Source organism: Selenomonas sp. oral taxon 920, from assembly GCF_001717585.1.
In the GTDB taxonomy this organism is placed as follows: Bacteria; Bacillota; Negativicutes; order Selenomonadales; family Selenomonadaceae; genus Centipeda.
The window spans coordinates 1,930,726-2,161,411 of record NZ_CP017042.1 but is presented as its reverse complement, the minus strand read 5'-3'; the positions used below and the strand labels follow the sequence as shown (position 1 = coordinate 2,161,411).

Sequence of the window (230,686 nt, the reverse complement as noted above, 5' to 3'; positions counted from 1 at the left end):
ACGCCCATGCGTGCGGCGCTTGTCGCGATCGTCCTCTCCATCACCTGTGCCATGCTGCGAAAATCTACGCGCATGAAGCCGATCGAGATCGTCTACGGGCTCGAGCGTGGTGCAAAGGCGGTGCTCGGCGTGCTCATCGCGTGCGCAGCGGCGGGCATCATTATCGGTGTCGTCACGAAGACGGGTGTCGGGCTGCGCCTTGCCTCGGGGCTGATCGAGATGGCAGGGGGGATGCTCCTGCCCGCGATGTTCTTCACCATGATCACGGCAATCGTGCTCGGCATGGGCGTGCCGACCACGGCGAACTACGTCATCACCTCGACCATCGCTGCGCCTGCACTCGTGCAGATGGGCGTTCCCATCCTTGCGGCGCACATGTTCGTGTTCTACTTCGGCATCATTGCGGACGTGACACCGCCCGTCGCTCTCGCCGCCTACGCGGGAGCGGGCATCAGCGGAGGAAATGCGCTGAGGACGGGGGTGCACGCGTCAAAACTTGCCGTTGCGGCATTCATCATCCCGTACATCTTCGTGTTGTCTCCTGTCATTCTCATGGTGGATGCGACGCCGTTCGCCCTCATCATGACAACGCTGACCGCACTCGCGGGCATGGTCGCCGTCAGCTCGGCACTCTGCGGATTTCTTGCCGACCACTGCCGTGCTTATGAACGGCTGCTGCTCATCATTGCGGGACTCCTCATGATTAAGCCCGGCGGCATGACCGACATGATCGGTTTCGCTGTCTTTGCCGTGATTCTTGCGGTGCAGTACACGCGCGCAAAGAGGGCGGCGGCATGAAGACAGCACAGGAATATATAGAGGAGCGCAGCTTTTTCGAGGCGATAAAGACACTGAACGAGACTCCGGAAGTCGATCGTGATGCGCTCTGGAACTACCGCATGGGCTATGCCCTGTACTTTTATGCGATCAATCGGTATCCGAAGCTCTGTGTTCTGCGTTTGGCTCTCGGCTATTTGGAGCGTGCAGACGAGGATACGGCAAGCAAGGCGGAGATCGAGCGCGTCTTCTATGGAAAGCCCGGCGGCATGACGGCGCGGTGCCAAGAGGCGGTTGAAAACAAGCACGGCTGGTATGCGGAGGAGCCCGCCTCTATGAGTGTGGAGCAGCTCGTGCGTGAGGCTCAGGCAGAGCACGAGCGTGTGCGCCGTGAGGTGACGGCGTTCTTTGAACGTACACAGCGGCGCGAGATTGCGATCTCGCATCATCCTGCACAGGAAAAACTCCCCGTTGGCGCGAGCAAGTTCTACGGAACGCCTGACCTGCCCGCAGATTTTGACTGGCCGTACTATAAGGGAACGGACTTCGAGGGGGTGACGAAGAACCGCCCGCTTGCCTTTCTCGCGCAGATCAATCTTGGTGAAGCCGCGCAGTATGACCGTACAGGTCTCCTGCCGAAGACAGGTGTGCTCAGCTTCTTCTATGAGACCGTGTCAATGGAGTGGGGCTTTGAACTAAAGTCTGAGGGATATGCGCGCGTCTATTATTTCCCCGAGGCGGAGGGGCTTGTCCCGACACAGATTCCGGAGGAAACGAAGGAGTGGAGTGTGGGCGAGCAGGCGCTGACCTTTGCGGATGCCGTCAGTCTCCTGTCGTCTTTTGCATACAGCCGCAGGAGCGGGAAAGAGGTGGATTGGGACACCTACAACGAACTGCGGGCGGAGTTCGGCTGTGACGCTGCATTGCATGGGGATGATCACATGAAGATGCTCGGCTATGCCGACGAGATTCAGAATGAAATGGAGCCGGAGTGCGAACTCTACAGCAGAGGCATTGACGTGGATGTGCAGGAAGAGCTCTCCGAAGAGGAGGAAGCGGAACTTGTGAGAAATGCTGCAGATCATTGGGTGCTGCTGTTTCAGATGGGCACCGTCGAGGACGATGAAACGGAGCTCATGTACGGCGACTGCGGTCTGATTTACTTCTGGATTCGGAAGGAGGACCTTGCCGCGCGCAATTTCGACAACGTCCGCCTGATCCTGCAGTGCGGGTGACGAAAGGTTAAAGCGATACTGGCAACAGCTTGATAAGAGGATGGTCAAGCGTTCAATCAGCTCATCAAGGATATTGTGTGAAATCCATTCGATGGAATCGGAAAACCCGAACCATTGAAAGAGAATTTGACGAGCTTTTGGAGCCGACACATTGACGAGGAGCATTGGCTTGCCGATCTGATCGAAGGTTATGCAATTCTGATTTTTGCCTGTTGGGGGCATTACAATTAGCCTTGACAACGATATTAAAAGACGAGGAACTCCTGCAAAACGCAAGAGTTCCTCGTCTTTTGTGTGCGCCGTTTAGTCCTTATTATCGTTCGGGGTAATGTCGATGGGTGCATCCTCGAGCACCTGCTGCTCCTCCTCGGGCTTGCGCTTGCGGAGAATGAAGAATGCGCCTGCGCCGATGAGGACGATGACGAGGATGACGGTGCCGATGATTGCCGTCTTGTTCCAGAGGCGGAACGCGACCTCGATCTTCGACGACTCACCCGTCACGAGCGTCTTGCCGAGGTTCCATGTAAGCTGCTTGCCGTCGTTCTCCGAGCGGTCGGCGTTCGAGCTTGTGGGCACAACGGGCAGTGTCATCTGATAGGTGAACGTGATATTGCTCGCGAATGCGCCTGCGCCGCCGCCGTTCTGGCTGCCCTCAAAGAGCAGGTCAAAGTTGTAGTCCGTGTAGAACAGGCTCTTGTTCGCGGTGATGCCCGTGTTCTTGCCCTCGTTCGCCTTGAAGAAGTCATTTTCCGAGAGCTTGTCGATCGTTGCGTAGTGCTCCGTGATTTCGTAGCCCGCCATATTCTCCTTCGTCACGGGCGTAACCTGCGCGTCCGGATTCTTCGCCGTCGTCGCCGCCTTGCTCTGCTCGACAATCTCGGCGAGCATGGGCACGCTGACGAGCGTCGTCTTCAGATCGGCACTGCCGTCCTCGTTGATGACGACGTTCACGTCGCCGCTGAAACAGCCGCTTGTGAGCGCGAGTACGCCCAGCATCGCAGCCGCGAGAACTGTGCGCATCGTGCGTGTGCATCGTGTCAGAAACATAAGATACCTCCTCAATTACTGTCAACAAATCCACTGCCATTCTAACATGAGCGCATCGAATTTTGCAAGATGACGATTGGCACAAAGTTTTTGTCATGATGGATGAACTGGTTGGGGTAAAGGGCAGAATCTATTTTTTCTTGTTCAAACGTCAATCTCATGCTATGCTCATAAAAAATACATATTTATGTTTTTCGAGCCGCCGTACCTGTGGCGTATGCTATGGTGCGTCGGCCTGATCGCGGAATCCCGCAGATCACGGGGGAAGGTATGGAAACGTCCTTCCCTGCCCGCAGACTTCTGTCTGCATTGCAAAGGAAAACCGGCATGGGGAGGACTGCGCTCTTTTTGTGCGCTGTAATTGCTCACCGGATTTTTTCGGTGGGCATTTTTATTGGGAAAATTCGGGAAAGGGGTTTTATGGGGCAATATGCACGTATGATGGCGGCGGGCAGTGTACTCGCCGTGCTGTTTTTCGTCCTCTCACTTTCGGTGGGACGGTTCTATGTCCCGTTCGATCAGGTGGCAGCAATTCTTGCATCGAATTTTATTGAACTTCCGATCACGTGGGATGCGTCGATGTATAACGTCGTCATGGTGATCCGTCTGCCGCGCGTGCTCGGCGGCATCCTCGTGGGAGTTGCGCTCGCGGTATCGGGTGCGGCGTATCAGGGTGTCTTCCGCAACGATCTCGTCTCGCCCGATCTGCTCGGTGTCTCGCAGGGCGCGAGCGTGGGCGCGTGCCTTGCGATTCTCGTGCATCTGACGCTCGGCGGGACGGCGGTCGCGGCATTCCTCGGCGGTATCGCGGCAGTTACAATGACACTCATGCTGCCAAAGCTCGTGCAGAGCCGCTCGCGCATTGTGCTTGTCCTCTGCGGCATCATTGTATCGGGTTTTATGGCGGCGGTGATCGGGCTGCTCAAATACCTCGCCGACCCCGATACGGAGCTGGCGGATATTGTCTACTGGCAGCTCGGCAGCCTTGCAAAGGTCTCGTGGGACAATCTGCTCTACGTCACGCCGATCATCGTCTTCACGCTTGCGGGGCTGCTTGCGATGCGCTGGCGCATGAATGTGCTTTCGCTCTCGGATCAGGAGGCGGCGAGCTTCGGCGTGAATGTGCAGCGCGAGCGTCTTGCCGTGATCGCGCTCGCAACCCTGCTGACAGCATCGGCGGTGTGCCTGAGCGGAACGATCGGCTGGATCGGGCTCATCCTGCCGCATCTGGCGCGGATGCTCGTCGGCGGCAACCACGCGCATCTCCTGCCCGCAACGGCGGTACTCGCCGCGTCCTTCCTGATGCTCGCCGATCTCCTCGCGCGTACGCTGACCTCTGCGGAGGTTCCGCTCGGGATTCTCTGCGGCTTTGTCGGCACACCGTTCTTTGCGTGGATTCTCTATCGCCAGCGGAGGTATTTCTGATGGAGCGCGCAATGCTTTGGCTCGACGACGGTTCATTCCGCTACCGCACGGACGCGCCGTACATCTTCGAGCATATCTCGTTCTCAATCAAGGGCGGCGAGGTGCTCGCGCTCCTCGGGCGCAACGGTGTCGGCAAGTCCACGCTCCTCGCGTGCCTGATGGGATTTCAGGAGCTGACGCAGGGACGCATCTATACGAACGGGCAGAACATCTATGCGATGTCGCCGCGTGAGCGCGCGCGGGAGATCGCGTTCGTGCCGCAGATCATCAGCGCGGAGAGCTCGTTTACGGTGCGTGACTATGTGTCCTTCGGCGCGACGGTGCGCACGGGGATGTTCTCCGCGCCGAGCAGGGCGGACTATGCGCAGACGGATGCGATTCTCGAGGAGCTCGGCATTGCGCACATTCGCGACCGCCAGTGCAGGGAGCTCAGCGGCGGGCAGCGGCAGCTGGTCGCCATCGGGCGCGCACTGCTTCAAAATACGAGGCTGATCCTTATGGACGAGCCGACGGCGGCACTCGACGTGCGCAATCAGGTGCTCGTCCTGCAGACAATCGACAGTCTGCGTGCAAAGGGCTACGGTGTGGTCTTTACAACGCATCTGCCCGAGCAGGCACTGCTGCTGAACAGCCGCGTCGCGCTCTGTTTCGGCACGCATATGGATTTTTACGAATCCGTGGACGAGGTGCGGGCATCGCATCTGGAGGAGCTGTACGGGACGAAGCTGAGCCTTTTCCACAGCAACAATGTGCAGCGTACGGTCTGTGTGATTCCAACACTATAGGGAGATTGCAGTTGTTGTATTTGGCAGTGTAGTGTTGTAACCGTGCAGTGCTCCAAAGCGAACCCTAGTGGAGCAAGTGAGTAAATACTGACCTGTCCAAGAAGCAAGTCCGCAGGACGCAGCTGATTGGGTAACAGGTCGCATGGGAAAACGTCCCAAGAACACAAGCGACAGCGCAGTGCGATTGGATGACGTTGACCGCTCGGGCGACTCGCCCCCGGCGTACTTCTTTCGTTCAAGCGAAGCGCGTTTAAGAAGTGCGCCGGTATTTAGGCGAACGAGCACGCGATCACTTGCGCAACTAAGCGTTCGCGTGGAGCACGCACGGCAAAACGATACACTGCTTCAAGATATATTTGTTTTTTAGGAAAGGATGTATGCAATGAAGAAAAATCTCATCGCGCTGCTGGCTCTCATCATGGTGCTTGCAGCACTCGTGGGCTGCGGGACGGAGAACGCCGCGCAGGGTAAGCAGGAAAGGACGCGCACGGTCACGGACATTGACGGCACGGAGGTCACGATCCCGGCAAACATCGAGCGCATCGCCGACCTCTGGCACGCGAACAATCAGGTCGTGCTGCTCCTCGGCGGCGCGGATAAGCTCGTCACGACAACGAAGAACGTGCAGGGGCTCCCGTGGTTCGCGCAGGTCTATCCGCGCATTGCGGAGATCTCCGCACCCGTCAAGGGCACGGATGTGAACTGGGAAGAGGTCGAGAAGGAGAAGCCGCAGGTCGTGCTTGCGAGCAGTAAGGAACAGATCGAGACGGCACGCAAGAACGGCTATACGGCGGTGCGTGTCAACTTTGCGACCTATGACGGGCTGCGCAAGGTAGTGAAGATCACGGGCGATGTGCTCGGCGGCGATGCTGTGAAGAACGCGGAGACGTACCTCTCCTACCTCGACGAGAAGACGAAGTTTACGGATGAGCGCACGAAGAAGCTCAGCGATGCCGACCGCCCCGTCGTGCTCCACATCGTCGGCGGCGACGACCTCTTCAAGGTGGACGGCGTGGATACGATCATCGACGAGTGGATTCGCTACGGCGGCGGGCGTAACGCGATCACAGCGAAGGGACCACAGATCAAGACAACCATCGAGGAAGTCCTCAAGGCGGATCCGGATATCATCATCATCGGCGGTACGCAGTCCGCAAAGGGCATCGAGGCAATCAAGAACGATCCGCAGTGGTCGAGCATCAAGGCGGTCAAAAACGGGCGCATCTATGCGAACCCCGTCGGCACGTTCAACTGGGATCGCTACAGTGCCGAGTCCGCGCTGCAGCTTCTCTGGGCGGCACAGACGATCCAGCCGAAGCTCTTTGCCGATGTCGATCTCGTGAAGGAGACGGTGGACTTCTACAAGCGTTTCCTCCACTATGATCTGAGCGAGGCAGATGCACAGCGCGTCATCAAGGGCGAAGCGCCTGCGAAGTAATTGTTTCATTGCTTGTCGGCACTGCAGCAGAACTCCCTGCGTCGGTGTAGCAATATATTTTAGGACAGAGGGGAATCCCCGCAGGGAAAGGACTGTTTTATCCAATGAAGAAGAATCTTGTCGCGGCTCTCGCCGCAGCTCTCACGATCGGCGCGGCATCGACCACGTTTGCGGCGGCGGAGGTCATCGACGAGGCGGGCATGAGCGCACTCTACGGACTGCCCGTTCACATCGGGCAGATCGGCACGAGAACGGTCTGCGTCGGCGGGGATATTGCGTGAAAAATTTCCGATAAAGCAGGAAAAACGCGGGGGGGGGAGAATAACTAATCATCGTTATTATTTTGGAAGCGGCAAAGGAGTGCTGACTATGACAATGCGGGTGAATGGAGGAGCGCCGTCTGCATACGCGGCGGCAAAGACGACGAACGCAAACACGGCACAGAAAAACGATGTGGCACAGACGGAGCGCGTGGAGGCGCCCGCCTACCGTGTCGAGATCAGTGCTCGCGGACGCGATGAGAGCGACGGCGAATACATCGCGCGTCTGATGAGCAGCACCAAGCGCTACGACGGCGAGATCAAGGCAGGCTCGATGGAGGAGTTCTACACATCGTGGCGTGCGAAGCAGAAAGAGTTGACGGAGCGCGCGGCGGAGAAGAACAGCGCTGTTCTCATATTGCCTGAGCCATATTCGGACGAGTTGTATTGGAAGGGCGATCAGATACTCGGCATCAACATCTACGCCGAGCACTGGACAGAGAAAAAGGGTGTAGAGAATCCTCTGTATGCGGAGGCGGACGAACACTTTGAGTCGTATCGAAATGTCCTCGACAAAGTGCGTGCGGGCGGTGCATCTGCGTTCCGGCAGTACAATCTGAAGTTCGCGGGGATGGCGGCGCTTGCAAACAACGCCTATGCAGATGAGGAACTTGGGAAGCGTATTGCACGTGGACATACGACGGTGGAGGAGTACACGCGGGCAAAATCGTACGCAAATGAGCTCCAAAACCGTGCGGGTGTCTTTGTTGCAGTCGATTTTAGTTCGCCGTCGACGAGGTTTGCCGCGCGGATTCGTTACGAGTATAATGGTTCACTTGCGAACATCGGTGTCAAGGAACTGGATTTCATGGCGCGCCATAAGGAAGCGGGTGACGTGTGGGTCAAGGCAGCACAGGGCGCGTACAAGAACCATGCGGAGATTACAGCGGCGCTCAAGGACGCAGGACTGGATGATACAGCCACGGCCTATCAGGAATTTGTCGGCGGCTTGACCCGCCGTCACTATTCTTTGGATGAGGCGATGAGAGCGAACTTCTCTTATGCACATGGCGAACTCTGGGAGGCGGCAACGAACGATGCGGACGGCTATGACCGCTTGCAGCATTCCATGCGCGACAATGATAACGCTTCGATTCGCTATACGCAGGGAGAGATGAGCCGCGCACTTTCGGACGGCGCGGATGAAATCAAGTTCCTTCACCGTCTCAGCCGTCAGCGCGATCCTCTTCACCTCATCCAGACGGCGGATGGTCGCTGGGTAAAGGCGAATGAAGCACAGCAGAGCGACAAGAGTGCACGCCGCCATGACAACCCGCTCGATCAGGAACTGGCGAACCTGCACAAACAGCTTGCCGAGGTGAAGAAGTCCGCGATGAGTGACGATCAGAAACAGCCGCTCATCACCTCCATCCAGAACCGCATCAATACCATCCTTGCACAGCGCCTCTCGGAACTGACGGCAGAGAGCAAGAAGAACAAATATGTGTGAGCGATGTGCTCCTTTGAACCGCATGGCAAAGTCATGCGGTTTTTGAGCGAAAAAATTCATACGATGAAAAATTTTTCTTGACACGGGTATTGTCAATGTAGTATTATACAATGACCTATTTAATTAAAAATGGGGTTTTGTGCGCCTTTTTTCGTGGAGGGTCAGCCTTCACGGCTCGTGTTAGAAAGGATCATGGAGCAAGGTATTCGGATGGTTGCCTTGTTCTTTTTGTGTCTTTTTATTCCGATGCACAAACTTCATACGATAATCCAGCGAAAGGGTGACAGCGTTCATGTTCAATCCTGTGTCGGTCGGCCGTCGAACCCGCTACAGCTACGCGCGCATTAAGGAAGTTATGGAGATGCCGCATCTCCTCGACATTCAGCGCACGAGTTACCAGTGGTTTTTGGAGGTGGGGCTCGCGGAGATCTTCCGCGATATCTCGCCTATTCAGGATTTTTCGGGAAATCTCATCCTTTCCTTTGAATCGTTTGCGCTCGGCGAGCCGAAGTACGATCTCGACGAGTGCAAGGAGCGCGATGTCACGTATGCCGCACCTCTGCGCGTGAACGTGCGTCTTGTGAACCGCGAGACGGGCGAGATCAAGGAGCAGGAGGTCTTCATGGGGGATTTCCCGCTCATGACGGACACGGGAACCTTCATTATAAACGGTGCGGAGCGTGTCATTGTCAGCCAGCTCGTTCGCTCGCCCGGCACCTACTATGGGGTCGAGATCGACACGACGGGCAAGGAGCTCTACAACGCGACGATGATTCCGAACCGCGGTGCATGGATTGAGCTCGAGACGGATGCGAACGACATTGTGTCCGTGCGTATCGACCGCACGCGCAAGATGCCCGTGACCTACCTCATCCGTGCACTTGGCTACGAGACGGATGATGAAATTCGGGCTCTTTTCGGCGACGATCCGCGCATGCGTGCGACGATTGAACGCGATACGGACGAGGTCAAGACGCGCGGCAAGGCGGTCATTGAGATCTACCGCCGTCTGCGCCCGGGCGAGCCCGCGAACGAGGACAATGCGCGGCAGCTGCTCGAAGTGCTCTTCTTCGACCCGCGCCGCTACGATCTGGCGACGGTCGGCCGCTACAAACTGACAAAGAAACTCGGCTGGCGCCGCCGTCTGCTCGGCAAGGTGCTTGCAAGTCCTGTCGTTGATAAGGAAACGGGCGAGATCGTCTTCCCGCAGGGCGAGCCGATTACGCAGGAGATGGTGGATGCCGTAAGCGCAGAGCGTGAGACGGCACTCTTCGGCGAGGGGGAACTCGTCGCCTTTGACGTGCAGAAGGGTAACGGTGAGATTCACCGCATGCTCTGTGCACCGACACGGGATTATCAGTTCCGTACGGTGACACGCGAGGATGTCATGGCGGCGATCAGCTATCTGCTCGGCCTCATGGACGGCTTCGGCAATACGGATGATATCGATCACCTCGGCAACCGCCGCGTGCGTGCGGTCGGAGAGCTGCTGCAGAACCAGTTCCGCATCGGCCTTTCACGGATGGAGCGCGTCGTGCGTGAGCGCATGTCGATCCAGGAGACGGAGAGCATCACACCGCAGGGGCTCATCAACATTCGTCCTGTGGTGGCTGCGGTGAAGGAGTTCTTCGGCTCTTCACAGCTCTCGCAGTTCATGGATCAGCACAATCCGCTCTCGGAGCTCACACATAAGCGCCGCCTCTCGGCGCTCGGCCCCGGCGGCCTCTCGCGCGAGCGCGCGGGCTTCGAGGTGCGCGACGTGCACAACTCGCACTATGGACGTATGTGTCCGGTCGAGTCGCCGGAAGGTCCGAACATCGGACTCATCGGCTCGCTCGCAAACTATGCGCGCGTGAACCAGTTCGGCTTTATGGAGACCCCGTACCGCCGCGTGGACAAGGAGAACCGCCGCGTGACGGAGGATGTGCGCTACCTGACGGCGGACGAGGAGGACGAGCTCATCATCGCACAGGCGAACGAGCCGCTCGATGAGCATGAGTTCTTTGTCAATGAGCGCGTTACGGCCCGTTTTCACGAGGAGACGGGGCTGCATCCGCGCGATCGCGTGGACTACATGGACGTGTCGCCGCGTCAGGTGTTTTCGATCGCGACGGCGATGATCCCGTTCCTCGAGAACGACGATGCGAACCGCGCACTTATGGGCGCGAACATGCAGCGTCAGGCGGTTCCTCTGCTCAAGACGCAGGCGCCTCTGGTCGGCACGGGCATGGAGTACAAGGCCGCGTGCGATTCGGGCGTCATGGTGCTCGCCAAGCACAGCGGTGAGGTTACGGAAGTCTCGGCAGATGCGATCACCGTCCGTACGGATGAGGGAGCATTTGACAACTATAAATTGCAGAAATTTGTCCGCTCGAACCAGGCGACGTGCATCAATCAGAAGCCGCTCGTCTACGTGGGTGACCGCGTGGCGGAGGGGCAGCCCATCGCGGACGGTCCGTCGACGGACAACGGCGAGCTTGCTCTCGGCTACAACATCATTGTTGCCTATATGCCGTGGGAGGGCTACAACTACGAGGACGCGATTCTCCTGAGCGAGAACCTCGTCAAGCGCGACCTCTACACCTCGATCCACATTGAGGAATACGAGTGTGACGCGCGCGACACGAAGCTCGGCCCCGAGGAGATTACGCGCGATATTCCGAATGTCGCGGAGGATGCGCTGAAAGACCTCGACGAGGAGGGCATCGTGTCCATCGGCGCGGATGTGCGCCCCGGCGACATCCTTGTCGGCAAGGTTACGCCGAAGGGCGAGACGGAGCTGACGGCGGAGGAGCGGCTCCTGCGGGCGATCTTCGGTGAGAAGGCCCGCGAGGTGCGCGATACCTCGCTGCGTGTGCCGCACGGCGAGGCGGGCAAGATCATCGATGTGAAGATCTTTACCCGTGAGAACAACGATGAACTGCCGCCGGGCGTGAATCGACTCGTACGCGTCTACATTGCGCAGAAGCGCAAGATCTCGGTCGGTGACAAGATGTCCGGCCGTCACGGCAACAAGGGTGTCGTCTCACGCATCATGCGTCAGGAGGACATGCCGTTCCTGCCGGACGGCACGCCTGTCGATATCGTGCTGAACCCGCTCGGCGTTCCGTCGCGCATGAACATCGGGCAGGTGCTCGAGACGCATCTCGGCATGGCGTGCCGCGTGCTCGGACAGCGCATCAAGGAGGGCGACCCGACGGTGGAGGGCGATCTTCGGACGGCGGGCTATGATTTTGATAAAAATGGGATGCCCATCCCTGACGTGGCCGGCATCCACATTGCGACCCCCGTCTTTGACGGTGCGGGCGACGACGATGTATTTGGGACGATCCGCGCAGCGGGGCTGCCCGACGACGGCAAGACGGTGCTCTACGACGGGCGCACGGGCGAGCCGTTTGAGAACCGCGTCACAGTCGGCTGCGTCTATATGCTGAAACTGCACCATCTGGTCGACGACAAGATTCACGCGCGCTCCACAGGCCCGTATTCGCTCGTCACGCAGCAGCCGCTCGGCGGCAAGGCGCAGTTCGGCGGACAGCGTTTCGGCGAGATGGAGGTCTGGGCACTCGAAGCATACGGTGCGGCATACACGCTGCAGGAGATCCTGACGGTGAAGTCCGACGATGTGGTCGGACGCGTCAAGGCGTATGAGTCCATCGTCAAGGGGGACAACATTCCCGAGCCGGGCGTTCCCGAGTCCTTTAAGGTGCTCATCAAGGAACTGCAGGCGATCGGCCTCGATATCAAGGTGCTCAACGAGGACGCGAAGGAAATCGCGATCCGCGATGAGGAGGATGAGGATATCGGGGAGAAGGCACGCTCGCTCGACCTCGATGTCGAGGGTGTCGATGAGAGCGGAACGCCGCCCCCGCCGCCCGCAGGCACCTACGATGAGGATGAGGCGGCGGAGGATACACCGGACGATGAGGATCTCATCGCACATATTGATACAGACGAAGATATTTCAGACGCAATGGATGCCGACGGCATTGATGATATGGATGCGCCGCATGAGGATGACCTTGACGTCTGATGATAGGAAGGGAGTGACATCTGTTGCTGGATGTAAACAATTTTGACTCAATGCGGATTGGACTCGCTTCCCCCGACAAGATTCGTGAGTGGTCGCACGGCGAGGTAAAGAAGCCCGAGACCATCAACTACCGTACGCTCAAGCCCGAGCGCGACGGTCTCTTTTGCGAGCGGATCTTCGGACCGACGCGCGACTGGGAGTGCCACTGCGGCAAGTACAAGCGCATCCGCTACAAGGGCGTTGTCTGCGACCGCTGCGGCGTCGAGGTGACGCGTGCGAAGGTGCGCCGTGAGCGCATGGGGCATATCGAGCTTGCCGCGCCCGTCTCGCATATCTGGTATTTCAAGGGCATTCCGAGCCGTATGGGACTCATCCTCGATGTGTCTCCGCGTTCGCTCGAAAAAGTCCTCTATTTTGCCTACTACATTGTCATTGATCCGGGCGAGACCGATCTCAAGAAAAAGGAACTGCTCTCCGAGCGCGAGTATCACGATGCGCTTGAGAAGTACGGCAATACGTTCCGTGTCGGCATGGGGGCGGAGGCGATCAAGGAACTGCTCGAAGAACTCGATCTTGAGCAGATGAGCGAGCAGCTTCGAAACGACGTGCGTACGACCTCCGGACAGAAGAAGGTACGTGCGATCCGTCGCCTCGAAGTGGTCGAGGCATTCCGCAAGTCCGGCAACCGCCCCGCGTGGATGATTATGGATGTCGTTCCTGTCATCCCGCCCGATCTGCGCCCGATGGTGCAGCTCGACGGCGGGCGCTTTGCGACCTCCGACCTCAACGATCTCTACCGCCGCGTCATTAACCGCAACAACCGCCTGCGCCGTCTGCTCGACCTCGGTGCGCCCGACATCATCGTGCGCAACGAGAAGCGTATGCTGCAGGAGGCGGTCGATGCGCTCATCGACAACGGCCGCCGCGGCCGCCCCGTCACGGGACCCGGCAACCGCGCGCTGAAATCCCTCTCGGATATGCTGAAGGGCAAGCAGGGACGATTCCGTCAGAACCTGCTCGGCAAGCGTGTCGACTATTCGGGACGCTCCGTTATCGTCGTCGGCCCTGAGCTGAAGCTGCATCAGTGCGGCTTGCCGAAGGAGATGGCGCTCGAACTCTTCAAGCCGTTTGTCATGAAAAAACTGCAGGCGGACGGCGCGGCGCACAACATCAAGTCGGCAAAGCGCATGGTGGAGCGTGCGCGTCCCGAGGTCTGGGACGTGCTTGAGGATGTCATTAAGGAACATCCCGTGCTGCTCAACCGCGCACCGACGCTGCACCGCCTCGGCATTCAGGCATTCGAGCCTGTGCTGACCGAGGGACGCGCGCTGAAGCTGCATCCGCTCGCATGTACGGCGTACAACGCGGACTTTGACGGTGACCAGATGGCGATCCATCTGCCGCTCTCTGCCGAGGCGCAGACCGAAGCCCGTGTGCTCATGCTCGCGGCGAATCACATCCTCGCGCCGAAGGACGGCAAGCCCATCATTGTCCCCTCGCAGGATATGGTGCTCGGTTCGTACTACCTCACGAAGCTCAAACCCGGTGCTGTCGGCGAGGGCAAGGTCTTTACAGGCATTGCGGAAGCGCTTCTCGCCTATCAGGAGAAGGTACTCGATCTGCAGGCAGAGATCCGCGTGCAGGTCGCGGGCTACGGACTTGTCCGCAGCTCCCTCGGCCGACTGATTTTCAGCGAGATCCTGCCCGAGGAGCTCCGTCATTACCGACAGGATGCGGAGACGGGCGAGTGGAGCCTCGGCGTCCTCATGAACAAGAAGGAGCTCGGCAGACTCGTCGCAAACTGCTACGATCACTTCGGCGCGACCAAGACCGCCGAGGTTATCGACAATGTGAAAAATCTCGGCTACCACTACGCCTGCATCGCGGGCATGACGGTCGCTGTCTCCGATGTCATCGTACCGCCAAAGAAGAAGGAGATCATCGCGGATACGCAGGGGCAGGTCAACAAGGTTGAGCGCCAGTTTGCCCGCGGTCTGATCACCGAGGACGAGCGATATAAGAAGGTTGTTCAGCTGTGGACGAAGGCGACGGACGATGTCGCGGACGCAATGATGGACAACATGGATCCGTTCAATCCGATCTTTATGATGGCGGACTCCGGTGCGCGCGGCAACAAGCAGCAGATGCGCCAGCTCGCGGGCATGCGCGGACTTATGGCAGACCCGTCCGGCAAGATCATCGACCTGCCGATTACGGCGAACTTCCGTGAGGGCCTTACGGTTTCCGATTACTTCATCTCCTCCCACGGTGCGCGCAAGGGCCTTGCAGATACGGCACTCCGTACGGCAGACTCGGGCTACCTGACGCGCCGTCTTGTCGACGTGGCACAGGATGTCATTGTCCGCGAGGAGGACTGTGATGTCTCCGCAATCAATCTCCTGCAGGTGCGCGCGCGGCTCGCAGAGTCTGCATTTGATGCACTCGAACTCCTTGTGGAGAGCCTGATGGGGCGGCTCCTCGCTGCGGCGATCTACGATCCCGAGACGAAGGACGTGCTCTATCCGCAGGATACCGTCCTCGACGACGAGGTGCTCGAGACCATCGGCGAGCGCGACATCCGAGAGATCATGGTGCGCGGCTCCTCTGTGAGTGTCGAGGGTGCCGTCAGCAACGCAATGATTACGGAGAGCATTACGCTCGGCGAACCGGATGCGAAAAAGCGCAAGAAGGCACGCACGGCGATAATCCGTGAACTCAGCGGCAAAGAGGTTGTGCGTGATGCCGCCCTTGACGACGGCACGATTCTCGCCGCCGAAGGAGCGATGCTCACGGACAAGATGGTGGAAGCCATCATCGACTCGGAGCTGCATGAGCTTCACATCCGCAACAACAACGTGCGCGGCATCGAGGTCGAGGCAATCACCGAGGGTACGGGTGTCATTGAGTCGCTTGCCGACCGCATTGTCGGACGCGTGCTCGCCGAGGACATTGTGGACGAGGCGACGGGTGAGACCATCGCCCATATCAATGACCCTGTGGACGAGGCTCTCGCGAAGCGGATCGAGGGCGTGCGCAAGCGCGTTTCCATTCGCAGCGTGCTGACCTGCAAGTCGCAGTTCGGTGTCTGCATGAAGTGCTACGGGCGCGACCTTGCCAACCAGGCGGAGGTCGAGATCGGCGAGGCAGTCGGCATCATCGCCGCACAGTCGATCGGCGAGCCGGGCACACAGCTCACGATGCGTACGTTCCACTCGGGCGGTGTTGCGGGCGATGATATCACGCAGGGTCTGCCGCGCGTCGAGGAGCTCTTCGAAGCACGCAAACCCAAGCACAACGCGATCATTGCGGAGAACGAGGGTGTCGCCCGCATCGACGATACAGGCAAGGGCATGCGCACGGTCACGATTACGCCCGAGGGCGGCGTGCCGCGCGAGTATTCCGTACCGTTTGGCGCCCGCATGGCGGTGCGTGACGGGATGGAGCTGAAGGTCGGTGACAAGATCACCGAGGGCTCTGTGAACCCGCACGACATCCTGCGCGTCTGCGGCCTGCAGGCGACTCAGCGTTATCTCGTCTACGAGGTGCAGAAGGTCTACAAGTCGCAGGGCGTTGAAATCAACGACAAACACATCGAGGTCATGGTGCGGCAGATGCTGCACAAGGTCAAGATCGAAGAAGCCGGCACGACGGATTTCCTGCCGGGTGAATACATCGAGATCAACACGTTTGAGGCGGCGAATACCAAGGCGATCGAGGAGGACGGCGAGCCCGCAGTGGCAAAGCCCATCCTGCTCGGCATCACAAAGGCATCGCTCGCGACGGATTCCTTCCTCTCGGCGGCATCCTTCCAGGAGACCACGCGCGTCCTCACCGACGCTGCGATCAAGGGGAAGATCGATCCGCTCGTGGGGCTCAAGGAGAATGTCATCATCGGCAAGCTTATCCCTGCCGGAACGGGTATGACCCGCTACCGCAACCTTGACATCATCGACAATGCACCGCAGATCGTTGAGGAGATCGAGGAGGAAGAGATTGTCGAGGAAGTGCACGAAGAGGTCGACCTCTCGCGCCTCGAGCAGCTGACAAACTGAGTGGTTGCAATTTGATTGTGGAAGTGTTAGACTTTGTCTAGAAACAACGACATGGTGCGTTTCTGAGTCAACACGAAAAACCGGCAGGTGCGACTGCCGGTTTTTCTATGCCTGTTTTTTGCAGGGGGGCTTAACTCCCTAGGTTGGCTGCCTACTCATTGCCTCCATCCAACCATTTGCAAATGTAATGTGCGATTACACTTGCCGCGATAGAGACGAGCAACGACATGAGTACGTCCATTGTAGTCAATTCCCTCTCCGTGCCCGTATCGGGGATGGCAAACGCGCATAGTATAACATGGGGCGTCTTTTTTGTCATGAGCGAAGTTGGTTAACCGTTTTTATAAAACAAGTTGACGAATCTCCTTTTACGCTGTAAAATACACAGCGTAAAAAGGAGCAATTATGATGACAACACTCGATGATAAATTCTTTTCCGTCCGCAATACGACGCGCATGGCACTGTGCATTGCACTGATCTGCGTGAGTGCGTACATTGCGATCCCTGTGCCGTTCATGGCACCGCTCACGATGCAGACCTTCGTCATGTGTCTTGCCGCGCTCGTGCTCACGCCGCGACAGACGGCGGTTGTCCTCGTGGGCTATACCGTGCTCGGTGCGATCGGACTGCCTGTGTTCGCGGGCGGCGTCGGGGGACTCGGCATCATCTTCGGTCCGCGCGGCGGCTTTTTCATTGGCTTCCTCACGGCCTATACACTCATGAGCATGCTGAAGGGCCGCGAGCCGTCCTTTGCACGCTACGCTCTCGTCGGGACTCTTGTGAGCGTGCCTGTCACCTATGCTATTGCAACACTCTGGCTGACGATCCTCTTCGGGGATAAATTCGCAGGGATTGCCGCTGCATTTATGGCACTCGTACAGTACATCCCGGGCGATCTAATCAAGGCGGTCGCGGCGGCCGCACTCGGCGTGACGCTGAACAGGCGGCTGCGGTATTTCTGAACCTCATACAGACGAAAAAGCGGCTTCTGCACACGGACGCAGAAGCCGCTTTTGTATGTCAAGGATCAGCTTTTCGGGGTCATATCCTCCGCTGTGAGCGTTCCTTCCTTTGCTCGCTCGGCGAACTCCGCAGTTGCGGTGAAGAGAACGTCGGTAGAGCTGTTCAGCGCGGTTTCGCAGGAGTCCTGCAGCACGCCGATGATGAAGCCGACGCCGACGACCTGCATCGCAATGTCGTTGCTGATGCCGAACGAGGAGCAGGCAACGGGGATGAGGAGGAGCGAGCCGCCCGCAACACCCGATGCGCCGCACGCACCGATGGTGGCGATGAGACAGAGGAGGAGGGCGGTCGGCAGATCGACATTGATGTTTAATGTGTGTGCGGCGGCGAGCGAGAGAATTGCAATCGTGATCGCCGCGCCGCTCATGTTGATGGTCGCACCGAGCGGGATGGAGATGGAGTAAACCTCGGGATTGAGCCCAAGCCGCTTGCAGAGCTGGAGGTTGACGGGAATGTTCGCTGCAGAGCTGCGCGTAAAGAATGCGTAGATTCCGCTCTCGCGCAGGGTGGTAAAGACGAGCGGGAACGGATTGCGGCGGATGTGTGTCCAGACGATGATCGGATTCATAATGAGTGCGACGGAGAAGAATGCGCCGAGCAGAACGGCGAGGAGCTGGAGGTAGCTGATGAGGGCATCCACGCCGCTCGTACCAACTGCATCCGCGACGAGCCCCATGATGCCGAACGGAGCGAAACGGATGACCCAGAGTACGATCTGCGTCATGACGACGGCGAAGTCGCGCACCGTGTTTTTCGTGGTCGGGCTTGCTTTCTGGAGAGCGACCCCTGCGAGGACGCTCCATGCAAGGATGCCGATGTAGTTCGCGCTTGCGATTGCGTGAATTGGGTTGTCGACGACGTTCAGAATGAGGTTGTGCACGACCTCGACAATGCCGCTCGGCGGCGCAACATTTGCGTCCGCGACGACGAGATGGAGCGTCGATGGGAAGGCGAAGGAGAACCCGACAGCGACGACGGACGCGAGGAAGGTCGCGATGATGTAGAGACGCACGATGGGCTTCAGTGCCGCACCTGCGCCGACTGTGCGCTGCGCCATCGCGTTCATGACGAGAACGAAGACGAGGATCGGCGCGACACCCTTCAGGGCACGGACGAAGACATCGCCGAGCACGGCGACGACGGGAATGACGGCGGGCGCGTAGAGCGCGATGAGAATACCGATGATGAGTCCGACCGCGATGAGCTTGATGAGTGCCGTCTCGCGGTACTTGCGGCTGATGTTGCTGAGCAAATGGATTCCTCCTTTTTGGAATGAAAAATATGCCCCATTATAGCAGAATGGGGCATATTTGTCACTCTTTTGTCAGGGTATACATATTTGCAGGGCTTGTATGGCGGTGTATTGTCCCGCGCGAACACCTCACTGCACAAGGGATCGTGCACTTTACGCACTTACTCCACTAGTGTTTGCTTTGAAACACACAGCCTCCTCACAGTGCAGCAGCGGCTATTCTGCCGACTCTTTCAGCTCCTTCAAGAACCGTCCCACTGCATCCTGCCACGTCGGCAGACGGCGGAAGCCCGCCTCATCGAGGCTCTTTTTGCTGAGGCGGGAGTTCTTCGGGCGCACGGCCTTCGTCGGGTACATATGCGAGGGGACGGAGGTCACGTTGACATCCGCGCCCGCCTGACGGAAGATCTCGGCGGCGAACTTCGCCCACGAGCAGAACCCCTCATTCGTCGCGTGATAGATGCCGTATTTCTCGCTCTCAAGCATATCCACGAGCAGAGGCGCGAGGTCGCGCGTATACGTGGGCGAGCCGATCTGATCGGCGACGATGGAGAGGCTCTTGTGCGTCTTGGAAAGCTCAAGCATGGTCTTTACGAAATTCTTGCCATGCGCACCGAAGACCCACGAGGTGCGTACGATGAAATACTTTTCGAGATGCTGCTGCACCGCCTCTTCGCCCGCGAGCTTTGATGCACCGTAGACGTTGTGCGGGGCGGTAAGTTCGTTTGTCTCGTGGGGAGCGTCGCCCGTACCGGGGAAAACGTAGTCTGTGCTGACGTAGAGGAGCTTTGCATCTCTCTCTCCCGCGAGACGTGCGAGGATCTCCGTGCCCGCTGCGTTGACCTTGCGGCAGAGTGAGGGTTCGTCCTCTGCCTTGTCCACAGCGGTGTACGCAGCCGCGTGGAGGATGGCATCCGGCTCCGTCGCATCGAGGACGGCGCGCATGACGTTCTCGTCAGACAGCGGGAAGAGCTCGGAGGAGACGCCGTGTACTTCGTGCCCGCGTGCCCTGCATTCCTCCGCGCAGTCATGACCCAGCTGGCCTGTGGCTCCCGTGATGAGGATTTTCATAGCAATCCGCCTTTCTTTTTCTTTTTTACCATTGTACCACAAAAGGCGCCGCCTGTGTACTGCACAGACGACGCCTTTCTTTATTCGCGTATGATCGGAATGGTGAGGGTGATGGTTGTGCCCTCGTCCACGGCGCTCTTCAGCGCAATCTTGATGTCGTGGCGCTCGGCGATCCAGCATGCGATGGAAAGTCCGAGGCCCGAGCCGCCTGTCTCCTTCGTGCGCGAGGAGTCCACGCGGTAGAAACGGTCGAAGATGCGTGACTGATGTTCGGGGGCGATTCCGATGCCGTTGTCCGAGAGGGTCACGATGACAGACCTCCCGTCCGGAGAGAGCACGGAGTAGGCGTGGATGTGCCCGCCCGCAGGCGTGTATTTCAGGCTGTTCTCGAGGAAGATGCGCAGGAGCTGTCGCAGCAGCACAGGGTCGGCACTCACGGTTGCGGGATCGTTTCGTCCGAGCGTGACCTCGTGTGAGGTCGTAACGGTTTCCATCTTCTCCATCGTGTCGGCGAGGAGCTCGGCGAAATCGACCTCTTCCTTGTTGACTGCCTGACGCTTCTGGTCGGCGCGCGCAAGGAAGAGCAGCTTCTCGATGAGCTGCTGCATATTTTCCGCCTCCGTACGGATGGCGGTAATGCCCTCGTCGAGGATGTTCTTGTCCTCGCGTCCCCAACGCGTGAGCATATCCGAGTAGCCGAGAATGACCGTGAGCGGCGTGCGCAGCTCGTGTGAGGCATCCGATACGAAGCGCTGCTGCTGCGTGAACCCCTCCTGCAGACGGTCAAGCATGCGGTTGAATGTGCGCGCGAGTTCGGAGAGCTCATCGTGTGCGCGTGGTACGTCGAGACGCCGCCCGAGACGTTCGACCTCGATGCTGCGTGCCGTCCACGTGATCTCGCGAATGGGTTTCAGGATGCGCCCGCTAATGAAGTGTCCCGCGAGGAGCGCGATCAGAAAGCAGATGGCGACTGTGTAGAAGAGCAGACGCTGCAGCGAGTTGAAAAAGTCCTTTTCTGTGGTAATCGTACGGAGAAAGTGGATCTGATAGCGGATTCCTCCATACTCGACATTGCGCCGCGCATGATAGACCGCACCGCCCTGGAACTCGGAGACCTCCATCTCGGGATTTGCCCAGATCGGTGTTGACACGCGTCCTGCCTCGATCGTCTCAATCGAGGGGAAATGGGCATCCGTATCGAGCACAACGCGCCCCTCATTGTCCGTGATGCGCACGATGACACCGGGGATCACAGGCCCATCGAACCAGAACTTTGCCTCTGCCGCATTGCCGCTCTCGATATTGCCCATCACATGGCGGATGCTGCGGTCGAGGTCGACCTCCGCTTGCCGATAAAAATAGATGTACGCGCCAATCCCCAGAATCGCCGTTGATAAGATGAGTACGAAAAAGAGGATTGCGGCGTACATCACAGTGATCTTTGTAGAGATGCGGATGTAGAAGTGGCGGTCGATCCAACGGGCTAGGCGCGAATTAGTCGCGGACAACATATCCGACACCCCGCACCGTGTAGATGTACTTCTTGTTGAAGCGGTCATCCAGCTTGGCGCGCAGGTAGCGGATATAGACATCGACTACGTTCGTTTCTCCTGTGTAGTCGAACCCCCATACCTCCTGCAGAATCTGATCGCGCGTCAGCACGGTGCGCTTGTTGCGCAGGAGATATTCGAGAAGATCGTATTCGCGCTTCGTGAGGGCGACGGTCTCGCCGTCCACCTGTACCTCGTAGCGCGAGAGGAACATGATGAGATTCTTCACCGTGAGCCGGTCGGAGGCATCCTCCGTCGAGATGTCGCGGCGGCGCAGTGCGTTGCGGAGACGCGCGAGCAGCTCGGGCACGGCAAACGGCTTCGTGATGTAGTCGTCCGCGCCGATGTCGAGCCCCTCCACGCGATCCTCGACCGCATCGCGTGCCGTCAGCATGATGATCGGCACGTTCGAGACCGTGCGGACACGGCGGCAGATTTCAATGCCGTCCATCCCCGGCAGCATGACATCGAGCAGAATGATGTCGAAATTCTCCTGAATGATGCGCTCATAGGCGCGCGTGCCATTGCCCTCGGTCTCTGCTTCGAAGCCCTCGTGCTCAAGCTCCATCTGCAGAAAACGTGCAATGCGAACTTCGTCCTCGACAATGAGGACACGTGCTTTTTCGTCCATGGATATCCCCCTCGTTATTCCTTGTTTCTGTCCCTACTATATATGAATGCAGGGAAAATGAAAAGTCAAAAATGAGAAATATAATCGAAATTTTAAGAGTGGGGTGTTTTCATAACCCTCACTTGACAATGCAGCGTCCGTGCCGTATAAACAAAAGAAGAAAATACAGCGGAGGAATGACAGTGACAGGAAAGCTCTATCTCTGTGCGACGCCCATCGGCAACCTCGGCGACATCACCTATCGCGCCGTCGAGATGCTGCGCACGGCGGATGTGATCGCCGCTGAGGACACGCGGCACACGCGCGGACTTCTCGCGCACTACGACATCCACACGCCCATGACGAGCTACCACGAGCACAACAAGGAGGAAAAGGGAGCGGAGCTGATTGCGCGGATGCGGGCGGGCGAGACCGTCGTCTGTGTCAGCGACGCAGGGCTGCCGGGCATCGCCGACCCCGGCGGCGACCTCGCGCGGCGTGCAATTGCGGAGGGCATCCCCGTCACGCCGCTGCCGGGCGCGAACGCCGCACTCTCTGCGCTCATCTGCGCGGGACTGCCGTTGGAGGGATTCACTTTCGTCGGCTTCCTCCCGCGCAAGGAGAAGAAGCGGCGCGAGCTCCTTGCGCGCATCGCCGCCTACCCCGAGACACTGATCTTCTACGAGGCGCCGCATCGTCTGCGCGAGACGCTTGCCGCTCTTGCGGCGAAACTCGGCGCAGAGCGGCGTGCGTGCGCTGCGCGCGAGCTTACGAAGAAGTTCGAAGAGCTGCGCCGCACGACGCTCGGCAACCTCCTCGCACACTATCGGGAGCACGAGCCGCGCGGCGAGTTTGTTCTCATCGTCGCGGGCGCGGACGAATCTGCCGCCGCTGCGGATGATGTGGAGGAGATGTCCCTCACGGAGCGCTACGAGGCGCATATCGCCGAGGGACTCGACAAGAAAGACGCTATGCGCCGTACCGCGCAGGAGCTTGGCATCTCACGGCGGGATGTGTATCAGGCGCTCTTGGCGGAGGAGCGTTAATTGCCGCGCGTGTCGGTTGCCGCGCGAATGCTGATGGTGACGACGGACCATGTGGGGTCGCTCTGATAGAACTTGAAGTAATAGACGCAGTCCTCCGTTCGGTAGGTGCAATTTACTGCAATAATCTCCTGACGACGCGGTGAGCGGATAATCTCTCGATCATGTGAGATCGTCCGCTTTGCTCCCTGTTTTTGGAAGAAATCGTCGTAGAATGCACGCAGTTTTTGCAGGGGAAGGAGAGATTTGCAGGTATAGCTGAGCGATCGGTGCTCCTCCTTCCGCCATATTGTGAACGGTTTCACTATGACGGTTTCCGGCGAATAAGGGATCTCCATATAGGCGTTTACAATGGTTTCCTCATGCTGTTTTCCCTGCGGAGAGAGGCTGAAATAGGCGGAGCGAAGCGCGATCACTGTGATCATGACCAAGAAAAAGCACAGATACCACTTGGCGATTCGTTTTCTCATTCGGATCCCCTTCTTAACTTGGAGAAATTATGCGATACATGAATCTGTATTTAAGAGCATCCGTGCCGCAGTTGGAGACCTTTCTCGCCGTGAAAAAGGTCATAGACGAATGGGACCCCCTGCATTTGTTTCCATCTGCGCCGCCAGACGAATATGAGCATGAAGTTCACTTGATCTGCAAGCGGCTGGAGGCGTGTCCCCCGTGGCGGAATGCCCCTGCTCCTGATGAGTTGGCAGGGTTTATTGGCCATGTCTGTTGTGACTGTAATTGCTGTTATCGCGGTTGGACAGCGTATCGAGCGGTTGCAGACAAGGTCATTCACGCGATCAAAAATGTCCCCGCTTGACCATAGCGATACATACGGACACCGACGTTCATCCCCGATACAGAAATGTATCAGCGATTCCCTAGCGGAGACGATTGTCCGCAGCGGCATGAATGCTGATGGAGATGTTCGTCCAGAGCACATCGCCCTTGTAAAAGCGGATATAATAAACACAGTCCTCTGTGTGATAGGTGTAACTCGTTGAGACAATGGTTCGCGGATGTGGCGGGCGCTGTGTTCTGGTTTGATGTGAGACTGTTTTCTGTGCGCCAAGCTTTTGAAAAAAGTCATCATAGAACGCAGTGAGCTCGACCGGCGTGAGCAGGGACTTGCACCGATAGGAAAGGTGGCGGTGCTCTTCCTTTCTCCAGATATCGAACGGCTCCGTGATGACGGTTCCCGGCGGATATGGTATCTGCAGATAGGCGTCCACGATGGTCGATTCAAACTGCTTCACTTGGGGGGATATATCTAAATATGTATCGCGCATTATCATTGCTGTGATATAAACGATAAATAGGCATACCACCCAATCAGGAATGCGTATCCTCATATGTCTCCCCCCCTCTGATTATTTTATCGTATCATTTTATCCAATGTGTAAGAGATAAGAATGCCGCCGCAGTTGTCACCATGCATTGTCTGTGCTACTATATAGTACATCAAATCGAAACGAGGCATGATTTATGAGTGAAAAGACTCCCTTTTACATCACTACACCGATTTACTATCCGAGCGCGAAGCTGCACATCGGACACGCTTACTGCACGACGGTTGCGGACACGATTGCGCGGTTCAAGCGGCTTGCGGGCTACGATGTGTTCTTTCTGACCGGCTCGGACGAGCACGGGCAGAAGATCCAACAGGCGGCGGAGAAGGAGGGCGTAACGCCCCTTCAGTACGTCGACCGCATTGTTGCGGGCTTTCAGGAGCTGTGGCGGCTGCTCGGCATCTCCTATGACGACTTTATCCGCACGTCGGAGGAGCGTCACCACGAACTCGTACAGCATATTTTCCAAAAAATCTACGATCAGGGCGACATCTACAAGGGAGAGTACAAAGGGCTCTACTGTACGCCGTGCGAGAGCTACTGGACGAAGCTGCAGCTCGACGAGAACGGCTGCTGCCCCGACTGCCACCGCCCCGTGCAGGAGGTCGCGGAGGAGGCGTACTTCTTCCGCATGAGCAAATATGCTGACCGTCTGCTTGCCTACATCAACGAACATCCCGATTTCATCCAGCCCGTCTCGCGCCACAACGAGATGATTGCGTTCATCGAGCAGGGGCTGGAGGATCTGTGCGTCTCTCGCACCTCGTTCGACTGGGGTATCCCCGTGCCGTTTGACCCGAAGCACGTCGTCTACGTCTGGTTCGATGCGCTCACGAACTACCTCACGCCGATCGGCTATATGCACGACAAGGAAAAATTCAACCACTACTGGCCGGCGGACGTGCATCTCGTCGGCAAGGAGATTGTGCGCTTCCACACGATCATCTGGGGCTGTATGCTGATGGCACTCGGCATTGACCTGCCGAAAAAGGTCTATGGGCACGGTTGGCTCATCGTGGACGGGGCAAAGATGTCGAAATCCGTCGGCAACGTGGTCGATCCGATCGCGCTCATTGAGGAGTTCGGCGCGGATGCCGTGCGCTACTTCCTGCTGCGCGAGATCACGCTCGGGCAGGACGGCAACATCTCGCGCGACACACTCATCGGGCGCATCAACTCGGATCTGGCGAACGATCTCGGCAATCTGCTGCACAGAACCCTTTCGATGGCGAAGAAGTATCGGAAGGGCGTTATCACAAAGGGCGCAGGGCGCACGGACTTCGATGCGGTGCTTGAGGAAATGGCTGCAGCGACGGTCGCGGACTATACGGCGCAGATGGAGCGCATGGAGCTCTCTGCCGCGATTAAGACGGCGTGGGCACTGATCTCGCGTACGAACAAGTACATCGATGAGACCGCACCGTGGACGCTCGCAAAGGACGAGGCGAAGGCGGCAGAGCTCGACTCCGTGATCTATCATCTCGTCGAGTCGCTGCGCATCACGAGCATCCTGATCTCCCCGTTCCTGCCCGTGACTGCACGCCGCATCCACGAGCAGCTGGGATTCACGTCGGACTTTGCGGCGGTGCAGCTCTCCGATGCCGCGTGGGGCGGACTGCCTGACGGTCACACGGTCGGTACGGCGCAGCAGCTTTTCCCGCGCATTGAGATCGAAAAATGACGACATTCATTGATACGCACGCGCATCTGTATGACGAACGCTACGATGACGACCGCGCAGAGATGATTGCGCGTGCCGCCGCGGCGGGGGTCACGCAGATCATCAGCATGGGCGATACGATGGCGGCATCCGCGCAGGTGGTCGCCGATGCGGAGCAGTATCCCACGCTCTACGCCGCTGTCGGTGTGCACCCCGAGAGCGCGTGTGTGCTGACGGATGCGGAGCGTGCGCAGCTGCTCACGTGGGCGAAGCATCCGAAGGTGGTCGCCATTGGCGAGATCGGACTCGACTACTACTGGGAGAAAGATCCGAAGGTACGCGCCCTGCAGCGCGAACTCTTTGTGACCCAACTGAATCTCGCACGTGCGGCGGGGCTGCCCGTGTGCATCCACGACCGTGAGGCGCACGGGGATACACTCGCCATCCTGCAGGCAGCGGGGCGTGATCTCACAGGCGTACTGCACTGCTATTCGGGCAGTCTGGAGACAGCGCGCGAACTGTGGAAGCTCGGCTACTATATCGGCGTCGACGGTCCTCTGACGTTCAAGAATGCGGGAAAGCTGCCCGCAATCGTGCGCGAAGCTCCGCAGGAGAGTCTCCTCATCGAGACGGACAGCCCGTACCTCGCGCCCGTGCCGAAGCGCGGCAAGCGCAACGAGCCTGCCTACGTCGTGCACGTCGCGGCAAAGATTGCAGAGCTGCGCGGCGAGACCGTGGAGGAGGTTGCACGCTATACAACGGAGAATGCGCGGCGGCTGTATCCGAAGCTGAAAATGGGGTGACACAGCGGCGCGAGTCCCACCCTCGCGTTGGGGACGAATCTCAGAACACAAGCCAGATATACCTGTCTTGTTGAACTGAAATTGAAACAAATTTATTATTCTTTCGTAAATTGTCGCCCTGCGCGTGGAGCACGCTTCCGCACGCAGGGCTTTTCTGTGGGACAATTTTCCCTAAAGTGGTGAACCAGATGAGAAAAACACTCTCAATTTAAAGCTGAATCCCATTTTTCATGAAAAATTCAGCTTGAAGTGGGAAAATACCGTCAGTAAAGGGGGAGTTCTATGCAGTGGACGAAACTGGGCCAGCTGATTCAGACAAAGAAGAACACGATGTTCTGCGCCACCTTGGCGGGGATGATGCTCTTCTCCAGTGGATTCACGATGAACGGTCTGCCGAAGAACATGCAGCGCGTGAGCGTGCACGTTGACGGCGAGACCATCACCGATATGACGGTACAGACGAGACCCAATGATATCTTTGAGAAGTTGGGCGTGAAACTCGGCGCGAAGGATACCTACGAGGTGTTCCGCAGCGCAGATGAGCGCCATACCGAGATTTCCGTGCGCCGCGCCGTTCCTGTGAGCATCTCGTTCTGGGATGACACGCAGCAGGTTATGACGAGCGGGCGCACGGTCGGCGATGTTATGGCAGAGTACGGCTACAATCCGCATGAGGTGGATGTAACGCCTGCTGCGGATACGCCGATCACGGCGAACCTTGCGATTCGGCTGACAGAGAACGAGCAGGCCGCCGAACAGCGCCGCGCACGTGAACGTGAGGAAGAGCGCGTCAGCCGCGGCATTCCGCGCTACCGTGCGGCATATACGATGCACGCATCGGCATATCTTCCGAGCGACGGCGGCGGCAGCGGCATCACAGCGAGCGGCATTCCCGCACGGCGTGGTGTCGTCGCGGTCGATCCGAACGTCATTCCGCTCGGCACGCGTCTCTACATACCGGGCTACGGCGAGGCGATTGCCGCGGATACGGGCGGTGCGATCGTCGGACATACGATTGATCTCTGTATGGAGAGCTATGACGAGGCGATCCAATTCGGACGCCGCTCCGTCGAGGTCTATGTCCTCGAGTAAGGTATATAATGCATGAAGGGAATCACTGTGAGATAATTCACGCAGTGATTCTTTTTTAGTTGACAAGAAGTGATTTCGGTGTTACTATTCTATCGTACCATAAAAACTAAATATGTATTGGATCAAGTGCAGAGGTTTTGACATCATCAAAGCCTCAATGCTTCATAGGGAATCCGGTATGGGAATCATTGATTTCATAAGCCGGAGCGGTCACGCCACTGTAACAGGGAGCGAGTCCACGCGCTGACCTCGCGTCAGCAGTCACTGGGGAGAAATCTCCGGGAAGGTGTGGATGAGCGATGAACTGGAGCCAGGAGACCTGCTTGATTAACAATCACCGATTGACCTGCGAGTGATGGGGATGGAGATTTTGCGGATTCGTTCGCCTCGAGAGAGAGTTTGGCGCTTAGACCGGACCACATGGGGAACTGAGTAACGATACCGAAAAAGCCCGTTCTGCACACCGCGGAAAGGGCTTTTTCTTTGCATAGAACACCCTTCTTGCGGCGTGTGGAGCGATCCTGAGGAGATCTGTGTGCATGTGAAAAGAATCCCATGCCCAGAGATTTCCCCGGGATGAAGGAGTATGCGCTCCTTGGGGAAACATTGCTCATCTTTTCAGTTCTCGTTTTGCCCCTTTGTATTAGGGGCGCGCTCTGAGGGTGGAAGCTCAGAGCGATTTTTTTTCAAGGAATGCAATTCCGTGTATGATGTCAAATAGCCATCTGTGCGAACTCCACGCAAACGCCTCGTTACGCAAGCGGTCGGACACTTATCTGCCTAAATACCTGCGGACTTCTTAAACGCGCGCTGCGCGCTTGAACGAAAGAAATCCGCAGGGGCAGAACGTGTCCTCGCTTCCGCTTGCTCCACTAGGGTTTGCTTTGGAGCATCGCACAGATTGCCACGAACACATCTCCTTCCTGCACAGAATTGCTTTACTTTTGTGTTAGTTCATAGAACTAGCAGAGCCTTCCCGCAATAAATTAAAGGAGGACGTACTATGCCGGAAGAAAAAGAGCGGTCGAGTGACGAAGAACTTCAGAAGCTTCTGAAGAAATCTGCGGATGTCGAGGACTTCCCCGATGTCTCGCTCGATGAATTTACGCCGCCGACGGATGCGGAGTGGAAGGAAGCGTGTGAAGCGCTGCTCAAGGGTGCTCCCTATGAGAAGGTCATGTTCACGAAGACCTACGAGGGCATCACCTTTGACCCTATGTATACGCGGAAACACACGGAGGACATCCTGCCGAAGAGCATCATGCCCGGCATGGGCGACTACCTGCGCGGCGTGGATCCCGCCGGCTACATCGGAAAGCCGTGGGGCATCGCGCAGGCATGTGACGAGACACTGCCCTCCGAGAACAATGAGCTCCTGCGGCACGAGAACGACAAGGGGTCGACGATCTATCATATCGTGCTCGACACCGCTTCGCGTGCGGGTGTGGATGCGCGTCAGGCGGAGAAGGTCGGCGACATCGGCACGAGCGTGACGACGGTCGACGATATGCACACGCTCCTTGAGGGGCTTGATCTCGCGAAGTTTCCGCTCTATGTCTATGCGGGTGCGAATGCTCTCCCGCTCCTCTCGCTCGTCGCGGCGGCACGCCGTGCGGCAGGGGACGACATGACGAAGGTGCAGGGCATCGTTGGGGCAGACCCGATCGGCGCACTCGTGACCGACGGCAAGCTCCCCGCATCGCTCGACGCACACTATGACAGCCTCGCCGCAGCGGCACGCTGGGCGACAACACATGCGCCGCATCTGCGCACGGTGTTTGTCCGCAGCGATGTCTACAGCAGCGGCGGTGCAAACGATGTGCAGGAGGTCGCAGCGTGTCTGGCGACGGCAGCAGCGTATCTGCGTGCGCTGTGCGAGCGCGGGCTGACGGTTGACGAGGCGGCAGGACAGATTGCGTTCGGCTTCTCGATGGGCGCGAACTTCTTCCTGCAGATCGCAAAACTGCGCGCTGTGCGCCCCATCTGGGCACAGATCGTCAAGGCGTTCGGCGGCAATGCCGAGTCGCAGAAGATGCGGATTCACGCACGTCCTGCGCTCTTCTTCAAGACTATCTACGATCCGTACGTCAACATGCTCCGCAACACGACGGAGATCTTCTCGGGCGTTGTGGGCGGCATCGATTCGTTCGAGAGTGCGCCGTTCGACGAGCCCATCCGCAAGGGAGACGAGTTCTCTCGCCGCATTGCACGCAACATCCAGATCATGCTGCAGGAGGAGTTCGGCATGCTGCAGCCGATCGATCCTGCGGGCGGTTCGTGGGCGGTTGAGACGCTGACACGCCAGATGAAGGAAAAGATCTGGGCAGAGTTCCAGAGCATCGAAAAGCAGGGCGGCATCGTTGCGGCACTCCGTGCCGGCTCGGTGCAGGACGAGATCGCAAAGATTCTCGCAGACCGCTTCAAGAAGGCGGACATCCGCAAAGACCGCATCGTCGGCAACAATATGTACCCGAACATGACAGAGGTCCTGCTCGAAACGCGTGCGGAGGATACGGCGGCACTCAAGGCACAGCGCACGAAAGACATCGAGGCATATCTCTCCGACATCGACACAAAGCACCGCGACGAGGTGCTTGCGGCATTCAAGGCGGACGGCACACTCGAGCACGGCATCGAGGCGGCGTTTGCAGGTGCGACGATTGCAGAGCTGATGGCGGCGGTCACGGACGGCAAGGGCGCGGCGGAGACGGTCACGGCGATCGCACCGCACCGCTGGAGCGAGCGTTTTGAGGCACTGCGCCGCCGCACCGAGGACTACAAGGCACAGAAGAACGACAACGTCAAGATATTCCTCGCGAACATGGGCCCCATCCCGCAGCACAAGGCGCGTGCAGACTTTACCACAGGCTTCCTGCAGGTCGGCGCGTTCGAGGTGCTCGGCAACGACGGGTTCAAGACCGTCGAGGAGGCCGCCGAGGCGGCGGGCAAGAGCGGCGCGGATGCGGTGGTCATCTGCTCCACGGATGCGACCTATCCCGAGATCGTGCCTGCACTTGCACCGAAGCTCCACGAGGTTCTGCCGAATGCGCGCGTATTCCTCGCGGGCGCAGCGCCGAAGGATCTCCTTGAGACTTACAACAACGCGGGCATTGATGAATACATCTCCGTCAAGGCGAACTGCTACGAGGTGCTTGAGCGCCTTCAGAAAAAGAAAGGGATGATTGCGTAATGGCAGGCTTTACGAACCCGGATTTCACCGGGATGAGCCTCGGCGAAAGCCCGTCCGCAGACTCCAAGGAGTGGCGCGCCCTCTTCGAGGGGACGACGGGGCGGACGTTTGAGGCACTCACGCACAAGACGATGGAGCGTGTACCTGTGAGCCCCTTCTACGATCACGACGTATACGAGCGTATGACCCACCTCGACTTTGCGAGCGGCATTCCGCCGTGTCTGCGCGGCCCGTACTCCACGATGTACGTCTTCCGTCCGTGGACAGTGCGCCAGTACGCAGGTTTCTCGACGGCGGAGGAGTCGAATGCGTTCTACCGCCGCAACCTCGCCGCAGGTCAGAAGGGCCTTTCCATCGCGTTCGACCTCCCGACCCACCGCGGCTACGATGCGGACAACCCACGCGTCGTCGGTGACGTGGGCAAAGCAGGCGTTTCGGTCTGCTCCATGCTGGATATGAACATCCTGTTCTCGGGCATCCCGCTCGACCAGATGTCCGTCTCCATGACGATGAACGGCGCGGTTCTGCCGATCCTCGCGTTCTTCATCGTCTCGGGCGAGGAGCAGGGCGTTGACAAAAAGATCATGGCAGGTACGATTCAGAACGATATTCTGAAAGAGTTCATGGTTCGCAACACCTACATCTACCCGCCTGAGATGTCCATGCGCATCATCGGCGATATCTTCGAGTACACGACGAAGTACATGCCGAAGTTCAACAGCATCTCCATCTCCGGCTACCATATGCAGGAGGCGGGTGCGCCTGCAGACATCGAGCTCGGCTACACGCTCGCGGACGGCCTTGAGTACATCCGCACGGGCATCAAGGCGGGGCTCGCCGTCGACGACTTTGCAAAGCGTCTCTCGTTCTTCTGGGCAATCGGCAAGAACTACTTCATGGAGATCGCAAAGATGCGTGCGGCACGTGTCCTCTGGGCGAAGATTGTCAAGTCGTTCGACGCGAAGAACGACAAGTCGATGGCACTCCGTACGCACAGCCAAACATCGGGCTGGTCGCTGACGGCGCAGGATCCGTTCAACAACATCGCCCGCACGGCGATGGAGGCGATGGGCGCGGCACTCGGCCACACGCAGTCCCTCCATACGAACGCACTCGACGAGGCGATCGCACTGCCGACGGACTTCTCGGCGCGTATTGCGCGCAACACGCAGCTCTACATCCAGGACGAGACGAGCGTTTGCAAGATCATCGACCCGTGGGGCGGATCGTACTACGTCGAGGCTCTCACAAACGAGATCATCCGCCGCGCTTGGGCGCATATCCAGGAGGTCGAGGCACTCGGCGGCATGGCAAAGGCGATCTCGACGGGGCTCCCGAAGATGCGCATCGAGGAGGCGGCAGCACGCCGTCAGGCGCAGATCGACTCCGGCATCGAGAGCATCGTCGGCGTGAACAAGTACCGCCTCGAAAAGGAAGACCCCCTGCAGATCCTCGCGATCGACAACACGGCCGTGCGTCAGGCACAGGTCGAGCGTCTCGAAAAGCTGCGCGCAGAGCGCAATGCGGACGATGTACGCCGCTGCCTCGAGGGCATCACAAAGGCGGCAGAGACGCGCGACAACGGCAACCTGCTCGAAGCGGCTGTCGACGCGGCACGCGTCCGCGCTTCGCTCGGCGAGATCTCCGATGCGGTGGAGAAGGTATCCGGACGCTTCCAGGCGGTCATTCATACGATCTCGGGTGTCTACTCCTCCGAGTTCACGGACAAGACCGAGCTCGACCGCGCCCGCGAGATGGCGGACGAGTTCGAAGAACTCACAGGCCGCCGTCCGCGTATCTTCGTCGCGAAGATGGGACAGGACGGACACGACCGCGGACAGAAGGTCATTGCGTCCTCCTTCGCCGACATGGGCTGGGACGTCGACGTGGGCCCTCTCTTCCAGACCCCTGCCGAGACGGCGCAGGATGCGGTCGACAACGACGTGCACATGGTCGGGTTCAGCTCGCTCGCAGCGGGGCACAACACGCTCCTGCCGCAGCTTGTCGATGAGCTGAAGAAGCTCGGACGTGACGACATCATGGTCTGTATTGGCGGCGTTATCCCCGTACAGGACTATGACAACCTCTACGAGCACGGCGCGGTCGCGATCTTCGCACCGGGCACGAACATCCCCGAGGCGGGCATCAAGCTCCTGACCCTTCTCATCGCACGCGCGAAGGAAGAAGCCGCAGGTTAAGGTATACAATGGCGCCGCCCTCAAACAAGAGGGCGGCGTTTTGCCATACGAAAGGAGGAATTATGAGCGAAAAATATACCACAGAACGGCCTGACTGGGTACCCGAAGATGCGGACTGCAAGTTCACGACAAGTGTGATGGGCGGCATCGAGGGCATCAAGGATCTGACCGTCGGCAATATCAATCCAAAACTGCTGAACGGTACGGGGATGCCGCGCCGCAAGCTCGTTCTGAGTGAGGATGATTATGTGGCGGGCGTGGAACGCGGTGACCGCATGACGCTCTCGCGCGCGATCACCCTCATCGAGAGCAACAGCAGCAAGCATTTTAAGCTCGCACAGCGAGTCCTGCAAAGGCTTCTGCCAAAGACGGGCAATGCCCTGCGCATCGGCATCACAGGTGTCCCCGGCGCGGGCAAGTCCACGATGATCGAGGCGTTCGGCAATATGCTCTGCGATGCGGGGCATCGCGTCGCCGTTCTCACCGTTGACCCGACGAGTTCCGTGACGAAGGGCTCGATCCTCGGCGACAAGACGCGCATGGGCACGCTCTCACGGCGCCCAGAGGCATTCATCCGCCCGTCGCCCGCAGGCGGCACTCTTGGCGGCGTCGCCCGCAAGAGCCGCGAGACGATGCTGCTCTGCGAGGCGGCGGGCTACGATGTCATCATCATCGAGACGGTCGGTGTCGGACAGTCCGAGACGACCGTGCGCTCGATGGTCGACTTCTTTCTGCTCGTCGTGCTGACGGGTGCGGGCGATGAGCTGCAGGGCATCAAGAAGGGCATCATGGAGCTTGCGGATGCGATCGTCATCAACAAGGCGGACGGCGACAATTTGCTGAAGGCAAAGGTTGCGCGCGGGCAGTACGAGCGCATGATCGAGTTTATCCGCCCCGCAACGCCGGGCTGGGAGACGCACGCCTACCTTGCCTCCGCGATCGAGAAAACAGGACTTGCCGAGCTCTGGGAGATCATCCGCATCTTCCGCGAGAAGACCACGGAGAGCGGCGTGTGGAAGAAGCGGCGTGACGGGCAGCTGCTCGACTGGATGAACAGCATGATCGACGAGCATCTGCACAACCTGTTCTTCGACGATGCCGTTGTGCGCGGGCGCATGCCCGAGGTGAAGGAGGCGATCCTCACAGGCGGCATCTCGCCGACACAGGCGGTCGCCGAACTCCTCGGCGTGTTCGATGTGCGCCGTGCGGCGGGGCGGCAGGTTGATCTCTTTACGAATTGAGGTGCGCTATGAAAAAACGCATCTGTCTCTCGGGTGCGGATATGTACGAGCTTGAGGAGGTTTTTCGCGGACGGCGCGGCATCACGAGCGTCCGCACGGGCTACATCAACGCCGCAGAGAATGCATCGCATGAGGATGTGGCAACGGGCGCGGCAGGCGGGCGCATGGGGGTCGAGATCTGCTACGATCCGAAGAAGATCGACATCTCGCAGCTCCTAGACCTCCACTTCGCCGTCGTCACGCCGTACAGCATCGACGGACAGGGCTATGTGCGCGGCAGTATGTACCGTGCGGGCGTCTTCTATGAGAGCGCGGAGGACGAGCCGCAGGTCGCACTCTACCTTACCTTTCTCGCGGGCAAGGGGCGTTGTCCCGCCACGGGCGAGCATCTGACGCTCAACGACCCGAACAGCAGCGCGGCGGCGCGGCGCGTTCTGCACGCGACCATGGAGCGGCTGACCTCGTTTCAGGCGGCATCTGATGAGCATCAAGCATATCTCAGCCGCCACCCCGACACCGAGACCTACATCGACCTCGCGCGTCTGCGCGAACTTGTCAAATTGTGAATGTGTCTGCTGCATGAAGCGAAAACTTCGTGCAGCAGATCTTTTTAAGGAATCGCTGATAAAATGAAGTCCGTCAAGATGGCAGTGCTGAATTTATCAGTGCTTCCTTAAATAATAGATAATTTTCATGGCTCTCCCGAATGTCTTATGCTATAATTCATAGTATCACATACACTTTCAGAGGCTGTGCAGCGCGCGACGGAGTTTCGCGCTGCACAGCAAGGGGGAGACGGGCATGAGCATACGCAGCAAACTACAGACAATCCTGATTCTGCTCTTCGTATTTATCGTGGGACTGGTCGGGCTGAACTTTTTTACCTTCAACGAGCTCAAGGGGGACTCGCCCGCCGTCAACGCCTCCGGATCGCTGCGGATGCGTGCATATCAGCTCTCGTGGGGAGCCGCCCGTCTCGCGTCGGCGGATGAGGACGAGGCGCAGACACTGCGTGCTGCGATGCAGAAAAATGTCGCGGACTACGATCAAATTCTTGCAGGGCTTGCGCAAGGGGACGCAGCAATGGGGCTGACCGCGCCTGCCGATGAGGCGGTGCAGCGACAGCTCGCCGTGCTGAAGCCTCTTTGGGAGGCGTACCGCAGCGACGTGCGCGCCGTCATCGAGGGTACGGACGAGGAGACGCGCCGCGCCGCAGAGACAAAGGTGGCGCAGGAGGTCGCGCCCTTCGTCGCGGAGGTCAACAAGCTGGTTGCCGCCTACGATGCCGCAAGCCAGACAAAGATCGAAAACTCCAAGAACATTCAGCTCGGCGTGATCCTCCTCGCCATATTCGTGGTGGGCGGTGCACTCTGGCTGATCCTCACGCAGATCCTGCGTCCGCTCGCCGTGCTGACAAACTCGTTCCATGAAATTTCCGAGGGAGAGGGCGATCTGACGCAGCAGCTCCATGCGGAGCGCGACGATGAGATCGGACGCGTTGTTCTCTACTTCAACACCTTCGTCGGGAAACTGCGCACGATCATGCGCGGTGCACAGGAGAACGCGGCGGAGGTCGCACAGCTCGCCGACGCGCTCTCGAAGGCAAGCGGTGAGAGCAGTCAGGCAGTCGAGCAGGTCGCCGGGTCCGTGACGAATGTTGCAGGACAGGCGAACGCACAGAACGGCGACATGCAGGCACTTGCGGACAGCGTGACACAGATCGCGGCGAATATGGCGCAGATGCTCGCCTCTGCCGAACGCTCCGCCGTACTCTCGGCGGATTCTGAAGAAAAGGCGGCGGACGGCCGGGACGGTGCGGCGCGTGTCGCAGCACAGACCGATGTTCTGCGCGATATCGTCATGACCATGGATCGGAACGTGCAGACCCTCACGCAGTATGCGGAGGAGATCAACCAGATCATCGAGCTCATCAAGGGACTCTCGGGGCAGACCAACCTGCTCGCGCTCAACGCAGCGATTGAGGCGGCACGTGCGGGCGAGAGCGGGCGCGGCTTTGCCGTCGTTGCGGAGGAGGTTCGAAAACTCGCCGAGAACTCGAGTCTCGCGGCAGACGATGTCACGGCGAAGATGGAGAGCATCCGTCAGCAGGTACACGCGACGCACAGAGCGAATCAAGAGCTTGTCGGAGAGCTTGCAAAGATCACGGAGGCGGTCGGTGCGGTACGCACCTCGCTGAACGCCATTGCCGCAAGCTCTGAGGAGACCCGCAGGGCAGCCGCTGAGATTGTGCGGCTGAACCAGACGGCATCGGCAAGTGCACAGAGTGTTGCGGGCACATCGGGGCACGTCGCGTCGGCGGCAAAGCAGATCGCGGGGCTCTCCGAGGAGTCGGCGGCTGCCATCGAGGAGCAGAGTGCGAACATGGAGCAGATCGTCGCAGCTGCAGAGCAGCTCTCCGGTCTGTCGGCGAAAATGGATGGGCTCGTCGGAAAGTTCAAGGTCTGACCGCAGTGATTCCTTAAATCCGTGTGAAAACATTGCAGATCACGCGGATTTATTCAATGGGGGCTATTGCACAGCACCCTTTCTGCGATATAATAATAGAGGGGACTTTTTATTGAAACGAGAGAACAACATGACAATTCATAACAAGTTACGAATCACGCTCGTTGCCCTCTTTGTCTTTATCATTGGGCTTGTCGGTCTGAACTTTGTCACCTTTGCACAGCTGGATGGAAATGCACCTGCCGTCAATGCGTCCGGCTCCCTGCGGATGCGTGCCTATCAGCTCGCGTGGCTCTCGGCACGTATGGTTTCTGCGGATGCGGATGAGGCGTCGGAACTGCGGCACACGATGATGGCGCAGATCGAGATGTACGACCGCATCCTTGCGGGGCTTCGCCGGGGGGATGCAGAACTGAATCTTGCACCGGCCTCGGATGCGGCGATCCAGGAACAGCTTCGCACGCTGCAGCCTCTCTGGGAGGAGTACCGCACGCATGTGTTCGCCGTCACGGGGGCTGTGGGCACGGAGGAAAAGCACGAGGCAAACGCCGTCGTTGTCGCCGAGGTTGACGGCTATGTGACTGAGGTGGACAAGCTCGTCACGGCGTATGACAATGCCAGCCAGGCAAAGATCGGCGTTTCCAAAGAGATCGGCGTGGGCGTGATCGTCCTTGCGTTCCTTGTCTTTGCTGTGTCCTCCTACTGCATCATCATGGAGGTATTGCGGCCGATTGCGGCACTGACTGCATCGTTCCGCGAGGTCGCGGGCAAGGAGGCGGATCTCACCCAGCAGCTCACCGCGAAGCACCATGATGAGATCGGCCGCATCGTGCAGTCGTTCAATACGTTTGTCAGCGAACTGCGCCAGATCATGCAGAAAGCTCAGGCGTATGCGACAGAGGTTGCGGGACTGTCAGATACGATGTGGCAGGCGAGCGTCGAGAACAGCAAGGCGGTCGAGTACAACGCCGTTGCCATCACGAATGTTGCCGCGCACGCAAGCGAGCAGGACGAGAATATCCAGATGCTTGCCACGAGCATCAGCGGCATCTCTGCGCATCTAGAGGAGATGCAGACACTCGCACAGGCGGAGAACGTGAACCGAACGGCGGTGCTTACCTCCATCGAGGCGGTGCGCGCCTGTGCTCAGGTTGCGGCGGCGGCATCGGAGGAGGTCGTGAAGGCGGCGCACGAGATTGCGAGGCTCACAACGGACTCGGCGGCCGCCATCGAGCAGGAGACTGCCTCCCTCGACGCATTTGCTGCAACGGCCGAGCAGCTCAAGGGGCTTGCTGCCGATCTGAACACGCTTGTTGGGCGATTTAAGGTGTAATTTTCAAGGTGTGATTGAGGAATCGCTGCACTTGTCAGCGGTTCCTTTACTATTTTCTGAGAAATACTTTACTTTTCGCGTGGGCTTTCGTAAAATATAGGGAAGAATTCTATTTGCGCAAGCATAGGGGACGGGGGATGTTTTTATGCTGAAAAAAGCAATTGCGGTTGTGACCTCGGGCGGAGACAGTCCGGGCATGAATGCGGCGGCACGCGCGGTGGTGCGGACGGCGATCTATGAGGGCGTTGAGGTCTACGGCGTGCACAACGGCTACAGCGGCATGGTGCACGACGACATCGAACAGCTCACCACGCGGAGTGTCAGCGACCTGATCCAGCGCGGCGGAACGTTCCTTGGGACGGCGCGCAGCAAGACGTTTATGACGCCTGAGGGGCGTAAGGCGGCGTTCGAGAATCTGCGCAAGCACGGCATAGAGGGGCTTGTGATCATCGGCGGCGACGGCTCGCTCACGGGCGGGTCGCTCCTCAGCAAGGAGACGGGCATGCCGATCGTTGGACTGCCGGGCACGATCGACAACGATGTCTGGGGCATGGACTACACGATTGGCTGTGATACGGCGTGCAATACGATCGTGGATGCGATCAACAAGCTGCGCGATACGGCATCGGCACACCGCCGCATCATCCTCGTCGAGGTCATGGGCCGGCACTCGGGCTGGCTCGCGATGATGTCGGGCATTGCCGGCGGTGCGGAGTACATCCTCGTGCCGGAGGTCGCATTTGACCTTGAGGAGATCAGTCTTGAGCTGAAGGAGATGTACGAGCGCGGCAAACGCTACAGCATCATCGTAGTCGCGGAGGGGGCGGGCTCGGCGGTGGAGATCGGCAAGATCATCCGCGAAAAGACGGAGATCGACACGCGCGTTTCGGTGCTCGGACACATTCAGCGCGGCGGCTCGCCGACGGTCGAGGATCGCATCAAGGCCTCCATGCTCGGAGAGAAGGCGGCACTTGCGATCATCTCGGGTGTGAGCGACGTAGTATACAGCTTCAACGAGGGACAGGTGGTCGGCGTCAACCTCTTTGAGGCGGTCAACAATTCCAAGACACTCGATCCCGAGCTCGTGCGCCTCTCGCGCGTTTTGGCGTAAGGAGCCTTTGGCAAATATACACATGCAGCAGCTCATCCGCACGGATGGGCTGTTTTTACGTGCGCATGAAAATCCCTCGGACGAGATGTTTGATCCTGTCCGAGGGAAATAGTTTTGCGTCTGGAATTTTACCCTTTGATCGGCTTCTTCAGCAGGGAGAGAATGATCGCACCGACGACGGCACCGATGAGGATGCTCATGAGGTACATGAGCGGGCTGCCGATGGTCGGGACGACGAAGATGCCGCCGTGCGGTGCACGCAGGGTGCAGTCAAAGAACATGGTGAGTGCGCCCGCGAGTGCAGAGCCGACGACCATCGAGGGAATGACGCGCACGGGATCCGCCGCTGCGAACGGGATCGCGCCCTCGGTGATAAAGGAGAGTCCCATGACGTAGTTCGTAATGCCCGCCTTGCGCTGGCTCTCTGTGAAGCGGTTCTTAAAGAACGTGGTTGCGAGCGCAATCGCCAGCGGCGGCACCATGCCGCCTGCCATGACCGCCGCCATGACGTGGTACTCACCTGAGGCAAGAAGCCCCGTGCCTGTGACGTACGCCGCCTTGTTGATCGGGCCGCCCATGTCGACCGCCATCATGCCGCCGACGATCAGTCCCATGAGGACGCGCGCCGATGGATCCATGCCGCCGAGCGTTGCAATCATCCAGTTGTTGATCGCGGAGACGGGCGGTGCGATGATGTAGAGCGAGATGAACCCCATGATGAGGATGCCGAAGAACGGATAGAGCAGGATGGGCTTGATGCCGTCGAGGGATGCGGGGAGCCCTGCGAACACCTTCTTGAGGGCGTTGACGGCGTAGCCGCCGACGAAGCCCGCGAGTAGCGCACCGAGGAAGCCCGTGCCCGTCGTACCCGCGAGTGCGCCGCCGACAAAGCCTACGGCAAGTCCCGGGCGATCGGCAATCGACATGCCGATGAAGCCCGCGAGGACGGGGAGCATGAAGCCGAACGAGGCACCGCCGACCTGCATGAAGAACTGAGCGAGCGGTGTGTTCGAGCCAAACTTCGACGGGTCGATGCTGTAGTCGTCGAAGAGGAAGGCGAGTGCGATGAGAATGCCGCCGCCCACAACGAACGGGAGCATGTGTGAGACACCGTTCATGAGATGCTTGTAGATCTGGCGTGCGAGGCTTTCCTCCTCGCCGCCGTCCGCATTCTCCGCCTCATCTGCACCGCTCGCACGGTAGATGGGCGCGCTGCCCGAGAGTGCACGGTCGATGAGCTCGTCCGCCTTGTTGATGCCGTCTGCGACCTTTGTGATGACAACGCGGCGGCCGTCAAAGCGGGACATGGCGACGTTCTTGTCCGCCGCGACGATGATTCCGTCGGCGGCGGCGATCTCCTCCGGTGTGAGGACGTTTTTCACGCCCGCCGAGCCGTTCGTCTCGACCTTGACCGTGAGGCCGCGCTTCTTCGCGTGCTGCTCGATGCTCTCCGCCGCCATAAAGGTGTGTGCGATGCCCGTGGGACAGGCAGTGACGGCGAGGATCTGGATATGATCGGCGGCGGGCGTCGCTTCCTCGGCCGCCGTCTCGGCACTCGGTGCGACAAAGCGGTCGTTCTCCTTGTCGTCGACGAGCTGACGGAACTCCTCGACGGTCTTGGCGGCGATCAGTGCCTCCTTGAAGTCGGGGTCCATAATCATGGTTGCGAGCTTTGAGAGAATGGCGAGGTGCTCGTCGTTCGCGCCGTTCGGTGCAGCGATCATGAAGAAGAGGCGGCTTGGGTTGCCGTCCATCGCGGCAAAGTCCATGCCGTCGGGGACGGTCATCGCGGCAAGTCCTGCCGCCTTCACGCCGTCGCTCTTGGCATGCGGCGTTGCGATGCCGTCGCCGAGCCCGGTGGTGCCGCTCTCCTCGCGGGCGAGCACGTCCCTTATGTACTGCTCTTTGTCACTGAGATTGCCGCCCTTCTCCATGCAGTCTGCGAGGAGACGGATCGCCGCCTCCTTCGAGGCGGGCGCGGAAACGCCGAGGGCGATGCTCTCGGGTTTCAGAAGGTCGTTGATATGCAAGGGAAAACCCCTCCTTTTTCATTGTGCTGAGTTTTGTGTCGTTCTGCGTGATGGGTGTCCCACGCGAACACCTCGTTGCGCAAGTGATCGTGCGCTTGTACGCTTAAATACCGTCGGACTTCTTAAACGCGCTTCGCTTGAACGAAAGAAATCCGACGGGGCGTACCGCGCGAGCGGTCAACGTCAACCAATCACACATCGCTATCGCTCGTGTTCTTGGGACGTTTTCCCATACGACCTGTTTCCCAATCAGCTTCGTCCTACGGACTTGCTTCTTGGACAGGTCAGTATTTTCTCACTTGCTTCACTAAGGTTCGCTTTGTGACACCGCATCACGCCTCTGCGATACGGTACTCAAACAATCGTCTTTAGCAGTGCAAGCGCCTCTTCGCGTGTGGCGAGGTTCTCCGAGAATGCGGAGGCGGAGCCGGTCGCGACCCCCATGTAGAACGCGCGCTCATAGCTGCCGTCGGACTCCATGAATCCTGCGAGGAAGCCCGCGACCATCGAGTCGCCCGCACCCACGGAGTTGACGAGTGTGCCCTTCGGTGCGGCGGAGCGGTAGAACACGCCCTCCGCAGTGAGCAGGATCGCGCCGTCGCCCGCCATCGAGATGAGTACGTTCGTTGCGCCCTCCTCCTGTAATTTTTTGGCGTGAAAGATGATGTCGTCGTCCGTTTTGAGTTCAACACCGAACATCTCGCCGAGCTCGTGATTGTTCGGCTTGATGAGGAACGGGCGGTACTTCAGTACGCGCCGCAGCAGATTCTTCGTCGCGTCCACCACGATGCGGATGCCGCGCCCTTCCAGACGCTCCATGATGCGCTCGTAGATGTCGTCGGGCAGCGTGTTCGGGATCGAGCCTGCGAGGACGAGTGTGTCGCCGATCTGCAGCCGATCGAGCTTTTCAAACAGTGCGCGCTGCGCCGCCTCGGTAATAACGGGCCCCTGCCCGTTGATCTCGGTCTCGCTCTCCGCCTTGATCTTGACGTTGATGCGTGAGAAGCCTTCATCGAGACGCACAAAATCGTCCGTTACGCCGAACGCGTGCAGCATCTGCTGCATCGCAACGCCAGTAAAACCCGCGAGGAAGCCGAGTGCGGTTGAGTCGTGCCCGAGATTTTTCAGCACGATGGAGACATTGATGCCCTTTCCTCCCGGCAGGATCTGCTCGTAGTTCACGCGGTTGATCTCGCCCGCAGTGAAGTTCTCAAGCCGTACGATGTAGTCGATCGACGGATTGAAGGTAACGGTGTAGATCATGCAAATATCCCTCCCTTTATCCAATGACAATGTATCCATTAAAAATATCATATAGCGTAGTCATATTAAAGTCAAGAAATCCATTCTCATGTCCGCAGGCTTGTCACTACATACTCTTTCCTCTATAATAGGAGGCAGAAAATGAAATGGAACAGGGGAGTACGATGACAGCAGAAATGGATACGATGGAACAGGGGAGCGTGCCGGCGGAGGCAAAGCCGAAGAAGGTGCCAGCGCACAAGGGGATCATGTTCTACATCAAGAAGGGCCTGCCCCTGATCCTCGGCGCACTCATCACAGCAGTGGGATTGGAACTCTTCTTGATTCCGAACAACGTCATCGACGGCGGTGTGGTCGGCCTCTCGATCATGTCGCAGACGATCACAGGGATGGGGCTCGGCGTCTTTCTCGTGCTCTACAACATTCCGTTCGTCTACATGGGCTACAAGCAGATTGGCAAGAGCTTTGCACTCTCGACTGTCTTTGCGATTATCATGCTCTCGATCTGGTCGGGCGCGCTTCACGGCGTACCGCAGGTGACGACCGATCCGTTTCTTGCCGCGATCTTCGGCGGCGTCGTGACGGGGCTTGGTGTCGGTATCGTCATGCGTACGGGCGGCTGCTTCGACGGGACGGAGATCGTCGCCATCATCATGGACGCGCGCACGCAGTTCTCCGTCGGCGAGGTTGTCATGTTCATCAACCTCTTCATCCTCTCGTCGGCAGGTCTGCTCTACGGCTGGGACAAGGCGATGTACTCGCTCTTTGCCTACTTTGTCATTGCAAAGATGATCGACGTGGTGCTGAAGGGGCTCGATGAGTCGTACGCCGTCATGATCGTCACGAATGAGCATGAGGAAATGACCGCGGCACTCAACGAGCGCCTCGGGCGCGGCGTGACACTGCTGCACGGCGCGGGCGGCTACACGGGCGAGGCGAAGGAAGTTCTCTACTGCGTTGTCACGCGCCTGGAACTCGACAAGCTGAAGGAGATCGTTCTCGACAAGGACGAGAATGCCTTCGTCACGATCAACGCCGTGCACGACATCGTGGGCGGACGGTTTAAGAAGAAAGCGATTCACTAATAAGCGAAGGCTGCACATCGGGGTGCAGCCTTTGCTGTACATATAATATGATAGAAAATAGACGTTTTGAAATGTAAAATAAGATAAATATATTGCCTTTATCTGTGGACGTGCTACAATGTAGAAAATTCATCGTTGTTTTCACAGAAAGGCGGCACGATGGGCAGTGTGAAAGAACAGAGCATATGGATCGGCGTGGATGTCGGAACGACGGGCGTACGCGCGATCGCGTACGAGGCGTCGGGGGTGAGCCGCGCGGCGGCTGAGGCGTTCTATCCACTGCGCACGCCGCATCCGGACTGGGCAGAGGAACGCCCGTCGGAGATCCTTGCGGCGACGGAACAGGTGGTGCGCGAGGCGGCGGATGCACTGCGCCATCAGGGACGGATACCATCCGGCATCGCACTCAGTACAGTCATGCACAGCCTGATCCCGCTCGATGCGGAGAAGAAGCCGCTCTCGGATATGCAGACGTGGGCAGACAGCCGCAGTGCGGGCATCGTGCGTGCGCTGAAGGAAACGGAACCCGCACTCTGCCGCTCGTTCTATGAACGCACAGGCTGCCCCATGCACGCGTGTTATCCGCTGGCAAAGATCCTCTGGCTGAAAGAGAATCGCCCCGAACTCTTCGCACGCACGAAGTTCATCGGCTCGATCAAGGATCATCTCTTCCATGCGTTCACGGGGGAATTCCTCATTGACCGTTCGACGGCGAGCACGACGGCCCTCTACAATGCGCGCGCACTTGCGTGGGATGCAGAGATCCTAAAATTCATCGGGACTGCGGAGGAAATGCTGCCGCCCGTCGTCTCGACAACCGAGGCACGTGCGCTCACGGCGGCTGCGGCGGAGCGGATGCATCTCACGGCAGGTCTGCCCGTTGTGATTGGTGCGACGGACGGCGTGCTTGTCAACGTGGGAATCGGTGCGGTCGCGGCGGGGCAGCTGAGTGCGACCATCGGCACGAGCGGTGCCATGCGCATGCTCGTCGGCGAGCCGCGCACCGATGAGAAGATGCGTACATGGTGCTACAACCTCGTGGACGGGCTCTGGGTTGCGGGCGGCGCGATCAACAACGGCGGCATGATCCTGCGTTGGATGCGCGATAAGATCTGCCATTTCAGCGAGGCGCAGATGGCAGCACTGGACGTGGATGCCTATGACCTGATGACGATGAAGGCTGCGAAGGTGGCGGCGGGTGCGGACGGACTGATCCTCCTGCCGTTCTTCACGGGCGAGCGCGCACCGTATTGGAACTCCGATCTGCGTGGGCTCTTCTTCGGACTCTCGCTGAACCACAGCCGCTCCCATATGATTCGCGCAGTGATGGAGGGGATTTGCTACGGCATGCACAGCGTCTTTGATGCTCTGCGTGAATTCGGCGCGGTGCGCGATATCCGTGCGAGCGGCAGTTTTACGAAGTCGCCGCTCTGGATGCAGATTCTCGCGGACGTGCTCGGCGAGCCGCTTGTCCTTCCGAGCAACAGTGAAGGGGCCGCGTACGGCGCAGCGGTACTGGGCTTTATCTCGGCAGGCGAAATGAAGGGGATCGCGGATACGGCTGACCTCGTACATGCAAAGAAGGTCTACATGCCCGACGAGGAAAATCACAAGACCTACGCACATCTGGCGGATATCAGCGGGCGGCTCTATCACAATCTGCAGAAGGAATTCGCCGAGATCGCGGCGTATCAGGCGGACTGCTGAGCGACAGAACAAAAAAATATGTATGATGGGGGATGCAATGGACAAGCTGGAAGCATTGAAAGCGTATATGACAGAGCTGCATAGTGTCGCTGTCGCCTTTTCGGGGGGCGTGGACTCCACCTTTTTGCTAAAAGTGGCCCATGATGTCTTGGCAGATGGGGCAATCGCCGTTACAGCAAGGTCGGCAGCATTCCCTCAGCGGGAACTGAATGAGGCAATGGCCTTTTGTCGTTCCGAGAGAATCCACCACATCATTGTGGATTCTGAGGAACTCAGTATTGAAGGCTTCTCACAGAATCCAAAGAATCGCTGCTATCTGTGCAAGCATGAATTGTTCGAGAAGATTCGGTGCATTGCGGAGAAAAACAATATAACTCATATTGTCGAGGGCTCGAACATGGACGATGAGGGGGATTATCGACCGGGGCTGCAGGCTGTGGCGGAACTCCAGGTCAGAAGCCCTCTGCGTCACGTCCGTCTGACCAAAGATGAGATACGGGCGTACTCCCGTCAACTCGGACTCAGTACATGGGCAAAACAGTCCTTTGCTTGTCTTTCTTCACGCTTTCCCTATGGGGAGGAGATTACGAAGCAGAAACTTGAGATGGTCGATAAGGCAGAGCAGCTGCTGCTCGATCTGGGATTTCATCAGCTGCGTGTGCGGATTCATGGAGAAATTGCACGCATCGAGGTTTTGCCGCATGAGTTTGAACAGCTGCTGCATCTGCGGGAACAGATCACAGGCGCGCTTCGTGGGTATGGGTTCCGCTATATCACCATGGATCTGCAGGGCTACCGCACCGGCAGTATGAACGAGATGTTGGCATGATGGACATAAGAGAAATCCTTCAAAAGGTAAAGAACAACGAGCTTTCGATTGCAGATGCAGAGGCGTATTTTCGGCGTGCGCCGTTTGAAGAACTTGGCTGCGCAAAACTGGATACACACAGGTACTCTCGCTCCGGTTTCGCGGAGGTCGTTTTTTGCAGCGGAAAAACGGATGAGCAGTTGGTCCAGATATTCAAACATCTGGTTCTGGATCGTGGTGAGGCACTTGGTACGAGGGCAACACAGGATCAATACGAACGGCTCTGTGAAATATTCCCTGATATGCAGTATGATCCTGTGTCGCGGCTGCTCAAGATTGTATCGGCAAACAAGGAACTGCGCGGCCGTGTTGTCGTCTGCACAGCCGGTACAGCTGATATCCCCGTTGCCGAGGAGGCGGCACAAACAGCGGAATACTTTGGAGTGTATGTGGAGCGTATCTATGATGTAGGTGTGAGTGGACTGCATCGTTTGCTGGCTCATTTGGAGCGCATTCAATCCGCGTACTGCGTCATTGCCGTCGCTGGTATGGAGGGAGCGCTTGCCAGCGTTCTTGGAGGACTTGTACGGAATCCGGTCATCGGTGTACCGACTTCCGTCGGATACGGGGCGGGTGCTCAAGGGGTCTCAGCGCTCCTTACCATGCTTAACTCCTGTGCCAATGGTGTTGCGACAGTCAATATTGACAACGGCTACGGTGCGGGCTATCTTGCAGCCCAGATCAATCGGCTTGCGCTGCAGAAGGGCGAGGGGTGACTATGGCAGGAAAAGAAGCGCTGTATTTAGAGTGTTATGCAGGCATCAGCGGTGATATGTTTGTGGCGGCACTGTTGGATCTGGGCGCAGATGAGGAGACGCTGCGCAGGGCGCTTGACAGCTTGCCAATTCCCGGCTTTCGCGTGGAAATTCGGCGTGTACGGAAAAACGGGCTGGATGCTTGCGATTTTTGTGTGATACTGGACGAGATCCATGAAAACCACGATCATGATATGGCATATCTATATCCGCAGCATATGGATGTCGGCGAAGATAGCCCCCGTCATTTGATGGACGGCAACAAGCATACAGCACATCATTGCCATCGGAGCTTGCGTGATGTGCTGGAGATTCTGGACGGCGCACAGCTTACACAACGAGCGCGGACGATCGCCCGCCGCATCTTTCAGATATTGGGAGAAGCGGAAGCGAAGGCACATGGGACGACTATTGAACAGGTGCATTTTCACGAAGTCGGCGCGGTGGACTCCATCGTTGACATCACTGCAGCTGCAGTATGTATGGATCAGCTGGGGTTTGAGGAAGTCATCCTCTCGGTAATCTATGAGGGGGTGGGGACGATCCGCTGTCAGCACGGAAACCTTCCGATTCCTGTTCCTGCGGTTCTGAACATTGCACAGGTGCATTCGCTGAATCTCCATATCACAGGCGCAACGGGAGAATATGTCACACCGACAGGAGCGGCGATTGCTGCCGCCATTCGTACGTCTGACCGCCTTCCTCGCGCATTTTCCGTGAAAAAAATCGGTCTTGGTGCAGGGAAGCGGGAACAGGCACTGCCGGGCATCCTGCGTGCTATGGTTGTTGAGCCGATGCATTCATGTGCGACGTGTGATGAGATTTATCAGCTGAATACGAATATCGACGACTGCAGTGCCGAGACGCTTGCCTATACCATGGAGAGGCTTCTTGCAGAAGGAGCAAAGGACGTACATTATACACCTGTTTTCATGAAGAAAAATCGTCCCGCCTATCTTCTGACAGTTCTATGTGCCGAGGAAAGAGTGCCGCGCATGGAACAGATTATTTTTGCCGAAACGACCAGTATCGGCATCCGCAGAGTACGTATGAAGCGTACTGTTCTGCGGCGGACGGAGCGAACCGCGGAGACCTCTCTTGGAACCATCCGCGTCAAGGAGTGCCTTGTTCCGGAGATAGGGGGGCATGGTGCCGAGCGGCGCTGCTATCCGGAATATGAGAGCGTCGCCGCACTGTGTCGGGCAACTGGACTGCCGTATCCGGAGGTTTATCACAAAATTATGAAAGAGCTTGTGTGATCAGTGGTTCACAGGGCAGGAAAATCCTCGCATTGGCATGGTTGTTGATGCGAGGTTTTTGAATAGAAACACAACAATCAAAAAACAATGAAAGAAATGAAGAAAATATTGCATATAGAAATACGATATGATATTCTAGACGTAAGTAAGGTTAAATAGGCGTTGGTAAATTCAGTCCGATCGTCTTGACGCATCTTTTTCGTCCTCTCTGTGTCGACAAAAATCAACGCCAATATGACAGAGGCTATTTTATCAGCGATGCCTTAAGGAAACAGATTTGTATTTGCATCATGGCGAGGAGAAAATTATGGCACAGTGCAGCACAGGGCAGATGGATATCGGTGTTTATGGCATGGCGGTCATGGGGAGTAATCTTGCCCTCAATATTGCGGACCATGGGTTTAAGGTTGCTGTTTTCAATCGATCCCCTGAGCAGACACAACAGTTTGCTGCAGAACATCCGCACGAGAACATAGAGCCTTTTTACACGCTCGAGGACTTTGTGCACTCGCTTAAAAAGCCGCGTCGTGTTGTGCTTATGGTGCAGGCGGGGCGACCGGTGGATTTGGTCATCGAGGCGCTGCTCGGCATCATGGAGACGGGAGATGTGATTATTGACGGCGGCAACTCGTTCTTTCAGGATACCATTCGCCGCACGAAGCAGGTCGAGGAAAAAGGACTGCATTATTTTGGAATGGGTGTGTCCGGCGGCGAGAAGGGGGCACGTTTTGGCCCTGCACTGATGCCGGGCGGGAGTGCAGCACTTTACGATTCCATCCGCCCCATTGTTGAGTCCATCGCGGCACATGTGGACGGTGAGCCCTGCTGTGCCTATATCGGTGCTGATGGGGCAGGGCATTATGTCAAGATGGTGCACAACGGTATTGAGTATGCGGATATGCAGCTGATTGCGGAGACCTACCTTATTCTGAAGCACGTCGGCGGACTCTCCAACGAACGTATCGGTGCGATCTTCCATGAGTGGAACGGAGGAGAGCTTCGGAGCTACCTCATCGGCATCACAGCAGATATCTTCGCCGAACAAGATGAGGAAACGGGCAAGGCCCTCGTTGATCTCATCGTTGACCGTGCGGGACAGAAGGGGACTGGGCGCTGGACGAGCCTTGAGGCACTCACACGCGGCGTTGATCTTTCCATGATCTCCGCCGCCTGCAACGCGCGCGTGCTCTCGAATCTTACGGAGGAGCGCAGGCATGCGGCACAGGTGATGACAGGACCTCCTGCAGCAGAGATCGTGGTGGATGAGAACTTTATCGAACGCGTGCGCCGCAGCCTCTATACGGCGAAGATTGTCGCCTATGCGCAGGGGTTCTCTCTTTACCGCGCGGCCAAGGAAGAGTTCGGCTGGTCGCTTGACTTTGGAAAGATTGCCTCCATCTTCCGGGCGGGGTGCATTATTCAGGCGGAGTTCCTGCAGCGCATCACGGATGCCTATGAGCGCGAGCCGAACCTCAAGAACCTCATGTTCGATGAGTTCTTTCTCTCCTCGATCAATCGGAACATGGAGAGTCTGCGCAGCACAGTCTGCCTCGCCGTGCAGTGCGGTGTACCAATTCCTGCATTCTCTGCTGCCATGCAGTACATCGACGCCCTGCGCAGCGGACAACTTGGTGCAAACCTCATTCAGGCACAGCGTGACTACTTTGGTGCGCATACCTTTGAGCGTACGGACAAGGCGGGGGCTTTCCACCATGTGTGGCAGGAACACTATACGTAAAAAGTAAGGCATCCTTGAAACGAGCAGAGCGTGTTCCTGCGATGATCTGGATGCTTTTGTTTATAAACGTTTCACAAGGACGTTCACAGTGTTATGAAAGATTGGAGGGCAGGTTGATATCTTCAGAGATCACAGATGTTGTAGATGGTATTAAGGAGGAGTTACTATGAAGCGATTTCTGAGCCTTTTTCTGGGCGTTATGCTCGCTGCAGGAATGATGTTGGTCGGCGGCTGCGGCGGCGATAAGCAGGCAGCTGACAGCAAAGGAAAGGTTGTTCTGCGCATCGGTTATGAAAACAATCCCGGTGAGCCTCTTGATGTGGCGCTGAATAAGTGGAAGCAGCTTGTTGCGGAGAAGAGCAACGGCACGATGGAGCTTGAACTCTATCCATCCAGTCAGCTCGGCTCGAAGAATGATCTGATTGACCAAATGATTGCCGGCGAGCCTGTTATGACGCTCGCAAACGGCGCATGGTATGCGGATCGCGGCGTAAAAGACTTCGGGATTATGTTCGCTCCGTATCTGTTTGACAACTGGGATCAGGTATGGAAGGTTGTAGGGAGCGACTGGTACAGGGAACAGTCCGGCAAGGTGGAGGAAAAGGGACTGAAGATCGTCACCAGCTGGATCTACGGCACGAGACATCTCGCTCTGGCAAAGCCCTATCATGCGGTCTCTGATCTTAAGGGACAAAAGATTCGCGTTCCGAACAATACGATCCAGATCGAAAGCTTCAAGGCATTGGGGATTGCTCCGACACCAATGCCTCTCGGTGAGGCCTATACGGCGCTTCAGCAGGGCACGATCGACGGCCTTGAGAACTCGCTGCAATTCCTTGACAGTGCGAAGTATGGCGAGGTTGCAAAATACATTGTGCTTGATGGGCATATCCATGATCTTACCTCGTGGGTTTGCGGCAAGACCTTCTGGGAAGGCCTGACGAAGGAACAGCAGGATATCCTGACCTCGACGGCTGAGGAGGCAAACAAGTATAACAGCGAACTTCAAGCACAGGCGGATAAAAAGGCAATGGAATCGCTTAAGGCACAGGGCGTTACGATCATTGAGCCGGATGCCGCGATGCGCGATGAGTTCAAAAAGAACTCTGAGAGTTTCTACAGCTCGGATGCAGCAAAGGAATGGTCCCCGGGACTTCGGGACAAAATACTCGGCATCATCAACAAGTGATACTGCGTGTTTAAAGTGCGGGAAGGGGGTAAGAGCCCCCTTCCCGCACCTGTATAGCACCGATTGATGAATACAGCATATTTTGTGGGAGGCGAGAAGAACGATGGCGCATGAAAAAAACGCATTATACTATTTGAAGAATCTGGATCTGATTGTCACCGGTGCTTCGGTCATAGTACTCATCATATTGACATTTGCAAATGTAATATGCCGGTATATTATCAACAGCCCCATCACATGGTGTGAGGAAGTTCAACTCTGGCTCTTTGTCTGGATTACATTTTTGGGTGCCGGCGCAGCGTTTCGATCAAACAGTCATGTCAGCATTGAATTTTTGGTGGACAGACTGCCGCATTTGGGACAGCGTGTCATAGAGATCATCGATTATATTTTGGTTGTCGCCGCGCTGAGCTTTGTGACATATGCGAGTGGTCTGATTGTCCAGCAGATGGAAATGATGGGGCGCGTGACCAATATTCTCCATATCCCCTACACGCTGATTTACGTTGCTGTACCCATTGGCTGCCTTATCATGATCGTGAGTTTTACCGTAACGTTCATCGAGCGGATGCGCCAATCCGCTGCTTCACACGGAGCATTGGAAAAAGAGGCGAACGAGGGGGAATAATATATGTCATTCGCAGTTGTTGTCGCATTTGTTTCCATGCTGGTGCTCCTCTTCATGAGAGTGCCCGTCTTTGTGTCAGTTATGGGAGCAAGCGCTGCATATTTTATTCTGACGCCGGGGATTACGAGCCGCATCCTGGTACAGCGGATGATTGCGGGCTCGGAGAACGTCGCCCTGCTGGCGATTGTTTTCTTTGTCTGTGCCGGTATTTTTATGGGATGTTCTGGTGTTACGAAGCGTCTGATGAACTTTTGTGATATCTTGGTCGGAGGCTTTGTCGGCGGACTTGGACAAGTCAGCGTCCTGCTCGCAACCCTGATGGGCGGCATCTCCGGATCGAGCTATGCGGACGCCGCGATGCAGTCGAAGATGATTGTGCCGGAGATGGTGAAGCGTGGCTTCAGTCTGGAATTCTCCTCGGTCATTACCGCAATGGCGGCGATCATCACCCCGCTGATCCCGCCGGGCATTGCCCTGATTATCTACGGTTCAATCGCGAATATATCGATCGGCAAGCTGTTTGTAGCGGGCTTCGGTCCGGGGATACTGCTCTGCATCCTGCTGATGATTATGGTCAGCATTATCTCACATAAGCGAAACTACAAGGCCACGCGCACAGAGCCAATCACGGCGCAGGCATTCCTCAGTGCGCTGCGCGGTGCGATCCCTGTTCTCATCCTTCCTATCGTCATCATCGGCGGGATTCGCCTCGGTGTCTTTACTCCGACGGAGGCGGGCGTTGTTGCAATCATGTACTCGATTGTGCTGGGACTCTACTATCGCGAGCTGACATGGAATATCTTCTTGGAGGGGATTAAGGAAACGGTCATTGCATCCTCTTCGATCATGATGATTATTGCGGCTGCCTCCGCTTTTTCGTGGATCCTGACGAAGGAGATGGTTCCGCAGTACTTTACGCAGATGGTTCTCACATACATCACCGAACCGTGGCAGTTCCTTGTCATTGTGAACATCTTCCTCCTCATTGTCGGTATGTTCCTCGAAGGGAATGCGGCGCTCATCATCTTGATTCCTCTGTTTGCGCCGATTGCGGCGCAGCTCGGCATTGACCCGATCCACTTTGCCATGGTGTTCATCTTCAATATGGCGGTCGGCTCGATTACTCCGCCGATGGGGATGCTCATGTTTATCACGTGCAGCGTGACGAAGTGCAAAACGGGCGCGTTCATCAAGGAAGCCGTGCCGTTTTACGTGCTGCTTCTCTTTGCGATCATTGTTATGACAACCGTACCCGCATGCAGCGTCGGGATTGTCAACCTATTCTACTGAGAGTGAGCTGTGATGGAAGAAATCTATCTGGAATCGCGAAGCGATATTGTTCCCGCAGATATCGAAGCGGCAGTGGACAGCCTCCTGCGTCAGTTTCCCAATGCGAAAAGGGTGCTTATCGTGCCGCCGGACTATACGCGCTGTTTTTCTATGGCGGGGGAGCTGACACAGCTTCTTTACAAGTGCCTGCATAGAACGGCTGAGATTGATATTATGCCGGCGGTCGGGACGCATGCGATGCTCTCGGCGGATGAACGGCAGAAAATGTTTGGGGACATTCCTGCGGATGTGTTTCTCTACCATCGGTGGCAGACCGATACGGTACGCATCGGAGAGATCCCGGCAGAGCTTGTAGCAAAAATCTCGGAAGGGAATTTTGCCGAGCCAATTGACATCGAGGTAAATCGACGCTTCTGGGAGGGCAGCTATGACCTGATTCTTTCGGTCGGTCAGGTCGTTCCGCACGAGGTCGTCGGGATGGCGAACTACAGCAAGAATATCTTTGTCGGACTCGGCGGTCGGCAGATGATCAACAAGAGTCATATGCTCGGCGCCATCTGTGGGATTGAGCAGGCACTCGGCAACGATCACGCCCCTGCGCGCCAGCTGTTTGACTATGCGCAGGAACACTGTCTGCAAGGGCTGCCGCTCGTCTATTTGCTGACCGTTACGACAACAGATCATGCGGGGACACATCTTCATGGTCTTTATATCGGAGACAGCCGAAAGCCGTTTGAGAAGGCGGTTGCGCTTTCTCAGAAGCGAAATATCACTTATCTCGATCGACCAGCGAAAAAAATTGTGGCGTATTTGGATCCTTATGAACTCAAGACAACGTGGGTGGGGAACAAGGGGATCTATCGTTCACGTATGGCAATTGCGGACGGTGGAGAACTTTTGCTGTTGGCGCCGGGCATCCACGCGTTTGGAGAAAACGAGGAAGTCGATCGGGCGATTCGCGCCTATGGATATGTCGGACGCGATAAAATTCTGGGATTTTACAGAGAAAATTGCTTCCCCAATCAATATATGGTTCCCGCACATCTGATCCACGGCTCCTCAGACGGCAGATTTTCCATCACCTATGCGGTCGATCCGGCAAAGATGAGCCGTGAGGAAATTGAGCATGTCGGCTTTCACTGTATGGATGCAGCAGAGGCGATGCGGCGCTATGATCCGGATGTTCTTCAAGACGGCTGGCAGACGATGCCGGATGGGGAGGAGATATACTTTATCCGAAATCCTGCAACGGGGCTGTGGCGACTTCCTGAATGATCGGATAATGATTGATATATCAGAATTGAGCAGGAAAAGCTTGACATATGTCATAGATTTCGAATATAATGAAATAAATCTATCAGGCATATGTGTGTCGATCCTTTGATCATGCGGTATGCACACATCGTGTTCGGATGAGTGAACGTCAGGCTGTATGGAGGTGCTGTGATGAAGAAGATTGTAGGGATTCTGACCGGTCTTGCGATGCTGCTCATGTCAGTGATGCTGACAGGCTGCGGCGGCGACAGCGGAGGGCAGAAGGCGGCAGGGAATGTTACGCTGAAAGCCGGTTTTGGTTCGAGCATAGACAACAGCTCGGGCGGACAAGGTCTGAAGAAGTTTAAGGAGCTTGTCGAGAAGGAGAGCGGCGGACGCATTACCGTTGAGCTGTTCGGCGATGGACAGTTAGGAAACGATAAATCTATGATGGAGGCCCTGCAGATGGGGACTCTTGACATCACACTGCCATCGAGTTCTCCCGTTTCCGAGTTCAGCAAATCCTTCCTGGCCTTTGATCTTCCCTTCCTTTTCACGGCTCCCGAGCAGGCAGATAAAGTGCTCGATGGCCCCAATGGACAGGAGATTTTGAAATCGCTTGAAACGGTCAATATTGTTGGTCTGTGCTATTTTGAAAATGGGTTCCGCAATATAACGAACAGCAAGCATCCCGTAACGAAAGTGGAGGATCTTGCGGGATTGAAGCTCCGTACCATGCAGAATCCGATCCATCTTGAAACGTTCAAGACATGGAATGCAAACCCGCAGCCGATGGCGTTCAACGAAGTGTTCACAGCACTTGAACAAAAAACGTTGGATGGTCAGGAGAATCCAAATACGATCATCTATGATGCGGGTTTCTATGAGACGCAGAAGTATATGACGATCTCGCATCACTTTTACACCCCCTATGTGCTTATGATCAGCAAGAAGACATGGGACAAGCTTTCCCCGGAGGATCAGAAGCTCATCCAAAAGTGTGCAAATGAGGCTAAAACTTATCAGCGCGAGACCAACCGCCGCCTTGATACGGAGTATCTGGGGAAAATCAAAGAGCATGGCGTGACGGTTGATACCCTCTCTCCGGAAGAAATTGCGAAGATGAAGGAAGAGGCGAAGCCCATCTACGATAAGTTCTCCGGCGATATTGGAAAAGATCGTCTGGATTCCATTATGAAAGAGGCACAGTAATCGGCATCTGATGAGGGCGCCGCCAAAGGGTGAACCCTTGGCGACGCCCTTTTTCTAATGATCGATGTAAAAATGATGGGGGCGTGCAGCGCATGACAGATTTTCTGAAAAAACTTGAACGGTTCGTAGCGCTTCTTGCATCTGCTGCTATGAGCGGCATCGTTCTTCTGGTATTCATCAATGTGGTTCTGCGTTATTGTTTTAACACGGGGCTGACGTGGAGTGATGAGGCAGCTGTCAATCTCTTTGTATGGTTCATCTTTCTCGGTGGGATTCTTGCCGGGATTGACGGGCTGCACCTAAAGGTTGATGTTTTCACCGCTCGTCTGCCGATCGCATGGCAGCATCGATGCAACCTGCTTGCACACTGCTTTGTGCTGCTGGCGATGGGCATTCTTCTGATCGGCGGCATTGAGCAGGTGATCGTGACGAACAATAACGTCAGCTCCGCAACGGGGATTCCTTTTTCCTACATCACCGTGTCGATGGTCGTGTTCGCCGTGAGCATTATACTCCTGACACTGCACGAGATGAAGGACAATGTGCAGAATAAGAGGGAGGATGTAGAATGAACGGCATAGACATCATTGCGGTATTTCTTTCAGCGCTCTTTTTCCTGCTGATGATCGGCGTTCCCATCGCCTACGGGCTGCTTCTTGTATCTGCGGTCATGCTGCTTTACATCGGCAATTTCAGCCCGCAGATGCTCGCTCAGGCGGTTGTCTTTGGGGCGAACAGCTTTACGCTGCTTGCGATTCCGTTTTTTATTTTAGCCGGTGAGATCATGAGTGCCGGCAGCATCTCCAAGCGCATCGTGACTTTTGTTGCGAGCCTTGTCGGGCATGTGCGCGGCGGGCTGGGCTATGTTGTCATTATTGCCAGTACTATCTTTGCGGGGCTGTCCGGATCGGCTGTTGCCGATGCAGCAGCGCTCGGTGCGATTCTGATCCCCATGATGATTCAGATGGGATACGATCGCGCCACGTCGGTTGCTCTTGTCTGTGCTTCGGCGATGATTGCGCCGATCATTCCACCGAGCGTGCCGCTGATTTTATTCGGTGTCAGCGGGCAGACTTCCATCGGGCGCCTCTTTATGGCGGGGATTGTGCCCGGACTTATCATTGCCCTTGCACTGATGATTCTCTGGTATATCATGGCGAAGCGCAACAACTATCCCGTTGGGGAGCGTGCAAAAGCCTCCGAGGTGTTGACAGCGTTTAAGGATTCCATCTTTGCGCTCTTTATGCCGTTTATCATCGTCGGCGGCATACGGTTCGGTATTTTTACACCGACCGAAGCAGGCTGCATCGCAGTGGTATATGCGCTCTTCATTTCCATTGTCATCTATCGTGAAATGGACGTGAAAAAGATCGTCAACGTGCTCATCCAGACATCCAAGACAACGGGACAGGTTCTGCTTGTCGCTGCAGCGGCGATGAGTACGGCGTGGGTTGTCACAACCGCAGGGCTCCCGCAGCAGGTCGTTGTGAGCATGCACGACTTTACGTCTACACCGACGCTGCTGCTGGTCATCATAGCAGTGTTCCTCATCCTGCTTGGCATGGTGATGGACAGTACGCCGGCGATTCTTATCTTTGCGCCGATCTTTATGCCGCTCATCAAGGCGGCAGGAATTGATCCGGTCTACTTTGGCATTGTTATGGTGCTCGATCTCATGATCGGGCTTCTTACACCGCCGGTCGGCACGGTGCTCTTTGTCGGCTGCGGCGTCGGGAATGTCAGGCTCGGGGAACTCGTACAGAAACTATGGCCATTCATCCTTGTGGAGTACGCAGTGCTTTTCCTCTTTATCCTGGTTCCGGATCTGATTCTCGTTCCGATGAAATGGTTTATGCAGTAGAATAGTTAGCTGGGAGGATATTATGGCAAGCAAAAAAATTTATGTAACGGACTACGAATACGATTCTCTTGCCCCGGAAGAGCGAGAAGTCACCTCTGTTGGTCTTGAGCTGGTACCACGTCAGTGCAAAACGGAGGACGATGTGATTCGCGAATGCGCCGATGCTGCCGGGCTGCTCGATCAGTATGCGCCCATTACACGGCGCGTCATGGAATCCCTGCCGAACTTGAAGGTCGTCGCACGTTATGGCGTCGGGGTCAATACGGTCGATCTGGAGGCGGCGACGGAACTCGGCATCTGTGTTTTGAATGTGCCCGACTACTGCGCTGATGAGGTGTCGAACCACGCATTTTCACTCTTCATGGCATGCCACCGCAAGCTCGTTCTTTTGGAGGATCAGATTCGTGCGGGCGGCTGGGATTATAAGATTGCAAAGCCTATCCGGCGCCTTGCGGGGCAGACACTCGGTCTCCTCGGCTTTGGACGTATCCCGCGCATGCTCGCGCGAAAGGCGGCGGCGTTTGACCTGAAGCTGGCGGTCTATGATCCCTTTGTACGTCTGGAGGATGTCGCGGCGTGCGGCGGGACATTGATGTCGTTGGAGGACGTTCTGCGCACCTCGGACATCATCTCGGTTCACGTACCGCTCACGAAGGATACTAATCATCTCCTCAGCCATAAAGAATTTTCTCTGATGAAGCCGGAGGCAATTGTCGTCAACACCTCGCGCGGACCTCTGATCGATGAGGAAGCTCTCTGTGACGCCCTCATGCATGGAAAAATTGCCGCCGCAGGACTTGATGTGACGGAGGCGGAGCCGCTGCCTGCCGATCATCCGCTGCGCAAACTCCCCAACGTCATTGTTACGCCGCACATTGCGTTTTATTCAGAGGAGTCCGAGCTGGAGCTCAAGACGAAAACGGCGCGCGGAGCAGCGGAAATTGTATGCGGCTACGATATGCCGAACATTGTCAATCGTGAGGTTCGTGCGAAACTATCGCTGAAGCCGCACAGAGATGTGAATCGCTCATGCTGATTGCGACCATTGATGCCGGGACGAGCAACACGAGGGTGTTTCTGTGGGAGGATGACAGCATACTGTCCGAAGCACAAAGACCTGTCGGCGTTCGCAATACGGCCATCGACGGACATAATCAACAACTGAGGAAGGCCGTTCGGGACGCCCTGCACGAGGCCGCGGAGCATGCCTCGGTGCAGGTGGATGAGATCACGTGTGTTCTGGGAGCGGGCATGATCACCTCCAATGTCGGCCTCACGGAAATTCCTCACGTGACAGCACCCATCTCGTTGGATGAACTTTCTCACGCACTTGTTCCGTGTCATTTGCCGGAGATCTGCGCACAGCCCATTTATTTTGTTCCCGGCATAAAGAACATCGGGGATGATGCGCTTACTGCAGAGAACTTCGCCGATATGGACATCATGCGCGGCGAGGAAACGGAAGCCGCCGGCATATTGTGTGAGGTGCCTGAGCGTGAAAATGTTGTGCTTGTCCTTCCGGGATCGCACAACAAGTATATCTCTGTGACGGCAGGATATGTTGTGTGCGGCTGTCTTACGACACTCGCGGGAGAGCTGCTGCATGCACTGACCATGCACACGATCCTTGCGGACAGTACGGATCGTGCCTTTGCAGAAGTGTTCGATGAAGATGCGTTTCAGCGCGGCGTTTCCTATGAACGGAAATTCGGACTCGGGCATGCTGCCTTTATGGCGCGCGTGTTTCGCTTATTCGGCAATGCTTCGTCCACGGAGGCCCAGAATTATCTGCTTGGGCTGCTGCTCGCAGACGACTTGGCAGCATTGGAGGCAAGTCCTCTGTTTCGGCGGCTGGACGAGACAACCTTTCGGATCGCTGCCGCCCCTGTGATGCAGGAGGCGTATCGCTCGCTGCTGGAGAACGGAAGGCGGCGCATCATCCCATTGGATCAAAAGATGCGTCACGGCCTTTCGGGACGCGGAGCGATTGTGCTTGCGCGAAAGGCACATTTGGTTTAGGAGTTGTTTCCATGTCGCCATTATTGAATCAATTGCGTGCGGATAAACTGATTGCGATTGTACGCAATGTCCCGCGCCAGCATCTTCGTCCGGCTGCGGAAGCGCTCCTGCAGGGCGGAATTCAGTTTATCGAGGTGACCTTGCGTCCGGGGGACGGCGATGTATCGCGCGAAATGCTGGTTGGTATCGAGGAGCTGAAAAAATACTTCGGCGCGTCCATTCACGTTGGTGCAGGTACCGTTCTGACCTGTGCAGGCGTGGATGCTGCTGCCGCCGTCGGTGCGGAATATATTCTTGCGCCCAATATGCGGCCTGCCGTGATTCACCGTGCAAAGGAAAAGGGGCTGCTTGCCTTGCCCGGTGCTTACACGCCGACGGAGATTGAGGAGGCATGGTGTGAAGGCGCGGATATTGTGAAGGTGTTCCCCGCGGATTCGCTTGGCATATCGTATTTCAAAGCGCTTCGCGGACCGCTGCCACATATTCCGCTCGCAGCCGTTGGCGGTGTCTCTGTCGAAAATGTCGGCTCCTTTCTTGCGGCGGGCGCCGTCGTATGCGGGATCGGCTCGAATCTAGTCAATGAACAGCGTGCCGCATCTCATGCGTGGGATGAAATCCGTACGATGGCTGCGGCATACCGCCGGTCCGTACAGGAATTTACAGAAAAGAGATGACACAGATGGCAAATGTACTGACCTTTGGTGAAACCATGGCGCTTCTGACGGCAGAATCCCCTGGCGCACTCAAAGATGCGCCGCTGTTCAAACGCAGTGTCTGCGGCGCTGAGATGAATGTGTCGGTCGGATTGACGCGGCTCGGACATTGTGTCAGCTACATCAGCCGTGTCGGTCAGGATCCTTTCGGTGAACATATTCTGGACTTCATGGAGGTGCAAAAGATCAGTGCACGTTTCATCGGTGTCGATGCACAGTGGCGGACGGGGATGCAGCTCAAGGAGAAAACGATGGACGGACGGGATCCGTTGGTCGTGAATTTCCGCAAAGGATCCGCGTTTTCGCATATAACCATAGAAGAGCTCCCGCTGGTGGATTGGCAGCAGATCGATCATCTGCATGTTACGGGGATTACGGCGGGACTCTCAATGGACGCCCGAACGACGATGCTGCATCTCATGGATACGGCAAGAGAACAAGGCGCTCCCATCTCCTTTGATCCCAATCTGCGCCCCACGTTATGGGCATCGCAGGAAGAAATGACCCGTGTGATCAATGAGGTTGCTGCGCACGCGGATATTGTGCTGCCTGGGCACGGAGAGGGCAAAATTCTTACGGGAGAAAAGGAGCCGGAAGCAATTGCCGATACCTATCTTGCACGTGGTGCCAAGACGGTAATCGTCAAGCTTGGAACAGATGGAGCCTTTACGAAAAATGATGATGGCAGTACGTTTCACACAAGCGCTTTCCCCGTGACACATGTTGTCGATACGGTTGGTGCCGGCGATGGCTTTGCCGTCGGTGTTCTCAGCGGCATTCTTGAAGGACTTTCACTCCCGGAGGCTGTTCGGCGCGGCGCAGCGATAGGTGCACTTGTCGTCATGACTGCCGGTGACAATGAAGGGCTTCCGACCAAGGATCAGCTCAGGGATTTTATGCAGAGAAATCAGTGAGAGTATTTGTTTCAAATATCTCCTGCCTACATCATTTGAGCGGAGGATACTATGTTCAAGGGAGTCAATTCACCCGTCATCACGATTCTGAAAGACGACGGCAGTATCGACTATGGAAATATGGAGCGGCACATCAACCATCTGATTGAGGCGGGGCTGAACGGACTGCTCTTTCTCGGCAGTCTCGGTGAGTTCTATGCATTCAGTGACGCAGAGAAACGCGCGCTGATCGACTTTGCCGTGAAGACCGCTGCGGGGCGCACGCAGGTCGTTATCGGCATCGGACACACGGAGGAGGCGGAGGTTGTCCGCCTCGCTGCCCATGCAGCTGAGGCGGGCGCGGACGCGCTCAACATCGTTTCACCCTACTACTTCGGGCTGCCCGCTGCTGCGGCAGCCGACTATTTCGAGCGCATCGGAAAGGCGGTCAGCCTGCCCATCATGCTCTACAACTTCCCCGACCGCACGGGCAGTGACCTCAGCCCCGAGATCGTTTGTGAGATCGCACAACGCTGTCCCACGATTGTGGGGATCAAGGACACCGTGGACAACATCAGTCACACGCGGCGCATCTGTCAGACGGTAAAGCCTGTGCGCCCAGGCTTTTCTGTGCTCTCTGGCTTTGACGAATACTACATCGTGAACCGTATCTCGGGCGGTGATGGAGTTCTCTGCGGGCTCACGAACGTCGTGCCGGAACTCTTCGTCCGGATGCACCGCTCCTACGAGAGCGGCGATCTTGCAGCAGCGGTTCGCTGTGCAGAGAAGATTGCGGGGCTGATGCGGATCTACGCCGTAACGCCGCTCTTCATCACAGGCATGAAGGCGGCGGTGCGCGCGGCAGGTCTGCCCATATCCACCTGTACGCGCGCACCGGGGACGGCGCTCACGGAGGCAGAGGAGCGGGAGATTCGGGCGATCCTTGCCGACCTCGAAGAAGCTTGAGCTTTGTCGGACACCTTTCGCAGCAGATTTTTGCGGGAGGTGTTTTTTTTGCCGATCTTTGCTATAATGTTAAAAACAGCAATGGAGGAGAGTGGAACGATGACGGCGGAACATTTGCCGTTGCCCGTGATGCGCGGCTGCTATGCGCATATGACACGAACGGAGAAGCGCATTGCGGATTATGTGGCGGCGCATGTGAGCGAGGTCATGGAGCAGACGATCTCAGAGCTTGCGGCAGAAGTCGGCAGCTCCGAAATTACGATCTCGCGCTTCTGCAAAAAACTCGGGTTCAGCGGGCTGCAGAGTTTCAAGATCGCGCTTGCAGCTGAACTCTATACACAGGCGGAGACCGTCTATCAGGACATCGACAGCGCGGATACGGGCGAGAAGGTTGTGCAGAAGGTCTTTCGCAACATTACGGACGGACTCATGGATACGCTGAAGCTGCTCGACTATGCGGCGGTCGAGCGCGCCGTTGACATTATCCGCGCGGCACGGCGCATTGCCGTCTACGGATTCGGCAACTCCGCCACTGTCTGCCGCGACATCGAGACGCGCTTCCTGCGCTTCGGTATGATTGTGCAGGCGTACAGCGACGCACATCAGCAGGCGACCTCCGCCTCGCTGCTGACGGCCAAGGATGTCGTCATTGCCGTCTCGCATACGGGTGCAACCCTCGAACTCCTCGACTCTGTGCGAACGGCGCGGGAGGCAGGAGCTGCCGTCATCGTCATTACAAGTCACGCCCACTCGCCGCTTGCCAAGCTCGGCGACGTTGTGCTGCACGGCATGGGGCGCGAGGTGCACTACAGCTCCGAGGCAGTCTCCTCGCGCCTCATCCACATGGCAATCACCGATGCCCTTTACACCGTTATCGCCATGCAGAGTCCGAAGGACTACCGCCGCAACCTGCAGAAGATGCGCGAGGTGATCGCGAAGAAGCGCTCGTAGGGGGCATCACTTCCGAGAAAGAGCAGTGCCTGATGTCCATACATGACACAGCGCCGCTGAGATGGAATGTGAGGGAATTTGACAAAGAATAGGGAGAACATAGATGGAGATGGATGGAGCGGCGTATCAAGAAGTGGTGCGGCGCGCGCGTGCGCATATTGAATGCGGAACGACGGAGAACTTGGCGGCAGCGGAGGCGGAGCTTGCCTCCCTGCACCATATCTTTCCGAAGCGGCTCGAATACATCTGTGCCGAGGTTGCTCTCATGATCGCGCGGGGCGAGGATGGGGCAAAATGCCGAAATATTCTTGACTGTACGACGCAGGAGTTCTATCCGATGCCGGCGCTTGCGGATGTATTCGAACTCAAGAGCCGCACATTCCCCGAGGGGACACCAGCGTGGCGGCAGACACGGTTTGCACACGACTTTTACATAAACAGCATTCTTCCACAGGAATATTTTGTACGGCTGAACGAGCGGAAGGCAGCATTTCTGATGGAGTCGCTGAACGCCAACCTCATGCGTGCACTTGCCGAGGAATACTATGTCACGCGCAATATGCTCGCCTACTTTGTTCTGATGATGGCGTACTGCAGACTGACGGGGCGGGAGGACTACGATGATATCCTCATCGAGGATACGGGCATCCCCTATCCGGATCCAGTCTATCGGGGAAACTTCGGATTCTTATTGCGGATGTTTACGGACGGGAACAGCAACCTCTTTCTGCTTGTCGGCACAGCAGAGGAGCGCTCCGATCAGCAGGTACTTGCGCGTGCACTCGACATCCTCGGACAGCAGGCAATGCTCGTGTGCGAGACCACGGCGACGGAGCAGGCAGAGAATCTGAACACCTATGCACTGCACTGCATTCAGGGGGCGCGTGCCGACGGGGAACAGATCGTACTCGACGTGGGGCGATATCGTCATGAAGACGGCAGAGAGGAGTCCGCGACACACCGCGTTATCCGTCTCCTTGCGCGGAGCACGGCACAGACAGCACCGCTGATCGTCATTGCACGCGATGACCGCATGGATGAACTGCACGCAAAGGACGCACTTGCGGGCAATATCCAGCGCCTTTCCCACTGCCTGCCGCCGCAGTTTTCCTATGGATTTTCCTTTGCGTGGGCGGGGGATTATCTAACGTACATCAGCTACTTTTACGGCGAGAACATTGAGCCGTTGCTCGACGCACCTGCGACGTGCGACTTCTCGATCGTCATTCCCGTGCGGAACTCTGCTGACACGCTGAGGTATACATTGGAGACATGCCTTTCGGTGGACTATGACGGAAGTTATGAGATTGTCCTCAGCGACAACTCGGATGAGGATCGAAATGAGGTGTACCACCTCGTTGAGGAACTGAACGATCCGCGCATTCGTTACTATAAGACACCATTTGCGCTCCCTCTTACAAAGAGCTTTGAATACGCGTTCCTCCATGCACGTGGCGCGTTCATTTTCTCTCTGGGCGCGGATGATGGCGTGCTCCCGTGGGCGTTGAAATACATTAGGAAGGCGATGGCGGATTATCCGTCAGCATCTGTTATTTCGTGGCATCGAGATTATTATCTATGGCCGGAGCTTACAGGGACATCCGTACATAAAATCCAACTCGTTGAGCGGGAAGTTTCGAAGCAATATATGGTCTACTCTCTGCGCGGAGAGCATGAAGGAATCATCGCGAATATCAAGTCTCTCCTATACCGCATCCCGCTTCTTTACATCAACGCGGGATTCCGGCGCGGATACTTGAGAGATATTCTGAGGCAGACGAGCCGCATCCTTGACGGTGGGTGTCAGGATCTTTATATGGGGGCGGTTAATCTTCTGCTGCAAGAGACATGCGTCGAGATTCAGTACCCACTCACAATCGCAGGGATGTCAGGACACTCCATCGGAGCCGCAATGACGTGTGATTTCTCTCACGTTGGGGAGGTTCCTCCTGCAGCAGCGTACCTTCCGTTGCGCGCACGCCGGGGAGAATATGTTCCGCGTAGGTCAGAGATGGTGATCCCATATATCCTCACAGCGGATACTTTTGTGTTCTATATGAGCTTGTATCGCTTGAGAGAATTCGGCCTCCCGATGAAGATTCACCCGGAGCAATGCTACACCGATTTGTCGGATCATATTTTTTTGACCGATCTGCGCTTTGACCGATACTGGGGGCTGCTGCTTTATGGGAGCACCTTGTGTTCCAAATCCGTACACAATCAATGCCTCCGCTTTTATGAAAAAATCTGTAATCGCATGAAACAAATTGAAGATCATGAGGCAACAGACATAGATATTAAGAAAGGGTATTCGAAAGGAAACCAGATGATTACGCTGGATTCAACGGAACTCGATTGCCATAATATTGCAGATGCAGTGCGGTTTGAAGCACGTATTCTGAATCTTTGATTTGGTAATTTTATGGGGACACTGATAAAATGGAGTCTGCCGAATTTACCAGTAAAATCTTTGATAGAGATGAGAAGGGGGACAAGATGAATGACTGTTTGAAATTCTATGCGGGAAAGCGCGTATTCCTCACGGGCCATACGGGGTTCAAGGGCATGTGGCTCTCTCTCCTGCTCTTGCGGGCGGGGGCGGAGGTGACGGGGTTTTCCCTCGATGCGCCGACCGAGAGCGGTGCACAGGCGTTGAGCCGTCTCGGTATACGGAAAGAAATGCGGGATGTGCACGGCGATGTGCGCGATCTCGCTGCGCTCTCCCGCGCATTTCATGAGGCACGCCCCGAGGTCGTCTTTCATCTCGCGGCGCAGCCCATCGTGCGCACGAGCTACCGTCAGCCCGTGGATACCTTTGCGGCAAACGTGATGGGGACGGTGAATCTGCTTGAATGCGTCCGCACGGCGGATATGGTGCGCTCCGCGCTCATTGTGACGACAGACAAGGTCTACGAAAATAAAGAGTGGGCATGGGGCTACCGCGAGAATGAGCCGCTCATGGGCTATGACCCATATTCCGCGAGTAAGAGCTGCGCCGAGATCGCCGTCTACAGCTACCGGCAGAGCTTCCTCGCAGCACGCGATGTGCGCGTCTCAACGGCGCGTGCGGGCAACGTGATCGGCGGCGGTGACTTCGCGCCCGACCGAATCATTCCAGACTGCATTCGCGCTGCCGTGCGCAGGCAGACCATCGACATCCGCAATCCGCACTCGACACGACCCTATCAGCACGTTCTCGAACCCCTCTCCGTCTATCTCACGCTTGCGGTGCGGCAGGCAGCGGACGCATCCCTTGTCGGTGCGTGGAACGTCGGTCCCGACGATGCGGACTGCGTGACGACGGGCCAGCTTGCTGATCTTTTCTGCCGTGCGTGGGGCGATGGCGCATACTGGCAGACGCACGCGGACGGCGGCCCGCACGAGGCGCATTTTTTGAAACTTGACTGCTCGAAAATAAAGAGTGGACTCGGGTGGAAACCGCGTTGGCACATCAAAGAAGCGGTCGAGAAAACGGTGGAATGGGCGAAGGCGTGGGAGACGGGCGCCGATATGCGTGCAATGACAGAGGCGCAGATACGTGGATTCTTTGGAGAAGTCTAAGAGATGAAATGAGGATGCACTCTTATGAGAAACACATAAGAGCCGATAGAGTCTATAGGGATACCGCAGAAGAATGCAAACTCCTTTACGCAGTACTGTTTTTTGAGTTGAGTTGCGGTTGAAAATGGATGAGGATTAATCATGTGTACGAAGAGAATAGGAACTTCGTAAGGGAGAATAGAATGAAAATCAAGGTATCAGACTATATTGCAGACTTTCTTGCCGCACATGGTGTGCATCAGGTTTTTTCCGTCGTGGGCGGCGGCGCGATGCATCTTAATGATTCACTGGGACATCATGAGGCCCTTTCGACCATCTATCAACATCACGAACAGGCGGCGGCGATGGCGGCAGAGTGCTATACGCGGCTTCATGGAGAGATGGCGGCGCTCTGTGTAACGAGCGGACCGGGTGCGCTCAATGCAATCAGCGGTGTTGTTGGTGCGTATCAGGACTCCATTCCGATGATTGTCCTGTCGGGACAGGCGAAGAGCACGCTCTGCATTGCAGGGTGCGGCGGGAAGATTCGTACGATCGGCGGGCAGGAAGCGGACGTTGTTTCTGCCGTTCGCAACAACATGACGAAGAATGCGGTTATGCTCATGCAGCCGGAGCGAGTCCGCTACGAGCTCGAGAAGGCATTCTTCCTTGCACGGGAGGGGCGTCCGGGACCGTGTTGGGTCGACATTCCGTTGGATGTGCAGGGAATGTATGTCGAGGAGACAGAGTTGGAGGGCTATGTGACGCCTGCACCTGAGGGCAGGACGGATGTGCATATGGCGGCGAAGGAGGTTCTTGCGCACCTGCAAGAGGCAGAGCGCCCCGTTCTCTATGCGGGCAACGGCATCCGCCTCTCGGGTGGTGTGGAGATTTTCAGGCGGCTGCGCAAAGTACTTGGTATTCCCGTTGTCACCTGTTGGGGCAGCATCGATCTCATTGCAACGGACGATTCGCTCTACGTGGGGCGCGGCGGCAATATGGGCGACCGTGCGGGCAATTTTGCCGTGCAGAACAGCGATATGGTGCTTTCCATCGGTGCAAGCCTGAGCATCAATCAGGTTGGATGGGACACAAAGACATGGGCACGTGCTGCCTATGTGGCAATGGTCGATATTGATCCGCTCGAGATGGAAAAGTGGATTGTGCATGTTGATTTGCCGATCTGTGCAGATGCGGCAGAGTTTATGGAGGCACTTCTGCATGAGGCTGAGGGGAAAACCAAATCCTATGTGAAATGGGTGGAACGTTGTGAGGCTTGGAAGGCACGCTATCCCGTTGTGCAGGAACGCCACAGGAAGGCAGCCGGGAAGGTCAATCTCTACGCTTTTCTGGATGCGATGAGTCGAAATTTGCCACAGAATGCTGTGACGATTGCCGCAAATGCCTCGGCGACTGTTGCAGGAAGTCAGGCATTCTACATCAAGGACGGTGATCGTTTCCTTCTGAATGGTGCGATGGGCTCGATGGGCTACGCACTCCCTGCCTCAATTGGTGCATGTGTTGCAAATGGTAAAGAACGGGTGTTTTGTATCGAGGGTGACGGCAGTATCATGATGAATGTGCAGGAACTCCAGACAATCGCGACGAACCGTTTACCGATTGTCCTCTTTGTGCTCAATAATGAGGGGTATCATCAGATTCGGCAAACGCAGAGCAATGTGTTTGCGGGACACTCATTTGTAGGGGTTGGTCCTGCGAGCGGTGATCTTGGTTTTCCTGATTTTGAAAGGCTTGCCGCTGCATTTGGGTTGCCGTACGATTGCATCGGGACAAATGAGGGGCTTGCGGATCATGTCAAGAAAGTTCTTGCGACCGACGGACCGCTGCTCTGCGAGGTCATCGTCAGCACGGATCAGCCGTTTGAGCCGAAATCCGCGACAAAACGACTCGCGGACGGCTCGCTCTTTTCGCCCCCCCTGGAGGATATGGCACCATTTCTCTCGCGTGAGGAACTCGCGGAAAATATGATTATTCCGCTCGTCGAGGAGCGGTCGACAAGAAAGAGTGAAAAGAAATGAAGATTTTGCGCACGGCGTGTCCCGGCTGTGATACGCCAACAGAAAAGGCGCGTCACGTCTTTCGGCGTGATTTTTCTGCCGCTGCTTCCATCATGCCTTTTCGTGCCTACGATGTCTGTGCGTGTCCCGCGTGTGGGCTCTTCTACGCGGGCAACATCGAGGAATCCATGCCGCTTGCGGATTACTACGCGATGCTGTCGCGCTATGAGGGAGCGTCCTTTGTACTCTCGGCTCCAATGAAGCGAGTCTATGAGCGTGAGGCGGCATTTATTGCGAAACACGTCGGCAAGGAAGCACGCATTCTTGATATCGGCTGTGCTTCGGGCGGGCTCTTGGGTGAGCTGCAGCGGCATGGCTATACGCATTTGTTCGGTCTTGAGCTGTCGGGGAAAAATTGCACCCATATCAAGGAACACTATGGAATCGAGGCATATCAGGGGGGGCTAGGAAACTTGCCCGAACCCTTTGAGGATTCGTTTGATCTTGTTATTTTGAGCGGCGTCTTGGAGCATTTGCTGGATTTGCGGGAAAATCTGAAAGAATGTCTGTCGCTTCTTTCTGCGCAAGGGAAGCTCTATCTCTTTCTTCCTGATATGGAGCAATTTCGGACGCATGCAGACCTCTATCAGGAGTTCAGTGCCGAACATATCAATTTCTTCAGCCGTGCCAGTTTGGATGCGTTGCTTTTGACCTTTGGCATGGAAGCTGTTTCCGTGGCACGCGACGAGGAGGCTGTCTGCGGCGTGGCGGGAAATCTGCATGGGATATGGCAGCATGGGGCAGGATCCTGTTCTGCCTCATCGGACAATCCGGAGGCGGTGGGTGAGAACCGCAGACGCGATGATGCGGCGATGCAGGAGTATCTGGATGCGTGTGCGGAGCTTGTAGAGCACGTTCGCAGACGTGTCGCATCAGAGCTTCGGGGAGAGAAAGCCTTTGTATGGGGAGCAGCAACACAGACAGCGCTTCTCTTCCAGATGGGAGTTCTGTCGGAGGAAAACGTTTTTGGTGTTGTGGATTCGAACGTCAACTATCATGGACAACATGCCTATGTAGGGACGATCTCTCCCCCTGCGGTCCTGCGGGAGCACCCCAATGTTCCCGTGCTTATCTCCTCGCAGTACGCGCAGGATGAGATTGCGTCTGTGATTCGCGATACAATGCGGCTCCCGAATCGCATCATCAAGCTGTTTTGATCTGAGCCCCTTTATCCATATATTGTTGTCTGCGATAGCAAAGGAGTAAAAGAATGGAAGAAAAAATCGTGCTGCTGGACTGCACACTGCGCGATGGTGCATACATTACGGAGTCACATTTTGGAACGCCGGCAATCAAGGGAATTATCAAGAAATTGCAGGAGGCACGCGTCGATATCATCGAGATCGGTTGGTTGAAAGACAAGCCGCATGAGGAAGGTACGAGCTTTTTTCATGTACCGGGGGATGCCGTCCCCTATCTCGTTGAGCGGTCGTCACGTGCGACGTATGTCGCGATGATCGATTGGGATCGCTACGATACGGAGCAGCTCCCGCCCTGCGATGGAACATCCATCAATGCCGTCCGCGTCGTGTTCCCGCATGGGAAACACAGGGAGGGGATTGCTGTCGCGAAAAAGATACGTGAAAAGGGATATCAGGTATTCCTGCAAGCGGCAAATACGATGGCGTACAGCAATGCGGATTTAGAGGAGCTCGTGGCGGAGGTCAACGCATTCTCGCCCGTCGCATTGTCCGTTGTTGACACGTTTGGTGCGATGTATGCGGAGGACTTGGAGCGCATCGTCAGTGTAATGGACGCAAAGCTTGACAAGGCAGTCGGGCTTGGTTTCCATTCGCACAACAATCAGCAGCTCTCCTTTGCCCTGACCATTCGCTTTATCGATTTGTTGGAGACATCCGGACGCACCGTCATGGTGGATGCGAGCCTCTGCGGCATGGGACGCGGAGCGGGGAATGCGACGACGGAGCTGGTCGCGAGTTATTTGAACCGCAAGAAGCACGGAAACTATGATTTGGATGCCATACTGGATGCGATTGATACCTACATGGAGCCGTTTCAGCAGGCATATACATGGGGCTACTCCACGCCGTATTTTGTCGCGGGGCTTTACCAGTGTCACGTCAACAATATTGCCTACCTTCAGCGCAATCACAGGGCGAACGCACGCGATATGCGCAACATCATCGCATCCCTGTCGCAGGCAGAGAGGCACAAGTACGACTATGATCTGCTGGAACAGCGTTATCTTGAGAATCAGTCCCGCCACATTGATGATGAGGATGCTGTTCGTGCATTGCGCCGAGCGTTTGAGGGGCGGACGGTGCTTCTGGTGGCACCGGGGCGATCCGTTATCGACAAGGCACAGAGCGTGCATGCGTTCATCAAAAAGGAAAATCCTGTCGTGATTGGCGTCAATGCGATTTGCGACGGCTATACTTACGACTATCTGTTCTTTGTCAACAGTGCACGCTATGACTACGCAAAAAATGCCCATGAAACGACATTTGCGGCGACGAAGAAAATTGTGCTGTCGAGCATTCAGTTGGAGGAAGCAGACAGTGAACTGGTTCTGAACTTCAACCGTGCCATCAAACGCGGCTGGCCGCATTTCGACAATGCCGTGATTTCTGCTCTGCGGCTGTTCAACAGCATTGGGGTAAAGAATGTCGCAATTGCGGGATTCGACGGGTTCCGCCATGCCTATAACGAGAGCTATGCGGACCCGTCTCTGCCAACGCTCAACCCGGACAATCGCTGGGACGAACTGAATGTGGAAATTGCCTCGATGTTTGCAGACGTACGATCCAGAACGAAAGGCAGTATGGAGATTTCGTTCGTGACGGAAAGCCTCTTTGATGTAGATGGAAGGAGCCCCCTGTAATGACGGGAAACGATTGGCTGCAGCGTCTGGAAGAGGGACTGAGAAACGCTGCTGAGCAGGTGCAGAAGGTGCGCGGCGGTAAAAAGGAATGGCTTGTGTTCGGCACGGGCTCGACGACGGAACTTTATCTGCCATGTTTTGAAGCTGAGGGCATTGATCCTATTGCCTACGTGGACAATAACACATCCAAATATGGGACGGGCTACTATGGCAAGCCGGTTGTTCCGGCGAGCAAGATCGCCGGTTATGCGGATGCGGCGGTGCTTCTATGCACGGATGATCGACGGACATGCAGGGAAATCGGGGCGCAGCTCTGCAGCATAGGAATTCCGTACCTCCTCGTGGCAGAGTATGTTTACGCACGTCATGCGCAGGAAATCATGGAGAATGCAGCTGCTCTGGATGAAACTTCGCTTGCCGTCTATGCGGATCGGATTTTGGCACATCTCGAAAACCGCCCCTTACAGCATATGGAGCACGCACAATATTTCGCTGTGCCGGAGTTTTACGGATGTGCATATCGTGAGGTGTTTGTGGACATCGGCGCGTATGTCGGGGATACGATTGAGCAGTATCTGAACAATCGGCAGGGCGCATTCGCGCGCATCTATGCCATTGAGCCGAATGCTGCATCGTTTGCGGCGCTTTCCGCCCGTGTGGAGCGACTGCGAAGGGAATGGGCACTTGAGGATGGGCGTATCCGACTCATTCAGGCGGGGATTGGAAAAGAAAGCTGCCAAGGTCATGTTGTTCCCGGCAGCGGAACAAATGCACAGCTGGGATCGCGCATCTCTGAGGAAGGGGCATCGGATGAGGGAGAAACCCTTGTCATTTATAAGGTCGACGATCTTTTCAGGGATGAGCACATTGGCTTTTTGAAGGCGGATATTGAAGGTCGTGAACTCGACATGCTGCAAGGGGGGATTAATGTCATCAGGCGTGATCGCCCAAAGATCGCAGTGTGCATCTACCACAACTGTTCTGACATGTATCGTATTTTTTCTTATTTGCGTGAGGAGCTGACGGATTATCGTTTTGCCGTCCGACATCACGCGCATTCTTTTGCGGAAACTGTTCTCTATGCCTATCCGGTTGAGATGGGGGGGTAAACAGATGTTTGTTTTAGCCCGATATATTATGCTTACCAAAGTCTGTGGCTTTTTTTGAGGACGAAAACCGTGATGTTGAAACAATACATTGTCACAGGTGCAGCGGGATTTCTTGGCTGCAACCTCGTCGAGCGGCTGATGCGGGAAGACGATGCGCACATCTATGCCGTTGTGCGTCCGGACTCACCGCACAATGCACGGATTGTGGATTCAGAACAATGCACACTTGTTTTCGCGGATCTTGCGGAATATGCACATCTTGACAAGCTGATCGGAGAGCCGTGCGATGTGTTCTTCCATCTCGCATGGCAGGGTGCTCGTGATGACTTTTCTATACAGTACGGCAATATTGTGCATACACTCAGCGCACTCGAAGCAGCGGCACGCCTTGGCTGCCATCGCTTTATCTGCACGGGCTCACAGGCGGAGTACGGGCGGCAGACACAGCTCATCACGGAGGCGACGTGTCCGCATCCCGGCGATGCCTACGGCGCAGCAAAGCTTGCTGCCTGTGCACTCTCTCGTGTACGTGCCGCAGAACTCGGCATAGAATGGATCTGGGGGCGCGTGTTCAGTCTCTATGGGAAGTACGAGCAGGAGGGGCGTATGCTGCCCGCACTGGCTGAGTCCCTAAGGGAAGGGAAGCCCTTCGCATTCTCCTCGACGGGGGCACAGAATTGGGACTACCTCTATGCAGCGGACGCGGCGGATGCGCTTCTTGCACTTGTCGAACGGGGGCGTACGGACGAGATCTACAATATTGCACATGGGGACTATCGTCCCCTGCGTGACTTTGTTGCGGAGGCACAGCGCACCATCGCCCCAAATGCGGCAGTCTCCTATGGCGAGGGGACTGGCAATTTTTCCTTGCAGGCATCCGTGGATAAACTGCGTCGTGATACGGGATGGCAGCCTACAACTGGATTTATTGAGGGGCTGTGCAGGGGATATTTACTGTAAATGCAGGGAGAGAAATAAATGAGTGAACAGGAGATGCGCGAAAAGATTCTCGCACTGGTACGGGAGTATGCGGAGAAATATCATGCGCCGAAGGAGGGCTTTGCGCCGGGGGATCGTCTGCCGTATGCGGCACGTGTCTACGACCACGAGGAGATGGAGAATCTTGTAGAGAGCGCGCTTGAGTTCTGGCTGACAGCGGGGCACTATACGGAGGAGTTTGAACGTGGTCTTGCGGCATTCTTGGGGGTGAAGCATTGCTCGCTAGTCAACTCCGGCTCGTCGGCGAATCTCCTTGCCTTTATGGCACTCACATCCCCGCTCCTCGGGGAGCGTGCTGTGCAGCGCGGCGATGAGGTCATCACGGTCGCGGCGGGGTTTCCGACGACGGTTGCACCGATGATTCAGTACGGTGCGGTGCCCGTCTTCGTGGATGTAAGTCTGCCGACGTACAATGTGGATGTGAGCCTCCTCGAGGGAGCCCTCTCCGCGCGAACAAAGGCGGTGATGATCGCGCATACGCTCGGCAATCCGTTCGATCTCGCGGCGGTGAAATCGTTCTGTGACCGTCATAATCTCTGGCTTGTCGAGGACAACTGCGACGCACTCGGCTCACAGTACACACTAAGCGGAACGGAGCGCTATACGGGAACGATCGGCGACATCGGTACGTCGAGTTTCTATCCGCCGCATCATATGACGATGGGCGAGGGCGGTGCGGTCTATACGGATAGCGCTCTCCTGCACCGCATCGTGCGCTCTCTGCGGGACTGGGGGCGCGACTGCATCTGTGCATCAGGACAGGATAATCTCTGCGGACACCGCTTTGATCGGCAGGATGGGGAACTGCCGCGCGGCTACGATCATAAATATGTCTATTCGCATTTCGGCTATAACCTGAAGGTGACGGATCTGCAGGCTGCTGTTGGTGTCGCACAGCTGAAGAAACTTCCGTCCTTTGTCGAGCGACGGCGGCATAATTTCACACACCTCAAAGAGGCGCTTTCGGATATGGAGGAATTCTTTATCCTGCCGACCGCAACGGAGCACGCAAATCCGAGCTGGTTCGGTTTCCTGCTGACCTGCCGCGAAGGTGTCGAACGAGCAAAAATTGTGCGTTATATCGAGGAGCATGGCATCCAGACGCGGATGCTCTTTGCGGGGAATCTGACGAAGCATCCCTGCTTTGATGCGATGCGTGCTGCGGGAAAAGGCTACCGTATCGCAGGAGAACTGACACAGACCGACCGCATTATGAACGATACGTTCTGGCTTGGTGTCTACCCCGGGCTGACGGATGAGAAGATCGACTATATGGCGCAGACAGTAAAGGATGCGGTGCGCGTACAGTAAGCTGCTGTTGGACGAGAGGGAGAAGAGATGGACAAGGAACAGATGCGGTCTCTGCTGGAGGTATCCGTGGAGGCGGTGGACTATATTGCAGCCGTGATTGAGGATGGGACGGATTCCCCCGCCGTTGTTGAGTTGATGGATAATCTGCGCAGGATCGCGGCGGCGGTCGAAGCGGAAACGCGGGGGGCGGACGGCCTCCTGCAAAAGGTATATCTGTACGCACGCAATATTCAGGCATCGATGGAGGAGCTGCAGCGTGATCCATCCCTGTTTGCACGTGTGTTTTCCTGTGAGATCCGTCCGTTCATCCTCGAAATGCAGCGCCTGTGGCATCTCGCGGCAGAGGTTCTTTCGGACGAAGGACGCAGGGCACAACATCAAGCAGCATTGATGCAGGCGATGCGCGACCTGCATCATGCACCGCGTATGGAATGTACGTACGACGTGTCGATTGTACTGTGTGCATATAATAAGTTGGAATACACGAAAGCGGCAGTCGAGAGTATATTTGCCCATACAGATTTTTCGAGCGGGCGGGTGGAACTCATTACGATCAACAACGGTTCGGATGACGGTACACGAGAATATTTTGAGAGCCTGCCGCATACAAAGAAGATCAATTTGAAATACAATATTCTCGGCTTCAATGCGGCGCAGTACATTGCGGAGGGGAAATACTACGTTGGATACTCCAATGATGTCGTTGCCACACCGCATTGGCTTGAAAATCTTCTTGTGGCGATGGAGTCTGATGGTCGCATCGCAATGGCAGTTCCTACCTGTAATGAGGAAAGCGTATCTAATTTTCAGGGAATCCCTGTTCCTTATCCCAATACTTTTGATGGGATGGAAGAGATGCAGAGATTTGCGGAGACCTATAATTATCGAAAGCCTACCATTTGGGAAGATCGCAGTCAGCTGATGCCGTTTCTGTATATTGTCCCGAAGCGTCTTCATCAGCTGGGATTAATTGATCCAATATATACACGAGGCGAGTTTGTGGATGATGACCTATCAACACTTCTTCGTCGTACTGGCTGGCGGCAGGTGCTTCTTAAAGATACATTTATGCATCACTTCGGTGGAGTGACACTCGGTGAGGGGCGTCAAAAGGTGCCAAGAAATGCTCTTGATGAGATGCGTCGCGTTTATTATGAGAAATGGGGCGTGGACGCATGGGAGTCACGTGGCGGCTTTTCTGGTGTTGAGGACATATGGAGAGGGCATGCCTTCTGTGGGAAGGAACATGTCCTCATGCTGGAACCACGCTTTGGTGATCTTGGCTGCATGATTCTTAATCAGTATCGGAAAGAGGGGGGGGTACCACATATGACAGCTGCGGTTTTTGATAAACGGTATCTGCCCGATACAGAGTACCTCTTTGATGAAACAATTACGGCGTCCAGTGTAGAGGAGGCTGTCGTGCAAAGCGGCTGTTCATACAATCTCATTAGTGCGGGCTGCTATCTGGACGAGCTTCCTCTCGGCGATGTGGTCGCAGACATTGAACGGCTCTATGCGCTTCTTGCACCGAGCAGCATATTGCTTTTGCCAGTGCGTAATCCTGGCAGTGCCTACGAACTCTGTCATATTATGGATACGGGGACGCGGGAGATATATAGCGACTTAGGCGAGGTGAATAGATTTTCCAGTATTCCCTATGGGCAGCTTTTGACAGCTCTTGATGAACATCCGCTTCTGAATCACTATAAAATGCATACTGTAGCTTTTGAAGTCGATGTTCCTCTTATGGAACGGTTGAAGCCCTTGTTTTGTTTGGATGGTGTCGCATGTGCGGAGGCTGAGATGAGCCTTTCCGTGCGCATGGGCTTCCTCGAGATCTTTAAAGCTTGTTAATATAGCTGATATATCCAATCCGTATGATATAGGAGTAGGTGTTTATGACAGAAGCAGAATACCATTCGACCTTACGGCAGATACGTAAATGGATCGATCGTGGTGGCGGAGAAGATCTGTGCAAGGCGGAGGAAGGAATTGATGAACTGCGCTCTGTCTATCCAAAGCGGCTGCCTTATATCTGCGCCGAAGTAGAGCTGATGCTCGCCAAGGGAGAGGATGCTGAGAAGTGTCGCAATGTTATCGACTATGTTGTGCAGGAATTCTATCCCCAGGAAGGGCTTTCGGATATTTTTGCACTCAAACGACGCACTTATACCGAAAACTCTCCCGAACATCGCCAGTTGGATTTTTTAGTCGAATTCTATCAGACGGGTGTTTTGCCTCAGCAGCCATTTGATGTCCTGGACGACATGAAGGAGCATCTGCTTGTGGGGCAGACAGATCTCGATGAACTGCATGCCCTTGCTGAGCAATACTATGTGACGCGCAATACGCTGCTTTCTGCTGTGTTGATGATGGCGTGGTGTAAACGGGCTGGACATATGGAGGACTGTGAGAATTATATCCTTCAGGATGCCGGGCAGCCGTATCCGCATCCTGTTTATAAGGGGAACTTCGGCTATTTGGCACGGATGTTTACCGATGGCGGTTCTTATACGTTCCTCTTGATTGATGATGCGGCAGGCGACCGTACGGATATAGATGTGCTAGCAAATGTACTGCATTTGCTAGGTCAGAACGTGATTATTCTGCGTGAATATGATGAAGTCTTGCCGGTACAGGATATAAATACATATGCGCTTTCATGCATCCAAGATGCACAGACAGAGCGGGAATGTATTGTTATTACTGTTGGCAAGTGCCGCATGGATTCCGATTTCGTCGTCGATGCAACCCCTGCCGTTATCCGCCTGCTCACTCGCAGTATCTCGCAGGACGCGCCGCTCATCGTCTTTGCACGTGATGGGCGCATGGGAGAGCTTCATGCACGGACGGCACTTGCTGGAGATATTCAGAGACTTTCGCATTGTTTGCCGAAGCAGTTCTCCTATGGCCTTTCGTTTGCTTGGACGGGGGATTATCTCAAGTATATTAGCTATCTCTATGGAGAATCTGCTGAGACATTACTTGCGGCACCTGCCTCCTGTGATTTTTCGATTGTGATTCCCGTGCGCAATTCGGCAGATACGCTGCGACACACGTTAAAGACTTGTCTTGCGATGGATTATGCAGGAAGCTATGAGGTCGTTCTGAGCGATAACTCAGACGAGGGCTGTACGGCTGTACGCGAGCTTTATGAGGAGATAGGTGATCCTCGTATTCGCTATTATAAGACACCTATCTCTCTCCCTCTTGATAAGAGTTTTGAATTTGCCTTCCTCCATGCGCATGGGGAGTTTATCTTCTCAATTGGTGCGGATGACGGTGTTTATCCGTGGGCGCTTACCTACCTAAAGAAAGCACTCGCAGATCATCCCAAAGAACCTATGTTCAGCTGGAATCGGGGGTTCTACACATGGCCGGCATTATTGCCGTATGATCGTAGTATTCTTCAAGTCCCTCTTTATGAGGCGGAGGTGTCTGCTCTCTATCACGGACTTGGTCTGTATTCCAATCATCGTGATATTGTGGAGCACATTGACGATATTTTTTATAATTTGCCGTTGTTTTACATTAATTCTGGTTTTCGCCGCAGCTATTTACACACATTGCGGCAAAGGACAGGAAGGCTGCTTGATGGTATCGCCCAGGATGCTTATATGGCCACGGTCAACCTTTTTCTGAATGATCACGTTGTTCATATCAACTGCCCCCTCACGACTGCCGGGATGTCGGGATATTCGATTGGCGCAGGAACACTGATTTTTAATGATGATGTTGCAGCAGTGACGAATATAAACAAAAAAAAGAAGTATTTGTGTGATCAGATGGGTGAGTATGTTCTGCGCGACGGAGAGTACCGCGTTCCATATATTGATACGGCGGATAAGCTTGGATTTTATATGAGCGTCATGCGTCTGCAAGAAATGGGAGTGATCCATGCAGAGGTGGCCGAGGATCATTGCTTTGACTACTTTGGCAAACGTATATATTTGACGGATGTACAGTTTGAACGGTTTTGCGGAATGCTGCTTTATGCTGCTTCTCAATGCGGCATAAAGAAATATCGGCAGTGCAGAGCCTTCTATGAAGCAATCTGCGCGCAGCCAAAACAGGTGGAGAATCCCCAAATGGAGCTTTTCAGTGACTATAAAACAGGATACTCAGCAGAGACTGAGAAACTCACATTGGATGCAAAAGCCTTTGACTGCTACAACGTTGCAGATGTTGTTCGTCTCACTGCGCGCATTCTGAACCTTTAAGCTATATGCAGAGATGCGTGTGTTTTTGGGAGAAAATAATTTAGTTGTTGAGAATTGTTCATCGGGCAATATTGGGCGGAGGTCAGCCCTCCGCTTTTTTCTTGCGCCGCGGGCGGATGGTGATGAGGAAGGCGGTGGCGTAGGCGGTGATGGGGATGGCGCAGAGAAGCCCGATGCTGCCGATCAGGGAGCGTACGATTTCGGTTGCGATCATGTTTAGATTCATGACGTGTACGAGGGAGATGTCGGGCTGTGCGGAGATGAGGAGGATGAGCGGAAGTGCGCCGCCGATGTAGGCGAGGACGAGGGTGTTTGCCATCGTGCCCATGACATCGCGGCCGACATTTAGCCCGGAGGAGACGAGTGTCTGAAACTTGGTCTTGGGCGCAAGCAGCTTCATCTCGTACTGCGCGGAGGCGATGGAGACAGCGACATCCATGACGGCACCAAGAGCACCGAGCACAATGCCGGAAAAGAGCAGCTCACGGAAGTCCACATCTTTCAGATAGAGTGCCTTGAGCATGCCTGCCTGCTCCTCGGAGACACCTGTGAGATAGGTGAAGTGGATGGCGAGGATGGCGAGAAGTGCTGCGATGAGGATGCCTCCGATGGTGCCGATGATCGCGCCCGCAGACTTTACGTTGCGCCCGTTGACGATGAGCTGGGTTGCGAGTGTGATGACGGCGCCGATGAGAATCGTCCATAGGAGGATGTGCGAGGGCGCGAAGAGGATGAACGCGATGAGTCCCTTCGCAATGAGGAGGACGGCGAAGAGGAGGACGAGCAGTGCCTTTGCACCGGTCACGCCGCCGAAGAGGATGAGGAGTGCCGCAAAGCCAAGCAGCAGGAAGAGCATGGCGGGCAGACGGTCGTAGTCGACGATGGCGTAGCTTTCGTTCTCCGCACGGACGATGATGTTCTCACCCTCTGCAGGGTGGATGTCGAAGGCGGGGTTGTTCAGTGTACGATGTGTGATTGTGTGCTCGCTGCCCTCTGCGGAGCCGGAATCAATGCGGATCTGTACCTCGTACTGCGCACTGCCGGGCGCAAAATTCTGGATCTCGTTCTCGACCTCCGTGACGTGAAGAACCTCCGCCTTGTACGTCGGCGGATCGCCGTCCTCTCCGCTCGGCAGATGGGTGAGTGCATAGAGGAGGACTGCAAGGGCGAGACATACGGCAAGGAAGCGAGAAAAGCGTTGTGGATGGATTTTCATGGAGAAGTCCTTTCGTGGAATATTGAGACCATTTGAATTATCATATACAATGATAATGATATTTATATGAGTATGAAGTCAATAGTTATTCCTGATTATCGTGGGACTATTGACATATTCGTTATTCTCATATATACTGAGAACAACACGATGGTTCCAGAGAGGACGGCGGCATTGCTGCGGTTCTCATGGCGCAGGAATTATCATCGTCGAACGAATCTGCTCAGGGAAGCCGCAAGCCGGACTTTGGGGGATGAGGAGACGTTCACTCGATATGAGGCAAAGCGCCAAGAAGCGAAAATGCCCTGATTCGGGCAATAGAACAGAGGAGGAATTATCATGTTCTCGAAGACAGATTTCTGGATTGGCCTTGCAGTCGGTGCGGTTGCAGGTATTTTTGGCTACCGCTTCATGCAGGAGCGCACGCAGCAGCTTGCGGCTCTTGAGGCCGGTCAGGCGGATCTTTCGCTGGCGGAGCTCCAGCGTCAGAAGGAGGAGCTTGAGGATCTGATTGCGGCGCAGTCTGCATCGGAGAAGTAAAAGAGCGTTCCACTGGGCTTGGGGCTGTTGCGCGGCATCGCGCACAGCCCCTTTTTCAAAAAGACCCTGCGGTACAGGTGCTGCAGAATATTATAGACGTAAAAATAGTCATAAAAAGAAAGGGAGGAAACGATTTTTCCATGAATATTTTTGATACGATTAAGAATGCGATACCGCAGTCGGCGGTGGATGTATTCGTCCGTACGACGGACATTGCATCCTATATGCCGGGGCGTGTGCGCCTCTACAGCAAGCAGCTGGTGAACAATGCGACGCTCGAGGCCGAGGTGCAGGCTCGTCTTGGCGCACTTATGGAGATTGAGCGCGTGGAGACGAATATCGAGACGGGCTCGATCCTTATCACGTACGAGCCGGAGCGTCTGCGTGCGAACGCCCAGCTGCGCCGCGTGGAGGACTACATGCGCACCCATGCGAGGAGGAAGGCATCATGAACTATGTTTCAGGACTGATGCTCGGCGCGTCGATTGCAAATATGCTGCGCCAGACACTCGGCGGCTCGGGCAGCGGCGGCGCGTCCTTTGCACAGGGGATGGGCGGCGGTCATGGCCGTTTCATGCAGGGAAATATGTTCTCGTCCGATCCAAGCGGTCTTGCCGGTGGAGCTTCGGCGCTTGCCGGACTCTTTGGCGGTGGCCGGACGGGTGGACATGGAACTGCGGCTGCACAGGTGCGGGCGCAGGAGCGCGCGGAGCAGGTGCGGGCGGAGCAGCCCTTTGTCTGTGTGCACGCATCGTGCGGGCGGCGGCGCTATCGGACGCCGTATCTGACACCGGAGTTCGCAAAGGTTCTTGAGGCGCGGCTGGCACGTCTGCCGTTTGTGGCGGAGGTGCGTGCCAACGCGCTCGCGGGAAGTATCCTGCTCGTCTATGCGCCGGAGGATGAGGCGCATATTCTCATCCTTGCAGAGGGGCTGGAGGCGATCTTTGCGGAGGGACGCACGGCTCCGCCGCCCGCCACACTCGCGCAGAGTGTGCGCCGTTCGGTGCACGATTTCAGCGGATGGATTCAGCGGAATACGGGCGGCGCACTCGATCTGAGTTCTGTGGTTGCGGGCGTATTCGTCCTGCGCGGCATTCGTCAGCTCGTGCTCACGAACAATACGCCGTCGGGCTCGCAGATGCTCTGGTGGGCGCTGACGCTGATGAGAGGGTGGAAGGTATGAAGCTCATACATACGCGCATTCGTCTGCGCACGGCGCTCCCGCGTGAGGATGCGCTGCGTCTGGCGGTGCGGATGCGCCGCTTCCCTGCGGTAACTGCGGCCTCTGTACGCGACTCTCATGTCGATGTCTGGCATGAGGGGGCGATTCCTGCCGCTCGTATGCTGGCGGCGGCGGAGCGTGCCGTGCGCGAGGCAGCGAAGAAGTCGGTGACCCCGACGGAGCAGATGGCGGAGTTTCGGCGTGATGCCGTGATCTCGCTGGCGAGCTTTGCGGCGATGGAGCTCCTGAAGCGCGGTGCGCCCGAGCTCTTTGCCTTGATGACCGTGCTGCGCTCCCTGCTCGTCCTCGGAATCTCACGCAACTTCATCAAGACGGGAATCGGCGGACTGATCAAGGATCGACAGCCGAATGCGGACACGCTGACGACAACGGCGGTCGTTGCCTCCGTGCTGGCGGGCAAGCCGGAGTCGAGCCTCATGCTCCTCGCACTCAGCAACGGTGCGGAGATGCTGACGAGCTACGCAGCGGAGAAGGCGCGCACACATATCTCGGGACTGCTCTCACTCGGGCAGCGCGATGTGTGGCTTGTTGAGGAGACGCCGGACGGCGAGGTCGAGCGCAAGGTGTCTGTCGACGAGGTGTGCCCCGGCGATATCATCGCCGTCCACGCGGGTGAGAAGATTGTGATCGACGGGCGCGTCCTGCGCGGCGATGCGGCGGTGACGCAGGCCTCCATCACGGGCGAGTCCGCGCCTGCGATGAAGCATGAGGGCACGCCGGTCTACGCCGGCAGCGTGGTCGAGGCGGGGGAGCTCGTCATTGCAGTGGAGAAGGTGGGCGGCGATACGTCTCTCGCACATATTGTCCACCTCGTCGAGGAGGCGCAGACGCGTCGTGCGCCTGTGCAGAATTTCGCCGACCAGATGGCGAACTATCTCGTACCCGTGTCCTTCCTCGGTGCGGCGATTGTCTACGGGGCGACGCGCGACTGGGGGCGGGTGCTGAACCTGCTCTTTATCGACTTTTCCTGCGGGCTGAAGCTCTCCACGGCGACGGCGATGTCGGCCTCCATTGCGGCGGCGGCAAAGCGCGGTATTCTCGTGAAGGGCGGCAACTATGTGGAGGCGCTCGCGCGCACGGATACGGTGGTGCTCGACAAGACGGGGACGCTGACGGTCGGCGTGCCCGAGATCACGTTCATTCGTACGACAGAGGGCGTGGAGGAAAAGGAAGTGATCCTGCTTGCGGCCTCGGCGGAGGAACACTCTGTTCACCCGCTCGCGGTCGCGATTCAGAAATATGTGGAGGAGCAGGCGTGGAAGGCACCGCAGCACCGCTCCTCCGAGACGATTGTCGCGCGCGGCATGCTCGCCGAGGTGCCGGATTTCGAGGGCTTTGCGGGCGGAACGATCCGCGTCGGCAGCCGTCGCTTTTTGCAGGAAAACGGCGTTGTGGACGAGGAGAATCTCATTGCGTCGGTGACAGGGAAGAATCTTCTCTATGTGGCGCGTGACACGAAGCTCATCGGCATTATCGGCATCGATGATCCGATCCGTCCGAAGATGAAAAAGACGCTGAACCAGCTGCGCCGCTGCGGTGTGGACGAGATTGTCATGCTGACAGGGGATGCGAAGGCGGTTGCTGCGGATGTGGCACGCGAGATGGATGTGGACTCCTATCATGCGGAGATACTGCCCGAGGACAAGTCGCGCTACGTCAACCAGCTGCGTCAGCGCGGTACGGTCATGATGGTCGGCGACGGCATCAACGATGCGCCTGCACTCGCGTTTGCAGACGTGGGCGTTTCGCTCGGCGGGCGGCAGACGGACATCGCGGCGGAGTCCTCGGCGGTGACGATCCATTCGGAGGATCCGACGCGTCTCGTGGAGGCTCTGCGCATCGGTCAGCGGACAATGCACCTCGTGCATCAGAACTTCAAGGCAACGCTGCTCGTCAACTCGTCGGCGATGCTGCTCGGTGCACTCGGCACGATCAGCCCGCTCGCGGCGGCGGCGATTCACAATACGGCGACACTCGCGGTGGTGCTGAACAGCTGCCGCATCCTGACACCGGAGGGCGGGATCTTCGTGCGGCGAAAGCAGGCTTGATGGATGGAGATAAGCTCCCGTGCTGAAGTCTTGCATTTTCGCGTGTCCTGTTGTAAAATACGAACCGTAATGGAAATAGTGTTGGATCAAGCGTGTACCGATCCGCTATTTGAGAGGAGAGTTTGTCAATGGCAGGAAAGATGAAGAACTGCTCAAGCTGCGGGAAGGTATTTGTTTCGATCAATAATTCTCGTATCTGCATGGACTGCCGCGAGAAGGAAGAGCAGTGGGAAAAGCAGATTATTGAATTCGTACGCGATCATCCGAAGAGCCGGATCCCCGAGATCGTTGAGGCGACGGGGGTACAGGAGCCCGTCGTTCGGCGCATGATCCGCGAGGGGCGCTTCCTCTCGTCGGGGGTTGAACTCTTTTATCCGTGCGAGAAGTGCGGGTCGCCCATCCAGAAGGGGCAGTACTGCGAGAAGTGTCAGAAGGAGATGCGTGAGGAGCTGACGGCAGCTGTCGCGAAGCAGTCCGCCTCCGGCATGCGCACGACGTCGGACGGCAGCGGACGCCGCGGATACGTAACGCTTAGCGATAAGTAAAAAACACAGACGGGTACTTAGGAATTTGTTCTTAAGTACCCGTCTTTTTTTTTCGATAAAGAATGTGAAAGGACTCCGAGTAATTTTCGGAAGAAATGAATCACTGATCCAATGCATGCGCCAAGATGACGGGGCTGCATTGCTCGGTGCTTCCTGATACATAGGTGGTGAAGGATATGTTGATCAGTAATCATGCAGTCTCGGCGGTCAGCCGCCTCTATGCCGGCAGCGCAGCAGCGGGAACGCGCCGCGTGGATGCGGCGGGTGCCGTGCAGCGCCCGGATGCACTTGAGCTCTCCGGTGAGGTGCAGAGCTTCGGCGATATTCTGCAAAAGCTGCAGAGCATGGACGATGTGCGTGAGGGGCGTGTAGAAGCGCTTGCACAGGCACAGGCGGGCGGGTATGCACCCGCTGCCTCGGACATTGCGGCAAAGATGCTTGCAATGCGCTATTGATGCAGGTGCAGACCCATGTGGAATGCATTCACGGCAACATTGGAGGAACTGCATCGGCAATATGAGAAGATACGTGCTTTGCAGGAGAAAAAGCGCGGTATTCTCGTTGCGCTTGATATGGCGGCACTGGAGAAACTGACCGCTGAGGAGGACTTCCTTGCACGCGCGGTACAGGAACTCGAAAAGCAGCGCCTGACCCAACTCGCGCAGATTGCAAAGGATACGCCCGGCGTCAGCGCTGAGACAAATATGGAGGAGCTTGCACTCCTCGCACCGACGGATGCCGTCCACCGGTCCGTGCTCGCAGCAAGCCGCAGCCTGAGCCTCATCGTCAAGGAGACGAAGGAGCTCAGCGAGGCGAACTCTCTCCTCATCGAGGGAGCACTGATTGCGGTAAACCGACAACTCGGCAGGATCGGCGGCGCGGTCGTTGATCCCGTCTATGGGAGCAGCGGCGGCGAACAGGTGCGGCATCTGAAGAAGAATCTGGACTATAAGGCGTGAGCGGCAATGACACATGAGACACGCGAGGCACTTGTACTCCTAAAGGCACAGCTCGCTGCCTGCGACGGGGCGGTGCTTCGCTTTGCCGCACTGCGGGAAGCACTCTCACGGAGTGCCTCGGGCGGAGGCATCGCAGAGCCGACGGCAGAGGCAGAGCGCAGCCTGAGCGAGGTGCGTGCGCTCGCGCGGCAGCAGGCAGACTTCCTCGTGAGATCGGGGGCAGAAAGCCTCTCCGACCTCGTCTCCCGCGAACCGAACCTGCGGGAGCGGCTTGCGGTCGAGCGCGTTCTGCGTGCGGCTGCCGCGCGCCAGGCGGAGCTGCGGGAGCGCGTTCAGGTCTGCGGGCAGCTCCTGCACAAGAGTGCAGAGTTCGTGAACTATCAGCTCAATGTCATCTCTGGTACGGTCGCCGATGATACCTACGGCAGATCGCAGCCCGTCGCGGGACCTGCACCGGGGGTGCGGCGCGAAATTGCAATGTTTGATGCGGATGTATAATTTAGATGTAGTTATTATAGGGAAAGAGTGAGGGATCTATGCGGTCAACTTTTGCCGGACTCAATACGATGGTGCGGGGCATCCAGAACAATCAGCTCTCGCTCGACACCACCGGACACAACATTACGAACGCCTCGACGGAGGGGTACTCGCGGCAGCGCGTGGATTCTGCGGCGACGAACTATCAGGAGCGCCCCTCCCTGTACGGCGGGGTTTACGTCGGCGGCGGCGTGGATGTCGTCGCACTCAACCGTGCGCGCAACATCTATGCGGACAAGCAGTACTGGTCGGAGAACTCGGCACAGAACCTCTACCAGACGTACAAGACGAACTACGACAAGGTCGAGACGGTTTTCAACGACTCAAAGAAGACAGGTGTCCTGAACGCGATGCAGCAGTTCTACTCTTCGTGGGTCAACCTCTCCGACTACGCAAGCGACTCGGCTTCGCGCACATCGGTCATCACGAAGGGCAACAACCTCATCGACCGCATTAAGACAGCAGCGAAGCAGATGCAGGTTCAGATTACGTCACAGTACGATGAGATGCGGATTCAGGTCGGCAAGGTCAACAGCCTTACCAAGGAAATCGCACGGCTCAACAAAAACATCATGTTTGCCGAGACGAACGGCGGCAAGGCGAACGATCTGCGCGATCAGCGCGATCTCCTTGTAGACAAGCTCTCCGAGATTACGAACGTCAATGTTTACGAGGAAGCAAACGGGCAGTATACGGTCGTGTCGAACGGCATGTCGCTCGTACAGCGCGAAAGCTCTCTGACGCTCGAGATGAGCCCGCCGATCAACAACAAGCAGTACGGGATCACGGACTACACCCTGCGCATCAAGGAGGCGGGCGGCATCGGCTATGTCCCGCAGAGCGGCATTTTGAAGGCGCTGCAGGATACAATCGTGCAGGACAAGGGACATATCGACCAGCTTGCGGACATCTCCGCAACCCTTCTCACAACATTCAACGATGTGCATAAGCAGGGCGCGGGCATCGATGCGGATTCGACGACGTGGCTGAATTTCTTTGGAAAGAATAAGTTCAAATCCCCGAACGGAACCACCTACGACCAGATGCAGTACACGTGGCATGTGGATCCGCTGACGGGTGAGCGCTATATGCAGGCAGCGGGGGCAAGCCTCACGCGTACGCATGCGGCAGGTCCGCCTCCGACGACAACGGTGTCGACCAACGTGATCGGCGCGCCGGACAGACTCCAGTCCATGCAGATCATCAACGAACTCAAGATCGCGGACGAACTGACTGCACCGGGCGGACAGAACCTCGTCGCCGCGCGTCAGATCACGAACGCGGGAGGGACGAAGGTGACGCCGACGCTGACCAACACCTCCTCGACCTTCACCTACAATGACAGCTGGGTCAACGGCACCGCCGACGGTACGATTGCGGTCGAGCTGAGCAAGCTCTTCAACATCGACCAGGCGGGGACGATGAACCCGCGCGGCACGGTGCGCGCGGTCAGCGATGTCTCGATCAACCAGTACTACAACAGCATGATGAGCAAGCTCGGTGCGGATGCGGAGAACCTCGACAAGACGCTCAAGCAGCAGGACGACCTCATGACGCAGATCGAGCAGTGGCGACAGTCCACGTCGGGTGTTGACTGGAACGAGGAACTGACGAATATGCTCAAGTTCCAGACGGGGTACGGTGCGTGCTCACGCATGCTCACGTCGATGGATGAGATGTTGGATCGCCTGATCAACAGCACGGGCGTGGTCGGAAGGTAAGAGGTGACATATGGTTCGCATTAGCAGCAACTACATGGTGCGGCGCTATCAGCACGATCTGAATGCGCTTGACTACACGAAGTCGAAACTCATGGAACAGGGTGACGGCAGCAAGCTGCACCGTCCATCGGACAACTCCGTGGACTACTCGCGCTACCTGCGCTACGATGTCTCCGAAGGAGAGAACGACCGCTATCAGGCCAGCGTTCAGGCAGGCATCTCGTGGATGAACTCGACGCAGACCTCGCTCTCCGCGATGGAGGACATCCAGAAGACATTCAAGGCAAAGACCATTCAGGGCGCGAACGACGACAAGGATGAGAAGAGCGGCGACTGGCCTGCGATTGCACGCGAGATGAAGGCGAACATCGAGCAGATCGTCTCGCTCGGCAATACCCAGCTCGGCGACCGCTATGTTTTCTCAGGGCAGGCAGATCTCAAGCAGCCCTTCCTCATGTCGAGTGAGGCAGACCTGAAGAAGCGCGGCGTTACCAAGAGCCTTGACGATCGTCAGACGGCGTTCTTTACGTCGGCAAGCGACAACGACAGTGCAGATTTCCTGCATCAGATGCTCTCGCTTGAGGGCAGCGACGGCAAGACCTACTATATGAATACGCTTACGGGCAACGTCTACACGAAGGAGTTCGTGCAGGATGGCTACAAAGATCTGATCGCCAAGGGATATAAGACCGAGGCGGATGCGATTGCTGCCGGTGAAACAACCTTCGTAGGGAATGTCGCGGGCGTGACGAAGGGCTCGGGCTTCATCAAGGACAACTTCAAGAACACGGGAGAGTTGATCAACGATCCTGTCGCGGCACCCGGCAAGGGCGAAAACTGGTCCAATACAGCAGCGGTGCCCGGTGTGACGCTGAAATTTTCCTATGTGCGCCAGCAGCTTGTCACGTATCAGGGCGACAGGCGCTACATCTCGATGGTCAAGCAGAACGGCTCGACGGAGCCGTCGGCGGATACAGTCAACAAGACGGGCGTTGATATCTTCGGGCGCGACCTCTTCGACGACAAGAACTCCGGCCGTGTTCCTGACGACCCCTCGGGAACAGCGATGGTCAACAATATGCTGACGGTCTATGCCAAGACGAAGGCGTGCGATGCGCACTGGCTGAGTTCGGACGGCGTTACGCTTGCTGATGTTGCCAATCAGGTGACGCTGCAGGCTCATACGGAGACGGGCTCGCGCAGCGGTCTCTACACGGATATGAAGAGCATTCTCACGGATCACAAGGAGAATATCACGCGCGATATCACAACGGCTACCGGGACGGACGTGGCGGAGCTCGCAACGAAGATGATGCAGCAGCAGACGATCATGAGCATGTCGCTCTCGATGGGGGCGCGCATCCTGCCGCTCTCGCTCGTGGATTATCTGCGGTAATACCATGTAACGGCAGTTCATAAACGGGAAAGGATGCCCTTTATGCCCATGCGCTATCTCAATATACGATCCACGCTGCCGATCATCGGCATGCGTATACAGTACAATTCGCTGGATTCCGGAATCCATCAGCCGCGCTACGAGCAGGAGACGCAGCAGGCGCGCTCGAACCGCGGCGTGACGCAGCCGAAGCTCTCGATTGACAGCTATCCGAGCCGGCACAGCTACGGATATACGAATCATACGGACTTTGCCCGCGAGAATCTCGAGCGCGGCATGAGCGAGGTGCGTAAGGGAACCTCGAAGCATACGCAGATGGCGTGGGCGCTCGCCGAGGACGGCCCCAAGCCGGGGCGTCAGGTCGGCATAGAGTTCGCCAAGCGTGACATGGAAAACCGCATGACACAGCAGCGTCAGCTTGTTGCCGCCGCGATTCCCGATCCTGAGATCCATTTTGATGTGGGACAGGCGGTCGGAGAGCCGACCGTCGGTCACACGACGCCGCACTGGCATACGGAGAGTCGTCCGCGCCTGCACTACAACCGCGGCAGTGTCGAAACATACCTGCAGCAAAAAGGCGATATCCACAGGTGGGTCAGCGAAGGCAAATACGATGTACGTGCATAACAGGAGTCATTGATGAAGAAGATTATGACGAGCCGCTTCGGTGAGATTGAGGCGGCAGAAGAGTCCATCATCCATTTTGCGGCAGGCATTCCCGCCTTCGAGGAGGAGCGGGAATTTGTCATCATACCGTACGAGGAGGACAGTCCGTACGTGTTCCTGCAGTCGGTGCAAACGCCGGATCTTGCCTTTTTGATGACGATGCCGCTCACATTTTTCCCGGACTACGAGTTCACCATCGACGATGAGGTGGAGGCAGAGCTTGGCCTGACATCTCCGGAGGAGGTGCTGATCTATGCGATTCTTACACTCTCGGGGCATGAGATCCGCGATCTGACCGCGAACCTCATGGCTCCCATCGTCATCAATGCCGCAACGCGTCAGGCAAAGCAGATTGTGCTTGACCGGAGCGCATATACAACGAAGCATCGCCTGTTCCCCGCTGAGAAGGAGGAACGGTAATGCTCGTACTCACACGTAAACCCAGACAGCAGATCATGATCGGCGACAATGTCGTCGTCAACATCGTGGAGGTCCAGGGCGACAACGTGCGCATTGCCATTGATGCGCCGCGCAGCGTCAAGATTTATCGCGGTGAGATCTATCGGGCGATTCAGGAAGAGAATCAGAAGGCAGCGGCAGCGCCCGCGAACTTTGATCTTAGTGCCTTGCCCAAAAACTGAGAAGGAACCATCAAGGAAGAACGGAATGGGAACGCCGGATGCGTTCCCAATGACACACGGAGGGGTGCCTTATGACCGTAACGAATGTTCAGGATGTTATGCTTGCGGCGGTCGCCGTCAGCAGTATGGGGGAAGATGTTCCCAAGGCGAATGTGCAGGAGTCGTTGCAGACATCGCCTACAAGCGCACTGCCTGCAGCCGAACCGGCTGAGTCCTCTGCAGAGGAGAAGGAGCAGCATGCGCCGCTCTCGGAGGAGCAGACGGCGTTCATCACGCAGCAGCTCAATGAGATCATGCGAAACATCAATGTTGATCTGCAGTTCCAGTACCACAAAGAAGTCAACTTTATGTCTGTGCGAATGCTTGACAAGAAGACCGGTGAGGTCTTGCGCGAGGTTCCGCCCGAGGCAATGGTAGAGCACATGATCAAGGTGCACGACTGGATCGGCGCCTTCCTGGATAAGACGGCGTAGGGAGATAGAAGGAGAAGAATATGTCATCAGCAAAAGGTATCTATGGACTTTCCGGGTCGGGCCTTGACGTTGAGTCACTGGTCAAGGTCGGGATGATCTCTCAGCAGAAGAAATACGATCGTATTTATAAGAAGGAAGTCGAAACAGAGTGGCGTAAGGAAGCGTATGCGAATGTCTATGACAAGACGAATACGTTTAAAAGCCGCATGTCTGACTATCGTCTGAGCTCTTTGACGAAGCCGATGACGACGACCAGCTCGAATACCGACGCCGTTACGGCGACGGCGAACGCGAATGCGGGTGTTATGGCACATACGGTCGAGGTCACACAGGCTGCGACGAACGCCTATCTCATGACGGCATCGGGGCAGCATGTCGGACGTACGGGCACACCTGGGAGCACGATGCTCAAGGACATTGCATTTGCAGGCGGCACACGTCCCAGCGGCATGCTGGACGGGGACACGGCACTCAAATTCAAGGTGTCAAACGGCACGGGCTCGGCAGAGGTGACGTTCACTGCGGAGGAGGTCTTTACGAAGAACCTCACGCTCAATGATCTTGCGAATCGGATCAATAACGCTCGCTATAATGCGAGCGGGAAGAAGACCTCGCTCGATATTCGTGCGAACTATGACTCCGTATCAGATGGTTTTTCTCTCGCCAACAGCAAGACGGGCGACAGCAACAAGATTGACCTCACCGTGGATACAACCTCAAGTTCTGCGAGTTATACGACGACCCTCCTGAATAATCTGAAGCTCGGTGTTGTCAGCAATGGCACCATCGGTTCTGCTATGACGCTTACAACGAGCAGTCCGACGACCATCTCCATGGCGGCAGCGGGAACCAACGCAAACGTCAAGATTGACGGGCGTGACTACAACAACCTGCAGGACAACAAGCTCGAGGTGGGCGGTGTTACCTACACATTTAAGAAGCCGACTCCTGTGGGCACGCCGGCGACGGTCAATGTCGCACAGGATCAGGACAAGCTTGTCGAGAACGTCAAGAAATTTGTCGAGGAGTACAATGCACTGCTCGATGAACTGAACAAGCTATACGGCGATAAGGGACACAAGGACTACGGCGTACTCACGAAGTCACAGGAAGACGGGATGACGAAGGAGCAGGTCGAGAAGTGGAACGCGAAGGCGAAGGAAGGCCTTCTCTACCGTGACAGTTACGTACGCTCCATCATCGGCGATATGCGCGACGCAGTCATCAACCCCGTGAAGTCCGTGCCGGGGCGTTACTCCACCCTCTCGTCTATCGGCATCACGGCAAAGGATCAGAAGGGGCATCTGCAGATCGACGAGACGAAGCTCAAGAACGCAATTGCGGCAGAGCCGGACGCGGTGTACCGTCTCATCTCGCATGACGATGAGAACGATGACTACGGCAACAGCGGTGTTGCCACCCGTCTCTATAACAAGCTGGGCGGACGCCTCAAAGAGCTCGAGCGCCATTCCGGCGTCGCAGCAGACAAGACGGATCTCAGCGAACTGGGCAAGCTGATCCAGAACTACGAGAAGCAGATGAGTGACTTTAAGAAACTCATGTCGTCCTTTGAGAGCAAGCTTTACCAGAAGTACAACGCAATGGAGGAAGCAATCGCCCGTCTCTCGACGCAGTTCAATTTCTTCAATGGAAAGTGATGCAGGGGGGGATTCCCATATGGTAAACAGTGCTGCGGAGGCATATAAGAAGCAGCAGGTGATGACGGCGACACCCGAGGCACTGACACTCATGCTCTACAACGGATGTCTCAAGTTCATCAAGGAGGGGGTCGAGGCACTTGCGGAGAAGAACTACGAGGCATCGAATAGCTCCCTCCAAAAGGCACAGAATATCATCTCGGAGTTCCGCATCACGCTCAACATGGATTATGAAATCTCCCATCAGCTGATGCCGCTCTATAACTATGCCTACGACCGCCTGGTCGAGGGAAATATGAAGAGCGACCCTGCGATTATCCAGGAGGCAACCGACATCATGACAGAGCTGCGCGATGCGTGGGCACAGGCTATGAAGAAGGCGCGCGAGGAGAAGGGCGCACAGGGCATGGAAGGGAGCGGCGTCTATGCCGGATGAATCCTACGAGACAGCGCGTGAGCTCTGGGAGAAGTATCGTGTGCTCACACACGAACTGCTCAAATTCGTCGATGCAAGCGAGATTGACACCTTTATCGAACTCGTTGAGCAGCGTGGGCAGATTGTCGATCTGCTGCAGGCACTGCCTGCAGATCCCTATCGTGCAGGAGCGGAGTGGGCGGCGCTCGATGCGGAGATCCGCCCGCTCGAGATGCAGATCCAGTACAAGGCACGCGCATGGCTGAACCGTTCGCGCCGCCAGAACGCCGCCGTTCACAGCTACGATCTCACGGGGGCGAGCCCTCTCGGCGGAAACCTTAACCGACGATACTAATAATTTTTTAAAAAAAGCAGGGCGCTGCCCTTGACAAACAGATGAAAAAAAAGTAAAATGTTTGCAGTCAGATACTTAAGTATATCCTCTTCATGACGATATACTTTATGTAAGGCGATAATAAGCAAGCGGGGCGGCTGCCAGGGACGGCTAGCTAGCAGCCATCCAGGATAGACGCGTCACTTGCCTATTATACAGCGGGCACGGATGTCCGCACATACATTCAACATTCCGGAACATCCGGAAAGACACCAGGGAGGAATTTACACATGGCAATGGTAGTCAAGAACAACATGTCGGCGGTCAACACGCTCAACATCCTGAACAAGAACCAGTCGGCACTCGCGAAGAGCCTTCAGAAGGTCTCCTCGGGCATGAAGATTAACTCGGCCGGCGATGATGCTTCCGGCTATGCCATCTCCGAGCGTATGCGCGTCCAGATCCGTTCGCTCGATCAGGACAACCAGAACACGCAGAACGGCAACAGCATGATGCGCACCGCTGAGGGTGCTGTCTCCAGCACGGTCGAGATCCTCAAGACCCTGAAGGAGAAGGCGATCAACGCAGCGAACGACACGAACACGGACGAAGATCGCCGCGCGATCCAGAAGGAAATCAACCAGATGGTTGACCAGATCGACGACAATGCACTTGCAACGTACAACGGCAAGTACCTCGTCGATGGTTCGCGCAACAGCATTGGTACGGCAACCTGCACGACGCTCACGAACAGCGCGATGAGCACGGCTTCGGCATGGGGTTCTGCACTGACAGAGCTCAAGAGCCGTACGGATGAGAGCCTCAACATCCAGTCGACGGATAAGATCACGGTTTCGTATGTCCGTCAGGGCCGCACGTACACGACGACGTTCTCGGTCGGCAGCACGAACGCGCTCTCTGATATTATCAAGAGCACGGCGTACAACGGCACGGAGTCCCTCGCGGGCACGGCCGCAGTCGCAACGGCCTCCACGAAGGAAGGGGCGCTCATTGGCCTTGACAAGGCGAAGAACAGCGTCTACACGGCGGATAACAAGTCGGCTCTTTCGATTCAGGCTGCGGGTGCTGGTACGACCTATCAGATCTCCTCGTTCACGCTCTCGATCACAGACAACACGGGCGCGATCCGCAAGACGGCCAATACGGCCCTCGATGCATTCAACGAGCGCGTTCGCGCAGAGAACGAGTCCGCTGACAATGCACTCACGCTCCAGACGGGTGTCAAGGCGAACCAGGCGATCAAGGTCAGCATGACGGATATGCGTTCGCTCGCTCTTGGTCTCAAGGGCACGGACGGCTCTGTCCTCAGCGTTCAGACGCAGGACAAGGCAAACGCTGCGATCAATACGATCGAGACGGCTCTCCAGAAGGCGCTCGACGAGCAGGCAAACATCGGTGCTGTTCAGACGCGTCTCAACTACACGAGCTCGAACCTCACGACGGCGTCCGAGAACGTTCAGAACTCCGAGTCCACGATTCGCGATGCGGATATGGCGAAGGAGATGACGAACTACACGAAGAACAACGTTCTGCTTCAGGCTGCGCAGTCCATGCTCGCACAGGCGAACCAGAACAGTTCTGCAGTTCTCTCGCTTCTCCAGTAATTTACAGTCTCGGCTGTATCTATACGGATGGAACCTCTCCCTTCGGGGAGGGGTTCTTTTTCTTTGCTAATTTAGTGAATATCGCGTATAATATTCTTCGAATGAGAAGGAAAGGATGTGCCACATGAAGATCTCTGCCTGCTATATTGTCAAGGACGAAGTGAACGAGCTTTGCCGATCACTTGCGTCTGTTCGGGAAACTGTGGATGAGATCATTGTCGTTTCTACGGCCGGAAGCACCGCTGTAGCCGATGCGGCGTCAGAGTTTCATGCACACCTTTATGATTTTCCATGGAAGAATGATTTCTCTCAGGCACGTAATTATGCACTCAAACAATGCAGGGGTGATTTTGTCATTTTTTTGGATGCCGACGAATATTTCTTTCATCCTGAGCAATTACGGGATGGAATTGAAGCGGCAATCCATGAAAATAAAGACGTCGATATTATTATGATTTCACTCTGCAATTTTATGACAGAGAATTCCATGAAGGATGCAATGCGTATGTGGAGTCCGCGGATTTTGCGAATGCCCGGACTTCACTACGAAGGGATGATCCATGAGCAGGCGGTCCGGGACGATGGGGGGAAGCGGGTGCTTGTCTATGGGGATGCACGCCTTGATGCGGGGCATACCGGATATCTGCAGAAGCGTGGGGCAGAGAAGATACGGCGCAATATCGCCATGCTTGAGCATGACGCTGAGATGCATGGACGAACAGCGATGCATGCCTTTTATCTGGCAGACTGTTACTTCGGACTGAAGGATTATGCAAAGACGCTCATGCTGTCCAAGGAGGCTCTGCAGGGGGATATTGCCTTCACCGACGAAGAGAGCAAGATCTGGCACCAGATGATTGAGTCCATGCGTGCCCTTCATTATTCAGATGAGGAGATGCTTATATTTGCTGATGAGGCAATAGAAAAATTCCCGTATCTGCCGGACTTCTATGCCCAGCGCGGCATGATTCTCTGTGGGCTCGTGCGTTATCATGAGGCAGCAGAATCCTTTGAGGAGGCCTTGCGTCACTATAAGGATGATTTTTCTTCCGCGCATGACTCCTCGTTCTTTAACGATGCTGTTGCAGCCTTTGCGGCAGAACGCCTTTCATTGCTTTATCAGGAACTTGGAGAGCCTGCAAGGGCACAGTTTTGGATGGAAAAACACAGAGCATATATGGGGGGGCATATGGGGGAGAGGATAAAAGACAACGTGCGCATTACGGCATGCTATATTGTGCGCGATGACGCTGCTCACCTGAAAAAATCGATCGAAAGTCTTAGGTCGCAGGTGGATGAGCTTATTGTTTTGGATACAGGCTCGCAGGATGATACGGTGCACGTAGCGGAGGCGTATGGAGCTGCGGTGTATCATTGGGCGTGGCAGGATGATTTTGCGGCGGCACGGAATGCAGCTCTTGCCCATGTGACGGGAGATTGGATTATTTTTATCGATGCGGATGAATATTTTTCTCTCGAGACACGAGATCATTTACGTGCGGTTATTGAGGAAGCAGACCACACAGGCGGTGAAGTACTTCTCATACCGTGGCATAATATCGACGAGACAACCGGAGAGACACTGCTGGACTCCTATGCACCGCGTATCTTTCGCCGACGCGAGGGACGGCATTACGTCGGGCGTATTCATGAAGAGTTGAGAAATGCGGACGATACGGTGCCGTCGATTCGAATGATTGCTGCATCCCTGCTGTCTCTCGTGCATACAGGATATTCTGCCCTGCTGACACGTGAAAAGGGGGAGCGAAATCTGCGCATTCTCCTCGAAGAAGTGAAACAGGGCAATATGCCGGATCGCTGCTGGCGTTATCTCGCTGAGACCTATGATAATCTGGGCGATGAACACATGGCAGAACACTATGCACTTCTCGACATTGGGATGGGGCGCCGCAGTGTTGTATATGCCAGCCGTTCCTATCGGATTCTCCTGCGTATCTATGGTATGCAGCCTCTGCTCAGAGAAAAGTACCTTGCTGTGGCCGAGCAGGCCGCGCACGAATTTCCGGAATTGCCGGAGATGCATGCTGAGTATGCCGAGGCACTTGCCGCCTTCCATCGTTACGCAGAGGCAATTGAGGCGGCAGCGACGGCACTCCGGATACAGCCGTCGGAGTCGGGAACGGAGCAGTCTGTCTTTACGGCGGAGATGCACGAGGCCCTCTGCCGCCGCATGGAGATCTGGCGGCGCATCGCTGCACATGCAGAAGAGATGCGCATTGCCGCATGTGTCTTTGTGCGTGATGATGTGCGGGATATGGAATGCTGGCTGTCGAATACAGCGGTCTACGCGAATGAACGGATTGTCGTCGATACGGGATCGACGGATGGGACGCGTGTGCTTGCCGAGAAGGCGGGAACGAAGCTCATTGATTTTACATGGAAAGATGACTTCGCCGCCGCACGGAATGCTGCAATCGGGGCGGCAAGCGGTGATTGGGCTGTCATCCTCGATGCAGATGAGTCGTTCTTTGAGCCGAGTGAAGTGCGTGCCTATCTTTCCATGGTGGATGTGATCCTGCCGCATGTGGATGCCGTACTCCTGCCGATTGTGCACATAGATGAGGATGCGGGCAGCCGTGAAATGGGGCGTGCGCCGCATGTCCGACTCCTGCGCATGGGGCGCGGGCTTTTCTATGAGGGTCGGGTGCACGAGGCATTGCGCAAGACGGACGGAGAACCCGTTCTCTATCATGAAGCAGCGGCACTTGCGGTTCGCCACGTGGGCTATTCATCGGGACGTATCCGCGCGAAACATGAGCGAAATCTTGCATTGATGGAGCGGCGCGTAGAGGAGAGCGGGCTTCAGCCCGGAGACTGCCGCTATCTTGCCGATACCTATTACGGTCTTGGGAAATATGCGGCGGCGCTGATTTATGCGCGTGCCGCATTGGAGGAGTCTGTGAGTTCTGTTGGCGCACAGAGCCATCTCCATCAGCTCCTGCTTGATGCAATGGAGAAGGAAAATGTTCCGCTTGCACAGCAAGTGGAAGCTGCGCGTGCAGCGTGTCAAGAATTCCAGCAGCTGCCGGACTTCTATGGACGGCTTGGCCTGCTGCTTGCGGCATGTGGTGATGGAGAGGCCCTGTCCGCACTGACGCGTGCGTTGGAACTCTATGAGAGTCCTGCAGATACGGCAGGCGAGGCATCCGAATTTCCTGTGTGGGCAGGCGCAGTATCTGCCGCGCGTGCCCGCCTCCTGATGGAGATGGGGCATGCGTCTGCGGCAGAGGAGGAGCTTGCCCGCGCCTTTGCGCTTGATACAGCCCGCGAGGAGGCTCTGGATGTCTATGTGGAGCTGCACGCCTCCGAGGATATGGGGACCGTTCTGAGCGGCTTGCGTGAAATGCTCGGCAGCGATGCGGGGACACTTTCCTATCTTGCTCGTTTTGCGGACAGCTACGGTTGGTTGGAACTCGCTGCAGCGGCGCGTGCCGTGCTCTCGCAGGAGATCGGACAGGCTGTACCGATACCGGAGATCTACACGAAGATGCAGAGCCTAACTGCAGAGGAATTTGGGGAGCAGGTTGTCGGCACATTGGCCGAATATGCGCGAGAGATACCGGAGGTTCTTCTGCGTCTAGAGCGAGAGCGCCATGCGGAGAGCATCCATCTCTATCAGCGTCTGCGTGGGGTGCTCCCGCGTGCGATGCAGATCCTTTGGCGCCATTATGATGAGCCGGATGCTGCTCCGCTGCCGGATACCATAGACGGCTACCGTACAGTGCGTGAGGCGTTTATTCATCATTCAAATGCAGAACAGGCAGAGCGATTCCTGCGCATATCTGCTGATTATGGAACAGAACATCTGCTCGCTGCGGCAGAGGATTTTGCTGCAGCGGAGCGTTGGAAGGGGGCATTTCTCGGATGGCAGTTCCTCTCTGCCGCAGAGGGAGAGACACCGGATACACTCTATGGGATGGCGCTTGCCGCACTGCATCTTGGTGCGCGTGCGGAGGCGCAGGAATATCTCGCGCATGCGCTTTCCCTTGCCCCCGCGCATCGAAAGTCAAAGGAATTGATGGAGTTGGTACGATGAGGATATCAGCCTGTGTCATTACGAAGAATGAGGCAGAAAATCTGCCGCGCTGGCTCGTGTCGATGCGCACCTTTGCCGATGAGATGATCGTCGTCGATACGGGGTCGACGGATGCGACGGTGGAGATTGCGCGTGCAGGCGGTGCACGAGTCTGCCATTTCGACTGGATCAATGACTTTGCGGCGGCAAAGAATTTTGCACTCGATCAGGCGAAGGGCGACTGGGTTGTCTTTACGGATGCGGACGAGTATTTCACGGAGGAGAGCGTACCGCGCGTGCGGCCGCTGATCGAGGAATACGCAGGACGGGAGACGTTCGACGGCTTTATTGTTCACCTTGTCAATATCGACATGGATACGGGGGCGCTGCTCGGCACATCGGCAGAGGTGCAGCGCATCTTCCGCCGTGCACCGCACATCCGCTTTGTGGGGAGCATCCACGAGCATGTGGAGAATCTCAGCGGCGACCCGGCGCGCGAAATGGCGATGGCACCGGGGCTCGTGCTCTATCATACGGGCTATTCGCCGCGCATCATCAAAGAGAAGTCCAAACGCGATCTGGCCCTGCTGCTTGCACGACGTGCGCGCGGAGAGTATCGAAAGCTCGATGAATATCATCTGATGGATTGCTACTATACGTTGGAGGACTATACGCAGGCGGCGCATTATGCACGACTGGCGCGGGACAGCGCGGATCGTCCGGTAGGCTCTGAGGATCGCCCGCATGCGGTTCTGCTTCAATCCCTTATCCTCGCAGGGGCAGAGGAAGCAGAGATTACGGAAGCATATGAGACGGCACGAAAAGCTCTTCCCGAGAAAGCGGATTTTCCCCTGATTTACGGAACCTATGCGTGGGAGGCAGGATATTACGCACGGGCACGCGAAGCGTATACGGACGGAATTCGTCTGCACGAGGAATACTATCAGGAGGGCGATTACTCCGGGGTTCTTGCGCCGAGTGTCTACATGCGGCTTGGCGAGACGGAAGAACTTACAGGGAATACGGATGGGGCGGCGGCACTCTATGAGCGTGCACTGCGGCTGCGTCCGCACTACGCACCAGCCCTTGCTCGGTTCGCACGCCTTCTCAGGGCGGCGGGAGCGGATGATGCGGCTGTGATCGAGGCGCTGAACGCACATTACGATGAAACTGCGGACGCGGCGTTTCTCGCATCTGTGCTGGCGGGCATCTTTCCGCGCGCGGGCCTCTACTATGATCGGCGTGCGAAGGTGAAGTTCTCCGAGCGGCGGCGATTCCTGCTCGCGGGGGATGTGTGTTCTGCAGCAGCATCGCTGGTTGAGGATATGGAACGCACGGCGGCAGCTGCAGCAGCATATGGGAGGGGCTTTGCACCCGCACAGCAGGGCGCGCTTGCTCTCCTCCTGCCGGATTCCTGCAGAGAGATCTCTGCCGCACCCGAGGCAGTGCGTATGCTGCGCCGCATTGGACGTCTTGCGAGAGGAATGGAATGAGGATGGACAGACTTGAGGCGCTGCGCGATGATATTTTCGCGGCGCTTTCATGCGGAGACGAGACGGGGGCGCGCAAGGGAATCAAGCGCCTGCGCAGACGTGAGCCTGTCGAGGCGGCGGGGCTTTTGACGGCACTTCACATCGAGGCGGGGCGTGCGCGCGAGGCTCTTGCGGCATGGCGGAAATGCGGGAAATACGCGCCCCATGATCCCTATACAATCTTCCTGCGTGCGCGCATTCATCTCCTGGAGGGGGAGCGTTCCGCCGCGCTGGACCTGCTCACGCCGCTCCTCGACGCGGAGATGATGCCCGCCGTTGCAGAGAAGGTCTACAATCTTGCGGGACAGTGTGCACGATTCCTCGGACGAGCCGCCGATGCAGTACGATTCTATGAGCGGGCGCGCGATGCTGCGCCGAATCTCGCACTGCGTGCGCTCAACGCGAGCAATGTGCTCTTTAACCGCCACTATCTGCCGGCCACATGTGCAGAGGATAGGAGGGCGGCAGAGGAATACGGTGCGCTCTTTGTGGATGTGTGCCCGTTTGACCATGCCGCGCATCGCAGGGGAAAGCGACTGCAGGTTGGATATCTCTCACCCGATGTCAGGGAGCACGTTGTGCTCTCCTTTTCGTATGCTCTGATGACGGCGCTCGATCCCGCACGCTTTGCGGTGACGGTCTATGCACTGAATGCAGAGGACGAATATACCGAGAGGGTGAAGCAGTCCGTCGATCATTTTCGCAGCCTTTCCGGCCTTTCGCCAGAGGAAGCCGCGCATGAGATCTATCGTGACGGCATCGACATCCTTGTTGATCTCGCAGGGCACACGGCGGGCAGTACGCTGCCGATTCTCGCCTATCGTCCCGCGCCTGTGCAGATCTCGGGGATTGGCTATTTTGCATCGACCGGACTGAAAACGGTGGACTACTTCCTTGCCGATCCCGTTCTTGCGGCAGGGGATGCGGAGGATGGATTTACGGAGGAGCTGCTTGTTCTTCCTCAGACGCATTTCTGCTGGCAGCCGCTGCATGAGACTCCTGCCCCTGAGCATCCGCCTGCAGCGGGACGCCCCACCGTCTTTGGCAGTTTTAACAATTTCACCAAGCTGAGTGATGATGTCCTTGCTGCATGGGCAGAGATCCTGCGCCGCGTGCCGGAGAGCCGTCTCTTTCTAAAGACGGATGTCTTTTCATATGCGGATGCCAGTGCAGAGGCGATGCACCGCCTTGCGGAGGCGGGCATTCCGTGCGCGCGCGTCGATACGGAGGGGGCGTCACGGGACTATCTCGCCGCGTACAATCACGTGGATATTGCGCTCGACCCGTTCCCATACCCCGGCGGCGGAACAACCTGCGACGCGCTCTACATGGGTGTGCCCGTTGTGACGCTTGCGGGGGAGAGCCTCGGCAGCCGCTTCGGCGCATCCCTTGCGGAGAACATCGGAGCGGGGGCACTTGTCGCGCGGACGATAGAGGAATACGTGGACCGCGCGGTCTCTCTGGCAAATGATCCCGCGCTGCTCGATGCGCTGCATACGGGGCTGCGGCAGATGATGGAACGTTCCCCCGTCATGGATGCAGCTGCTTATGGTGCGGCAGCGGGGGCAGCCTATGACGCAGTCTGGACGGCATACACAGAGCACTGCGATCCGTTAAAGTCTCTCTCCGTTCGTGACGATAGTATGAGTATGGATGTAAAGACGCTGAAAGACCGTATTTTTGCGGCCCTTGCAGCGGAGCATTATGCCGAAGCGCAGGAATGCGCAGAGCGCGCCTTTGCCGCAGGCATGCAGGATGATATGCTGCGCTATCTTCATGCCTATGCCGTGGAGCGGCAGGGCGATCTGCTGCGCGCCATGAGACTGGCAGAGGAATATCTGGCAGCGGGGCGCAGCGAGCTTCGTCATGAGTTCATGCGGCTGCGTGCTGCTGTCGCCTATCGCATGGGCGATGTGCGGGCGGCAGAGTTCTATCAGCGTGCCTATGAGGAGGAGCCGTCCGATACGGGGCTCTACAGTTCGTTTCTGCTTGCACAGAATGCACAGATTGTGGACTCGGATGAGTTGTTTCGTGCGCACTGTGCATACGATGCACTCCTTGCGGATGTCCCGCGCTACACGTACTCTGTGCCCTGCCGCCGTCAGAAGATTCGTGTCGGCTATATCTCGCCGGATTTTCGCCACAATGTCATGCAGCATTTTGTGCAGCCGCTGCTGACAGGATATGACCGTGCACGTTTCGAGGTCTATGCCTATAGTACGGCAGAGGAGCCGGATGAGGTAACGGCGGCGCTGCGCTCCCATGTGACTGTGTGGCGCGATCTGGGCGCGGCTGTACCAGAGGACATCGCTGCACGCATTCACGCGGATGCGGTCGATATTCTCGTTGATCTTGCAGGGCATGCGGCAGGCGGAGCTCTGCCCGTACTCGCACGGCGGCCTGCGCCCATACAGATGATGGGGCTCGGCTATACGGCGACATCGGGTCTGAGTACCGTGGATTACTTCCTGACGGATGCAGCGTGTGACCCCGTCGGGGGGGCGAGTGAGGCGTATTTTACGGAGAAATTGATTCGGCTGCCGAGTCAGTTCGTCTATGTGCCGCGTGCGGGGCTTTCGGTTTCGACGGGGGCACCTGTAAAGAGGAGCGGATACATCCTTTTTGGCGTATTCAATCAGTATCGCAAGTTCACCGATGAGATGCTTCTGCTCTGGCGGGAGATTCTGGAACGGGTGCCGCAGGCACAGCTTCTGCTGAAGTCCCAGATTTTCTTTGCGCCGGCAATGGCGGAGGAGGCGCGGGCACGGCTCACGCGTCTTGGGTTTGACCTCGCACGCGTGATTTTGGAACCTGCGACAACGGACTATATGGAGCGCTATCTCGATGTGGATATTGCGCTCGATACGTATCCGTGGCCGGGCGGAGGAACGACCTGCGACGCCCTCTATATGGGCGTTCCCGTGGTGACCATGTATGCTGCGCGGCGCAGTACGCGGTTTTCCTATGCGCTGCTGACGCACGTGGGATTGGACGAATGCGCTGTGCAGACACCGGAGGACTATGCTGCGTGTGCCGTCGCCCTTGCGCATGACACGGACAGGCTCGATCAGCTGCACAAGAGGCTGCGCGGGAAGATGGAGAAGTCGTCAGTCATGGATCAGACGGGGTATATGCGTGCGTTGGAACGCGCATATGAAGATGTGCTGCATTTGGATGCAGAGGAGAGACGATGAAGAAAAAAAAGACAAAACACAAACATTCTGCAAAGCAGAAGCCGTGTCATCGAAAAATTCGGCTCGGCTACCTCTCCTCGGACTTCGGGGAGGGGCCCATGCGGGATCTGCTCCCTTCGTTTTTCTCCGCCTATAATAAACTGCGCTTCGAGATCTATGCCTACCACACGGGAACGGGGGGAGATTCCGCTCCCTTTGCGAAGGAGGCAACGCTGCGGGAGGTTGGGGATGCTGCCCCCGAAGATGCGGCACGGCTCATCCGCAGAGACGAGATTGATCTGCTGATAGACCTTTCGCTTCGAACGCCGGATGAGCAGAACCGTGCCATTATGCAGCTGTGTCCTGCTCCGCATATTGTCTCACTTGCTGCGGACTGTCCGCAGGAGCTTGCGATGAGTCTGCCGACGGTCGAGGGATCAGAGCTCTTTCCCTATTGTTATACTCCGCTTGATCCTGCAGCTGACTATACCTACCGCACGCCCCTGCTCGATAGGGAAGTGCCCACGATCGGTGTGAGCGGAACGCTGCGTGAGGATGGTGCTGCGGCACTTCTGCAGATGCTTTCGGCGCTCCTGCTGCGGATGCGTGTCGTTCGTCTGATCATCCCCGCGGCGATTTCTGAGGGCTTTTCGGAGGAGGACTTCGCGCGGATTGCGGAGGTGGGGACAGCGGAATCCTCGCTCGAACTTGTGGATGATCTCCCCTATGGTGAAATTGACCTCGTGCTCGGCGTTCATGTGGATCTTCCGGATGTCTGCCGAGCGGCAGAACACGGGGTCCCCCTTCTTACAGCAGAATCTCTTGTCGATGATCGCTATGCCAATACGCTGATGATACGATTGGGGATGCCCGCTGTGCAGTGCGTCGAGGATGTGGCTGTACAGGCATGCGCACTCTCTCTCGACGTTCCGCGTCTCTCGGAACTGCATGAACTTCTGCATTGGCGGCTCTTTGATATATTTGACATCGGCGCGATCAGATTTTCTGTGGAGAGAGCCTATGATCGCGTGCTTGCGCAGAGAGTGGAGCAGACCGCAGAAAAACTTGCTGTACAGTTGTCTCGTGCCGCTGACGCACAGGACTGGGATACGGTTTTGCGTACGGCACATGCACTGGATGGCTTGGAACAGCTTACTCTGGAGCAGCGCATGAGTCTTGCATGGGCATATTTCTTCAGCAATGCGCTGACACAAGCGGGACAATGGGCTCTTGCTGCCGAGGGAGTTCCACGTGAACGCGAGGGGGCACGACTCTACCTCTCTGTTGTCAGTGCTGCGCCGCCTGGGACAAGTATGGAGATCTATGAGCGGGCGCAGCGTGGGCTCGCGTTGATCGAAAACGGACTTCCTGTGGTGGCAGACGTTCATGCCTCTTTGCTCAAGATGTGTGCGGATCATGGTACCTTTGCCCGTGATTCAGAAATCGCATCGGCGTATGCAATGGCGTATTCTCGGAAGACGCCGGATATCTATATGCGGCGCTGTTACTATGGCGCAGGCCTTTTTAAACTCAATGCTGTGAATGTTCCCGCACGAGAGGTCTATCAAAAGAGTCTGCACTATGAGGAGTTTTTTGCAGAAGTGCAGCCCTATTCTCACGAAGGGCGGCACAGGAAAGAAAAGCTGCGCATTGGCTACATTTCTGGGGACTTTCGGCAACATGTCATGCAGTATTTTATTTGGCCTTTTCTGGCAGGATTTGACCAAGACGCCTTTGAGGTCTATGTTTATAGTCTCGGCAAGCATGATCAATACTCGGATTTCTTTCAAACGCTCGTTACTCGATGGAGGGATCTTTCGGATTACTCGCGTGATATGGAGCGTGTTGCACAGGAGATCTATGCGGATGAGGTTGATATCCTCTTCGATCTCGCGGGGCATACGGCGGACTCCGGACTTGCCGCTCTTGCATGGAAACCTGCCCCTGTTCAGATATCGGGGCTTGGCTATATGGCGACGACGGGACTGTCCGCAGTGGACTACTTCGTGACGGATCATTACTGTGACCCGGAGGGCAGCGGCAGCGAAGCCGTATATGTTGAAAAATTACTGCGCCTGACGAGTCAGTTCTGTTATAATGGTTATACAAGTCTGCCTGCATCGGAGGGGACGCCGGCTCGTGCAAAAGGCTATATTCAGTTTGCGTCATTCAATCAGTACGCAAAACTGCAGGATGATGTGCTCCTGGCATGGCGTGCAATCATGGAACGCGTGCCCAATGCACGGCTCTTGTTGAAAAACAGTGCTTATCAATTGCGTGGGATCACCTCTATGGCGCATGAGCGTCTGCAGCGGTTAGGCTTTGATATGAGCCGCGTACAGTTCGAGAGGGCGACGGCGGATTATATGCTGCGCTATCTCGATGTGGATATTGCACTTGACACCTTTCCGTGGCCGGGCGGCGGGACAAGCTGTGATGCCCTCTATATGGGCGTTCCTGTTGTGTCGTACTATACGGATCGCCACAGCACGCGATTTACGTACAGCCTGCTCGCAAATATGGGACTTGCAGAGCTTGCCTCAGATCGGTTGGAGAACTATGTCGAGACTGCGGTGGCCCTTGCGGGGGATATCGATCTGCTCGATGTCCTGCACAGGGAGCTGCGCCCTCGAATGAAGGAATCGCCCGTCATGGATCAGGAGCGCTATATTCGTGAGATGGAGGAATGCTATCGTGCGATCTGGGCAGAGTGGGAAGCGCGGCAAGGATTCGTTCGAACGTGAATTTGAGCGTGTGAAGAGAACTGTCAAGGCGGGATGGTTAGAGGAGGCTTTTCAGCTTCTGCAGGAAATGGAGCAGAAGTCTTTGTTCCCTATGGATCGGTGCTATGAACTGTATGAGCTCATGGGACAGCTGCTCTACTGGCTTGCCGATCTGAGAGAAGCATTGCCGTATCTGCGCAAGGCATGGGAATACCCGCGTGCAGATCATTCAGCACGGTTGGCGGCATTGAGCAATTATCTCATGTACCTCCACTATGTCGAGGGGGTGACGGCTGAGGAAATGCGTGCGGTACATGCGGCGTATGCGGACGTGCTTGGAGCGTTGCCGCAGTTCTCCCACAGGAAGAGGAAGCGGGAAAAACTCAGGATCGGCTATCTGTCGCCGAATCTCACGGATCATATTGTGCTGAACTTTGCGATACAGCTTTTCTCGGCCTATGATCGTACGCGTTTTGAGGTGTGTCTTTACGATATTGGCGGACAGCATTCGGAGGTCACGGACTGGGTGGCCGGGATGGCGGATCGCTATGTCGATCTGTCGAAATCTCCGCCGCAAAAAGCGGCGGAGCGTATCTATGCAGATGAGACGGACATCCTCTTTGATCTTGCGGGGCATTCGACAGGCGGAAAGACCTTGCAGGTTGCGGCATACAAGCCTGCTCCTGTCCAGCTTTCGGGCATCGGCTACTTCAATACGACGGGGCTTCCCGCGATGGACTACTTCCTCGGCGATCCCTTTGTCGATCCGCCGGAGATGGACGGACTGTTTGTGGAACGTATCCTGCGTCTGCCGCAGACGCATCTCTGCTTCACGCCGTCGGAACGCTTTCAGCCGTATGAGAATCTGAAGCGCACACCGCACGATCCGATCGTATTCGGGAGCTTCAACAACTTTGCGAAGATCACGGATGAGATGCTGGTGCTTTGGGGAGAGATACTGCGGGCCGTACCAAATGCACGGCTTCTGATCAAGAATGTCCATCCATGCAAAGATACATTGGAGTGGATGCGGCAGCGTGCGGAACGTGCGGGAATCGATTTCGCGCGTCTCGAACTGCGCCCCGGTTCGAAGGACTATCTGAGTGACTATCTGGATGTGGATATTATCCTCGATACCTTCCCCTATCAGGGGGGCGGTACGACATGTGAGGCGTTCTTTATGGGGCTGCCTGTTGTAACACTCGCGGGCAGGCGGCATGGAGCACGCTTTGGGGTAAGCCTTCTCCGCAATATGGGGCTCGGAGAACTCGTATCGGAGAGCCCTGAGGCATATGTGGAACGTGCCGTGGGGCTTGCCTCTGATCCAGAGCTTTTGGCGGCGCTGCACGCGGCGATTCCACGTATGATGCGCGCATCTCCTCTAATGGATGGACAGGGCTATGTTCGCGCGATGGAGGCGGCATATGAGATGATTTGGGAGCGATACCTCAATGAAGAAGTGTAAGCAACGCCGTGCTGAGCGTACACGCAGAAGGCGTGCGCGGCGGCAAGAAAAACGACATGCGAAAGGGACGATGACAATGGCGGAGAAAAAGATGGTAACGGTTGAGCAGATTCGTAGACATATGGAGAAGAAGGAGTACGCAGGGGTTATCAATTCCTTTGCCGATATGCTTGCGCAGGGGAACCCGCCCGAGGAGTGCTTCGGGGATGTTGCGCGCGCCTATTTTGAGCTCGGGGACTATACACGTGCGGCAAGCTGGGTGACGAATGCACTCGCAAAGGATGCGGCTAATGTGGAGGTACGTATTCTTTTGGCGCGGATCTGTCAGCGTGAGAAGCGTTCCGATGATGCACTGAAGCTTTGTGAGAACATCCTCCGTGTGCATGGGGATATTCTTTCTGATGAGCAGCGCAAGGAGATCAGCCGCCTTGCTGGACTCGATGCCCGCCTCGCTCCGGAGAAGACCCGTACGGAATATCCGTACCTCGCGGCACTCGTGGGACTTGCAGCAGCACCCGTGCAGGAATCCCCTGCCGCAGCTCCTGCTGCACAGCCCGCCCGTGCAGCTGTGGATGCTGAGAAGCAGGCAGAGATGATCCTCGCACAGGCAATCCGTCCCGTGGAGAAGGTAGAGGCACTCAATGCCTTCGCGGGCGCGGCATATGCAGCGAATGACTATGCGGGTGCAAAGGTACTCCTTATGGCAGCATTGCGCCTTGACCCCGGCTGTGACATGACGCTGAAGAATGCGGCACTCCTCCTGCATGACATGGGAGAAGCGAATAAGGCACTCCAGATGGCGGCAAAGATGCGGCAGACGGATTTCCTGCTGCTGCGAGCCCTGAAGGCATGAGCGCGCTTACAATCATCCTTAGCGAGACGGAGGAGGGGGCGTATCTGCGCGAAACGGCGGCGGAGGCGCTCTCCGCCGCTTCTGTCTGCGGCATTGATGTGGAACTGGTGGTTGTTTCGCAGCACTCCGAGACGGTGCTGCAGTGCCTTGCAGATGTGCCGTGTCGTGTTCTCGCCCACGAGGAGAAAAACCTCGCTGCATGGAACAACAGCGGTGCCGAAGGTGCATCGGGAGAGCTGCTCCTTTTTCTGCAGGAGGGAATTATTCTTACGCCGCGGGGTCTGCAAAAAATGGTGGAGACGCTTCTGCTTGATACTACAATTGCGGCCGTTGGACCATTTTCAAACAGAACAACGTTTTCTTGGCAGTATCTGAATGCGGAGAAGATGGCGGCGGAGGGCATAAATGTGGCGGGCTGGGTGCAGGAGCACTTATGCAGCCCGACGGAGAGCCTGTTCCTTGAGTACATTGCCTTGCTCGTGCGCCGTTCCGCTTTTCAGCAGGTGAGAGGTTTCGATGCAGCGTTCGCGGGCGGCGGCGCCGATCTTGATCTTTCGTTCCGCCTCAAATACGATGGGTTCCACCTCCTGCGTGCCCCCGTTTACTTTGTGCATAGAGGGGCAGAGAACTGTGACCTCTACGATCTTACACGCTCTGAGGCACGTCCTCTTCTGTTGGAGCGCTGGGGGGTTGATCTCGGCGTGCCCGAAACGATCCTGCAGGAGTCCCTGAGCGATATTGCATGGACACATGATCTGTCCCTCATCCGCGCCAGCGCTCGCTCGGCACTGCTGCAAACGCCGCTCGTCAGCATTTTGATCCCAACGTACAATCGTCCGGAATATTTCCGTGAGACACTTGAAAGCGCTCTGTCACAGACCTACCCCAATATCGAGGTCATTGTCTGTGACAACTCTGCGGATGACCGAACGGAAGAGTTGATGCGGGCCTATCAGAGCGACATGCGCGTACGCTATGTGCGGAATAAAAGTGCACGCAGCAAAGAAGAGAACTTTATGCCGTTTGAGCATCTAGCGCAGGGGGAGCTTCTCCAGTGGTGCATGGACGATGATGTCCTCCTGCCGGATAAAATCACGCTGATGGTCGATTCTTTTCTCTCTGAGCCGTCTGCTGCACTCGTCACATCCGTGCGCGGAGTCATCGACGGAAACGGAACCTTCTTAGGACAGTGGGGAGAGGCACCGCCTATTTACGGAATGTATGGATGTTTTTCCGGCACTCTTCTCGGGCATGCAATGCTTATGGCTTGTACCAACTTTTTGGGGGAACCCTCTGCAGTACTCTTTCGGCGGTGTGATCTAACGCACCACTATTGGCGTGCAGAGTCACGCGGCTATAAGACACTGTCGGATTGTGCCATGTGGCTTGAGCTGCTTGAAAAGGGCGATGCGGTCATTTTTGCCAGGCCGCTCAGTCTGCTTCGTGTGCATGGAGGACAGGAGGGGCAGCTGCCGGATTCGTTTGTGCGCGGAGCCATTGAATGGCGCCGTCTCATCGAGGAGTATTGGAAGCGGCGTGTGTTTTTGACGAAAAAGAAAGATTATCGCTCAGCACTGAGTCGGCTGCAGGAAGGCTGCAAGGCACGCGTTGACCCTCTGCTTCCACAGGTGTCCCCTGCTCTGCGCCGTGAGTATGAAACGGGAGAAGCGCCGTTCCATATTGTCATGATGAACCGTGTGGAGGAGTGTACGCCAATCCGTCTGGATGCACCTCTTCAGCAGCTCCGCGCACGAGGCCTTGTCTCTGTAAGCGGATGCATGCAGCGAGGGGACGAAGCAATCGAGCTGGATGAGGTCGGCGATCTGCATGACAGCATCATCCTATTGGATCGCGTAGTGATCCGGTCTGCGGCATGGATTTGCGATCTCTTGGCGAAGCATGCGGCAGATGGCAATATCTTGCTCCAAGAACTTGACGATCATCCGCTGATCACAGCACAGATCAAGGGGGATGATTATTTTTGTTTCCGTGCTGTTTCTGCCGTACAGACCTCGACAAGGTATCTGGCGGAGTTCCTGCGGGAGTTTAACCCGCATATCTATCTCTTTGAGAATCAGCTTGCGGAGCTGCCGGAGCACCGCACATATGATGCGGCGCAGGATCGTGTGACGATCTTCTTCGGTGCGCTGAATCGCCGAGAGGACTGGGAACCGCTGATGCCCGCAATCAACGAGATGATTCGGCAGTACGGTGACCGGCTGCACTTCCGTGTGGTTTCGGATCACGGCTTCTATCAGGCGCTCGAAACGGAGGCGAAGGAGTTTACGGGCGGTGCGCACGATGGATATATCGTTGCTCCGTATGAGCAGTATACGGCGGCACTGCACGCCTCGGACATTGCGCTTCTGCCGCTCCGCGATACGGAGTTCAACCGTGCCAAATCCGATCTGAAGTTCATCGAGTCGGCAGGGCACGGCGCGGCGGTGCTTGCATCGCCTACGGTCTATGCGGGCACGGTGCGCGAAGGTGAGACGGGGCTGATCTATCATAGTCCGAAGGAGTTTGCAGAGAAGCTCGATCTCCTCATTCAGCGCGCCGACCTTCGGCGCACGCTCGCGGAGAATGCCTACCGCTATGTGGCGGAGCATCGTCTGCTCGAGCAGCATATAGATGACTACATCGCCGCTTATCGTGAGATGTTCGAGCGGCGGGAGGAGCTTGAGCGCGAACGCCTCCAACGGGTTGAAAAATTTTTCCCGCAGCTCTGACAAATGTTTTCCTGTCGTTTGATGATAGACTATTGACAGTACCAGATACGGCTCTTATAATTAAGGAAGCATACGTGCGAGACTGGAGAAATACTGCTTGCGGCAGGGTTTCTCTATCAGTGAAAGGAGAGCCGACATGACGGGCAAAGTGAAATGGTTCAGCGCGGATAAGGGATATGGATTTATCTCCCGCGAGGACGGTGACGATGTATTCGTACACTTTTCCTCGATCCAGGGCGAGGGGTATAAGACGCTCAGCGAGGGTCAGGAAGTCGAATTCGACATCGTCGAGGGAGCACGCGGTCCCCAGGCGGACAACGTGGTCAAGAAGGAATAACGACATAGGTTTGAAAAGCCCGGCTTACACAGCGGGCTTTTTCATTTGCGCATCGCATCAGAAGTTGACAGGAAAATCAGAATTTAAGGAAATCACTATTCTTTTTGCAGGTATTTTTCCCCGCATGTCGAAATACTATAGATAAAAGGGGGAGCAGAAAAATGCTCCCGTGGATAGAAAGGGGCTGTGTTTCATGGCTGCATTCACGATTCGGGGAAAGAATGTCGAGGTTACACCGGCGCTGCGCGACTACGTGGAGAAGCGGGTCGGCAAGATTACAAAGTACTTCGAGAATGTCGGCGAGATCTCGGTACTGCTCTCGGTGGAGGGGAAACATCACAAGGTAGAGGTTACGGCTCCCATCGTGCGCGGCGTGCTGCTGCGCGGCGAGGAGCGTTCGGAGGATATGTACAGCTCCATCGATCTCGTGATCGAGAAGCTGGAGCGCCAGATTCGCAAGCAGAAGACGAAACTCGAGCGTCGTTTCCGTCACGGCGGGTTCAAGGCGGAGGCGGTTGAGACCTTCACTCAGCCCGTGCCGGAGGAGGATGATGTCTTCCCCGTCGTCAAGACAAAGCGCTTTGCCCTGCAGCCGATGGATGTGCAGGAGGCAATCATGCAGATGAATCTGCTGAATCATCATTTCTTCGTATTCCGCAACGCGGAGACGGAGGAGGTCAATGTGGTTTACGGACGAAATGATGGAAAGTATGCCCTGATCGAGGTCGAAGAGGGCTGATTTAGGAGATTGGGGGACGGTTGCGCATTTTCGGTGCGCAGCCGTCCTCTTTTGTGTTATGATAGGGGACGGTAACATTTGCGTATGGAATCGGGGCAATCAATGCGAAAAATCTATGTTATTCATCAGTGGGTGAGTCTGATCTGCGCACTCTTTTTGCTGCTGCTGACGCTGACGGGGCTGCCGCTGCTCTTTCGCGGGGAGATCAACGCGTGGAACACGCTGAATCTGCCGCCGCGCGGGGAGCCTATGGCTCTGCGTGAGATCTGGGCGGGTCTGCCGCAGGGGACAGAAGCCGTGATGCAGGCGTTCCCGACAAAGGAGATTCTGGCGGTCACACCGGATGGAGAGGACGGGACACTCTACTTTCTCGTCAAGGATCGCGGCGGAAAGGCCGGGCGCTCCCATATGCGCATGGGCGGAGAGCAGATCATGTACGAGGTGCGCACGGGTACGGTCTTCAACCGACAGGAGCGTGTCTACCGTTCCGAGGCGGTGCAGGAGTTCATGCACACAATGCACATTCTGCACGTCCGGCTGGGGCTGGAGGAGGGCGGCCGCGACTTTCTCGCCGCGATGTGCGTGCTCTCCGTGATCTCTATCGTGAGCGGTGTTTATCTCTATCTGCCGATGATGAAAACGCTCGCTTTTGGCACACGGCGGAGGCGGAGCAGCCGACTGTTCTGGTCGGACTGGCATAAGCTCACGTCAGTCTTTGCGGGCACATGGGCTGCCATCATGTGCGTGAGCGGCGTTTTTATCGTTCTTTACTCCGTCGGCATGCGGGACTATCAGCGCACGGCGCAGGAGCTTGCGGCAGAGCATTTTGCAGCAGAGGCGCAGCGTGCGGAGCGGATTCTGCCCGAGGATGCCCTTGTGCGGATAGAGGAGGCGTTTCCCGGAAAGGATGTCATTTCCATGCGGCTGCCCACGGCACATCAGGATTTCTATCAGTTCCAGATCGCAGAACCGACGGTACGCGCGACGGATTTTGCACTGGGGACGCAGGTCTATCTCGCCGCGGGCGGCGGAGAGCCGCTCCTTGTGTCCGTACCTGCATGGCTGACGATGGCGCCGTTCTTTTTGAATCTGCACATCCACAACCATGAGCTGACGGCGGAAAAAGTATTCTGGGCACTGCTCATCCTCATGACGGCGGCGATGATCGTCACGGGAATTGTACTCTGGCTGACGCGCTGGCAGAGCCGCATCTCCAAAGCTGTGGAGGCTGCGGCGAAGAGACGGACCAATGCTGCATGGGAGGAACCCGCACGTATCGCTGTGCTCACCTTGATCGTATTGATTGCACCGATGTATGGCAGTCTCGGGGATGGGATTGCTCTCGCCGTCAGTGCCTATCTCGTCTATTACTTTGTTCGTGCAGTGCGTGGCTGAGGGGAAAGGGGAACATTCTTGAAATTTACGGGACTGACATCGGCGGAGGCGGAGGCGTCGCGTCTGAAATATGGTGCGAACACGATTCCGGAGCCTGCGTGGACGACGTTCGGGCAGGCGTTCATGGAGACGTTTCGCGATCCGATGATCCGCATCCTGCTCGTCATGGTCGCGCTCATGATTGCCATGTATTTTGCAGGACATGCGGAGATCTATGAGCCGGTGGGGACGATCGTGACCGTCATTATCGTCGCAACGGTGACGGCGCGGACGAATGTCGCGAGCGATACGGAGTACCGCGCCCTGCGTGCACGTACGGCAAAGGACACGGCGAAGGTCTGTCGCGACGGCGGGCTGGTCGTTCTGCCCGTGGATGAGATTGTGGTCGGCGATCATGTCATCTTGCAGGGCGGCAACAAGATTCCTGCGGACGGAATGCTGGTCGCGGGAGAACTCCGCGTGAATAATACGGCACTCAACGGGGAGACGGAGGAGTGTCCGAAGACACCCGCAGACAGCCATTATGTATTTCCCGCCGAGATTACGGGCGACACCTTCGTGGACGATGCGACCCTCTTTCGCGGGAGCGTGGTCTTTGACGGCGAGGGCGTGATGGAGGTGCGCCGCGTCGGCATGCAGACGATGATGGGGCGGATGACGGCGGAGATGCAGGCGCGTGAGCCGGACTCCCCCCTGCAGGTGAAGCTCGCGAAGCTCGCCGATCAGATCTCGGCGTTCGGCTATCTCTCGGGGCTTGTCATCATTTCGCTCTACATGATGTTCTTTGCCCTGCGTGCGGGCGGCCTGGAGGCATATGTCATGCTCGGGTGGAGTCAGATTCTCGTGGATCTGATTCAGGCAGTCTCGCTCGCGATCCTCATCATCGTCTGCGCCGTGCCCGAGGGGCTGCCGCTCATGATCTCGCTCGTGCTGATGCAGAATACGAGCCGGATGCTCGCACGCGGTGTCCTCGTGCGCCGCGCGGTCGGTATCGAGACGGCGGGGTCGCTGAACATTCTCTTCAGTGACAAGACAGGCACGATCACGGGCGGACAGCTTGAGGTGGTGGACTTCTTTACGGCGGATGGAAAGGTTCTCGGCACGCTCACGGAGCATCCTGTGCTCCATGAGAAGCTGAAACTCGCGATCGGCATGAACTCTGCCGCCATGTATGACGAGGCGGGTGCGGTGGTCGGCGGAAATCCGACTGATCAGGCGGTCATGCGCTTCCTCGGTGCAGAGACATACCGTGTGATGCAGACCAATGAAAACTACCGCGTGGGGCATCGCCAGACATTTAACTCCACCAATAAATTCAGTCAGGCGGAGCTGCCCGCACGCGGCACGGTCGTCTACAAGGGGGCACCCGAGGCGCTGCTGGCACGCGCGAAATACGCGCTTGCGCCGGATGGGGCGATCGTTCCCTTTGATGCAGATGCGCTGAACGAAAAAATAAACGCCTATGCCGCGCGTGCGATGCGCGTCTTGGCGTTCGGGTATTCAGAGCAACCCTTTCAAAAGAATGCAGTCAATACGGATGTCGTGCTCATCGGATTTGCCGCGATCCGCGACGATGTGCGTCCCGAGGCGCGCGAGGCAATCACGGAGGTGCAGGCGGCAGGCGTGCAGGTCGTCATGGTGACGGGCGACCGCCGCGAGACCGCCGTTGCGATTGCACGCGACGCGGGGCTGCTGCGTGCGGACAGCGACCTCGTGCTCACAAGCAACGATCTCGCACAGATGACGGACGAGGAGGTGCAGCGCGTCCTGCCGCAGCTGCGCGTCATTGCACGCGCACTGCCGACGGACAAGTCGCGCATCGTGCGTCTCTCGCAGAAGATGAACCTCGTCGTCGGTATGACGGGCGATGGTGTGAACGACTCACCGGCACTCCGCCGCGCCGATGTCGGCTTTGCCATGGGCAGCGGGACGGAGGCGGCGCGCGATGCGGGGGACATCGTCATCCTTGACGACAATTTCCGCTCGATCAAGGACGCGATTCTCTACGGGCGCACGATCTACAACAACATTCTGAAGTTCTGCCGCTTCCAGCTCGTCATCAACATTGCGGCGGTTGTCGTGAGTGCCATTGCTCCGTTCTTTGGCATCATCGAGCCGCTGCGCGTGACGCATCTCCTCTTTATCAACCTCGTCATGGACAGCCTCGGTGCGATCATGCTCGGCAACGAGCCGGCGCACGAGAGCTATATGCGCGAGAAGCCGCGCCGCCGCGACGCGAGCATCATCAGCCCCACGATGAGCGTGCAGATTGTCTGCATGGGGACGTGGCTTGTCCTCATCAGCTTCTTCTTTCTCACCGATGCACGTATTGCTGCGTGTTTCGATGGAAAGGCGGAGCACTATACGGCGTATTTTCTGCTTTTCGTGCTTGCTTCCCTCATGAACGGCTTCAACGTGCGCTCCACGGGCTTCGGCATCTTCCGCGGGCTCGGCGAGAACATCGGCTTTGTCAGGGTATGGGCGATGATCGTCCTCATCATGGCGGCAATTATCAATGCGCCTTATCTCCCGCACGATGTCGGGCTGTGGATCGGCGGCATGTTCAGCACAACGCCGATTCATGCGGGCGGCTGGGTACTCGTATTTCTCCTCGCGGCGACCATGATCCCTGCGGACCTGCTCAGGAAAGCGGTTTGGAAGGGGATTGTGTGGGGGAGGACGTAAAATACTTAGTTTGATTGAGGGCATTACACTGCTACATTATAATATCGAATCCAATCACTCAAAGTCCGGCACATACTGCGCCCCCACCGCCTCCGCTCCCTGCACATAGACGTGCTCCATCCCGAGATCACGCGCCGCCGCAACCACGCTCTCATACTCAAACGTCGTGAGCCGTCGATGGAGCGGCGGAAACTCGGCCGCTCGGTAGAGCGGTGTATACTGCCGCATCAGACTCAGCTGAATCGCATCACCGAACGTCTCCCACAGCTGCCGCACAAGAGCAATGCTCTCGTGCCGATGCCCCGGCAGAACGAGATGGCGCACGAGCACACCGCGTATGAGCTGTCCGTCCGCGGCAAACTGTACCGCACCCACCTGCGCGACCATCGCCGTGAGTGCTGCCCATGCCGCTGTTGCGTAATCGGGCGCACACGAATAGAGCCGTCCGCTCTCCTCTGCTGCATACTTCAGATCGGGCAGATAGATGTCGACAGCGCCTGCAAGGCGCTCGATGTTCTCGACTGTCTCATAGCCGCTCGTGTTCCAGACCACGGGGAGACTCAGCCCTTGTGTCCGTGCGATTTGGAGCGCTGCGAGAATCTGCGGTGTATAGTGCGTCGGTGTTACGAGATCGAGCGTAGCCGCGCCCTCCCGCTCAAGGGAAAGGAAACGTGCGGCAAGCGCATCCTCGTCTATCTCCGTGCCGCTGCCCTCATGACTGATCGCATGGTTCTGGCAGTAAATGCAGCGCAGGGTGCAGTGTGCGAAGAATACTGCGCCCGCGCCATGCGTGCCGACCAGACACGGCTCTTCCCATGTGTGCAGCATCGTGCGTGCAACGCGTACCGTACGGCCCGCACCGCAGAATCCGCGTGCGCCCGCATTCCGATTCACGCCGCAGCGACGTGGGCAGAGCGTGCAGTGATTCAATTCTTCCACACACATTCCCCCTTCTTCTATATTTTCGCACAAGAAAACCGAGACGGCAAGAGCCGCCTCGGTTTTTGCATTCTGAATGCGATACGATATTGTAATATTTACGGCAGTACGATCTCGATGCCCAGCTCTGCCGCCGCCGCGCGGATGTCCGAAGGTGGTTCCGTATCCGTCACGAGCCCTGCGAGTGCATTGAGCGGGGTGAAGTCATAGTTGCCGTCCGTCGAGAGCTTGCGCGCCTCCGCCACAACATAGGCACGTTTGCTGCGCGCAATGATCCGCGCCTTGTTCAGCCCGTCGTCGATGTCATAGGTAGACACGCTGTTGCCCTTGACATCCACGCCAACCGCGCCGACAAACGCGATATCGGGCTTGAGCCTGCCGATGAAGTCCTGCGTCATGCCGCCCCAGAATCCATCGCGTCCACGATTGATCTGTCCGCCTGCAAAGATCAGCTCAATGCGCGGATTGCGTGCGAGCACGCCGAGCACATCGACCATGTTTGTCACAACGGTCAGGTCACGGTCGCTCTTCATGAGGAGCTCGGCGATTGCGAGATTGCTCGTCGACACATCGAGAAAGACCATGTCCTTATCCTGGATGAGGGAGACGGCTGCCTGCGCAATGCGGCGCTTTGCCTCGACATCCATGTGACGGTGACGGCTGACCTCGATCATGTGAACGCTCTGCGTCAGTTTCACGGCGCCGCCATAGGTGCGTTTCAGCCGACCCTGTCGTTCGAGCGAGCCCAGATCCTTGCGGATACAGTCCTCGGTGACCTTGAATTTGGCGCTGAGCTCTTTGACTTTGACCTTACCGTCACGCTCCACCATACGGACGATGAGCTCTTGGCGCTCCTCCAGAAACATGATATTCACTCCCTTTACGCAGATGAAATTGACAATGCTCACATATCTGCGGTCAATGAGCCGTCCATCCTTTTTTTCAGTGTACCTCAAAATAGATAAAATAGCAAGACAATTTTATCTATTGAAGCAAATTTATAAGAGTGAATTCATTACGTATATTCTATTATAATAGACAATATCCTTTTTCTGAGCCGATTAAATTGTAATTATAGGCAAATAAAATGAGAAACTGCACATAGTTGCCCGCGCAATACGTCGGAAGATACCCGATTTCATGCAGTATCCGACCTGTATACGCAAAGGACGGCTATGAACAGTCTCTCAAAAAATTTTTTAGGGAAATATTGATAAATTGAAGTCCGTCAGATTGGCGCAGATTTTTTGTCCGAACGAGGCGGAAAAAAAGATACGTCAAGATAGCACTGTTGAATTTATCAGTGCTTCCCTAGCTGCCAATCTTCAATTTTTCGCGCGCAGAAACGTGACGGTTAAATCCAACTTCGTCCCGTGTCATGCCCAGCGCGAGCCCGACAAGCTGCTGCAGGTGGAGGACAGGCATCTCGGTCTGAGATTTTACCGCCTCACGTCCCTCGGGGCCGTACATATCAAGCTGCATCTGGCAGAGGGGGCAGGGGGTGGCAATGAGATCGGCACCCGCGCGGTCGGCGCTTGCGGCAATCTGTCCCGTGACGGTCAGTACGTCGTGCTCTGCCGTAAACTGTGCGTGGAAGCCACAGCACTTGCGTCCCGCGTCGAACCAGACGGGCTCCGCACCGAGGCGGCGCACGAGCCGCTCGAATGACTCGGGATAGTCGCCGCTCTCGTGATTCATGACGGGCGCAGGGCGCAGGATGTGGCAGCCGTAGTAGCAAGCGACCTGCGTGCCCTTCAGCTCATTTGTGACCTTGCCGTCGAGGACCTCCGGATGTTCGTCGAGCACCCAGAGGAAATGGGTGATCTCACTTGTTCCCTGATACTCGTACGGATGTCCCGCTTTCTTTAGGATCGAGTTGACCTTCTCCTTGAGCGCTGCGTCATGGTCGAGCCGATACTTTGCCGTGCGCAGCTGCAAGGTGCAGGTGTTGCAGACGGTCAGGATCGGCATCTCCATGTGCTCGGCAATGGAGATGCTGCGTGCGTTGACGGCGAGCGCGGCGAGGTCGTTCACGCCCTGTGCGTGCGAGGCACCGCAGCACGTCCAGTTCGGAATCTCCGTGATCTCGATGTCCAGTTTTGCACAGACCTCTTTGAGTGAGGTATATGCCTCAGCTGCCGCTCCATCGAGGACACAGCCCGGAAATAATGCGTACTTCATGACTTTGCCTCCTCCTTGTCCGCCTGTTCCGCTGCCTTGACGATCGCCGCAATGGTCTTGATCTCAGGGTTCACGGGATGGCTTGCAAGCGGATCCATCTTGCCCGTATTCATGAGACGCAGCGCCATCGGCAGACGCAGGGCAGACATGAAGTAGCCTTCGGACTTGATGTTGAGCTTCGACTCGTCGAGTGTGCCGGATTCGGAGATGTCGTCATAGATTGCCTTTGCGTGGCGTGCACCGACGTTGTCGTCCAGATGGTGACGGAACGTCTCCTCCTTCAGTTTTTCGATCGCACCCGCAGGATCGAGCCCCTTCGGGCACTTCGCCGTGCATTCCTGACAGTTGAAGCAGCGCCAGAGGCCCGCGTCGAGCACCGCCTTCAGATGTTCGGCGGGTGTCTTGCTGCGCGAATCGGCAACGAGCTTTTCCGCCTTGACAAAGGCGAACGGATCAAGAAAGTCGTCTGCGTTCAGCGTGTTCTTATTGCACTCCGAGACGCAGGAGCCGCAGAGGATGCAGCCTGCGTACTTCTTGTACTTGTTGAAGTCCTCGGGCGACTGCAGGCAGCCGGTCTCGGGTGTGAACTCGTCCTTCGGGTGCAGTGTGGGCTTTACCTTCTTGATGCGTGCGTACTTCGGATCCCAGTCTACGACGAGATCGCGGATGACGCTGAAGTTGCCGAGCGGCTCGATGGTCAGCTCTTCGGCCTGGTAGCGTGCGAGGAGATCCTCGACAAGCACTTCGCAGGAGAGTTCGGCGTTGCCGTTCACGCGGACGGCACATGCGCCGCAGATGCTTGAGCGGCACGCACTCGTGAAGGAGAGCGTCGGATCGAGGTTCTCCTTGTGAAGTCGAGGTAGACACCTGCGGTCAGCCCCTCGCCGATGCCGCGCCCCTCCTCGATCTCGGTCGCGATTGCACGCGCCACAATGTCGCGTGTTGCAAGTTCCATTTTCTCGGGGGCATAGCGCGCCATAAAGCGCTCGCCGTTCTTGTTGATGAGGAGCGCCCCCTCGGAGCGGCTGGACTCGGAGAGGAGCACGCCGTTAGCGGAGAGCCCCGTCGGATGGAACTGTACCATTTCGGGATCCTTGAACGGGACGCCTGCGTTCATGCCTGCGACGATGCCGTCGCCCGTCGAACTGTACGGGTTGGAGGTACGCACCCAGTAGGCGCGTCCGTAGCCGCCCGTTGCGATGAGGACGGTCTTGAATGGGATGCCGATGAGATCGCCCGAGCGCATATCCATCGCGATCACGCCTGCAAGTTTGTCTGCGTCTGTCATTGCGATCTCGAGCATCTGGCACTCGGAGATGAAGTCTACGTCATGCGCAAGGCACTGCTCGAAGAGCGCGTGCACCATCGCGTGCCCTGCACGATCCTCGAAGTAGGACGCGCGTGCGTGGGAGGATCCGCCCATCTTGCGCTGATGGAAATGTCCGTCCTTCTGGCGGTTGTAGGGATAGCCCATGTAGTCCATCTCATAGATGGTCTTGCCCGCGTTCTCTGCAAAGTATTCGACGGCATCCTGATCGCAGAGGTAGTCCCCGCCTTTGATCGTGTCAAACGTGTGCGACTCGACGCTGTCCTTGTCGTCCGTGACTCCTGTGACACCGTTCATGCCTCCCTGTGCCATCGTCGATGCCGAGCGCGTGGGCATGAGCTTCGACATGACGGCGACCTTCAGATTCCTGTCCTTCGCTGCTGCAAGTGCCGCACGCATCCCGGCACCCCCACTGCCGATGATGAGCACATCGTAGGTCACGTCGCCGCGCCGTACCTGTGCGGGAATGTTCTGGTTCCCGCAGCCGAGGTAGGCGCCGGACATGAGCACTACGCCTGCTGCCGCCGTACCTTTGATGAAGGTGCGGCGTGAGATTTCCATTGCCATAGCTTTCGTCTCCCTTTTTCCTGATACATAGAATTTATCTCAACTATTGATAAAAACTATGTAGTTATTTTCGTCTTTATAGGTCGAAAATCCTGCAGTTTTGCGGAGAAAAATGTACATGAAAAAATCTCCCATTCGCGATGGGAGGCTTGAAGTCCATGTGTGAAGTTGTTAGAATGGATTCATCTGCCGAGGACGGCGCGGCGTTTGAGGATGTAGTTCCACACCATGACGATGCCGGCGGCGATCAGCTTTGCGATCATGTAGTAGATGTGGGCGAAGTCGACGAGCAGCCACATGAGAAGCTGATTGAGTCCGAGTCCTGCGAGGCTCGAGCCGAAGAAGAGGATCTTCGCACGCTGTGTCTGGGCGTTTGCCCCGCGAAAGACGCAGACAAGGCAGAGCCAGTAGTTGACGAAGACGGAGATCGTAAAGGAGATGCCCGCTGAGAGCAGGTAGTGGAATCCTGCGTACTCGGTGAGGATGTAGAGCAGGCTGTAGTCAAGCACGAAACATGCGCCGCCGACGAGGACGAAGCGGGCGATTTCATAAAGTCTGGGTGACATGGAATACCTCGCGTCAGATGAAGCATTTTTTGCGGCGCAGGGCGTAGTGCCGCGTCGTTTCCCTAATTGAAAGGAATGGATATGATAGAAAGATTCTTCACGTTGTATAAAATTCCTGCTGCGGTTCTTTTCTGCGCAACCCTCCTCCTCGGCGGGTGCGGGGGGGATGTGACGGCGGAGGAGACAAAGCTGGTGATGGGGACGGTGGCGCGGCTCACGGTGCGTGCGGATGAGATTACGTCGCAGGCGGCACTGCGCGACGGGCTTGCTGTGCTCGCGCAGACGGAGCGCGACGCGGACGGCACCGCGCTCGCTGCTGTTGAAGCTGCGGCGGGGACGGGAGAGTGGCGGGAGATCCCGCCCGAGCTCTATGAGACGCTGACGCTCGCGCAGGAGATTGCGCGCAGCTCGCACGGGGCGTTCGATGTGACAGCAGGTGCACTGACGGAACTTTGGGAGCGTGCGCGTGCGGAGAAGCTGTTGCCGTCCGCCGAGGCGGTTGCAGCGGCGCGTGCACGCGTCGGTTATAAGTTGCTCGAACTGCGCACGCGCGAGGAGAACGGTCAAACGAAATATGAGGCGAGACTCATGAAAGCGGGCATGCAGTTCGACCGCGGGGCACTCATCAAGGGGCATGCTCTCGACGGTATCGCGCGCAGCTGGCAGGATGCCGGGATCACAAACGCGCTTGCCGATCTCGGCACGAGTTCGATGCTCGGTATGGGTGTGAACGAGGCGGGGGAGCCGTGGCAGATCGGGATCCGCAATCCGCGCGGCGAGAGAGCGGGGGACATGATCGCCGTCCTTCCGCTCTCGGATGAAGTCCTCTCGGTCTCGGGAGATGATGAGCGTTACTTTATATACGAGGGGAGGCGCTATCATCACCTCATTGACCCGCGTACGGGCTATCCTGCAGATACGGGGCTCTCCTCCGTGGCGGTGACACTGCCGCTCGCGGCGGATGATTCAGCAGGCTGGGAGGGGAATATGGGGATGCTCTCGGATATGCTCTCGACGGCAGTTTTTGTGCTCGGTGCAGAGGAGGGGCGGAAGCTGCTTGCGGATGTTCCGGCTGCCCTCGTCATTCTCATCGGAACAGACGGGAAGGTCATCGGAGAGTGAAAAACGCATGCAAAAACGCTGCCGCTTCACTTGCGGCAGCGTTTTTATGCGGAGTTCAACCGATCTGGATGACGTGGCTGACGGTGAATCCCTTTCCACGGAGGCGATCCTTGACGATATCCACGTCGTCGATGTCGGCGCGGATGATGATCTGGTAGGCGCCGTTTGGCTGCGGAAGCGTGACCATGCTGTCGATGCTGATGTCGAGATCGGCGAGGACGGTTGCGATGTCGCGCAGGACGCCCGTGCGGTCGGCAACGTCGATCGTGAGGCGTGTCTTGCCGCTGTCGAGGCCCATGACGGCGATAAAGGCGCGGAAGATGTCTGTCGAAGAGATGATGCCAACAAGTTTGCCGACTGCAGAAAGGACGGGCATACCGCCGATTTTCTCGCGCGTCATGATGAGCGCGGCCTCTTCGATCGTCATGGTGTCGGTGACAGTGATGACGTTCTTCTGCATGACATCGGCGACCTTGATCTTTGAGAGCAGGGTGCGCACTTCGTAGCGATCGAGTGTGGTTGCCGCAGACGGTGAGGCGCGCAGGAGATCGCGGTTTGTGAAAAAGCCGACGAGCTTTCCGTGCTCCACGACGGGGAGACGGCGGAAATGCCCCTTGTTCATGAGCTTTTCTGCCTCGTCGATCCCTGCGTCGGGGGAAATGGTGACGGGGTTCTTGGTCATACAGTTGGCAACAAACATAGGTGTTTCCTCCTTGCCAATGGGAATGCGAAATATCTTTCTCTAAATATTCGCGTTATAGGTCGCGTTTTCCTTCTTTTTGTAAGGACATCGCGCCTTACACTGTCATCCGCCCAGATACGCCTTCCGCACATCCTCACTTGCCGCCAGCTCCTTCGCTGCACCGGAGAGTGTGATGCGGCCGGTCTCGAGGACGTATGCGCGGTTTGCAATGGAGAGTGCCATGTTCGCGTTCTGTTCGACGAGCAGGATGGTTGTGCCCGTCTTGTTGATGTCAACGATAATGGAAAAAATCTCCTTGATGAGGAGCGGTGCAAGCCCCATCGACGGCTCGTCGAGGAGCAGGAGGCGCGGGCGGCTCATGAGTGCGCGCCCCATTGCGAGCATCTGCTGCTCGCCGCCCGAGAGCGTGCCCGCCTGCTGCGAGATGCGTTCCTTCAGGCGCGGGAAGCGCGTAAAGACCATCTCCATATCGGCGGCGATGCCGTCCTTGTCACTGCGTGTGAACGCACCGAGCTCGAGGTTCTCGAGCACCGTCATCTCGGCAAAGATGCGCCGTCCCTCGGGCACCTGCGATAGCCCCATGCGCACAATCTCATGTGCGCCCGTGCCCGCGATGCTCTTTCCTTCGAATTCGATGCTGCCGCTCTTCGGCGTGATCAGCCCCGAGATTGTGCGCAGGGTCGTGGACTTGCCCGCGCCGTTTGCGCCGATGAGGGTGACGATCTCTCCTTCGTTTACTTCAAGGGACAGTCCTTTAAGCGCATGGATTGCACCGTAGTAGACCTCCAGATCCGAGATGCGGAGCATGGGGGCTTTTTTCGTGTTTGTTTCGTTTGCCATCTTACTCCTCCGCTCCCAGATATGCACGGATGACCTCGGGATTCGAGCGAATCTCCTCGGGAGTGCCGTTCGCGATGATTGCGCCGTATTCGAGCACGTAGATGCGCTCGCAGATACCCATGACGAGTGCCATATCGTGCTCGATGAGGAGAATCGTGATGCCGAACTCCTTCTTGACCCAGCGGATCATCTCCATGAGTTCGAGTGTCTCCTGCGGGTTCATGCCCGCTGCCGGTTCATCGAGGAGCAGGAGACTCGGCTGTGCCGCGAGGGCACGCGCGATCTCGAGCCGCCGCTGTGCGCCGTAGGGCAGGTTCTTCGCCTTCTCCTCTGCCGTGTCCGCGAGGTGGAAGATCTCGAGCAGACGGTACGCCTCCTCCTCGAGTTTCTTCTCTTCCTCCCAGTAGCTTCCGAGGCGCAGAACGGACGCGACGAGACCGTAGTTCATGTGGCAGTGGTACGCGATCTTTACGTTGTCGAGCACGGAGAGCTCGCCGAAGAGGCGGATGTTCTGGAACGTGCGCGCAATGCCGCGCTCCGTGATCTGGTACGGGGCGAGCCCGACGATGCTCTTGCCTTTGAACAGAATCTCGCCCGTTGTCGGCTGATAGACGCCCGTGAAGAGGTTGAACGCCGTCGTCTTGCCCGCGCCGTTCGGTCCGATCAGCCCAAGCAGTTCACCGTTCTTGATGTGGACGTTGAAATCGACGATCGCCTTGAGCCCGCCAAAGACCATCGAGACATCGGTCGCCGTGAGTAAATCCTTTGCCATTATGCCTCGCCTCCCTTCTTAAAGAAGCGGCGCAGAGGCTGCATCGCCGTCACCTCGACATAGCCGAAGAGCCCCTGCGGGCGGTAGAACATGAGCAGGATCAGAGCGAGTGCATAGATGATCATCCGCGCGTTCGGGAAGCTCGCGAGCGCCGCTGAGAGGAAAGTGACAACGAGCGCACCCGCAATCGAGCCCGTCATCGAGCCGAGACCGCCCATGACGACCATGATGAGGATGTTGAACGACTGCATGAATGTGAATGAGGCGGGGCTGAGGATGTACATATTGTGGCCGAAGAGTACGCCTGCAACACCCGCAAAGAATGCGCCGATGGTGAATGCGAGTACCTTGTACACCGTCGTGTTCACGCCCATCGACTCTGCCGCAATCTCGTTCTCACGGATCGCGAGACACGCGCGTCCGTGGCGCGAGTTGACAAAATTCTTGATGATGAAGAGCGTGGCGAGCATCAGGAAGAACACCCATGTAAAATCGGTGTGGTGAGGAATGCCCTTGAAGCCTGCCGCGCCGCCGACATACGGCACGTTGATGATCACAATGCGGACGATCTCGCCGAGACCGAGTGTCGCAATCGCGAGGTAGTCGCCGCGCAGCCGCAGGGTCGGCAGCCCGATGAGTGCACCGAGGAGCCCCGCTGTCACACCGCCCGCAAGGAGAGCGACGGGGAATGCCATCTGAAAGTTCGTCGTGAGCACGACGCCGACGTATGCCCCGACTGCCATGAAGCCCGCGTGCCCGAGCGAGAACTGTCCCGTATAGCCGTTGATCAGATTGAGGCTCGCTGCGAGGATGATGTTGATCCCCGCGAAGATGAGGTTCAGCTGCCAGAAGGCGTTCAGCATGCCTGCATTCGTCAGCCCCATGATAATGCCGTAAATCACCAGGGCGAAGACGAGCATTTTTAGGTCATTTTTCTGCAATGAGTTCATCTGCGCCCCTCCTTAGACTTTTTCCTTGACATTCTTGCCGAAGATTCCCGCAGGCTTTATGAGCAGAACGAGAATCAGGATGGCAAATGCCGCCGCATCGCGGAACATCGAAAAGCCGAATCCCGAAATAAACGCCTCGACGATGCCGAGGACGAGCCCGCCGACGACCGCGCCCGGCAGAATGCCGATGCCGCCGAACACGGCCGCGACAAATGCCTTGATGCCGGGCATCAGCCCCATCAGCGGGTCGATCGAGTTGTAGTAGATGCCGATGAGTACGCCTGCGACTGCTGCGAGCGCCGAGCCGATGGCGAACGTGATCGAGATGATGCGGTTCGCGTTGATGCCCATAAGCTGCGCTGCCTCCGTATCGTAGGACGCGGCACGCATCGCCTTTCCGATCTTCGTACTGCGTACAATGTAGGTCAGAATCAGCATCAGGACGAATGTCACACCCATGATGAGGAGCTGCTGGCCGCTGATGATCAGTCCCGCAAATTCGAGCGAGATGTCACTGATCGTCGCGGGGAAGGTGCGCGGTGTGGGGGATACGATCGCCATCATCACGTATTCGAGCAGGAACGATACGCCGATTGCCGTGATGAGGACGGAGATGCGCGGCGCGTGGCGCAGCGGGCGATAGGCGAAGCGCTCGACAATGACACCGAGCAGCGATGTGACCGCCATCGAGATGAGAATTGCCGGGAGCGTGGGGATACCAAGCGTGATCGCATAGAAGCCGAGGTATGCGCCGACCATGTAGATGTCGCCGTGTGCGAAGTTGATGAGCTTGATGATGCCGTAGATCATCGTATAGCCAAGAGCGATCAGCGCGTAGATACTGCCGAGTGAGATGCCGTTGATGAGCTGCTGCAGAATCTGGTGCAGGAACTCCATAGAATGACCTCCTCATGTGATAAAAAAGAGCCGCAGGACTGCGGCTCTTTGAGAATGCGTCAGCCGGATGTATTACATGCTCGGCATAATCTTTGCGACGACAACGCGGTCGCCGTCCTTGTTTTCGAGAATAACCGCCTGCTTGATCGGGTTGTGCTGTGCATCCATCGTGATCGTGCCCGTGCCGACGACGAGATCCTTCGTCTCCTCGATCGCCTTGCGCAGCGCCTCCGGATCATCGGAACCTGCGCGCTTCAGCGCATCGACGAGCAGCTTGCCTGCATCATAGCCGAGTGCGGCGAAGACGTTCGGCGCGTGGTTGTACTCCTTCTGGAACGCGTCGATAAAGGGGCGAACCGATTCGTCTTTATCGGAGTAGTGCGTGCTGAAATACGTGTTGTTGAGAGCCGCCGCACCCGCGAGCTCTGCGACCTTCGGATCGTCCCAGCCGTCTGTACCGATGATGGGGGCGGTGATGCCGATCTCGCGCGCCTGCTTGACGATCTTGCCGACCTCTTCATAGTAGGCAGGGACGAAGATGACATCCGCATTCGCTGCGCGCAGACGCGTGAGCGTCGCCTTAAAGTCCTGATCCTTTGCGAGGAAGCCCTCGGTCATGACGACCTGACCGCCGCCCGCCGTAAAGACCTTCTGGAAGACCTCAGCGAGGCTCTTGGAGTAGTCCGTCGAGTTGTCGATGTAGACGACCGCCGTCTTTGCCTTTAGGGTTTCGAGCGCGAACTTCGCCATGACATCGCCCTGCTGCGGGTCGATGAAGCAGCTGCGGAAGATCCACGGCTTTACCTTGCCGCCCTCCACCGTCACGTCAACTGCTGTTGCATCCGGCGCGATGACGGGCACTTTGTTGTCTGTCGCCACCTGCGACTCTGCAATGACATTGCCCGTCGTCGCAGGACCGACGATCGCGCGGACGTGATCGTCGGAGATCAGCTTCGTTGCCGCGTTGACCGACTCTGCCGCCTCGGACTTGTTGTCCGCCTCGACGAGCACGATCTTCTTGCCGTTAATGCCGCCGGCGTCGTTTGCTTCCTTGATCGCAAGCTTCAGACCTTCGAGCGTCGACATGCCGTAGTTCGCCGTGTTGCCCGTCATCTCAAAGTTTGCGCCGATGCGGATCTCATCCGACTTCGCCGTGTCGCCGCCGCAGCCTGCAAGCGTCGAGCCGAGCAGTGCCGTGCCGACCAGAGCGGCAGCAAGGCGCAGCGCCTTTCCTCTGAATATCATGAAGATACCCCCTTATCTAGTTCCCCATTGCTGAATTGATGAAAATAAAAAGATAGCCTCCATTATAGGCGAGCGTGTGCCGTTCGTCAAGGGATACATTATTGACAGGAAGAAATTTTCGTTGTTATAATGAACCATCTATTTGAGGGAGGACCATATGAACGAAAAAAACTTTCCGCTCAGCAGGGAACAGACTCTGGCGCTGATCGAGAGATACCCGACCCCGTTCCACATCTACGACGAGGCGAAGATCCGCACGAATTTCCGCCGCCTGAGGGATGCCTTCACATGGGCGCCGAGCTTCCGCGAGCATTTTGCGGTCAAGGCACTGCCGAACCCGCGCATCGTGCAGATCCTCCATGAGGAGGGCGCCGGCACGGACTGCAGCAGCATCGCCGAGCTCATCATCTCCGAGGCGGCGGGGGTCACGGGCGAGGAGATCATGCTCACGTCGAACGATACGCCGTATGATGAGTTTCAAAAGGCGATCGCCCTCGGTGCCGTGATCAATCTCGACGATCTCAGCCATCTCGATTACATGGCAAAGAATGCGGGGCTGCCCAAGGTGCTGTCGTTTCGCTACAATCCCGGCGATCTCATCGAGGGCAACGATATCATCGGCAAGCCGATGGAGGCGAAATACGGCCTCACGCGCCCGCAGATGTTCGAGGCGTATCGCCGCGCGCGTGAGATGGGCGTGCAGCGCTTCGGCCTGCATACAATGGTCATTTCCGCCGAGCGGCGTACGGAGGCGTTTCTTCTCACTGCCCGCATCATGTTTGAACTCGCGGCTGAGCTGAAGGAGCGGCTCGGCATCCACATCGAGTTCATCAACCTCGGCGGCGGCTTCGGCATCCCGTACCGTCCGGAGGAAAGCCCTGTGGACTACGCCGCGGTCGGCACAGGTATTGAGCTCCTCTATCATGAGATCATGTGCCCCGCGGGGCTCGGAGATGTCGGCATCCGCACGGAGAGCGGGCGTGCCATGACGGGTGATGCGGGCTGGCTTGTCTCTGCCGTCCTCCACGAGAAGGACACGTACAAGCACTACATCGGTCTCGACTCCTGCATGGCGAACCTCATGCGCCCTGCGCTCTACGGCGCGTATCACCACATCACCGTGCTCGGCAAGGAGAGCGCACCTGCTGACCATGTCTATGACGTCACAGGCTCGCTCTGCGAGAACAATGACAAATTTGCCATCGACCGAGTCCTGCCGAAGATCGACATCGGTGACATCCTCATTATCCACGATACGGGCGCGCACGGCAGCGCAATGGGCTTCAACTACAACGGCAAGCTCTGGTGCGCAGAGCTCCTCCTGCGTACGGACGGCAGTGTCGAGCTCATCCGCCGCGCCCAGACCCTCGACGACTACTTTGCGACGCTGAAATACGAAGGTTCGCTGATGAAATAAAAAATGGGAGCAGTCCAACACATGGATGCTCCCATTTTTTGCAGAATCTACGAATTGAGTTTTCGGTTTGGATAGATGCTGAGCCCTTTGATTGCAGCACCGACCGCAAGTCCCTTTGTTGTGACCTGATAGACCCAGATGTCCTTGCCGACGATATCCGCGCCCTCAATCGCACCGCCGGAATAGCCGTCCGTCGCGGAGGCCTCCGCCGCACCGCCGACTTTGAACTTGCCCGAGATGAACGAGTCCCATGCACGCTCTGAGCCGAAGACGAAAATGAGATCGTATTCCTTTACGCCTATTCCGATGCCAAGCTGATATGCTTCCATCTTCATATAGACGCGCGCGCCCGTCGCTTTGTTCACGGCAAGACCTCGGCCGTGCGCACCGCCGAGGAGCCCCAGCTGTGAACCGGTCGCACTGATCGTGGCGTAGCCGTAGCAGTTCTCGAGCACCTCGTGCGCATTCGGTGTGAGCGCATAGAGATTGTCGAGTGCCTGCACTTGGAGTTCATTGATTTCCGCGCGCTGCTGGTTTGCACTTTTTGCAAATGCCGTGACAGAGAGCGCGAGGAGCAGGGTGAGCGTGAGAATAATCAGCCGTGTTGAGAATTTCATTGTGACCTCCTTGCTGTATTGCGGAAGAAATGAACTTTACTTTATTTTACGGCTTTTTGCTGCAGGTGGCAAGAAAAAGATAGATTGGAATATGGGAACGCCCGCATAAGAAAAAGAGCATTGCTCAGCGCAATGCTCTTTTGTGTGTTTCCGTGAAATATCAGCGCAGAACCATGCTCAGCAGAGCGATTTCTACGATTGCGGCAATGCCGAGCACGAGGGTACCCATCGTCTGAACGCGGTAGCCCTGATCCGGGGTGAGACCGCTGAACTCCGAGACCACCCAGAAATACGAATCGTTTGCGTGCGAGACGGTCATTGCACCAGCGCCGATCGCCATGCAGGCGAGCGTTGCCTGAATCGGCGTGTCAAAGCCGAGCACGGTGAGCAGCGGCGCGATGATGCCCGCCGTCGTAATCATTGCAACGGTCGAGGATCCCTGTGCGGTCTTCAGGACAGCCGAGAGCAGGAACGGGAAGAAGATGCCCATGCTGCCGAATATATCGGCGTGCGCCGTGATATACCGAACCATATCCGAGACTGCAATCACCTTGCCGAGCACACCGCCCGCTGCCGTGATGAAGAGGATGGGGCCGACCGCCGTCAGACTGCTGTTGCAGACGGAGTAGAACTCCTCCGAGCGGCCCACGGAGAAGAGCTGGAGCGTAGCAAGCGCCATGCCGACCGCAAGCGCGATGATCGGGGTGCCGAGGAAGCGCAGGAGCTCGGGAACGAACCCCGTCAGCCCCAGCATTACAATCACGGAGGACAGTGCCATCAGCGAGATCGGGATCATGATCGGGGCGAGTGTGCTGAATGCCGAGGGGAGTTTGCCGTAGGAGGCGATGAGATCATTGTAGATCTTTGTGACCTCCTCGGGATCGACCTCATCCTTCGACTTCACCCTCGTACCGATCCAGCGCGCGAAGAAATAGCCTGCGATCAGCGGGAAGATCGAGCAGAGCAGTCCCAGTCCAATGACCTGCAGCAGATAGTCGCCGATACCGAGCGTGCTCGCTGCTGCGATCGGCCCCGGTGTCGGCGGGATGAAGACGTGTGAGATGAAAAGTCCAGAGCTGAGGGCAAAGGTCATGGAGACGGCAGAGACCGCCGTGCGGCGTACAAGCGCCTTGCGGATCGGGTCGAGGATGACGAAGCCCGAGTCGCAGAAGACGGGGATCGAGACCACCCAGCCCATGAGCTGCACGGCGATGACGGGGTTGTCCTTGCCCACGAGGCGAATCATCATATCCGCGAGCTTCAGGGCACCGCCCGTCTTTTCGAGGATCGTGCCGATCATCGCACCGAGGATGATGACAATGCCGATGCTCGTAAATGTTCCCGAGAATCCCTGCCCGATGACCGTCGCCAGACCGTACTGCACCGTACCGTCTGCGAGCTTGTGGTCGATGAGCGGAATGCCGGCGGCAAGCCCCAGTACGAGGGCGACCAGCATGATCGAGATGAACGGGTGAATGCGCAGCTTTGAGATCATGACGATCATAATGACAATTGCCACCCAAAAGGCGAAGATAAGCGGTAATCCGGTCATATCAAAACCTCCTTGCATTGGGGCACAATCATCATTTCTGTGCCCAGACAAAAGAAACGTCCTTGCACTGTTATTTTAATCCGATTCAAAAATTTTGGCAAGCAGGAACGCGAAAAAAACGGGCGCAAAATTCTGCGCCCGAAACAATATTTTAGAAAACGCTGAATTTATCCGTGTTTTCTTTGTTCACTATGCCGTGATTCCGAGAATCCTGTCCAGCTTCTCGCGGTCATAGCTGAGTGCGAAGTCCACGCCGTCAGCCGTGGTGACGGGGACGATCGTATCGCCCGAGAGACGGCGGCACTCCTCACGCGCAGCCTCATCCTGCTCGATGTTGAACTCCTCGTAGGGAATGCCGCGATATTTGAGATACTTCTTGACCTTGACGCACCACGGGCAGACCGTGATGGAGTAGACCTTGACCATAGCCGGCCTCCTTTAGATGCCGAGGAGGCGGTCAATGGCGGGCTGATCGAAACCGCGCACATACTCGCCGCTGTCCGCGAGGATGACGGGGCACGCGGCCTCGCCCGTGAGCTTTACGAGATCGTCGTAGGCGGCGGGCTCCTTCTCAATGTCGCGCACCGTGTAGGCGACACCCTTCTTGTCGAGATACTTCTTTGCCTTCGTGCACCATGGGCACGCATCGAACGAAAAAACTTGAATCATGGGATTTCCTCCTCTGTATCACTTATTCAAACTTGCCAGATACTTCTCTGCATGGAGCGCGGCGGTTGTGCCGTCGGCTGCGGCGGTTGTGAGCTGGTGGATCTCCTTGACGCGGATATCGCCCGCGACAAAGACCCCCGGGATCTCTGTGCGGCAGTTCTCATCCGCCGCGATGTAGCCTGTCTCCGTCAGTGCTATCTGCCCGACGAAGAGATCCGTATTCGGCAGCACGCCGATGTTGACGAATATGCTGTCCACGGGCAGCGTCTCCGTCTTGCCCGTGTCCTTGTGCAGGAGATCGACAGACGTGAGGCGCTCCTCGCCGTTGAGGTGCTCGATTTCCGTTTCCAGCATGACCGTCACCTTCGGATTTGCATAGAGCGTATCCTGCGAAGATTTGTCTGCGCGCAGCTGCGAGCGGTGGATGAGATAGAGGTGACTTGCGTACTTCGTGAGGAAGTTCGCCGCATCGACCGCCGCGTTGCCGCCGCCCATGACCGAGATCACCTTGTCCTGATACGTGTGTCCGTCGCAGAGCTCGCAGTAGTGTACGCCGCGATTGAAGTAGTGCGGCTCCTGCGGCAGCGGGAGCTTGCGGCGGTTCATGCCCGAGGCGATAATGATCACGGACGTTTCGTAGATGTATGTCTCCGTCTCGACGATCTTCGGCGTAGATTTGAGGTCAACGCGCTCGATGCGGTCGAACTCGTCGATCTGGGCACCGAAATTTGTCGCCTGCTTTTCGAGCGTTCCGATCAGCTCCATCCCGCTCACGCGCTCAAAGCCCGGATAGTTCTCAATGTCCGCCGCCGTCGCGATCTGCCCGCCGACGAGCGAGTTCTCGAGGACAAGCGTGCGGAGGTTCATGCGGCCGCAGTAGAGCGCGGCGGTCAGTCCAGCCATGCCCGCGCCGATGATGACGACATCCTTTTGAATATGTTCCTTTGCCATGGATTCAGCTCCTTTAATGGATTTTGACTTTTTGATTATTATAGCATGTTTGTCAAGATGTGACTGTGATAAATCACACAAAAATAGCCCACACTCCACTGTGGACTATCTTTGCTGTGTATTATATTTTAGGAGAGCTTTGGAAACATCCGAGGACGTTCCCTAACGAAAGCCTGTATAAAATATAGCACATAAGAGAATGAAAATCAATAGGCTTTTGAGAAAAATTTTCAGCAATGCTTTAAGCGCAGAAAACTTGTGGAGTTGGAGAAGTACGGATCGATTCTGCGGTCCCTTAGAAATTATAGGTCAGACGTACGCCCGTATAGTTTCCGAGGGAGAACTTCTCACTGCCGTATATGGTGTCGCGTGTACCGATCCCCTTCGCGTCAAACGTGTAGAACATCTCGACGAGGAGATTTTCAATCGGGACATAGCCAAATCCGAGGGAGAAGCTGCGGATGCCGTCGAGGTAGCGGTCGGGGAGATATCCCGTGCCGTTGCCGCCGAAGAACGAACCGTGCTCGAAGTACTTGTAGTCGGCGAAGGCATTCCAGCTTCCCTTGACTGCCATATCGCTCTTGCCGATATCAAGACGCAGTGTCCAGAAATGCGGCGTGCCGCCCATCGCGTGTCCGTTGATCTTGAACTGATCCGATCCGGACGTATGCTCGTAGATCGTATGGCCGTTCATGTGGCGGCCGAACGCCGTGCGGTTCTGACCGTAGTCGAACGAGATCGAGGCGTTCTTGCCCATCTTCCACTTCGCACCGATGCCTATGACACGCGCAAGCTGCGTATAGTCATAAACATCGTTGCGTTTGCCGTTCGCATGTTCCGCGTGGTAGGTGGGATTGCCTGTCGACCCAAGATACCAGAGCGAGATGCCAACATTCGGCGTGAGTGCGTGCTTTGCCTGAAGGAAGATCGCCTTGTTGATGGGTGGGATGCGGTCGGCTTCGAGGACTGTACCCTCTGCCTTGATCACAAGCCCCGTAAATTTTCCGAGAGCGTCACGCGGCATCAGACTGCCGTACTCTGTTGATTGTACACGCTGTCCGACTGCGCTGAAATACTGTTCTACCGCTCTGGAGAGATTATTGGAGGTAATAGGATTCGAAAATTCGTCTTCAAAGTTGTTGTAGTGCAGAGCATTGTAAATATCATCGTCAGAATCCGTAATCTGGACGTTACTCGCACCCGGGTGCTTCTCCATCTGAACGATTTTCTTCAACACCTCGTGTAGGCGCGCCTTATTTCCTGCCCACCATTGTTTCAAGGCGGCGGAACCGTCTCCGTCCAAGGCGTTTGGATAGTCCGCCATGGACATGTAGAGTGTTGTTAAATCTTCCGGATGGCCTCCTATCCATGCATTATAATCGAAGTTCCAAAGAGAATCTGTCTGCTCCACACCATGTTCATCCGTATATTTATAATTGAACATCATCGGCGGATCCATCTGTAAATATGAATCACCGGTTTGTATGCCGCCGGCTTTCAGGAAATCTTTGCCGTACGCGCCCACCGCGATATCATACATACGCTTAACAATGGCTCTCTTCTCTTCGATTGTGGTAGCTGCTTCAAGCTGCTGATAGAAATTCATCTTGTCATTTGCTTCGGCAACAGGAGCAGGCGTCGTGAATGTTGTATATAGATCAGAGACGTTCAGCCCCACAAATTCAGCCATTGTCGGCGGACGATAGAATACCCTGTGTGTCGCATGGGTATAGGCAGAGTCGGAGATGCCCGTACTGTGTTTGAAATTACCGTAGCCGAGCTGTATCTGCGTATGTGCATTCGTCCAGGTGGCACGGATGCCGTCGTACTCCTTGCCGAAGTAGTAGCCTGTCACGCCGAGCCGTTCGTTGAGCCGTCCCATCGAAATATCGAGATTACGGTTATGGTAGGTGATATCGAAATTGCTGATGCGCAGATGATTGAGCCCCTTTGACTGCGGGATGTCGGTACGCGTGCTGACACCGCTCTTGCCGGATGCCTCGGCGAGTGCAGTGATGTTCAGATTGTCGCGGACACGCGCATCAAAGCCGAAGCGCAGACGCTGCGCAAAGCCGTGCTCCTTGCGGTCGAGCATATTCTTCTCTGCCGACCCGACGAAGGAGTCTTCCGTCATCTTGATGGGGGGGCGATCCGCACCGCCGTGCGAATCCCACTCGAACTGATAGTCGCCGATGAGATCGATGCCCTTCAGCTTCTGTGTATTGAACGGGCGGGCAAAGATCTCGTCGGGTGAGCCCTTGGCGAAGGTGTTGTTGGTCTGCGCGAAGAAATCCTTCTCCGCAGCCGCGTTCTGCGCGGCACGCTCTGCCTTCTCCTCCTCGGTGAGCGGCGGCTTTGGCCGTGTATTGCTGTCGGGACCGAACTTCAGATTGACACCGAGGCGGTATACTCTCTCCTGTGTTGCGCGGTCATCGTCGCGGTGGTTGAAGAGATTGTCGATGCCGAGATAGACCATGGCGTCATCCCCGAGTTTCTTCTGCAGCATCAGATTCCAGATACCGAAGGTCTTCGTCTGATAGCGCTGCGCACCCGGCTTGGCGTACTGATTGGCGAAGATATAGCCGCCGTTCAGATCAGTGTCCATCTTCATGTAGTTTGCGTTGCCCGTGACAGAGTTGCTGTCGAGCATGTGAATGTAGTAGTCGCCCCAGAGAGAGGCGCGGAAGCCGCTCTTTACATCCTCGTAGTCGATGCCAATGTCGAGTTTGTGCTGCGGCTTGTCGAGCAGCTTGCGCGGCATATTCGGATCGCTCTTGTTGATGGCATGCAGAAAGGTGTAGCCGAGCTTTGTCGACCAACGCTTGCCGAGCTTATGCTTGACCTCGAGTTCAAGTCCCGTGATCTGCGCCTTGCCGATGTTCTTGAAACTGTAGAGCATGTCGGGCGGATAACCGATCTTTTCGGCGCCTGTGACATTCGGGTGGAAGTCGATGTTGTAGCCCGTGTAGTAGGTCGTCATGTAGTTGCGGATGGTGTTGTGGAAGAGGTTCACCCGCATGCTGGTGTTCTTCGTCTCTGCTTCATAGCCGAGGTCGAAGTTGACGGCCTTTTCCGGCTTCAGATTCGGGTTGCCCGTCCAGTACCAGCCGAGGCGCGCACGATCCTGATCGACGGGGCTGCCGCCGTACATCTCCCAGTTGTAGTAGAGTTCACCCATACCAGGCTCTGCATAGCTCGTGCCAATGTTTGCCTTGAAGCGGCGCTTCGGATTGCCGCCAATGTTGTGCGTGATGCCGAAATTTGCCGTCACATTTGTGCCAAAGAGGCTGCTGTGGTCCATGCGCAGGATCGGCGTGAAGATCGTATCGTTGTTCAGCATCCATGTATCGCCGACGACGAAATGATACTTGTTGATGGTCGCTTCACCGACAATCAGCTGATTTGCCAAGGACTGCTGGACTTCGGCAAATCGCTTTCCGTTGAGCGTATAGTTATAGTTATTCGGGTCGTAATAGTATACGAGACCGTGCCAGTCATAGACAGCACTGCCTCCGGGCATGAGGTGACCGGAGTTTTCTTGATGTATTTTGGCATTGAATTCGTTATAGCGTGCACGTGCTTCGGGGGTCATATTGTTCAATATTTGGGTGAAACTCGTTTCGTTGCCATTGTTGGAAAAACGTAGGTAATCTTCCTGTGTAAACGACGGCTTATAGGAATTTGGATCGCTTCTATTATAGTTATAAAGCTCATAATCCACATCCCAACGCAGACCTCGTTCCGGGTCGGGCGTAAGTTTATGCGCTTGGATGAAGGATGCGATCGTACCTTTTTTCAGACCGAATGCCGGGGCATCTCGCTGTACCACCATCAGACTTTTATCATAATCCCACGGATCGATCTTCTTGAGATAGGTCTTCGGCGCACTCTTGAGACGGCTGCCCGAGCCCGTCTCGTGTGCATAGCCGAAGTTATACATGAGCAGATGCTTGTCGTTCAGCTGGGTATTGAACGTCGCCTCGAGATTCATCTGCGCGTGATCGACGTTGTCGATGTAGTTCAGCATATTCTTCCCTGTATAGGAAGATCTGCCGTAGTTGCTCGTCAGCGTCAGATCGTCTTCGAGCATGCGGGCATAATTGACCTCGATATTCCAATCGGTGTCCTTGTTGCGCCCCTCCCAGCCAACGTTGTAGCTGTTGCGGCCGGACTTGCGGCTGTAGTGCTGCTGCGGCTCCATGATGGAGTCCGTACGCTTGACATAGCGGTTGAGGTCTTCGGTATAACGTTCCATACGGAAGTTGAACGAGTTGTTCTTATTCGCCTTGTAACTGCCGATCAGACCTATGTTTGCCGCATCTCCGTAATAGCGCAGACTGTTGTCTTCGAAATCGGTAACGTAGGACGCGAATCCGGTCTTTATACGCTCCTCGGAGCCGTAGACGGGCATGATGTCGCGCTTGCTTCCGTAGAGACCGAGCTGAGCCTTGCCCATTGTACCGGTATCGGCACGCAGAAAGATGTTTTGGTAGGGCAGGTCGGAATCGTTTTCTGTTTTGCGCCCCTCCGCGTTGAATGAGATCTTCGGCTCGTTGTCAGCTTTCTTTGTGATGATGTTCACCACGCCGCCGATGGCATCCGAGCCGTACTTCGCGCTCGCCGCTCCCTGGATGATCTCAATGCGTTCGACGTTCTCCGTGCCGAGACGCATGACCTCGTCCGCCGCACCGTAGTACTTGGCGAAATCGCCCATAACGGGCTGACCGTCCACGAGAATCAGAGTGTGGCGCGGCTCTGCACCGCGAATCGATACACCGACACGCCCCATCGCATCCACCGTGCGTGAGACGCCGGTCTCGCTGAAGATGATTTCCTCGACGGACTTTGCCTGCTTCTTCTCGATGTCCTCCTTCGTGATGATGGTCTTCTGCTGGGATTCGTACTTTGCCTCTTCCTGTGCGGCATCCACCTCCACGTGAATGTCCGCAGTAGAAACACTGCTCCCTCCTTGTGTACCATCGTCCGCATAAGCGGAATAAGCAGGCAGGGTGAGCCATGCAGTGATTGCGTAAGAGAGCAGACGCCGTGAGCGCTTACTCTTTTTCCGAACCATGTGATCCTCCTTTGTACTGTGACTATTATGTTCCGCTCCATCGGAACGCTTTCGCACGCACTCTAATGCATTTTGGTGAAAACGTATCAAAACAATATGCTTTTTAGCGGATTGAATGAAAACGATAATCGCATTAAGTTGACGCATGAAGTATTATAATGGTGAATGGGATTCATTACAAGTACATAACGGAAAAATTTTTGAATTTTCTTTTCTAATGAAGCAGACAAAATGAACTTCATATCAAAAATGGACACCTTGTTTATTAAAAAACAAGGTGTCCACCATATCTGATATTTATGGTATCGATATGACATCCATTTTTGTATACGGTTTGATGTCAATTACACTGCTGCCGTCGAGTGCATCAATATTTTTCACGCGGAGGATGTTGCCCTCGCACTCGATGAGCTCGGCGATACAGAGGGAGAGGGGGTTTGGGCGCCCGGGAGAGCGGGCGGCGAAGACCCCGTGAATTTCCTTTGCGGCGGGCGGGATGGTCTTTAGGAGGTCTCGTTTCGCCAGATGCGCCCAGTAGAGGACGATGAGGTATTTATTCTGCTCGATGCGCAGGAGTCCGTCGGCGTAGTCCGGATGAATCTCGATCTCTGAGATCTCCTCGCTCATGCGTCCCTGCCTCGGGATGTCCGTGAGGTTCTTGTAGGCATTGTGGATGATGCCGATTTCTTGAAGCTGCATCATGTCCTCCTTTTATGTGAGCGTCTTTACTGTCTCGCCCGCAGGTGTCTCCGCGAGGAGCTGCATCAGGCGTGTGTAGAGTGCCTCGATGGGGAGGCTGCCGCCGGAGAGTGCACCGAGCTCTGCCGCGCGGACACCCACCTCGTAGCGCGAGATGTCCGCGCCGTCATAGACGCACTGCGTGGTGAGGACGATGGTGCAGGCGTGCGTGCGCGCGCGAGCGAGCGCGGGCAGGAAACTCTCCGCCGCATCGTCGCCGGGGACACTGCCGAGGCCATAGCCCTCGAGGATGATGCCGCGATAGCCCGCTGTGATATGTGCATCCAAGACACCGGGCTTTATGCCGGGGTAGAGGCGGATGACGGCGACGTTCGTGTCGAGTTCGTCATGGAGGCGAAAGGGCGCGGGCGGCGCAGACGGGGCGGAGATGTCAATCTCTGTTCGCCCGATGCTGCGAAAGGCATCGTCGGCGAGTGCGTACATTTTCTTTGCGGCATTTCCTTGGATCAGCCGCCCTCCGAATGCGATGCAGACACCCGCGAAGCCGCTGCATGCGGCAGTGTAGGCGAGCCGAAGATTTCCCTCGGCATCGGAGCCGTCTATACCGAGCGGACGCTGTGAGCCGGTGAGGACGACGGGGCGGTCGATGTGCTCCAACATATAGTAGAGTGCGGCAGAGGTGTACGCCATGGTATCGGTTCCGTGCGTGACAATGAAGCCGTCGTATGCCGTGCGGCATTCTGCAATTTTGCGTGCGATCGTCTGCCAATGCGCGGGGGCGATATTCGTAGAATCAATGGAGAGGAGGTCCATGACCTCGATCACGCCGTCTTTTGCGCCAATTACTGCGCGCATATCCTCGGCGTGGAGGGCTGGACGCAGACCGTGCTCTGTCTGACGCGCGGCGATGGTGCCGCCCGTGGCGAGGAGCAGGATTTTCTTCATGAGCGCATCTCCTTTTTTTCGCGTTTTCGTGCCTGATGGTCGAGCCACATATGATGAATCGTCATGAGCGGATGATGCAGGAGCATGCGCGGCCCGCTCCAGCGCATGACCGCGCGGATCGCCGCACGCATATCGCGGGAGTAGCAATGCACGGGACAGGCGGAGCAGAAGGACTTGACCTCCATGCGCGGACAGTGCTCGACACGTCCGAGCGCGTAGTCACGCAGACGGCGGCAGTCAGGGCAGAGCGCATCCGTGTCCTGCGGCGTGCGCGTGCGATCGGCGTGCTTGTTGCCGCGGCAGTAGATGGCGATCATCTTTGATATCACCTCAGCTTCGAGGACGCGTTTTTTTTCGGTATCCATGTGGTTCCCCTGTTCTTTTGGAAAATTCGATAAAAAAGTTTTATTTTCAGTATACTATGCAATAAATATTTTTTTCAAGTGTGGGATGTACTTTTTTGCATAAAAGAATGCCGCAGGCGATATGTGTGCCTGCGGCATTGTTCTGCGGCTCTTTACAGAATCTCGAGGGTATCGCCCGTCATGATGCGCGGAAACCCTGTGCCGATGAGGTGAATCTCGCCGGGCTGCACGTCTGCACCCGTGTCCTCATTCTCGAAATGAAGGGTGACGTGTCCGTGTGCGCGCAGATTCGCATTTGCGTCCGCGCCGACACGTGCGACCTTGTAGCTGCGCTCAGCGATGACGATTGTGTCGCCCTCCCTGACATCCTCGCTCAGCGTGTCCTTTGTGTGAGAGACAACCATGTTCTCGTAGGAGTAGGGCACATCCTTGTCAAAGATGATGAGGTTGCCGCGCGTCTGGAGCAGCTGAAGCGCGAAATCTCCGATGGCGGTGAATGTAACGTGATACTTCATAAGATCCTCCCCTTCTTGTTTTAATCTTATGCTTATTTTACCCCATTACAAAAAAGATGGCAAGAAGATTATTTTTGAGGAGACGCAGAGGAGGCGTGTCTGCGTGCCGCCTGTTCCCGACGAAACTTTTCGAGGAGGTCGAGCTTGTGCTCCATCTTGTGGACAAATTCGCGTGCGGCGGCACGATCCTCTTCGTTCGGGTGTTCGGCAGCGCGTACCCAGCGCTCCTGCGCCTCAGGGCTGTTGTGCGTATCGTCGGGATCGGACTTCCTGCGGCGGGCGATGAGCGCTGGCGAGAGTTTCCCCTGTGCGGAGAAGGTGCCGAGGATCTCCGTGTCTTCACCGAGAAGGTAGGCGGCACGAGCGAACGAGGTGACGGCGTGCTCGGAGCCGACGTCTGCGCCGTGCGTCTGGAAGAGGATGACGCACGCATTTCTGACCTTTGGCAGGTATGCCTTCATAAGATCGTCGGGACCTCCGCGCCGCAGCCAGTAGCCGAGCGCGACGACCTCATATGCGGATAGATCCGCCGGTGCGTCCTGCACGCGGAAGAGATCTGCGCCCGCCGTGCCCGCGATCTCTTCGGCGATGGCCTTTGTATTGCCCGTGGTGGATGAATAGATAACAGCCCATTTCCTCATTATGAATACTCCTTTACTTTTCCTGTGGCTTTGTTACAATACATTACATCATATTTTCTAAGGGGATGCAAGGATGTAGGTCACAGGAGAAGACAGCACCGCAGAGAATGCAAAAGGACAGACTGGCAGGGGGAATCCGGCATGAAACAGAAAATACGGCACGCGACGGCACTGCTCTCGACGGGGCACGCGATGGTGGATTTTTATGCGAATTTCCTGCCGATCCTCCTGCCGCTGCTGATCCTGAAATTTGATCTGTCGCTGACCATGTGCGGTGTGCTCGTAATGGTCGCGTCTGTGACGACGAATATGCTGCAGCCGATCTTCGGCTACCTCATGGACAAGCGCAATTTCAGCCCTCTGCTCCCATACATCGTACCGCTTGCTGCTGTTCCGATCTGCATGGTCGGTTTTGCGGGGCATATGGCGCTGCTGTTTCTCCTCGTTGCCGTTACGGGGGCGGCGACGGCGGCGTATCATCCGCTCTCCTCGATGCTCGTGGGGCGGACGGCGGCAGAGGGGCGCGGGAACGGCATGATGAGTTATTTCATTGCGGGCGGCAACGCGGGCATGGCGTTTGTACCGCTTGTGCTTGTTGCATTTTTGGAAAAACTGTCGCTGAGTGCGCTGCCGCTTCTCATCCTGCCCGCTGCTTTCATGGGCGCACTCTTTGCGCGGTCAGGGCTGTGCTCCGTCTCCTCTCTGCCGGAGCATGCGGCGACGGAGTCCCCCAAGCTCATGCATATTCTGCTCGCGCGCACGACGATCACACTGAACCTTGCGATGGGCCTGCGCTGCTGGACACACGGTGCGTTCGGGACATTCCTGCCGCTGCTGCTCGTCGGAAATGGGGAGGATACGAGCGCGGCAGGGCTCTTTCTTACGATCTTTATGGTGGGCGGCATGACGGGCGGACTCGTCGGCGGGAATCTCGCGGACAGGTTCACGGGACGCGCGATCATCGTGAGCTTCCTTGTGCTCAGCATACTGCCCTGCGCGTATTACTTCACACATGTGAGTACGGATGTGCTCGGCGGCATCGTCCTCTTTGCCGCAGGATTTTCCCTGATGGCACCGCAGCCGAGCTCGATCATCTGGGCGCAGGAGGCACTGCCCGAGAACGCGGCGATGGCGTCGGGCATGATGCTCGGCATGTCGTTCGGGCTCGGCAGTCTCGGTGTCGCGGCGACGGCAGCACTCGGCGATCACATCGGGCTTGGTGCCGCACTCCTTGTCTCCGTCATTGCGCTCCCGCTTGCGGCGCTGCTCGCGTATATCACGCCGGAGCCGAAGAATAGGTGACATATACATAAATTATATTTTTCATGAAAAATATTGATAGCATTTATTTCCTCCTTTCTATTGAAAAGTGAATGCGATTCAAGTATTATGAAAGCATCGAATGGGGAGTTATTCTCAAAACATTTTTTACGGCAGAACAGGAGGCATACCATGCTGCAGAGCAAGAGCTGGGACGGTTTTGAAGGGGGCGTCTGGCAGGAGGAGGTCAATGTCCGCGACTTCATTCAGCGCAACTATACGCCGTACGACGGCGACGAGTCCTTCCTTGCGCCGCCGACGGACGCGACGAACCGTCTGTGGGCACGCGTGCAGGAACTTCAGAAGGAGGAGCGCGCAAAGGGCGGCGTGCTCGAGATGGAGACGGAGGTTGTCTCAGGGCTGACGGCATACGGTCCCGGCTACATCGACCCCGCGATGAAGGATCTTGAGAAAGTCGTCGGGCTTCAGACGGACAAGCCGCTGAAGCAGGCGTTCATGCCATACGGCGGTATTCGCATGGCGGAGGAGGCGCTCGAGAACTACGGCTACAAGGTCAGCCCGAAGCTCCACGAGATCTTTACGAAGTACCACAAGACGCACAATGCGGCGGTGTTCGATGCGTACACGGACGAGATCCGCGCAGCACGCCGCAGCCACATCATCACGGGGCTGCCCGACACATACGGGCGCGGGCGCATCGTGGGCGATTACCGCCGTGTCGCACTCTACGGCATCGATCATCTCATTGCGTTCAAGCAGGGCGACCTGCTGAACTACGGCGACGGCATCATGAGCAACGATGTCATTCAGCAGCGCGAGGAGGTCGCGGAGCAGATTCGTGCGCTGAAGGGCATGAAGGAGATGGCGCAGATCTATGGCTTTGACATCTCCGCACCGGCAAAGAATGCACGCGAGGCGGTGCAGTGGCTGTACTTTGGCTACCTCGCGGCGATTAAGACGCAGAACGGCGCGGCGATGAGTGTCGGGCGCATCTCGACCTTCCTCGACATCTACATCCAGCGTGACCTCGCACGCGGCATCCTCTCCGAGGAGGAGGCGCAGGAGCTGATCGACCATATCGTGCTGAAGTTCCGCATGGTGAAGTTCGCGCGCATCACGTCCTACAACGAGCTGTTCTCGGGTGACCCGATCTGGGCAACGCTTGAAATGGCGGGCATCGGCATGGACGGCCGCCACATGGTCACAAAGAATGACTTCCGTTTCCTCCATACGCTTGAGAACATGGGACCCTCTCCCGAGCCGAACCTCACCGTGCTTTATTCTTCGAAGCTGCCGGGGAAGTTTAAGGACTACGCGGCGCGCATTTCTATCCGTACAAGCTCGATCCAGTACGAGAACGACGATGTAATGAAGCCCGAGTGGGGGGACGACTACTCGATCTGCTGCTGCGTTTCCGCGACGCAGACGGGTAAGGAGATGCAGTTCTTCGGTGCGCGTGCAAACCTCGCGAAGTGTCTCCTCTACGCGATCAACGGCGGCATGGACGAAAAGAGCGGTGCGCAGGTCGGCCCTGCCTACCGTCCGATCCGCACGGAATACCTCGAATACGACAACGTCATTACGAAGTATGAGCGCATGATGGACTGGCTCGCGCACGTCTACGTCAACGCGCTGAACATCATCCAGTATATGCACGATAAATACTACTACGAAGCGGCGGAGATGGCACTCATCGACACGGACGTGCGCCGCACGTTCGCAACGGGCATTGCGGGCTTCTCGCACGTCGTAGACTCGCTGTGCGCGATCAAGTATGCGAAGGTGAAGCCGATCTACAACGACCGCATCGTCGTGGACTACGAGGTCGAGGGCGATTTCCCGCGCTACGGCAACGATGACGACCGTGCGGATGAGATTGCGAAATGGGTGCTCAAAACCTTCCTCTCGAAGATCAAGGCGCGCCACACCTACCGTCACTCGGAGCCGACGACCTCGATTCTCACGATCACGTCGAACGTCGTCTACGGCAAGTACACGGGTGCAATGCCTGATGGGCGCAAGGCGTGGACACCGCTCGCGCCGGGCGCAAATCCGAGCTATGGCGCGGAGTGCTGCGGGCTGCTCGCCTCGCTCAACTCCGTTGCAAAGCTGCCGTACCACTGGGCACTCGACGGCATCTCGAACACGCAGAGCATGACTCCTGCCTCGCTCGGCCACAATGAGGACGAGCGCGTGCAGAATCTCGTAAGTGCGATGGACGGCTATTTCGATCAGGGTGCGCACCATCTGAACGTGAATGTATTCGGGCGCGAGACTCTCGAGCATATCATGGAGCACCCCGAGGATCCCGCCTATGCGAACTTCACCATCCGCGTCTCGGGCTACGCGGTCAAGTTCATCAGCCTGACGCGCGAACAGCAGGAGGATGTGATCGCGCGTACCTTCCATGAGCATATGTAAAGGCAGAATCAGCGCGACAGAGAGCTTCGGCTCGGTCGACGGCCCCGGCATCCGCTTCATCGTCTTTGTGCAGGGCTGCCGCTATCGCTGTCAGTACTGCCACAACCCCGAGACATGGGAGCGGGAGGGCGGTTATGAGGCGACGGCGGAGGAAATTTTTCGGCAGGCGTGGCGGTACCGCCCGTACTGGAAGCAGAAGGGCGGCATCACGGTGAGCGGCGGTGAGCCGCTGCTCCAACTCGAATTTGTGACGGAGCTGTTCCGCCTGGCAAAGGCAAAGGGCGTGAACACCGTCATTGACACGGCGGGCGAGCCGTTCACCTATGACGAACCGTTTTTTAGCGTGTTTGAAAATCTCCTGCCGCTTACCGACTTGTTCCTGCTGGATCTGAAGCAGATTGACGATGAAGTGCACAGGGCACTCACGGGTGTATCGAATGAGAGTGCGCTTGCACTGGCTCAGTTCCTTTCGGAGCGCGGCAAACGGATGTGGATTCGCCATGTGCTCGTGCCGGGATGGACGACGGGGGCGGATGATCTTCACCGTCTTTCGGACTTTATCGCAGGGCTAAAGACGGTCGACCGCGTGGAGGTGCTGCCCTATCACGCGATGGCACTCCACAAGTATGAGGAGCTGCGCCTGCCGTATCGGCTCGGGGACACGCCCGCACCGACGGCGGAGGAGATTGCCTGTGCGGAGAAGATCCTGCGCGTGGGGGAGTATACGGGATACTTGAGATAAACGAAAAGAGAGGCACTGCACGGCGCAGTTGCCTCTCTTTTCATGTTCCTTTCGTTGCCGCCTCTAACACGGAAAGGAAGTGTGTCGACCAGAGAAACGTTATCTCTGTCGCAGCAAGTGTAGTTGCCTACTACGTTTATAATATAACATCTTCTCTATATCATTGTAAGGCTATTTTCGGCACAGCCGTATCAAGGCATCCTCCAACAATTCATCTCCTGCCTGCCCCGTTTTCAGCAGATAGTCCGCGTCGGCGAGGGAGAGTACGGCGCGTTCGAGTGTTGTCTCGGAGAACTCCTTTGCGTGTCCCCCAAGTTTTTCGGCGATGAAGGGGTGAAGCCCCATGATCTTGCCGAGCCCCTTCGGCGGCGTGCCGCTCATCAGCAGACGCTTTGCCTGCCAAAGCTGTCGGACGTGGCGCACGAGGAGGGCGAGCAGGACGGTGAAGTGTACGCCGTCCGCACGACAGCGTGCGAGGAGGTCGAGTGCCTGCCTGACATCGCGTGCACTCACGGCATCCATCAGCGCGAATACGGACACCTCGGGCATCTCCGAGAACGCCGCACGCAGATCGTCCTCTGTGAACTGGGGATTGTCTGTGTAGAGCGTCAGCTTTTCCAGCTGGCGGTCGAGGAACTCAAGCGAAATCGTTGGCATAATGCCGACCACATTCAGGAAAAATGTGCGTGCCTTCGGGTGCATGGAGCGCCCCATCTCGCGCAGCCGTCCGTTGAGCCAGTTCTCCACCGTCCACGGGCGTACAGGTTCACTCTCCAGGACGCGCCCGTATTTTTCGACGGTCTGGTAGAGCTTGCGCCGCTTGTCAGGCTTCGCGTCGAGGGTAAAGATGACATAGGTGGTCGGGAGGAGATCAGTGAGGCGGTCAATCAGTGCATCCGTCGCCATATCCTTTGATGTGGGGGGATCTGTGTCCTCGTCCTTTTTTTTCGCTGCGCGAAAGATCGCTGCATCGCGCACAAGGACGACGATCTTGTCCGTGAAGAACGGCGCTGTTTCGAGCGACTCCATCAGTGCATCGATGGGCGGCATCTCCTCGTAGCGGATGAGTGCGTCGGCGCGATCCTCGTGGCCCGGCAGGAGGCGACGCAGGATCGCCTCCTCCGCGCGCCGCGTGTAGTAGCTTTCCTCACCTGCGAGCAGAAAGACGTGCGGCAGCTCGCCCTTGGAGAGCAATGCCATGAACTCTGCGTAGTTCATCGGCGGTAACGTGCCATCTCCGCGCCCACGGTGGTTGGCTCCGTGTGCCCAGAGTAGAGGACGGTCTCGTGCGGCAGGGCAAAGACCTCGCGTGCAATGCTGTCCCAGAGCGTCTGCTCATCGCCGCCCGGGAAGTCCGTGCGGCCGACGCTCGCGCAGAAGATTGTGTCGCCGACAAATGCCACGCCGTCCCGTGCGCTGTAGAAGATGCAGGAGTCCGTTGTATGCCCCGGTGTGCAGCGCACCTCGAGCGTACATGTGGGATTTGCAGCGAGTGCGATGATTTCCCGATCGGCAAACGTCGTTACATCCGTGAGCGTAACCTTGCCGCCGCCCCAGAGCGAGAGATTCCAGTTTGGGTCGCTGTAGTAGCGCGGGCTGTCCTCGGCGGCATAGATGGGTGCGCCTGTACGCGTGGAGAACTCCTCCGCGCCGCCGATGTGGTCGAAATGACAGTGCGTGAGCAGCAGCCGCTCGATTGTCCAGCCGTGCGCCTCGGCATGGGCAGCAAGACGTGCGCCCTCTGCGCCCGCGTCGATGAGGAAGCCGTGTTTTGTCTCGTCGTCAATGTAGAAGTAGGAATTGGTCGGGATCATATCGCCGACGGTCACGCATTCGATCATATGGATTCTCCTGTCTTAAGGAAGCACTGACAAATTCAGCACCGCCGTCTTAGCACATCTTTTTCGCCCTGTCTGTGTCGACAAATCCTCCACATAGCGGACGGCTATGCGTCCGGTTTGTCTCCTTGACAGGACAAAAAATCTGCACCAATACGACGGACTTCATTTTATCAGAGATTCCTTTATCGGAAAGAGCAGCTGGAGGATGTGGACGCCTGTCTTGCCGCACGCGTCGATGCCGTCGCGGCAGTATTTGCACGAGCAGACGGCCTTCTCCGTCGGCAGCTTCTGTGCGTGCCGCTGAAAGTAGGCATGCTGCTCCTCCTCCGTCATGGGGGTGAACATGGGAGAGCTGCCGTTCTCGTAGCGGCGCGGGATAAGCTTCGCGTTGCCGGGAAAGCAGGGCGCGAGCAGAGCGTGTCCGTGGAAGCGGGTCTTGTCGAAATTCTCCTCCTGCTCGACGATCGTCACGTTCATCTTGCGCAGGAGGGAGCGGATCGCCTCCTGCATACCGCGCCGCTCCACCGCCGCCCAGCAGTCCTGCACGGTCATGCGCTCGCCGCCGTAGTCGGGGAAGGGGAAATCCGCGTCCCGATCGATCAACTCCCAGACGTAGGTGAATGCGCCCGCGCGGGAGCTCTCCTCGACGATGTTCGCGCAGTTGTTGCATAGGACGATTGCGTGATCCTCCGGCGTCAGCTTCGGGTGGTGCGGGCGGCAGCAGCCTGCGGTCTGCACACCGTGTTGCTCCTCAAGATAGCGGCGTACCGCCGCGCTCTCGGCGGGAAAGTCCGCCTGAACTTTGCAGCTCGGATAAAAGATCGTTGACATAGATGTGCTCTCCTAAATGTGTAATCGCGTATGCTCACATGCTCCATTCGTAGGCGCGGCGCGGTGTGCCGTCCCAGACGCGGACGATGCCGCAGTACACGAAACCGTTCGTGAGAAAGCCGTGCTGCATGGGGTGGTTGTCCGCGTGGGTGTCGACGCGCAGATGATTGTATCGTGTGCGCGCGAAGTCCAGCATGGCGCGAAAGACTCCGTGCTCCGTCCCATCGCTTGCCGCGCGGTGCATTGCCGCATAGGGCGAGGAGTCGCGCCATGCCCCGTCAATCTTGGCATAACTTGGATCCTCACCGGGGACGAGGGCAAAGACGGCATAGAGATGTCCCGTCTCGTTTTCCATCACCCAGAGTATATTTTTCGTGATGTCTGCGCGTATGATATCCTCCGGCGGATAGCCTCCGCTCCACTGCGTCACGTTGCCCGAGCGCCGCATAAAGGCACGTGCTGCCTCGTAGATGCGCAGGATCTCGGGAATGTCCTGCACCGTTGCTTGTCGTATCATTTCGCTCCCTCCTATAGCTTCCTATTTTACACGATGGCTGCAGATTTTGAAAGATGCGTTTGTGACAGCGGGCAAACAATGCTATACTAAAATTCAGGAGGGATGGCAATGAGTGCATGGCTCATCTATGCGCTGCTCTCGGCGCTGTGTGCGGCGTTCGTATCCATCTTCGGCAAGGCGGGACTCACAGGGCTTGACAGCAGCGCAGCGACGGCGGTGCGCGCTGCGATTATGGCTGTGTTTCTTGTGGGTGTGGTTATCGCAGAAGGGCATACCGCTGACCTGCCGCAGGTGTTTGCCGACAGGAAGGCGCTGCTCTTCGTCGCACTCAGCGGCATCGCAGGTGCGCTCTCGTGGCTCTTCTACTTTATGGCACTCAAGGAGGGGACGGTCACGCAGGTCGCTCCGATCGATAAGCTGAGTGTTGTCTTCGCCGTTGCGATTGCCGTCTTGCTCTTCGACGAAAAAGTCAGTTTTCTGCATGGCATCGCAATCGCCATGATCGCGGCGGGCGGACTCCTGCTTGCGATTTTTCCATAATGAAAAAGCCTGCGTTGTTTGTGAGGCAGGACATAAATAGAGGCTGCAGCACAAGGTTTTACTCCGTGCTGCAGCCTCTCGTACGTTACTGTTCGTCTTCGTGGATTTTCTTATTGGCACGCGCTAAGAAGTCTGCGATCTCCCCCGTGTGCTCCACCGGTATCCAGACGGAGGCCTTGGGTTTCCAACGATCCTGAGCCCGCTTCCGATAGAATGGGGTGACGGCGGTGTAACGGCGCCCGCGTGAGCGGATAATGGAGACCCGCAGCGCCTGTGTCGCAGAGATCTCGAGCATGCCGATCTCGACGGTTGCGTCGATGTTCAGGGCAAGCTCCTTTGTCCCCTTTACCTTTTCTGCTCGTGTCGTCTTTGCTGCCATAGTTGATTCCTCCCAACAACATCTTCCTCATCTGAATCATACCATTTTTTTATCCATATGCCAAGATTTTCTAACAAAATCCCCCACACAAGAAAAATGCTTTGCCTGTGTGGGGGGATTTGTCTATTCGTCTGCGTACAAGAGTGTGAGTGTGCCGGTGGCGCGCGTCGCGGCGAGGTCGATGACACGCTGATTGCGCGAGCCGCGGAAATGAAGGGTGAGATCACGTTCCTCTGCGCGGTAGTCACCGTCGACGAGAACGTCGAGCTCATCGAGCAGGGCATTTACGGCGGGATTCTCCTGTGCGCGCAGCTCCTCGAGGGTGTAGCCTGTGTAGCTCCATACGTCGAGGCCGCGCGCGTGTGCTCCGCGTGCAAGCGGGAGCAGTGCTGCGGGCTGCAGGAAGGGCTCACCGCCGCTGAGGGTGAGCCCTGTGAGAAGTGGGTTGGCATCGAGCTGTGCGAGTACCGCGCCGACGGTCGTCATGCGCCCTCCGACGAGGGGCTGTGTGTCCGGATTATGACAGCCCGGACAGCGGCGCGGACAGCCCTGTGTAAAGACTGTCAAACGGATGCCCTCGCCATCCACAATGGAATCGCTTGCGATCCCCGAGATGTGGATCTCAGTGGAGTCCGTGCTTGACACGTTCGTGCTCCTCGGCCTGCTTGGCGTTGTTCCAACGATCCGTGGTGCCGACCAGGTAGCCCGTGATGCGGCGAACGCGCTCAAACTTCGGCTGACGCATCTCGTAGCCGAGCGTGACGCGGCCGTCATCCGTACCCGTGATGGAGAGGCGGTCGAGCTTCTCATGGGTCTGACCCTCGATGTATGCAATGTAATTTTCTACCTCGTGCGGGGTAATATCCGAGAGGCCGTTTACGGTGACGTTGATATCGTTGACAATCATGCTGCATTCTCCTTTTTCGCGCCTGTTTGCAGCGCGGTTTTTCTCTGCGGCGACGCATCGCCGGTTCGTGAGGATTATACAACATCTAGTGGGTGCTCGTCAATAGGAAATCTATATCTAGTTGTTTGCCCACAGACTTATCAACAGGGATTTTTTGGAAATCGGGATGATTTTCGTCGAAATGCCGATAAAAAAAGGCGCGGCGGGCATGGATATCGGCATAGAGTTATCCACAGTTTCCCTAGGGGGAACCTGTGGGATTTGTGGATAAATGAAGACAGGTACAAGCTTCTATGTGCGTTTATGAAGCAGTACCCTGTGGATTGTTTTCCGCTGCTTCTGCATTTTCCTGAATGATGGTCCGGATGGGATAGGGGATATCGATGCCCTCGGTACGGTAGCGGTCGGTGAGTGCCTTGATGAACTCATGCTTGATGATGCCCTGGTTGTCGAACATGCTCGACGGCAGGATGACGTTGAAGTTGATGGAGGAGTCGCCGAAGTCCGTGTAGCGCACGAGCGGCTCTGCGTTCGGATTGTCGTCCACGCGTGCGAGCACTTCCTTCGCCGTCTCGATGGTGACGCGCTCGACAGTGGCGAGGTCGCTGTCATACGCGACGCCGACAGGGACGCTGATGTTGATGTTCAGCGTGGGCAGGCTGAAATTCGTGATGTTCGCGCCCGCGATGGTCTTGTTCGGAATGACGACGGTGTTGCCCGCACCGAGCGGGATGATGGCGGTAAAGCGCCATGTGATGTCCGTGACGCGCCCCTCCTCGCCCGAGCCGAGGCGGATGTAGTCGCCGATGCGCAGCTGCTTGGACAGGATGAGGTGGAGTCCGGAAAAGATGTTGGCAAGCATCTCCTGCAGGGCAAGAGCGACTGCCATGCCGCCGACGCCCGCTGCTGTCAGGATCGGAGCGATGGAGATGCCGTAGTACTGGAGGATAACGAGCAGCCCCATGGCGTAGATGACGCCGATAAGGATGTTGTTGAGCAGGGTCGTCTTGGGCAGATTCCTGCCCGAGCGTTCGAAGTACATGGTGACGACACCGTCGACGGTGCGTGCGAGGACGCGCGTGATGGAGAAGACGTTGCTTGTAAAGAGGAGGTACGAGAGCAGCTTTGTGAGTGTCGGCGAGATCTCCACGGCGTCGATCGCCCAGTAAAGACCGATGATGAAGCTGAAGAAGATGGGAACGCCCTGCATGGAACGGATGAAGACGTACTTCCACGTGCTCTCTTCGACCGCAAGATGGTGATCGATGTAGCGGCGGATGAGGCGGTCGGCGATGATGCCCACCGTGAGGGCGGCGAGGACGATGCTCGCAGGGACGAGGAGGAGATCGACGAGGTTGTCGAAGTTGAGTGTGTGTGAGAATATGGTCAAGTGGGGCTCCTTTCCAAAGACAATTCAATGCGCCTGTGCCGGGAGGAACTCTTCCTGTGCTGCCATGAGGCGCATACCGCCGGCCGGGCTTGTGATGAAATATGAAAACACCGCAGTGTTCGGTGCTGCCGCTCCGTGGTAGTGGCGCGGCGGGTCGATGATGGAGACGGCAATACCGTCCTCACGCATGCGGGAGGAGAAGTGTCCGTTGACGACGTTGAAGAATTCACTGACAGCGTCGACAGCAAGCTCCTCCATACCGTCGAGCGAGACACCGCTGTAGCCGCTCGCGAGTGCATAGAATGCATCCACGGAGGCGGCAAGTGCGACAATGAGCGGATTGCTGCCTATGTCGAGCCGCTGCGACAGAGTAATGTAGAACTCTTCTTCCGCCTCCGTACCCATCGCGGCCGTTATGTGCGCATAGTCGGCGATTCCTGAGAGGAATGCATCCGTGTAGCTTTGATGGAATGCGTTCATTGTCCCTCCACGCACTGCCGTATTTTGGCGAGCGCTGCTGTGATCTCGTGATCGGAATAGGGCTTCTGGATGAACATAAGAGCGCCGTACTCGTTGGCGTACGCAATGTTTTCCTCCGTAGCAGCTGTCGAGAGCATGACGACGGGGAGGCGCGGATGTGTTCTGCGCAGACTCCGCAGGACGCTGCAGCCGTCGAGCTTCGGAAGGATGATGTCGAGAAAGACCGCATCGGGCGCTTTGTCCGCGATGCGCCGCAGCGCCTCTTCTCCGTCCCGTGCCTCGATGGTTGTATGTCCGCGGTCAGAGAGTTCTGCCTTGAGCTTGATTCGAACGAGGCGTGAGTCATCAACAATGAGGATCTTCATGGGGTATCTCCTATCGCAATAGATCAAGGCAGCGCTGCCGCGCCGAAGGCGTGCGGCAGCAGTTCGGCGGGGGTGAGGACGCGCAGGTCGCCCGCCGTGTTGGCAAGGATGACGCGTGCGATCGGGAACTCCACGAGCACCTGACGGCACATGCCGCAGGGCGCGCATGGCGCAGGGCTGTCAGCGATGACGGCAAGCGCCTCGAATTCGCGTTCCCCCGCTGTGACGGCGGCGGCGATTGCCGCGCGTTCAGCACAGATGCCGACGGAATAAGAGGCGTTCTCCACGTTGACGCCGCCGTAGATCTTCCCGCTCCGTGCGAGGAGAGCTGCACCGACGGCGAAGCCGGAGTAGGGGGCGTAGGCACGGCTGCGGAATTCTGCAGCGCGTGCGACGAGTTCACGATCGTTCATGTCATCCCTCCGTATCTGTGTGCCCCATAGATCCGTTTCATAGGGGCGGGTGCCTCTGCGATTGTCATGCCGCGCAGACAGCTTGCCATGAGGAGCTCCGCGGTCTGATCGTCGAGGATCGTGCCGCCGATATAGCCGCCTGCCCGGCAGGCGATCTCTGTGCGCGTGAGTGTGCCGCCGCGTTTTTTCTTCGTGATGATATCGCATATATTCATAGGGAGGCTCCTATCTGAGTACGCGCGGAAGGAAACTTTCGCCCTTTGTCGTAAGATGCGCGTCAAAGATGTCCGCAATCGTTGCGCCGAGCATCGCGAAGGTCGGGTAGGTTCCGAGATTCACAGGTGCAATTTTTTTCCCATAGACGAGCAGCGGAACGTACTCGCGCGTGTGATCCGTGCCCTCTGCACCCGGGTCGCAGCCGTGATCCGCCGTAATCATCAGTACGTCGCCTTCACGCATGGCGGGGAGAAAACCCGCAAGCCAGTCGTCGAATTCCTGCATGGCACGTGCATAGCCAGGAATGTCGCGGCGGTGCCCGTAGATCATGTCGCCGTCGACGAGGTTGATGAACGCAAGCCCCGTGAAATCCTCTGCAAGGAGTGCCGTGGTCTTTGCCATGCCGTCCGCATTCGACTCGTTTGCGCCGAGCGAGCGCGTGAGCCCGCGTCCGCCGAAGATGTCGGAGATCTTGCCGACACCGATCACATCACGCCCCGCACGGCTTAGTGCGTCGAGCACGGTATCGCCCGTCGGATCGAGGGAGAAATCATGGCGGTGCGGCGTGCGCTCATAGTTCGGGTACGTGCCGACAAAGGGGCGCGCGATGATGCGTCCGACCCCGTGCACACCCTGCATGATCGCGCGTGCCTGACGACAGTAGTCGTAAAGCGTGTCCACGGGAACGTGCTTTTCATGCGCCGCGATCTGCAGCACGCTGTCGGCGGAGGTGTAGACGATGAGTGCGCCCGTCTCCTCGTGCTCACGTCCGTAGTCATGGATGACCGCTGTGCCGGAGTACGGCTTGTTGCAGAGAATCTTGCGTCCGAATGCTGTCTCGAGCGCTGCAGTCACCTCGCGAGGAAAGCCGTCGGGGTAGGTCGGCAGCGGCTCATTGCGCACAATGCCCGCCATCTCCCAGTGCCCGATGGTCGTATCCTTGCCGCGCGAGAGCTCGCGCAGACGTGCATGTGCACCGATGGGGGCAGCGGACGGTGTACCGCACGCAGCACCGTCGATATTGTAGAGTCCGAGCCGTGTCAGATTCGCTGCGGGAAAGAGTCCGCTCTGCGAAACAGAGCGGAGCGTGCTGCACGTCGCATCATCGCCGAACTCCGCCGCATCGGGGGCTGCGCCGCAGCCGAAGCTGTCGAGTACGACGAGAAAGACGCGCTTGATTCCACTGTTTTGCATGATGTCACCTTCCTATAATTCCAACCCGTTTCGCTTGCGCGCACGGTATTCGCGATCGAGGATGCCGAGCACAACAAGATTTTCGTAGACCCCGCGATGCAGGATCGTCTCACGGATGAGCGCCTCGCGCACCATGCCCTCGCTCTCGTAGAGGTGGAGCGCACGTGCGTTGTAGTCCTTGCAGTCGAGCCATGCGCGATGTGCGCCCATATCCTCGAACGCCCATGCCTTCAGCAGCTTCATCGCCTCGTGTCCGTAACCGAGTCCTTTCTTGCCGATGATGACGTGCGTCCACTCCTGTTCCTTTGTCTCAAGCAGCAGACCTGTGACATGGAGATAGCCGACGCGTTCCCCGCCGTGCTCCTCGACAATGAGATCCATTGCTGCCTGTGCCTGTGTGACGATGGTCTCGTGATCTGCGCGTGAGAACGGGACAATGTAGTCGCTGTTCTCCTTTGCCTCCTGCAGTGCGCAGATATAGTCGATATCTGCAGGCTCTGCACGGCGCAGGCGCAGACGCGGCCCCTCTTTTAAAATTTCTGCCATAGGATTCCCCTTCATTTCAAAAACCTTCCTTTATTTTACCTTGAATGGACATCGAAATGCAAGGCGTCTGTGATCGTGCGCATAATTATAGATTGACGATACGGGACGAACATCTTATAATGGAAGAACTAAATAGGGAATGTATGTCAAATGGGAGGAAGGGCATGGCAGCACAGAAAAAACCGTCGGTGCGCGATGTGCTATGGCGCAAGAAGCGCGCACGCGATCAGATGCTCGACGCGGTCGGGCATCTCTGCGACGAAGCATGGGCACTTTTCGAAAAGATTGCCGCGGATCGCTCCGCACATACAAAGGATGCCGTAACTGCAAGGGAACTTACGCTCCGTCTGCGTTCGCTTGCCTATCTCATCGAGGGTGAGCACTACATTGACCGCATTGCCTTCGAACTGCAGACGAAAGAGGTCTATCTGACCGCGAATGAGGTTGCAAAATCCTACGTCTCAGAAATGGTTCTGCGGTATCTCGACGCCATCCTTCTCTACGGAAAACAATCCGAGTGGGACAGTGAAGAGTTTCAGACGGAGTATCGGACTTCGCTGGAAAAAAATCTTGAGGAGATCCGCGCGAAGCTCATTCCTGCGGCACCGCAGCAGGCGGAGGAGAACGAGAGCGCCCAAGACGACTGATTGTGACAGCATAGGAGGATTGCCGTAGATGTTCGGTATGTCAATGGATATAGGAATCGACCTTGGTACGGCGAATGTGCTCGTCTATGTCAAGGGGAAGGGGGTTGTTCTCCGGGAACCCGCTGTAGTCGCGGTGAACCGCGATACGAATCAGGTGCTCGCGATCGGTGAGGAGGCGCGGCAGATGATCGGGCGTACGCCCGGAAACATCGTTGCGATCCGGCCGCTGCGCGACGGTGTCATCGCCGACTATGACATTACGGAGAGCATGCTGCGCTTTTTCATCGAAAAGGTGGTCGGGCGCAGCATCGTCTTCCGCCCGCGCATCATGATCTGCATCCCGTCGGGTGTGACGATGGTGGAGCAGCGTGCCGTACAGGAGGCTGCCGAACAGGCGGGCGCGCGGCACATTCAGCTCATCGAGGAGCCGCTTGCGGCGGCGATGGGGGCGGGGCTTGACATTGTCGAGGCACAGGGTTCGATGGTTGTCGATATCGGCGGCGGTACGACGGATGTCGCCGTCATCAGTCTTGGCGGTGTTGTGACGAGTGAAAGCATTCGTGTTGCGGGCGATTCCTTTGACGAAGATTTGATCAACTACGTCAAGCGCGAGTTCAATCTGCTCATCGGAGAGCGCACGGCGGAGGAAGTCAAGCTGCGCGTCGGCGCGGCATATACGTCAGCACGGCGCGAACAGATGGACATACGCGGACGCGACCTGCTCACAGGATTGCCGAAGAACATCATAATCTCCACGGCGCAGGCATCCGCAGCCATTGAGGGCTCAGTCATGCGCATTGTCGACTGCGTGAAGAAGGTGCTCGAGGAAACGCCGCCGGAACTTGCGGCGGATATCATGGACCGCGGCATTGTCCTGACGGGCGGCGGCGCACTGCTCTACGGCATGGCGGAACTGATTCAGCGTGAGACAGGCACACCGACACTCGTGGCGGATGAACCGATGACCTGCGTGGCGCTCGGCTGCGGCAAGGCGCTTGATATCTTTGACAAATTCGACGGCAAAGCAACGAATACAAGTTTTGGACGAAAAAAATAGAGGAAAAATAAATCTTACAGCGAAATTATATAAGACAACGGTTTTCGGAAAAAGAGGGATGAACTATGTGGAGAGGACTCTATATCGCGGCTTCGGGGATGATCACGGAGACCAAGCATACGGACATGATTGCGAACAACCTCGCCAACGCGTCGACGACGGGCTTTAAGCGCGACGACATGGCGATTCGTGAGTTCGAGCCGATGCTGCTTCGCCGCATCAACGATCAGTCGGCAGACACGGATGTGACGAGCTTCAAGGGGTTCCGCATCGGTATGGGCGCGCCCGTGGTCGGTACGCTCGGCCTTGGTTCTGCCGTGGATGAGATCGCAACGGATCACCTGCAGGGCGCGCTGCAGACAACGGGGAACACATACGACTTTGCGATCTCCGGCGAGGGCTACTTCGTCGTCGACACACCGCAGGGGCCTCGTTACACGCGCGACGGCAGCTTCTACCGATCGAGCAACGGGCAGCTGCAGAACGTGCGCGGACAGGCGGTGCTCTCAGCGCAGGGCCGTCCGATCACGATTCCGGAGAACGCCGTACACGTGAATGTCTCGAGCGATGGGCGCATCTATGCGAACGGCGCAGAGATCGCGCAGCTTGGCTTTGTCCAGTTCGACGCACCGAATGCGGTCATCAAGCAGGGGGATAACCTCTACCGCCCGCAGGAGGGCGCACGGCCGCAGCAGGCGACGGGCGTTATCGAGCAGGGCATGCTCGAGATGTCGAATACAAGCGTTGTCACGGAGATGGTCGAGCTCATCAACAACTACCGTGTCTATGAAGCGGGCTCGAAGGCAGTGCAGACACAGGACAGCCTGCTCGACAAGGCGGTCAATGATGTCGGACGTACGAGTTAAAATGATTTAAGAAATAGAGACGTTCATCCGATATAAAGATGTAGACATAAAAACTTCCTTGGAGGGGGATATCGACTATGATGCGAGCACTCTGGTCTGCGGCGTCCGGCATGAAGGCGCAGCAGGTTCACATGGACATCGTTGCGCACAACATCGCAAACGTCAATACCTATGGCGGCAAGAAAGTGCGTGCAGAGTTCCAGGATCTTGTCTATCAGACGCTCCGCGAGGCGGGAGCGCAGAACGGCGCGGATTCACAGTACCCGACGGCGCTTCAGATCGGTCTCGGTACGCGTGTTGCGGCGACGCAGCGTGTCTTTACGCAGGGCGCACTCCAGACAACGGACAATCCAACCGACATCGGCATTCAGGGCGAGGGCTTCTTCCGTGTCACGATGCCGGATGGTTCAACGGCATACACACGGGACGGCACGTGGAAGCTCGACAGCGACCGCCGCATGGTGACGTCGGACGGCTATCTGCTCGCCGACGGTATTACGATCGGTCAGAACGCGCCGTCGGACTCCATCACGATCTCCGGCGACGGCCGCGTCTCCTACCGTGAGGCAGGGCAGACGCAGCAGCAGGAGGCGGGGCAGATTACGCTCGCACGTTTTGTGAATCCGGCAGGTCTCACCGCCATTGGCAAGAACCTCTTCGTCGTATCCGATGCCTCGGGTGAGGCGATCGAGTCGAATCCGGGTGTGGATGGTGCCGGCACCCTTACGCAGGGTACGCTCGAGATGAGCAATGTGCAGATCGTTGAGGAAATGGTCGAGATGATCGTCTCCCAGCGCGCATATGAGTCCAACTCCAAGGCGATCACGACATCGGATTCGATGCTCGAGATTGCAAACTCGCTCAAGCGTTGATCGATCAAAGATGTACGATTACAGCCATTCTATGCCTATGGAGTGGCTTATTCGCTTTTCTGTGGACGGCGACGACTTTTGCTGCTCCGTACAATCCCGCACAGGGCGATCGCTTCCCAACGGTTCTCTCCTCCGCACAGCTCTCGGCACTCGCCGAGCAGAAGATTGCGGAAAAATTGGGCGAAATCGGCGAGACACGGCGGCATGAGCTGTACCTTCAGCGTGCGGCATCAACCATGCACCTGCCGGCCGGGGAGGTAACTGCAGTTGTCGAGTTCCCGCGCGGGCTGCCGTATGGACGCGAGTTCCCGACAGTCTTTGCCGTCTATGTGGACGGTGCGCTTTATCGGCGTGCGACGAGCTACTATCGGCTGACGGTCTATGACCGCGTACTTGTAGCAATGACGGACATCCGTGCGGAGGACACGATCACCCCCGCGAATGCGCGTGTGGAGGAACGGGCGGTGGATACCCTGCCCGAGGTGACGGTCACGGATTTTGCGCGTCTGAACGGACGCGTTGCAGGACGCTACATCCGCAAGGACAGCATCATCACACCCGCGGTCTTGGCGATGCCGCTTGTCGTACGGGCGGGCAACTCTGTGGAACTTGTCCTTGACGCGAATGGTATTGTCGTTCGTGCAGAGGGCGTGGCGATTGAGAGCGGGCGCATCGGCTATGAGATCCGTGTGCGCAACGTGCGCTCCGGCAAGATTCTGCGCGGCAGGGTGATCGACGCTGCAACCGTGCAGATCATCGGATAAAGGATTTGATGGTGAAAATTTTCCATAAGGAGTTCGATATGCGTAAACAAAAATGGCTTGCAGGGGTTCTGGCGGCTGCTCTGTGCACAGCGTCTCTTGCCCCCACCGTCTCGGCAGAATCCCTGTGGAACAATCCGAACGGACACCCGCCGAAGAACCTGTTTGCCGATCACCGTGCGACGGGGATCGGGGATATTGTCACCATCGTGATCAGTGAGACGACGACCACGTCGGCGACGCGCAGCTCTGCGAATGAGAAGAGCGGCTCGGTGAACATCGGTGCGGGGCTTGGAATATTCGACTTCCTGCAGGCGGCTTCCGCAAGCGGGTCGGACAAGTTCAGTGCGAAGGGCTCTGCCTCCTCCTCGAACCGCGTTGCAGGCAATGTTACAGTTACGGTCATCGATGTTCTGCCAAACGGCAACTTCGTCCTGGAAGGGACGCAGTCCATCTGGCAGAACCGCAACGAGCACAAGATCGTCTTCCGCGGCACCTGCCGTCCCGAGGATATCTCGAGCGCTAATACGATCCTCTCGACGCGCGTGGCGGACGCCACTGTGCGCTTTGACGGCAAGGGACCTCTGAACGCGAAGCAGCGGCAGGGCATTCTTACACAGATCTTCAACATTCTGTTCTGACAGGAGGCGCTTTCTATGAAGAAAATTGGCATCCTTCTGCTCCTCCTTGGGCTTGTGATCGGTACACAGCCGGGCATCGCGGCGGCAGACTCCGCCGTGACGCGGATCAAGGATATCTCCAAAGTACAGGGCGTGCGCTCCAACCAGCTCATGGGCTACGGCCTCGTGGTCGGCCTTGACGGCACGGGCGACGGATCGAGCTCTGGCGAGACGGTGCAGTCCATTGCGAATATGCTCACGAGCTATGGAATCACGGTCAACAGCAGTTCGATCAAACTCAAGAACGTCGCGGCGGTTATGGTGACGGCGACGCTGCCGCCTTTCGTGCGGGAAGGGGATACCGTCGATGTGACGGTATCGTCGATCGGCGATGCGAAGAGTCTGCGCGGCGGTACGCTGCTTCAGACGCCGCTGCGCGCGGGCAACGGCGAGGTCTATGTCGTGGCACAGGGCGGTGTCTCTACGGGCGGATTTACGGCGGGGAGCGGCGGAAGCAGTACAACAAAGGCGTTCCCGACGGTCGGCATTGCCGTGAACGGCGGTATTGTCGAGCGTACCGTGGAGGACGACGGCATCGGCTCGAACGGGCAGATCTCGCTCTCGCTTGCACGACCTGATTTCACGACGGCAGCGCGTGTTGCGGGTGCCATCAATGCACAGTACGGCAGCATTGCACAGGCGAGCAATCCCGGCCGTGTCGATGTGGCGGTTCCTTCGTATTTCCGCGGCAACGTGGTCGGTTTTGTCGCCTCGATTGAGGATTTGCCGGTTCGCCCCGACAACATGGCGCGTGTCGTTGTGAACGAACGCACCGGGACGATCGTCATGGGCGGAGACGTTTCTGTCGATGCCGTTGCGATCACGCAGGGCGGTCTTACAATCCGCATTCAGGAGAATCCGGATGTGTCACAGCCCGCACCGTTTAGCTACGGCAATACCGTGGTGACGGATAATCCCGATGTCGAAGTGAAGGATTCGAAGGGCAGCACGATTGTCCTGCCGGCGACGACGAACATCAGCGATATTGTGGGCGCACTGAATACGGTGGGCGCAAGTCCGCGCGATACGATTTCGATTTTGCAGGCGATGAAGGCAGCGGGTGCTCTGCATGCCGAACTCGACATTGTGTAAGCAGTGGGAGGCAACGTATGACGATCCAGCCAATCAGCGATAATTCTCTCTTGGGCGGCGCCGCGCAGACCTCCTATGATGCTGCGCGGATGAGCGCCGAGAGCAAATCCTTTCAGGCGACGCTCGATGAGCTTCAGCGCAAGGCGGAGACGCGTCCTGCGGCGGAAACTGCGGGCTATGTGCCAAGGAATCCGATGACGGATGCGGAACGGGAGGCCAAGAACCTGCATGAGGCATGCGAAGGCTTCGAGGCAATGTTTCTGAGCATGATGTATAAGCAGATGCGTGCAACGGTGCCCGAGACGGAGCTCTTTGGAAAGAAGTCGAATGCCATCAAGATCTTCGAGGATATGCGCGATACTGAACTGATGAATTCCGTGGCGAAGGGCGGCGGCATTGGTATCGCGGACATGATGTACAAGCAGTTGACCATCAACAAACGCTGAGAGAAGAGACAACGGAGTTTTATAAGGGGAAGCTGCCCGTGCAGCGTCCCCTTTTCTATTGCACCGATAAAATGCTTAGTTTGGAGTATTTATGCGTATTTTGAAGAAAATTCTCGTGACTGGGGCAGCCCTTCTGCTGACCATGTCTTCCTATGCATTTGCAGCGGGACTGACTGATCTGCGCACGTCGAGCACGGCGGAACGTGATCGGCTGGTGTTTGATTTCACGGAGATGCCCGTCTATCATGTCAGCCTGTCCGAGGACGGACGCGAGCTGACTCTTGACTTTGCGGATACGGACGAAACTGCATTTCATCGTACTGCTGTACGCACGAAGCGTATTGATGCCGTTTCCTACGCCGCACGCAGGGGGCATTTTTATGTAACCGTCACAATGGCGAAGGGCATGGGATATTCGCTTGGCAACCTGATGAATCCCACCCGCGTGTTCCTCGATATTACGCCTGCGTCCGGGAAAGAATCGCCCAAGCAGATTGTTCCCGCCACGCCGCCTATGCGGCCGGCAAAGCCGACGGGCGATGCGCCTTCGCCTACGGAACAGGAAAAGCAGACGTTCCCGATTCTGCGTGAGGAGCAGGTCGCTGCGGGATTGCTGCAGCGTACTTACATCTATAAGGACGAAGACGGGCAGGTGTCTGCGTACTTCGTCGAGGCGGACCCGACGCGCTACAGCGTTCGCCCGGCGCTTGCGCGCGGCATCATCCCCGGTCGGCAGACGGTCAGCGGCATTGCACGCGATACGAATGCGGCGGCGGCGATCAACGCGTCCTACTTTGCATTGAATGGTGAGATCCTCGGTGTGACAAAGATCGACGGTACGATCGTCGGGACGACTTACTATGACCGCAGCGCGTTCGGTGTCATGCCGGACGGCTCCTTCGTATTTGGTACGGTTTCCTACAACGGCATGGTGAAGATTGATCAGGTGACGCTCCCCGTCTCAGGAGTTAATGCCGAGCGCGGCGAGAATGGGCTCGTCATCTACAACCGCGCTTACGGCAGATCGACCGGAACAAATCCCTACGGATTGGAATACGTGATCCGTGAAGGGCGTGTGGCGGAGATCAATACGAACGATTCGCCGATTCCCTCGGATGGCTACGTCGTCTCTGTCCACGGCTCCTCGATGGATGCGTTTGCAGGGGCGGGGGTGCGTCTGGGTGATCCGACCGTGCTCACGGAGCAAACGGGAAGTATGTGGGATCGCGCTGTGCAGATTGTCGGAGCGGGACCTCGCCTCGTCGAAAACGGTGCCGTGCATGTGACGGCGGGCGAGGAGCAGTTTCCTGGCGACATCCGCTATGGACGTGCGCCGCGCAGTGCCGTCGGCGTGACGCGGGCGGGCAAGGTCGTCTTTGTCGTGGTGGATGGGCGGCAGTCACACAGCCACGGGCTGACACTGACGGAATTCGCGGAGCTGCTCGTGAAATTCGGCGTACAGAATGCAATTAATCTCGACGGCGGCGGCTCTTCGGCACTTTATGTACATGGAACAGTATTGAATTCTCCATCGGATGGTTCAGAGCGTGCGGTCGGCAGCGCCCTGATTCTGCAGCAGAGATAATCACCCCCATGAGTGCAGGCTGTTGAAATAATTTTGACGGTCTTGGCGCAATATGATAGAATGTGTGGAGGTTTATACGTTGATAGAAGAAAGTTGGCGGCATTCATTTTGCGCCCGATGTAGGTGATACGACGTTGAAGAACGACATTTTTGATGTCATACAGGCGGATCTTGAGGAATTCGAGACGGCGCTTGCGGAGGCCGTTGCCTCTGAAACGGCGCTCATTACGGATATTGGAGAACATCTCATCTCCTCGGGCGGCAAGCGCTTGCGCCCCGCCCTTTTCCTGTTGGTGGCACGCGGGGGAACGGCGTTTGACCGTGCGCGTGCAATGCCGGTGGCGATCGCCCTCGAGCTCATTCACACAGCATCTCTCGTACATGACGATGTCATTGACGAGGCAGATACGCGGCGCGGCGCGGCGACGACAAATGCAAAATGGGGCAATCAGATTGCTATTTTGAGCGGTGATTTCCTGTTTGCCCGCGCGTTCAAGCTCGTTGCGGAGGCGGGGTATGATTCCTCGGTCTACGTCAAGCTCGCACAGCTCGTCTGCACGCTGAGTGAGGGTGAGATTCTTCAGGATCACACGGCCTATCAGGTGCCTGCGAGTGAGGATGCGTACTACGAACGTATTCGTAAGAAGACGGCGGACTTTCTCGAGATCTGCTGTGAGCTCGGCGGTGCGATCGGCGGCATGCGTGCGGCAGATACGGAGCGCATGGCGCTCTATGGGCACGCCATCGGCATGGCGTTCCAGATCACGGATGATCTGCTCGACTATCGGCAGACCTCGGAGGATATCGGCAAACCGGCGGGGCATGATCTCGCGCAGGGGTTTGTAACCCTGCCTGTCATCCGTGCACTCGCGGTGCTCGATGCAGAGAAGCGTGCGGAGCTCACGGCGCTGATTACGAATCCGCGGATGACGGAGGATGAGGTTGCACGTGCGCTTGCTGTCGTCCGTACGACGGACGGACTTGACTATGCACAAGCACAGGCGGATTCCTATTTGGAGCGCGCCAAGAATGCTCTGCCGGAAGCGCTCGATGAGAAGATTCGTGAGACCTGCCTGATGGCGGCAGACTTTATCGGCCGCAGAGAGTTTTAGAGCATGTTTTAGGAGAGAACAGGAGATATCCATGTTTGGTATTGGTGTACCCGAGCTGATCTTGATACTGGTGGTCGGGCTCATTGTCTTTGGGCCGGGCAAGCTTCCCGAGATGGGACGCTCCCTCGGCAAGGGCATCCGTGAGTTCCGCAAGGCATCGAATGCGCTGACAGCGGCGATTAATGCGCCGGAGCCGCCGCCCGCTGCTCCCCCACAGCCTGCGTCTGCACCGCAGCCCGCACAGACAGCGTCGACCGCGGAGCAGACGGCACCTGCCGCGCCTGCGGCATCGCCGACGGCAGAAACCGCAGCGGCGGCAGTCGAGGCGTATAAGGCGGAACAGACAACTGCGGCAGAAAATAAAGCACAGTAACTGGATATATTTTAGGAGGTTCTTATGTTTGGTCTGGGAGTTCCCGAACTCGTCCTCATCCTCATCATCGGTCTGGTCGTCTTTGGTCCCGGTCGTCTGCCCGACATCGGCAAGGCGCTCGGCAAGAGCATCAAAGAGTTCAAGTCAGCAAACAACGAGCCGCAGGACACGCGCGCGGAGATCAACGTCACGGAGGAGTCCAAGCAGCTGTCGGAAGCTGAGAAAAAAGAGGCGAAGAGCTGACCCATGACGGAGGAATCGAAATCCCCTGAGGCAGAGCAGCAGAACGCAGGAGCTGCGGCGCAGCCCGCCGCGGCAGAGACGTCGGCGGCGTCGCCGCCGGCTCCGCAGCCTCCGGCGGAAGGACAGGCGGAAGACGACGGAAATATGTCGCTCATCGCGCATCTGACGGAGCTGCGCTCACGCCTCATCAAATGTCTTCTTGCCGTCGCCGTCGGCTCCGGGGTCGGCTACTATTTTATCGAAGACATCATGCACTATCTGACCGTTCCGGTCGGCAAACTCTACTATATGCAGCCCGCGGAAGCGTTCTTCACCTATATCAAGATCGCCGTTGTCGTGGGCTTTCTTCTCGCTCTACCCGTCATTTTCTATCATGTGTGGCGATTCTTCCTGCCGGCACTCACACCCGCGGAGCGGCTTGTCCTCGGGATTGTCGTGCCTGTCTCGGTCATTCTTTTCTTCCTCGGACTCGCGTTCTCATTTTTCCTCGTATTCCCTGCGGCAATTATGTTCTTCAAGGGGTTCGGGAACGAGGAACTCGAAGCACTATTTTCGGTTAACCGCTACTTCGAGTTCGTTATCATGTTTGTCCTGCCGTTTGGTTTCGTCTTTGAACTGCCGCTCGTCATCACGATTCTCGGGAAAATGGGGGTCATTACGTCTGCGTTTCTGCGGAAGTATGCCCGCATCGTCATCTTCCTTTCGTTCATCATCGCCGCCGTGATCTCGCCGACGCCCGACGTGTTCACGCAGTCGATGATTGCGCTGCCGATGATCGTCCTTTACGGCGTCGGCTACGTTATCGTTCGCTTTATACTCAGAAAATAGGAGGGAATATTTTGGCATACAAGGATCTGCGTGAATACATTGCGGTACTCGAGGAGCGGGGGCTTCTCCGTCGCATTGCGGCAGAGGTCGATCCCGAGCTTGAGATCACCGAGATCACGGACCGCATCTCGAAAATGGAGGGAGAGAAGAACGTCGCCCTCCTCTTTGAGAACGTCAAGGGCTCGAAGATGCCCGTCCTCATGAATGCATTCGGCAGCTACGAGCGCATGTCACTCGCGTTCGGCGTAGAGAAGCTGGACGACATTGCAGATGAACTCACGGAGATCCTGAAGATCCCGCACATTTCCCTCCAAAACAAGATGAACCTCATGACGCTCATCCCGATGGCGCGCAAGGCGATCAACTTCCCGAAATACGTGAAGAATGCGCCCTGCCAGGAGGTCATCGAGACGGAGAATCCGAATCTCGACGAGATCCCTATCTTGAAATGCTGGCCGGATGACGGCGGTCCGTTCGTGACCCTGCCGCTCGTCTTTACGAAGAACCCCGCAACGGGCAAGCGCAACGTCGGCATGTACCGCCTGCAGAAGTACGACAGCCGCACGACGGGGATGCACTGGCACATCCACAAGAACGGTGCGGAGAACTTCCGCGACATGAAGGCACGCGGCGGCGAGCGCATCGAGGCGGCAGTCGCCATCGGCACCGATCCCGTTGTGACCTATGCGGCGACGGCGCCGCTCCCGCGCGATATTGATGAAATGGTCTTTGCGGGCTTCCTGCGTCATAAATCCGTTGAGATGGTGAAGTGCGTCACTGTCGACCTCGAGGTGCCCGCGACGGCGGAGATCATCCTCGAGGGCTACGTTGACACGAATGAAATGCGCCGAGAGGGACCGTTCGGCGACCACACAGGCTACTACTCGCTTGCGGACGAATATCCTGTCTTTCATATCACGGCGATCACACACCGGAAGGACCCCATCTACTCCGCAACGGTGGTCGGCAAACCGCCGATGGAGGACTGCTTCCTCGCCAAGGCGACGGAGCGCATCTTTCTGCCTCTCTTGAAGCAGATGCTGCCTGAGGTCGTCGATGTGAACATGCCGCTTGAGGGTGTGTTCCACGACTGCATCGTGGTGTCTATCAAGAAGCAGTTCCCGATGCACGCGCGCAAAGTCATGCACGCACTCTGGGGCATGGGACAGATGATGAACGTCAAGATGATCATCGTCGTGGACGCGCACGTCAACGTGCAGGACATGAAGGAAGTCTGGTGGCGTGTCTTCAACAACATCGATGCGAAGTACGACCTCGAGATTGTGCAGGGGCCTCTGGACGTGCTTGATCACTCCTCGCCGATGGCAAAGTGGGGCTCGAAGCTCGGCATCGATGCGACAAAGACATGGCCGGAGGAAGGACACGCGCGCGAATGGCCGGATGAGATTGCGATGTCCGAGGAGATTGTAAAGCGTGTTGACGCGCGGTGGAAGGAGTTCGGTCTGGATTGAGCTGGTGGATGGAGCGCCTGCGGGCGCACATGAACAATACCGCCTTTCATCATACGATATTCTCCCTGCCGTTTGCCCTGATGGGGGCACTGCTTGCAGCAGGTGGGGATCCGCCCCTCGGCGATCTCGGCTGGATCGTACTCGCCATCACAGCGGCACGCTCGGCGGCACTCGCCCTCGACAACCTTGCCGATCTGAAATATGACAAACAGCAGCCCCGTCTCGCCTATCGCGCGATGGTGCAGGGGCGCGTGACAAAGGTGGAGGCGCTCGTCTTTATAGGCGTGTGCCTCCTTGTGCTTGTATTTGCCGTCCTGCAGCTGAACCCCGTCTGTATCCGCCTCCTGCCGTTCGCCGCCGTGCCCTTCCTCATCTATCCGTACATGAAACGTGTGACAGGGTGGGTACATCTCTTCCTCGGTATCGCCATCGGCATGGCGCCTGCGGGCGGCTGGGTGGCGATCAGCGGCAAGATCGAACTGCCGATGGTCGTCCTCTTCATCGCCGTCGCACTCTGGATTGCGGCATTTGATGCGATGTATGGGGCACAGGATGAGGAATTCGACCGCAGTCAGGGACTCCACTCCCTTGCGGTGACCTTCGGCGCATGCGGTGCATTCCAGATCGCGCGCGCGATGCACGTATTCTCCATCCTTCTCTTTGTTGCGCTTGGAGTCATGATGCATCTTACATTCCCTTACTACATCGGTGTCGGCATCGCGGCGGGGACACTCATCTATCAGCACCGTATTGCGGGGCCAACGGATTTCTCACGCGTGACGCAGATGTATTTTATGAGGAACGGGATTGTTTCCATCGCAATTTTTGCCTTTACGTGGATCAGTTATTTGGTGTAAAGAACTGCTTGGAAAAGGAGAGCATCATGGCACGCATACTGTATGGCAAGGAGTTTGCCGCGCGCATCAAGGCGAGTGCCGAGCATGGCGCAATCGCTCTGCGTGAGCGCGGTGTACATCCGTGCCTTGCCGTTATCATCGTGGGCAACGATCCCGCCTCGGAGGTCTATGTCCGCAACAAGGAGAAAGCCTGCGCGGAGCTGGGGATACGATCCCGTCACATCCCTCTGCCCGCTGAGACCACGCGGGAGGAGCTGCTCGCCTGTATCGACGAGCTCAACGCAGATGAGGAAGTGCACGGCATTCTCGTGCAGCTGCCGCTGCCAAAGCCTCTTTCGGAGAGTTCGGAGGAGGTGCTGAGCCGCATTGATCCGCGCAAGGATGTGGATGGCTTCCATCCCGTGAGTGTCGGACACCTCTTTCTCGGCACACCGGGGCTGCGCCCCTGTACGCCGGCGGGCTGCATCCGTATGCTCGAATATGCGGGGATACGGATGGAGGGCGCACATGCGGTCATCATCGGGCGCAGCAATATCGTCGGAAAGCCGATGGCAATGCTGCTCCTCGAGCGGCACGCGACCGTCACGCTCTGTCACTCGCGTACGGAAAACCTCGCCGCGATCACGCGTGAGGCGGATATCCTCGTTGCTGCGGTCGGGCAGCCGCACTTTGTCACAGCAGATATGGTGAAGCCGGGAGCGACTGTTATTGATGTCGGCATCAACCGCATTGCACCGAAGAAGCTCGTCGGCGATGTGGACTTTGAAGGTGTGTCCGAGGTTGCGGGAGCGATTACGCCCGTACCCGGCGGCGTGGGGCTGCTGACGGTTGCAATGCTGATGGAGAACGTCGTACAGGCTGCAAAGGCACAGACGGAAGCGGGAGGAGAGTAAGTCAATGAAATCGGATGTAGAGATCGCACGCGCAGCACAGCTGCGTCCGATTGCGGAGATTGCAAAGAGCCTTGGCATTGCCGAGGAGCACATTGAGCCGTACGGCAGGTACAAGGCAAAGCTGACCCCCGAGGCACTTGCGGGTGCAACGGGGAAAAACGGCAAGCTCATCCTCGTCACGGCGATCAACCCGACCCCTGCGGGCGAGGGGAAGACCACGACGAGCGTCGGGCTTGCCGACGCGCTGCACAAGCAGGGCAAGAAGACCGTCGTCGCCCTGCGCGAGCCGTCGCTCGGCCCGTGCTTCGGCATGAAGGGCGGTGCGGCAGGCGGCGGTTATGCACAGGTCGTGCCGATGGAGGACATCAACCTCCATTTCACGGGAGACTTCCACGCCATTACGACGGCGCACAATCTTCTTGCGGCGCTGATTGACAACCACATCTTTCAGGGAAATGCGCTCGACCTCGACGTAAACCGCATTGTGTGGAAGCGCGTGCTCGACATCAACGACCGCGCTCTGCGCCACGTCGTTACGGGCCTTGGCGGGCGTGTGCACGGCGTGCCGCGTGAGTCTGGGTTTGACATCACGGTCGCCTCGGAGATGATGGCGATCCTCTGCCTTGCAGACGGACTCCAGGACATGAAACGCCGCCTCGGGCGCATCCTCATCGGCTGGACCCGCAGCGGACGTCCCGTGCATGCGGACGAGCTGGGCGCAACAGGCGCACTGACCCTCCTCTTTAAGGATGCCATCAAACCGAACCTCGTGCAGACCATCGAGGGCACTCCCGCGCTCATCCACGGCGGTCCGTTTGCGAACATCGCGCACGGCTGCAGCAGCGTTATGGCAACGAAGTACGCACTGAAATGCGCGGACTACGTCGTTACGGAGGCGGGCTTTGGCGCGGATCTCGGCGCGGAGAAATTCTTTGACATCAAGTGCCGCCTTGCGGGGCTGAAGCCCGACGCCGTCGTCATCGTCGCCACCGTGCGTGCGCTCAAGATGAACGGCGGCGTGCCGAAGGACGCACTCGGCACGGAGAACCTCGATGCGCTTAAGCAGGGCGCGGCGAATCTCGAAAAGCACATCGAGAACATCGGCAAATTCGGTGTGCCAGCCGTCGTTGCCGTCAACGTGTTCCCGACGGATACTGAGGCGGAGCTCCTTCTGCTCGAAGACCTCTGTGCACGGCTCGGTGCGCAGTGTGCACGCTCCGAGGTTTGGGCAAAGGGCGGCGCGGGCGGACTTGCCCTTGCAGACGCAGTCGAAGATGCACTCGCAAGAACTGCGGACTTTCATCCAATTTACGATGCCAAGAAATCCATTGCGGAAAAGATTGAAATCATCGCCCGCGAGATTTACGGCGCAGACGGTGTCGACTTTACACCCGAGGCAAAAAAGCAGATGGCGGAGATGGAGGCGCTCGGCATGACACAGACGCCCGTCTGCATGGCAAAGACGCAGTACTCACTTTCCGACAATCCCGCACTTCTCGGACGTCCCGCGGGGTTCCGCATTACCGTGCGCGAGCTGCGCGCATCCTGTGGTGCGGGCTTCGTCGTCGCACTCACGGGCAATATTCTCACCATGCCGGGGCTGCCAAAGACACCTGCGGCAATGGGCATGGACATCACCGAGGACGGCGTGATTGCAGGGCTGTTCTGAGGAAAATACTAGTGGAGGGAGATCATGACGGAGGAATACGTCGAGGGCGTGCGCGAACTGATGACGGCGTACAATGAGAGCGGCGATGAGGCTCTCTATAAAGCACTCTATGAGCTTTGCTATGTGCCAAACGAGGCGGCTCTGCGGGAGAACTACGCCCGCAACGCCGCGCACTATGCGGAAAGGTATGATGTGCCCGTCCTTCCGTCCTACGATGATCTGCCCGTCCTGCTCTTCCCTGTGACGAATGACTACAGTGTCCTCCTCGACAAGACTGCGAAGCAGTTCTGCATGAATGAGGAGCGCGGACTCTTTGCACTCCTCCACGTCCTCCTCTTTGCGGATGAGACTGCCATTCCACAGGCGGCGGAGCGTTTTCGCCGCGCAGAAAATGAGGTGCGGGCGTATGTACTGGCGCAGGAGATCGCGGCGGCGATCCGCGCACAGGATTTTGGTGAACGGTCACGTTCCATGGCGGAGGAATATCATGAACTCTGTCCGCATGCGGAAATCTATGAGCTTTTTCGGGCGGAGAAGGCACTTTTTTCTGCAGATATAGAGAATGCGATTCGCTATGGAGAGATGGCTTACGCAAAGCGCAAGATGAGCAAGTTGACATGCCATTTGCTATATCGTGCATATCATGCGGCCGGGTGCTTGGACAGAGCACTGCTCTTTTGTGTTCTTGCAAGAGAAAAGACAGCAGCCGATTTTCCAGAGGAGCCAGCAGAACGGGAGAAATGTCTGCAAGCACTCACCGTTGCCCGCACGAATACACAGTTTGCACCACTTATTTCGGAAGCCTATTTGACGGCAACAGCGGTTGAAAATAGGCTTTGCATCCGATTGCTGAAAGAACTGCCGCGCTTTGCTGCAGATATGCCCCATTATTGGGCGTGTGCTTATAATCCCTACGGGCTTATGCACATTAAGAGCAAGGTGATTGAACTGATGAATACGGCGACGGAAGAGTATAATTTCCCAATTTATAATGATTTCATTTTCGATATTATGAAGGCACAGAAAATCTCTGAATATCGGGCGACACCGGTCGAGGGAGATCCCGTGCTCATCCCCGTTGCTGCGCAGCACCCACATCAGATGATCTGTTTTCATACGGACACATTGGATCGTGACAGTGAATTCAGCGAGGGAGAGTTTAGCTTTTATCGTGTCGAAGAGCCAGTGACATTTCGATCGGAGGAGGCATTTCTTGTTGGTGCACCTGTGGTGCTTTGTCATAGCTCACAGCGTAAAAAAGTTGTTCTGAACATTCTTTCTGATGGCCTTTGTTGGAAGGAGATACAGAATGAACATGCAGAATTGATGCCGAATCTCCTGCACTTTTTTAGTACAGGAGTGATTTTTGATAATAATTTCTCTACAGCAGAATATACTTATCCTGCCTTGGCAACGATTGAAACGGGACTCTATCAGCATCATACACAGATCGCAAAGCCGGGGATTCCCTTTGCACTCGACCAATCCTATGTCACAATATCAGAGCAAATGAAAGTGCTCGGATACTATTGTACCAATATACAGGGAGATGGGCAGGGAATTTATAACGGTGCGACGCGAGGATTCGATCGGCTGATCGTAAATCATTGGATGCTGCGTGCGGCCGACGGTGTTGAGCGAGTCATACATCATCTCGAGACCTTTGATGAATGCGATAACTTTCTCTTTATGCACTTTGCGGATACACACCCCTACAATGCGGATGTCAGTACACCGGCATATGCCTCGGCACATCTTCCTCTTGCAGATGTGTTGCAGCCGCAGACATTAGAGGCGTCTGTATTCCTGAAACCAAACCCGCTCAGCCAGTATGTCAACCGCAGCGAAATACGTGCGGTAGATCGGCAGCTCGGATATCTCTTTGACTATCTTACGTCACATTATGAGGAGGACGAATACATTATTCTGCTCTACTCCGATCACGGAGCGTCGGTGCATGCGCGCAGTCCGTATCTCTTGAGTGAGGAGCAGACGGGAGCGGCACTGATGGCGCGCGGAGCGGGGGTGCCGGCACTCGGGCGTGTGGATGAGCTGACGAGCTCCGTGGACATCTACAAGATTCTTGGAAAGCTTGCGGGATACCCGATCGACGCAGCGTATCTGGACGGGAATCTGCCGGAGGCATTTGGCGGACAGCGGCGGGAGTATACGGTGAGTAACTCCATCTATCCGGGGCAGACCTATAAAATTTGCGTTCGTACGGAGCGTCATGCTTTCCATCTCGAGACGGAGGAGCTCACGCGAGAGGACGGGACAATCTCACTCGATCGGTACACGTACCACATTCACGAGCGGAGCGAAAGCTACCGTGAGGTATTTGACGATGCACTCACACGGTATTTCATGGATATTGTGCGGCAGTATACAGAGAGCTTCCGGCGCTGAGATGATATGGAATGAGGGGGGATAATATGGCAGAGGACTTTGACACAGGCACATACATTGAGGGTGTACGGGAGCTGATGTCAGCATACAATGAGAGCGGCGATGATGAACTCTATCGTGCGCTCCATGAACTTTGCTACGCCCCAAACGAGGCGGCACTGCGCGATAATTACGCGAAGAACACTGCTGCATATGCGGCACGTTATGATGTGCCCGTGCTTCCCCTCTACGATGATCTTCCTGTTCTGCTGTTTCCTGTGACCAATGACTACAGTGTGCTCTTTGACAAAGAAGGGCAGCGTTTTTGTATGGAGGGAATGGCAGGATGGCCTGCGCTTCTTCATGTCCTCATCTATGCAGATGAGGATGCCGTCCCAGAGGCAGCAGCGCGATATCACCGTGATCTCAATGAGGTACATGTGCGCATGCTGGAACGGGAACTTATCGCGGCGATCAAAGCGCAGGATTTTGGTGCAGAATTGCAGGAAAAGGCGGAGAAGTATCGCGTGCTCTGCCCACATGGTGAGTACTATGAAATGTTCCGTGCAGAAGCGGCTTTTGTACGTGGGGATATGGACACGACGCTTCATTTTGCCGAGACCGCTTATCAAAAACGACGCATGAGTATGGATGTATATCGGCTCCTGTATCGTGTCTACTACGCGGCAGGGCGATATGACCGTGCAATGCAGTTTCTTGTGCTTTCGAAGGGACAGGACGAAATCCTCTTTCCACATGACTCTGAGGCTCGGGCTGCCTTCTTTCGCAAGCTGAGTGCAGCGGCTTCGGATACGCGATTTGCGCCATTCCTCAAAAGACCTTATATAGAAGATGGTCTGATGAAAACGCGGACGCAGGTGCTCATTGGTGAGGAACTGCCTCGCTTTACGGACGACCTTCCCGTTTACTGGGCGGGGATCTACAACCCTTGTGGGCAGATTTGCATCAAGGATAAGGTTTTGGATCTTATGAATGAGAAAGCAGATCAATACGATCTGCCGATCTACAACAACTTTCCCTTTGATTTGATGAAAGCTGAGGAACATACGGAGATCCATGCAGTACCTGAGGGGAGTACACCTATACTCCTTCCCCTTGCGGCAAAAGATGCACGGCAGGTTCTTCGATTTTCAAATGAAAAATTGGATCGTTCGATGGTGCTCAGCAAGGCAGAGTTCAACTTCTATCGTGTCGAGAATCCTGTGACCATTCGATCGGAGGCTTCGTTTGCTGTTGGGGCTCCAATCGTGCTTCGACATAGTTCTGCACGCAGAAAGCTTGTGCTGAACATCCTTGCGGATGGATTTAGCTGGCGGGAAATGTTATGGTGGCATTGTGCACTCGTGCCCAATATTTTGAGTTTTTTTGAGAAGGGCGTTATCTTTGATAACAGTTTTTCTACGGGGGAATACACGTATCCCGCACTTGCGTCGATCCAAACGGGGCTATACCAGCACCATACACAGATCGCGGCACCGGGCAAGCCTTTTGCACTGCCCGCGGTATATACGACGACCTCCGAACAGATGAAGGAACTCGGTTATTACTGCGTGAATATACAAGGGGATGGCACGGGGGTATACAATGGGGCAACACGTGGGTTTGATCGCCTGATTCTGAACCACTGGGAAGTACGTGCCATTGATGGGGTTGAACGCACGATCCGGCATCTTGAGGCGTTCAGCGAATGCGACAACTTTCTCTTTATGCACTTTGCGGATACGCATCCATACAATGCAGATATGAGCACACCCATCGGAGCGCAAGCGCATCTGCCACTCACAGACGCCTTGCAGGAGCAGGATACGTCGGCAGCCGTATTCCTGAAACCAAACCCGCTCAGCCAGTATGTCAACCGCAGCGAAATACGTGCGGTAGATCGGCAGCTCGGATATCTCTTTGACTATCTTACGTCACATTATGAGGAGGACGAATACATTATTCTGCTCTACTCCGATCACGGAGCGTCGGTGCATGCGCGCAGTCCGTATCTCTTGAGTGAGGAGCAGACGGGAGCGGCACTGATGGCGCGCGGAGCGGGGGTGCCGGCACTCGGGCGTGTGGATGAGCTGACGAGCTCCGTGGACATCTACAAGATTCTTGGAAAGCTTGCGGGATACCCGATCGACGCAGCGTATCTGGACGGGAATCTGCCGGAGGCATTTGGCGGACAGCGGCGGGAGTATACGGTGAGTAACTCCATCTATCCGGGGCAGACCTATAAAATTTGCGTTCGTACGGAGCGTCATGCTTTCCATCTCGAGACGGAGGAGCTCACGCGAGAGGACGGGACAATCTCACTCGATCGGTACACGTACCACATTCACGAGCGGAGCGAAAGCTACCGTGAGGTATTTGACGATGCACTCACACGGTATTTCATGGATATTGTGCGGCAGTATACAGAGAGCTTCCGGCGCTGAGATGATATGGAATGAGGGGGGATAATATGGCAGAGGACTTTGACACAGGCACATACATTGAGGGTGTACGGGAGCTGATGTCAGCATACAATGAGAGCGGCGATGATGAACTCTATCGTGCGCTCCATGAACTTTGCTACGCCCCAAACGAGGCGGCACTGCGCGATAATTACGCGAAGAACACTGCTGCATATGCGGCACGTTATGATGTGCCCGTGCTTCCTCTCTACGATGATCTTCCTGTTCTGCTGTTTCCCGTGACCAATGAATACAGTGTGCTCTTTGATCAGGAGCAGGGGAAGTTCCTTTTGAACGTGCAGGAAACCGGTCTGCAGTACCTCTATCACGAATTGATCTTTGCAGAGGAGCTTGAGGATCCTGTGCTGAGTGAGGCACGGTATTCGCATGTCCTGCGGCAGGAGAGGGGGGCTCAGATCAGGACGTTGGTCGCAGATGCCGTTCGTGAAGAGAAATACGGGAAAAAGATCAAAGATGCAGCAGAGGCGTATCACGCATTCAATCCATATGACGAACTATATGAGATGTATTATGCGGAGGAGGAGCTTCGGTGTGGGCGTATCGACGAGGCGCTTCGCTATGCGCAGAAAGCATATGCCAAACGGAAGACGAACACTGCGGTCTGCCATTTGTTGTCCCGCATATATCGGGCTGGAGGATATCTCGCGCAGGCAATCAAATTCCAAGTACTTTCGGCGGAGACGTCGCAGCTATCTTTGCCCGATGATCCTGTGCAATTGCAGCACTGCCTTTATGCGATTACGGCGGCTGATACGGATATGCGGTATGCACCGTTTGTTCATCGCACCTCATTTGAGGAGGGGGAGATAAAATCTTCTTTTGTGGTTCCTATTGCTGAGGAAATTCTTCGCTTTTCGGACGATTCGCCGCGCTGTTGGGCGGGAATTTACAACCCTTATGGACAAATGAACGTAAAGGAAAAATTGTTGGCTGTCATGAACAGGGCGATGGAGCAAAATGCGCTGAGCGTATACAGTGACTTTACGTTTGATCTCATGAAGGCGGAAGAGCATGCAGAAATCCAGATTGCACTGCAGGAGAATACCCCTGTCCTCGTGCCGATCGCAGCAAAAGAGGCACAGCAGCGGGTTTGTTTTTATGAACAAAACTGCGAGCGCTCCATGAAGCTGAGCAGAGCAGAGTTTGGTTTCTATCGCATCGAACATCCAACGAGAATTTGCTCGGATACTCTGCTTGCTGTAGGTGAACCGATTTTGCTTAGCCATAGTCCCATGCGCAGAAAGTTTGTGCTGAACATCTTAGCGGATGGTCTTTCGTGGTCAGAGATGCGGAGGCAGCAATACAGCCTCGTTCCGAACCTAATGAAGTTCTTTCAAAAAGGCGTGATCTTTGATAATCAGTTTTCTACGGCTGAGTATACCTATCCGGCACTGGCGACGATTGAGACAGGGATGTACCAACATCATACACAGATCACAGAGCCAGGCGCAGCGTTCGTGCTCGATCCCTCCTATGTGACAATATCGGAGAAAATGAAGAGACTTGGGTACTACTGCGTTATGCTGGAAGGCTGCAGTGATGGAGTCTATAATGGAGCTTTTCGTGGATATGACCGACTGCTTGTGAATCCGTGGGTGTTGCGGGCGGCCGATGGCGTGGAGCGTATGATTCGTCATTTGGAAGCCTTTGGTGAGTGTGATAATTTCGTCTTTCTGCATTTTGCAGATACACATCCCAACAATTTTGATGTTGCGCCCCCCGTGAAAGCGCAGACACAGCTGTCACTTGCAGATGCCCTGCAGCCGCAGGATCTGGGCGCATCCGTATTCCTGAAGCCGAACCCGTTCAGTCAGTATGTGAATCGGAGCGAGGTGCAGGCGGCAGACCGACAGCTGGGATATCTCTTCGATTATATCGAGCAGCACTATGAGGAGGACGAATACATCGTTCTACTCTACTCCGATCACGGAGCGTCGGTGTATGCGCGCAGTCCGTATCTCTTGAGTGAGGAGCAGACGGGAGCGGCACTGATGGCGCGCGGTGCGGGAGTGCCGGCACTCGGGCGTGTGGATGAGCTGACGAGCTCCGTGGACATCTACAAGATTCTTGGAAAGCTTGCGGGATACCCGATCGACGCAGCGTATCTGGACGGGAATCTGCCGGAGGCATTTGGCGGACAGCGGCGGGAGTATACGGTGAGCAACTCCATCTATCCGGGGCAGACCTATAAAGTTTGCGTTCGTACGGAGCGTCATGCTTTCCATCTCGAGACGGAGGAGCTCACGCGAGAGGACGGGACGATCTCACTCGATCGGTATACGTACCACATTCACGAGCGGAGCGAAAGCTACCGTGAGGTATTTGACGATGCACTCACACGGTATTTCATGGATATTGTACGGCAGTATACGGAGAGCTTCCGGCGCTGAGGTCTGTTACGTAATTCTTGCAAAAAAAGCTGTTTTATGCTAATCTTACCTTTGCAATTCATACAATCAACAGCATTGACGATGTGCGGACGCCCTCGTCCCCTCGGGACGGGGGCGTTTCTTTCGGGAGGAACAGACAGATGAGCCAGGAATCCGGTGCAAATATTCCAAAGACATATGACCCTCAGAGCTTTGAACGTAAATGGTATGCGTACTGGGAAGAACATAAATTTTTCCACGACGAGGCGGATGAATCATGTGAGCCGTACAGTGTGGTGATTCCGCCGCCGAATGTGACGGGGCAGCTCCACATGGGGCACGCGCTCGACAACACGCTGCAGGACATCCTCGTGCGCTATCAGCGGATGCGCGGAAAAAATGTTGTCTGGATTCCAGGCTGCGACCATGCGGGCATTGCAACGCAGGCAAAGGTCGAGGAGAGTCTGCGCGCGGAGGGCACGAACCGCTTCGAACTCGGGCGCGAGAAATTCCTCGAACGCGTCTGGGACTGGAAGCAGCAGTACGGCGACCGCATCATGTATCAGCTGCGCATGCTCGGTGCATCCTGTGACTGGACGCGCGAGCGCTTTACGATGGATGAGGGATGCTCGCGCGCGGTGCGCGAGGTCTTTGTGAGCCTTTATGAACAGGGGATGATCTATCAGGGAACGCGCATCACGAATTGGTGCCCGCACTGCTCGACGGCGATCTCGGACATCGAGGTCGATCACGAGACGGAGGAGGGGCATCTCTGGCATCTTCGTTACCAAATTGAAGGAACGAACGACTACGTTGAGATCGCGACGACGCGTCCCGAGACGATGTTCGGCGACACGGGTGTCGCCGTCCACCCCGATGACGAGCGCTATAGAGATCTCGTCGGCAAGACGCTGATCCTGCCCGTGGTGGAGCGGCGCATCCCACTCTTCGCCGATTCCTATGTCGATCCCGCATTTGGTACAGGTGCGGTCAAGGTGACGCCCGCGCACGACCCGAACGACTTCGAGATGGGGCTGCGCCACAATCTTGAACAGGTTGTCGTCATCAATGCGGACGGCACGATGGGAGAGGGGGCAGGAAAGTACAAGGGCCTTGACCGCTATGAGTGCCGCAGGAAGCTCGTGAAGGAACTTGAGGAAATCGGTGCACTCGTCCGCACAGAGAAGCATGAGCATGCCGTCGGGCACTGCTCGCGCTGCAAGACGACAATCGAACCGCTCGTCTCGAAGCAGTGGTTCGTCCGTATGGAGGACCTCGCGAAGCCGGCGATTGCAGCGGTGAAGGACGGGCGCATTCGCTTCGTCCCCGAACGCTTTACGAAAATCTATGAAAACTGGCTTGAGAATATCCGTGACTGGTGCATCTCGCGTCAGCTCTGGTGGGGACACCGCATTCCCGCATGGCATTGCGATGACTGCGGTGAGACCTCTGTTTCGCGTGAGGAGATTACGGCGTGCACGCACTGCGGCAGCACGCACATCCATCAGGATGAGGATGTGCTCGATACATGGTTCAGCTCCGCGCTCTGGCCGTTTGAGACGCTGGGCTGGCCGGAGGCCACGAAAGACCTGCGCCATTTTTACCCGACGGCGACGCTCGTCACGGGGTACGACATCATCTTCTTCTGGGTTGCGCGGATGGTCATGATGGGTCTGCGGTTCGGCGGCGACGTGCCGTTCCGCGATGTGTTCATCCATGGACTTGTCCGCGACAGCGAGGGACGCAAGATGTCAAAGTCGCTCGGCAACGGCATCGACCCCGTCGAGGTCATCGAGAAGTACGGTGCGGATACGCTGCGCTTCATGCTCATCACGGGCAATACGCCGGGCAACGATATGCGCTTCTACTGGGAGCGCGTGGAGGCAGCGCGCAATTTTGCAAATAAAATTTGGAATGCGTCGCGCTATATGCTGATGAATCTCGAGGGCGCAGACGATGCGTTTGTGCCCGAGGAGAGCGACTATACGCTTGCCGACCGTTGGATCCTGACGCGTTCTGCCGAAACGGTGCGCGCGGTGACGGCGAATCTCGAACACTACGAACTGGGCGAAGCGGGGCGTGCGATCTACGAGTTCCTGTGGAGCGAGTTCTGTGACTGGTACATCGAGCTGACGAAGGCACGCCTCTACGACAAGGAAAATGCGCGCGCAAAGAACACGGCACTCTACGTCCTGCGTACGGTGCTGGAGCGCACGATGCGCCTGCTGCATCCCTTTATGCCTTTTCTCACCGAAGAGATTTGGCAGAAACTGCCGCACGCGGGTGAGAGCATTATCCGTGCGCCGTGGCCAGAGGCCGATGAAAAGGAAATTGACACAGAGGCAGAGGCGGCGATGACTGCGATCATGGATGTCATCAAGGTGACGCGTAATCTGCGTGCGGAGCTCGGCACGCCGCCCGGCAAAAAGAGTGCACTGATCCTGCGTGTGCGCGACACTGATCTTGCAGATACATTTGCGGCACATACGGACTATTTCCATGCACTCGCCTCCGCGTCCGAGGTGACCTTCCTTGCGGCGGATGCACCCGATCCCGAGAACGTGGTGACGGGGGCCCTTGCGGGTGGGGCGGTCTACCTGCCGCTCGCGGGGCTCATTGATGTGGAGAAGGAGACGGCGCGCCTGGCGAAGGAACGAGATAACCTCGAAAAGGAGATTGCGCGCCTTTCGGGCAAGCTGTCGAATGCGGGCTTTACATCCAAAGCTCCCGCCGCTGTTGTTGCGGCAGAGCGTGAAAAGCTCGCGGGATATGAGGAGAAGATCGAGCTCATCCGGACGCGTCTCGCGGATCTGGCAAAGCTCTGAGGTGCTCCGATGAACTATGCGGAGTCGCTTCTCTATCTCGACAAACTGAATACGTTCGGCATCCGCCTCGGCCTCCAACGAATGGAGGAGCTCTGTGCGCGCCTTGGGAATCCGGAGCGCAGCTATCAGGTGATCCACATTGCGGGCACGAATGGGAAAGGCTCAGTCACGCAGATGATGGATGCCGTCTGCCGCGCGGCAGGTATCCGCTCGGGCCGGTATCTCTCGCCGCATCTCGTCTCCTATACAGAACGCATGAGCGTGGATGGGCACGATATTTCCGAGGGGCGCTTTGCCGAACTCCTCACACGCGTGCGTGCAGCTGCCGATGAGATGGTGGCTGCGGGACACGAGCACCCGACGCAGTTCGAGGCGCTGACGGCACTTGCTTTCCTCTATTTTGCTGAGGAGCAGGTCGAGATTGCCGTCATTGAGACGGGGCTTGGCGGGCTGCTCGACTCGACGAATGTCGTCGATCCTGTGCTCACGATCATCACAAATGTGGCGATGGATCACGCCGACCGCTGCGGCGGGACGCTCGCAGGCATTGCGGAGCACAAGGCGGGCATCATCAAGGAGGGCGTGCCCGTTATCACTGCGGCGACAGGAGAGCCATTGGAAGTCATTGAGCGGCGTGCGGAAGAACTTGGTGCGGATGTCTTTGTCTGCGGCGAGGATTTCTCTGCTGCGCTGCAGCGTTCCCCCGAGGGCGGGCAGCAGGTCGCGTTCCACTCTCTTGTCTGCCGCGAGAGTGAGCCCTATGCGCTGGCACTTGCAGGCGGCTATCAGGCAGAGAACGCTGCACTTGCCATCATGGCGGCAAAGCTGATGGAGCGCGAGGATGCGCGTGTCACCGAGCACGTGATCCGCGTGGCACTGCGCACGGTGCGCCATCCTGCGCGGTTTGAAATCCTTATGCAGGAGAATCTGCCCGTCGTTATTGACGGTGCGCACAATCCTGCGGGAATGTGTGCCCTGCGGGCGGGTCTCGACTGCTATTTCCCCGATGCGCCGCGTGTGTTTCTGCTTGGGATCCTGAAGGACAAGGACATCGATGCCATGCTTGCGGCACTCCTGCGTCCCGGCGATCAGGTTGTCACCGTACGGCCGAACTCGGAACGTGCGGCGGGGGCGGATGTGGTCGCGGCGGTTGCGCTTGGCATGGGGATCGATACGCACGCGTGCGGTGATCCTCGGACGGGCCTCGCGGAGGCTGCGGCACGTGCGCGCACCGCTCATGCCGTTCTCGTTGCCGCTGGCTCGCTCTATCTCGTGGGGGGAATTCGTGTGCTCCTTACGGCGGGGAGGTGACGGCGTGGCAGAGGACTCTTTTCAGGAACGTCGCCGCGCTTTGCGCCGCCGCCGCTGGGGCGGCCGCATGGCGCGCACGATGCTCTATGCCGTCATTGCCGAAGCGTTTCTCATTCCGCTTGCACCGCTTGCGGCGATGGCAGCACTTCTTCTTGGCTGCGCAGCGCTCCTTCTGCGTCTGCGCATTGACCGCAATTTTCATCTGCGCCGCCTGCCGTACGATGCGCCCGCGCTGCTCTTTGTCGTCATCGGCCTCCTGTCGGTTGCCGTTGCACCGGACAAGGCATTCAGTTTCTACAATTTCTACCACCTTGTGCCGATCTATGCGCTCACCTATCTGCTCGTGGGGCAGACACTGCGCAAGCCGCGTGAGCTGCAGCGTGTTGTGACAGCGATGGCGGCAGCGGCGGCGATTGTCATTCTCTACGGCTTCTATCAGTACATTTTCGGCATTGACATCTCCGCGATGAAATGGGTGGACGGGGAGTCCTTCCCCGAACTCTCGAAGCGCGTCTTTTCGACGTGGGAGAATCCAAACATCCTTGCGGGCTATCTCGACATCGTTGCCTGCATTGCCGTGGGGCTCGCATCGGCGCTGCAGCGCGGATGGCGCATCCTCGCGCTCGTTCTGCTCGTTGCCGCGCTCGCGTGTCTCGGCATGACGTATGCGCGCGGGGCGTGTCTCGTGATTGCCGCCATTCTTGCGGGCTATGGCGCACTGCGCGACTGGCGCGTGCTGCTCGGCATTGCCGTGCTCGGCGCCGGAGCTCTTCTCGCCGATCCCGTGCTGGCTGATCGTCTGCTCTCCGTCTTTACACGCATTGACACCTCCTCGGAGATGCGGCTTGCGTTCTGGGAGAGTACGGCTGCGATGATTCTTGACCATCCATTCCTTGGCATCGGGTGGGGGATGTACTTCATGGTTTACCCCGAGTATGATTTCTATCTGCAGGGAGCACCCGTGCAGATCGTACACGCGCACAATATGTACCTGAACTACGCGGCGGAGATCGGTGTTCCGGGGGCACTCTCGTTCCTCTGGTTTTTCTTTGGATCGCTTCTGCTTGCGTTCCGGCTGCCTGACCGTGCACAGCCATGGGAGACGGTGCTCGCCGCTCATGAGCACGAGTGGAAAACCGTCGCCGATGTACGCGCGGCACTTTCACGCTGGCGCAGGCGCCGCTTTGTCGAGGGGCTTTCCCTAGGCCTCGGGCTCGCGTTTATCTCCGTTGCGCTCAACGGAGTCACCGATCATCTGCTTTTTAACATACCGTCCTCCATGCTGCTCTGGATGCTCGCTGCCATGACGGCAGCGCTGCATACGATTGCGGGGGAGATGAAGGAAGGATGACTATGCAGGAACATCTATCGATATCGAAGGCTACCGTCGATCGTCTGCCTCGTTACTATCGCTGTCTGCGTCAGCTGACAGACGAGGGCGTGGAGATCGCCTCCTCGGAGGAGCTCGGCCGTCGCCTCGCCATTAACCCCGAACAGATTCGGAAAGATTTGGCGTTCTTCGGGCAGTTCGGCAAGAAGGGCGTGGGGTACTATGTCACAGAGTTGAAGGAGAGCCTCGGCAATATTCTGGGGCTCGATCATCACTGGAATGTTGCGATCATCGGCATGGGACACCTCGGTGCCGCCCTTGCCAACTACCAGGGGATTGCGCGTCTCGGCTTTCGGCTCGCCGCAATTTTCGATGCGAATCCGGTCGTCATCGGCACACGTGTCGGTGAACGCCGCGTGGAGGACATCGCCTATCTTGCTGAGATCATCGCCGAACGTGCGATTCAGATCGGCGTCATTGCCGTGCCTGCCGCAGCGGCACAGGGGGTTGCCGATCGCCTTGTGGATGCAGGGATTCGCGGAATTTGGAACTTTGCGCCTGTAAAGCTGCAGGTGCCGCCGAGCATAGCTTTTGTCAGCGAAGATCTGTCTGTCGGGCTCAGTTCCCTATCGTATTATCTGACGCATACGACTGAAGATGAGGACGATCTGTCAGAAAAAAATTAGTGATTTGCCGCGTGTTTGGCCTTTTTTTCACAAATAACAGAAAATGCCGTCAATGTAATCTTGACGGCATTTTTTTTTCGTGATATCCTATGGAAAGATATAATTGACTTATGCATCTACGATAACTTGCAGTTATTCTGAACATTCCTACCATGAATAATTTGTGAGAGGAAATACGAGGTTCCGAATGCGCGTGAGTCATCCGTCGCATGGGTCAGATGAGTATCAACAGACGACGGCAGTGTCTGCTGTCCGGCGTATCAGAGGGAGGTTTTTCTATGATCGATATTTCCGATCGCATACCAAAATCCTTGGCTGACAGGGTCGTCAGTGCGGAGACGGCGGCAGAGTACTTTGCCGACGGCATGACCATCGGCGCCAGCGGCTTCACGCCGTCCGGCTACCCGAAGGCGGTCACGCTTGCCATCGCCGAGCGCATGAAGAAGAATCCGTTCAAGGTGAACATTTGGACGGGTGCTTCGACGGGACCTGAGCTCGATGGTGCGCTCGCAGAGGCGGGCGGCATCAAGCAGCGTCTGCCGTATCAGACGAATACGCCGCTGCGGAATGCGATCAACTCGGGTCTTGTAAACTACATTGATATGCACCTCTCCGAGGTGGCACAGCAGTCGCGCGAGGGCTTCCTCGGAAAGATCGACGTTGCTCTTGTCGAGGCAGTTGCCATCACCGAGGAGGGCATCATCCCCTCGACTTCGGTCGGCAATACGCCGTCCTTCATCCAGAGTGCAGACGTGGTCATTGTCGAGGTGAACACGAGTCAGCCGATGGAACTCGTCGGTATGCACGACATTTACATCCCTCTCGATCCGCCGAACCGTCTGCCGATTCCCATTACGAAGGCGGGTGACCGCATCGGTACGACGTTCATGCCGTGCTCGCTCGACAAGATCAAGTACATCGTCCCGTGTGACATCACGGACAAGACGCGTGCACTCGCTCCGGTCGACGACATCGCGCGCAAGATGGGACAGTTTACAGTAGATCTTCTCAAGAAAGAGATCGCCGAGGGCCGTATGCCGAAGGGGCTTCTGCCGCTGCAGTCGGGTGTCGGAAACGTGGCAAATGCGGTCATCGCGGGCTTTGTCAGCTCCGACTTCACGGATCTCGAGGTCTACACAGAGGTCATTCAGGACGGCATGTTCGACCTTGCCGATGCAGGCAAGCTGAAATTCGCGTCCGGCACAGCGTTCTCACCCTCGCCCGAAGGCCTCCAGCGGTTCTACAAGGACATCGACAAGTACAAGAAGATCATGATGCTCCGCCCGCAGGAGATTTCGAACAACCCCGAGGTGGTCCGTCGTCTCGGCGTCATCGCCATGAACACGGCGATCGAGGTCGACATCTACGGCAACGTCAACTCCACGCACGTCACGGGCACGAAGATGATGAACGGCATCGGCGGCAGCGGCGACTTCGCACGCAACGCCTACCTCACGATCTTCTACACACAGTCCGAGGCAAAGGGCGGCAAGATCTCCTCGATCGTCCCGTTCTGCTCGCACATCGACCACGGTGCGCACGATGTTGACATCGTCATCACGGAGCAGGGTGTTGCAGATCTGCGCGGCAAGAGCCCGCGCGAGCGCGCACACGAGATCATCAACAACTGTGCACATCCCGACTATCGTCCGCTCCTGCTCGACTACTACGAGCGTGCATATGCGGCGACGAAGGGCGCACAGACACCGCATCTCCTCGATGAGGCGCTTTCCTTCCATCAGCGCTTCGTTACAACGGGGTCGATGCAGAAATAACTCTACATAAAAAGGGCAAAAAGCCCTTTATGCAACATAACCCAACACAAAGAACTGTAAAGGTAAAGGAGAATACTTTCATGAGCAATGAAAAGATCCAGGCGGGGCTTGACAAGTACAATGCTACCGTAGAAAAGGCAACGGCGAAGTTCCCGGCGCGTCCCCACATCCCCGAGCAGGGGCTCTACACCCCGCTCGACATTCAGGAGACGGACTACGCAGAGGATATCGGCTTCCCCGGCGTCTACCCCTATACCCGCGGCGTGCAGCCGACGATGTACCGCGGGCGCTTCTGGACGATGCGTATGTACGCAGGTTTCTCCACAGCGGAGGAGTCCAACAAGCGCTATCGCTACCTCATCGAGAGCGGCGCAACGGGGCTTTCCTGTGCATTTGACCTCCCGACGCAGATCGGCTACGACTCCACGGATGCCATCTCCGAGGGCGAGGTCGGCAAGGTCGGCGTTGCGATTGACTCCCTCGCCGACATGGAGATTCTCTTCGACCAGATCGACCTCGGCAAGGTCTCCACGTCCATGACGATCAACGCTCCGGCATCTGTCCTCCTTGCGATGTATATCGCGGTCGCGGAGAAGCAGGGCGTCTCGGCAGACAAGCTCAAGGGTACGATCCAGAACGACATTCTGAAGGAGTATGCGGCACGCGGCACGTACATCTTCCCGCCGCGTCCGTCCATGCGCCTCATCACGAACATTTTTGAATATTGCTCCAAGAACGTCCCGAACTGGAACACGATTTCCATCTCGGGCTACCACATCCGCGAAGCCGGTTCCACGGCATCGCAGGAGATTGCATTCACCATTGCAGACGGTATCGCCTACGTCGAGGCAGCCATCAAGGCGGGTCTCAGCGTCGACGATTTCGCAGGCCGCCTCTCCTTCTTCTGGAACGCTCACAACAACGTCCTCGAGGAGGTCGCGAAGTTCCGCGCGTCTCGCCGCATCTGGGCAAAGGTCATGAAGGAACGCTTCAAGGCGGAGAAGCCGAAGTCCATGATGCTCCGCGTCCACACGCAGACGGCAGGCTCCATGCTCACCGCACAGCAGCCGAACAACAACATCGTCCGCGTCGCGCTCCAGACAGCAGCTGCTGTTATGGGCGGCACGCAGTCGCTCCACACGAACTCCCGCGACGAAGCACTTGCGCTTCCGACGGAGGACTCGGTCATGGTCGCACTCCGCACGCAGCAGATTGTTGCGTATGAGAGCGGTCTTGCCGATGTCATTGACCCGCTCGCAGGCTCCTACTATGTCGAGGCGATGACGAACCGCATCGAGAAAGAGGCGTGGGAGTACATCAAGAAGATCGATGATCTCGGCGGCGCGGTTGCGGCAATTGAGAAGGGCTACATCCAGAAGGAGATTCAGGACAGTGCCTACAAGTGGCAGATGGACGTCGAGTCCGGTGCCCGCGTCATCGTCGGTGTCAACAAGTTCCAGGTGGAGGAAGAGGCTCCGAAGAACCTCCTCCGCGTGGATGCATCCGTCGGCGAGAAGCAGAAGGCAAAGGTCGAGGCGATGAAGGCGAAGCGCGACAATGCTGCTGTTCAGGCGGCTCTCGCAGACCTCAAGAAGGCGTGCAGCGACGAGAACGAAAACCTCATGCCGCACATCCTCGCAGCGGTCAAGACCTACGCGACGCTCGGCGAAATCTGCGGGGTCATGCGCGAGGTCTTCGGCGAGTACGAGGCACACGTCAACCTGTAAGAAGCGACTGTTGGGTGAATGCAGTGGGGTGTCGCCGTACAGGCGGCAGCCCCGTTCAGGAGGAATATAAAAATGGCAGAAAAAATCAGAGTGCTCGTTGCAAAGCCGGGTCTGGATGGTCATGACCGCGGTGCGAAGGTCGTTGCCCGTGCGCTGCGCGATGCAGGGTTCGAGGTTGTCTACACCGGCCTTCGTCAGACCCCTGAGGAGATCGCTGAGGCAGCTCTGCAGGAGGACGTCAACGTCGTTGCGATGAGCATTCTCTCGGGTGCACATCCGCACCTCTTCCCGAAGGTTGTGAACCTGCTCCGTGAGAAGGGCATGAATGACGTGCTTGTCATCGGCGGCGGCGTCATCCCCGAGGGCGACATCCCCGCACTCAAGGACGCGGGCGTTGCCGCAGTCTTTACCCCCGGCACACCGACCGGCGAAGTGGTCGACTTCATTAAGGAACATGTCAAGGCATAAATCAGCTTTGTGAAAGGATGGATGACAGGCAGAAAAACACTTCCGTCTGTCATCCATTCCTTTGGGAAGCACTGATAAATTCAGCACAGCCATCTTAGCGCATCTTTTTTGTCCGATTTTTGTCGGCAAATCCTCCACATAGCTTTGGCTATGCGTCCGGTTTGCCTCCTCAATCAGACGAAAAAATCTACGCCTATCTGAGGGCCTGTTTTATCAGCGATTCCCATGTATTCCATGAAGTGACTGCGCGAAGGAGGTGGCGCATGGATATAGCAGCTGAGGTGCTTAGGGGCAACCGCCTCGCGCTCTCGCGTGCCATTACGGCAATCGAGAACGAGCGTGAGACGGCGACCGGCATCATGAAGGAGCTCTATCCCCATACGGGACATGCCTACGTTCTTGGCATTACCGGCCCTCCGGGTGCGGGCAAAAGCACCATGACGGACAAGATTGCCAAGGAATACCGCAAGCGCGGGAAAACTGTAGGCATCATCGCCGTCGACCCCACAAGCCCTTTTTCCGGCGGCGCCATTTTGGGCGACCGCATCCGTATGAATGACCTGACCCTCGATGAGGGCGTATTTATCCGCAGCATGGGAACGCGCGGCAGCCTCGGCGGCCTCTCGCACAAGACTGCGGACGCGGTGAAGGTCATGGATGCCTTCGGCAAGGACATCATCTTTGTCGAGACCGTCGGTGTCGGGCAGTCCGAGGTGGATATTGTGCGGGCGGCGGACACCACGATGGTTGTACTGATTCCGGGCATGGGCGATGATATTCAGGCGATCAAGGCGGGCATCTTGGAGATCGGCGACGTATTTGCCATCAACAAGTCCGATCTTGACGGCGCGGATAAGCTCGTCCGTGAGATCAATATGATGCTGGATCTGGACGATCACATGTCTGACTGGCGGCCGCCGATCCGCAAGGTCGTCGCGAATCGCGGCGAAGGGATCGCGGAGTTGGTCGACACTCTTGAAGAACACCGTGCCCACATTGAGGGCAACGGCGTTCTCTCTGAGCGGCGTACACGCCGCACACGCGATGAGATGCTGGACATCCTGCACGCAGGTGTTCGGCGCAGCATCGAACGCCGCATTGTCGACACGGGCAGGCTCGACGACTATGTGGCAAAAATCAAGGCACATGAGACCGATCCATACACTGTGGTGGGCGATGTCATGGCCGAAATGTTATCTTAAAAGTGGAAATTGACAGCAATTTCCCAAGGAGGAAGCACCTATGTTCAAGGTTCTGGCAGTAGATCACATCGGCATTGCCGTGAAGGATCTCGAAGAGGGGAAGAATTTCTGGTCGGACGTGATCGGCATCCCCTGCACGGCTGAGGAAACCGTTGCGGAGCAGAAGGTCACGACGACATTCCATCCGACGCCGAACAAGAGTGAGATTGAGCTGCTCATCGGCACGGCAGACGACAGCCCAATCACGAAATACATCGAGAAGAAGGGTGAAGGCATCCAGCACATTGCCCTGCGCGTCGACAACATTGAGAATGCGATTGCCGATCTCATGGCGAAGGGCGTCCGCATGATCGACGAGAAGCCACGCATCGGCGCGGGCGGCGCGAAGATTGCGTTCCTGCATCCGAAGTCGACGAAGGGCGTTCTCCTCGAGATCTGCGAGCATGAGGATCGCTGACAGCATCCAGCATTGTGACGCATAATCCCTGCGGAGAGCTTCATTCCGGTTTCCCGCAGGAAGATATACAGGAGGGATATGATGTCCACAGTCCAGGAAAAAATTGAGCTCATGCTGGAGAAGAAAGAGCATCTCATGCAGGGCGGCGGTGCGAAGGCCATCGAGAAGCAGCACAGCAAGGGAAAGCTCACCGCGCGTGAACGCCTGAACCTGCTCTTCGATCAGGATACGTTCGTTGAGCTGGATATGTTCGTTCGCCATCGCTGCACGAACTTCGGGCAGGATAAGAAGGAGCTGCCGGGTGAGGGCGTTGTGACGGGCTACGGCACGGTCAACGGACGTCTCGTCTATGCGTTCGCGCAGGACTTCACGGTCGAGGGCGGCTCGCTTGGCGAGAAGCACGCACACAAGATCTGGAAGGTCATGGACCTTGCGATGAAGATGGGCGCACCCTGCATCGGCATCAATGACTCGGGCGGCGCACGCATCCAGGAGGCGGTTGACGCACTCTCGGGATACGGCGGCATCTTCTACCGCAACACGAAGTCCTCGGGTGTCATCCCGCAGATCTCCGTCATCATGGGACCTTGTGCGGGCGGTGCGGTTTACAGCCCTGCTCTTACGGACTTCATCTTCATGGTGAAGAACACGAGCCAGATGTTCATCACGGGTCCTGCCGTCATCAAGTCCGTTACGGCGGAGGAGGTTACGGCAGAGCAGCTCGGCGGTGCGATGACGCACAACAGCCGCTCCGGCGTTGCGCATTTTGCGGCGGAGAACGATCAGGACTGCATTGACCAGATCCGCTATCTGCTCTCCTTCCTCCCGAGCAACAACATGGAGGAAACTCCGCGCGTCGAGACGGGCGATGACCCGAACCGCCAGGAGGAGAGCCTGAATACGCTCATCCCCGACAACCCGAATGCGCCGTACGATATGAAGGATGTCATCCGCGCACTCGTCGACAACGGCGAGTTCTACGAGGTGCATCAGCATTTCGCGACGAACATCATCTGCTGCTTCGCACGTTTTGACGGCCGCACGGTCGGCATCATCGCGAACGAGCCGAACGTCATGGCAGGCTGCCTCGATGTTGACGCGTCCAACAAGTCGGCGCGCTTTATCCGCTTCTGCGATGCGTTCAACATTCCGCTCGTCAACCTCGTCGACGTGCCGGGCTTCCTGCCGGGCGTCGATCAGGAGTACAGCGGCATCATCCGCCACGGTGCGAAGATGCTCTACGCATACAGCGAGGCGACCGTGCCGAAGGTCACCGTCATCACGCGCAAGGCGTACGGCGGCTCCTACATCGCAATGTGCAACCGCGAGCTCGGTGCAGATCAGGTCATGGCATGGCCGACGTCTGAGATCGCCGTCATGGGCCCTGCGGGTGCAGCGAACATCATCTTCCGCAAGGATCCGGACAAGGATGCACGCACGGCCGAGTACATCGAGGAGTTCGCAACCCCGTACAAGGCGGCAGAGCGCGGCTACATCGACATGGTTATCACGCCGAGCGAGACGCGTCCCTACATCATCACGGCGCTGAATGCGCTCTCGAGCAAGCGTGAGGACAACCCTGCGAAGAAGCACGGGAACATTCCGCTCTAAAGTCTGGGAGGTTAGGATATGGCTGCAAATACCGTTGCACCGGAGATTGTCGCTGCCATTACCGCCGCCGTTCAGTCGGCGATGGGAAGCAAGGTCGTGGCTGTGCGCATTAAACCCGCAGAGGTTTGGACGCTCGCCAACCGCAGCAATCTTTGATTCCGTAGCCCTGCATATGCAGGAGGTCTGTCGCGGGGGATTCGCGCATAGATATGGCGTGTTCCCTTGGGAATATAAATGTTGGAGGAATAACACATGAAGAAGTTCAACATCACTGTCAACGGCACTGCTTATGAGGTTGAGGTCGAGGAAGTACGCGCAGCGGGCGCGGCTGCTCCGGCTGCTGCACCGCGCGCGGCAGCACCCGCACCGGCGGCTGCTCCGGCACCTGCGGCTCCCGCAGCACCTGCGGCACCGGCTGCAACGGCGGGCGCGGGCGAGAGCTCCGTGGACGCTCCGATGCCGGGCAAGATCATCGAGGTCAAGGTCTCGGTCGGTCAGGTAGTAAAGGCGGGCGATACGCTCCTCATCCTCGAGGCGATGAAGATGCAGAACGAGATTGCTGCACCTGCAGACGGCACGGTCAAGGCGGTCAACGTCTCGGCAGGCCAGTCGGTCAAGGTTCGCGAGTCCCTCGTCATCCTCGGCTGATCGCGGCGCAGAGAGATACATTTGGGAGTCCCATGAGGGACTCCTTTTTATTATGTTTGGATGATAGACGCTCACGCAGGCACGGCAATGCAAGTACCGCATTTTGCATCCTTGTCAAGGGCGGGCGAAAATGATAAAATAGAGCGAATACCACCCATACATATGACACGATCAGAGGAGAGTCTATGCGTCTGAAGATCCGAATCCTCGACAAATACATCTTTCGGGAGGTCTTTCTGTCCTTCCTCTTTGCCATCTGTGCGTTCTCGGCGGTCTTTATCGGCTCGGGCACGCTCTTTCGCATTGCGCAGTATATTACGGACTACGGTGCGTCGCTGCCGTCGATCATCAAGATCTTTGTGTTCAGTCTGCCCGGCGTTGTCATGTGGACATTCCCTATGTCCATGCTGCTCGCGAGTCTCCTGACCTTTGGACGCCTGTCGTCCGCGAGTGAGATCACGGCGATGAAATCCTGCGGCATCGGTTTCGGACGCATCGCCGCACCTGCGATTCTGCTCGGCTTTGTCGTGAGTGTCGGTGCCGTTCTCTTCAACGAGCATGTCGTGCCGCGTGCAAACACGGCGTACCGCAACGTCATCTATTACGAGATCGAGGGCAATTCCGGCATGAAATCGCAGGAGCATCTCATCATTAAGGAGATCGAGAACGGGAAGATCCAGCGGCTCGTGTATGCGCGTTCCTTCGAGGCGGAGCAGCAGCGTCTGATGGGCGTGAGCCTGCAGATCTTTGGCGCAGACGGCAAGGTAACACACGTCGAGAATGCGGAGTATGCGGAGTGGACGGGTACGGAGTGGATCATGCACAAGGGAGACGTCTACGAGATCGCAGACGAACATCTCGAACGCCGCATGCGCTTCGAGCGCCAAGTGCTGCCCGTGCAGAAGGATCCGCGTCAGATCATCCGCGAACAAAAGAAACCGGAGGAGATGACGATGCGCGAGCTGCGCCATCAGATCGCGCTGATGCAGACGCAGTATGTCAATACGACGAAGCTGGAGACAGAGCTCTATCAGCGCATCTCGATTCCGATGGCAAGCCTCATCTTCACACTGATCGGTGTACCGCTCGGACTTCAGCCGACGCGCAACTCCTCGTCAGCCGGATTTGCAATGAGTGTCATCATCATCTTCATCTACTATGCGCTCATGACGATGGGAAATGCATTCGCGCGCGGCGAGGTGCTGCCTGCGATGCTTGCGGTCTGGCTGCCGAACATCGTCGGCATGGTTGCGGGCGGAATTCTCCTGCGGCGTGCCTCACAGTAAATTTCGCGGAATCCGCATATAGTCAATAGAAAGGGGTGACGCTCTATGTACGGCATAACACTTATCTTCGTCCTCGCTGTGGTCGGCGGCGTCATCGCCTTCATCGGTGACCGCCTCGGCACGCGGATCGGCAAGAAAAAACTCTCGATTTTCGGACTGCGACCGCGTCATACGGCAGTTATTGTCACCATCTTTACGGGAATCTGCATTACGACGGTGACATTTGGCATCATGGCGGCGGTCTCCGAAAATGTGCGAACGGCGCTCTTTGGCATGGATCGTCTGAATGCGATGATTGCCGATACGCGCGCGGCGCTCGATTTTACCTCGGGGGAACTCGAACGTGCCAAGAGCGCACAGGAGCAGGCAAGCGGAGAGCTGAAAAAATCAGAAGAGGAGATCGCGCGGCTGAGTGGAGAACAGGAAGACCTGCGCGCCGAGTCGGATCGCCTGTCGGCAGGCAATCGTGCGCTGATGATGGAAAAGGAAGGTCTCATCTCCCTCAATGCGAAGCTCTCCGGTGAAAATGAAACACTGCTTGCTGACATTCATACACTTGGCGTGCGTGCGAATACGCTGCGCGAGAACATCCTCAGTCTGCGTGAGGGCAATATCATATATCAGGCGGGGGAGATTATCGCGAGCGGCATTATCCCCGCAAGTCTGAGTCACGATGAGATTGAGCGCGGGCTGGCAGGCATCGCACAGCTCGGCACGCGGAATATTTCCGCACGGGATGGCGAGAACCACACCGATCAGGATATCTGGATCTACGGTCCCGAGTATGATGCCGCCGTACGTGCGATCGAGGAGAGTCCCGTGGATATGATCGTGCGGATTGTTGCAGCCGGAAATCTCGTACGCGGCGATGAGATCCGTGCCTCCATTGAGCTCTACCCGAACCGCGTGATCTATCGCAACGGGGAGCTGATTATCGCGCGTGTCTACACCGCAGAGGCACTGGGGAATGCTGCCGAGCAGTCGGTCATGGCGTTCCTGCGTGAGGTCAATGCGGCAGCATCGGCGAAGGGGATTCTCCCCGATCCGCTGCGCGGTACGGTCGGCGTCATCGAGGGCGCAGAGTTCTACAGTCTCGTGCAGGAACTTCGCACGCATGCGGGCGCGGTTGTCATCTCCGCCTATGCGGACGGCGATACGGACGCAATGGGACCTCTGCGGCTGAAATTCAAGATTGAGAGCGAGGGTGGAACATGAGCCGTCCCGTCCTTGCGATTGACCCCGGACGCGAGAAATGCGGTATTGCCGTGCTTGCGGCGGACGGCACGGTCATTGAACAGGAAATCTTGCCGACGCAGTATTTCGTCGCCATGATCGGCGGGCTGCTCAGAGAATATGAGCCGACTGTCATTATGGGCAACGGTACGACGAGCGCGGCGGCAAAGGCGCGCGTGGAGGAGCTTGGCTATGAAGTCACTCTCGTCGATGAGTATCGAACGACAGATGCGGCAAAGAGTGCCTACTGGGAGGCACATCCGCCGCGCGGCTGGCGGCGGTTCGTGCCGCGCGGAATGCTTGTGCCGCCGGTGCCTGTGGATGATTTCGCCGCCGTGATCCTTGCAGAGAGGTTCCTGAGAGAACAGTGATTTTGTAGTGGGACACAGCCCGAAACTCTTTCATTGTTTGATTGACAGGGTGTCTGTCCTGCAGTAAGATGATTAGAAGTGCATTTCACGGACGTCTTTTAAGGAGAGCAATAGTTCATGCCCGATAATGTCTTAGCATTTATGATCGCACTCGGTACGGCGCTCGTACTGACACCTGCGGTCATTGCCTTTGCACGCCGCACGGGAGCGCTGGATCAGCCCGACGCGCGCAAGGTGCACGCGCGTCCCATCCCGCGCATCGGCGGTATTGGAATCTATGCCGCGTTTATGGTGTCGATTCTGGTGCAGCTCATCTTTGTGGAGCTCACCCCCGAATTCATGATGAGCTTGATTGGCCTTATGGTCGGCGGCACGATCATCGTTGCCATCGGCATCATCGACGATTACTGTGATCTGCCGGCAAAGGTGAAGCTGCTTGGGCAGATCCTCGCTGCTGCGGTGCTTGTCATCGGCTTTGACGTACGCATCGACTTCATTACCGATCCGCTGGGCGACTTTATCTATCTCGAACTCTTTGCGATCCCCGCGACGATCTTCTGGATCGTGGGACTGACGAATACCGTCAACCTCATCGACGGACTTGACGGCCTCGCGGCGGGCGTCTCCTCCATCGCTGCCGTCACGATCTTCCTTGTGGCGATGGAGGAGGGCATTCCCTTTGTCGCAATGGTGACGGCGGCGCTCGCGGGTGCGGCAGTCGGATTTCTCTACTACAACTTCAATCCCGCACGCATCTTTATGGGCGACACGGGGAGTATGTTCCTCGGCTTTATGCTTGCAGGCATCTCTGTGGTCGGTGCCGTTAAGAGCGCAGCGACGATTGCACTTATCGTGCCGATCCTCGCGCTCGGACTGCCGATTCTCGATACAACCTTTGCCATTGTGCGCCGTGCACGCAACCATCGCCCGATCTTCAAGCCGGACAAGGGGCATCTCCATCATCGGCTGCTCGCTCACGGCTTTACGCAGAAACAGGCAGTGCTGCTCATGTACATTGTGAGCGCGCTTTTCGGACTCTGCGCACTCGCGCTTACGACGGTCAGCACGCAGGCGGCCGTCCTCATTGTTCTGATTGTTGCGGCGGCAGTGTTCGTCGGCGCACGCAAGCTGGGCATCCTGCAGATGGATGCGCCGCAGCAGAAATAAATTTGCTTCACAGAGAGGAGCACAGGCAGAATGACCGGCAAAATCAAAGTCATGTCGATCTTTGGCACACGTCCCGAGGCGATCAAGATGGCGCCTGTCGTCAGGCAGCTCATGCGTCATACGGACGCAATCGAGACGCGGACGCTCGTCACGGCGCAGCACCGCGAGATGCTCGATCAGGTACTGCACCTCTTCCATATCGTTCCGGACTATGACCTCAACATCATGGCGGCGGGGCAGACCCTCTTTGACATCACCTCACGCGCCATGCTCGGCATCAACGAGGTGTTCCAGCAGGAACGTCCCAATCTCGTGCTCGTTCACGGCGACACGACTACCACCTTTGCCGGCGCGCTCGCTGCATACTACCATCAGATCCCCGTCGGACACGTCGAGGCGGGGCTTCGAACGCATGACATCTATTCCCCGTTCCCCGAGGAGATGAACCGCCGCCTTACGGGCGGCATCGCGACCCTGCACTTCGCACCGACGCCGACCGCACATGCGAATCTTCGTGCTGAAGGGATTCCCGAGGGGCGCATCTTCGTCACGGGGAACACCGTTATTGACGCACTGCACCACACCGTACGCCCCGACTATGTACTCCCTGCAGAACTCCGCGGCGTGGACTTTGCAGATCATCGCGTCCTCCTTGTCACGACGCATCGACGGGAGAATCTCGGCGAACCGATGCGTCATGTCTATCGTGCGATTCGCGACATCATCGAGGAACTGGGTGACGTAGAGGTCATCTTCCCCGTGCACCGCAATCCGAAGGTGCGCGAGATTGTCCGTGAGGAGTTGGGCGGGCTTGAACGTGTCCACCTCATCGACCCGCTCGACTATGAACCGTTTGCAAACCTCATGGCGCGCGTCGATATCGTGCTCACAGACTCGGGCGGCATCCAGGAGGAAGCTCCCTCTCTCGGCAAGCCAGTGCTTGTTCTGCGTGACACGACCGAGCGCCCTGAGGCAGTCACGGCGGGAACGGTGCGCCTCATCGGCACGGATGAGCGACGCGTCTACGAGGAGACCATGCGCCTCCTCACCGAGCCGACCGCGTACACGCATATGGCAGAGGCAGTGAATCCTTACGGCGACGGTAAGGCCGCGCACCGCATCATCGAGGCGATCCTCTATCACGCAGGACATGCGCAGACACCGCCGGAGCCGTTCCAGAGTGCGTAGATATCATCTGTGATGTGCGGAGAGGAGGATGTCATGGAGCAGAAGAAAGCGCCGCCTCCATCGGGCATGGCGGAGGCACTGCGCGCCTTCGGACTCCTTTCGGGAGTGGGCATCTACTTCCTTGTCTTTCTCGGCATCTTCATTTTCCTCGGTAAATGTGCCGACGACTTCCTCGGCACGGGGCGTACCTGTACCATCGTCGGCATCGTCCTCGGCTTCCCCGCGGCGATTTACTCGCTCTATCGGCAGCTGAAGTATTATAAACTTGTGTGAGACGATCTTTTCATTCGAGGGAGGTTTGTCATGGGTGACTTGTTTCGTGAGGTGCAATTGTTCCTCGCCGCTCCGAGCGAGCATAGGGACGAATTTGACGCGAGCGATGCTCTGATCTGGGTGGACTGGGGCGACGAGGATGAGAGTGTTCTTTCCTATTTGAATGATGTTCTTCCGGAGGAGGCACAGATCGACTACGAATGTGTGGACTCTGAGACGGAGCGTGGATTTGATATTCTGCTGAAAAAAGATGGAGAGGCACACGCCGTCCCCTACGCGGCAGATGCTGCGGACAGGGATACGACGCTCAAGGCGGCGCAGGAATACCTCGCACCCGCATACGAGATTCGATGGTATATGGGTTCGCTCGGCAGTGATACGCTTGCATTCACGGTTCTTCGAACAGACGATTGGGAGAAGCTGGAACGGGAGTTTGATGCGGAGCAGGTCGCCTATTATTTCGCGCCGATTTACGCAGACAGTCAGATGTTCGAGATGGACGTGGACGAAGTCTCTGATCTGCTGGAGCAGAGAAAACAATAGTACAGATAAACGAACACAACCGCCCCGCAGGGTTGAACCTTGCGGGGCGGTTTCGTGTGTATCTTTATTTTCTCTCTGTCATGGCGGCGGCGAGTGCTGCACCGAGGGCGGAGCCGGCGTTTTCGAGAATGATCTTGACGTTGACCGCCTCGTCCAGGAGGAGGGTGTCGAGCGCGCCGCGCAGGTGATGTGCGACGAGCGGTACTTTCTCATAGACGGAGCCGTCGACGGCGACGAACTGGTTCTCGAGCTCGTTCTCACCCATGCGGTGCTGAATGATGGCGACATAGGTCGCTGCAACAATGCGCGCAGAGCGGACAATGACGGCAGTCGCGAGTTCCTGCAGCAGGGCACGTTCGGCGGCGGTGAAGGTCATGCCCGTCTTTGCCTCGATGACCGCACCTGCCGCATGGCGGTCGAGGTAGGCATCGGTGATGATCTCGGAGAGCTCGATGCTCGAAAACGGATAGACCCCGTCTGCACCGAGGAGATCTGCAAGTGCCGCACCGTAGAGTGTCCCGAGGTAGCGTCCCGACACCATCTTTTCCAGACGCTGTGCGCCGGGCTGCTCGGATTCCCGATCCAGAATATCGTCGTATTTGGAGAAGGGCAGATTCCCAAAGCCACCCGACTCCATGTTGATGACGGTCGGCGGTTCACTGCCGTCTGCGAACTCCTCATAGTAGCAGGTGTTCTGCCCCGTCGCGTAGATCGATCCGATGTAGGTGTGCTCGTGCTTGTACGCCGCCGCGAGCAGCACCGCAACCGTATCGTTGATGACAGCGACGGGAATGACATTTGTCATGCCGCGCCGTGCAAGCGCCTCCTTGAGCAGGTCGTTGACGACCTTGCCCTCGACCCCCTGCGTGGCGAACTCCTTCGTCCAGACGATGAGCTTCGCGTTGTTGAGGTTGGTCTGCTGTGAGGGGAAGGAGAAGGTATGTCCGAGGAGGTATTTCGTCTCCCGATTCCCGTCGATTGCTTCGTCGATGATGCCGGCGAGGAAGTCAAACATCTCCTCCGCCGTCGCATCTGCGCTGACGTAGTCATAGACACCTGGGAGGGTGAGCGGTTTTGCGACCCTGCTCAGCACCTCGTATTCGCCGCCGCCCTTGAGGAGGATGCGCTGGGCACGGACGTTCGTGCCGCCAAAGTCGAGCGCGAGGAAGGAGCCGTGCTCCTTGCCGCTCGGAAGCCCTGCATAGGAGCGGAGCATACGGAGCGTTGCGCCCTCTTTGCCCGCAAGCCCCGCACACATATCGGCGCGGAAATCATCGGCGATCTTGCGGAGCGCATCGTCGTCTATGGTGAAGGCTGCCTTTATCTCGTCAAATTTTTCACGATCAAATCCCATGGTAACTCCTCCCAAAAAAAAATTATGGCACTGTTGTGGAGCATCTTGTCATGCGAATTCCGCGCGAACGCTTCGTTAATGCCCTTATCCCATGTTCCAATCCAAGACCTTAACGATTAACGAAAATGATCGAGCATCGCCCCAACGCTCGGGAACACCTGCTTTGCCTGTGCCTGAATCTCGGGGCGCGCCGTGGTGAGCGAGTACCCATTCCAAGCCTTGAGCATGGGCAGGTCATTCGTCTCGTCGCCGATGGCGAATACCTCTGCGCCGTTCCAGCCCATGACAGAGAGGAGCTTCTTGATGCCCTCGTCTTTGCTGATGCCGGCGGGCGTGATGTCGAGGCTGCATGCATTCGGGAATGCGTGGATCATATCTCCGAGTTTCTCGTTCAGGACGGCGGCACACGCATCGGACAGCGCTGGTTCATGGAAGCCGAGCGAGAACTGCTGAATCCCCGTCAGCCCCCCGATCTCGCTCTCCTCAATGTAGATGATGGGGAAGTCCCAGTCCTTTGCCTCGCGTTCGATCCACGATCCCTCTGAGTGGTGGCAGAGATAGGTCACATCTGCCGCTGAGAAGGCGAAGTGGAACGACTTCTGTGCGCTCGGCTCCGCCGCAATCGCTGTGAGCGCACGAGGGTCAATCTCTGCCTGAAATCGTACGGATGCATCCGCACCTCGTATGATGCCGCCGTTGTTGCAGACGGTGTAGTCAAACTCTACGCCGTACGCAATGAGCTGGGGGACGAGCATCCCGTAGTCGCGCCCCGAGATGACGCCGAACTTGTGCCCTGCCGCACGCCAACGGGCGATGCCCTCCTTCGTCTCCGCGTCGATTTTGCCGCCCCTGAGGAGCGTGCCGTCGTAATCGCTTGCCGCTACCTTCATTTTACCTCCTCCTCATAGACAACCGCCTCAAGCGGGCGGAGCACTGTGCTCGGCGCATCTGCATAGCTGCCGATGAGACGCACGCCCTTTAGGAATCCTGCGGGCAGTGCCGCCTCCTCCGCGGAAAAGTTGACCGCCGTAACGATGCGGCGATTGCCCGCCGTACGCGAGAATGCGTAGATCTGCTCATTGTCCGCGAGCAGTTCCTCATAGACACCGCTGAGCAGTACGGGGTTCGTCTTGCGCAGACGGATGATCTGCTTGTAGTAGGAGAGGACGGAATCCGCATCCTTTTCTTCATCCTCCGCGTTGATTGTGTGATAGTTCTCGTTCGCGGGCAGCCACGGCGTACCTGTCGTAAAGCCCGCATTTTCCGACGTGTCCCACTGCATCGGCGTGCGCGCGTTGTCGCGGCTGTTGAAGTGAACGAAGGACAGCGCCTCTGCGGGACTGAAACCTTCTTTGAGCGCGAGCTCGTACTGACCGTGGGAGGAGATATCGTCATAGGCCTTTATGCTGTCCCACTTGACATTGGTCATGCCGAGTTCCTCACCCTCGTAGATGAAGGGCGTACCGCGCAGAGTCATGAGGACGGTTGCGAGTGCCTTTGCGGCGAGCCGCGTGTCTCCGCCCTTCGGGAAGAAGTAGTTTACCGAGCGTGCGCGGTCGTGGTTTTCGAAGTAGATCGGGTACCACCCCTCGTCTTTTACTCCTGCTTGGCTTGCCGAGAGTGCTGCCTTGAGCTTTGTGAGCTTCCACGGCACCATCTTCGACCAGCATTCACCGTCCTCGTATGGAACGAGGACGTGCGCGAACTCGAACAGCATCGAGAACACACCGTTTTCGCCGACCCAGTCGGGGAGCTCCGCGACCGAGACACCGTTTGCCTCACCGACGGTGAAGATGTCGTGCCCGTCAAAGACCTCCCTGCGGAACTCGTGAAGAAAATCGAGGATGCCGGGCGTGTTCGCCGTCATCGTGTGGACGTTCACCATGCCGTCCGCCGCGTCGGGCGTGCCGTCCTCAAAGACAGCGGGCTTTTTGATGTAGGTGATTGCGTCGATGCGGAAGCCGCCGACGCCCTTGTCGAGCCAGAAGTTCGCCGCCGCGAAGAGGGCTGCGCGTACCTCTGGATTCTCCCAGTTGAGATCGGGCTGCGCCTCGGCAAAGGTGTGGAGGTAGTACTGCCCGCGCTCTTTGCAGTACGTCCACGCAGAGCCGCCGAAGATGCCTCGCCAGTTCGTCGGCGCACTGCCGTCGGGCTTCGCATCGCGCCAGATGTACCAGTCGCTCTTTGCGTTATTGCGGCTCGACTTCGACTCGATAAACCACGGATGCTGATCGGAGCTGTGGTTGTAGACGAGATCCATGACGATGCGGATGTCACGGCGCTTTGCCTCGGCGATCAGTTCCTCCATGTCGGCAAGCGTGCCGAACTGGGGATTGATGCCCGTGTAGTCGCTGATGTCATAGCCGTTGTCGACCATGGGCGATGGATAGACGGGCGTGAGCCAGAGCGCACCTGCGCCGAGATCCTTCAGATAGTCGAGCTTTTCGGTGATGCCGCGCAGGTCGCCCGTGCCGCTTCCCCTGGTATCGTTGAAGCTCTTCGGGTAAATCTGGTAGACGGCGGTGTTCTGCCACCATTTCGTTGCTTTCATCGGTGTTCCTTTCTTAGAACGTCAGCACAGGAGTTTCGCCCGCCTTGGCGTCCATGTCCGTCATCTTCTTCATGAGCGGATATTCAGCGGAGTTCGTGACCGCCATGATGACTGTATCCTGATAGCCCGCCGCATGAATCACATCGCGGTCGAACTTCACGAGCGGCGCACCCGCCTTGACGCGATCGCCCATCTTGACAAGCAGTTCAAAGCCCTTCCCCTCGAGTTTCACTGTGTCCACGCCGATGTGGATGAGGAGTTCCGCGCCGTTGTCCATACGGAGGCCGACCGCATGGCGGCTGTCCTCCATGACCATCGTGACCTCAGCATCTGCAGGAGCGACCACAACGCCCTCCGTCGGCTCGACCGCAACGCCGTCGCCCATCATCTTCTGCGAGAACATCTCGTCCTTGACCTCGCTCATGTCGATGATATGACCCGTTGTAACAGCCGTAATGGCAAAGGATTTCTCTGTGCCGACCGCGACCTCGTCCACATCGGAGGCAGGAGCGGTCATGAGTGCCTCGAAGCGCTCGCGGATCTGCGGGACGGAGAGACCGACGATGACTTGGAATGCGTGACCGTTGCGGACAAGACCATGTGCGCCCGCCTCGGTGAATGCACCCGTCGGAGCGACGAGTTCGGGATCGTTGACCGTGACGCGCAGACGCGTTGCGCAGTTCGTCACGTCCTTGATGTTTGCCGCGCCGCCGAGACCGTCGAGGAAGGCGCGCGCCTTGACATCGCGCTCATCGAGCTTCATGCCGGGAGCGGCTGCCGCAGCACCTGCTGCACCCGCCTGTTTTGCCTTGTAGTCCGCCTTCGTGAAGAGCTTGTCCTCTACGCCGTCGTCCGTACGGCCGGGTGTCTTGTAATCCTTGAGCTGAATGACAAAGCGGAAGACGAAGAAGTAGATCGCGGTGAAGCAGAGGCCGACGCCGATCTGCGTGAGGTATGTCGCATAGTGATACGGGAAGAGCGGAATCCAGTTCTGAACGAAGCAGTCGATGAGACCGCCGCCGAAGTTGCCCGAGAGCCCGATCGCATAGAGCGTTGCGGAGAGCGTCGCCGAGAGAGCGGCGTGCAGGAGATAGAGAAGCGGTGCGACGAAGAGGAAGGTGAACTCGAGCGGCTCGGTGATGCCGCAGAGCACCGCCGTGATCGTTGCGGGGATGAGGAGCGCTGCCGTCTTCTTGCGCTTTTCGGGCTTTGCGCACATATAGATCGCGAGTGCTGCGCCCGGCAGACCGAAGACCTTGCCGCTGCCGTGGAGGGCAAAGCCGCCCTCGGGGAAGAGCTCACGGAGCGACTGTCCGCTGACCATAAAGTCGTTGATATGCCCGAGCCAATACGCCTGAATGCCGCCGTCGACGACCGCAGGACCGAAGATGAACGGGAGGTAGATGAAGTGATGCAGACCTGCCGGCAGGAGCATTTTCTCCGAGAACGTGTATGCCCAGACGCCGATGATGCCGCTGGTCTTGAGGAAGAACTGGAACTGCTCGATGGCGTGCTGTACCGCCGGCCAGACGATGCAGAAGAGAAGTGCCATCGGGATCATAACGACGAAGCCGATCGCCACGACGAACGCGGGACCTTTGAAGATACCGAGCCAGTCGGGGATGTTCGTGTCATAGAAGCGGTTGTGCAGGAACGCCGTGCAGCAGGCGATGAAGATCGCGCCGAGCATACCCATGTCGAGCGTCTTGATATTCGCGATCATCGCGAGCCCTGTGCCGGGCCCCGCCTGCTGGCTGTAGTCCACGCCAAATGCGCTGCCGTGGAGCGTGAGGAACGCGGAGATAAAGTAGTTGAACAGCATATAGATGACAAATGATTCCATCGCACAGCGCGCGGGTTCTTTCTTCGCAAAGCCGATGGGAACGGCGATCGCGAAGAGAATGGGCATCTGCGCGAACACCGTCCATGCGCCCTGTTCAACGACGAACCAGAAATCATACCAGAGTGTGCCCTGTGCGGCGAGACTGCCGAGCAGCCCCTCGTTCTTGCAGACAATGGACACTGCCACCGTCAGACCGAAGAATGCAAACAGGATGACGGGCGTATACATCGCGCCGCCGAACCGCTGCATGTTTTGCATGATGACATCCTTGCTGAGTGCCATGTGCGTTCCTCCTTATCCCAAAAACCAAACCCCTGCGGCAGGGAAGCTCAGCGCCTCCCGAGAATGAAACTGAAACTAATATGAAATCCGTTGTCTATAAGATAGCGCAAAAAAGCCGCGAACGCAATAGCTTCACGGCTTTCGGGCAGGATGTACGGAGCCTGTATCACGGTACATCGGATGAAATTTGTTTCACTCACTCAACTCCTGCACATAAAGCCGATAATGTACATACCATATTTCCAGCAACAGGAAGTAGGCGAGCATGGATTTGAACTGCAGACGTGCCTCATTCTCGGGTAAGGCGAACTCTGCGGGCATAACATAGAGATTTTCCGTTGAGCGGCTCGCGAGTGTGTTGTGCCGCATCTCCGTGATGGAGAGGATGGGCACGCCCTTGAGACTCAGCTGATTTGCGAACTCCACGACGCGCTCGGATTCGCCCGAGAGCGAAATGAAGATGAAGAGGTCGTCCTTCCCCGCCGTCTGGTAGACGGAGTAGAACTCCTCGCGCCCCGCGATCTCGTAGATCAGAATATTATCGTAGACAAAGAGCCGCTTCATCTCCTGCATGACATTCGTCTGCACATAGCCGGAGGCGTAGGCAAAGACGCGGTGCGCTTCGCGGATGAGGCAGCTCGCGCGCGTGTAGTCGCGCCGCATGAGCTCGCGCCACGTCTCATCGTAGAAGCTGCCGAGCGAGGTGATGACATCGCGCTCGGGCAGGGAGCGTGATGCCCCTTCCATGCGCATGAATGCCTTCATCTCGCCGAACCCGTCAAAGCCGAGCTTCTGCGCGAAGCGCACAACAGACGCACTCGATACGGCGCACGCGCGTGCCAACTCGTGGATGGAGGCACGGCTCGCTGCTGTGCGGTTGCCTTCGATGCAGCGCCAGATGCATTTGTCCGTGTCACTGAGCTCGCGCAGATGTGCGTTGATTCGTTCCGTGAGCATACGCTGCTCCTTTCGCTGTTTTTCCTCATTATAGCATAGATTATGACAAAGAGCACACGATATCGTCACGGGCATGCCCCCACCTATTATCTTATATAAATCCGACCGGAAAAAGGACAGCAAAGAGGGGACTCATTGGGCACGTTTCTTTTGATTGCGTGGAAAATCGTTCTTTGTTATAATGAAAACAATTGTATACACGGAAAATGGAAAAGGGAAGAGGGGATGCAATGATACGGCTGATTTTTTCGGACATGGATGGGACGCTGCTCGATGAGCAGGGGAATCTGCCCGCAGGGTTCGGAGATCTGTATCGGCGGCTGAGGGCGCGCGGGATTCGCTTTGCACCGGCATCGGGGCGGCAGTATGCCTCGCTCGTGCAGACGTTTGCGCCGTGGCAGGATGAGATGATCTTTCTCGCCGAGAACGGTACAATGGTAATGGAGAGAGACAGAGAACTTTTCTCGCGTCCGGTCGATACCGCGATGGCGCTTGAAGTCATGCGGACCGGGGAAAAACTGGCGGGTGTGCACTGTGTACTCTGTGGGAAGAAGCGCGGCTATCTGCACGCGGAGGATGATGCGCCGGCGTTTCGTGCGGAGCTTGCAAAATATATCACGCTCTCGACGGTGGTCGAGGACTTTACTGCCGTAGACGATGTGCCGATCAAGATAGCGTTCTTCGACAGCGCAGGGCGTGCGGAGCAGACCATCTTCCCTGTCATGCAGCAGTATGCCGCGCGTATGCAGGTAACGCTCTCGAGCGCACACTGGGTCGATGTCTATGAGCAGGGTGTGAGCAAGGGCGTCGCCGCCCGCCGCGTGCAGGAGCTGTTCGGCATCACGCCGGATGAGTGCGTCGCGTTCGGCGACTATGGGAACGATCTTGAGATGATGGACGCGGTCACGCACAGCTTTGCGATGGAGAACGCCATCCCTGCGGTAAAGGAGCGCGCGCGGTACCGTGCGCCGAGCAATCGGGAACACGGCGTGATGGAGGTCTGCGAGCGGATTCTCGCGGGCGAGTTTGATTGAGGTGCGTTATGCGGTTTGACTATCATATGCATCTGGAGTACGGCTCCTACGATGAGGACTATGCAGAGGGGTTCTTCCGCGCCGCGGCGGAGCGCGGCGTTCATGAGATCGGATTCTCCGAGCACTCGCACACCTTTCCGGAGTTCGAGCAGCTCTACTATGACGATCTCATCCTTGATGATTCGTTTGTGGGCACATTTCAGCGCAAATGGCTGAAGTCGAACAAGTTCAAGTACACACTCGACGAGTATTTCGCATTCATCGAAAAGCTGCAGAAAAAGCACAAGGTACTTGCGGGCATCGAGGTCTGCAATTTCCAGAATCAAGAGGCTGTCGCAAAGATTCTCCGCGCCTATCCGTTCGACTATGTGATCGGCTCTGTGCACTTCCTGCACGGCTGGGCATACGATACGTCTGCAATCGCAGCGGAGTGGGACAACCATCCGCTCACGGACATCTACGAATGGTACACGGAGGAGGTCGAAAAACTCGCGGCATCAGGGCTCTATGATGCCCTCGGACATCCGTTCAACATCCGCCTCTACCGCCACTTCCCCGACTTCGATACAGCGCCGTATCTCACGCGTGTGGCAGAGGCGATGAAGGCGGCGGACATGATCGTCGATCTCAACACGGGGACATACTACCGCTACCCTGTGGAAGAGTTCTCGCCGTATCCGGACTTTATGCGTACCGCGAAAGAATACGGACTGTCGATCATCACGACCTCGGACGCGCACAAGCCCGAGGACTGTGCGCGCTACAACGAGGAGGCAGTGCAGTATGCACGCTCCTTCGGTTTTGCGGAGCAGATTCATTTCACTGGTGCACGCGGCCGGGAGCGTGTGGCACTCGACTGAGAGAGGAGCATATGAATGCGCACAAAGATACGTTATGGAACGGGGCTGCTGCTGCCGCTGCTCTTTCTGCTGCTTCTGTGCCCTGCGGCACTCGCCGAGGACGGGCGCGCATGGACGTGGCTGAGCTCCAATGAAAAGTATTCGAAATTCTACGCCCCCGCCTCCGTTCATGTGACGGAGCGTGTGACACCTGCGGGCAGGGAAGAACCTGTGGCGACAGAGATCCGCGCCGGCATCAAGACCGAGCTCAGTCCCGAGGGGGCGGCAGAGACCATCCGCAACTACAAGATCGAGCACGCCATCCAGAACCCGCAGCAGCTCTCCTACACGATCGCCGAGGTGCGCATTGTGCCGCAGAGCCGCACGCTGCAGTATATCAATGAGACATTCTATGACGCAGCGGGCAACGTCCTCTGGTCGAAGGCCGAGGGGACGGAGAAGGAGATGAATTCCCAGCAGTTCGACGAGGACTTCTACGCTGCCATCGTGGACATTGTCTTTCGTCAGGGCGAGACGGCACGTCTGAGGGCGGATGACCGATGGATTCTCCTCTGGACGGATGAGGCTGCTGACGGCACCAAGACGCAGGTGACGGCGGATACCTCAACCATGCGCCGTGTGCATGACAATCTGATCTTCTGGGCGTGGACGGAGGTGCGTGACAAGAACGGCAAGGCGGTCGAGGTCAAATTCGACAAGCGTGCGGTGAATCTGCCGCAGGGCACGGAGCGCATTGTCACGGGGAAATACTGGTCTCCTGCGGATGGGTGGCAGCCGCTCGACGACGGGTTTGAGGGCGCGTACCGCATGATTCCGCCCGATGCGCCCGAGGGGCGCGGACTCGTTCGTCTGCGTGCCTATGCCGACGGATACAAGACGTGGCTTGCACGCTATCAGCTTTAATCTTTGAAATGGAAATTGGGAATCCCGATGAGTGATTCTGCGGGGAAGGGAAACGGACACAATGCCGATTAAAATACCAAATAATCTGCCTGCGACGAATGTTCTCGAGGGGGAGAACATCTTCGTCATGAATGCGGCACGCGCGTACAGTCAGGATATTCGTCCGCTGCGCATACTCATTCTGAACCTCATGCCGATCAAGGACGTGACAGAGACGCAGCTCCTGCGTCTCCTCGGCAACACGCCCCTGCAGGTCGAGGTGGACTTCATCTACACGGAGTCCTATATCCCTACACACACGTCGCGCGACTACCTTACGGAGTTCTACGGAACCTTCGCCGAGGTGCGGCATAAGAAATACGACGGCTTTATCATCACGGGAGCACCGATCGAGCAGCTTCCGTTTGAGCACGTCGCTTACTGGGACGAGGTGTCCGAGATCATGCAGTGGAGCCGCAAGCACGCTTACTCCACGTTCCATATCTGCTGGGGCGCACAGGCGGGCCTTTACTACCACTACGGCATCCCCAAATACTGGACGGACAAGAAGATTTTCGGCGTCTATGAACACCGCCTCTGCGTGCAGCACGAGGCGCTTCTGCGCGGCTTCGACGACAGCTTCTATGTACCGCATTCACGGCACACGGAGACGCGGCGCGCGGATATTGAACGTGTGCCGGAACTCACCGTTCTCGCCGAGGGCGATGCGGGCGTCTACATCATCGCGAATCTGCGCCGCCGTCAGTTCTTCATCACGGGGCACGCTGAGTACGATCCGCTGACGCTCAAGGCGGAGTACGACCGCGATCTTGCCGCCGGGCTCGATCCGGACATTCCGTGCAACTACTACCCCGGGGATGATCCGAATCGCGCGCCTGTCGTACGCTGGCGCAGCGTCGCACATCTCCTTTTCGCCAACTGGCTGAACTACTACGTCTATCAGGGTACGCCGTACGAGCTGGACAGCCTCGACAACGCGGATGATTGGGAATACTACTCCAGTCTGTAAACGGATTTGTATTCAGTAAAAATTCAGATTTTGAGGATAGCATAGAGAGAAGTGATAACGGTTATTTGATGGGAGCGATGATACGTGCAAAAAAAATGGGGGGCCGCACTTCTTCTCTGTGCCGCCCTGTTTATGGGGGCGCGGCCGGCGGCAGCGGCGGAGGAAATCCCCAAGAATATCTATGAGTGGGTCCAGTCGACGGCACGCCAGAGCTACTATTTCAACAAGGAGTATATCCAGTTCGCATCGGATGCGCATGGGTATATCGACATGACGAAGATCTTGGTGCCGACGCTGCGCGTCTACGACCAGATTCAGATCCAAGATGTCGTATCGAAGCGCCGTTGGCGCATGCTTCCGCTCGATGGCTACGGTGATCTCTCGGGGGCGGCAGAGTATCTCATGATCGACCTGCGTACAGGAGTCGTCCATGTCACCGCGCATGAGGATCTGGACAGCACATGGGGCACACTCTCGCGTGAGGAGAATACGAAGGAGATCGCGCTCACCGAACTCTCGGACAAGGATGTCGAACGGAAATTCATCGATGCGATCATCAACTACAGCATGAGCCATCAGGAAGCTATGATCCGGCGCTCGCGCGGTATACTTAGCGATGCCGACCGTGCGGCGCTCGAGGAGAAGAAGCAAAAAATGCTGGAATCGGCGGACAATGCCAATGAAAAGCCCGCAAAAAAAGATAAGAATGAGCAAAAGAAGAAGAAAGAATCATAAAAGAACTGCCTCCCATAAAACGTGGGGAGGCAGTTCTTTTTTGTAGCTTTTTCCTGCAAAACAAGGTATAATAGGGCTAGGGAAGTACTGATAAATTCAGCGCCATCATCTTGGCACATCTTTTCTGCCTCTCTTCGTCGGCAAATCCTCCGCAGAGCAGCACTCTGTGTTTGGCTTTCCTGCGCGACAGAATGAAATATCTATACCAAACGGACGGCTTCCATTTTATCAGTGATTCTCTCAGAACATACGGGCAAAGGAAGGTACACCGCATGACAGACAAGGAATGGATGCAGCTTGAACTGAACCGCATGGTAAAGGCCGAGGGGGGCGAGATCAGCGTAGAGCGCATGACCGAGATTGTTTCGGATCTCAGCCGGCGCCTGCGCGAGAATCCGAATCTGCCGCGTGAGGTGAACACGCTTACTGCGGATGAACTCATTGCGCGTGCACGAAAGAAGACCGGGGAGGAGCGCTACCGCATCATCAAGCGGGTTCTGCGTATCGAGCCGGAGAACATCACGGCAGCGTGCATGCAGATTGAGTACCTTGCCAAGAATGCTGACGACCGCGTGCACCATTACGAGGATCTGACGCGTAAAGCGACCGCGCGGCTCGAGGCTGAGGGCATGTTTGCGGAGGAGAACATCGGCAAGTTCTGGGCGATGCCTGCGACGAAGCCCTATATGTTCCTGCGCCTTTCCTATCTGGAGTCCCTGCTGGCAGCGCGCAAACTGCGCCTTGCGGCAAAGGAGTGCGAGGAGATGCTCCGCCTCTCGGAGCACGATGCACTCGGGCGCCGCTATCAGCTCATGTTCATCTACTCGGCAATCGAGGAGGGGGACGATGCAATCCGGCTGTATCAGCGCTACGAAGAGGGCGTGGCACTGATGTATCTGCCGCTGGCGATGCTCTTTTACCGCCTCGGCAAGATGAAGATGGCGCGCAACTTCCTGCATGAACTTGCGGCGGTCAACAGCGACACTGAGGCGTTCTTTGAGCGCGGTGTGCGCGGGGATCTCCCCACGCGTGCGCCGGGACGTCACGCAGGCTCCTTTGCCATCGGAACGATGGAGGAGTTCGGGGAGGCGGTGACGGACAATGGCTTTGCCTTCATGGGGATGGATGCTTTCTTCGCATGGGGGCTGAGCGAACTGCGCGGAGAACAGGAGAGTGCCTGAACGCATATGCCGATGGGGAGTGACCCTCGGCGCGGTGTTCTTCTCTCTTCTCATGGTTGTCCCTGTCTCTGCGGCGCTACCCGTCGAGGGAGCGGCGGCGACCGCAGACTACTGGCTGCGTCCGGACGGAGATGCGCCGCTCCTTCGTTCGGCGGAGGCGGAAGCGTATGCGCATCGGAGTACGGTGAAGGGGCTCGTACGCGATCTGGTCAGCACACATGAGAGACGCTCGGCGCGGGGGCTGCGTGCGCAGATCCATGCGGCGGCACAGGGACTTGACCGCGCACTGCCGGAACTCTATGCGGGCGAACAGCTCCTGCGTGAAGAGCAGTGGCAGGCGGTGTGCAGAAACTGCAGTGTCGATACGATCGGCACACAGGTGACCGCGCGCCCTGCCGTTGCCGTTCGCCGCGCCGATGTGCGGCTCCTGCCGACGGAGGAGGGTTGGTACGAGGCTCCGGATGATGTGCGCTACGATGCCCTGCAGGGCACTGTGCTCGACCCAGGGGAAGCCGTTTTGCTCCTTCATCACTCGACGGACGGGCTTTTTGCCTTCATCGAGACCCGGGACTATCGCGGCTGGGTCGATGCACGTGCGATTGCACACGCGGACGCACAGACGTGGCGCACATTCGCTGCGCCGGAGGCGTTCTTCACTGTAACGGCGGCGCAGCTTACCCTAGGGGAGGAGGGGCTTTGCTATCAGCTCGGAGCAAAGATTCCGGGGACGCGTGCAGAGGACGGGACGCTCCGTCTCCTCCTGCCTGTGCGGAACGCTGGGGGGCGTCTCGCCGTACAGGAGGTGCACATGCCCGATGACGGACGTCTCCATGCCGGGCGACTGCCGCTGACACGCAACAATCTCGTACGCCTCGCATTCGTGCCGCTCCATACGGAGTACGGCTGGGGCGGGGCAAACAATGGGATGGACTGTTCCTCCTATGTACAGAACATCTATCGCGCGATGGGGGTAGAGCTCCCACGCGATGCGGATATGCAGGAGCGTGCCTGTTCGCTTCTGCCTCTTGCCGGACTGTCTGCGGCGGAGCGCTGTGCGCTCCTCGCAGAGGTGCCGCCGGGCGCACTGCTCTTTCGTCCCGGTCATGTTATGCTCTATCTCGGGCAGGATATGGGGGGTACCCCGCTCGTGATCCATGACATCAGCAGTTACTATGAAGACGGCGAAAAGAAATACATACGACAGGTCGTCGTCTCGACGCTTGAGTTTCAAAATGAACGCGGCACTGCTGCAATCGATACGCTTACTGCGATCGGTTTGATTGCTCCGGCGCCATAACGAATGGGGACATATGCCCTGCGGACAGAGCAGAGCAGATATGGAGGGGACAAATGGGACTTTTCGATGGATTCAAGGGCGGTGAAGCCGCCGCTCCAATGGGGATCAGGAATGCGATCAAGGAGGAACTGGACCGCAACGACTGGAACTACGAAATCAATGATGAGAAGGAAGAAAACCGTCAGGAAACATATTTCTATATGCGAAACGAACTCGAGAATGACGAGCCGATCACGGCGGTCATTGTCGTGCGCGAATATGACCATGCCGACGGCTTCATCAAGATCAAGCTCTATGACATTGCCTATCTGGAGAGGGCCGAGGCACGCGCGGAGCTGCTTGCGAAGATCAACACATGGAATGGTGAGTTCCGCTATGTGAAGTTCTGCCTTGACCGCGATCAGGATGTCGTTCTCGACATTGATCTGCCGCTTGACCTTCACAAGGGTGAGTTCCAACCGGACAGCGTGATGGCGATGATGGCGGTCGGCATGCGCGTCGTGGAGAAGGTCTATGATGATCTGACAGAACTTTGCACACGCGGGCACAAGGCGAGTTCGGAGGAATGAACTGCGTGGATTCTAAAAATACGGAAGTTGAATGGAGGAACGGACTGTATGGGACTTTTTGACGGGTTCAGTGGGAGCGACGAAGGGCTCAAGAACAGCGCGTTTGAATCGATCAAGGCGGAACTCGACAAGCAGGATATGAAATACGGCGAGGACGTGACCGATGATGGCGAGGAGCAGATCATCCGTATGCGTCAACAGCTGGACAACGGCTGTGTCGTAAGCATTGCGATTGTCGTTACGGAGAAGGGCGACACGAACGACTTTATCAAGATCAAGTACTTCAATCTTGTGCGTCTGGAGGAGGACATGGATCCGAAGGCGTTCCACGAGAAGCTCAACGAGTGGAACAGCCAGTACCGCTACGTAAAATTCGTGGTGGATGACGAACGTGATGTTGTAGTTGATATCGACCTGCCGCTTGATCTGCACGTCGGGATGTTCCAGGCGGACAGCTTTATGGCGATGGTCGGCGTTGGGCTGCAGGTGCTCGAGGAAGTCTATCCGGAGATGATGAAGCTGCGCTGGGCGTGAACTTTGAACGTAAAACGGGGTGCTGCCAATGCAGCACCCCGTTTTCATATATCAACTTCGCTTTGTATGGTCGATCTGCGGCACCTTCAGTCCCTTGCGCAGGTAGCTCTGCTGCAGCTGATAGATGCTCTGGACGAGGCGTTCCCGCTCTCGATTGGACAGCGTGTCGCCAAACATAACGCCAATGTGGTACGTCATGCCGAGATTCGTCTCGATCGGCGTCGCCCTGCGGATCGTGCCTTCCGTTTCGAGCGTTCCGATGCGCGGGAGGTCCGGCACGCGCACGCTGATCGGCGCATCCATGATCAGCGGCTCGTCATGGACGAAGCAGAGTCCGCCGCCGCTGATGTCGATGAGAGCAACCTCACGGTAGTTTTTGAGCCCGCCGTGATCGCCGGGCAGCTTTACCTCGATGGATATCGGGATCGGCACGCGGACGAAGTCGCGCAGCTGAATGCGCTCGGCGTTCTTCGGCAGATCGAGATACCAGATCGTATCCGGCAGCGGTGAGGCGGAGCGATAGGGACTCTCGAAGTGATAGACGCAGCCGGCGCCCGTGAGATGGCACTGAAAGATGCATCCCGCGTCGGGCGTGTCGACGAATTTTCCCACCGGAATATCGAGCCGCACGGTAAGCGCTCCCGAGGGCACTCCTGCCTCCTGCTCCTCCTCGCTGAGTTCGAGCGTTCCGTAGTAGTCAATCTCAAGCTCCGGTTCGATGATATGGATCGAAGTTCCGTGTTTTAGGAGTGCAAAGAGTTTGTCTCCCTCGATCATAGTTGTCAGATCCTTTCCGCTATTAAATACCTTTATATCAACAAGGATAACAAAGTACGGCGGCAAAGTCAATTTACGGCTTTGACTTTGCCGTTTGTTCGGGCTATAATAATAATCGGTGAAATCTATCATCATATTAAAAATGTAGGAAAAGGGATTGGGTGGACGCGATGGCGATGAAGATAGACAGCAGTATTTCGAGGGGAGCGTCGCTCACCATGCCGCGACCAGAGGTGGATGTGGGCGTGCGCGGGGCGGCGACGGACTTCAGCATGGAGTTGGCGGATCAGGAGTCCTCCATGTCCCGCGAGGCGATGGATCGTCTGCTCGAACAGATTGACGAGCAAGGGGCACGCTTATCGAAGTCGCCGACCTTTGATGAACTGCGTTCCTATCGCTCGCTCATTCAGAGCTTTATCGGCGAGGCGGTCGGAACGATGTACGAGCTGCACACGCAGGCGGGATGGGATCGCCTCGGACGGCAGAAGGTCTACACCTCCGTGCGCAAGATTGACAAGAAACTCGAGGAGATGGCGGAGAAGATTCGTCTCGGGCAGGCGGATCAGCTCGACATCATCGCAAGTCATGACGCGATTCGCGGGATGCTTGTCGATCTCTATATGTGATGGCGCGTGCGAAAAAGACTGCAGACGCCACATCTCCTGCAGATACACGGGAGGTATTTCCGGAGGGGTGGGCGGACATCCGCGGCCATGCGGAGATCATCCGCCGCCTTCGCGCACTCGCTGCTGCGGAACGCCTTCCTCACGCGCTGCTGTTCAGCGGCATGGAGGGGGTCGGCAAACGGCGTACGGCACGCGTACTCGCACGGACACTGCTCTGTGAGGGCGGGGGAGACGCTCCCTGCGGGCATTGTGACACCTGCCGTACAATGGCGGCAGGTGTGCACCCGGACTACTTCGAGACTGCACCCGAGGCGCGCGGCAAGAGCGCGGCGATGATCCGCACGGATGCCGTGCGCGATATCCTTGTTGCGGCATCGGGGGCACCGGTCAGTGCGCAGCGCCGCATCATTCTCATTGACGGTGCCGATCGGATGAACGAGACGGCAGCGAACCGCCTCTTAAAGACGCTGGAGGAACCAACGGGGGAGGTGCTCTTCATCCTTGTGACGAGCGCCTATGATGCGATCCTGCCGACGATCTGCTCGCGTGCCGTACGCATCGCGTTCGGTGCGGTACCGCGCACCGAGATCACGGCGGCACTCACGGAGTGCGGCGCAGCGCATGCAGCGGCAATCGCCGCACTCGCAGACGGCAGCCTCGGGCGCGCATATAAACTCGCCGAGGAGGGGCTTGCCCTGCGCGATGAGGCGTTTGCTCTCCTCATGGAGCTTCGCCGCCTCAGCGTTGAGGATATCTGGGCACGTGCGGAGGCACTCGGTGCGCGTTCCCATGAGGAACGCACCGCATGGATCGGATTTTGGCAGATGGCACTGCGCGACCTGCTTGTCCTGCATGAGGATGGCGGCAGTGACGCGCTCTATCATGCAGACCGACGGGATGAACTCACAGAACTCTGTACGCGTATGAGCACGTCCGATATCTTCGCACTCATGGAGGGCACGCGCGAGCTCACGCGGCGCTTCGCGGCGAACGTGAACCCCGCCCTGCAGACGGAGGCGTTCCTGCTGAAGGTGAGGCAGTACGCATGATAGACCTCCGCGCAGTTTGCCTCGGCACAGCAGGGAAAGAGGCCCATCAATGACAGTCGCTTTCTCCCTTTAGCAAGGGTGTACATATATAATCTAGGAGGAAGTTTTGCAAACGATTATAGGTGTCCGCTTCAAGTCGGCGGGCAAGATATATTCATTCGGGCAGGGGCGGCTGACGATCGCCGAGGGGGATCACGTCATTGTTGAGACCTCGCGCGGCATGGAGTGCGGCAAGGTCGTCATTCCGCCGCGTGAAGTGCCGGACGAATCCGTGCCGCCGAATCTGCGCATTGTGCACCGTATCGCGGATGCTTCCGATCTCGCGCGGATTGACGAGAACCGCGCGCGCGAACGCGAGGCGCGCACCGTCTGCGAGGAGAAGATCAAGGAACTTGAGCTTAAAATGAAGCTCGTCGATGTCGAACTCACCTTTGATCTCTCGAAGATGCTCTTTTACTTCACGGCGGATGGGCGTGTCGACTTCCGTCAGCTCGTGCGCGAACTTGCGGGCGTGTTCCGCACGCGCATTGAGCTGCGCCAGATCGGCGTGCGTGATGAGGCAAAGATGATGGGCGGCATGGGCTGCTGCGGGCGGCCGCTCTGCTGCGCGAGCTTTCTCGGCGACTTCGTCCCCGTCTCCATCCGTATGGCAAAGGAGCAGAACCTCTCGCTGAACCCAACGAAGATCTCAGGCATCTGCGGTCGTCTCATGTGCTGCCTGAAATACGAGAGTGACGGCTACGGCTGCGGCGGCTGCATGAAGGTGAAAAAAACAGAGTACACGCCTGCGGTAAGCGACCGCGTCATTGCTGAGGACGGTGAGGGGCGCATCGTTGCCCTCAATGAACAGCGCCGTACGGCAACGATCCTCATGGACGATGGGAAAACCGTTGTCGCCGCGTGGGAGGACATCGCGCGCGTCGAGGAGGAGGAACGCACAGCGTGTCCGCATACGTCACGCAGAGAGCGCGCCCCGCGTGAGGGCCGCACCCCGCGCGAGCAGCGTGAGGGGCGGGAACGACGCGAGCGCCCTGCCGCCGCGAGACAGCACGAGGGACAACATGGTGAGCGGAGAGAGCGCGGGGAACGCACGCAGCGGAGCGCAGGGGAACGGCACCGCCCGCAGGGCGGCAAACGTCAGCCGCGCCGCACGCCACGGCAGGGCGAGCCGCATGAGTGAGTTCATGCGGCTGCACCCGAACGAGCGGATCGACGACCTCTCTTTGGGCGGGCGGCAGATCATCCAGCGCACGGACGGCTTCTGCTTCTCAATGGATGCCGTCCTCCTCGCGCATTTTCCGCACATGACGGGACGGGAACGCGTTCTCGATCTCGGTACGGGGACAGGCGTGATCCCGCTTCTCATCGCCGATCATGCAGCGGCGGTCACGGCAGTGGAACTCAGCCCCGTGCAGACGGAACTCGCCGCGCGGAACGTGCGGATGAATCAACTCACAGAGAAGATCACAGTGCGGGAGGGCGACTATCGCGCCCCTTCCGCACTTTTTGCGTGTGCGGAATACGATCTGGTCTTCAGCAATCCGCCGTATCGACCCGTGACGAGCGGTGCGGTCAGCATGGGAGAAGGACGTGCGGCGGCGCGGCACGAGATCACGGCGACACTCGCAGACACCGTACACGCGGCAGCGTACGCCCTCCGTCACGGCGGTCGGCTCGCCATGGTGCATCTGCCTGAGCGCCTCGGCGAGATCGTCTTCGCCCTCCATGCGGAGCACCTTGCCGTCAAGCGTCTGCGCATGGTACAGCCGCGCATGGACAAAGCGCCGAACCTCATGCTCATTGAGGCGGTCAAAGGAGCCGCACTCACAGGAATGCGTCACGAGCCCGCGCTGATCGTGCGTGATGCACAGGGGCAGTATACAGAGGAGATTCGCGTGATTTACGGAGGAAGAATCTAACGGACATGCAGGAAAGAATATACTGCCTCATTTATCCTCGTTGAAAAAGACAAAACAGAACGGAATCGCATCGTGAGATTGACATGAAAAAAAACCTCGTGGTATAATACACAGCATAGAAAAATATTTTTTATAGGGAACATCAGGCTGATGTTCCCTAAGCCGTTCGGGCAGTATGCAGGAGACACAGTTCAATTCGCCGCTTTCTGTGGTTTTGCTGTCATGAATGGCGTTCTTGCATCAAAGGAGTTGGAGGATCAAATGTTCAACGGATTGAAGGCTCGGCGACAGCTGGCCGCCTATGTTGCACTCGGACTGTCCACGGGTGGAGGACTCCTGTTCTCTGCACAGCCTGCGCATGCAGCGGAAACTCATGACCACACCGTGACGGCGAGCAGTATCAATGGCTTTGAGGGCTCGGATCAGACAGGCTTCATGAGTGACAACAGGATTACGATTGGGACGGCGGGAGTAACGAATCAGCCGGCCAGCACCTACGGCATTATCTCCGGCGGCGGAAAGACCGATACAGCATCCGATGTCACGGGCAATACGCTCACGATTCATGGACTGCAGGTCAGCAACGGCAATGGGCAAAGCATGATCTACGGCGGCGTCAGCGGAACGGGTGCAGTCACCAACAATAAAGTATTTTTCAATAACGGGCTGTCGAAGGATTCCATCTACGGCGGCTTTAATGGTGCATCCGCGACCAATGCGGTCACGGGCAACTCCGTTACGGTCGTGGACGGCACTGTGGAGGGTGATGTTCAGGGCGGCGGAACGGCAGGGACGGGGGCCGTCACGGGCAACTCTGTCACCATCACGGGTGGTACGCTCAAAGATGAGGCGATGGGCGGCATCATACGAAGCACAACGAGCAGTGCGGATATCACGGGAAATACGCTGACGATCTCGGGCGGCGCATTCACGAAGAGCGGCGGCACAAACGTTTTTGGTGCATATACTGCAGGTTCCGGCAAAGCGGAAAACAACAGTGTTACGGTCAGCAATCTCACCAATACGGACCTGACCGTTTATGGTGCGCATGCAGCAGGAGGCGGCAATGCGGTCAACAACCATGTCACGATTGGTGCGGCAGGCAAGGTGAAGGGAATCTACGGCGGACGTGCTGATTCGGCGACGGGTAAGGCTGAGGGCAATACCGTCACCATCGAGACGGGCGGCTGGGTCAATGACAACTCGTACGCCGGTTGGGCAAAGGGTGCTGCGAACCGCAACATCTTTACCGTCAAGGGGCATGCTGACTGGTCGGTCTATGGCGGCAGAATCGATGACGCCGGTGACACGGCAGAGGGCAATGAAGTCCGCATCGAGGGCGGCACTGTGAATGGGCATGCCGTCGGTGGGAAAGGAGGAACGGGTACAACCGTGACCGGCAACAAGGTTACGGTTACAAGCGGTACGGTCAAGAAAGATATTACCGGTGGGCAGGTCTCGGGTGCCAATGGAAAGGCGACGGGAAATATCGTCACGATTACGGACAGTACAGCTGAGGGCTTTGTGTACGGTGGAAGCACTGTGGACGGCGGTACTGCATCGGGCAACCAGATCAACATTTCGGGCAGTATAATTAAAAAAGCCATAACGGGCGGATATGATTCCACAAACGGCAGTGTGACGGGGAATACCGTCACCGTATCGGGCAGCAGTACTGTCGAGAACACGATATACGGCGGCTATTCCAATAATACTGGAACGGTGACGGATAATAGCGTTGCCATTGCAGGCGGCACGTTCCAAGAAACCATTTACGGCGGATATTCGGATAAGTCCGGAACGGTGACAGGCAATAAGGTTGCGCTTACGGGCGGTACCTTCCAAAATGTCATCTATGGTGGTGCGGGTGGTGATCCTTCCAGCACAGAGACATTTACGGTAAACAACAATACTGTTACGATTGCGGGCGGTACGTTCAGCTCCAATATTTATGGCGGATACTCGTGGAAAGCGGACGGCACGACAGAGAACAACACGGTCAACCTCGGCGACGACGCGCATCATGACCTTTCGGGCACGACGCTCTCGGCGAGCAACATCTCCGGCGGCAACAAGGCGGCAACGGGCAATACCCTCAATGTCAAGGCGAAGAATGCCGTCGTCAAGAGCGTCCACAATTTCGAGAACGTCAACTTTCATATGAATGATGACATCACAGACGGCTCGACCATGCTGACCGTCAATAACGACGGCCTCGGCAGAACGGTGGACTGGGAGAAGGTCAAGGTTCTTGCGGAGAGCCTGATTAGTGCCGTGCGGCCGAATCGTGAGGTTACGCTGCTCAAATCGAATGCGGCGAACGAGCTCAAGTTCTCGAACTACAATGTCCGCAATTTCATCACCGATCCGAACTCCGACTACGAAGCCGTTATGCGCACCGATACAGACAAGGGGGCGGGCACGGTGCAGTCCGCGACCACGGTTAAGCTGCGCACGAACCGCTGGCGCAACAGCGAGTGGACGTATGACGGCACGAACCCGTCGACGGTGAATGAGGTCGCGGGCGGCATCTCATATGACGACAATCATACAACTTACAACAACCAGATCACGGTGACGGGCGTTCCGTCGACGAACTTGAACTTCGTTTACGGCGGCAAGACCAACGGCGCAGCCGACTCCAAGGAGAACCGCGTCATTGTCGAGAGCACGGGTACCGGCTCGATTGTGAACATTAACGGTGGATTCACCGGTGCTGCCAATGGCGTTGCAGAGAAGAACCGCGTCATCATCAAGGACGGCACGGTGACAAATGCCATGGGCGGTGCGGTCTCGGGTGCGAACGGCTCGGCGACGGGCAATGAAGTCACGGTCGAGGGCGGTACGGTTGCGAACGTGATCGGCGGCGGTGGAACGAGTACTGCGGCGGGCAATATGTCCGAGAATAAAGTCACCATCACGGGCGGCACGGTCTCCGGACAGATTGTCGGCGGCGATTCGCGTGTCTTGGCGAGCACCTCGAATGGCAACACCGTCACACTCGGCGGCGGTACACTGACAGGCGCTGAGGTCTGGGGATCAGCTTACTATAACGCGAGCAATCAAGCACAGGTCTTTGCGAATAATGATGCAAAGATTACGGGCAACACACTGAACGTGCAGAGCAAAGGCTTGACGGTCAAGAAGGTACGCAACTTCGAGAAGTTCAACTTCAAGATCGGCGACGCCTACAGCGATACGATGCTGACGTTGTCCGAAGCAGGCGGCTTCGGTGGTATCTCTGGGACCCCCGATGACGTCAAGGTCAAGTGGTCAAATGTCACGGCGGATACGTCGGGACTCTCGGCAGCACGCGGCGACGGAGTTCAGGGCAAGAATACCCTCACACTCCTGCAGCGTGCATCGTCGCTGCCGCTCGCAGACGATCTGCTCTTTGACAACTACACGTCAACGGCTACGGCGGAACTTGACCGCGTCTATGAGAAGAAGCTGCACACCGACACCAACAGCGGTACGGCGAGCAAGGTTCAGCTCGAACTCAACCGCTATAAGGACGGTACGGTAACGCATAACGGCACGACTGCGCCCGCTAAGGTCTACGGCGGCTACACTGCATACGACCACACGGAGCGCGATGCGGACGGTCATGAAGTGACGGTTGGGACGATCGCCGAGGGCAATACGCTCGAGATCACGGATGTTGCAACCGGAACGAACAACCTCAAAGCCTACGGCGGGTACGCTGAGGGCGCGCACGGCGGCGCAGTGAACAACCATGTCCACGTGGATGTGCAGAATACGAATGCGGGCAGTCTTGACACGGCAGTCGGCGGCTACACCAAAGGGACGGGTTCAGTGCACAGCAATACGCTCCGCTTCTCGCAGGGCGCGACGCTTCATGATCTCATGGGCGGCTACATCGACAGCACGACCAGTGCGGCGGATGTTTCGTTCAATACCGTTGCGGTCGAGGGCGGTACGGTCGGTGATAAGGTCTACGGCGGATATACGAGCGGTACAGGTGCTGCAAAGCACAATACCGTCGTATTTGACGGTGCGGCATCGACAGCAGACGACCTCACGGGCGGCTACGGTGCGACGGCGAGCGACAATACCGTTGAGATGAAAAACGGCACGGTCCACGTTGTCAACGGCGGTGATGCAGTGAGCGGAGATGCGCTTCGGAACACCGTCACGATCACAGGCGGTACGGTGACAGACAACGTCTACGGCGGTCAGTCGAGAACCGGCGCGGCATCGGGCAATACCGTGAACATCGGTGCGGTCACCGTCGGGCAAGACAATACGGTCAAGCACGTGGTCGGCGGCTTTGGCACGACGAACACGGACAACAACACAATCAACCTCGCGGGTTCGAACATCAAGGCAATCGTGCTCGGCGGCGCGATCCATGATTCTTCGGCGCACCAGCATCAGGATACGGAGCCGAATCCGAACGGTATCGGCAATACGCTCGCCATCCATGCGCGCGGCACTGAGGTGCGTGACTTCGCGGGTGTACAGAACCTCCACTTCTACATTCCGGCAGGAACAACGGCAGATCCTGCGGCAGCGACGATGCTCCGCCTGACGAAAGCGGAGTACCTGACGAATGACAAGAAGGATCTGAGCAACATTCACGTCCGTGTCGGCCTTGCGGGCAGCCGCCCGACGCTGAACGTCGGCGACACGGTCAGCCTGATGAAGGCGTACAAGGTGGACGGCGGCAACAGCAAGGCGGTCGAGATCGCGAATGCGCCGAGCGTCACCAATGTAGAGGGCATGCACGGCATCAGCCTGCGCTACAAGTTCAACCTGCTCACGCGTGAGGCACAGAACGAGGCAAATGCCAACACCACGAATGCAGACCATCTGAAGAACGAGCTTGTTGCCGAGGTGACCGATGTCTCCATAAATGATCAGACGAAGTCTCTCGTTGAGACGCGCGCCGCGACCACCGCGATGATCAACGGCGGCGCGGATCTCCTCACAGAGAATGGATTCCGTGCGGCGGAGGAAGCCATCACGGCACAGAGTGCTCATGCAAATGCAGCAGCGGGTGCCGCGGCGAGCCTTGCCGCGGGCAATGCGTTCCAGATGTGGGCATCGCAGGGCGGTTCCTCGACCCGCCTCAACTCCGGTTCGTACGTCGATGCGAAGGGATGGAATCTGAACCTCGGCTTTGCCAAGAAGAAGACGGCAGGACGCAATACGATCACCTACGGCCCGATGATCGAGTACGGCAGAGGCAGCTACGACTCCTATCTCGACGACGGCACGCACGGCGACGGCTCGATGAGCTACTTCGGCGCGGGTGTCATGGCGAAGTCCAAGAGTGAAAGCGGTGCATATGTTGAGGGCAGCCTGCGCGTTGGCCGCGTGAAGAGCGACTACAGCGGCAATGTCCTGAATAACGCTGTCACCTATGACAACAGCAATACCTACTATGCTGCACACATCGGCATCGGACAGGAGAAGGAGCTGAAGGGCGGCAATACGCTCGACACCTATGCGAAGTATTTCTACTCGCATCAGGCGGGTGATACGGTGAAGATGAGCACGGGCGAGGTCTATGACTTCGACGCGATTGACTCGCACCGTCTTCGCATCGGTGCACGCTATACGAAGAAGATCAACGGGGGCGGCGCATTCTACACGGGACTTGCGTACGAGTACGAGTTCGGCAGCGATGCCGGCGCGTCCATCGGCGGATACTCCACGCCGAGCCCGAGCCTGAAGGGCAGCACAGGGCTGCTCGAACTGGGCTACCGCTTCGCACCGAAGGACGAGCGTGTCAGCTATGGCGTGAACCTTATGGGCATGACTGGAAAACGCAGGGGAATCTCCGGCGGCATCCAGATCAACTGGGCGTTCTAATAAAACCGAATAAGACATAAGAATAGGGCGGCGGTACGAAATCTCTGTTTCGTATCGCCGCCCTTGTTGTACTCTAGAGCAGGGGCTGTCGGAGCTCTTTCCCAAGTGAGACGAGGAGCTGGATCGTCGCAATGTTCGGGTTTGTCGTGCCCTGCTCAACGCGGGAGATGACGGGCTGTGTCACGCCGCTCATATCCTCGCTTCTGCCGATGGATTATGAACGCTTTCCCTCTGCCTTTGCCATGAATTTATCCACTGCAACGGCAAAGCGCGTGTGCGTGCCCGCGCCGATCTCCTCGCGTTCGTCGTATGCCGTGACCTTGAGTGTGACCGCGCGTCCGTCGACTGCCGTCACCTCGGCAATGGCTCGTACTGTCAGCCCCGTCGGCGTCGCCGCGCGGTGCGCGATGTTCAGTGACGTGCCGACCGTCGTCCAGCCCTCGGGGCACTCCTCTTGGCACAGCTCTGCCGCCGCACGCTCCATCAGCGCCGCCATCGCAGGGGTCGCATACACCGCAAGCGAGCCGCTGCCGACCGTCACCGCCGTATTCGCATCCGTTACCGTATCCACTGCCTCATGCGTCATTCCGACGGCGATCTTGCTTGTGTAGTCCATATGAACTGCTCCTTTTTGATAATACGTTTGCCTATTTGAAATACTACAGTTATTATAAGCACAATGCGCACACCTGTCCAGAAGAATCCGAATTGCGGCGTTTTGTGCATGGAAGTGTTGCAGCACACACAAATATGAAAGATGATTCATATATAAAAGTAAAATGATGGCCTTTTATTCACGCTTTGTTAAATTTTATTCAATAAGAAGGATAATAAATTAGAAATAGCGTTGACAATGACAATAGGGCTCATGTATCATAAATAGACATATAATGAATCTCAATCTACAATGAGATATGTAAAAGCATTTCTGTGACGGAATCGAGACTTTTTGTCTAAGGATTAGAGGAGGAGCCTATGTTCAATGGATTGAAAGCACAACGGCGGTTGGCTTTGTATGTAGCTCTTGGCCTGTCTGCCGGCAGCGGTGCCTTTTTGGATGCCTCGACGGCGTATGCAGCGCATGACTACACGGAGACGGCAACCACCATCAGTGGTCTTGAGGGTACGAACAAGACCAACTCAATGAGTGATAACAATATCACGATTGGGACGCCAGGCACACCCAATGTTCCGTTTAGTACGTGGGGAACAATCTCCGGCGGCGGCAAGAAGAATGCGACAGAGGATGTCACGGGCAATACGCTCACGATTCATGGCCTTCGGGTCAGCAACGGCGGCGGGCAGAGCATGATCTACGGCGGTGTCAGCGGAACAGGCGCAGTCACGGGCAATAAAGTGTTCTTCAATAACGGGCTGTCGAAGGATCCTATCTATGGCGGCTTTAATGGCGCGTCCGCGACAAAGGCTGTCACGGGCAACGCGGTCACGGTCGCGGGCGGCACCGTGGAGGGTGATGCCTTTGGCGGCGTGACGCAAGGAACGGGGGCGGTCACGGGCAACTCTGTCACCATCACGGGCGGCACACTCAAGGATGAGGCTGGCGGCGGTGTTGTCACAAACGCGTCGAACAGTTCAGATGTCACGGGCAATACGCTGACGATTTCGGGCGGTACACTCAGCAAAGGAAATACGAACGTATACGGTGCGTATACCGCGGGCAACGGTGATGTATCGGGAAATACGGTTGCGGTATCGGGGGGGATAATCGGCACATCTGCTGGAGGAAATATTCATGGCGGTTATTCGAATGGCTCTGGTACGGTATCGGGCAATACCGTTACCATATCGGGGGGGACGCTCGGCGGCCAGGCTGTTCTGACAACCAGCGGGAAGATTTACGGCGGCTACTCCGGAGGAACGGGAAAAACAATCAACAATGTTGTGAATCTCGGCACTGCGGAGGGTGTTTATACCGCAGGAACGGGAATGAAGCGTGTCGAGGTATATGGTGGGAATCGAACCAGTGATGTTACCGGAAATGCGCTGCATGTCTATGCAAAGGGGGTCGAAGTTGAAAAAATACGAAACTTTGAGAGCTACAATTTCCATCTGACTGCTCCGATTAAAGCAGGAAATACGATGCTTACGCTTGGTTCGGGGAATCTTGGCAGCGGTGCTGACTGGAATAAACTGAATCTAGACTTGTCTGGATGGGCAGTAGACACAACGAAGTACGGGAAAATTGGAACTGTAACACTAATGCATTCCAATTCTGGCTCGGATATCGTTTTTAATAATTATGCGGCAAAAACAGGATCGAGCGGTGATTTCGAGTACAACATTACGGCAACGCCGTCGATGCTTTTCCCCACAAGGACGCTGACGACGGATGTTACAGCCGAAGTGAACCGCTTCCAAAACGTCGACGCGACGGCAGACAACGTCACAGGCACAGAGGTCTACGGCGGCTATTCGAGTCTCGGCAATACGACGACGAACAACAAAATCAAGATCACGAATACGAACAACACGAATCTGAGTGTCTACGGCGGCTACACGGCGGGAGACGGCAATGCGACGAACAACCATGTCACGATCACAGCGACGGGCAAGGTAAAGGCGGCGTACGGCGGCTATGCGACGGCGGCAGACAGCAAGGCAGAGGGCAATACCGTCACCGTCGAGACGGGCGGCTGGGTGGACAACAGCTCATATGCCGGTTGGGCAAAAAGTAATGTGAACCGCAATATCTTCACCGTCAAGGGACATGCTGACTGGTCGGTCTACGGCGGCAAGCTGGACGGCAGCGGCACGGCTGAGGGCAACGAAGTCCGCGTCGAGGGCGGTACAGTGGAGGGGCATATCGTCGGCGTGCTCGGAGGAGCCGATTCAACTGTGACCGGAAACAAGGTCACGGTAACGGGCGGTACGGTCAAGAAAAATATCTCCGGCGGACAGTCCTCGGGCGCAAACGGAAAGGCGACAGGGAATATTGTCGCCATCACGAATGGAAGTACCGTCGAGGGCATCGTCAACGGCGGACATATGACGGGCGACGGAACTGCCTCGGACAATGAGATCACGATCTCGGGCAGTACGATCAAGCAGTCTGTCAACGGCGGATACAGCAGTGCAAGCGGTACTGTAACAGGAAATACGATCACAGTATCGGGCAGCAGTACACTCGAGGAAGCCGTGTATGGCGGCTATGCGGATACTGCCGGAACGGTGACGGGGAATATCGTCAATATCTCGGACGGTACGTTCCAAAAGCGCGTGTACGGCGGCTATTCAGATAAGTCCGGAACGGTGACGGGCAACAAGGTCACGATTACGGGCGGCACATTCCAAGACCATGTCTATGGCGGTGCGGGCGGCGATAACGGTTCTGCCTATACCGCGCAGAACTTTGCTGCAAACAACAATACCGTCACGATTGCGGGCGGCACATTCAGCGGCAATATCTACGGCGGCGTGTCGTGGAAGCTGAATGGCACGGCGACGGGCAACACCGTCAACCTTGGCGATGACACGCATACTGATCTCTCGGGTACAACGCTTACGAATGCCGATATCTATGGCGGAAAATACAGCGGAAACGGGACGGGGACAGGCGATTATGTGACGGGCAATACACTCAGCGTCAACGCCAAGAATGCTGCGGCGAAGTCCGTCAACAATTTCGAGAACTACAAATTCAAACTGAACAGCGCAACTGCGTTCGGCGATACAATGCTGACCGTCACCAATGCGGGCGACTTCGTAGGCACGGGCGTTGACATGGACAAGATCACTGTCGATCGCACGGGGCTGTCGGCGGACTACCTCGCGACGCAGCACGGAATCAAGCGCATGACCCTTTTGAAGCGCAGCAATGATACCGATACGTTGACGTTCCAAAACTATGCGACACGTGGTGAGGCGGCGACGGCTACCGAGACGCATGAGTTCAGATTTGTTACGAATAATGGCACAGGTACGGCGAACGCCCTCATGCTGGAGGCGAGCCGATTCAAGGACAGTCATGTCACCTATGACGGTACAACACCGACCTTCGGCGGCGAGGTCTACGGCGGACTCTCCCGCTTTGGTCATACGACGACGGGCAACACGCTGACGGTGACGGGGCTGCCTGCGTCCGGCACACAGCTCTCCTATGCCTACGGCGGCAAGAACGAGGGAGCGACAGGTGATGTCAAAGACAATACGGCGACGCTCGAACTCCCCGCCAACACTTCCGCGATCAAGGATATCTACGGCGGTAAAATCACGAACGCAGACAATGCGGGCGAGGTTTCGGGCAATATCGTCAATATGAAGCAGGGCACGGTGGAGTATGCGGTCGGCGGGCAGAACTATGGTACAGGTGCGGCGAAGAACAATACGGTCAACCTCACGGGCGGCACGGTGACGAGGGAGATCTATGGCGGTCTCAGCGCCAAGGGGGCGGCGACGGGCAACACAGTCACGATCTCGGGCGGCACGGTAGGCAGCTTCACCCCTGCCGATGTCTACGGCGGCAAAAAGATGACGGCTGCCGGCAGCAGCGCATCGAACAATACGGTGAATCTTGGTGCAGAGGACGGCACCTATACGGCAGACCTCACCAAGGCAAATATTCACGGCGACAACTCCACGGACGGTGCGGTGAACAACAATACGCTGAACGTCCGCGCCAAGGGCGTCAAGGTTTACAGCGTGGATAATTTTGACAAGTATAAGTTCACGCTGAACAACAACATCAAAGACGGCGACACGATGCTGACGCTGGAGAACGGCGGCTTTGGCAGGGAGATCGACTTTGCGAATAATTTCGTTCTGGATACATCGAAGCTGACGGGAAAACCAACCGGCCTTATTACTCTTGTCAAGAGCGCGACGGGGATGCTGAAGTTCAAACAGGGCTATCAGTCCCGCGATCTCGGCAGCACGGACAATGTCGAGTACTTCGTCGGCACTGATACGGGGGAACGTGAAGGCTCCTCCGTCATCATGGGGTACAATATCTTCAAGGGAAATACGTGGACGTATAACGGTACGAATCCGCCGAATGCGAAGGAACTGTTCGGTGGTGTCTCCTACAACAACCACACGACGGAGAGCAATACGCTCACGATCACGAACACCTCCACGACGGAGTGGGTGGGCAATACCTACGGCGGCAAGACGGCAGGACGCACGGGCGGTTCCAAGAACAACCGCGTCGTTGTCGAGAATACGGGGGTCGGCGGCGGACTCTCCTACGTCCACGGCGGTGCGGTCACGAATAAGAAGAACGCTACGGGCACGGTGACAGGCAACAGTGTCACGCTGAAAAATGGTCGTACTAGCACGGTCTACGGCGGCTATACGCGGGGCAAGGGCGCGGTCGGCGGCAGTGCGGACGGCGAGGGCAATGCAGTGACGCTTGAGAATGGCACAGCGGGCGATGTCTACGGCGGTGCCATCGACAATGCGGACAGCACGGCCGCTGTCACGGGCAACAAGGTCACGATCCAAAACGGTACATACAACCGGCTCTATGGCGGTCATACCAAGGGCAAGGGCGCGGCGCAGAACAATGAGGTCATGATCTCGGGCGGCACGAGCAGCGATGATGTCCACGGCGGCTACACGCATGACGGTGGCGCGGCGACGGGCAATAAAGTGACGCTGACGGGCGGCGTCGTTAACGGTCTGGTCTACGGCGGCTATACAAATAACGGCGGCGATGCCACGGGCAACACAGTGACGCTGACGGGCGGCAAGGTGACGGATAAGGTCTACGCCGGATACGCAGACGGCGGCGGTGCGACCACGAACAATACAGTGAACCTCGGGAACGGCACGGGGCTTGCTCAGGGTGCCGATCTTTCGGGTACCTCCATCTACGGCGGTAATCGGAGCGATGTGACGGGCAACACGCTGAATGTCAAGGGAAAGGATATGACCGTCAAGACGGCGGGCAAATTCGAGAACTATACTTTCTATTTGGGGAATG

Annotated in this window: 194 protein-coding genes, 3 pseudogenes and 2 riboswitches (2 of these 199 running past the window's edge); of the genes and pseudogenes, 140 read left to right on the top strand and 57 right to left on the bottom strand. The window is 57.0% G+C overall.

Annotated elements, in window-relative coordinates; all coding sequences use genetic code 11:
* The 3 genes from BCS37_RS10295 to BCS37_RS12290 form a co-directional block, all read left to right on the top strand.
* Positions 1-798: the end of a TRAP transporter permease gene (locus tag BCS37_RS10295; RefSeq protein ID WP_069181346.1), read on the top strand. 1,122 nt of this gene lie to the left of the window's left edge; the window shows 798 of its 1,920 coding nt (coding positions 1,123-1,920); its start codon lies off the left edge, out of view; it ends in the stop codon at positions 796-798.
* A complete protein-coding gene (locus BCS37_RS10290; RefSeq protein ID WP_069181345.1) occupies positions 795-2,012 on the top strand; it encodes a YwqG family protein in 1,218 nt (405 codons plus the stop codon). Before BCS37_RS10295 ends, BCS37_RS10290 begins: the two co-directional genes overlap by 4 nt.
* A 114-nt stretch (positions 2,013-2,126) precedes the next feature.
* Entirely contained in the window at positions 2,127-2,243 is a 117-nt protein-coding gene (locus BCS37_RS12290; protein WP_335678276.1) for a hypothetical protein, read from the top strand.
* 72 nt (positions 2,244-2,315) lie between these two features.
* Here BCS37_RS12290 and BCS37_RS10285 read toward each other — a convergent pair whose 3' ends face one another.
* Positions 2,316-3,059 (bottom strand): hypothetical protein, encoded by a 744-nt coding sequence (locus BCS37_RS10285; protein ID WP_069181344.1) that lies wholly within the window; start codon positions 3,057-3,059, stop codon positions 2,316-2,318.
* Positions 3,060-3,239: 180 nt separating this feature from the next.
* A riboswitch (molybdenum cofactor riboswitch) is annotated at positions 3,240-3,395 on the top strand.
* An 84-nt stretch (positions 3,396-3,479) separates the two neighbouring features.
* On the opposite strand from BCS37_RS10285, the gene BCS37_RS10280 reads away from it, so the two are divergent.
* From BCS37_RS10280 to BCS37_RS10250, 8 genes are all read left to right on the top strand, one after another.
* Positions 3,480-4,484, top strand: coding sequence for a FecCD family ABC transporter permease (locus BCS37_RS10280; RefSeq protein ID WP_069181343.1), 1,005 nt, complete (start codon positions 3,480-3,482; stop codon positions 4,482-4,484).
* Positions 4,484-5,269, top strand: a complete 786-nt coding sequence (locus tag BCS37_RS10275; protein ID WP_069181342.1) for an ABC transporter ATP-binding protein — start codon at positions 4,484-4,486, stop codon at positions 5,267-5,269. The genes BCS37_RS10280 and BCS37_RS10275 overlap by 1 nt, the downstream gene beginning before the upstream one ends.
* A 382-nt stretch (positions 5,270-5,651) precedes the next feature.
* Positions 5,652-6,707, top strand: a complete 1,056-nt coding sequence (locus BCS37_RS10270; protein ID WP_069181341.1) for an ABC transporter substrate-binding protein — start codon at positions 5,652-5,654, stop codon at positions 6,705-6,707.
* Between the two features lie 104 nt (positions 6,708-6,811).
* Entirely contained in the window at positions 6,812-6,988 is a 177-nt protein-coding gene (locus tag BCS37_RS12285; RefSeq protein ID WP_237142707.1) for a hypothetical protein, read from the top strand.
* An 88-nt stretch (positions 6,989-7,076) separates the two neighbouring features.
* Positions 7,077-8,477 (top strand): hypothetical protein, encoded by a 1,401-nt coding sequence (locus tag BCS37_RS10265; RefSeq protein WP_069181340.1) that lies wholly within the window; start codon positions 7,077-7,079, stop codon positions 8,475-8,477.
* Positions 8,478-8,769: 292 nt separating this feature from the next.
* Positions 8,770-12,510, top strand: coding sequence for a DNA-directed RNA polymerase subunit beta (rpoB, locus tag BCS37_RS10260; RefSeq protein ID WP_069181339.1), 3,741 nt, complete (start codon positions 8,770-8,772; stop codon positions 12,508-12,510).
* 50 nt (positions 12,511-12,560) lie between these two features.
* Positions 12,561-16,562 (top strand): DNA-directed RNA polymerase subunit beta', encoded by a 4,002-nt coding sequence (gene rpoC, locus BCS37_RS10255; RefSeq protein WP_173862619.1) that lies wholly within the window; start codon positions 12,561-12,563, stop codon positions 16,560-16,562.
* A gap of 408 nt (positions 16,563-16,970) precedes the next feature.
* Positions 16,971-17,525: a biotin transporter BioY gene (locus tag BCS37_RS10250; protein WP_069181337.1), complete on the top strand. Its 555-nt coding sequence runs from the start codon at positions 16,971-16,973 to the stop codon at positions 17,523-17,525.
* Positions 17,526-17,590: 65 nt separating this feature from the next.
* On the opposite strand, the gene sstT is transcribed toward BCS37_RS10250, so the two are convergent.
* The 4 genes from sstT to BCS37_RS10230 all read right to left on the bottom strand — a co-directional run bounded on the left by sstT (position 17,591) and on the right by BCS37_RS10230 (position 22,090).
* The gene (gene sstT / locus BCS37_RS10245) at positions 17,591-18,838 is read right to left on the bottom strand and encodes a serine/threonine transporter SstT (protein WP_069181336.1); all 1,248 of its coding nucleotides are present in this window, start codon (positions 18,836-18,838) and stop codon (positions 17,591-17,593) included.
* Positions 18,839-19,054: 216 nt separating this feature from the next.
* Positions 19,055-19,909 (bottom strand): dTDP-4-dehydrorhamnose reductase, encoded by an 855-nt coding sequence (gene rfbD, locus BCS37_RS10240; RefSeq protein WP_069181335.1) that lies wholly within the window; start codon positions 19,907-19,909, stop codon positions 19,055-19,057.
* 80 nt (positions 19,910-19,989) lie between these two features.
* Positions 19,990-21,420 (bottom strand): sensor histidine kinase, encoded by a 1,431-nt coding sequence (locus tag BCS37_RS10235; protein ID WP_069181334.1) that lies wholly within the window; start codon positions 21,418-21,420, stop codon positions 19,990-19,992.
* Entirely contained in the window at positions 21,404-22,090 is a 687-nt protein-coding gene (locus tag BCS37_RS10230) for a response regulator transcription factor (RefSeq protein ID WP_069181333.1), read from the bottom strand. Before BCS37_RS10230 ends, BCS37_RS10235 begins: the two co-directional genes overlap by 17 nt.
* Positions 22,091-22,266: 176 nt before the next feature.
* Between BCS37_RS10230 and rsmI the strand changes: the two genes are divergently transcribed.
* Positions 22,267-23,115: a 16S rRNA (cytidine(1402)-2'-O)-methyltransferase gene (gene rsmI / locus BCS37_RS10225; RefSeq protein WP_069181332.1), complete on the top strand. Its 849-nt coding sequence runs from the start codon at positions 22,267-22,269 to the stop codon at positions 23,113-23,115.
* On the opposite strand, the gene BCS37_RS10220 is transcribed toward rsmI, so the two are convergent.
* Together BCS37_RS10220 and BCS37_RS10210 are read right to left on the bottom strand one after the other, a co-directional pair.
* Entirely contained in the window at positions 23,112-23,582 is a 471-nt protein-coding gene (locus BCS37_RS10220) for a hypothetical protein (RefSeq protein ID WP_069181331.1), read from the bottom strand. The two genes, rsmI and BCS37_RS10220, sit on opposite strands and share 4 nt — an antisense overlap.
* A 408-nt stretch (positions 23,583-23,990) precedes the next feature.
* Positions 23,991-24,365 carry a hypothetical protein gene (locus tag BCS37_RS10210; RefSeq protein ID WP_069181330.1) on the bottom strand — a complete coding sequence of 125 codons (375 nt, stop codon included), beginning with the start codon at positions 24,363-24,365 and terminating at the stop codon, positions 23,991-23,993.
* A 229-nt stretch (positions 24,366-24,594) separates the two neighbouring features.
* Here BCS37_RS10210 and metG point away from each other — a divergent pair, with 229 nt between their 5' ends.
* The 10 genes from metG to pfkA all read left to right on the top strand — a co-directional run bounded on the left by metG (position 24,595) and on the right by pfkA (position 39,552).
* Positions 24,595-26,139 carry a methionine--tRNA ligase gene (metG, locus tag BCS37_RS10205; RefSeq protein WP_069181329.1) on the top strand — a complete coding sequence of 515 codons (1,545 nt, stop codon included), beginning with the start codon at positions 24,595-24,597 and terminating at the stop codon, positions 26,137-26,139.
* On the top strand, positions 26,136-26,921 hold the full coding sequence (locus tag BCS37_RS10200; RefSeq protein ID WP_069181328.1) for a TatD family hydrolase: 786 nt from the start codon (positions 26,136-26,138) through the stop codon (positions 26,919-26,921). Before metG ends, BCS37_RS10200 begins: the two co-directional genes overlap by 4 nt.
* A gap of 282 nt (positions 26,922-27,203) precedes the next feature.
* Positions 27,204-28,013 (top strand): 3D domain-containing protein, encoded by an 810-nt coding sequence (locus tag BCS37_RS10195; RefSeq protein ID WP_069181327.1) that lies wholly within the window; start codon positions 27,204-27,206, stop codon positions 28,011-28,013.
* Between the two features lie 107 nt (positions 28,014-28,120).
* A riboswitch (cobalamin riboswitch) is annotated at positions 28,121-28,354 on the top strand.
* Between the two features lie 662 nt (positions 28,355-29,016).
* Entirely contained in the window at positions 29,017-31,203 is a 2,187-nt protein-coding gene (locus BCS37_RS10190; RefSeq protein ID WP_069181326.1) for a methylmalonyl-CoA mutase family protein, read from the top strand.
* A complete protein-coding gene (gene scpA / locus BCS37_RS10185; RefSeq protein WP_069181325.1) occupies positions 31,203-33,401 on the top strand; it encodes a methylmalonyl-CoA mutase in 2,199 nt (732 codons plus the stop codon). The genes BCS37_RS10190 and scpA overlap by 1 nt, the downstream gene beginning before the upstream one ends.
* Positions 33,402-33,463: 62 nt before the next feature.
* Entirely contained in the window at positions 33,464-34,642 is a 1,179-nt protein-coding gene (gene meaB / locus BCS37_RS10180; RefSeq protein WP_069181324.1) for a methylmalonyl Co-A mutase-associated GTPase MeaB, read from the top strand.
* 8 nt (positions 34,643-34,650) lie between these two features.
* Positions 34,651-35,208: a peptide-methionine (S)-S-oxide reductase gene (locus BCS37_RS10175; RefSeq protein ID WP_069181323.1), complete on the top strand. Its 558-nt coding sequence runs from the start codon at positions 34,651-34,653 to the stop codon at positions 35,206-35,208.
* Positions 35,209-35,443: 235 nt separating this feature from the next.
* A complete protein-coding gene (locus BCS37_RS10170; RefSeq protein ID WP_069181322.1) occupies positions 35,444-37,108 on the top strand; it encodes a methyl-accepting chemotaxis protein in 1,665 nt (554 codons plus the stop codon).
* Between the two features lie 130 nt (positions 37,109-37,238).
* The gene (locus tag BCS37_RS10165; protein ID WP_069181592.1) at positions 37,239-38,441 is read left to right on the top strand and encodes a type IV pili methyl-accepting chemotaxis transducer N-terminal domain-containing protein; all 1,203 of its coding nucleotides are present in this window, start codon (positions 37,239-37,241) and stop codon (positions 38,439-38,441) included.
* A 145-nt stretch (positions 38,442-38,586) separates the two neighbouring features.
* Complete coding sequence (gene pfkA, locus BCS37_RS10160; protein ID WP_069181321.1) at positions 38,587-39,552, top strand: 6-phosphofructokinase; 966 nt, start codon at positions 38,587-38,589, stop codon at positions 39,550-39,552.
* A gap of 128 nt (positions 39,553-39,680) precedes the next feature.
* Here pfkA and BCS37_RS10155 read toward each other — a convergent pair whose 3' ends face one another.
* A complete protein-coding gene (locus tag BCS37_RS10155) occupies positions 39,681-41,582 on the bottom strand; it encodes a PTS fructose transporter subunit IIABC (protein ID WP_069181320.1) in 1,902 nt (633 codons plus the stop codon).
* Positions 41,583-41,936: 354 nt separating this feature from the next.
* Positions 41,937-42,845: a 1-phosphofructokinase gene (pfkB, locus tag BCS37_RS10150; protein WP_069181319.1), complete on the bottom strand. Its 909-nt coding sequence runs from the start codon at positions 42,843-42,845 to the stop codon at positions 41,937-41,939.
* A 176-nt stretch (positions 42,846-43,021) separates the two neighbouring features.
* On the opposite strand from pfkB, the gene BCS37_RS10145 reads away from it, so the two are divergent.
* From BCS37_RS10145 to BCS37_RS10005, 29 genes are all read left to right on the top strand, one after another.
* Positions 43,022-43,930 carry a YitT family protein gene (locus BCS37_RS10145; RefSeq protein ID WP_069181591.1) on the top strand — a complete coding sequence of 303 codons (909 nt, stop codon included), beginning with the start codon at positions 43,022-43,024 and terminating at the stop codon, positions 43,928-43,930.
* A gap of 159 nt (positions 43,931-44,089) precedes the next feature.
* Positions 44,090-45,637, top strand: coding sequence for a gluconokinase (locus BCS37_RS10140; protein WP_069181318.1), 1,548 nt, complete (start codon positions 44,090-44,092; stop codon positions 45,635-45,637).
* A 37-nt stretch (positions 45,638-45,674) separates the two neighbouring features.
* A complete protein-coding gene (gene larE / locus BCS37_RS10135; protein ID WP_237142706.1) occupies positions 45,675-46,466 on the top strand; it encodes an ATP-dependent sacrificial sulfur transferase LarE in 792 nt (263 codons plus the stop codon).
* The gene (larB, locus tag BCS37_RS10130; protein ID WP_237142705.1) at positions 46,463-47,221 is read left to right on the top strand and encodes a nickel pincer cofactor biosynthesis protein LarB; all 759 of its coding nucleotides are present in this window, start codon (positions 46,463-46,465) and stop codon (positions 47,219-47,221) included. The genes larE and larB overlap by 4 nt, the downstream gene beginning before the upstream one ends.
* A 2-nt stretch (positions 47,222-47,223) precedes the next feature.
* Entirely contained in the window at positions 47,224-48,519 is a 1,296-nt protein-coding gene (gene larC, locus BCS37_RS10125) for a nickel pincer cofactor biosynthesis protein LarC (protein ID WP_069181316.1), read from the top strand.
* Between the two features lie 307 nt (positions 48,520-48,826).
* Positions 48,827-50,257, top strand: a complete 1,431-nt coding sequence (gndA, locus tag BCS37_RS10120) for an NADP-dependent phosphogluconate dehydrogenase (RefSeq protein WP_069181315.1) — start codon at positions 48,827-48,829, stop codon at positions 50,255-50,257.
* A 166-nt stretch (positions 50,258-50,423) separates the two neighbouring features.
* Positions 50,424-51,446: a C4-dicarboxylate TRAP transporter substrate-binding protein gene (gene dctP, locus BCS37_RS10115; protein WP_069181314.1), complete on the top strand. Its 1,023-nt coding sequence runs from the start codon at positions 50,424-50,426 to the stop codon at positions 51,444-51,446.
* Between the two features lie 103 nt (positions 51,447-51,549).
* A complete protein-coding gene (locus tag BCS37_RS10110; RefSeq protein WP_069181313.1) occupies positions 51,550-52,074 on the top strand; it encodes a TRAP transporter small permease in 525 nt (174 codons plus the stop codon).
* Between the two features lie 3 nt (positions 52,075-52,077).
* Positions 52,078-53,364 (top strand): TRAP transporter large permease, encoded by a 1,287-nt coding sequence (locus BCS37_RS10105; protein ID WP_069181312.1) that lies wholly within the window; start codon positions 52,078-52,080, stop codon positions 53,362-53,364.
* Positions 53,365-53,376: 12 nt separating this feature from the next.
* Entirely contained in the window at positions 53,377-54,639 is a 1,263-nt protein-coding gene (locus BCS37_RS10100; protein WP_069181311.1) for a lactate racemase domain-containing protein, read from the top strand.
* 171 nt (positions 54,640-54,810) lie between these two features.
* Positions 54,811-55,830: a TRAP transporter substrate-binding protein gene (locus BCS37_RS10095; protein ID WP_069181310.1), complete on the top strand. Its 1,020-nt coding sequence runs from the start codon at positions 54,811-54,813 to the stop codon at positions 55,828-55,830.
* Between the two features lie 92 nt (positions 55,831-55,922).
* The gene (locus BCS37_RS10090; RefSeq protein WP_069181309.1) at positions 55,923-56,402 is read left to right on the top strand and encodes a TRAP transporter small permease; all 480 of its coding nucleotides are present in this window, start codon (positions 55,923-55,925) and stop codon (positions 56,400-56,402) included.
* The gene (locus tag BCS37_RS10085; RefSeq protein WP_069181308.1) at positions 56,399-57,691 is read left to right on the top strand and encodes a TRAP transporter large permease; all 1,293 of its coding nucleotides are present in this window, start codon (positions 56,399-56,401) and stop codon (positions 57,689-57,691) included. Before BCS37_RS10090 ends, BCS37_RS10085 begins: the two co-directional genes overlap by 4 nt.
* A 22-nt stretch (positions 57,692-57,713) precedes the next feature.
* Complete coding sequence (locus BCS37_RS10080; protein WP_069181307.1) at positions 57,714-58,727, top strand: C-terminal binding protein; 1,014 nt, start codon at positions 57,714-57,716, stop codon at positions 58,725-58,727.
* A complete protein-coding gene (locus tag BCS37_RS10075) occupies positions 58,721-59,710 on the top strand; it encodes a 2-dehydro-3-deoxygalactonokinase (RefSeq protein ID WP_069181306.1) in 990 nt (329 codons plus the stop codon). Before BCS37_RS10080 ends, BCS37_RS10075 begins: the two co-directional genes overlap by 7 nt.
* Before the next feature lie 11 nt (positions 59,711-59,721).
* Positions 59,722-60,384: a bifunctional 4-hydroxy-2-oxoglutarate aldolase/2-dehydro-3-deoxy-phosphogluconate aldolase gene (locus BCS37_RS10070; protein WP_069181305.1), complete on the top strand. Its 663-nt coding sequence runs from the start codon at positions 59,722-59,724 to the stop codon at positions 60,382-60,384.
* 5 nt (positions 60,385-60,389) lie between these two features.
* On the top strand, positions 60,390-61,337 hold the full coding sequence (locus tag BCS37_RS10065) for a sugar kinase (protein ID WP_069181304.1): 948 nt from the start codon (positions 60,390-60,392) through the stop codon (positions 61,335-61,337).
* Between the two features lie 51 nt (positions 61,338-61,388).
* A complete protein-coding gene (locus BCS37_RS10060) occupies positions 61,389-62,282 on the top strand; it encodes a dihydrodipicolinate synthase family protein (protein ID WP_069181303.1) in 894 nt (297 codons plus the stop codon).
* Positions 62,283-62,381: 99 nt separating this feature from the next.
* A complete protein-coding gene (locus BCS37_RS10055; RefSeq protein WP_069181302.1) occupies positions 62,382-63,233 on the top strand; it encodes a MurR/RpiR family transcriptional regulator in 852 nt (283 codons plus the stop codon).
* A 103-nt stretch (positions 63,234-63,336) separates the two neighbouring features.
* The gene (locus tag BCS37_RS10050) at positions 63,337-65,643 is read left to right on the top strand and encodes a glycosyltransferase family 2 protein (RefSeq protein ID WP_069181301.1); all 2,307 of its coding nucleotides are present in this window, start codon (positions 63,337-63,339) and stop codon (positions 65,641-65,643) included.
* Positions 65,644-65,729: 86 nt separating this feature from the next.
* Entirely contained in the window at positions 65,730-66,794 is a 1,065-nt protein-coding gene (gene rfbG, locus BCS37_RS10045; RefSeq protein WP_069181300.1) for a CDP-glucose 4,6-dehydratase, read from the top strand.
* Between the two features lie 182 nt (positions 66,795-66,976).
* Positions 66,977-68,812 carry a thiamine pyrophosphate-binding protein gene (locus BCS37_RS10040; RefSeq protein ID WP_069181299.1) on the top strand — a complete coding sequence of 612 codons (1,836 nt, stop codon included), beginning with the start codon at positions 66,977-66,979 and terminating at the stop codon, positions 68,810-68,812.
* Entirely contained in the window at positions 68,809-70,008 is a 1,200-nt protein-coding gene (locus tag BCS37_RS10035; RefSeq protein WP_069181298.1) for a class I SAM-dependent methyltransferase, read from the top strand. Before BCS37_RS10040 ends, BCS37_RS10035 begins: the two co-directional genes overlap by 4 nt.
* A 53-nt stretch (positions 70,009-70,061) precedes the next feature.
* Positions 70,062-71,693: an aldolase catalytic domain-containing protein gene (locus tag BCS37_RS10030; RefSeq protein WP_069181297.1), complete on the top strand. Its 1,632-nt coding sequence runs from the start codon at positions 70,062-70,064 to the stop codon at positions 71,691-71,693.
* Complete coding sequence (locus tag BCS37_RS10025; RefSeq protein WP_069181296.1) at positions 71,693-72,802, top strand: FkbM family methyltransferase; 1,110 nt, start codon at positions 71,693-71,695, stop codon at positions 72,800-72,802. The genes BCS37_RS10030 and BCS37_RS10025 overlap by 1 nt, the downstream gene beginning before the upstream one ends.
* A gap of 72 nt (positions 72,803-72,874) precedes the next feature.
* Positions 72,875-73,762: an NAD-dependent epimerase/dehydratase family protein gene (locus tag BCS37_RS10020; RefSeq protein ID WP_237142704.1), complete on the top strand. Its 888-nt coding sequence runs from the start codon at positions 72,875-72,877 to the stop codon at positions 73,760-73,762.
* Between the two features lie 18 nt (positions 73,763-73,780).
* A complete protein-coding gene (gene rfbH, locus BCS37_RS10015; protein ID WP_069181295.1) occupies positions 73,781-75,112 on the top strand; it encodes a lipopolysaccharide biosynthesis protein RfbH in 1,332 nt (443 codons plus the stop codon).
* Positions 75,113-75,139: 27 nt separating this feature from the next.
* The gene (locus BCS37_RS10010) at positions 75,140-76,969 is read left to right on the top strand and encodes a glycosyltransferase (RefSeq protein ID WP_069181294.1); all 1,830 of its coding nucleotides are present in this window, start codon (positions 75,140-75,142) and stop codon (positions 76,967-76,969) included.
* Positions 76,970-77,013: 44 nt separating this feature from the next.
* Entirely contained in the window at positions 77,014-79,335 is a 2,322-nt protein-coding gene (locus BCS37_RS10005; RefSeq protein WP_069181293.1) for a glycosyltransferase family 2 protein, read from the top strand.
* An 82-nt stretch (positions 79,336-79,417) separates the two neighbouring features.
* On the opposite strand, the gene BCS37_RS10000 is transcribed toward BCS37_RS10005, so the two are convergent.
* The gene (locus BCS37_RS10000; protein WP_069181292.1) at positions 79,418-80,551 is read right to left on the bottom strand and encodes a YibE/F family protein; all 1,134 of its coding nucleotides are present in this window, start codon (positions 80,549-80,551) and stop codon (positions 79,418-79,420) included.
* A 339-nt stretch (positions 80,552-80,890) separates the two neighbouring features.
* Between BCS37_RS10000 and BCS37_RS09995 the strand changes: the two genes are divergently transcribed.
* The 29 genes from BCS37_RS09995 (at position 80,891) to BCS37_RS09855 (ending at position 117,019) form a co-directional block, all read left to right on the top strand.
* Complete coding sequence (locus tag BCS37_RS09995) at positions 80,891-81,091, top strand: hypothetical protein (protein ID WP_006693097.1); 201 nt, start codon at positions 80,891-80,893, stop codon at positions 81,089-81,091.
* A gap of 140 nt (positions 81,092-81,231) precedes the next feature.
* Entirely contained in the window at positions 81,232-81,543 is a 312-nt protein-coding gene (locus BCS37_RS09990; RefSeq protein ID WP_069181291.1) for an HMA2 domain-containing protein, read from the top strand.
* Entirely contained in the window at positions 81,540-82,274 is a 735-nt protein-coding gene (locus BCS37_RS09985; protein ID WP_069181290.1) for an HMA2 domain-containing protein, read from the top strand. The genes BCS37_RS09990 and BCS37_RS09985 overlap by 4 nt, the downstream gene beginning before the upstream one ends.
* Positions 82,271-84,382 carry a heavy metal translocating P-type ATPase gene (locus tag BCS37_RS09980; protein WP_069181289.1) on the top strand — a complete coding sequence of 704 codons (2,112 nt, stop codon included), beginning with the start codon at positions 82,271-82,273 and terminating at the stop codon, positions 84,380-84,382. The genes BCS37_RS09985 and BCS37_RS09980 overlap by 4 nt, the downstream gene beginning before the upstream one ends.
* A 128-nt stretch (positions 84,383-84,510) precedes the next feature.
* A complete protein-coding gene (locus BCS37_RS09975; RefSeq protein ID WP_069181288.1) occupies positions 84,511-84,927 on the top strand; it encodes a flagellar protein in 417 nt (138 codons plus the stop codon).
* Positions 84,928-85,103: 176 nt separating this feature from the next.
* Entirely contained in the window at positions 85,104-85,382 is a 279-nt protein-coding gene (locus BCS37_RS09970) for a flagellar biosynthesis anti-sigma factor FlgM (protein WP_069181287.1), read from the top strand.
* Between the two features lie 15 nt (positions 85,383-85,397).
* Positions 85,398-85,886: a flagellar protein FlgN gene (locus BCS37_RS09965; protein WP_069181286.1), complete on the top strand. Its 489-nt coding sequence runs from the start codon at positions 85,398-85,400 to the stop codon at positions 85,884-85,886.
* Positions 85,887-85,892: 6 nt separating this feature from the next.
* On the top strand, positions 85,893-86,384 hold the full coding sequence (locus BCS37_RS09960; protein WP_069181285.1) for a hypothetical protein: 492 nt from the start codon (positions 85,893-85,895) through the stop codon (positions 86,382-86,384).
* A gap of 38 nt (positions 86,385-86,422) precedes the next feature.
* On the top strand, positions 86,423-88,144 hold the full coding sequence (gene flgK, locus BCS37_RS09955; RefSeq protein WP_069181284.1) for a flagellar hook-associated protein FlgK: 1,722 nt from the start codon (positions 86,423-86,425) through the stop codon (positions 88,142-88,144).
* A gap of 10 nt (positions 88,145-88,154) precedes the next feature.
* Positions 88,155-89,540: a flagellin N-terminal helical domain-containing protein gene (locus BCS37_RS09950; RefSeq protein WP_069181283.1), complete on the top strand. Its 1,386-nt coding sequence runs from the start codon at positions 88,155-88,157 to the stop codon at positions 89,538-89,540.
* A 42-nt stretch (positions 89,541-89,582) separates the two neighbouring features.
* Positions 89,583-90,167: a DUF6470 family protein gene (locus BCS37_RS09945; protein ID WP_069181282.1), complete on the top strand. Its 585-nt coding sequence runs from the start codon at positions 89,583-89,585 to the stop codon at positions 90,165-90,167.
* 12 nt (positions 90,168-90,179) lie between these two features.
* Positions 90,180-90,626, top strand: coding sequence for a flagellar assembly protein FliW (fliW, locus tag BCS37_RS09940; RefSeq protein WP_069181281.1), 447 nt, complete (start codon positions 90,180-90,182; stop codon positions 90,624-90,626).
* On the top strand, positions 90,626-90,847 hold the full coding sequence (gene csrA / locus BCS37_RS09935) for a carbon storage regulator CsrA (protein WP_009656959.1): 222 nt from the start codon (positions 90,626-90,628) through the stop codon (positions 90,845-90,847). Before fliW ends, csrA begins: the two co-directional genes overlap by 1 nt.
* Before the next feature lie 71 nt (positions 90,848-90,918).
* A complete protein-coding gene (locus BCS37_RS09930) occupies positions 90,919-91,320 on the top strand; it encodes a flagellar protein FlaG (protein WP_069181280.1) in 402 nt (133 codons plus the stop codon).
* A 20-nt stretch (positions 91,321-91,340) separates the two neighbouring features.
* Positions 91,341-92,978 carry a flagellar filament capping protein FliD gene (gene fliD / locus BCS37_RS09925; protein WP_069181279.1) on the top strand — a complete coding sequence of 546 codons (1,638 nt, stop codon included), beginning with the start codon at positions 91,341-91,343 and terminating at the stop codon, positions 92,976-92,978.
* Between the two features lie 19 nt (positions 92,979-92,997).
* Complete coding sequence (gene fliS / locus BCS37_RS09920; RefSeq protein ID WP_069181278.1) at positions 92,998-93,414, top strand: flagellar export chaperone FliS; 417 nt, start codon at positions 92,998-93,000, stop codon at positions 93,412-93,414.
* Positions 93,404-93,748, top strand: a complete 345-nt coding sequence (locus BCS37_RS09915; protein ID WP_069181277.1) for a hypothetical protein — start codon at positions 93,404-93,406, stop codon at positions 93,746-93,748. Before fliS ends, BCS37_RS09915 begins: the two co-directional genes overlap by 11 nt.
* 269 nt (positions 93,749-94,017) lie before the next feature.
* On the top strand, positions 94,018-95,352 hold the full coding sequence (locus BCS37_RS09910) for a flagellin N-terminal helical domain-containing protein (RefSeq protein WP_069181276.1): 1,335 nt from the start codon (positions 94,018-94,020) through the stop codon (positions 95,350-95,352).
* A 124-nt stretch (positions 95,353-95,476) separates the two neighbouring features.
* Positions 95,477-99,409 (top strand): glycosyltransferase, encoded by a 3,933-nt coding sequence (locus BCS37_RS09905; RefSeq protein ID WP_069181275.1) that lies wholly within the window; start codon positions 95,477-95,479, stop codon positions 99,407-99,409.
* Entirely contained in the window at positions 99,406-100,881 is a 1,476-nt protein-coding gene (locus BCS37_RS09900; protein WP_069181274.1) for a tetratricopeptide repeat-containing glycosyltransferase family 2 protein, read from the top strand. Before BCS37_RS09905 ends, BCS37_RS09900 begins: the two co-directional genes overlap by 4 nt.
* Positions 100,878-104,114, top strand: coding sequence for an O-linked N-acetylglucosamine transferase, SPINDLY family protein (locus BCS37_RS09895; RefSeq protein ID WP_069181273.1), 3,237 nt, complete (start codon positions 100,878-100,880; stop codon positions 104,112-104,114). Before BCS37_RS09900 ends, BCS37_RS09895 begins: the two co-directional genes overlap by 4 nt.
* The gene (locus BCS37_RS09890) at positions 104,111-106,837 is read left to right on the top strand and encodes an O-linked N-acetylglucosamine transferase, SPINDLY family protein (RefSeq protein ID WP_069181272.1); all 2,727 of its coding nucleotides are present in this window, start codon (positions 104,111-104,113) and stop codon (positions 106,835-106,837) included. The genes BCS37_RS09895 and BCS37_RS09890 overlap by 4 nt, the downstream gene beginning before the upstream one ends.
* Positions 106,788-108,281, top strand: a complete 1,494-nt coding sequence (locus BCS37_RS09885; RefSeq protein ID WP_237142703.1) for an O-linked N-acetylglucosamine transferase, SPINDLY family protein — start codon at positions 106,788-106,790, stop codon at positions 108,279-108,281. Before BCS37_RS09890 ends, BCS37_RS09885 begins: the two co-directional genes overlap by 50 nt.
* Positions 108,268-109,134: a tetratricopeptide repeat protein gene (locus BCS37_RS09880; RefSeq protein ID WP_069181271.1), complete on the top strand. Its 867-nt coding sequence runs from the start codon at positions 108,268-108,270 to the stop codon at positions 109,132-109,134. The genes BCS37_RS09885 and BCS37_RS09880 overlap by 14 nt, the downstream gene beginning before the upstream one ends.
* Positions 109,131-111,863: a glycosyltransferase gene (locus BCS37_RS09875; RefSeq protein WP_069181270.1), complete on the top strand. Its 2,733-nt coding sequence runs from the start codon at positions 109,131-109,133 to the stop codon at positions 111,861-111,863. Before BCS37_RS09880 ends, BCS37_RS09875 begins: the two co-directional genes overlap by 4 nt.
* A gap of 136 nt (positions 111,864-111,999) precedes the next feature.
* Positions 112,000-112,200 (top strand): cold shock domain-containing protein, encoded by a 201-nt coding sequence (locus BCS37_RS09870; protein WP_006304954.1) that lies wholly within the window; start codon positions 112,000-112,002, stop codon positions 112,198-112,200.
* Between the two features lie 193 nt (positions 112,201-112,393).
* Complete coding sequence (gene hpf, locus BCS37_RS09865; RefSeq protein WP_069181269.1) at positions 112,394-112,939, top strand: ribosome hibernation-promoting factor, HPF/YfiA family; 546 nt, start codon at positions 112,394-112,396, stop codon at positions 112,937-112,939.
* A 102-nt stretch (positions 112,940-113,041) separates the two neighbouring features.
* Positions 113,042-114,334, top strand: a complete 1,293-nt coding sequence (locus BCS37_RS09860) for a PepSY-associated TM helix domain-containing protein (RefSeq protein ID WP_069181268.1) — start codon at positions 113,042-113,044, stop codon at positions 114,332-114,334.
* A gap of 18 nt (positions 114,335-114,352) precedes the next feature.
* A complete protein-coding gene (locus tag BCS37_RS09855; protein ID WP_069181267.1) occupies positions 114,353-117,019 on the top strand; it encodes a calcium-translocating P-type ATPase, PMCA-type in 2,667 nt (888 codons plus the stop codon).
* A 54-nt stretch (positions 117,020-117,073) separates the two neighbouring features.
* Here BCS37_RS09855 and BCS37_RS09850 read toward each other — a convergent pair whose 3' ends face one another.
* From BCS37_RS09850 to BCS37_RS09825, 6 genes and pseudogenes are all read right to left on the bottom strand, one after another.
* The gene (locus BCS37_RS09850) at positions 117,074-117,964 is read right to left on the bottom strand and encodes a radical SAM protein (RefSeq protein ID WP_069181266.1); all 891 of its coding nucleotides are present in this window, start codon (positions 117,962-117,964) and stop codon (positions 117,074-117,076) included.
* Positions 117,965-118,056: 92 nt separating this feature from the next.
* Positions 118,057-118,824, bottom strand: a complete 768-nt coding sequence (locus tag BCS37_RS09845) for a DeoR/GlpR family DNA-binding transcription regulator (protein ID WP_069181587.1) — start codon at positions 118,822-118,824, stop codon at positions 118,057-118,059.
* Positions 118,825-119,269: 445 nt separating this feature from the next.
* On the bottom strand, positions 119,270-120,139 hold the full coding sequence (locus BCS37_RS09840; RefSeq protein ID WP_069181265.1) for a CoB--CoM heterodisulfide reductase iron-sulfur subunit B family protein: 870 nt from the start codon (positions 120,137-120,139) through the stop codon (positions 119,270-119,272).
* Positions 120,136-120,987: pseudogene (locus BCS37_RS09835) on the bottom strand (succinate dehydrogenase/fumarate reductase iron-sulfur subunit); the annotation flags it as partial. The gene BCS37_RS09840 and the pseudogene BCS37_RS09835, both read right to left, overlap by 4 nt.
* Positions 120,909-122,027, bottom strand: coding sequence for an FAD-binding protein (locus BCS37_RS09830; RefSeq protein WP_237142752.1), 1,119 nt, complete (start codon positions 122,025-122,027; stop codon positions 120,909-120,911). The gene BCS37_RS09830 and the pseudogene BCS37_RS09835, both read right to left, overlap by 79 nt.
* 188 nt (positions 122,028-122,215) lie before the next feature.
* On the bottom strand, positions 122,216-122,599 hold the full coding sequence (locus BCS37_RS09825) for a GtrA family protein (protein WP_069181264.1): 384 nt from the start codon (positions 122,597-122,599) through the stop codon (positions 122,216-122,218).
* An 81-nt stretch (positions 122,600-122,680) separates the two neighbouring features.
* Between BCS37_RS09825 and BCS37_RS09820 the strand changes: the two genes are divergently transcribed.
* A complete protein-coding gene (locus BCS37_RS09820) occupies positions 122,681-123,721 on the top strand; it encodes an FAD:protein FMN transferase (RefSeq protein ID WP_069181263.1) in 1,041 nt (346 codons plus the stop codon).
* Positions 123,722-123,776: 55 nt separating this feature from the next.
* On the opposite strand, the gene BCS37_RS09815 is transcribed toward BCS37_RS09820, so the two are convergent.
* From BCS37_RS09815 to BCS37_RS09790, 6 genes are all read right to left on the bottom strand, one after another.
* Positions 123,777-124,421, bottom strand: coding sequence for a CBS domain-containing protein (locus tag BCS37_RS09815; RefSeq protein ID WP_069181262.1), 645 nt, complete (start codon positions 124,419-124,421; stop codon positions 123,777-123,779).
* Positions 124,422-124,526: 105 nt separating this feature from the next.
* A complete protein-coding gene (locus BCS37_RS09810; RefSeq protein ID WP_069181261.1) occupies positions 124,527-125,264 on the bottom strand; it encodes an ABC transporter ATP-binding protein in 738 nt (245 codons plus the stop codon).
* 1 nt (position 125,265) lies between these two features.
* Positions 125,266-126,036, bottom strand: coding sequence for an ABC transporter ATP-binding protein (locus tag BCS37_RS09805; protein WP_069181260.1), 771 nt, complete (start codon positions 126,034-126,036; stop codon positions 125,266-125,268).
* Entirely contained in the window at positions 126,036-126,986 is a 951-nt protein-coding gene (locus BCS37_RS09800; RefSeq protein ID WP_069181259.1) for a branched-chain amino acid ABC transporter permease, read from the bottom strand. Before BCS37_RS09800 ends, BCS37_RS09805 begins: the two co-directional genes overlap by 1 nt.
* 12 nt (positions 126,987-126,998) lie before the next feature.
* Positions 126,999-127,883, bottom strand: a complete 885-nt coding sequence (locus BCS37_RS09795) for a branched-chain amino acid ABC transporter permease (RefSeq protein ID WP_069181258.1) — start codon at positions 127,881-127,883, stop codon at positions 126,999-127,001.
* A gap of 72 nt (positions 127,884-127,955) precedes the next feature.
* Positions 127,956-129,128 (bottom strand): ABC transporter substrate-binding protein, encoded by a 1,173-nt coding sequence (locus tag BCS37_RS09790; RefSeq protein WP_069181257.1) that lies wholly within the window; start codon positions 129,126-129,128, stop codon positions 127,956-127,958.
* Between the two features lie 157 nt (positions 129,129-129,285).
* On the opposite strand from BCS37_RS09790, the gene BCS37_RS09785 reads away from it, so the two are divergent.
* On the top strand, positions 129,286-130,545 hold the full coding sequence (locus tag BCS37_RS09785) for a diaminopimelate decarboxylase family protein (protein WP_069181256.1): 1,260 nt from the start codon (positions 129,286-129,288) through the stop codon (positions 130,543-130,545).
* A 47-nt stretch (positions 130,546-130,592) separates the two neighbouring features.
* On the opposite strand, the gene BCS37_RS09780 is transcribed toward BCS37_RS09785, so the two are convergent.
* The 11 genes from BCS37_RS09780 to BCS37_RS09730 all read right to left on the bottom strand — a co-directional run bounded on the left by BCS37_RS09780 (position 130,593) and on the right by BCS37_RS09730 (position 142,573).
* Positions 130,593-131,162, bottom strand: coding sequence for a YSC84-related protein (locus tag BCS37_RS09780; protein WP_069181255.1), 570 nt, complete (start codon positions 131,160-131,162; stop codon positions 130,593-130,595).
* 160 nt (positions 131,163-131,322) lie between these two features.
* Entirely contained in the window at positions 131,323-132,714 is a 1,392-nt protein-coding gene (locus BCS37_RS09775; protein WP_069181254.1) for a GntP family permease, read from the bottom strand.
* 189 nt (positions 132,715-132,903) lie between these two features.
* The gene (locus BCS37_RS09770) at positions 132,904-133,140 is read right to left on the bottom strand and encodes a glutaredoxin domain-containing protein (RefSeq protein WP_069181253.1); all 237 of its coding nucleotides are present in this window, start codon (positions 133,138-133,140) and stop codon (positions 132,904-132,906) included.
* 12 nt (positions 133,141-133,152) lie between these two features.
* Positions 133,153-133,383, bottom strand: a complete 231-nt coding sequence (locus BCS37_RS09765) for a glutaredoxin family protein (protein WP_006693054.1) — start codon at positions 133,381-133,383, stop codon at positions 133,153-133,155.
* A gap of 18 nt (positions 133,384-133,401) precedes the next feature.
* On the bottom strand, positions 133,402-134,334 hold the full coding sequence (locus BCS37_RS09760) for an NAD(P)/FAD-dependent oxidoreductase (RefSeq protein WP_069181252.1): 933 nt from the start codon (positions 134,332-134,334) through the stop codon (positions 133,402-133,404).
* Between the two features lie 295 nt (positions 134,335-134,629).
* Positions 134,630-139,408: a TonB-dependent receptor plug domain-containing protein gene (locus tag BCS37_RS09755; RefSeq protein ID WP_069181251.1), complete on the bottom strand. Its 4,779-nt coding sequence runs from the start codon at positions 139,406-139,408 to the stop codon at positions 134,630-134,632.
* Between the two features lie 297 nt (positions 139,409-139,705).
* Positions 139,706-140,107 carry a tRNA (N6-threonylcarbamoyladenosine(37)-N6)-methyltransferase TrmO gene (gene tsaA, locus BCS37_RS09750; protein ID WP_069181250.1) on the bottom strand — a complete coding sequence of 134 codons (402 nt, stop codon included), beginning with the start codon at positions 140,105-140,107 and terminating at the stop codon, positions 139,706-139,708.
* A gap of 12 nt (positions 140,108-140,119) precedes the next feature.
* On the bottom strand, positions 140,120-141,052 hold the full coding sequence (locus BCS37_RS09745; protein ID WP_069181249.1) for an asparaginase: 933 nt from the start codon (positions 141,050-141,052) through the stop codon (positions 140,120-140,122).
* Positions 141,049-141,417, bottom strand: coding sequence for a nitrous oxide-stimulated promoter family protein (locus BCS37_RS09740; protein WP_069181248.1), 369 nt, complete (start codon positions 141,415-141,417; stop codon positions 141,049-141,051). Before BCS37_RS09740 ends, BCS37_RS09745 begins: the two co-directional genes overlap by 4 nt.
* 152 nt (positions 141,418-141,569) lie before the next feature.
* Positions 141,570-141,932, bottom strand: coding sequence for a PTS glucitol/sorbitol transporter subunit IIA (locus tag BCS37_RS09735; RefSeq protein ID WP_069181247.1), 363 nt, complete (start codon positions 141,930-141,932; stop codon positions 141,570-141,572).
* A 68-nt stretch (positions 141,933-142,000) separates the two neighbouring features.
* On the bottom strand, positions 142,001-142,573 hold the full coding sequence (locus BCS37_RS09730) for a flavodoxin family protein (protein WP_069181246.1): 573 nt from the start codon (positions 142,571-142,573) through the stop codon (positions 142,001-142,003).
* A 141-nt stretch (positions 142,574-142,714) separates the two neighbouring features.
* Between BCS37_RS09730 and BCS37_RS09725 the strand changes: the two genes are divergently transcribed.
* The 3 genes from BCS37_RS09725 (at position 142,715) to pflA (ending at position 147,017) form a co-directional block, all read left to right on the top strand.
* A complete protein-coding gene (locus tag BCS37_RS09725) occupies positions 142,715-143,875 on the top strand; it encodes an MFS transporter (RefSeq protein ID WP_069181245.1) in 1,161 nt (386 codons plus the stop codon).
* A gap of 150 nt (positions 143,876-144,025) precedes the next feature.
* Positions 144,026-146,275, top strand: a complete 2,250-nt coding sequence (pflB, locus tag BCS37_RS09720; RefSeq protein WP_069181244.1) for a formate C-acetyltransferase — start codon at positions 144,026-144,028, stop codon at positions 146,273-146,275.
* The gene (pflA, locus tag BCS37_RS09715) at positions 146,262-147,017 is read left to right on the top strand and encodes a pyruvate formate-lyase-activating protein (RefSeq protein WP_069181243.1); all 756 of its coding nucleotides are present in this window, start codon (positions 146,262-146,264) and stop codon (positions 147,015-147,017) included. The genes pflB and pflA overlap by 14 nt, the downstream gene beginning before the upstream one ends.
* A gap of 171 nt (positions 147,018-147,188) precedes the next feature.
* On the opposite strand, the gene holA is transcribed toward pflA, so the two are convergent.
* The 5 genes and pseudogenes from holA to BCS37_RS09695 form a co-directional block, all read right to left on the bottom strand.
* Complete coding sequence (gene holA / locus BCS37_RS09710; RefSeq protein WP_069181242.1) at positions 147,189-148,235, bottom strand: DNA polymerase III subunit delta; 1,047 nt, start codon at positions 148,233-148,235, stop codon at positions 147,189-147,191.
* Positions 148,232-148,858: an MBL fold metallo-hydrolase gene (locus BCS37_RS09705; protein WP_069181241.1), complete on the bottom strand. Its 627-nt coding sequence runs from the start codon at positions 148,856-148,858 to the stop codon at positions 148,232-148,234. Before BCS37_RS09705 ends, holA begins: the two co-directional genes overlap by 4 nt.
* 15 nt (positions 148,859-148,873) lie before the next feature.
* Positions 148,874-149,024: pseudogene (locus BCS37_RS12280) on the bottom strand (secretion protein HlyD).
* Positions 149,021-149,689 (bottom strand): hypothetical protein, encoded by a 669-nt coding sequence (locus BCS37_RS09700; RefSeq protein ID WP_069181240.1) that lies wholly within the window; start codon positions 149,687-149,689, stop codon positions 149,021-149,023. Before BCS37_RS09700 ends, BCS37_RS12280 begins: the two are co-directional and overlap by 4 nt.
* 34 nt (positions 149,690-149,723) lie before the next feature.
* Positions 149,724-150,206 (bottom strand): acetyltransferase, encoded by a 483-nt coding sequence (locus BCS37_RS09695; protein ID WP_069181239.1) that lies wholly within the window; start codon positions 150,204-150,206, stop codon positions 149,724-149,726.
* Between the two features lie 108 nt (positions 150,207-150,314).
* Here BCS37_RS09695 and BCS37_RS09690 point away from each other — a divergent pair, with 108 nt between their 5' ends.
* Positions 150,315-150,746 (top strand): EamA family transporter, encoded by a 432-nt coding sequence (locus BCS37_RS09690; protein WP_069181238.1) that lies wholly within the window; start codon positions 150,315-150,317, stop codon positions 150,744-150,746.
* Positions 150,747-150,831: 85 nt separating this feature from the next.
* Here BCS37_RS09690 and BCS37_RS09685 read toward each other — a convergent pair whose 3' ends face one another.
* The 10 genes from BCS37_RS09685 to BCS37_RS09640 form a co-directional block, all read right to left on the bottom strand.
* Positions 150,832-151,125 (bottom strand): hypothetical protein, encoded by a 294-nt coding sequence (locus BCS37_RS09685; protein ID WP_069181237.1) that lies wholly within the window; start codon positions 151,123-151,125, stop codon positions 150,832-150,834.
* Between the two features lie 123 nt (positions 151,126-151,248).
* Complete coding sequence (nrdG, locus tag BCS37_RS09680; RefSeq protein WP_069181236.1) at positions 151,249-151,770, bottom strand: anaerobic ribonucleoside-triphosphate reductase activating protein; 522 nt, start codon at positions 151,768-151,770, stop codon at positions 151,249-151,251.
* Positions 151,748-152,032, bottom strand: a complete 285-nt coding sequence (nrdD, locus tag BCS37_RS09675; protein ID WP_006304909.1) for an anaerobic ribonucleoside-triphosphate reductase — start codon at positions 152,030-152,032, stop codon at positions 151,748-151,750. Before nrdD ends, nrdG begins: the two co-directional genes overlap by 23 nt.
* 301 nt (positions 152,033-152,333) lie before the next feature.
* Positions 152,334-153,422 (bottom strand): mechanosensitive ion channel family protein, encoded by a 1,089-nt coding sequence (locus tag BCS37_RS09670; RefSeq protein WP_069181235.1) that lies wholly within the window; start codon positions 153,420-153,422, stop codon positions 152,334-152,336.
* A 24-nt stretch (positions 153,423-153,446) separates the two neighbouring features.
* On the bottom strand, positions 153,447-153,902 hold the full coding sequence (locus tag BCS37_RS09665) for a hypothetical protein (protein ID WP_069181234.1): 456 nt from the start codon (positions 153,900-153,902) through the stop codon (positions 153,447-153,449).
* Positions 153,899-154,267 carry a response regulator gene (locus tag BCS37_RS09660; protein ID WP_069181233.1) on the bottom strand — a complete coding sequence of 123 codons (369 nt, stop codon included), beginning with the start codon at positions 154,265-154,267 and terminating at the stop codon, positions 153,899-153,901. The genes BCS37_RS09665 and BCS37_RS09660 overlap by 4 nt, the downstream gene beginning before the upstream one ends.
* A 23-nt stretch (positions 154,268-154,290) precedes the next feature.
* Positions 154,291-154,680, bottom strand: a complete 390-nt coding sequence (locus BCS37_RS09655; protein WP_069181232.1) for a cytidine deaminase — start codon at positions 154,678-154,680, stop codon at positions 154,291-154,293.
* Positions 154,677-154,895 carry a hypothetical protein gene (locus BCS37_RS09650; protein ID WP_069181231.1) on the bottom strand — a complete coding sequence of 73 codons (219 nt, stop codon included), beginning with the start codon at positions 154,893-154,895 and terminating at the stop codon, positions 154,677-154,679. Before BCS37_RS09650 ends, BCS37_RS09655 begins: the two co-directional genes overlap by 4 nt.
* A 10-nt stretch (positions 154,896-154,905) precedes the next feature.
* The gene (locus tag BCS37_RS09645; protein ID WP_069181230.1) at positions 154,906-156,090 is read right to left on the bottom strand and encodes a phosphopentomutase; all 1,185 of its coding nucleotides are present in this window, start codon (positions 156,088-156,090) and stop codon (positions 154,906-154,908) included.
* Between the two features lie 12 nt (positions 156,091-156,102).
* Positions 156,103-156,636 carry a GNAT family N-acetyltransferase gene (locus BCS37_RS09640; RefSeq protein WP_069181586.1) on the bottom strand — a complete coding sequence of 178 codons (534 nt, stop codon included), beginning with the start codon at positions 156,634-156,636 and terminating at the stop codon, positions 156,103-156,105.
* Positions 156,637-156,800: 164 nt separating this feature from the next.
* Here BCS37_RS09640 and BCS37_RS09635 point away from each other — a divergent pair, with 164 nt between their 5' ends.
* The 27 genes from BCS37_RS09635 to BCS37_RS09505 all read left to right on the top strand — a co-directional run bounded on the left by BCS37_RS09635 (position 156,801) and on the right by BCS37_RS09505 (position 189,448).
* Positions 156,801-157,283 carry a hypothetical protein gene (locus BCS37_RS09635; RefSeq protein ID WP_069181229.1) on the top strand — a complete coding sequence of 161 codons (483 nt, stop codon included), beginning with the start codon at positions 156,801-156,803 and terminating at the stop codon, positions 157,281-157,283.
* A 28-nt stretch (positions 157,284-157,311) separates the two neighbouring features.
* Positions 157,312-158,340: a rod shape-determining protein gene (locus tag BCS37_RS09630; protein ID WP_069181228.1), complete on the top strand. Its 1,029-nt coding sequence runs from the start codon at positions 157,312-157,314 to the stop codon at positions 158,338-158,340.
* 65 nt (positions 158,341-158,405) lie between these two features.
* Positions 158,406-159,206: a flagellar basal-body rod protein FlgF gene (flgF, locus tag BCS37_RS09625; RefSeq protein WP_069181227.1), complete on the top strand. Its 801-nt coding sequence runs from the start codon at positions 158,406-158,408 to the stop codon at positions 159,204-159,206.
* 77 nt (positions 159,207-159,283) lie between these two features.
* On the top strand, positions 159,284-160,078 hold the full coding sequence (gene flgG, locus BCS37_RS09620) for a flagellar basal-body rod protein FlgG (RefSeq protein ID WP_069181226.1): 795 nt from the start codon (positions 159,284-159,286) through the stop codon (positions 160,076-160,078).
* Positions 160,075-160,842, top strand: coding sequence for a flagellar basal body P-ring formation chaperone FlgA (flgA, locus tag BCS37_RS09615; protein WP_069181225.1), 768 nt, complete (start codon positions 160,075-160,077; stop codon positions 160,840-160,842). Before flgG ends, flgA begins: the two co-directional genes overlap by 4 nt.
* Before the next feature lie 38 nt (positions 160,843-160,880).
* Positions 160,881-161,480, top strand: coding sequence for a flagellar basal body L-ring protein FlgH (locus tag BCS37_RS09610; protein WP_069181585.1), 600 nt, complete (start codon positions 160,881-160,883; stop codon positions 161,478-161,480).
* Positions 161,481-161,495: 15 nt separating this feature from the next.
* Positions 161,496-162,611 carry a flagellar basal body P-ring protein FlgI gene (locus BCS37_RS09605; RefSeq protein ID WP_069181224.1) on the top strand — a complete coding sequence of 372 codons (1,116 nt, stop codon included), beginning with the start codon at positions 161,496-161,498 and terminating at the stop codon, positions 162,609-162,611.
* A gap of 17 nt (positions 162,612-162,628) precedes the next feature.
* Positions 162,629-163,057, top strand: coding sequence for a rod-binding protein (locus BCS37_RS09600; RefSeq protein WP_069181223.1), 429 nt, complete (start codon positions 162,629-162,631; stop codon positions 163,055-163,057).
* A 91-nt stretch (positions 163,058-163,148) separates the two neighbouring features.
* Complete coding sequence (locus tag BCS37_RS09595; protein WP_069181222.1) at positions 163,149-164,642, top strand: phosphodiester glycosidase family protein; 1,494 nt, start codon at positions 163,149-163,151, stop codon at positions 164,640-164,642.
* Positions 164,643-164,776: 134 nt separating this feature from the next.
* Positions 164,777-165,754 (top strand): polyprenyl synthetase family protein, encoded by a 978-nt coding sequence (locus BCS37_RS09590; RefSeq protein ID WP_069181221.1) that lies wholly within the window; start codon positions 164,777-164,779, stop codon positions 165,752-165,754.
* Between the two features lie 31 nt (positions 165,755-165,785).
* Positions 165,786-166,127: a Sec-independent protein translocase subunit TatA/TatB gene (locus BCS37_RS09585; RefSeq protein ID WP_069181220.1), complete on the top strand. Its 342-nt coding sequence runs from the start codon at positions 165,786-165,788 to the stop codon at positions 166,125-166,127.
* A 24-nt stretch (positions 166,128-166,151) separates the two neighbouring features.
* The gene (locus BCS37_RS09580; protein ID WP_069181219.1) at positions 166,152-166,370 is read left to right on the top strand and encodes a twin-arginine translocase TatA/TatE family subunit; all 219 of its coding nucleotides are present in this window, start codon (positions 166,152-166,154) and stop codon (positions 166,368-166,370) included.
* 3 nt (positions 166,371-166,373) lie between these two features.
* Positions 166,374-167,198 carry a twin-arginine translocase subunit TatC gene (gene tatC / locus BCS37_RS09575; protein ID WP_069181218.1) on the top strand — a complete coding sequence of 275 codons (825 nt, stop codon included), beginning with the start codon at positions 166,374-166,376 and terminating at the stop codon, positions 167,196-167,198.
* 11 nt (positions 167,199-167,209) lie between these two features.
* A complete protein-coding gene (locus BCS37_RS09570; RefSeq protein WP_069181217.1) occupies positions 167,210-168,670 on the top strand; it encodes a menaquinone biosynthesis decarboxylase in 1,461 nt (486 codons plus the stop codon).
* An 8-nt stretch (positions 168,671-168,678) separates the two neighbouring features.
* Positions 168,679-169,527, top strand: coding sequence for a 4-hydroxybenzoate octaprenyltransferase (locus BCS37_RS09565; RefSeq protein WP_069181216.1), 849 nt, complete (start codon positions 168,679-168,681; stop codon positions 169,525-169,527).
* Positions 169,528-169,553: 26 nt separating this feature from the next.
* Positions 169,554-170,420: a bifunctional methylenetetrahydrofolate dehydrogenase/methenyltetrahydrofolate cyclohydrolase FolD gene (gene folD, locus BCS37_RS09560; protein WP_069181215.1), complete on the top strand. Its 867-nt coding sequence runs from the start codon at positions 169,554-169,556 to the stop codon at positions 170,418-170,420.
* Between the two features lie 4 nt (positions 170,421-170,424).
* On the top strand, positions 170,425-172,089 hold the full coding sequence (locus tag BCS37_RS09555; protein WP_069181214.1) for a formate--tetrahydrofolate ligase: 1,665 nt from the start codon (positions 170,425-170,427) through the stop codon (positions 172,087-172,089).
* 24 nt (positions 172,090-172,113) lie between these two features.
* Complete coding sequence (locus BCS37_RS09550; RefSeq protein ID WP_083205789.1) at positions 172,114-174,495, top strand: sulfatase-like hydrolase/transferase; 2,382 nt, start codon at positions 172,114-172,116, stop codon at positions 174,493-174,495.
* A gap of 26 nt (positions 174,496-174,521) precedes the next feature.
* Positions 174,522-176,918: a sulfatase-like hydrolase/transferase gene (locus BCS37_RS09545; RefSeq protein WP_069181213.1), complete on the top strand. Its 2,397-nt coding sequence runs from the start codon at positions 174,522-174,524 to the stop codon at positions 176,916-176,918.
* Between the two features lie 26 nt (positions 176,919-176,944).
* Positions 176,945-179,347 (top strand): sulfatase-like hydrolase/transferase, encoded by a 2,403-nt coding sequence (locus BCS37_RS09540; RefSeq protein ID WP_069181212.1) that lies wholly within the window; start codon positions 176,945-176,947, stop codon positions 179,345-179,347.
* A gap of 140 nt (positions 179,348-179,487) precedes the next feature.
* Complete coding sequence (locus BCS37_RS09535) at positions 179,488-182,151, top strand: valine--tRNA ligase (protein ID WP_069181211.1); 2,664 nt, start codon at positions 179,488-179,490, stop codon at positions 182,149-182,151.
* A gap of 9 nt (positions 182,152-182,160) precedes the next feature.
* On the top strand, positions 182,161-183,462 hold the full coding sequence (locus tag BCS37_RS09530; RefSeq protein WP_069181210.1) for a bifunctional folylpolyglutamate synthase/dihydrofolate synthase: 1,302 nt from the start codon (positions 182,161-182,163) through the stop codon (positions 183,460-183,462).
* A 4-nt stretch (positions 183,463-183,466) separates the two neighbouring features.
* On the top strand, positions 183,467-184,813 hold the full coding sequence (locus BCS37_RS09525) for an O-antigen ligase family protein (protein WP_069181209.1): 1,347 nt from the start codon (positions 183,467-183,469) through the stop codon (positions 184,811-184,813).
* A gap of 2 nt (positions 184,814-184,815) precedes the next feature.
* Positions 184,816-185,478, top strand: coding sequence for a redox-sensing transcriptional repressor Rex (locus BCS37_RS09520; RefSeq protein ID WP_069181208.1), 663 nt, complete (start codon positions 184,816-184,818; stop codon positions 185,476-185,478).
* 278 nt (positions 185,479-185,756) lie between these two features.
* Positions 185,757-187,253: an acetyl-CoA hydrolase/transferase family protein gene (locus BCS37_RS09515; protein WP_069181207.1), complete on the top strand. Its 1,497-nt coding sequence runs from the start codon at positions 185,757-185,759 to the stop codon at positions 187,251-187,253.
* An 80-nt stretch (positions 187,254-187,333) separates the two neighbouring features.
* Positions 187,334-188,980 carry an acyl-CoA mutase large subunit family protein gene (locus BCS37_RS09510; RefSeq protein WP_069181206.1) on the top strand — a complete coding sequence of 549 codons (1,647 nt, stop codon included), beginning with the start codon at positions 187,334-187,336 and terminating at the stop codon, positions 188,978-188,980.
* 72 nt (positions 188,981-189,052) lie between these two features.
* Positions 189,053-189,448 carry a cobalamin B12-binding domain-containing protein gene (locus BCS37_RS09505; RefSeq protein ID WP_069181205.1) on the top strand — a complete coding sequence of 132 codons (396 nt, stop codon included), beginning with the start codon at positions 189,053-189,055 and terminating at the stop codon, positions 189,446-189,448.
* Between the two features lie 63 nt (positions 189,449-189,511).
* Here BCS37_RS09505 and BCS37_RS12275 read toward each other — a convergent pair.
* Positions 189,512-189,625 (bottom strand): annotated as a pseudogene (locus BCS37_RS12275) (secretion protein HlyD); the annotation flags it as partial.
* A gap of 86 nt (positions 189,626-189,711) precedes the next feature.
* On the opposite strand from BCS37_RS12275, the gene meaB (BCS37_RS09500) reads away from it, so the two are divergent.
* The 12 genes from meaB (BCS37_RS09500) to BCS37_RS09450 all read left to right on the top strand — a co-directional run bounded on the left by meaB (BCS37_RS09500) (position 189,712) and on the right by BCS37_RS09450 (position 199,427).
* Positions 189,712-190,650: a methylmalonyl Co-A mutase-associated GTPase MeaB gene (gene meaB / locus BCS37_RS09500; RefSeq protein WP_069181204.1), complete on the top strand. Its 939-nt coding sequence runs from the start codon at positions 189,712-189,714 to the stop codon at positions 190,648-190,650.
* A gap of 40 nt (positions 190,651-190,690) precedes the next feature.
* Entirely contained in the window at positions 190,691-191,107 is a 417-nt protein-coding gene (gene mce / locus BCS37_RS09495; protein ID WP_069181203.1) for a methylmalonyl-CoA epimerase, read from the top strand.
* 81 nt (positions 191,108-191,188) lie between these two features.
* On the top strand, positions 191,189-192,718 hold the full coding sequence (gene mmdA / locus BCS37_RS09490; protein WP_069181202.1) for a methylmalonyl-CoA decarboxylase subunit alpha: 1,530 nt from the start codon (positions 191,189-191,191) through the stop codon (positions 192,716-192,718).
* Positions 192,719-192,736: 18 nt separating this feature from the next.
* On the top strand, positions 192,737-192,874 hold the full coding sequence (locus BCS37_RS12110) for a hypothetical protein (protein WP_006692990.1): 138 nt from the start codon (positions 192,737-192,739) through the stop codon (positions 192,872-192,874).
* Between the two features lie 96 nt (positions 192,875-192,970).
* Positions 192,971-193,366, top strand: a complete 396-nt coding sequence (locus BCS37_RS09485) for a biotin/lipoyl-containing protein (protein WP_069181201.1) — start codon at positions 192,971-192,973, stop codon at positions 193,364-193,366.
* A 185-nt stretch (positions 193,367-193,551) separates the two neighbouring features.
* Entirely contained in the window at positions 193,552-194,652 is a 1,101-nt protein-coding gene (locus BCS37_RS09480) for an LptF/LptG family permease (protein ID WP_069181200.1), read from the top strand.
* Between the two features lie 45 nt (positions 194,653-194,697).
* Positions 194,698-195,867: a DUF3084 domain-containing protein gene (locus BCS37_RS09475; RefSeq protein WP_069181199.1), complete on the top strand. Its 1,170-nt coding sequence runs from the start codon at positions 194,698-194,700 to the stop codon at positions 195,865-195,867.
* Complete coding sequence (locus BCS37_RS09470) at positions 195,864-196,256, top strand: RuvX/YqgF family protein (RefSeq protein WP_069181198.1); 393 nt, start codon at positions 195,864-195,866, stop codon at positions 196,254-196,256. The genes BCS37_RS09475 and BCS37_RS09470 overlap by 4 nt, the downstream gene beginning before the upstream one ends.
* Before the next feature lie 117 nt (positions 196,257-196,373).
* Positions 196,374-197,423 (top strand): glycosyltransferase family 4 protein, encoded by a 1,050-nt coding sequence (locus tag BCS37_RS09465; RefSeq protein ID WP_069181197.1) that lies wholly within the window; start codon positions 196,374-196,376, stop codon positions 197,421-197,423.
* Between the two features lie 30 nt (positions 197,424-197,453).
* The gene (gene wecB, locus BCS37_RS09460) at positions 197,454-198,611 is read left to right on the top strand and encodes a non-hydrolyzing UDP-N-acetylglucosamine 2-epimerase (RefSeq protein WP_069181196.1); all 1,158 of its coding nucleotides are present in this window, start codon (positions 197,454-197,456) and stop codon (positions 198,609-198,611) included.
* Between the two features lie 33 nt (positions 198,612-198,644).
* Positions 198,645-198,884, top strand: a complete 240-nt coding sequence (locus BCS37_RS09455) for an AtpZ/AtpI family protein (protein ID WP_069181195.1) — start codon at positions 198,645-198,647, stop codon at positions 198,882-198,884.
* A 30-nt stretch (positions 198,885-198,914) separates the two neighbouring features.
* A complete protein-coding gene (locus BCS37_RS09450; RefSeq protein ID WP_069181194.1) occupies positions 198,915-199,427 on the top strand; it encodes a glutathione reductase in 513 nt (170 codons plus the stop codon).
* A gap of 64 nt (positions 199,428-199,491) precedes the next feature.
* Here BCS37_RS09450 and BCS37_RS09445 read toward each other — a convergent pair whose 3' ends face one another.
* The 5 genes from BCS37_RS09445 to BCS37_RS09425 all read right to left on the bottom strand — a co-directional run bounded on the left by BCS37_RS09445 (position 199,492) and on the right by BCS37_RS09425 (position 206,414).
* Positions 199,492-200,781, bottom strand: a complete 1,290-nt coding sequence (locus BCS37_RS09445) for a hexokinase (RefSeq protein WP_069181193.1) — start codon at positions 200,779-200,781, stop codon at positions 199,492-199,494.
* 116 nt (positions 200,782-200,897) lie between these two features.
* The gene (locus tag BCS37_RS09440) at positions 200,898-201,671 is read right to left on the bottom strand and encodes an HAD-IIB family hydrolase (RefSeq protein WP_069181192.1); all 774 of its coding nucleotides are present in this window, start codon (positions 201,669-201,671) and stop codon (positions 200,898-200,900) included.
* Positions 201,668-203,332, bottom strand: a complete 1,665-nt coding sequence (locus tag BCS37_RS09435; protein ID WP_069181191.1) for a glycoside hydrolase family 13 protein — start codon at positions 203,330-203,332, stop codon at positions 201,668-201,670. Before BCS37_RS09435 ends, BCS37_RS09440 begins: the two co-directional genes overlap by 4 nt.
* Before the next feature lie 13 nt (positions 203,333-203,345).
* On the bottom strand, positions 203,346-205,457 hold the full coding sequence (locus BCS37_RS09430; RefSeq protein ID WP_069181190.1) for an alpha-glucoside-specific PTS transporter subunit IIBC: 2,112 nt from the start codon (positions 205,455-205,457) through the stop codon (positions 203,346-203,348).
* Between the two features lie 192 nt (positions 205,458-205,649).
* Positions 205,650-206,414, bottom strand: a complete 765-nt coding sequence (locus tag BCS37_RS09425; protein WP_069181189.1) for a MurR/RpiR family transcriptional regulator — start codon at positions 206,412-206,414, stop codon at positions 205,650-205,652.
* Positions 206,415-206,644: 230 nt separating this feature from the next.
* Here BCS37_RS09425 and BCS37_RS09420 point away from each other — a divergent pair, with 230 nt between their 5' ends.
* The 9 genes from BCS37_RS09420 (at position 206,645) to BCS37_RS09380 (ending at position 214,536) form a co-directional block, all read left to right on the top strand.
* Positions 206,645-207,448, top strand: coding sequence for an HAD family hydrolase (locus BCS37_RS09420; protein WP_069181188.1), 804 nt, complete (start codon positions 206,645-206,647; stop codon positions 207,446-207,448).
* A gap of 8 nt (positions 207,449-207,456) precedes the next feature.
* Positions 207,457-208,308 (top strand): histidinol-phosphatase, encoded by an 852-nt coding sequence (locus BCS37_RS09415; RefSeq protein WP_069181187.1) that lies wholly within the window; start codon positions 207,457-207,459, stop codon positions 208,306-208,308.
* A gap of 15 nt (positions 208,309-208,323) precedes the next feature.
* Positions 208,324-209,211, top strand: coding sequence for a hypothetical protein (locus BCS37_RS09410; protein WP_069181186.1), 888 nt, complete (start codon positions 208,324-208,326; stop codon positions 209,209-209,211).
* A 61-nt stretch (positions 209,212-209,272) separates the two neighbouring features.
* A complete protein-coding gene (gene metA / locus BCS37_RS09405) occupies positions 209,273-210,220 on the top strand; it encodes a homoserine O-acetyltransferase MetA (RefSeq protein ID WP_069181185.1) in 948 nt (315 codons plus the stop codon).
* 84 nt (positions 210,221-210,304) lie between these two features.
* The gene (locus BCS37_RS09400; protein WP_069181184.1) at positions 210,305-210,955 is read left to right on the top strand and encodes a hypothetical protein; all 651 of its coding nucleotides are present in this window, start codon (positions 210,305-210,307) and stop codon (positions 210,953-210,955) included.
* A gap of 272 nt (positions 210,956-211,227) precedes the next feature.
* Positions 211,228-212,136 (top strand): hypothetical protein, encoded by a 909-nt coding sequence (locus tag BCS37_RS09395; protein ID WP_069181183.1) that lies wholly within the window; start codon positions 211,228-211,230, stop codon positions 212,134-212,136.
* Positions 212,129-213,433: a C40 family peptidase gene (locus tag BCS37_RS09390; protein ID WP_069181182.1), complete on the top strand. Its 1,305-nt coding sequence runs from the start codon at positions 212,129-212,131 to the stop codon at positions 213,431-213,433. The genes BCS37_RS09395 and BCS37_RS09390 overlap by 8 nt, the downstream gene beginning before the upstream one ends.
* 53 nt (positions 213,434-213,486) lie before the next feature.
* Entirely contained in the window at positions 213,487-214,002 is a 516-nt protein-coding gene (locus tag BCS37_RS09385) for a YbjN domain-containing protein (protein ID WP_069181181.1), read from the top strand.
* 48 nt (positions 214,003-214,050) lie between these two features.
* A complete protein-coding gene (locus tag BCS37_RS09380) occupies positions 214,051-214,536 on the top strand; it encodes a YbjN domain-containing protein (RefSeq protein ID WP_069181180.1) in 486 nt (161 codons plus the stop codon).
* Between the two features lie 51 nt (positions 214,537-214,587).
* Here the strand turns inward: BCS37_RS09380 and BCS37_RS09375 are convergent, their stop codons facing one another.
* Positions 214,588-215,313 (bottom strand): flagellar brake protein, encoded by a 726-nt coding sequence (locus BCS37_RS09375; protein ID WP_069181179.1) that lies wholly within the window; start codon positions 215,311-215,313, stop codon positions 214,588-214,590.
* Positions 215,314-215,483: 170 nt separating this feature from the next.
* On the opposite strand from BCS37_RS09375, the gene BCS37_RS09370 reads away from it, so the two are divergent.
* From BCS37_RS09370 to BCS37_RS09350, 5 genes are all read left to right on the top strand, one after another.
* Positions 215,484-215,939, top strand: a complete 456-nt coding sequence (locus BCS37_RS09370; protein ID WP_069181584.1) for a YaaR family protein — start codon at positions 215,484-215,486, stop codon at positions 215,937-215,939.
* Positions 215,939-216,988, top strand: a complete 1,050-nt coding sequence (gene holB, locus BCS37_RS09365) for a DNA polymerase III subunit delta' (protein ID WP_069181178.1) — start codon at positions 215,939-215,941, stop codon at positions 216,986-216,988. Before BCS37_RS09370 ends, holB begins: the two co-directional genes overlap by 1 nt.
* Positions 216,989-217,094: 106 nt before the next feature.
* On the top strand, positions 217,095-218,168 hold the full coding sequence (locus tag BCS37_RS09360) for a PSP1 domain-containing protein (RefSeq protein WP_069181177.1): 1,074 nt from the start codon (positions 217,095-217,097) through the stop codon (positions 218,166-218,168).
* Complete coding sequence (locus BCS37_RS09355; RefSeq protein WP_069181176.1) at positions 218,161-218,907, top strand: tRNA1(Val) (adenine(37)-N6)-methyltransferase; 747 nt, start codon at positions 218,161-218,163, stop codon at positions 218,905-218,907. The genes BCS37_RS09360 and BCS37_RS09355 overlap by 8 nt, the downstream gene beginning before the upstream one ends.
* 261 nt (positions 218,908-219,168) lie before the next feature.
* Positions 219,169-224,745, top strand: coding sequence for an autotransporter outer membrane beta-barrel domain-containing protein (locus BCS37_RS09350; protein ID WP_069181175.1), 5,577 nt, complete (start codon positions 219,169-219,171; stop codon positions 224,743-224,745).
* Between the two features lie 73 nt (positions 224,746-224,818).
* Here the strand turns inward: BCS37_RS09350 and BCS37_RS12015 are convergent, their stop codons facing one another.
* The gene (locus BCS37_RS12015; protein WP_107528589.1) at positions 224,819-224,938 is read right to left on the bottom strand and encodes a helix-turn-helix domain-containing protein; all 120 of its coding nucleotides are present in this window, start codon (positions 224,936-224,938) and stop codon (positions 224,819-224,821) included.
* 21 nt (positions 224,939-224,959) lie between these two features.
* A complete protein-coding gene (locus tag BCS37_RS09345; RefSeq protein ID WP_006690190.1) occupies positions 224,960-225,361 on the bottom strand; it encodes a thioesterase family protein in 402 nt (133 codons plus the stop codon).
* 359 nt (positions 225,362-225,720) lie between these two features.
* Here BCS37_RS09345 and BCS37_RS09340 point away from each other — a divergent pair, with 359 nt between their 5' ends.
* A protein-coding gene (locus BCS37_RS09340) for an autotransporter outer membrane beta-barrel domain-containing protein (RefSeq protein WP_069181174.1) crosses the window boundary here: on the top strand, positions 225,721-230,686 show its 5' portion. The gene runs 3,791 nt beyond the window's last position; 4,966 of the gene's 8,757 nt are visible here — the first part of the coding sequence; the start codon lies at positions 225,721-225,723; the stop codon falls past the right edge of the window.

Excerpts from the sequence above, each read along its gene's own strand:
- BCS37_RS10290 (WP_069181345.1), top strand. The coding sequence starts at position 795 with ATGAAGACAGCACAGGAATATATAGAGGAGCGCAGCTTTTTCGAGGCG.
- BCS37_RS10285 (WP_069181344.1), bottom strand. The coding sequence starts at position 3,059 with ATGTTTCTGACACGATGCACACGCACGATGCGCACAGTTCTCGCGGCT.
- BCS37_RS10280 (WP_069181343.1), top strand. The coding sequence starts at position 3,480 with ATGGGGCAATATGCACGTATGATGGCGGCGGGCAGTGTACTCGCCGTG.
- BCS37_RS10275 (WP_069181342.1), top strand. The coding sequence starts at position 4,484 with ATGGAGCGCGCAATGCTTTGGCTCGACGACGGTTCATTCCGCTACCGC.
- BCS37_RS10270 (WP_069181341.1), top strand. The coding sequence starts at position 5,652 with ATGAAGAAAAATCTCATCGCGCTGCTGGCTCTCATCATGGTGCTTGCA.
- BCS37_RS12285 (WP_237142707.1), top strand. The coding sequence starts at position 6,812 with ATGAAGAAGAATCTTGTCGCGGCTCTCGCCGCAGCTCTCACGATCGGC.
- BCS37_RS10265 (WP_069181340.1), top strand. The coding sequence starts at position 7,077 with ATGACAATGCGGGTGAATGGAGGAGCGCCGTCTGCATACGCGGCGGCA.
- rpoB (WP_069181339.1), top strand. The coding sequence starts at position 8,770 with ATGTTCAATCCTGTGTCGGTCGGCCGTCGAACCCGCTACAGCTACGCG.
- rpoC (WP_173862619.1), top strand. The coding sequence starts at position 12,561 with ATGCGGATTGGACTCGCTTCCCCCGACAAGATTCGTGAGTGGTCGCAC.
- BCS37_RS10250 (WP_069181337.1), top strand. The coding sequence starts at position 16,971 with ATGACAACACTCGATGATAAATTCTTTTCCGTCCGCAATACGACGCGC.
- rfbD (WP_069181335.1), bottom strand. The coding sequence starts at position 19,909 with ATGAAAATCCTCATCACGGGAGCCACAGGCCAGCTGGGTCATGACTGC.
- BCS37_RS10235 (WP_069181334.1), bottom strand. The coding sequence starts at position 21,420 with ATGTTGTCCGCGACTAATTCGCGCCTAGCCCGTTGGATCGACCGCCAC.
- BCS37_RS10230 (WP_069181333.1), bottom strand. The coding sequence starts at position 22,090 with ATGGACGAAAAAGCACGTGTCCTCATTGTCGAGGACGAAGTTCGCATT.
- rsmI (WP_069181332.1), top strand. The coding sequence starts at position 22,267 with ATGACAGTGACAGGAAAGCTCTATCTCTGTGCGACGCCCATCGGCAAC.
- BCS37_RS10220 (WP_069181331.1), bottom strand. The coding sequence starts at position 23,582 with ATGAGAAAACGAATCGCCAAGTGGTATCTGTGCTTTTTCTTGGTCATG.
- metG (WP_069181329.1), top strand. The coding sequence starts at position 24,595 with ATGAGTGAAAAGACTCCCTTTTACATCACTACACCGATTTACTATCCG.
- BCS37_RS10200 (WP_069181328.1), top strand. The coding sequence starts at position 26,136 with ATGACGACATTCATTGATACGCACGCGCATCTGTATGACGAACGCTAC.
- BCS37_RS10195 (WP_069181327.1), top strand. The coding sequence starts at position 27,204 with ATGCAGTGGACGAAACTGGGCCAGCTGATTCAGACAAAGAAGAACACG.
- BCS37_RS10190 (WP_069181326.1), top strand. The coding sequence starts at position 29,017 with ATGCCGGAAGAAAAAGAGCGGTCGAGTGACGAAGAACTTCAGAAGCTT.
- scpA (WP_069181325.1), top strand. The coding sequence starts at position 31,203 with ATGGCAGGCTTTACGAACCCGGATTTCACCGGGATGAGCCTCGGCGAA.
- meaB (WP_069181324.1), top strand. The coding sequence starts at position 33,464 with ATGAGCGAAAAATATACCACAGAACGGCCTGACTGGGTACCCGAAGAT.
- BCS37_RS10175 (WP_069181323.1), top strand. The coding sequence starts at position 34,651 with ATGAAAAAACGCATCTGTCTCTCGGGTGCGGATATGTACGAGCTTGAG.
- BCS37_RS10170 (WP_069181322.1), top strand. The coding sequence starts at position 35,444 with ATGAGCATACGCAGCAAACTACAGACAATCCTGATTCTGCTCTTCGTA.
- BCS37_RS10165 (WP_069181592.1), top strand. The coding sequence starts at position 37,239 with ATGACAATTCATAACAAGTTACGAATCACGCTCGTTGCCCTCTTTGTC.
- pfkA (WP_069181321.1), top strand. The coding sequence starts at position 38,587 with ATGCTGAAAAAAGCAATTGCGGTTGTGACCTCGGGCGGAGACAGTCCG.
- pfkB (WP_069181319.1), bottom strand. The coding sequence starts at position 42,845 with ATGATCTACACCGTTACCTTCAATCCGTCGATCGACTACATCGTACGG.
- BCS37_RS10145 (WP_069181591.1), top strand. The coding sequence starts at position 43,022 with ATGGATACGATGGAACAGGGGAGCGTGCCGGCGGAGGCAAAGCCGAAG.
- BCS37_RS10140 (WP_069181318.1), top strand. The coding sequence starts at position 44,090 with ATGGGCAGTGTGAAAGAACAGAGCATATGGATCGGCGTGGATGTCGGA.
- larE (WP_237142706.1), top strand. The coding sequence starts at position 45,675 with ATGGACAAGCTGGAAGCATTGAAAGCGTATATGACAGAGCTGCATAGT.
- larB (WP_237142705.1), top strand. The coding sequence starts at position 46,463 with ATGATGGACATAAGAGAAATCCTTCAAAAGGTAAAGAACAACGAGCTT.
- larC (WP_069181316.1), top strand. The coding sequence starts at position 47,224 with ATGGCAGGAAAAGAAGCGCTGTATTTAGAGTGTTATGCAGGCATCAGC.
- gndA (WP_069181315.1), top strand. The coding sequence starts at position 48,827 with ATGGCACAGTGCAGCACAGGGCAGATGGATATCGGTGTTTATGGCATG.
- dctP (WP_069181314.1), top strand. The coding sequence starts at position 50,424 with ATGAAGCGATTTCTGAGCCTTTTTCTGGGCGTTATGCTCGCTGCAGGA.
- BCS37_RS10110 (WP_069181313.1), top strand. The coding sequence starts at position 51,550 with ATGGCGCATGAAAAAAACGCATTATACTATTTGAAGAATCTGGATCTG.
- BCS37_RS10105 (WP_069181312.1), top strand. The coding sequence starts at position 52,078 with ATGTCATTCGCAGTTGTTGTCGCATTTGTTTCCATGCTGGTGCTCCTC.
- BCS37_RS10100 (WP_069181311.1), top strand. The coding sequence starts at position 53,377 with ATGGAAGAAATCTATCTGGAATCGCGAAGCGATATTGTTCCCGCAGAT.
- BCS37_RS10095 (WP_069181310.1), top strand. The coding sequence starts at position 54,811 with ATGAAGAAGATTGTAGGGATTCTGACCGGTCTTGCGATGCTGCTCATG.
- BCS37_RS10090 (WP_069181309.1), top strand. The coding sequence starts at position 55,923 with ATGACAGATTTTCTGAAAAAACTTGAACGGTTCGTAGCGCTTCTTGCA.
- BCS37_RS10085 (WP_069181308.1), top strand. The coding sequence starts at position 56,399 with ATGAACGGCATAGACATCATTGCGGTATTTCTTTCAGCGCTCTTTTTC.
- BCS37_RS10080 (WP_069181307.1), top strand. The coding sequence starts at position 57,714 with ATGGCAAGCAAAAAAATTTATGTAACGGACTACGAATACGATTCTCTT.
- BCS37_RS10075 (WP_069181306.1), top strand. The coding sequence starts at position 58,721 with ATGCTGATTGCGACCATTGATGCCGGGACGAGCAACACGAGGGTGTTT.
- BCS37_RS10070 (WP_069181305.1), top strand. The coding sequence starts at position 59,722 with ATGTCGCCATTATTGAATCAATTGCGTGCGGATAAACTGATTGCGATT.
- BCS37_RS10065 (WP_069181304.1), top strand. The coding sequence starts at position 60,390 with ATGGCAAATGTACTGACCTTTGGTGAAACCATGGCGCTTCTGACGGCA.
- BCS37_RS10060 (WP_069181303.1), top strand. The coding sequence starts at position 61,389 with ATGTTCAAGGGAGTCAATTCACCCGTCATCACGATTCTGAAAGACGAC.
- BCS37_RS10055 (WP_069181302.1), top strand. The coding sequence starts at position 62,382 with ATGACGGCGGAACATTTGCCGTTGCCCGTGATGCGCGGCTGCTATGCG.
- BCS37_RS10050 (WP_069181301.1), top strand. The coding sequence starts at position 63,337 with ATGGAGATGGATGGAGCGGCGTATCAAGAAGTGGTGCGGCGCGCGCGT.
- rfbG (WP_069181300.1), top strand. The coding sequence starts at position 65,730 with ATGAATGACTGTTTGAAATTCTATGCGGGAAAGCGCGTATTCCTCACG.
- BCS37_RS10040 (WP_069181299.1), top strand. The coding sequence starts at position 66,977 with ATGAAAATCAAGGTATCAGACTATATTGCAGACTTTCTTGCCGCACAT.
- BCS37_RS10035 (WP_069181298.1), top strand. The coding sequence starts at position 68,809 with ATGAAGATTTTGCGCACGGCGTGTCCCGGCTGTGATACGCCAACAGAA.
- BCS37_RS10030 (WP_069181297.1), top strand. The coding sequence starts at position 70,062 with ATGGAAGAAAAAATCGTGCTGCTGGACTGCACACTGCGCGATGGTGCA.
- BCS37_RS10025 (WP_069181296.1), top strand. The coding sequence starts at position 71,693 with ATGACGGGAAACGATTGGCTGCAGCGTCTGGAAGAGGGACTGAGAAAC.
- BCS37_RS10020 (WP_237142704.1), top strand. The coding sequence starts at position 72,875 with ATGTTGAAACAATACATTGTCACAGGTGCAGCGGGATTTCTTGGCTGC.
- rfbH (WP_069181295.1), top strand. The coding sequence starts at position 73,781 with ATGAGTGAACAGGAGATGCGCGAAAAGATTCTCGCACTGGTACGGGAG.
- BCS37_RS10010 (WP_069181294.1), top strand. The coding sequence starts at position 75,140 with ATGGACAAGGAACAGATGCGGTCTCTGCTGGAGGTATCCGTGGAGGCG.
- BCS37_RS10005 (WP_069181293.1), top strand. The coding sequence starts at position 77,014 with ATGACAGAAGCAGAATACCATTCGACCTTACGGCAGATACGTAAATGG.
- BCS37_RS10000 (WP_069181292.1), bottom strand. The coding sequence starts at position 80,551 with ATGAAAATCCATCCACAACGCTTTTCTCGCTTCCTTGCCGTATGTCTC.
- BCS37_RS09995 (WP_006693097.1), top strand. The coding sequence starts at position 80,891 with ATGTTCTCGAAGACAGATTTCTGGATTGGCCTTGCAGTCGGTGCGGTT.
- BCS37_RS09990 (WP_069181291.1), top strand. The coding sequence starts at position 81,232 with ATGAATATTTTTGATACGATTAAGAATGCGATACCGCAGTCGGCGGTG.
- BCS37_RS09985 (WP_069181290.1), top strand. The coding sequence starts at position 81,540 with ATGAACTATGTTTCAGGACTGATGCTCGGCGCGTCGATTGCAAATATG.
- BCS37_RS09980 (WP_069181289.1), top strand. The coding sequence starts at position 82,271 with ATGAAGCTCATACATACGCGCATTCGTCTGCGCACGGCGCTCCCGCGT.
- BCS37_RS09975 (WP_069181288.1), top strand. The coding sequence starts at position 84,511 with ATGGCAGGAAAGATGAAGAACTGCTCAAGCTGCGGGAAGGTATTTGTT.
- BCS37_RS09970 (WP_069181287.1), top strand. The coding sequence starts at position 85,104 with ATGTTGATCAGTAATCATGCAGTCTCGGCGGTCAGCCGCCTCTATGCC.
- BCS37_RS09965 (WP_069181286.1), top strand. The coding sequence starts at position 85,398 with ATGTGGAATGCATTCACGGCAACATTGGAGGAACTGCATCGGCAATAT.
- BCS37_RS09960 (WP_069181285.1), top strand. The coding sequence starts at position 85,893 with ATGACACATGAGACACGCGAGGCACTTGTACTCCTAAAGGCACAGCTC.
- flgK (WP_069181284.1), top strand. The coding sequence starts at position 86,423 with ATGCGGTCAACTTTTGCCGGACTCAATACGATGGTGCGGGGCATCCAG.
- BCS37_RS09950 (WP_069181283.1), top strand. The coding sequence starts at position 88,155 with ATGGTTCGCATTAGCAGCAACTACATGGTGCGGCGCTATCAGCACGAT.
- BCS37_RS09945 (WP_069181282.1), top strand. The coding sequence starts at position 89,583 with ATGCCCATGCGCTATCTCAATATACGATCCACGCTGCCGATCATCGGC.
- fliW (WP_069181281.1), top strand. The coding sequence starts at position 90,180 with ATGAAGAAGATTATGACGAGCCGCTTCGGTGAGATTGAGGCGGCAGAA.
- csrA (WP_009656959.1), top strand. The coding sequence starts at position 90,626 with ATGCTCGTACTCACACGTAAACCCAGACAGCAGATCATGATCGGCGAC.
- BCS37_RS09930 (WP_069181280.1), top strand. The coding sequence starts at position 90,919 with ATGACCGTAACGAATGTTCAGGATGTTATGCTTGCGGCGGTCGCCGTC.
- fliD (WP_069181279.1), top strand. The coding sequence starts at position 91,341 with ATGTCATCAGCAAAAGGTATCTATGGACTTTCCGGGTCGGGCCTTGAC.
- fliS (WP_069181278.1), top strand. The coding sequence starts at position 92,998 with ATGGTAAACAGTGCTGCGGAGGCATATAAGAAGCAGCAGGTGATGACG.
- BCS37_RS09915 (WP_069181277.1), top strand. The coding sequence starts at position 93,404 with ATGCCGGATGAATCCTACGAGACAGCGCGTGAGCTCTGGGAGAAGTAT.
- BCS37_RS09910 (WP_069181276.1), top strand. The coding sequence starts at position 94,018 with ATGGCAATGGTAGTCAAGAACAACATGTCGGCGGTCAACACGCTCAAC.
- BCS37_RS09905 (WP_069181275.1), top strand. The coding sequence starts at position 95,477 with ATGAAGATCTCTGCCTGCTATATTGTCAAGGACGAAGTGAACGAGCTT.
- BCS37_RS09900 (WP_069181274.1), top strand. The coding sequence starts at position 99,406 with ATGAGGATATCAGCCTGTGTCATTACGAAGAATGAGGCAGAAAATCTG.
- BCS37_RS09895 (WP_069181273.1), top strand. The coding sequence starts at position 100,878 with ATGAGGATGGACAGACTTGAGGCGCTGCGCGATGATATTTTCGCGGCG.
- BCS37_RS09890 (WP_069181272.1), top strand. The coding sequence starts at position 104,111 with ATGAAGAAAAAAAAGACAAAACACAAACATTCTGCAAAGCAGAAGCCG.
- BCS37_RS09880 (WP_069181271.1), top strand. The coding sequence starts at position 108,268 with ATGAAGAAGTGTAAGCAACGCCGTGCTGAGCGTACACGCAGAAGGCGT.
- BCS37_RS09875 (WP_069181270.1), top strand. The coding sequence starts at position 109,131 with ATGAGCGCGCTTACAATCATCCTTAGCGAGACGGAGGAGGGGGCGTAT.
- BCS37_RS09870 (WP_006304954.1), top strand. The coding sequence starts at position 112,000 with ATGACGGGCAAAGTGAAATGGTTCAGCGCGGATAAGGGATATGGATTT.
- hpf (WP_069181269.1), top strand. The coding sequence starts at position 112,394 with ATGGCTGCATTCACGATTCGGGGAAAGAATGTCGAGGTTACACCGGCG.
- BCS37_RS09860 (WP_069181268.1), top strand. The coding sequence starts at position 113,042 with ATGCGAAAAATCTATGTTATTCATCAGTGGGTGAGTCTGATCTGCGCA.
- BCS37_RS09850 (WP_069181266.1), bottom strand. The coding sequence starts at position 117,964 with ATGTGTGTGGAAGAATTGAATCACTGCACGCTCTGCCCACGTCGCTGC.
- BCS37_RS09845 (WP_069181587.1), bottom strand. The coding sequence starts at position 118,824 with ATGTTTCTGGAGGAGCGCCAAGAGCTCATCGTCCGTATGGTGGAGCGT.
- BCS37_RS09840 (WP_069181265.1), bottom strand. The coding sequence starts at position 120,139 with ATGAAGTACGCATTATTTCCGGGCTGTGTCCTCGATGGAGCGGCAGCT.
- BCS37_RS09830 (WP_237142752.1), bottom strand. The coding sequence starts at position 122,027 with ATGGAAATCTCACGCCGCACCTTCATCAAAGGTACGGCGGCAGCAGGC.
- BCS37_RS09825 (WP_069181264.1), bottom strand. The coding sequence starts at position 122,599 with ATGTCACCCAGACTTTATGAAATCGCCCGCTTCGTCCTCGTCGGCGGC.
- BCS37_RS09820 (WP_069181263.1), top strand. The coding sequence starts at position 122,681 with ATGATAGAAAGATTCTTCACGTTGTATAAAATTCCTGCTGCGGTTCTT.
- BCS37_RS09815 (WP_069181262.1), bottom strand. The coding sequence starts at position 124,421 with ATGTTTGTTGCCAACTGTATGACCAAGAACCCCGTCACCATTTCCCCC.
- BCS37_RS09810 (WP_069181261.1), bottom strand. The coding sequence starts at position 125,264 with ATGGCAAACGAAACAAACACGAAAAAAGCCCCCATGCTCCGCATCTCG.
- BCS37_RS09805 (WP_069181260.1), bottom strand. The coding sequence starts at position 126,036 with ATGGCAAAGGATTTACTCACGGCGACCGATGTCTCGATGGTCTTTGGC.
- BCS37_RS09800 (WP_069181259.1), bottom strand. The coding sequence starts at position 126,986 with ATGAACTCATTGCAGAAAAATGACCTAAAAATGCTCGTCTTCGCCCTG.
- BCS37_RS09795 (WP_069181258.1), bottom strand. The coding sequence starts at position 127,883 with ATGGAGTTCCTGCACCAGATTCTGCAGCAGCTCATCAACGGCATCTCA.
- BCS37_RS09790 (WP_069181257.1), bottom strand. The coding sequence starts at position 129,128 with ATGATATTCAGAGGAAAGGCGCTGCGCCTTGCTGCCGCTCTGGTCGGC.
- BCS37_RS09785 (WP_069181256.1), top strand. The coding sequence starts at position 129,286 with ATGAACGAAAAAAACTTTCCGCTCAGCAGGGAACAGACTCTGGCGCTG.
- BCS37_RS09780 (WP_069181255.1), bottom strand. The coding sequence starts at position 131,162 with ATGAAATTCTCAACACGGCTGATTATTCTCACGCTCACCCTGCTCCTC.
- BCS37_RS09775 (WP_069181254.1), bottom strand. The coding sequence starts at position 132,714 with ATGACCGGATTACCGCTTATCTTCGCCTTTTGGGTGGCAATTGTCATT.
- BCS37_RS09770 (WP_069181253.1), bottom strand. The coding sequence starts at position 133,140 with ATGGTCAAGGTCTACTCCATCACGGTCTGCCCGTGGTGCGTCAAGGTC.
- BCS37_RS09765 (WP_006693054.1), bottom strand. The coding sequence starts at position 133,383 with ATGATTCAAGTTTTTTCGTTCGATGCGTGCCCATGGTGCACGAAGGCA.
- BCS37_RS09760 (WP_069181252.1), bottom strand. The coding sequence starts at position 134,334 with ATGGCAAAGGAACATATTCAAAAGGATGTCGTCATCATCGGCGCGGGC.
- BCS37_RS09755 (WP_069181251.1), bottom strand. The coding sequence starts at position 139,408 with ATGGTTCGGAAAAAGAGTAAGCGCTCACGGCGTCTGCTCTCTTACGCA.
- tsaA (WP_069181250.1), bottom strand. The coding sequence starts at position 140,107 with ATGCAGCTTCAAGAAATCGGCATCATCCACAATGCCTACAAGAACCTC.
- BCS37_RS09745 (WP_069181249.1), bottom strand. The coding sequence starts at position 141,052 with ATGAAGAAAATCCTGCTCCTCGCCACGGGCGGCACCATCGCCGCGCGT.
- BCS37_RS09740 (WP_069181248.1), bottom strand. The coding sequence starts at position 141,417 with ATGGATACCGAAAAAAAACGCGTCCTCGAAGCTGAGGTGATATCAAAG.
- BCS37_RS09735 (WP_069181247.1), bottom strand. The coding sequence starts at position 141,932 with ATGAAGTATCACGTTACATTCACCGCCATCGGAGATTTCGCGCTTCAG.
- BCS37_RS09730 (WP_069181246.1), bottom strand. The coding sequence starts at position 142,573 with ATGAGGAAATGGGCTGTTATCTATTCATCCACCACGGGCAATACAAAG.
- BCS37_RS09725 (WP_069181245.1), top strand. The coding sequence starts at position 142,715 with ATGAAACAGAAAATACGGCACGCGACGGCACTGCTCTCGACGGGGCAC.
- pflB (WP_069181244.1), top strand. The coding sequence starts at position 144,026 with ATGCTGCAGAGCAAGAGCTGGGACGGTTTTGAAGGGGGCGTCTGGCAG.
- pflA (WP_069181243.1), top strand. The coding sequence starts at position 146,262 with ATGAGCATATGTAAAGGCAGAATCAGCGCGACAGAGAGCTTCGGCTCG.
- holA (WP_069181242.1), bottom strand. The coding sequence starts at position 148,235 with ATGAACTACGCAGAGTTCATGGCATTGCTCTCCAAGGGCGAGCTGCCG.
- BCS37_RS09705 (WP_069181241.1), bottom strand. The coding sequence starts at position 148,858 with ATGATCGAATGCGTGACCGTCGGCGATATGATCCCGACCAATTCCTAC.
- BCS37_RS09700 (WP_069181240.1), bottom strand. The coding sequence starts at position 149,689 with ATGTCAACGATCTTTTATCCGAGCTGCAAAGTTCAGGCGGACTTTCCC.
- BCS37_RS09695 (WP_069181239.1), bottom strand. The coding sequence starts at position 150,206 with ATGATACGACAAGCAACGGTGCAGGACATTCCCGAGATCCTGCGCATC.
- BCS37_RS09690 (WP_069181238.1), top strand. The coding sequence starts at position 150,315 with ATGAGTGCATGGCTCATCTATGCGCTGCTCTCGGCGCTGTGTGCGGCG.
- BCS37_RS09685 (WP_069181237.1), bottom strand. The coding sequence starts at position 151,125 with ATGGCAGCAAAGACGACACGAGCAGAAAAGGTAAAGGGGACAAAGGAG.
- nrdD (WP_006304909.1), bottom strand. The coding sequence starts at position 152,032 with ATGATTGTCAACGATATCAACGTCACCGTAAACGGCCTCTCGGATATT.
- BCS37_RS09665 (WP_069181234.1), bottom strand. The coding sequence starts at position 153,902 with ATGAACGCATTCCATCAAAGCTACACGGATGCATTCCTCTCAGGAATC.
- BCS37_RS09660 (WP_069181233.1), bottom strand. The coding sequence starts at position 154,267 with ATGAAGATCCTCATTGTTGATGACTCACGCCTCGTTCGAATCAAGCTC.
- BCS37_RS09655 (WP_069181232.1), bottom strand. The coding sequence starts at position 154,680 with ATGAACGATCGTGAACTCGTCGCACGCGCTGCAGAATTCCGCAGCCGT.
- BCS37_RS09650 (WP_069181231.1), bottom strand. The coding sequence starts at position 154,895 with ATGAATATATGCGATATCATCACGAAGAAAAAACGCGGCGGCACACTC.
- BCS37_RS09645 (WP_069181230.1), bottom strand. The coding sequence starts at position 156,090 with ATGCAAAACAGTGGAATCAAGCGCGTCTTTCTCGTCGTACTCGACAGC.
- BCS37_RS09640 (WP_069181586.1), bottom strand. The coding sequence starts at position 156,636 with ATGGCAGAAATTTTAAAAGAGGGGCCGCGTCTGCGCCTGCGCCGTGCA.
- BCS37_RS09635 (WP_069181229.1), top strand. The coding sequence starts at position 156,801 with ATGGCAGCACAGAAAAAACCGTCGGTGCGCGATGTGCTATGGCGCAAG.
- BCS37_RS09630 (WP_069181228.1), top strand. The coding sequence starts at position 157,312 with ATGTTCGGTATGTCAATGGATATAGGAATCGACCTTGGTACGGCGAAT.
- flgF (WP_069181227.1), top strand. The coding sequence starts at position 158,406 with ATGTGGAGAGGACTCTATATCGCGGCTTCGGGGATGATCACGGAGACC.
- flgG (WP_069181226.1), top strand. The coding sequence starts at position 159,284 with ATGATGCGAGCACTCTGGTCTGCGGCGTCCGGCATGAAGGCGCAGCAG.
- BCS37_RS09610 (WP_069181585.1), top strand. The coding sequence starts at position 160,881 with ATGCGTAAACAAAAATGGCTTGCAGGGGTTCTGGCGGCTGCTCTGTGC.
- BCS37_RS09605 (WP_069181224.1), top strand. The coding sequence starts at position 161,496 with ATGAAGAAAATTGGCATCCTTCTGCTCCTCCTTGGGCTTGTGATCGGT.
- BCS37_RS09600 (WP_069181223.1), top strand. The coding sequence starts at position 162,629 with ATGACGATCCAGCCAATCAGCGATAATTCTCTCTTGGGCGGCGCCGCG.
- BCS37_RS09595 (WP_069181222.1), top strand. The coding sequence starts at position 163,149 with ATGCGTATTTTGAAGAAAATTCTCGTGACTGGGGCAGCCCTTCTGCTG.
- BCS37_RS09585 (WP_069181220.1), top strand. The coding sequence starts at position 165,786 with ATGTTTGGTATTGGTGTACCCGAGCTGATCTTGATACTGGTGGTCGGG.
- BCS37_RS09580 (WP_069181219.1), top strand. The coding sequence starts at position 166,152 with ATGTTTGGTCTGGGAGTTCCCGAACTCGTCCTCATCCTCATCATCGGT.
- tatC (WP_069181218.1), top strand. The coding sequence starts at position 166,374 with ATGACGGAGGAATCGAAATCCCCTGAGGCAGAGCAGCAGAACGCAGGA.
- BCS37_RS09565 (WP_069181216.1), top strand. The coding sequence starts at position 168,679 with ATGGAGCGCCTGCGGGCGCACATGAACAATACCGCCTTTCATCATACG.
- folD (WP_069181215.1), top strand. The coding sequence starts at position 169,554 with ATGGCACGCATACTGTATGGCAAGGAGTTTGCCGCGCGCATCAAGGCG.
- BCS37_RS09555 (WP_069181214.1), top strand. The coding sequence starts at position 170,425 with ATGAAATCGGATGTAGAGATCGCACGCGCAGCACAGCTGCGTCCGATT.
- BCS37_RS09550 (WP_083205789.1), top strand. The coding sequence starts at position 172,114 with ATGACGGAGGAATACGTCGAGGGCGTGCGCGAACTGATGACGGCGTAC.
- BCS37_RS09545 (WP_069181213.1), top strand. The coding sequence starts at position 174,522 with ATGGCAGAGGACTTTGACACAGGCACATACATTGAGGGTGTACGGGAG.
- BCS37_RS09540 (WP_069181212.1), top strand. The coding sequence starts at position 176,945 with ATGGCAGAGGACTTTGACACAGGCACATACATTGAGGGTGTACGGGAG.
- BCS37_RS09535 (WP_069181211.1), top strand. The coding sequence starts at position 179,488 with ATGAGCCAGGAATCCGGTGCAAATATTCCAAAGACATATGACCCTCAG.
- BCS37_RS09530 (WP_069181210.1), top strand. The coding sequence starts at position 182,161 with ATGAACTATGCGGAGTCGCTTCTCTATCTCGACAAACTGAATACGTTC.
- BCS37_RS09520 (WP_069181208.1), top strand. The coding sequence starts at position 184,816 with ATGCAGGAACATCTATCGATATCGAAGGCTACCGTCGATCGTCTGCCT.
- BCS37_RS09515 (WP_069181207.1), top strand. The coding sequence starts at position 185,757 with ATGATCGATATTTCCGATCGCATACCAAAATCCTTGGCTGACAGGGTC.
- BCS37_RS09510 (WP_069181206.1), top strand. The coding sequence starts at position 187,334 with ATGAGCAATGAAAAGATCCAGGCGGGGCTTGACAAGTACAATGCTACC.
- BCS37_RS09505 (WP_069181205.1), top strand. The coding sequence starts at position 189,053 with ATGGCAGAAAAAATCAGAGTGCTCGTTGCAAAGCCGGGTCTGGATGGT.
- meaB (WP_069181204.1), top strand. The coding sequence starts at position 189,712 with ATGGATATAGCAGCTGAGGTGCTTAGGGGCAACCGCCTCGCGCTCTCG.
- mce (WP_069181203.1), top strand. The coding sequence starts at position 190,691 with ATGTTCAAGGTTCTGGCAGTAGATCACATCGGCATTGCCGTGAAGGAT.
- mmdA (WP_069181202.1), top strand. The coding sequence starts at position 191,189 with ATGTCCACAGTCCAGGAAAAAATTGAGCTCATGCTGGAGAAGAAAGAG.
- BCS37_RS12110 (WP_006692990.1), top strand. The coding sequence starts at position 192,737 with ATGGCTGCAAATACCGTTGCACCGGAGATTGTCGCTGCCATTACCGCC.
- BCS37_RS09485 (WP_069181201.1), top strand. The coding sequence starts at position 192,971 with ATGAAGAAGTTCAACATCACTGTCAACGGCACTGCTTATGAGGTTGAG.
- BCS37_RS09480 (WP_069181200.1), top strand. The coding sequence starts at position 193,552 with ATGCGTCTGAAGATCCGAATCCTCGACAAATACATCTTTCGGGAGGTC.
- BCS37_RS09475 (WP_069181199.1), top strand. The coding sequence starts at position 194,698 with ATGTACGGCATAACACTTATCTTCGTCCTCGCTGTGGTCGGCGGCGTC.
- BCS37_RS09470 (WP_069181198.1), top strand. The coding sequence starts at position 195,864 with ATGAGCCGTCCCGTCCTTGCGATTGACCCCGGACGCGAGAAATGCGGT.
- BCS37_RS09465 (WP_069181197.1), top strand. The coding sequence starts at position 196,374 with ATGCCCGATAATGTCTTAGCATTTATGATCGCACTCGGTACGGCGCTC.
- wecB (WP_069181196.1), top strand. The coding sequence starts at position 197,454 with ATGACCGGCAAAATCAAAGTCATGTCGATCTTTGGCACACGTCCCGAG.
- BCS37_RS09455 (WP_069181195.1), top strand. The coding sequence starts at position 198,645 with ATGGAGCAGAAGAAAGCGCCGCCTCCATCGGGCATGGCGGAGGCACTG.
- BCS37_RS09450 (WP_069181194.1), top strand. The coding sequence starts at position 198,915 with ATGGGTGACTTGTTTCGTGAGGTGCAATTGTTCCTCGCCGCTCCGAGC.
- BCS37_RS09445 (WP_069181193.1), bottom strand. The coding sequence starts at position 200,781 with ATGGGATTTGATCGTGAAAAATTTGACGAGATAAAGGCAGCCTTCACC.
- BCS37_RS09440 (WP_069181192.1), bottom strand. The coding sequence starts at position 201,671 with ATGAAGGTAGCGGCAAGCGATTACGACGGCACGCTCCTCAGGGGCGGC.
- BCS37_RS09435 (WP_069181191.1), bottom strand. The coding sequence starts at position 203,332 with ATGAAAGCAACGAAATGGTGGCAGAACACCGCCGTCTACCAGATTTAC.
- BCS37_RS09430 (WP_069181190.1), bottom strand. The coding sequence starts at position 205,457 with ATGGCACTCAGCAAGGATGTCATCATGCAAAACATGCAGCGGTTCGGC.
- BCS37_RS09425 (WP_069181189.1), bottom strand. The coding sequence starts at position 206,414 with ATGCTCACGGAACGAATCAACGCACATCTGCGCGAGCTCAGTGACACG.
- BCS37_RS09420 (WP_069181188.1), top strand. The coding sequence starts at position 206,645 with ATGATACGGCTGATTTTTTCGGACATGGATGGGACGCTGCTCGATGAG.
- BCS37_RS09415 (WP_069181187.1), top strand. The coding sequence starts at position 207,457 with ATGCGGTTTGACTATCATATGCATCTGGAGTACGGCTCCTACGATGAG.
- BCS37_RS09410 (WP_069181186.1), top strand. The coding sequence starts at position 208,324 with ATGCGCACAAAGATACGTTATGGAACGGGGCTGCTGCTGCCGCTGCTC.
- metA (WP_069181185.1), top strand. The coding sequence starts at position 209,273 with ATGCCGATTAAAATACCAAATAATCTGCCTGCGACGAATGTTCTCGAG.
- BCS37_RS09395 (WP_069181183.1), top strand. The coding sequence starts at position 211,228 with ATGACAGACAAGGAATGGATGCAGCTTGAACTGAACCGCATGGTAAAG.
- BCS37_RS09385 (WP_069181181.1), top strand. The coding sequence starts at position 213,487 with ATGGGACTTTTCGATGGATTCAAGGGCGGTGAAGCCGCCGCTCCAATG.
- BCS37_RS09380 (WP_069181180.1), top strand. The coding sequence starts at position 214,051 with ATGGGACTTTTTGACGGGTTCAGTGGGAGCGACGAAGGGCTCAAGAAC.
- BCS37_RS09375 (WP_069181179.1), bottom strand. The coding sequence starts at position 215,313 with ATGATCGAGGGAGACAAACTCTTTGCACTCCTAAAACACGGAACTTCG.
- BCS37_RS09370 (WP_069181584.1), top strand. The coding sequence starts at position 215,484 with ATGGCGATGAAGATAGACAGCAGTATTTCGAGGGGAGCGTCGCTCACC.
- holB (WP_069181178.1), top strand. The coding sequence starts at position 215,939 with ATGGCGCGTGCGAAAAAGACTGCAGACGCCACATCTCCTGCAGATACA.
- BCS37_RS09355 (WP_069181176.1), top strand. The coding sequence starts at position 218,161 with ATGAGTGAGTTCATGCGGCTGCACCCGAACGAGCGGATCGACGACCTC.
- BCS37_RS09350 (WP_069181175.1), top strand. The coding sequence starts at position 219,169 with ATGTTCAACGGATTGAAGGCTCGGCGACAGCTGGCCGCCTATGTTGCA.
- BCS37_RS12015 (WP_107528589.1), bottom strand. The coding sequence starts at position 224,938 with ATGAGCGGCGTGACACAGCCCGTCATCTCCCGCGTTGAGCAGGGCACG.
- BCS37_RS09345 (WP_006690190.1), bottom strand. The coding sequence starts at position 225,361 with ATGGACTACACAAGCAAGATCGCCGTCGGAATGACGCATGAGGCAGTG.